The organism is Sphingobacterium sp. UDSM-2020 (assembly GCF_016132525.1).
GTDB lineage: Bacteria > Bacteroidota > Bacteroidia > Sphingobacteriales > Sphingobacteriaceae > Sphingobacterium > Sphingobacterium anhuiense.
Genome location: NZ_CP066166.1, coordinates 2,981,758 through 3,212,443 on the forward strand (window position 1 = coordinate 2,981,758; position 230,686 = coordinate 3,212,443).

The 230,686-nt window shown below is 36.0% G+C and carries 198 protein-coding genes and 1 tRNA gene (1 of these 199 cut by a window edge); 124 read left to right on the forward strand and 75 right to left on the reverse strand.

The features are described from left to right. The first annotated feature begins 45 nt into the window (after positions 1-45). Both JAZ75_RS12585 and JAZ75_RS12590 read left to right on the forward strand, forming a co-directional pair. The gene (locus JAZ75_RS12585; protein WP_208702213.1) at positions 46-1,332 is read left to right on the forward strand and encodes a sensor histidine kinase; all 1,287 of its coding nucleotides are present in this window, start codon (positions 46-48) and stop codon (positions 1,330-1,332) included. Positions 1,333-1,720: 388 nt separating this feature from the next. After that, positions 1,721-2,320: an HdeD family acid-resistance protein gene (locus tag JAZ75_RS12590; protein ID WP_208702215.1), complete on the forward strand. Its 600-nt coding sequence runs from the start codon at positions 1,721-1,723 to the stop codon at positions 2,318-2,320. A gap of 142 nt (positions 2,321-2,462) precedes the next feature. On the opposite strand, the gene JAZ75_RS12595 is transcribed toward JAZ75_RS12590, so the two are convergent. From JAZ75_RS12595 to JAZ75_RS12605, 3 genes are all read right to left on the reverse strand, one after another. Beyond that, entirely contained in the window at positions 2,463-2,855 is a 393-nt protein-coding gene (locus JAZ75_RS12595; protein WP_208702217.1) for a DUF1801 domain-containing protein, read from the reverse strand. A gap of 99 nt (positions 2,856-2,954) precedes the next feature. Beyond that, positions 2,955-3,758 carry a DNA alkylation repair protein gene (locus JAZ75_RS12600; protein ID WP_208702219.1) on the reverse strand — a complete coding sequence of 268 codons (804 nt, stop codon included), beginning with the start codon at positions 3,756-3,758 and terminating at the stop codon, positions 2,955-2,957. Continuing rightward, a complete protein-coding gene (locus JAZ75_RS12605) occupies positions 3,755-4,393 on the reverse strand; it encodes a peroxiredoxin-like family protein (protein ID WP_208702221.1) in 639 nt (212 codons plus the stop codon). Before JAZ75_RS12605 ends, JAZ75_RS12600 begins: the two co-directional genes overlap by 4 nt. Positions 4,394-4,485: 92 nt before the next feature. On the opposite strand from JAZ75_RS12605, the gene JAZ75_RS12610 reads away from it, so the two are divergent. Beyond that, positions 4,486-4,830, forward strand: a complete 345-nt coding sequence (locus JAZ75_RS12610) for a winged helix-turn-helix transcriptional regulator (protein WP_183917047.1) — start codon at positions 4,486-4,488, stop codon at positions 4,828-4,830. A gap of 99 nt (positions 4,831-4,929) precedes the next feature. Here the strand turns inward: JAZ75_RS12610 and JAZ75_RS12615 are convergent, their stop codons facing one another. After that, positions 4,930-6,270: a DUF389 domain-containing protein gene (locus JAZ75_RS12615; protein WP_208702223.1), complete on the reverse strand. Its 1,341-nt coding sequence runs from the start codon at positions 6,268-6,270 to the stop codon at positions 4,930-4,932. 180 nt (positions 6,271-6,450) lie between these two features. Between JAZ75_RS12615 and JAZ75_RS12620 the strand changes: the two genes are divergently transcribed. Continuing rightward, the gene (locus tag JAZ75_RS12620) at positions 6,451-6,906 is read left to right on the forward strand and encodes a VOC family protein (RefSeq protein ID WP_021187873.1); all 456 of its coding nucleotides are present in this window, start codon (positions 6,451-6,453) and stop codon (positions 6,904-6,906) included. Here JAZ75_RS12620 and JAZ75_RS12625 read toward each other — a convergent pair. Continuing rightward, positions 6,903-7,229: a winged helix-turn-helix transcriptional regulator gene (locus tag JAZ75_RS12625; protein WP_208702225.1), complete on the reverse strand. Its 327-nt coding sequence runs from the start codon at positions 7,227-7,229 to the stop codon at positions 6,903-6,905. The two genes, JAZ75_RS12620 and JAZ75_RS12625, sit on opposite strands and share 4 nt — an antisense overlap. Before the next feature lie 195 nt (positions 7,230-7,424). On the opposite strand from JAZ75_RS12625, the gene JAZ75_RS12630 reads away from it, so the two are divergent. Beyond that, entirely contained in the window at positions 7,425-7,847 is a 423-nt protein-coding gene (locus JAZ75_RS12630; RefSeq protein WP_208702226.1) for an NUDIX hydrolase, read from the forward strand. A gap of 185 nt (positions 7,848-8,032) precedes the next feature. Further along, positions 8,033-8,464 carry a nuclear transport factor 2 family protein gene (locus JAZ75_RS12635; protein ID WP_132842863.1) on the forward strand — a complete coding sequence of 144 codons (432 nt, stop codon included), beginning with the start codon at positions 8,033-8,035 and terminating at the stop codon, positions 8,462-8,464. Between the two features lie 139 nt (positions 8,465-8,603). Here JAZ75_RS12635 and JAZ75_RS12640 read toward each other — a convergent pair whose 3' ends face one another. Together JAZ75_RS12640 and JAZ75_RS12645 are read right to left on the reverse strand one after the other, a co-directional pair. Continuing rightward, complete coding sequence (locus JAZ75_RS12640; RefSeq protein ID WP_021187868.1) at positions 8,604-9,041, reverse strand: RrF2 family transcriptional regulator; 438 nt, start codon at positions 9,039-9,041, stop codon at positions 8,604-8,606. 52 nt (positions 9,042-9,093) lie between these two features. Continuing rightward, positions 9,094-9,450, reverse strand: a complete 357-nt coding sequence (locus tag JAZ75_RS12645) for a cupin (RefSeq protein ID WP_232789432.1) — start codon at positions 9,448-9,450, stop codon at positions 9,094-9,096. A gap of 129 nt (positions 9,451-9,579) precedes the next feature. On the opposite strand from JAZ75_RS12645, the gene JAZ75_RS12650 reads away from it, so the two are divergent. After that, positions 9,580-9,972, forward strand: a complete 393-nt coding sequence (locus tag JAZ75_RS12650; RefSeq protein ID WP_208702230.1) for a group III truncated hemoglobin — start codon at positions 9,580-9,582, stop codon at positions 9,970-9,972. Positions 9,973-10,054: 82 nt separating this feature from the next. Here JAZ75_RS12650 and JAZ75_RS12655 read toward each other — a convergent pair whose 3' ends face one another. Next, the gene (locus JAZ75_RS12655; protein WP_208702232.1) at positions 10,055-11,401 is read right to left on the reverse strand and encodes a MutS-related protein; all 1,347 of its coding nucleotides are present in this window, start codon (positions 11,399-11,401) and stop codon (positions 10,055-10,057) included. 538 nt (positions 11,402-11,939) lie between these two features. On the opposite strand from JAZ75_RS12655, the gene JAZ75_RS12660 reads away from it, so the two are divergent. Both JAZ75_RS12660 and JAZ75_RS12665 read left to right on the forward strand, forming a co-directional pair. Then, a complete protein-coding gene (locus JAZ75_RS12660) occupies positions 11,940-12,362 on the forward strand; it encodes a Fur family transcriptional regulator (protein ID WP_132770887.1) in 423 nt (140 codons plus the stop codon). 60 nt (positions 12,363-12,422) lie between these two features. Next, positions 12,423-14,480, forward strand: coding sequence for a heavy metal translocating P-type ATPase (locus JAZ75_RS12665; protein WP_208702234.1), 2,058 nt, complete (start codon positions 12,423-12,425; stop codon positions 14,478-14,480). Positions 14,481-14,552: 72 nt separating this feature from the next. Here the strand turns inward: JAZ75_RS12665 and JAZ75_RS12670 are convergent, their stop codons facing one another. After that, positions 14,553-15,428, reverse strand: coding sequence for an SIR2 family protein (locus JAZ75_RS12670; RefSeq protein WP_021187864.1), 876 nt, complete (start codon positions 15,426-15,428; stop codon positions 14,553-14,555). Positions 15,429-16,241: 813 nt separating this feature from the next. Here JAZ75_RS12670 and JAZ75_RS12675 point away from each other — a divergent pair. The 3 genes from JAZ75_RS12675 to JAZ75_RS12685 all read left to right on the forward strand — a co-directional run bounded on the left by JAZ75_RS12675 (position 16,242) and on the right by JAZ75_RS12685 (position 18,263). Beyond that, the gene (locus tag JAZ75_RS12675; protein WP_132842856.1) at positions 16,242-17,063 is read left to right on the forward strand and encodes a metallophosphoesterase family protein; all 822 of its coding nucleotides are present in this window, start codon (positions 16,242-16,244) and stop codon (positions 17,061-17,063) included. Further along, entirely contained in the window at positions 17,044-17,649 is a 606-nt protein-coding gene (locus tag JAZ75_RS12680) for a hypothetical protein (protein WP_232789433.1), read from the forward strand. The genes JAZ75_RS12675 and JAZ75_RS12680 overlap by 20 nt, the downstream gene beginning before the upstream one ends. Positions 17,650-17,765: 116 nt before the next feature. After that, complete coding sequence (locus tag JAZ75_RS12685; protein WP_208702236.1) at positions 17,766-18,263, forward strand: YdcF family protein; 498 nt, start codon at positions 17,766-17,768, stop codon at positions 18,261-18,263. A 43-nt stretch (positions 18,264-18,306) separates the two neighbouring features. On the opposite strand, the gene JAZ75_RS12690 is transcribed toward JAZ75_RS12685, so the two are convergent. Further along, the gene (locus JAZ75_RS12690; protein ID WP_208702238.1) at positions 18,307-19,032 is read right to left on the reverse strand and encodes an AAA family ATPase; all 726 of its coding nucleotides are present in this window, start codon (positions 19,030-19,032) and stop codon (positions 18,307-18,309) included. Between the two features lie 47 nt (positions 19,033-19,079). After that, positions 19,080-19,298 (reverse strand): DUF4287 domain-containing protein, encoded by a 219-nt coding sequence (locus tag JAZ75_RS12695; protein ID WP_208702240.1) that lies wholly within the window; start codon positions 19,296-19,298, stop codon positions 19,080-19,082. Between the two features lie 437 nt (positions 19,299-19,735). On the opposite strand from JAZ75_RS12695, the gene JAZ75_RS12700 reads away from it, so the two are divergent. From JAZ75_RS12700 to JAZ75_RS12710, 3 genes are all read left to right on the forward strand, one after another. Beyond that, the gene (locus JAZ75_RS12700; RefSeq protein ID WP_021187857.1) at positions 19,736-20,455 is read left to right on the forward strand and encodes a ferritin-like domain-containing protein; all 720 of its coding nucleotides are present in this window, start codon (positions 19,736-19,738) and stop codon (positions 20,453-20,455) included. 19 nt (positions 20,456-20,474) lie between these two features. Further along, positions 20,475-21,308 carry a ferritin-like domain-containing protein gene (locus JAZ75_RS12705; RefSeq protein WP_208702243.1) on the forward strand — a complete coding sequence of 278 codons (834 nt, stop codon included), beginning with the start codon at positions 20,475-20,477 and terminating at the stop codon, positions 21,306-21,308. A 452-nt stretch (positions 21,309-21,760) separates the two neighbouring features. Beyond that, positions 21,761-22,030 carry a hypothetical protein gene (locus JAZ75_RS12710; RefSeq protein ID WP_208702245.1) on the forward strand — a complete coding sequence of 90 codons (270 nt, stop codon included), beginning with the start codon at positions 21,761-21,763 and terminating at the stop codon, positions 22,028-22,030. A 117-nt stretch (positions 22,031-22,147) separates the two neighbouring features. On the opposite strand, the gene JAZ75_RS12715 is transcribed toward JAZ75_RS12710, so the two are convergent. Together JAZ75_RS12715 and JAZ75_RS12720 are read right to left on the reverse strand one after the other, a co-directional pair. Then, positions 22,148-22,912, reverse strand: a complete 765-nt coding sequence (locus tag JAZ75_RS12715) for an SDR family NAD(P)-dependent oxidoreductase (protein WP_132842850.1) — start codon at positions 22,910-22,912, stop codon at positions 22,148-22,150. A 67-nt stretch (positions 22,913-22,979) separates the two neighbouring features. Continuing rightward, positions 22,980-23,387, reverse strand: a complete 408-nt coding sequence (locus JAZ75_RS12720; RefSeq protein ID WP_021187854.1) for a helix-turn-helix domain-containing protein — start codon at positions 23,385-23,387, stop codon at positions 22,980-22,982. 354 nt (positions 23,388-23,741) lie between these two features. On the opposite strand from JAZ75_RS12720, the gene JAZ75_RS12725 reads away from it, so the two are divergent. Continuing rightward, the gene (locus tag JAZ75_RS12725) at positions 23,742-24,248 is read left to right on the forward strand and encodes a GNAT family N-acetyltransferase (protein ID WP_208702247.1); all 507 of its coding nucleotides are present in this window, start codon (positions 23,742-23,744) and stop codon (positions 24,246-24,248) included. A 58-nt stretch (positions 24,249-24,306) separates the two neighbouring features. Here the strand turns inward: JAZ75_RS12725 and JAZ75_RS12730 are convergent, their stop codons facing one another. Further along, positions 24,307-25,284, reverse strand: a complete 978-nt coding sequence (locus tag JAZ75_RS12730; RefSeq protein ID WP_031286881.1) for a GlxA family transcriptional regulator — start codon at positions 25,282-25,284, stop codon at positions 24,307-24,309. A gap of 137 nt (positions 25,285-25,421) precedes the next feature. Between JAZ75_RS12730 and JAZ75_RS12735 the strand changes: the two genes are divergently transcribed. The 6 genes from JAZ75_RS12735 to JAZ75_RS12760 all read left to right on the forward strand — a co-directional run bounded on the left by JAZ75_RS12735 (position 25,422) and on the right by JAZ75_RS12760 (position 30,117). Beyond that, entirely contained in the window at positions 25,422-25,847 is a 426-nt protein-coding gene (locus JAZ75_RS12735; RefSeq protein WP_208702249.1) for an SRPBCC family protein, read from the forward strand. Positions 25,848-25,865: 18 nt separating this feature from the next. Further along, complete coding sequence (locus tag JAZ75_RS12740; RefSeq protein WP_021187851.1) at positions 25,866-26,315, forward strand: SRPBCC family protein; 450 nt, start codon at positions 25,866-25,868, stop codon at positions 26,313-26,315. A gap of 11 nt (positions 26,316-26,326) precedes the next feature. Then, a complete protein-coding gene (locus JAZ75_RS12745) occupies positions 26,327-26,728 on the forward strand; it encodes a glyoxalase (RefSeq protein ID WP_183917022.1) in 402 nt (133 codons plus the stop codon). Between the two features lie 291 nt (positions 26,729-27,019). Next, positions 27,020-27,928, forward strand: a complete 909-nt coding sequence (locus tag JAZ75_RS12750) for an NAD(P)/FAD-dependent oxidoreductase (protein WP_208702251.1) — start codon at positions 27,020-27,022, stop codon at positions 27,926-27,928. A gap of 86 nt (positions 27,929-28,014) precedes the next feature. Then, entirely contained in the window at positions 28,015-28,455 is a 441-nt protein-coding gene (locus JAZ75_RS12755; protein WP_208702253.1) for a hypothetical protein, read from the forward strand. Between the two features lie 138 nt (positions 28,456-28,593). Then, positions 28,594-30,117, forward strand: coding sequence for a polysaccharide biosynthesis C-terminal domain-containing protein (locus tag JAZ75_RS12760; RefSeq protein WP_208702254.1), 1,524 nt, complete (start codon positions 28,594-28,596; stop codon positions 30,115-30,117). Between the two features lie 271 nt (positions 30,118-30,388). Here JAZ75_RS12760 and JAZ75_RS12765 read toward each other — a convergent pair whose 3' ends face one another. From JAZ75_RS12765 to JAZ75_RS12805, 9 genes are all read right to left on the reverse strand, one after another. After that, on the reverse strand, positions 30,389-30,952 hold the full coding sequence (locus JAZ75_RS12765; protein WP_208702256.1) for a biliverdin-producing heme oxygenase: 564 nt from the start codon (positions 30,950-30,952) through the stop codon (positions 30,389-30,391). 121 nt (positions 30,953-31,073) lie between these two features. Then, complete coding sequence (locus JAZ75_RS12770) at positions 31,074-32,354, reverse strand: S41 family peptidase (protein ID WP_208702259.1); 1,281 nt, start codon at positions 32,352-32,354, stop codon at positions 31,074-31,076. A gap of 283 nt (positions 32,355-32,637) precedes the next feature. Further along, positions 32,638-33,762, reverse strand: a complete 1,125-nt coding sequence (locus JAZ75_RS12775; protein WP_208702261.1) for a cytochrome-c peroxidase — start codon at positions 33,760-33,762, stop codon at positions 32,638-32,640. Between the two features lie 26 nt (positions 33,763-33,788). After that, positions 33,789-34,769 (reverse strand): hypothetical protein, encoded by a 981-nt coding sequence (locus tag JAZ75_RS12780; protein WP_208702263.1) that lies wholly within the window; start codon positions 34,767-34,769, stop codon positions 33,789-33,791. A gap of 71 nt (positions 34,770-34,840) precedes the next feature. Further along, positions 34,841-35,413, reverse strand: coding sequence for a hypothetical protein (locus tag JAZ75_RS12785; protein ID WP_208702264.1), 573 nt, complete (start codon positions 35,411-35,413; stop codon positions 34,841-34,843). 63 nt (positions 35,414-35,476) lie between these two features. Next, positions 35,477-36,463, reverse strand: a complete 987-nt coding sequence (locus JAZ75_RS12790) for a hypothetical protein (RefSeq protein WP_208702266.1) — start codon at positions 36,461-36,463, stop codon at positions 35,477-35,479. Positions 36,464-36,506: 43 nt separating this feature from the next. Then, a complete protein-coding gene (locus JAZ75_RS12795) occupies positions 36,507-37,244 on the reverse strand; it encodes an HmuY family protein (RefSeq protein WP_208702268.1) in 738 nt (245 codons plus the stop codon). Between the two features lie 199 nt (positions 37,245-37,443). After that, positions 37,444-38,196: an HmuY family protein gene (locus tag JAZ75_RS12800; RefSeq protein WP_208702271.1), complete on the reverse strand. Its 753-nt coding sequence runs from the start codon at positions 38,194-38,196 to the stop codon at positions 37,444-37,446. A gap of 105 nt (positions 38,197-38,301) precedes the next feature. Beyond that, a complete protein-coding gene (locus JAZ75_RS12805) occupies positions 38,302-40,680 on the reverse strand; it encodes a TonB-dependent receptor (RefSeq protein ID WP_232789434.1) in 2,379 nt (792 codons plus the stop codon). A 338-nt stretch (positions 40,681-41,018) separates the two neighbouring features. On the opposite strand from JAZ75_RS12805, the gene JAZ75_RS12810 reads away from it, so the two are divergent. From JAZ75_RS12810 to JAZ75_RS12825, 4 genes are all read left to right on the forward strand, one after another. Further along, positions 41,019-41,840 carry a hemin ABC transporter substrate-binding protein gene (locus JAZ75_RS12810; protein ID WP_232789435.1) on the forward strand — a complete coding sequence of 274 codons (822 nt, stop codon included), beginning with the start codon at positions 41,019-41,021 and terminating at the stop codon, positions 41,838-41,840. Positions 41,841-41,845: 5 nt separating this feature from the next. Beyond that, complete coding sequence (locus tag JAZ75_RS12815; protein ID WP_208702275.1) at positions 41,846-42,877, forward strand: FecCD family ABC transporter permease; 1,032 nt, start codon at positions 41,846-41,848, stop codon at positions 42,875-42,877. 23 nt (positions 42,878-42,900) lie between these two features. Then, positions 42,901-43,710, forward strand: a complete 810-nt coding sequence (locus JAZ75_RS12820) for a heme ABC transporter ATP-binding protein (RefSeq protein WP_021187834.1) — start codon at positions 42,901-42,903, stop codon at positions 43,708-43,710. A gap of 66 nt (positions 43,711-43,776) precedes the next feature. Continuing rightward, a complete protein-coding gene (locus JAZ75_RS12825; RefSeq protein ID WP_132842825.1) occupies positions 43,777-44,739 on the forward strand; it encodes a helix-turn-helix transcriptional regulator in 963 nt (320 codons plus the stop codon). Between the two features lie 409 nt (positions 44,740-45,148). On the opposite strand, the gene JAZ75_RS12830 is transcribed toward JAZ75_RS12825, so the two are convergent. Beyond that, on the reverse strand, positions 45,149-45,928 hold the full coding sequence (locus JAZ75_RS12830; RefSeq protein ID WP_208702277.1) for an alpha/beta fold hydrolase: 780 nt from the start codon (positions 45,926-45,928) through the stop codon (positions 45,149-45,151). A 180-nt stretch (positions 45,929-46,108) separates the two neighbouring features. On the opposite strand from JAZ75_RS12830, the gene JAZ75_RS12835 reads away from it, so the two are divergent. After that, positions 46,109-46,675, forward strand: a complete 567-nt coding sequence (locus tag JAZ75_RS12835; RefSeq protein WP_208702279.1) for a Crp/Fnr family transcriptional regulator — start codon at positions 46,109-46,111, stop codon at positions 46,673-46,675. Positions 46,676-46,871: 196 nt separating this feature from the next. On the opposite strand, the gene JAZ75_RS12840 is transcribed toward JAZ75_RS12835, so the two are convergent. Beyond that, positions 46,872-47,801, reverse strand: a complete 930-nt coding sequence (locus JAZ75_RS12840; protein ID WP_410528621.1) for a DUF6268 family outer membrane beta-barrel protein — start codon at positions 47,799-47,801, stop codon at positions 46,872-46,874. A 53-nt stretch (positions 47,802-47,854) separates the two neighbouring features. Then, entirely contained in the window at positions 47,855-48,604 is a 750-nt protein-coding gene (locus JAZ75_RS12845) for a lysophospholipid acyltransferase family protein (RefSeq protein WP_208702281.1), read from the reverse strand. Positions 48,605-48,888: 284 nt separating this feature from the next. Here JAZ75_RS12845 and JAZ75_RS12850 point away from each other — a divergent pair, with 284 nt between their 5' ends. Both JAZ75_RS12850 and JAZ75_RS12855 read left to right on the forward strand, forming a co-directional pair. Then, positions 48,889-49,914 (forward strand): hypothetical protein, encoded by a 1,026-nt coding sequence (locus JAZ75_RS12850; protein WP_208702283.1) that lies wholly within the window; start codon positions 48,889-48,891, stop codon positions 49,912-49,914. A 43-nt stretch (positions 49,915-49,957) separates the two neighbouring features. After that, entirely contained in the window at positions 49,958-50,536 is a 579-nt protein-coding gene (locus tag JAZ75_RS12855) for an NAD(P)H-dependent oxidoreductase (protein ID WP_132770856.1), read from the forward strand. 95 nt (positions 50,537-50,631) lie between these two features. Here the strand turns inward: JAZ75_RS12855 and JAZ75_RS12860 are convergent, their stop codons facing one another. The 8 genes from JAZ75_RS12860 to JAZ75_RS12895 all read right to left on the reverse strand — a co-directional run bounded on the left by JAZ75_RS12860 (position 50,632) and on the right by JAZ75_RS12895 (position 66,140). Next, on the reverse strand, positions 50,632-52,056 hold the full coding sequence (locus JAZ75_RS12860; protein ID WP_208702285.1) for an efflux transporter outer membrane subunit: 1,425 nt from the start codon (positions 52,054-52,056) through the stop codon (positions 50,632-50,634). Positions 52,057-52,081: 25 nt separating this feature from the next. Next, the gene (locus JAZ75_RS12865) at positions 52,082-55,270 is read right to left on the reverse strand and encodes an efflux RND transporter permease subunit (protein ID WP_208702287.1); all 3,189 of its coding nucleotides are present in this window, start codon (positions 55,268-55,270) and stop codon (positions 52,082-52,084) included. Between the two features lie 20 nt (positions 55,271-55,290). Then, complete coding sequence (locus tag JAZ75_RS12870; RefSeq protein ID WP_208702289.1) at positions 55,291-56,487, reverse strand: efflux RND transporter periplasmic adaptor subunit; 1,197 nt, start codon at positions 56,485-56,487, stop codon at positions 55,291-55,293. A gap of 79 nt (positions 56,488-56,566) precedes the next feature. After that, positions 56,567-57,166, reverse strand: a complete 600-nt coding sequence (locus tag JAZ75_RS12875) for a TetR/AcrR family transcriptional regulator (RefSeq protein ID WP_208702291.1) — start codon at positions 57,164-57,166, stop codon at positions 56,567-56,569. Positions 57,167-57,459: 293 nt separating this feature from the next. Continuing rightward, on the reverse strand, positions 57,460-59,007 hold the full coding sequence (locus tag JAZ75_RS12880) for a SusD/RagB family nutrient-binding outer membrane lipoprotein (protein WP_208702293.1): 1,548 nt from the start codon (positions 59,005-59,007) through the stop codon (positions 57,460-57,462). 4 nt (positions 59,008-59,011) lie between these two features. Next, positions 59,012-62,194: a SusC/RagA family TonB-linked outer membrane protein gene (locus tag JAZ75_RS12885; RefSeq protein ID WP_208702295.1), complete on the reverse strand. Its 3,183-nt coding sequence runs from the start codon at positions 62,192-62,194 to the stop codon at positions 59,012-59,014. Positions 62,195-62,554: 360 nt separating this feature from the next. Continuing rightward, a complete protein-coding gene (locus JAZ75_RS12890; protein WP_208702297.1) occupies positions 62,555-64,723 on the reverse strand; it encodes a S9 family peptidase in 2,169 nt (722 codons plus the stop codon). 22 nt (positions 64,724-64,745) lie between these two features. Further along, positions 64,746-66,140 (reverse strand): aminopeptidase P family protein, encoded by a 1,395-nt coding sequence (locus JAZ75_RS12895; protein WP_208702299.1) that lies wholly within the window; start codon positions 66,138-66,140, stop codon positions 64,746-64,748. Between the two features lie 220 nt (positions 66,141-66,360). Between JAZ75_RS12895 and JAZ75_RS12900 the strand changes: the two genes are divergently transcribed. Both JAZ75_RS12900 and JAZ75_RS12905 read left to right on the forward strand, forming a co-directional pair. Continuing rightward, a complete protein-coding gene (locus JAZ75_RS12900; RefSeq protein ID WP_208702301.1) occupies positions 66,361-66,759 on the forward strand; it encodes a carboxypeptidase-like regulatory domain-containing protein in 399 nt (132 codons plus the stop codon). 52 nt (positions 66,760-66,811) lie between these two features. Continuing rightward, positions 66,812-68,224, forward strand: a complete 1,413-nt coding sequence (locus JAZ75_RS12905) for an alkaline phosphatase family protein (RefSeq protein WP_208702303.1) — start codon at positions 66,812-66,814, stop codon at positions 68,222-68,224. 109 nt (positions 68,225-68,333) lie between these two features. Here JAZ75_RS12905 and JAZ75_RS12910 read toward each other — a convergent pair whose 3' ends face one another. Continuing rightward, on the reverse strand, positions 68,334-69,479 hold the full coding sequence (locus JAZ75_RS12910; RefSeq protein WP_208702305.1) for a calcium:proton antiporter: 1,146 nt from the start codon (positions 69,477-69,479) through the stop codon (positions 68,334-68,336). Positions 69,480-69,756: 277 nt separating this feature from the next. Here JAZ75_RS12910 and JAZ75_RS12915 point away from each other — a divergent pair, with 277 nt between their 5' ends. Beyond that, positions 69,757-70,758: a DUF1080 domain-containing protein gene (locus tag JAZ75_RS12915; protein ID WP_208695846.1), complete on the forward strand. Its 1,002-nt coding sequence runs from the start codon at positions 69,757-69,759 to the stop codon at positions 70,756-70,758. Positions 70,759-70,807: 49 nt separating this feature from the next. On the opposite strand, the gene JAZ75_RS12920 is transcribed toward JAZ75_RS12915, so the two are convergent. The 6 genes from JAZ75_RS12920 to JAZ75_RS12945 form a co-directional block, all read right to left on the reverse strand. Next, positions 70,808-71,263 (reverse strand): PepSY-like domain-containing protein, encoded by a 456-nt coding sequence (locus tag JAZ75_RS12920; RefSeq protein ID WP_021188495.1) that lies wholly within the window; start codon positions 71,261-71,263, stop codon positions 70,808-70,810. Between the two features lie 12 nt (positions 71,264-71,275). Further along, the gene (locus tag JAZ75_RS12925; RefSeq protein ID WP_021188494.1) at positions 71,276-71,716 is read right to left on the reverse strand and encodes a PepSY-like domain-containing protein; all 441 of its coding nucleotides are present in this window, start codon (positions 71,714-71,716) and stop codon (positions 71,276-71,278) included. A 62-nt stretch (positions 71,717-71,778) separates the two neighbouring features. After that, on the reverse strand, positions 71,779-73,017 hold the full coding sequence (locus tag JAZ75_RS12930) for a sensor histidine kinase (RefSeq protein WP_208695848.1): 1,239 nt from the start codon (positions 73,015-73,017) through the stop codon (positions 71,779-71,781). 170 nt (positions 73,018-73,187) lie between these two features. After that, positions 73,188-73,859 (reverse strand): response regulator transcription factor, encoded by a 672-nt coding sequence (locus tag JAZ75_RS12935; RefSeq protein ID WP_208695850.1) that lies wholly within the window; start codon positions 73,857-73,859, stop codon positions 73,188-73,190. Between the two features lie 52 nt (positions 73,860-73,911). Further along, the gene (locus tag JAZ75_RS12940) at positions 73,912-74,205 is read right to left on the reverse strand and encodes a Smr/MutS family protein (RefSeq protein ID WP_132770842.1); all 294 of its coding nucleotides are present in this window, start codon (positions 74,203-74,205) and stop codon (positions 73,912-73,914) included. A 63-nt stretch (positions 74,206-74,268) separates the two neighbouring features. After that, positions 74,269-74,673, reverse strand: a complete 405-nt coding sequence (locus JAZ75_RS12945) for a hypothetical protein (RefSeq protein WP_021188490.1) — start codon at positions 74,671-74,673, stop codon at positions 74,269-74,271. A 330-nt stretch (positions 74,674-75,003) separates the two neighbouring features. Between JAZ75_RS12945 and JAZ75_RS12950 the strand changes: the two genes are divergently transcribed. Then, on the forward strand, positions 75,004-75,753 hold the full coding sequence (locus tag JAZ75_RS12950) for a copper homeostasis protein CutC (RefSeq protein WP_021188489.1): 750 nt from the start codon (positions 75,004-75,006) through the stop codon (positions 75,751-75,753). Between the two features lie 41 nt (positions 75,754-75,794). Here JAZ75_RS12950 and JAZ75_RS12955 read toward each other — a convergent pair whose 3' ends face one another. Both JAZ75_RS12955 and JAZ75_RS12960 read right to left on the reverse strand, forming a co-directional pair. Continuing rightward, the gene (locus JAZ75_RS12955; protein WP_021188488.1) at positions 75,795-75,974 is read right to left on the reverse strand and encodes a hypothetical protein; all 180 of its coding nucleotides are present in this window, start codon (positions 75,972-75,974) and stop codon (positions 75,795-75,797) included. A gap of 32 nt (positions 75,975-76,006) precedes the next feature. Next, positions 76,007-76,077 (reverse strand) — tRNA-Cys (locus JAZ75_RS12960). A 287-nt stretch (positions 76,078-76,364) separates the two neighbouring features. On the opposite strand from JAZ75_RS12960, the gene JAZ75_RS12965 reads away from it, so the two are divergent. After that, positions 76,365-77,012, forward strand: a complete 648-nt coding sequence (locus JAZ75_RS12965; protein ID WP_208695852.1) for a porin family protein — start codon at positions 76,365-76,367, stop codon at positions 77,010-77,012. A gap of 127 nt (positions 77,013-77,139) precedes the next feature. Beyond that, complete coding sequence (locus JAZ75_RS12970) at positions 77,140-78,243, forward strand: AI-2E family transporter (RefSeq protein ID WP_132842786.1); 1,104 nt, start codon at positions 77,140-77,142, stop codon at positions 78,241-78,243. A gap of 243 nt (positions 78,244-78,486) precedes the next feature. On the opposite strand, the gene rpsJ is transcribed toward JAZ75_RS12970, so the two are convergent. The 5 genes from rpsJ to JAZ75_RS12995 all read right to left on the reverse strand — a co-directional run bounded on the left by rpsJ (position 78,487) and on the right by JAZ75_RS12995 (position 83,997). Next, on the reverse strand, positions 78,487-78,792 hold the full coding sequence (gene rpsJ, locus JAZ75_RS12975; RefSeq protein ID WP_013667229.1) for a 30S ribosomal protein S10: 306 nt from the start codon (positions 78,790-78,792) through the stop codon (positions 78,487-78,489). Positions 78,793-78,868: 76 nt separating this feature from the next. Continuing rightward, positions 78,869-80,986 carry an elongation factor G gene (fusA, locus tag JAZ75_RS12980; RefSeq protein ID WP_208695854.1) on the reverse strand — a complete coding sequence of 706 codons (2,118 nt, stop codon included), beginning with the start codon at positions 80,984-80,986 and terminating at the stop codon, positions 78,869-78,871. Between the two features lie 128 nt (positions 80,987-81,114). Next, positions 81,115-81,582, reverse strand: a complete 468-nt coding sequence (rpsG, locus tag JAZ75_RS12985; RefSeq protein ID WP_021188484.1) for a 30S ribosomal protein S7 — start codon at positions 81,580-81,582, stop codon at positions 81,115-81,117. 19 nt (positions 81,583-81,601) lie between these two features. After that, a complete protein-coding gene (gene rpsL / locus JAZ75_RS12990; protein WP_002993550.1) occupies positions 81,602-82,015 on the reverse strand; it encodes a 30S ribosomal protein S12 in 414 nt (137 codons plus the stop codon). 131 nt (positions 82,016-82,146) lie between these two features. Beyond that, positions 82,147-83,997: an acyltransferase family protein gene (locus tag JAZ75_RS12995; RefSeq protein WP_208695856.1), complete on the reverse strand. Its 1,851-nt coding sequence runs from the start codon at positions 83,995-83,997 to the stop codon at positions 82,147-82,149. A 160-nt stretch (positions 83,998-84,157) separates the two neighbouring features. Here JAZ75_RS12995 and JAZ75_RS13000 point away from each other — a divergent pair, with 160 nt between their 5' ends. Beyond that, complete coding sequence (locus JAZ75_RS13000) at positions 84,158-85,093, forward strand: MBL fold metallo-hydrolase (RefSeq protein ID WP_031287325.1); 936 nt, start codon at positions 84,158-84,160, stop codon at positions 85,091-85,093. Positions 85,094-85,235: 142 nt separating this feature from the next. After that, positions 85,236-85,802: a DUF1572 family protein gene (locus JAZ75_RS13005; RefSeq protein ID WP_021188481.1), complete on the forward strand. Its 567-nt coding sequence runs from the start codon at positions 85,236-85,238 to the stop codon at positions 85,800-85,802. A gap of 80 nt (positions 85,803-85,882) precedes the next feature. On the opposite strand, the gene rnr is transcribed toward JAZ75_RS13005, so the two are convergent. The 3 genes from rnr to fsa form a co-directional block, all read right to left on the reverse strand. Continuing rightward, positions 85,883-88,012 (reverse strand): ribonuclease R, encoded by a 2,130-nt coding sequence (rnr, locus tag JAZ75_RS13010; protein WP_132842781.1) that lies wholly within the window; start codon positions 88,010-88,012, stop codon positions 85,883-85,885. Positions 88,013-88,519: 507 nt separating this feature from the next. Then, positions 88,520-88,978, reverse strand: coding sequence for a Fur family transcriptional regulator (locus JAZ75_RS13015; protein ID WP_132842779.1), 459 nt, complete (start codon positions 88,976-88,978; stop codon positions 88,520-88,522). Between the two features lie 100 nt (positions 88,979-89,078). Continuing rightward, on the reverse strand, positions 89,079-89,738 hold the full coding sequence (gene fsa, locus JAZ75_RS13020) for a fructose-6-phosphate aldolase (RefSeq protein WP_021188478.1): 660 nt from the start codon (positions 89,736-89,738) through the stop codon (positions 89,079-89,081). A gap of 169 nt (positions 89,739-89,907) precedes the next feature. On the opposite strand from fsa, the gene JAZ75_RS13025 reads away from it, so the two are divergent. Next, on the forward strand, positions 89,908-91,128 hold the full coding sequence (locus JAZ75_RS13025) for an MFS transporter (protein WP_021188477.1): 1,221 nt from the start codon (positions 89,908-89,910) through the stop codon (positions 91,126-91,128). On the opposite strand, the gene JAZ75_RS13030 is transcribed toward JAZ75_RS13025, so the two are convergent. From JAZ75_RS13030 to JAZ75_RS13050, 5 genes are all read right to left on the reverse strand, one after another. Further along, positions 91,090-91,557: an aspartyl protease family protein gene (locus JAZ75_RS13030; RefSeq protein ID WP_021188476.1), complete on the reverse strand. Its 468-nt coding sequence runs from the start codon at positions 91,555-91,557 to the stop codon at positions 91,090-91,092. The genes JAZ75_RS13025 and JAZ75_RS13030 overlap by 39 nt on opposite strands. Positions 91,558-91,617: 60 nt before the next feature. Beyond that, on the reverse strand, positions 91,618-92,145 hold the full coding sequence (locus JAZ75_RS13035; RefSeq protein ID WP_232789184.1) for a helix-turn-helix domain-containing protein: 528 nt from the start codon (positions 92,143-92,145) through the stop codon (positions 91,618-91,620). Positions 92,146-92,194: 49 nt separating this feature from the next. Beyond that, positions 92,195-93,133 (reverse strand): malate dehydrogenase, encoded by a 939-nt coding sequence (locus JAZ75_RS13040; RefSeq protein ID WP_208695858.1) that lies wholly within the window; start codon positions 93,131-93,133, stop codon positions 92,195-92,197. A gap of 127 nt (positions 93,134-93,260) precedes the next feature. Continuing rightward, on the reverse strand, positions 93,261-95,564 hold the full coding sequence (locus JAZ75_RS13045; RefSeq protein ID WP_232789185.1) for a BamA/TamA family outer membrane protein: 2,304 nt from the start codon (positions 95,562-95,564) through the stop codon (positions 93,261-93,263). Further along, positions 95,554-100,824: a translocation/assembly module TamB domain-containing protein gene (locus JAZ75_RS13050; protein WP_183916951.1), complete on the reverse strand. Its 5,271-nt coding sequence runs from the start codon at positions 100,822-100,824 to the stop codon at positions 95,554-95,556. Before JAZ75_RS13050 ends, JAZ75_RS13045 begins: the two co-directional genes overlap by 11 nt. Positions 100,825-101,111: 287 nt before the next feature. Here JAZ75_RS13050 and JAZ75_RS13055 point away from each other — a divergent pair, with 287 nt between their 5' ends. After that, positions 101,112-101,543 (forward strand): Dabb family protein, encoded by a 432-nt coding sequence (locus tag JAZ75_RS13055; protein WP_132770829.1) that lies wholly within the window; start codon positions 101,112-101,114, stop codon positions 101,541-101,543. 60 nt (positions 101,544-101,603) lie between these two features. Here the strand turns inward: JAZ75_RS13055 and JAZ75_RS13060 are convergent, their stop codons facing one another. From JAZ75_RS13060 to JAZ75_RS13075, 4 genes are all read right to left on the reverse strand, one after another. After that, on the reverse strand, positions 101,604-101,897 hold the full coding sequence (locus JAZ75_RS13060; RefSeq protein ID WP_037525171.1) for a DUF4342 domain-containing protein: 294 nt from the start codon (positions 101,895-101,897) through the stop codon (positions 101,604-101,606). Between the two features lie 69 nt (positions 101,898-101,966). Next, positions 101,967-102,161 (reverse strand): YqaE/Pmp3 family membrane protein, encoded by a 195-nt coding sequence (locus JAZ75_RS13065; RefSeq protein WP_021188471.1) that lies wholly within the window; start codon positions 102,159-102,161, stop codon positions 101,967-101,969. A gap of 131 nt (positions 102,162-102,292) precedes the next feature. Next, a complete protein-coding gene (locus tag JAZ75_RS13070) occupies positions 102,293-103,120 on the reverse strand; it encodes a hypothetical protein (RefSeq protein ID WP_208695869.1) in 828 nt (275 codons plus the stop codon). Between the two features lie 338 nt (positions 103,121-103,458). Then, the gene (locus JAZ75_RS13075; protein ID WP_208695876.1) at positions 103,459-106,074 is read right to left on the reverse strand and encodes a valine--tRNA ligase; all 2,616 of its coding nucleotides are present in this window, start codon (positions 106,072-106,074) and stop codon (positions 103,459-103,461) included. Between the two features lie 338 nt (positions 106,075-106,412). Here JAZ75_RS13075 and JAZ75_RS13080 point away from each other — a divergent pair, with 338 nt between their 5' ends. From JAZ75_RS13080 to JAZ75_RS13135, 12 genes are all read left to right on the forward strand, one after another. After that, positions 106,413-108,293, forward strand: a complete 1,881-nt coding sequence (locus JAZ75_RS13080) for an LTA synthase family protein (protein ID WP_208695884.1) — start codon at positions 106,413-106,415, stop codon at positions 108,291-108,293. 9 nt (positions 108,294-108,302) lie between these two features. Beyond that, positions 108,303-110,234, forward strand: a complete 1,932-nt coding sequence (locus tag JAZ75_RS13085; RefSeq protein WP_132842765.1) for an LTA synthase family protein — start codon at positions 108,303-108,305, stop codon at positions 110,232-110,234. A 466-nt stretch (positions 110,235-110,700) separates the two neighbouring features. After that, a complete protein-coding gene (gene mnmE, locus JAZ75_RS13090; RefSeq protein WP_208695886.1) occupies positions 110,701-112,077 on the forward strand; it encodes a tRNA uridine-5-carboxymethylaminomethyl(34) synthesis GTPase MnmE in 1,377 nt (458 codons plus the stop codon). Positions 112,078-112,514: 437 nt separating this feature from the next. After that, positions 112,515-113,672: an esterase gene (locus tag JAZ75_RS13095; RefSeq protein WP_208695888.1), complete on the forward strand. Its 1,158-nt coding sequence runs from the start codon at positions 112,515-112,517 to the stop codon at positions 113,670-113,672. A gap of 10 nt (positions 113,673-113,682) precedes the next feature. Beyond that, complete coding sequence (locus tag JAZ75_RS13100) at positions 113,683-114,276, forward strand: TIGR00730 family Rossman fold protein (RefSeq protein ID WP_232789186.1); 594 nt, start codon at positions 113,683-113,685, stop codon at positions 114,274-114,276. A gap of 147 nt (positions 114,277-114,423) precedes the next feature. Beyond that, complete coding sequence (locus JAZ75_RS13105; protein ID WP_132770816.1) at positions 114,424-114,798, forward strand: transmembrane 220 family protein; 375 nt, start codon at positions 114,424-114,426, stop codon at positions 114,796-114,798. A gap of 11 nt (positions 114,799-114,809) precedes the next feature. Next, positions 114,810-115,505 carry an EboA domain-containing protein gene (locus JAZ75_RS13110; RefSeq protein WP_232789187.1) on the forward strand — a complete coding sequence of 232 codons (696 nt, stop codon included), beginning with the start codon at positions 114,810-114,812 and terminating at the stop codon, positions 115,503-115,505. A gap of 14 nt (positions 115,506-115,519) precedes the next feature. After that, positions 115,520-116,506 (forward strand): TatD family hydrolase, encoded by a 987-nt coding sequence (locus tag JAZ75_RS13115; protein WP_021189017.1) that lies wholly within the window; start codon positions 115,520-115,522, stop codon positions 116,504-116,506. A 41-nt stretch (positions 116,507-116,547) separates the two neighbouring features. Then, positions 116,548-117,402: a UbiA-like protein EboC gene (gene eboC, locus JAZ75_RS13120; RefSeq protein WP_232789188.1), complete on the forward strand. Its 855-nt coding sequence runs from the start codon at positions 116,548-116,550 to the stop codon at positions 117,400-117,402. 16 nt (positions 117,403-117,418) lie between these two features. Further along, positions 117,419-118,588: a 3-dehydroquinate synthase gene (locus JAZ75_RS13125; protein ID WP_132770810.1), complete on the forward strand. Its 1,170-nt coding sequence runs from the start codon at positions 117,419-117,421 to the stop codon at positions 118,586-118,588. 10 nt (positions 118,589-118,598) lie between these two features. After that, positions 118,599-119,807, forward strand: coding sequence for a metabolite traffic protein EboE (gene eboE / locus JAZ75_RS13130; RefSeq protein WP_208695892.1), 1,209 nt, complete (start codon positions 118,599-118,601; stop codon positions 119,805-119,807). A gap of 1 nt (position 119,808) precedes the next feature. After that, positions 119,809-121,167 carry an alkaline phosphatase family protein gene (locus tag JAZ75_RS13135; RefSeq protein ID WP_208695894.1) on the forward strand — a complete coding sequence of 453 codons (1,359 nt, stop codon included), beginning with the start codon at positions 119,809-119,811 and terminating at the stop codon, positions 121,165-121,167. A 126-nt stretch (positions 121,168-121,293) separates the two neighbouring features. On the opposite strand, the gene JAZ75_RS13140 is transcribed toward JAZ75_RS13135, so the two are convergent. Both JAZ75_RS13140 and JAZ75_RS13145 read right to left on the reverse strand, forming a co-directional pair. Next, positions 121,294-123,288 carry a c-type cytochrome gene (locus JAZ75_RS13140; RefSeq protein ID WP_232789189.1) on the reverse strand — a complete coding sequence of 665 codons (1,995 nt, stop codon included), beginning with the start codon at positions 123,286-123,288 and terminating at the stop codon, positions 121,294-121,296. Positions 123,289-123,327: 39 nt separating this feature from the next. Beyond that, the gene (locus tag JAZ75_RS13145) at positions 123,328-124,764 is read right to left on the reverse strand and encodes a DUF1080 domain-containing protein (protein ID WP_208695898.1); all 1,437 of its coding nucleotides are present in this window, start codon (positions 124,762-124,764) and stop codon (positions 123,328-123,330) included. 272 nt (positions 124,765-125,036) lie between these two features. Between JAZ75_RS13145 and JAZ75_RS13150 the strand changes: the two genes are divergently transcribed. The 10 genes from JAZ75_RS13150 (at position 125,037) to JAZ75_RS13195 (ending at position 138,821) form a co-directional block, all read left to right on the forward strand. After that, on the forward strand, positions 125,037-127,523 hold the full coding sequence (locus JAZ75_RS13150; protein WP_208695900.1) for a ThuA domain-containing protein: 2,487 nt from the start codon (positions 125,037-125,039) through the stop codon (positions 127,521-127,523). Positions 127,524-127,830: 307 nt separating this feature from the next. After that, positions 127,831-128,538: a DUF4198 domain-containing protein gene (locus tag JAZ75_RS13155; protein WP_208695902.1), complete on the forward strand. Its 708-nt coding sequence runs from the start codon at positions 127,831-127,833 to the stop codon at positions 128,536-128,538. A gap of 123 nt (positions 128,539-128,661) precedes the next feature. Further along, positions 128,662-130,998: a TonB-dependent receptor domain-containing protein gene (locus tag JAZ75_RS13160; RefSeq protein WP_208695904.1), complete on the forward strand. Its 2,337-nt coding sequence runs from the start codon at positions 128,662-128,664 to the stop codon at positions 130,996-130,998. Between the two features lie 35 nt (positions 130,999-131,033). After that, complete coding sequence (locus JAZ75_RS13165; protein WP_208695906.1) at positions 131,034-132,254, forward strand: DUF4374 domain-containing protein; 1,221 nt, start codon at positions 131,034-131,036, stop codon at positions 132,252-132,254. A gap of 100 nt (positions 132,255-132,354) precedes the next feature. After that, positions 132,355-132,687 carry a hypothetical protein gene (locus tag JAZ75_RS13170; protein WP_208695907.1) on the forward strand — a complete coding sequence of 111 codons (333 nt, stop codon included), beginning with the start codon at positions 132,355-132,357 and terminating at the stop codon, positions 132,685-132,687. A 3-nt stretch (positions 132,688-132,690) separates the two neighbouring features. Next, a complete protein-coding gene (locus tag JAZ75_RS13175) occupies positions 132,691-132,972 on the forward strand; it encodes a hypothetical protein (RefSeq protein WP_021189975.1) in 282 nt (93 codons plus the stop codon). Positions 132,973-132,981: 9 nt separating this feature from the next. Beyond that, positions 132,982-134,613 (forward strand): PepSY-associated TM helix domain-containing protein, encoded by a 1,632-nt coding sequence (locus tag JAZ75_RS13180; protein WP_208695909.1) that lies wholly within the window; start codon positions 132,982-132,984, stop codon positions 134,611-134,613. 277 nt (positions 134,614-134,890) lie between these two features. Further along, positions 134,891-135,634, forward strand: coding sequence for a LytR/AlgR family response regulator transcription factor (locus JAZ75_RS13185; protein ID WP_208695911.1), 744 nt, complete (start codon positions 134,891-134,893; stop codon positions 135,632-135,634). Between the two features lie 32 nt (positions 135,635-135,666). Further along, positions 135,667-137,556, forward strand: coding sequence for a sensor histidine kinase (locus JAZ75_RS13190; RefSeq protein WP_208695913.1), 1,890 nt, complete (start codon positions 135,667-135,669; stop codon positions 137,554-137,556). Between the two features lie 71 nt (positions 137,557-137,627). After that, the gene (locus tag JAZ75_RS13195; protein ID WP_208695916.1) at positions 137,628-138,821 is read left to right on the forward strand and encodes a metallophosphoesterase; all 1,194 of its coding nucleotides are present in this window, start codon (positions 137,628-137,630) and stop codon (positions 138,819-138,821) included. Between the two features lie 16 nt (positions 138,822-138,837). Here JAZ75_RS13195 and JAZ75_RS13200 read toward each other — a convergent pair whose 3' ends face one another. Continuing rightward, positions 138,838-139,431, reverse strand: coding sequence for an HD domain-containing protein (locus JAZ75_RS13200; RefSeq protein WP_208695918.1), 594 nt, complete (start codon positions 139,429-139,431; stop codon positions 138,838-138,840). 363 nt (positions 139,432-139,794) lie between these two features. Between JAZ75_RS13200 and JAZ75_RS13205 the strand changes: the two genes are divergently transcribed. Next, positions 139,795-142,041 (forward strand): DUF5703 domain-containing protein, encoded by a 2,247-nt coding sequence (locus tag JAZ75_RS13205; RefSeq protein WP_208695920.1) that lies wholly within the window; start codon positions 139,795-139,797, stop codon positions 142,039-142,041. A 174-nt stretch (positions 142,042-142,215) separates the two neighbouring features. Here JAZ75_RS13205 and JAZ75_RS13210 read toward each other — a convergent pair whose 3' ends face one another. Both JAZ75_RS13210 and JAZ75_RS13215 read right to left on the reverse strand, forming a co-directional pair. After that, positions 142,216-142,884 carry an HAD family hydrolase gene (locus JAZ75_RS13210; protein WP_208695922.1) on the reverse strand — a complete coding sequence of 223 codons (669 nt, stop codon included), beginning with the start codon at positions 142,882-142,884 and terminating at the stop codon, positions 142,216-142,218. 649 nt (positions 142,885-143,533) lie between these two features. Next, positions 143,534-143,818: a Bor family protein gene (locus JAZ75_RS13215; protein ID WP_232789190.1), complete on the reverse strand. Its 285-nt coding sequence runs from the start codon at positions 143,816-143,818 to the stop codon at positions 143,534-143,536. A 527-nt stretch (positions 143,819-144,345) separates the two neighbouring features. On the opposite strand from JAZ75_RS13215, the gene JAZ75_RS13220 reads away from it, so the two are divergent. From JAZ75_RS13220 to JAZ75_RS13325, 22 genes are all read left to right on the forward strand, one after another. Further along, a complete protein-coding gene (locus tag JAZ75_RS13220) occupies positions 144,346-146,298 on the forward strand; it encodes a TlpA family protein disulfide reductase (RefSeq protein ID WP_208695924.1) in 1,953 nt (650 codons plus the stop codon). A gap of 140 nt (positions 146,299-146,438) precedes the next feature. After that, positions 146,439-147,194, forward strand: coding sequence for an MgtC/SapB family protein (locus tag JAZ75_RS13225; RefSeq protein ID WP_021189984.1), 756 nt, complete (start codon positions 146,439-146,441; stop codon positions 147,192-147,194). Between the two features lie 420 nt (positions 147,195-147,614). After that, positions 147,615-148,430 carry a GLPGLI family protein gene (locus JAZ75_RS13230; protein ID WP_208695926.1) on the forward strand — a complete coding sequence of 272 codons (816 nt, stop codon included), beginning with the start codon at positions 147,615-147,617 and terminating at the stop codon, positions 148,428-148,430. Between the two features lie 22 nt (positions 148,431-148,452). Next, positions 148,453-151,101, forward strand: a complete 2,649-nt coding sequence (locus JAZ75_RS13235) for a hypothetical protein (protein WP_208695928.1) — start codon at positions 148,453-148,455, stop codon at positions 151,099-151,101. Positions 151,102-151,201: 100 nt separating this feature from the next. Further along, entirely contained in the window at positions 151,202-152,035 is an 834-nt protein-coding gene (locus tag JAZ75_RS13240; protein ID WP_208695930.1) for a GLPGLI family protein, read from the forward strand. A 291-nt stretch (positions 152,036-152,326) separates the two neighbouring features. Continuing rightward, positions 152,327-152,989 (forward strand): GLPGLI family protein, encoded by a 663-nt coding sequence (locus tag JAZ75_RS13245; protein ID WP_208695932.1) that lies wholly within the window; start codon positions 152,327-152,329, stop codon positions 152,987-152,989. A 31-nt stretch (positions 152,990-153,020) separates the two neighbouring features. Then, positions 153,021-153,275 (forward strand): S41 family peptidase, encoded by a 255-nt coding sequence (locus JAZ75_RS13250; RefSeq protein ID WP_232789191.1) that lies wholly within the window; start codon positions 153,021-153,023, stop codon positions 153,273-153,275. 450 nt (positions 153,276-153,725) lie between these two features. Further along, positions 153,726-154,271: an RNA polymerase sigma-70 factor gene (locus tag JAZ75_RS13255; RefSeq protein ID WP_208695936.1), complete on the forward strand. Its 546-nt coding sequence runs from the start codon at positions 153,726-153,728 to the stop codon at positions 154,269-154,271. A 68-nt stretch (positions 154,272-154,339) separates the two neighbouring features. Further along, positions 154,340-155,497, forward strand: coding sequence for a FecR family protein (locus JAZ75_RS13260; RefSeq protein ID WP_208695938.1), 1,158 nt, complete (start codon positions 154,340-154,342; stop codon positions 155,495-155,497). Positions 155,498-155,650: 153 nt separating this feature from the next. After that, positions 155,651-159,160, forward strand: a complete 3,510-nt coding sequence (locus tag JAZ75_RS13265; protein ID WP_208695940.1) for a SusC/RagA family TonB-linked outer membrane protein — start codon at positions 155,651-155,653, stop codon at positions 159,158-159,160. 2 nt (positions 159,161-159,162) lie between these two features. Continuing rightward, positions 159,163-160,872, forward strand: a complete 1,710-nt coding sequence (locus JAZ75_RS13270; protein ID WP_208695942.1) for a RagB/SusD family nutrient uptake outer membrane protein — start codon at positions 159,163-159,165, stop codon at positions 160,870-160,872. 27 nt (positions 160,873-160,899) lie between these two features. After that, positions 160,900-162,969: an alpha-L-fucosidase gene (locus JAZ75_RS13275; protein WP_208695944.1), complete on the forward strand. Its 2,070-nt coding sequence runs from the start codon at positions 160,900-160,902 to the stop codon at positions 162,967-162,969. A 1,010-nt stretch (positions 162,970-163,979) separates the two neighbouring features. Then, the gene (locus JAZ75_RS13280; protein WP_208695945.1) at positions 163,980-164,210 is read left to right on the forward strand and encodes a hypothetical protein; all 231 of its coding nucleotides are present in this window, start codon (positions 163,980-163,982) and stop codon (positions 164,208-164,210) included. 60 nt (positions 164,211-164,270) lie between these two features. Continuing rightward, entirely contained in the window at positions 164,271-165,083 is an 813-nt protein-coding gene (locus JAZ75_RS13285) for a GLPGLI family protein (protein ID WP_208695947.1), read from the forward strand. A 217-nt stretch (positions 165,084-165,300) separates the two neighbouring features. After that, positions 165,301-165,498, forward strand: coding sequence for a hypothetical protein (locus tag JAZ75_RS13290; RefSeq protein WP_208695949.1), 198 nt, complete (start codon positions 165,301-165,303; stop codon positions 165,496-165,498). A 73-nt stretch (positions 165,499-165,571) separates the two neighbouring features. Beyond that, entirely contained in the window at positions 165,572-165,832 is a 261-nt protein-coding gene (locus JAZ75_RS13295; RefSeq protein ID WP_208695951.1) for a DsbA family protein, read from the forward strand. Between the two features lie 439 nt (positions 165,833-166,271). After that, positions 166,272-167,096 carry a GLPGLI family protein gene (locus tag JAZ75_RS13300; RefSeq protein WP_208695953.1) on the forward strand — a complete coding sequence of 275 codons (825 nt, stop codon included), beginning with the start codon at positions 166,272-166,274 and terminating at the stop codon, positions 167,094-167,096. Positions 167,097-167,157: 61 nt separating this feature from the next. Continuing rightward, the gene (locus tag JAZ75_RS13305) at positions 167,158-168,168 is read left to right on the forward strand and encodes a hypothetical protein (RefSeq protein WP_208695955.1); all 1,011 of its coding nucleotides are present in this window, start codon (positions 167,158-167,160) and stop codon (positions 168,166-168,168) included. A 121-nt stretch (positions 168,169-168,289) separates the two neighbouring features. Then, positions 168,290-168,544, forward strand: coding sequence for a hypothetical protein (locus tag JAZ75_RS13310; RefSeq protein ID WP_208695957.1), 255 nt, complete (start codon positions 168,290-168,292; stop codon positions 168,542-168,544). Continuing rightward, complete coding sequence (locus tag JAZ75_RS13315; RefSeq protein WP_232789192.1) at positions 168,534-169,019, forward strand: hypothetical protein; 486 nt, start codon at positions 168,534-168,536, stop codon at positions 169,017-169,019. Before JAZ75_RS13310 ends, JAZ75_RS13315 begins: the two co-directional genes overlap by 11 nt. Before the next feature lie 82 nt (positions 169,020-169,101). Next, the gene (locus JAZ75_RS13320) at positions 169,102-169,674 is read left to right on the forward strand and encodes a hypothetical protein (RefSeq protein ID WP_208695959.1); all 573 of its coding nucleotides are present in this window, start codon (positions 169,102-169,104) and stop codon (positions 169,672-169,674) included. Beyond that, positions 169,649-170,041, forward strand: a complete 393-nt coding sequence (locus JAZ75_RS13325) for a hypothetical protein (RefSeq protein WP_208695961.1) — start codon at positions 169,649-169,651, stop codon at positions 170,039-170,041. Before JAZ75_RS13320 ends, JAZ75_RS13325 begins: the two co-directional genes overlap by 26 nt. A gap of 390 nt (positions 170,042-170,431) precedes the next feature. Here the strand turns inward: JAZ75_RS13325 and JAZ75_RS26205 are convergent, their stop codons facing one another. Continuing rightward, the gene (locus tag JAZ75_RS26205; protein WP_208702460.1) at positions 170,432-170,641 is read right to left on the reverse strand and encodes a helix-turn-helix domain-containing protein; all 210 of its coding nucleotides are present in this window, start codon (positions 170,639-170,641) and stop codon (positions 170,432-170,434) included. Between the two features lie 425 nt (positions 170,642-171,066). On the opposite strand from JAZ75_RS26205, the gene JAZ75_RS13335 reads away from it, so the two are divergent. The 4 genes from JAZ75_RS13335 to JAZ75_RS13350 all read left to right on the forward strand — a co-directional run bounded on the left by JAZ75_RS13335 (position 171,067) and on the right by JAZ75_RS13350 (position 173,509). Continuing rightward, on the forward strand, positions 171,067-171,306 hold the full coding sequence (locus JAZ75_RS13335; protein WP_208695963.1) for a hypothetical protein: 240 nt from the start codon (positions 171,067-171,069) through the stop codon (positions 171,304-171,306). 144 nt (positions 171,307-171,450) lie between these two features. Next, entirely contained in the window at positions 171,451-172,269 is an 819-nt protein-coding gene (locus JAZ75_RS13340) for a hypothetical protein (protein ID WP_208695965.1), read from the forward strand. A gap of 10 nt (positions 172,270-172,279) precedes the next feature. Continuing rightward, on the forward strand, positions 172,280-172,750 hold the full coding sequence (locus tag JAZ75_RS13345; RefSeq protein ID WP_208695967.1) for a hypothetical protein: 471 nt from the start codon (positions 172,280-172,282) through the stop codon (positions 172,748-172,750). A gap of 315 nt (positions 172,751-173,065) precedes the next feature. Beyond that, positions 173,066-173,509, forward strand: coding sequence for a hypothetical protein (locus JAZ75_RS13350; RefSeq protein WP_208695968.1), 444 nt, complete (start codon positions 173,066-173,068; stop codon positions 173,507-173,509). A 119-nt stretch (positions 173,510-173,628) separates the two neighbouring features. Here JAZ75_RS13350 and JAZ75_RS13355 read toward each other — a convergent pair whose 3' ends face one another. Continuing rightward, positions 173,629-173,826 carry a helix-turn-helix domain-containing protein gene (locus tag JAZ75_RS13355; RefSeq protein ID WP_208695970.1) on the reverse strand — a complete coding sequence of 66 codons (198 nt, stop codon included), beginning with the start codon at positions 173,824-173,826 and terminating at the stop codon, positions 173,629-173,631. On the opposite strand from JAZ75_RS13355, the gene JAZ75_RS13360 reads away from it, so the two are divergent. The 4 genes from JAZ75_RS13360 (at position 173,815) to JAZ75_RS13375 (ending at position 177,139) form a co-directional block, all read left to right on the forward strand. After that, positions 173,815-174,861 (forward strand): RHS repeat domain-containing protein, encoded by a 1,047-nt coding sequence (locus JAZ75_RS13360; RefSeq protein WP_232789193.1) that lies wholly within the window; start codon positions 173,815-173,817, stop codon positions 174,859-174,861. The two genes, JAZ75_RS13355 and JAZ75_RS13360, sit on opposite strands and share 12 nt — an antisense overlap. A 3-nt stretch (positions 174,862-174,864) precedes the next feature. Further along, a complete protein-coding gene (locus JAZ75_RS13365; protein ID WP_208695972.1) occupies positions 174,865-175,416 on the forward strand; it encodes an STM3941 family protein in 552 nt (183 codons plus the stop codon). 422 nt (positions 175,417-175,838) lie between these two features. Continuing rightward, entirely contained in the window at positions 175,839-176,684 is an 846-nt protein-coding gene (locus JAZ75_RS13370; RefSeq protein WP_208695974.1) for a hypothetical protein, read from the forward strand. Positions 176,685-176,695: 11 nt separating this feature from the next. After that, entirely contained in the window at positions 176,696-177,139 is a 444-nt protein-coding gene (locus JAZ75_RS13375; protein ID WP_208695976.1) for a hypothetical protein, read from the forward strand. 34 nt (positions 177,140-177,173) lie between these two features. Here JAZ75_RS13375 and JAZ75_RS13380 read toward each other — a convergent pair whose 3' ends face one another. Further along, entirely contained in the window at positions 177,174-177,485 is a 312-nt protein-coding gene (locus JAZ75_RS13380; protein ID WP_208702464.1) for a helix-turn-helix domain-containing protein, read from the reverse strand. Between JAZ75_RS13380 and JAZ75_RS13385 the strand changes: the two genes are divergently transcribed. Then, positions 177,396-177,704 (forward strand): hypothetical protein, encoded by a 309-nt coding sequence (locus JAZ75_RS13385; protein WP_208695978.1) that lies wholly within the window; start codon positions 177,396-177,398, stop codon positions 177,702-177,704. The two genes, JAZ75_RS13380 and JAZ75_RS13385, sit on opposite strands and share 90 nt — an antisense overlap. A 946-nt stretch (positions 177,705-178,650) precedes the next feature. Here the strand turns inward: JAZ75_RS13385 and JAZ75_RS13390 are convergent. Both JAZ75_RS13390 and JAZ75_RS13395 read right to left on the reverse strand, forming a co-directional pair. Then, positions 178,651-179,295 (reverse strand): hypothetical protein, encoded by a 645-nt coding sequence (locus JAZ75_RS13390; protein ID WP_208695979.1) that lies wholly within the window; start codon positions 179,293-179,295, stop codon positions 178,651-178,653. Between the two features lie 116 nt (positions 179,296-179,411). Next, on the reverse strand, positions 179,412-179,891 hold the full coding sequence (locus JAZ75_RS13395; RefSeq protein WP_208695981.1) for a helix-turn-helix domain-containing protein: 480 nt from the start codon (positions 179,889-179,891) through the stop codon (positions 179,412-179,414). Between the two features lie 834 nt (positions 179,892-180,725). Here JAZ75_RS13395 and JAZ75_RS13400 point away from each other — a divergent pair. From JAZ75_RS13400 to JAZ75_RS13410, 3 genes are read left to right on the forward strand one after another with little or no spacing between them, the layout of a single operon-like run. Next, entirely contained in the window at positions 180,726-181,262 is a 537-nt protein-coding gene (locus JAZ75_RS13400) for a TlpA family protein disulfide reductase (protein WP_208695983.1), read from the forward strand. Beyond that, positions 181,259-184,462, forward strand: a complete 3,204-nt coding sequence (locus tag JAZ75_RS13405; protein ID WP_208695985.1) for a SusC/RagA family TonB-linked outer membrane protein — start codon at positions 181,259-181,261, stop codon at positions 184,460-184,462. Before JAZ75_RS13400 ends, JAZ75_RS13405 begins: the two co-directional genes overlap by 4 nt. Before the next feature lie 5 nt (positions 184,463-184,467). Further along, entirely contained in the window at positions 184,468-185,853 is a 1,386-nt protein-coding gene (locus JAZ75_RS13410; RefSeq protein ID WP_208695987.1) for a RagB/SusD family nutrient uptake outer membrane protein, read from the forward strand. A 119-nt stretch (positions 185,854-185,972) separates the two neighbouring features. Here JAZ75_RS13410 and JAZ75_RS13415 read toward each other — a convergent pair whose 3' ends face one another. The 3 genes from JAZ75_RS13415 to JAZ75_RS13425 form a co-directional block, all read right to left on the reverse strand. Further along, positions 185,973-186,377 (reverse strand): hypothetical protein, encoded by a 405-nt coding sequence (locus JAZ75_RS13415; protein WP_208695989.1) that lies wholly within the window; start codon positions 186,375-186,377, stop codon positions 185,973-185,975. 99 nt (positions 186,378-186,476) lie between these two features. Continuing rightward, positions 186,477-187,436, reverse strand: a complete 960-nt coding sequence (locus JAZ75_RS13420) for a hypothetical protein (protein WP_208695995.1) — start codon at positions 187,434-187,436, stop codon at positions 186,477-186,479. 27 nt (positions 187,437-187,463) lie between these two features. Beyond that, entirely contained in the window at positions 187,464-188,450 is a 987-nt protein-coding gene (locus tag JAZ75_RS13425; protein ID WP_208695997.1) for a helix-turn-helix domain-containing protein, read from the reverse strand. 319 nt (positions 188,451-188,769) lie between these two features. Here JAZ75_RS13425 and JAZ75_RS13430 point away from each other — a divergent pair, with 319 nt between their 5' ends. The 15 genes from JAZ75_RS13430 (at position 188,770) to JAZ75_RS13500 (ending at position 205,084) form a co-directional block, all read left to right on the forward strand. Continuing rightward, positions 188,770-188,910, forward strand: coding sequence for a hypothetical protein (locus tag JAZ75_RS13430; protein WP_208695999.1), 141 nt, complete (start codon positions 188,770-188,772; stop codon positions 188,908-188,910). Positions 188,911-188,996: 86 nt separating this feature from the next. Further along, positions 188,997-189,887 (forward strand): hypothetical protein, encoded by an 891-nt coding sequence (locus JAZ75_RS13435; protein WP_208696001.1) that lies wholly within the window; start codon positions 188,997-188,999, stop codon positions 189,885-189,887. Between the two features lie 42 nt (positions 189,888-189,929). After that, entirely contained in the window at positions 189,930-190,976 is a 1,047-nt protein-coding gene (locus JAZ75_RS13440; RefSeq protein WP_208696003.1) for a hypothetical protein, read from the forward strand. After that, complete coding sequence (locus JAZ75_RS13445; RefSeq protein ID WP_208696005.1) at positions 190,957-191,700, forward strand: LytR/AlgR family response regulator transcription factor; 744 nt, start codon at positions 190,957-190,959, stop codon at positions 191,698-191,700. The genes JAZ75_RS13440 and JAZ75_RS13445 overlap by 20 nt, the downstream gene beginning before the upstream one ends. A gap of 50 nt (positions 191,701-191,750) precedes the next feature. After that, complete coding sequence (locus JAZ75_RS13450; RefSeq protein ID WP_208696011.1) at positions 191,751-192,038, forward strand: helix-turn-helix domain-containing protein; 288 nt, start codon at positions 191,751-191,753, stop codon at positions 192,036-192,038. 617 nt (positions 192,039-192,655) lie between these two features. After that, the gene (locus JAZ75_RS13455; protein ID WP_208696013.1) at positions 192,656-193,297 is read left to right on the forward strand and encodes a DUF6266 family protein; all 642 of its coding nucleotides are present in this window, start codon (positions 192,656-192,658) and stop codon (positions 193,295-193,297) included. An 11-nt stretch (positions 193,298-193,308) separates the two neighbouring features. After that, positions 193,309-193,824 carry a DUF5675 family protein gene (locus JAZ75_RS13460; protein WP_208696015.1) on the forward strand — a complete coding sequence of 172 codons (516 nt, stop codon included), beginning with the start codon at positions 193,309-193,311 and terminating at the stop codon, positions 193,822-193,824. 276 nt (positions 193,825-194,100) lie between these two features. Beyond that, positions 194,101-194,325 carry a hypothetical protein gene (locus JAZ75_RS13465; RefSeq protein ID WP_208696017.1) on the forward strand — a complete coding sequence of 75 codons (225 nt, stop codon included), beginning with the start codon at positions 194,101-194,103 and terminating at the stop codon, positions 194,323-194,325. Then, the gene (locus JAZ75_RS13470; RefSeq protein WP_165902495.1) at positions 194,312-194,479 is read left to right on the forward strand and encodes a hypothetical protein; all 168 of its coding nucleotides are present in this window, start codon (positions 194,312-194,314) and stop codon (positions 194,477-194,479) included. The genes JAZ75_RS13465 and JAZ75_RS13470 overlap by 14 nt, the downstream gene beginning before the upstream one ends. 347 nt (positions 194,480-194,826) lie before the next feature. Further along, positions 194,827-195,411, forward strand: a complete 585-nt coding sequence (locus JAZ75_RS13475; protein WP_132845143.1) for an RNA polymerase sigma-70 factor — start codon at positions 194,827-194,829, stop codon at positions 195,409-195,411. An 86-nt stretch (positions 195,412-195,497) separates the two neighbouring features. Beyond that, on the forward strand, positions 195,498-196,466 hold the full coding sequence (locus JAZ75_RS13480) for a FecR family protein (protein WP_208696019.1): 969 nt from the start codon (positions 195,498-195,500) through the stop codon (positions 196,464-196,466). 236 nt (positions 196,467-196,702) lie between these two features. Then, positions 196,703-200,074: a SusC/RagA family TonB-linked outer membrane protein gene (locus tag JAZ75_RS13485; protein ID WP_208696027.1), complete on the forward strand. Its 3,372-nt coding sequence runs from the start codon at positions 196,703-196,705 to the stop codon at positions 200,072-200,074. Between the two features lie 20 nt (positions 200,075-200,094). Further along, positions 200,095-201,870: a RagB/SusD family nutrient uptake outer membrane protein gene (locus tag JAZ75_RS13490; protein WP_208696029.1), complete on the forward strand. Its 1,776-nt coding sequence runs from the start codon at positions 200,095-200,097 to the stop codon at positions 201,868-201,870. A 10-nt stretch (positions 201,871-201,880) separates the two neighbouring features. After that, a complete protein-coding gene (locus JAZ75_RS13495; RefSeq protein ID WP_208696031.1) occupies positions 201,881-202,582 on the forward strand; it encodes a DUF3823 domain-containing protein in 702 nt (233 codons plus the stop codon). A 120-nt stretch (positions 202,583-202,702) separates the two neighbouring features. Further along, entirely contained in the window at positions 202,703-205,084 is a 2,382-nt protein-coding gene (locus JAZ75_RS13500) for a family 20 glycosylhydrolase (RefSeq protein ID WP_208696033.1), read from the forward strand. Between the two features lie 178 nt (positions 205,085-205,262). Here JAZ75_RS13500 and JAZ75_RS13505 read toward each other — a convergent pair whose 3' ends face one another. Further along, the gene (locus tag JAZ75_RS13505) at positions 205,263-205,544 is read right to left on the reverse strand and encodes a hypothetical protein (RefSeq protein ID WP_132845133.1); all 282 of its coding nucleotides are present in this window, start codon (positions 205,542-205,544) and stop codon (positions 205,263-205,265) included. Positions 205,545-205,905: 361 nt separating this feature from the next. On the opposite strand from JAZ75_RS13505, the gene JAZ75_RS13510 reads away from it, so the two are divergent. The 10 genes from JAZ75_RS13510 (at position 205,906) to JAZ75_RS13555 (ending at position 222,726) form a co-directional block, all read left to right on the forward strand. Then, positions 205,906-206,748: a sugar phosphate isomerase/epimerase family protein gene (locus tag JAZ75_RS13510; protein WP_208696035.1), complete on the forward strand. Its 843-nt coding sequence runs from the start codon at positions 205,906-205,908 to the stop codon at positions 206,746-206,748. A gap of 17 nt (positions 206,749-206,765) precedes the next feature. Beyond that, entirely contained in the window at positions 206,766-209,156 is a 2,391-nt protein-coding gene (locus JAZ75_RS13515) for a glycosyl hydrolase family 95 catalytic domain-containing protein (protein ID WP_208696037.1), read from the forward strand. A 364-nt stretch (positions 209,157-209,520) separates the two neighbouring features. Then, positions 209,521-210,066: an RNA polymerase sigma-70 factor gene (locus JAZ75_RS13520; protein WP_208696039.1), complete on the forward strand. Its 546-nt coding sequence runs from the start codon at positions 209,521-209,523 to the stop codon at positions 210,064-210,066. A gap of 345 nt (positions 210,067-210,411) precedes the next feature. Then, positions 210,412-212,901, forward strand: coding sequence for a hypothetical protein (locus JAZ75_RS13525; RefSeq protein WP_208696041.1), 2,490 nt, complete (start codon positions 210,412-210,414; stop codon positions 212,899-212,901). 138 nt (positions 212,902-213,039) lie between these two features. After that, positions 213,040-216,327: a SusC/RagA family TonB-linked outer membrane protein gene (locus tag JAZ75_RS13530; protein ID WP_208696043.1), complete on the forward strand. Its 3,288-nt coding sequence runs from the start codon at positions 213,040-213,042 to the stop codon at positions 216,325-216,327. Between the two features lie 69 nt (positions 216,328-216,396). Further along, the gene (locus JAZ75_RS13535; RefSeq protein ID WP_208696045.1) at positions 216,397-218,106 is read left to right on the forward strand and encodes a RagB/SusD family nutrient uptake outer membrane protein; all 1,710 of its coding nucleotides are present in this window, start codon (positions 216,397-216,399) and stop codon (positions 218,104-218,106) included. A gap of 539 nt (positions 218,107-218,645) precedes the next feature. Continuing rightward, positions 218,646-219,536 carry an aldo/keto reductase gene (locus JAZ75_RS13540; protein WP_208696046.1) on the forward strand — a complete coding sequence of 297 codons (891 nt, stop codon included), beginning with the start codon at positions 218,646-218,648 and terminating at the stop codon, positions 219,534-219,536. 3 nt (positions 219,537-219,539) lie between these two features. Beyond that, the gene (locus JAZ75_RS13545) at positions 219,540-220,712 is read left to right on the forward strand and encodes an enolase C-terminal domain-like protein (protein ID WP_208696048.1); all 1,173 of its coding nucleotides are present in this window, start codon (positions 219,540-219,542) and stop codon (positions 220,710-220,712) included. A 21-nt stretch (positions 220,713-220,733) separates the two neighbouring features. Next, entirely contained in the window at positions 220,734-222,287 is a 1,554-nt protein-coding gene (locus tag JAZ75_RS13550) for an SLC5 family protein (protein ID WP_208696050.1), read from the forward strand. A gap of 7 nt (positions 222,288-222,294) precedes the next feature. Then, complete coding sequence (locus tag JAZ75_RS13555) at positions 222,295-222,726, forward strand: L-rhamnose mutarotase (protein WP_208696051.1); 432 nt, start codon at positions 222,295-222,297, stop codon at positions 222,724-222,726. Here JAZ75_RS13555 and JAZ75_RS13560 read toward each other — a convergent pair. Continuing rightward, positions 222,723-223,604, reverse strand: a complete 882-nt coding sequence (locus tag JAZ75_RS13560) for an AraC family transcriptional regulator (RefSeq protein WP_208696053.1) — start codon at positions 223,602-223,604, stop codon at positions 222,723-222,725. The two genes, JAZ75_RS13555 and JAZ75_RS13560, sit on opposite strands and share 4 nt — an antisense overlap. Positions 223,605-224,019: 415 nt before the next feature. Between JAZ75_RS13560 and JAZ75_RS13565 the strand changes: the two genes are divergently transcribed. The 3 genes from JAZ75_RS13565 to JAZ75_RS13575 form a co-directional block, all read left to right on the forward strand. Next, complete coding sequence (locus JAZ75_RS13565; protein WP_208696063.1) at positions 224,020-227,241, forward strand: SusC/RagA family TonB-linked outer membrane protein; 3,222 nt, start codon at positions 224,020-224,022, stop codon at positions 227,239-227,241. A 6-nt stretch (positions 227,242-227,247) separates the two neighbouring features. Further along, complete coding sequence (locus JAZ75_RS13570; RefSeq protein WP_208696065.1) at positions 227,248-229,038, forward strand: RagB/SusD family nutrient uptake outer membrane protein; 1,791 nt, start codon at positions 227,248-227,250, stop codon at positions 229,036-229,038. Between the two features lie 373 nt (positions 229,039-229,411). After that, positions 229,412-230,686, forward strand: partial view of a hypothetical protein gene (locus JAZ75_RS13575; RefSeq protein ID WP_208696067.1) — the 5' portion only. 960 nt of this gene lie beyond the right edge of the window; the window shows 1,275 of its 2,235 coding nt (coding positions 1-1,275); the start codon lies at positions 229,412-229,414; its stop codon lies beyond the right edge, outside the window.

Below are 230,686 nucleotides of genomic sequence, written 5' to 3' on the forward strand. Positions count from 1 at the left end.
GAAAATTGTACTAGATTTAATATCCAAATTAACCATCAAAAATTAATGGCCAATACGTTATCTGTATATGTAAAGAATATCCTATATCGGCTTAGTAATGTAGGGGTTGACCCTGAAATGTCTTATGTTGAATCTCAGTATACTAAGCTGATCAATATCTTAAATTGGATAGGAATGTGCTGTATGCTTAGTTATGCTATTGTTAATTTCGGTAATGAACGTTATTTTCTTTCTTTTCTAAACTTATTGAATGTTTGCGATGCGACAACAGTGCTTATATTGAATAAGTATCGAAAGTATCTGAGTGCACGACTAGTAATGGTGATTTCAAGATTAATCATCTATACTGTGGCTGGATTGTATTTTCATAACGGTGGCGAATACTTTCTGGTGGCATTGCTGATCACGACCAGCTTGATGATTGATAACAAATGGATCAGGTTTTCTTTATGTTTTTTAATTTTTATAGCTTGTGTGGCCGTGATTTTATTTCTTCAACCACCTTTACTGGGATCTCCCGTTCCTCCAGAACAGGCTTATGCTAATATGATTGTAGGGATTTTATTGATAGTCGGTGTGGTGAGTTTCTTTAAAAGTATCCAGGGTACCTATCAGCAGGAAATTGAAAAACAGCGTCAAGCCTTATTTTCTTTAAATAAGGATAAAGAAAAGATGTTTTCAATTTTGGCACATGATATTCGCAGTCCTATGGTAACACTTGAAAATTTACTGCAGATGTTTCATGAGGATTTGCTGACGCATAATGAAAGAATCGAAACTATCGGTCTGTTGAAAGATCAAGTCTCCCAATTGGGCTCGGTTATGGACAATTTATTACGATGGAGTGTGCGGGGGATGCAGGGAATTCAAACTATAAAAGTTACTTTTTTACTTCGGCCTTTAGTGCTGGAATTATTTCATTTTTTTGATTTCCTTGTACGACAAAAACAACTTACGGTTGATATAAATATACCTGAGTCCATGAGTCTTTTTGCTGATTATGATCAAACGGCTGTTATCTTAAGAAACTTATTGAGCAATGCGATCAAATTTAGTGAGGTTTGCGGACGTGTAAAGGTATTTGCAGATGTTAAAGGCAACATGATTGATATTTTTATTAAAGATGAGGGAATGGGAATGGATGACCGCCGAATAAATATGTTGTTTACCTCCTCTCAGTTATCTACAAAGGGGACGATAGGAGAAAGGGGGTTTGGTCTCGGGTTAATTCTTTGTGCTGAATTTACCCGATTGAATGAAGGAACTATTCGGGTAGAAAGTAAGTTGAATAAAGGTTCAGTATTTGCCGTTTCATTACCTAAAAATAGTTAGTAGTCCTTTTGTAATGGGGTATCAATATATTAAATAGAGACTTATTGACATATAAAACCACTTCAAGCGGTAATTTCATTTTCCATTTTTTGAATAACTGGGGTTTATTTACATGAATTTTTTCTCTCTTGTGAGAAAAAATGTATAAATTTATTATTTAAGGAATCTAGTTATATGAAAATCTTCAATATGGAAAAAAGGTTTTTAAGGTTAATTGAGTATTTATACGTTTGAGATGTGAAAATAAAATTTTTAGTATTTGAACTTTTTTTTTAAAAGTTTTTTTTAATCATTAAAACAAAATAACTAAATCTAATGTAAATAGTCGGTGTAGATCTACAAGTAATGATCTACCAATTTATATTTAACATTTAAAAACACACGAATTATGGAGAAAAGTATTGTTCAAAAGGTTTTAAAATTCTGGTATTTACCTTTAATTGCTGGCATATTGCATATTATAGTAGGTGCTTATGCAGCAGCTGCACCTTTTAGCTCTTTTCTGGCTTTGAGTATATTTTTAAGTGTTGGAATTTTGATCAGTGGCGTATTTGAATTGTTTTATGCATTATCGAACCGTAAGAACAGTGATAATTGGGGTTGGCATTTGGTTGGTGGTATGCTGAATTTGTTTATTGGTGTATTGCTTATTGCCAATACGGGATTGACAGCATTGATGTTATCGGTATTTATTGGAGCCTGGTTATTATTTAGGTCCATTACAACAATTGCCAATGCTTTTGAGATCAAGCGTGTTGGAATAGGTAATTGGGGCTGGATTCTGTTTACCGGTATCTTAGGACTTTTGTTTTCATTCTTGTTGCTTTGGAACCCATTAATAGCAGGTATTACCATTGGTATTTGGATGGGAATAGGATTAATAACGGTAGGGGTCATGCATGTGGTACTAAGTCTTATTGGTCGAAGACTAAAAATGATCAATGAAGATCTGGATAATGGAGGTGATCATCATACCGAAATAAATTAATATTTAAAACAAAAAGCGCAAATTATATTGTGCTTTTTATTTTAAGTTAATAGTTTTGTATATAAGGGTTTTGGTCGTATTAAGGTGTTGATGAAAATGTTTTTGCTCATATTTTTATTTGTGGGCTTTTGAAATTATGGCTTTACTTCAATCGGATCAATATTCCTTTCCGTTTTATAATATTCTTGTAATCCCACTGTATTTTTATTGATTTCTCTAACCAACGTTTTAAATCGTTTTTATCGATTTGAGAAATGGAATTATAGTAAATCGATGCGTCTTTAAATTTAGATCCTATAATCTTTAATTTTTCTTCTTCAAAATCGGAACCACTCCAAAACATCAGTCTTATTCCAGTTTTTTGTCTGCTGTATCCTACAATGGGATTTTTTTCTATAAACCATACGGGATGTGCATGCCATATTTTATTTTCAGCATCTGGTAAATGCTGGGAAATTTCCTCAGCTAGCATATCACATATGGCTTGGTCTTCTTGATTCAGTTGATTATTGTACATTCTAATATCGGGATCCATATTTTATGTGTTTGATAATTCTTGGTCTTTCGGACTGAATTTACAATAATTTTCACTGGTTTCCACTTTGCAAATGACAAGAAAATAGTATTTGGTTATTTATGATCCAATTGTTCTTAATGCTTTTTTGATGATATATTTTGTTTCTTTTGTACCACTTTCTTTTTCCCAGCGCTCACAAAGTGAGCGCACGAAATCTGCTTTTGTCTTACTGGCATCGTTGAGCCAGTTGCCAACACTGTCCTGTACATAACGATCTGGATCGGATCGAAGTGGTTCCAAAATTTCTAATGCTAGCTCAGGTTTGTTTTTGAGTAGATCAATATGCTGACACCATACACCGCGTGGTCTTGTAGCCTCGCTGCTAAATCTTCTTACATTTTTGTTTTCATGCGAAGTCCAGTTGGAAAGGATGCTGATGCTGGAAAATAAATTATCTTTAATTTTATGTCTTACCGCCATCCAGCTGATCTCTCTCACTCCGAAATGTGTGTCTGCAGCAAATGGCTTAATTTGCTCTAGTGTCTGCTCAATGCTCAATTCATGATTTCTGCCAATTGTGTATGTTGCCCAACAGCGAGCCATATCGGCCTGATGTTGGGATAATATTTTTAGAAATTGCTGATCTCCATTTTTGAATGATTGCTCAAAGAGCGCTGTTCCGATAGCTTCATTGATCGTATTGACTGTTTGTTTTTTTAGCTGATCAATAGCTACTAAAACTGGTTTTAGATACGCTATGCGTTTATGTTGCTTTAATATATGCGTCAGTAAAGATCGTTGATCAATTGCTAACCACTCAACCAGATTTGCTGTTTCGACTTCTCCACAATTTAATTGCTTTAAAATAGCTGGAGATAGATCTTTAGTTGATCTTGCTCCTTTTCTTTTTACTTCGATCATAATTGGTCGATAAGGTCTTGAATATTTACTCTGTTCATATAATTGCTATCAACAAATTGATAGGTTATGTTATAATTTGTATCAATGAGGTATACAGCTGGTATTGGTAATTCGTTATGATCATTTTTATTATATTTTGACAGTTTAATCCCTAACTTTTCATAGGTGGTGAGGGCGTAATTTGGTAGCTCAAATGAAATGCCGAGTTGTTTGGCTAGTGTATTATCCTGATCCGTCAAAATATCATAACGGAGCATGTGGTTCACTTCTAATTCTTTGTTATAACTTTCCGATTGTGGAGCTATAGCGACTAACGAAATGTTTTTTTCTTTAAAAAATTCCATGTGGTCCTGTAATGCCTTTAGTTCTACATTGCAATAGGGACACCAGCTACCACGAAAAAAAGCTACAATTACTTTGCCTTTTTTTAGTAATTCACTTAAGTAGATGATTTGATTACGGGTATTCTTTAGGCTGAAATTGGGGAATTTATCACCGACCTGTGTGCTATTTTCTTCAATTTTACTGCTCTTTAATTCTTGAATAGATTGACTAAAAACTTCGATAATGTCAGCCGGCAACTGCACGGCTAAGTTTTTATTAATTTCATCTATTTTCTTTGCTAAGTTTGTCATGCGATATGATTTGTTTTTGCAAATATTTAAAAGTAAATTCATAATGACAATACCGCATATTATTATCCCTATGGGATAAAAAAGTCAATTTTATGAAATCAAAGGTGCAAGCTATATCTGAAAAAATATGTCCATTGGAATTTGCGGTGAACACGATAAGTGGTAAATGGAAAATTCCGATTATCTGGCGGATCAATGAAGGTGAAAAGCGCCCTAGTGAAATGTTGAGGGGAATAGTTAAGGTGGATCGCCGCGTGTTAAATCAACAATTAAAGGAGCTTGAAGAAGATGGTATTTTAAGTAAAAAAAGCTTTAATGAGTTACCTCCTCGTGTCGAATATACGCTTACACCTCTAGGTGAAAAACTGGTGGAGGTACTATGGAAATTAAATGCTTGGGGAGAATTACTGTTGCAGGAAAAATCGGGTTTTAAGTGATGGGTTCACTAGTAATGAACAGATGAAGCATCGCGTCACGATATGGAGGAACAATTTTAACCATGATCGAAGCCATTTCCCTGTAGGGAAATGGAAAGCTTACTTTGTCAATTCTTTTCGTGGTAGTGCAAAATCACTGTCCTGGTTTGCAATAACAGCTACTTCTCTTTCCGGAAATTGGATCTTCATCCAATTCTGGAGCTTGATAAATTCTTCTTCACTTAGTTTTTTATCTGCTATATAAATTAAAGAAATGGTATTGATAGCGCTATCTGCAGTGATTATTTTATTCTGTACACCTATGCTGTAGCTCGTTATCTGCGGAAATAAGATTTTGATATTCTCTTGTAAATTTGGTGTATTGATCTGGTATTTGTTCAATTCGGCATTTAATTGTTTTATTCTAATATCTTTTTCAGAAAGATTTTGTTCTTTTTTGTTTATTTCATTTAAAATATCTGCTTTAAGATCATTGTTGTCTTGACGGATGACTAGTTCTGTATTTTTAATTCCATAATCTTCCATTTCTCTTTTTATTCTGTCTACCTCTTCTTTACTGAATTTTTTGATTAGGAATGCTAATTCTAATTTTTTAGGATTGGAATTATAGTTCGTTCTTTCAAAAACGACTGTATATCCTTTGTCTGTAAAGGTTGTCTGAATAAATTTGTTAACTTTTTGTGCGTATTGTTTTTGTTCTAACAATGTATATGCGAAATATACACTGGGAATAATAAGTACGAGAATAATAAGTGAAATGACACGCGTTATTTTCTTTTCACGGTTTGCATCTACAAAGTTAACCTTTGGATAGTTGAGGTATTTGACAATGATAAAAGTAGAAAGGCAGATGAAAAAGCAATTGATCATATAGAGATATAATGCTCCCGCGAAATAAGAAAGATTGCCAATTGCTAGTCCATAGCCTGCAGTACATAAAGGAGGCATTAATGCTGTTGCTATAGCAACTCCAGGAATTGGATTTCCTTTGTCGACACGGGTGATGGTAATAACACCAACAAGTCCACCGAAGAAGGCAATAAGTACATCGTATATATTAGGTGAGGTGCGTGCCAAGAGTTCGGATTGTGCATCTTTGAAAGGACTTAGTGTGAAATATAAGAAAGAAACCAATAAACTTACAAAGGTTGCAATAAGAAGATTTTTTAATGATTTTTTTAACAGCGGAAAGTCGTAAACTCCTAATGCGAATCCGGCTCCTACTATTGGACTCATTAAAGGTGAAATAAGCATAGCTCCTATAATGACTGCTGTAGAGTTTACATTCAAACCTACCGAGGCAATGACTATGGCGCAAGCTAGTATCCAAAGATTAGCTCCTCGAAATGAAATATTATTTACGACATTTTCTAAGACATTTTCCTTTTTGTCTTCGCCAGTATGTAAATTGAAAAATCGTATGAATTTGGAGTTTGCCATAATTTCTCTATTATTACTCAATAACAGTATTTGTTAAAAATCGTTTGATAAATGTTAGGATATTCTTATGATATGCTGGATGAGTTTTTTTCTTTAAATATTATGATGCGGCCAACGAACAATTTTGTAAGTTCTTTTATTCAGCGATAAGCTTTCATAGGTTTGTCTAAAATATGTATTATGAAGTTGTCAGAAAATATTGTCGGTTTTCATCATTATTCGTTAAAGGCTCCTCAATTTGATGAAACAGTAAAGTTCTACGAACAATTGGGATTTGTAATTGTGCATTCTTGGTCATTACCTGATTTTAATCTCGAAAAATGTGTCATGATGTATCATGAACAAATTAATGTATATGTTGAAATATGCGATGGTGATGCCGATATGCCTGCTCAGGGTAGAAAGAGAAGGTTAGGGGAGGAAATGGTCGAAAATTCTATTCTTCATATCTGCTTTGTTGTCAAGGACGCGGCTAAAGCAAGGGTGGAAGCATTAAAAGCTGGAGCTATAGACCTGAGCAATGGAGTGCTTGCTATTCAGTTGAAAAATAAATCTAAATCTGTCGGTGTTCATAATAGTTTGGTTTATAGTCCAAATGGTGAGGTTATAGAATTTTTAGAACAGGTAAGTTTCTAGTTTTCACCGATAGCACCTAAGGCGGTTAATAAGGTTAAAATTTTCCTTCCTTTTTCGGTTAGGATGTAAAGCGATTTGACTTTATCTTTTTTGTTATCTATAATTTGATCTTCGACCAATTCTTTCAGTTGCTTGGTGAGTATCCGATCGGAAATATCTGGAAGTATGGATTTAAAACTTGCGTAATATAAATCTTCTTCATGGAGAGCAAATAGTAAAGATAATTTCCATCTACCACTGATTTGAGCGAGTGCTTTATGGGCTTTGCAAAACTCTAATAGCGATTTTTCATTTATAGAATTTGTTGAATTTTCTTTACGCATAGTTGATATTGATCGATGAGAAGGACAAGTTATGGATAAATTATTCATTTTTCCTTAACGGAAATTCTTTTGATGCTTTTATATCCATAGAAAATGATGTTTTTCCTTTATGCACATTTTAATAAGTAAATCTGACTATTGATTTTTCTTTAAAAATTATTAGATTACGCGTTATATAAGTTTAAAATTTTTGATATGGATACGCTTAATTCAAGTCTTCTTACAGCAGGTTTAATCACTTTAAAAGATAATAAACTCTTGTTGGCCTATAGTAATAATAAAAAAGCATGGTATTTGCCTGGCGGTAAGGTGGATTGTGGAGAGAGTTCATTAACGTCTTTAAAGCGGGAGATTAGAGAAGAATTGATGATTGACCTGAACGATGATAGATTGGATTTTTATTGTCATATAACTGCTCCTGCATATGGCGAAAATCCTGTGGTTATTATGGAGCAGGATTGTTTTATATATGATCTTAGAGAAGAAATTAATCCTAGCAATGAAATCGGGGCGGTCCAGTATTTTTCGAGAGCATCATATATGAAAGAGCAGTTTCAAGTGATTGGTGTTTTAATGGTTTTTGATAAACTGGAAGCAGACCGGCTAATAAAGGTCTGATACTTTACCTTTATTTTCCTGCTATTCACCGAGTTTTTTATATTGTTGATCTAAATGTAATAAAAAGAGCGTGTTCCTTGTCTTAATTTTGAGTCAGAAAGTTAAAAGAAATACTTTTTAAGAATGGGGTATTTAACTGACTAACTGATAACTCAAGAAAACTAAATTTATAAAATAAAGACATTATGAAAACGCTAGTAAAAACATTCACTGTAGCAGTATTGGTTGCAATCAGTACACTTACAATGGCTTCGGGAAATCCTGAAAAGACAATCAATTTGTCAACTGCAAATTTTGCAATCGATCATTATATAGACGTAATGACTGAAGGGCAGTCACTAGGTTTAGAGCAGTTATTTACTGCTGATTATAATCAGAAAGTCCAGGGTAAAATTGCGAGAACAAATAGCCGTTCGGACGTTATCAGTTTTTTGAAAAAACAAAAAGGAGAAAAGTTAAATTGTAAAACGACAACTTTAATCTTAGAACAGTCTGCACATTATATGGTAGCGAAAGTTACTATGCAATTTGAAAATTTTACTAAAACAGATTTGGTTACTTTAGTTAATGACGGCGGAGCCTGGAAAGTTTCAAAATCTATTAATTGTTATCAATAGAAAATGTTTAATTAAGTATCATATGTTTATGTTAGTCCTGTCGAAAGATAGGACTTTTTTGTTTTCCGATAATAGTTGATTCTTTTATTGATATTATGAAGGCATTTGTTTTCTTGTTATTAAGAATTCAGGTTAATTATTATTTAGATAATGTTAAGCTACCTTTTATGAGTTCTAGATTAAATTGACCAATTGTTGTATTTTTAAGCATGGCACTAAGGTGATTTCTTACTTTTTTGAAATCGTTGTGCAGAGGACATGGGTTTTTCTCGGAACAATAATCTAATCCCATGCCACATCCGATAAAGATCTGCTCGCCGTCTACAGCTAAGACGATGTCGGCAATTGGTTTTTTTAACCCTGCAGGATCAATGTAAAATCCGCCATTAGGTCCTTTCGAAGATTGTATTACACCTACTCTGCTGAGGTTCTGAAGAATCTTACCTAGAAAGGGTTCTGGTAGCTTTACTTTTTCAGCAATCTCTTTAATGCCTACTTTTCTACCCTCATGAGAACTTTGAGCGATGTAAAAGACTGCACGCATGGCATATTCACAGGTTTTAGAAAAAACACCCATTTTTTTAAATTATATTTTCTTTAATTGTAATCTTATGTGCAAAGATACTGTTCTAATTGATATTTATAACATTTTGCACGCGTTGGACATGATCCTGCTTGTGTATAGAAAGTCTTATGATACTGTTTTTATTTGCTGTAAGATTATGCATGATGGCACCTTCTAAGCCAATGAGATCTCCTTTTTCCATGTTATGTATAACTCCTGCTACATTTAAAATTATGGAACCTTCCTGGATGTGTATGACAATGGGAAATGGACTTTTGTGATCGGTCATAATTACTCCTTCTGCTAGACATATCCGAATCTCTTTGGTCGATGACGTTTCGAGTAAGACTGTTACTGATGGTTTTTCTCCTTTATATGACACTTCATTAAAGAGTGATACCGGAGTGTTTTGTTTGTTCATTTCCATGTCAGTTTTTTTTGATTAGTACAAATATAGTTATAAAAGATGTTTAACTCTTTTAATTATGGCTATATTTGTTTGTCGATACAATTTTAAAAATAACCCTTTATCAATTTGTGTATTAGGAATATGGAAAAGAAAGATATAACTTCATTAGCAGATATTCAATTACTTGTTGATACGTTTTACGGCAGGGTACGTGAGGATGCTCTCATTGGTCCCATCTTTAATAATCTACTGGCTGGCCGCTGGGAGGATCATTTGAAAAAAATGTATAGTTTTTGGCAAACTATCTTGTTGGAAAAGCATACTTACTTTGGAAGTCCATTTCCGCCACATGCTGCTATGGCTCTTACTCATGTGCATTTTGATGCTTGGCTAAAGCTCTGGTATAGTACGGTTCAGGAATTTTTTGAAGGAGAGAAAGCTGATGAAGCTATTCATAGGGGAGATAAAATGGCAACTATGTTTTTATCTAAAATCACTTATTTTAATAATTTAAATACCAAACCATTAATATGAACCTTAATACTATAAAGATGTGTTAGTACTGATCAATCGGATTTTGTTAAAATATTTGAACCCTAGTTTGGTATTGTTAAAATTAAGATCTTTGAGATGGAATTGATTTAAATAATTCAAATACTTTTTCTCTCTCGAGTAAACGCATACCCAGCTTTTCTGTGGAGATACCTGGGATTAATCGATAAGTGAAGGTAATATGTGATTCTTCATTAATTAATGTTTCTAAATGTTTTAGCTCAACATGATTTTTGTTTAATTTCGCACTTAGTTCAGTTATATGAGAGGATATCAGAAAAATAGAATTGTTTAATTCTTCACATCTTTCTACTAATGTTAAAGTAGCGTGATAAGCATCGTCATAATTTGTTCCTTTAAATAATTCATCCAGCAAAATAATCATTCTCTTCTTTGAAGCAAGTAGTTCAGCTGCTTTTTTTACTCTAAGTACCTCATTGTAGAAATGGCTGCGGCCAGAGCTAAGGTCATCACCAAGATTGATTGTCGTTAAAAGGCCATCAAAAAAAAGTGTATCCATTTTTTCTGCAGGAACAGGTAAGCCCAAGTGAGCTAAATAAATGCATGCTCCTAGGGTTTTTAACAAGGTCGATTTACCAGTCATGTTTGCTCCAGTTAAAAACCAGATGTTTTTCTCTTGTGATATTATGATATCGTTTTTTATAGGTTTTTTTAAAAATAGATTATAGGCTCCTTTTATCTCTAACATATGATCTACATCGGTTTTATTGTGAAATGTGGGAAAAATAAGATGATTTTGCATCATGGATTTTGCAATTCCTTGATAGATATCTAGTTCGTAGATAATAGTAAAAATCTTTTTAATATTGTGATTATTTAAATTTCTGAATTTATAATCATATTTGAGAATTAAAGCGGGCGATGTTTTTTTACTGGCTATTACTTTTAATTCGGATAGATCGAAATCTGATGTTAATTTGTTTAAAGATTTAAGCATCTCCCTGAGTCGTCCTACTGGTTTTTCCTGTTCTACTGCTTTATTTAATAATTCTGTCAAGTATGTGATTAACATGGCGATTTCGGCAATAGAGCGTTTGATTAATACGCGTTCCATTTGATTTTCTGCGGACCAGAAATTGAAAGATAATTTTTCTGAGTAGTAACGAAATAGATTTGCTGAATCAGTTTCTACTCCAAGACTTAAATATTTTTCTAAATCTTGGAACATATATTTATCGAATGGATGATTATCCATTACGTTTGATAAGTATTCGATTGCTTCGTTTCGGTCTTGGATTTCTTTTATATCTTTTAATGGATTAATGAAGTAGCTGTATAATAGGGACCTTCCGCCTAAAGTGCTGGTATTGTCAAAGAAATTACATAAACTAAAATCTCTATGATCAATAGCGTTTAAGTCACTGAGGGTTTGCTTATCAATTGTGAACATATCTTTAGAGATTGTTTATTAATGGTTTGTTGAATTGTTTCTTTTTTACTGCTGAATCTAAACTAAGATACAAAATGTGGATCATAGAATCAGTTTGTGTGCTGAAATTTAATAAGTTACTATTAGTGTAGATAGGGTTTTATTTAAAACGCAGGATAAAATAAGTTTGAGTAGTACAATAGTTATTTTTTATAGAAGTGGGCCTGTATTCCAAAATGATGAATTACATTATGCAGTCCGTTATCCTTACCACTTAAAAATAGTTAGTAAAATGTAAAATTATGGTCAGTATTGTAGTTGTAGAAGTTGACTCTTTATTGTTCTTGATACCTCATTAATCTTATTTCGAGAGAAATTAAACTTATTTTGGAGTTAAATTTCATATATTTATGTGTATATTTTGGTATGATAATAGAAGTTTTTAAGACTTATTTGTGCTGAAATCAATGATAAAAATACAAGATATTAAGTGCTGTTAAGGATTTCTAATTGTTATTTTAATGAGAACAATTAGAATATTCGCTTAAATTACAAGTGCATGAATAATGAAATAGAGAATAAACTTCGGGATAAAAATACAAAGCCAACAAGTATGCGGATATTAGTATACGATTTTTTAGCCTCTCAACATATTGCTTTATCCTTATCTGAAATGGAGGCCCACTTCTATCCAGCAGACCGTATAACCCTATACCGTACACTCAAAACTTTTGAAGAAAAAGGTATTGTGCATAGTATACAGGAAAATAATACGAGCAAATATATCCTCTGTCATGATGATTGTAATGAGGAAACACATAAAGACTGGCATCTTCATTTTTACTGTAAGATCTGTAAGCATACCACTTGCCGGACAGATATTAATTTTTCTGCGCCCAATAATAATTCGGTTCGAATTGATGAGGTCCGACTTTTTGCTAAAGGTATTTGCGAAAATTGTATGAATGAAACTATGCAATAGTATTGCATAGCATGAGCGCCTATCTTTGATAGTATTAATTAAGTTAAAGAATCTTATACAATGACTGTACAACATAAACACAAGTACGACGAAGCTGGTACGCAGCTTTGCTGCACACAGACAACAAAAATATATAATCAGGCTGGTGCTCAGGAACTCATCGGTCATCAGGGTAAATGTGAAGGACATAATCATAATGGAGATGGTCAAGTTCAACATACTGATGATGATGGACACGATCACTCTCATGTAGAAGGTAGCCCTTTGAAGCTGTTTACTCCTGCGATTATATCTTTTGTTCTTTTGATGCTTGCTATTGCTTTGGATAACTGGGTAATACAGAGTTGGTTTCAAGGGTGGGTAAGGTCTATATGGTATGTGGTAGCATACATTCCGGTAGGTTTTCCGGTCATTAAGGATGCAATAGTCAGTATACGGAAAGGTGATGTTTTTTCCGAATTCTTTTTAATGGCTATAGCTACTATCGGTGCGTTCGCTATTGGAGAATATCCTGAGGGTGTGGCGGTCATGCTATTTTATGCTGTTGGGGAAGTTTTTCAAACTTTAGCCGTATCAAGGGCTAAAGGGAATATCAAAGCACTTTTGGATCAACGTCCAGATGAGGTGACTGTTCTAATCAATAATCAACCCCAGATCATAAAAGCTGAAAATGTAGAAATCGGCTCAATCATTCAGTTAAAACCAGGTGAAAAACTGGGTTTGGACGGTGAATTGTTATCTGATGTCGCATCTTTCAATACGGCTGCTTTAACTGGAGAGAGTAAACCTGATAGTAAATCTAAAGGAGAGACCGTTCTTGCTGGAATGATTAATTTGAATACGGTTAGTTTGATTAAAGTAACAACTGCTTATACAGATAGTAAATTAAGTAAGATCCTAGAGCTGGTACAGAATGCAACTGCTCAAAAAGCACCAACTGAATTATTCATCCGTAAATTTGCTAAAGTATACACGCCAATAGTAGTTTTTCTGGCGATCGGTATTTGTTTATTGCCTGCGCTGTTTGTGCAAGATTATGTATTTAGCGATTGGCTGTATCGGGCATTGGTATTTTTAGTTATATCTTGTCCTTGTGCTCTGGTAATCTCTATTCCTTTGGGTTATTTTGGAGGAATTGGCGCTGCAAGCCGCAATGGAATTTTGTTTAAAGGAAGTAATTTCTTGGATACACTAGCGAATATTCAGCATGTGGTCATGGATAAAACTGGAACGATGACTGAAGGTGTCTTTCAGGTGCAAGAGGTTAATTTTGATACTAATTTTGATCAAGCTGAAATATTAAAGATGGTGAATGCTTTGGAGAGTAACAGTACTCATCCTGTAGCTACAGCTATTCATCAATATGTCGGTGAGGTTGATCATAATATTCGCTTAGATCAAGTGGAAGAAATAGGCGGGCATGGATTGCAGGCTACCGTGGACGGAAAGCAATTATTGGTCGGCAACTTTAAGTTAATGGATAAGTTTAATATCCGTTATGATGTTGATCCCGCTACGATTGTATATACTCTGATCGCTGTTGCATATGGCGGTAAGTTTGTCGGATATATTACTATTGCGGATAGCATTAAGACTGATGCATTAGAAACCATTCAGCAATTACACAAACTGAATGTAAAAGCAACTATGCTAAGTGGTGATAAAAGTACAGTGGTTCGATATGTGGCTGATCAATTGGGGATTGATGAGGCATATGGAGATTTATTGCCGGAAGATAAAGTCAATAAACTTAAAGAAATCAAAGCACAAAATCAACGCGTTGCCTTTGTTGGTGATGGTGTAAATGATGCTCCTGTTGTAGCTCTAAGTGATGTAGGTATTGCAATGGGAGGTCTAGGTAGCGATGCGACCATCGAAACTGCTGATGTGGTTATACAGGACGATAAACCGTCCAAGATACCAGTTGCAATTCGGATCGGAAAGCAAACTAAGCGCGTCGTATGGCAAAATATTACCTTAGCTTTTGTGGTCAAGGGAGTTGTATTGATTTTGGGTGCAGGGGGGATAGCAACAATGTGGGAAGCAGTTTTTGCTGACGTCGGTGTATCTTTGATAGCTATACTGAATGCTGTAAGAATTCAGAAAATGAAGTTTTAAATTTATTGAAAGTGCTCGTAATTTGATGTAAAGCGAGCACTTTTTGTGTACTTTAGTTTTTAGACTGTTATCCTACAATTTATCCTTAATACTTTTTACAACGGCTTTGTAATACTTGATTTTGTTTTCATCATCAACGATCTTTACTTTAACGTCATTGGCGGCTAAAAGCTGTATTTTGTCTGCCGAATCTTTTACATATTTCTTAGGAATATAGTAATAAATCTGATTTTTGATAAAGGTATTCTTCTTGTAAAACTTGTTTCTTGCTCGATAGGTTAAAAGCCACCATAGGTCGATCTCGACAAAATCCAAGGAGAGACCGAAAATATGTAGATCATTTGTGAAGAACAGATCAACCCATGATTGTAAAACCATTTGTCTGCCTGTTTGTAATCTTCTAATAAGGGATGTTTTATATACTTTGGTGCTCGGGGCATAATTTGGTCCATTGACAACATACTCACGCATTTTTTGTAATTGTCCGCAATAATGTTCATAGCCAAGGTTAATAGAAAACGGATTATTGCAATCTCCGTGAATATGCCAGTAGTTTTTGTTTAAAGATTGATATTGTCTAAATACACTATAGGTCGTTTCATTCACTAAACTTGTTTTTATTTTCGGATGTATGCCTTCTAGACTGAAATCATAATTGGTTGTCATGATATTTTGAATAGGTAATGTTCTAATCAATTCATGAATTTCATTTTGTTGTATGGCAGAAACGGCATCTGCAATGAAAGTTTTAAGCTCTTTTTCATCCACATGCTTTTGTTTTATGGCATTCAGGAATATCTCTTCGTAAAGCATAGGGAATGGTTTTTGACCATTTTCTAAGGATTGAACATGGTATTTTTTTTTAATGCTCATTAACAGATCATTCCAACTTGTTCCCTTGTTGATATTGTTGATGTCATTGCCAATAAGCAGTGCTATATGAGTCATAGTTTTTAAGGGTCTTGATAATCGCTTGGTTACTGCATTTTATTAAATCTAATATCGTTATTTTCTTCTAATCTATATTCAGCGACGCATATTTTATTGTACTGTAAGATTTTCATCCAAGATGGTATTTGCCTAAGCATTTAGCGTGTTCTAAATTTTTTAATTGAGCCATATGAGGAATGTACGATGGGTTGATTGTGTATTTTTACTGTATTTAATGCATCAATAATTTAATGTAAAATTTTATATTTCCTATATATGTCCAATATGGTCAGTTTAATTTTAGATTTTTAATCGGTCATTTTTATATAACCATTATTGCGTTTTTAAAACTTATTGATGATCGAATTACAAGAAATTTTAATCTGTAAATACTATTTGTGATTAACAACTATTTCGTAAGGTATCTGGTGTCATTTATTTAATTTGTGATTTATAAATCAATGATATAGTTTTATGTATTAATATTAAGTTTGATTTATTAGTTGTTTAGTATTCTAATGTTTCATTTAATTTCAGTTTTACTCATATCGAAAAGCTACTTAATAAAATTATGAAGAATGATCTCTCGTTGTTCCGTTTAAAGGTCATTTTTGTCATTTAAAAGTCTCAATAAAACTATTTCTGATTTTTTAAGTCAAAAGGTCAATTTATATTTTAATATTTGTATTACTTCGAAACGTAATAAATATTATGGCGGCATGCAAATGCCTTCAATATCTTATAATATTCGAAACTGCATAGTGATTCATCGTTTTCACAAATGGTGTTAATGTGCTTTAATTTCTTATTTAATCTTTCAATTATTTTTCAATGATTAGAGAAAAAGCAATCAGGTTGGCAATTCAGGTCACTTTTATATTATTCATTTCGGTTTTTTCCGGTTGTAGTGATTTTGAATATAGTCCAAATCAGATTTTTAGTAAAAATTCATATCGCGATCTCAACGCAATCAATTTAAATAAGTTGGGGGATGGTCAGCAAGATGATACTGTCCGGTTTATAATAACAGGAGATACGCAGCGGTCACATAATGAAACAGTAAATTTTTATAAGAAAGTAAATACGATGACAGGGATTGATTTTGTGATTGTGGCTGGTGATATAACTGAGTTTGGTAATCTTAAAGAAATGCAATGGGTTGCCGAAAACCTTACTAAGCTGAATAGACCATTTCTTGCGGTTATTGGCAACCATGATCTTACTTCACGTGGCAGAGATGCATTTCAGCATATGTATGGAAAGCTCAATTATTCTTTTGTATATGGGGGAGTTAAATTTATCTGTCATGATACGAACAGTAGGGAGTATAATTTTAATGGTCAGGTACCTAATATACCCTGGCTTAAAAAGGAGCTAGAGCCACAGCCTCATGTAGAGAGTTATGTGGCTATTTCTCATGTTCCACCTACCTCTCCAGATTTTGATCAAAATCTGGAATACGATTATGCTTCAACATTTAGCAACGCCGGAGGTTTTCTCACATCCTTTCATGCTCATAATCATGTTTTTGAGGAGTTTACTGTTGGAAACTTTGAAACACCTTTTGTGGTCACGAGTGCAATTGGAAAAAATGAATTTTTATTAGTCGAAATTGTAAATAATAAACTGAGCTTTGAACAAATATCTTTTTAAATTAAGCATACTAGTCCTTTTTTTAATTGGCACAGTCAATCCGAGTAATGCACAGAAAAAGAACTTTTTTATCCCAGATGCGGCAATTATTCAATATGCTGGAAGCATTGGTTATATAAGTGTTGGCGCAGGATATGATATTTTTAAAAATAAGAGAGGTAACATTGATTTTAATTATGGTTATGTACCTGTTTCTAAGGGAGGAGAGCTACATTCGATAACCGCAAAATTTGCTTACAAGCCTTTTGAAATAAAGTTAAATAATTGGGGGAAATTGTATCCGCTTAATCCAGGTGTATTTCTCAGTTATACTTTTCATGATGATTTATCATTTAAATTTAATTCATCGGAATATCCATCCGGTTATTATTATTGGTCTCCTGCTTTGAGACCTCACATCTCATTATCTAATGAAATTGAACTCAATATGAATAAAATATGGAAGGAAATCGGAATAGAAAAGATTGGAATTTATACTGAATTCAATTCAAATGACTATTATATTATTAATTATTTTCAGAATATAAAAGCACTTTCTCTTGCTGATGTTTTTCAGCTTGGGGTAGGTATACGATTTAAGTTTTAATCTTTTAAACTAAAAAAGGATTGTTTCTGAATATTTTAGTAGGTGTTTTCAGTCGTTTTTATGTTGGTGTCGCTATTAGATTATAAAATCTCAGATACTTTTTTTAAGTTTAATTCATGAAGAAAGTAATTTTGGTTTTGGGTGCGCCAAATGATGAAAGGGGAAATCTGAGTCAAATTGCAACTGACAGACTTAATTGTGTATTTGAACTCTGCAGGTATAATGATGCCTGCCAGATTTTATGTTCAGGCGGATTTGGAGGTTTTAATCCTACAGATCTTCCACATGCAACATACAGCAAAGCATATCTCGTTTCAAAAGGAATCCCAAATCATTTTTTTTTACCTTTTGCCCTTTCGGCACATTCAGTTGATGATATTAGGAAGGCTTTACCAATATTGGAGGAAGAAAGACCAGACCTGGTGATGTTAGTCACCTCAGATTTTCACATGGAGCGTATAAAAATTCTATGGGATATTATAGCACCTAAGCGATTTCCGATTATTTTTATCCCTGCCGTTTCAAGCTTGGATACACAGCAATTAGTGATGCTTGAGGAACATGAAAGGAACGCTATTAAGGCTTTAGAGAAAAATAATTTTAAAATATATTAGTCTAAAATTAAGGGATTAAGCCATCTCTATTTTTATGGAAAATTTATAGTCCCAGTTCATTTAATATTTGTCGATAATTATTAATAAAAAGCTTGGTCAATTTAAACTGTTCTGTTTCTTCATAATGCGTTAATTCAAGTCCGCTATCTGTTACTTTATATATTTCTGAATCGGGATAGGATAATAAAATAGGGGAATGTGTTGCAATAATAAATTGAGAGTTTTGATCGACCAATTCTTTTATCCGAATCATCATATTGAGTTGACTATCAAATGAAAGTGCTGATTCTGGTTCGTCAAAAATATAAAACCCTTTTCCTGATAATCTATTATGCATCAGTGCTAAGAAGCTTTCTCCATGTGAACATTGATGTAATGATTGACCATATGCTTCTTCTAATTTCGCTTGATCGCCTTCGTAAAGGTTATCTATTTCACTGGCAACATTAAAAAAACTCTCCGCTCTTAAGAAATAACCGTCTCTAAAGCGGTATGGACCTCTGATCAGTTTAATATCCTCATAAAGGTTCGAATGTGATTCTTTCGTTAAAAAGTTAAAATTTAAGCTTCCACCTTCGGCATTAAATCCTGACTTAATCGCAATTGATTCGATAAAAGTAGATTTTCCTGATCCGTTGTCTCCTACGATAAAAGTGACTGGGCTACGGAAAGTAAGCTTATCTAAACTGTGGATGGATGGAATGTTGTATGGGTAAGATATACGATCCACATGTGGCTTAGTATTTTCAACACTTTTTAGGTATAACATATTGATCAATCATATAAAAACAAATATTAAGTTAGTGCTAATGCGAATTAATCTCTTTTCCCTTTGATATAAGCATACACTGCTTGTGCATGACCATGTCCTAGCTGATAATCTTCTTTTAACCAATTGATAATCTGATTAGCTTTTATTTCAGCTTTAATTTTATTGTTTTCTATAAATCCTTTTTGGGTTGCTAAGTTTATAAATGCTTCGGGACTTACTCCGGTTTTTTCTTCAATATTCTTTAGGTATGTGTGAAAAGACATGCTATTAAATTTAATTTTCGGTTTCTAATTACTGGTACATTTATCAACTAGCTTTTTTATATTTTGCTGTTGGATCTGCATTATATCACAGCTAAAATTATACCACAATTTTGCCTTTTTTTAACAAATAAGCATTGATTTTCTATCGGAGATTAACGATACTTTATTTTTTTATGCAGGAAGTATCGTTTGCACAGGTGTACTAATAGGGGATGAGAATCTAGAAGTAGTATCCTCTTTTATGAATCGAAATAGTATAATATATTTTCTAAAGCTTACATAAAATAAAGCAGGGTGAATTAATACGTTTGTAATATGTGGTATATACTTGTTTTGAGAAAATATTGAAAAAAAAGAAAATCTTCCAATCCACTCATAAAAAGTTGTCGTATATAAATTCATAAACTAAAAAATTATACACTAAAAACGAATATGTTATGGAAAAAATGTCATCTCAAAAAGAGTGTTTAGTAGAAGAAAACGAACATCTCGATAAAAAAGACCTTCGGAGAAGGGATTTCTTAAAATTTACCGGTGCAGGCGTAGCAAGTCTTGCCCTACTTGGGGTAACTGGTTGTAAAAAGGACCGCCATGATGAAGATATGGGGGCAGATGGTTTTTATTTTGGCAGTGGTGACATCGCTATTTTAAATTATGCCTACGCACTTGAGCAACTTGAAGCGGCTTTTTATATTCAGGTTGTAAATAGTCCATACTCTGGTATATCAGATTTGGAAAAGACTTACTTAACAGATATCAGAGATCATGAGGTTGCGCATCGCGAATTCTTTAAAAAAGCTTTAGGTGGGAAAGCTATTTCAAATTTAGAATTTAATCTGTCCGGTATTAACTTTTCAAGTAGAGAAAGTGTGCTAAGCACCGCCAAAACATTTGAAGATCTGGGTGTCTCTGCCTATAATGGTGCTGGATGGCTGATCAAAGATGTCAACTATCTTGCCTTAGCAGGTAAAATTGTATCTGTTGAAGCTAGACATGCTGCATTGATCAGAGATTTGATCGATAACGGAAGTTTTGCGAATATGGAAGTTATTGATTCAAATGGTTTAGATGTTGCTAAAAGTCCCACTATGGTGCTTCAGGCGGCTTCCCCATTTATCAAATCTAAAATTGATGTAAAGGATTTACCTACTTATTAACCTTCTAAATCTTATTGTTATGAATTTATTAAATGTTTTTGACGAAATAAATAATGTTGATCCAGAATTCACTGATCGCATTAGTCCACGCAGAGAAGTTATTCGAAATATGACTTCTTTTGGAAAAAAGGTTACTTTGGCCGCATTACCCTTCCTTATAAGTGATCTTTTTAAGAAAGCTTATGGCGCGACAGCTCCTACAGATGTTAATGGTGTGTTGAATTATGCGTTAACGTTGGAATATCTTGAAGCGGAATATTATACTAAAGGGGTTGCTGCCCCCAATCTAATTCCTTCAGGTAGACCTTTGGGAGCTATTACAACCATTCGTGATCATGAAAATGCGCATGTTAAATTTCTTAAGCAGGTATTAGGGGATAAGGCAGTTTCTAAACCTACTTTTGATTTTACAGCTGGAGGTACCTTTGGAAATGTTTTTAGTGATTATGATACATTCTTAGCTCTTGCTCAAGCTTTTGAAGATACTGGTGTCCGTGCATATAAGGGACAGGCAGGTATTTTGCTCGGAAATAAAGTTGTGCTAACCGCCGCTTTACAGATACATTCGGTAGAGGCTCGTCATGCTTCGCATATACGTCAGATGCGTAGAGCAAGAGGGGGTGCTGCTGCAAATCAAAAACCTTGGATAACAGGTGCAAATGATAGTGGAATTGGTGCTGTTGTAGATCCAGTTTATATGGGGGAAGATAATAAAGTTCAAGCAAATGTTGATATTACAACTTTGAAAGGTGTTACAGGTAATTTATCTTTGGCTGCGGCTACTCAATCTTTTGATGAGCCTTTAGGAGCTGATGCTGTTCTTAATATTGCAAGTCTGTTTATTAAAAATTAGTGTATAATGCTTTGAAGTGAGGCTCCCTGTTTGTTATGAACAGGGAGCTTTTTTTGATACTATTTTCAGTGCTCTGAAGTGAGAAACTTAACAGATATAAGGTTTAATGTATTGGTTATGATTTTTTCTGGTGCCGCTTTTTGCCTTGTATAAATTCATAAAAATTGTATTTTTCAATTTGATTCTTAAAACATTTTATTCTAATTATTTGTTTAACTATAAAAACATTACAAATCAGATTAAATGCTATTTTTTGCCGGATGTAACTTATTATGTAGCGATCGAATCAGTTAGGATATTTCACAAAAAATATCTGATAAAAACCTACTTAAGCTAGAAGGATGTGTCTTTAAATAGTTTATTTCATAGGTTCACTCAATAAGTATTTTTAAGAATTCTTTTAAAAGATGTGTTTTTGATTTGATTAAGCTTAATACATTTTGTTTTATTAAATGACTATGCAATTTTTACCTGTTAATCAGAATCTATTACTGCAATTGCAAATTAGAGGTTACAATATATTAGCCTCTGCGCAAGGTATTGATCATGAAAATCCAAGTTACTATCCAATCCAAGTTTCTGATGTATGGGATTATCTCGTTCGCTTGGACTATACTTCTGGAATTGGGGAACCAGCACTAATTGTTATCGAAGATGCCCTTAGGAATATTAAAGAGCAACATTTTGATGGAGCTGTTTTTGTTGATTTTGAAATTGACTAGACTAAGAAAAAAGAAATCATTAATTTAAAATGGTATTAAATTAATGATTTCTAATACTGCATGTTTCAAAATGATATTTGAATACGCAGGTTTTAGTAGCTGAATTTTTTTATTCCTCTATAAGAACATGCCACCTGAAATTTCGATTCGCTGTGCATTGATCCATCTTGCGTCATCTGTGCACATGAAAGCAACTACACCTCCGATGTCGTCTGGAAGTCCTACTCTTCCCAGTGCTGTTTGTGAAGCAATTGCTTCGTTAATTTGTTCATTGTCTCGTACTAAACCATTTCCGAAATCAGTTTCAATTGCTCCTGGTGCAATTATATTGGATCTAATACCTCTTACTCCTAATTCTTTTGCCTGATATTTAGTTAAAGTTTCCATTGCTCCCTTCATTGCCGCATATGCCGCATAGCCGGGGGTAGCGAAACGAGCTAAGCCTGACGATACATTGATAATAGCACCGCCGTCACGTAGCAGTGGCAAAGCTTTTTGCGTTAGAAAGAAGGCTCCCTTAAAATGAATGTTTACCAAGTTGTCAAATTGTTCTTCAGTCGTTTCTGCAAAAGAAGCATGGATACCGATACCTGCGTTATTGATCAGAAAGTCAAACTTATCGGTATTAAATACCGATACAAGTGTCGATTGGATATCAGTGAAAAAGCTGTCAAAGGTTTTGCTGTCCGCAACGTTAAGTTGTAAAGCCACAGCATTTACACCTAAGTTTTTAAGTTCTAGTACGGTGTTTTCTGCCTCAATTTTTTGTGACTGATAGGTTAAGATGATATCAATTCCTTTTGATGCGATTTTGAGAGCGGTATTTTTTCCTAGTCCACGGCTACCACCGGTTACAAGTGCAATTTTATTTTTTGTTTCCATTTGTTTCTTTTTTATTGAAAACAAAGTTAAATGACAAATGTTGATTAAAATGGTGACAGTTTAAGTATTATATCGCTATCTTATTAACTTCGGATGATAATGATTGGAAATAATCTACCCGATATTGCTTTGGAGTTTTTCCTGAAAAACGCTTAAAGAATTTGGTGAAGTTGGAGGGGTCATAGGTTAATGTGCGCGCAATTTCGGCAATTGACATATCGCTATTTTGTAAGAGTGATTTTGATATTTCTGTTAATCTATTTTCCATGAAATAGCAAGGTGAATACCCTGTTGCGGATTTGATTGTATTGCTGAGGTGAATAGGGTGAATGTAAAGCAAAGCTGCAAAATCTCTAATCTCAAACATTTGATCCTTTTTGCCCGATAATATATCTATCAGATGGTTATCTACTTCTCGTAAAAAATCAGCAGTTATTTCATGTTGACGGCTTAAAAACTTTTTTGGAATTTTCATGTCTTCGAAAATGTAATTTTAATAAAAGTATCCCTTATTTTCTGTTTTAAAATAATAAAAGTACTGTTGAGCTCGATTGTAAACTTTGCTAATCTAAATGTAGCAATAAAAAATTATTTTTTTTATTGCTGTATGTTTGTAATTATTTAAATCTTTTTAAGATAGCGTCAAATTTATTGACTTTTCACGTTGTTGTTAATGGTCTTAAATGAGTTGTGAAAAGTAGAAATAATTAGAAAATTGTTATATTGATCTGCTTACTAAGGTGGATTATAGGATTACATATCAAACTTAAAATTTCCATCAGTAACTTGTTTCTCTCGAAAAATGAAAAATTAAACTAGTTAATGAAAAATGAATATTAATTTAAGTGATTATAAGCTAGAGCGGATAGCCCCATCTCAATGGCAAGATTATAAGTTAATCAGACTTGAGGCTTTAAAGACAAATCCTGAATTATTTGGTAGTTCATATGCAAAAGAAGTATTGTATAGTCAGGATGATTGGATTGCTTTATTGGAAAACGATGCACGGGCAATTTTTGCTTTATATCATTTAGATTTATTGATCGGTTTAAGTGGTGTAGTGCTGAATAGAGATAATCAATCTGAGGCCATTTTAATTTCTTCGTTCATCAAAGAGGCTTATCGTGGCAGAGGACTTTCTCAATTATTCTTTCAAGCACGAATTGAATGGGCTAGGCAAAAGGAGTGTGCTCAGGTTATTGTATCACATCGGGCGGGTAATGAAGCTTCAAAAGCAGCGAATCAGCGATGTGGTTTTGTGTATACTTATTCAAAAGAATCACGATGGCCGGATGGTTTATTGGCTGAGGAATTGATGTATTGCTTATGGCTATAAATGTAAATAATCGATAATAGTGATTTGTGATCTTTGAATTGGTTTATAATTTTTAGGTTTATATTTCATCTCCAAGTTTTGAAAATTTGTTTCTGTACTCTATTGGGGTTAAGCCTGTTATTTTTTTGAAAATATCTCTAAACGCTTTTGTATCGGTATAACCTACGTTAAACATAACTTCGGAGACATTCTTTCGTGAGGCTTCAAAATGATTTTTTGCAGCTTCTATGCGTACGCGTTGCATGTATTCGATAGGTGTATTGTTTGTAGCATCTTTAAATCTTCTTTCAAACGTTCTACGACCAATATTGATGAGTTTTGCTAAATCTTCTACAGTAATCTTTTCTTCGTAATTTTTTTCTATATAATCCTGTACTTTCTGAATATCAGTGTGGTTATGGTTTCTTTGACCTCTAAAAATTGCAAATTGAGACTGGTTATCTCTTCCGATATCCAATGCAAAATATTTTGATATCATGACAGCTGTTTCTCGATCTGAATATTTTTCGACCAGATACAGTATTAAATTCCATAAACTGTTTGCACCGCCACTACTATAGATATTCTCGTGTTCGGTGATCACAGCTCCATCTTCGATCTCGACTGCAGGGTATCTTTGTTTAAACTCGTTTATGTATGCCCAGTGGGTGGAACACTTTTTTCCATCTAATAATCCTGTTTCTGCTAGTAAAAAAGCTCCTACACATAAGCTTGCAAGGCTTGTTCCTTTTAAATGAAGTTTTCTGAAATAGGGTAAAGCCTCTTCATTTGCTTTTATCCCTTTATCCATATCTCCAAATGTTGGAGGGATAATGAGGAGGTCTGTTTTAGTAACTTCAGATAATAAGCGGTTTGTTTTTATGGTATACTCTCCGTTATTTGCGGTGATATATTCATTTAAGCCAACATATTCGACATTGAAAATGGGTCTCTTGCCAAAGAAGGTAAGAAATTCATTGGCGGTTTGAAAAGTACGAAATGCGGGTGTAATGCCTTCTATTGTACCATGTTGTGGAACGAAAATGGAAATTTGCATATCTCTTAATTTAGTTAGATAAATGTACAAATAGTTTTTGTCGTTATCCACCCCTATAGTTGTCGTTTTTACAACATGTGACATTTTGAAATGATCTCCATCTTTGTATAAGCATTATAAACATAAAGAAAAGAGGAATGATACAATCAACAAAAATTAACGTTACAGCAATAGTAAATGCTCCCATCGAGATCGTATGGGACGCTTGGAATACACCTAGTGATATCATGCAATGGAATAGTGCAGATCCAAATTGGCACTGTCCTGCAAGTGAAAATGATGTCCGGGTAAATGGAAAATTTAAAAATAGAATGGAAGCTAAAGATGGTAGTTTTGGCTTTGATTTTGAAGGTATTTATGATAAGGTCGAATTATTTAAGGAGTTGGCTTACAGCATGAATGATGGAAGAAAGGTACGTACCGTATTTACGGAAAAGGATGGTAAAACAACTCTTTCGACAGTTTTTGATGCGGAGAGCGAAAATGAGGTTGAAGTTCAAAAACAAGGATGGCAGGCCATCTTGAATAGTTTTGTAAAATATGTAGAATCAAAAAAATATTAATTCCTAAAATTTAATGTCATGAAAAAGAATACAGTTTCCTTACATCGCATTATTCAGGCCAGTCCTGAAAAAGTGTTTCGTGCTTTTGCTGATCCAATAGCACATGCCACCTGGTTACCTCCTTATGGTTTTATATGTACAGTGCAACAAATGGATTTTAAAGTGGGCGGTAACTTTAAAATGACTTTTATAAATTTCAGCACTGGAAATGGGCACTCTTTTGGTGGAGAATATTTAGAGATTTTACCGAATGAATCAATTAAATATAGTGATCGTTTTGATGATCCTAATCTTCCGGGAGAAATGATAACGACAGTTTCACTGAATAAGGTGTCCTGTGGTACTGAACTTCAAATTGTGCAAGAAAATATTCCAGATGTAATACCTGTTGAAATGTGCTATTTAGGTTGGCAGGAATCATTAGATAAAATGAAGAGATTGGTTGAACCTGAAATACCTGATGCATAATTTATAGCAATATGTTATTTCAGAGAACCGATAAAATGATGAATGGTGTTTTTATTACATTTTCAGGAAATTGTAAGAAAGCACTTCAATTTTACCAAAATTGTTTTGGTGGTAAGTTGTATTTTGAAGCATTTAAAAATGAGATGAATAACTATCCGGAGTCACCTATAATTATTGGCTCATTAATTTCTGATATGATTGTAATTCATGGTTCAGATTTGGTACATAATGAAGGTCGTCAGGTCGGAAATTATTTATCTATATTTCTGCATTGTAATGATGCGGGAGATCGCAAATTATTAATTCATAAATTGAAAGTTAATAGAAAGATTACTTATACTCCAGATGAAATCAAACAAAGCTTGATTGAAATAACGGATGCATTTGATGTGCGTTGGATATTGGCTATTTAGAAGATAGCTTCTAATTTAATCGTATTGCAAAAATGAAAAAAGGTTAACTTAAAATTTAAGATAGCCTTTTTTTATTGAGTAGTGTTTTCAATTATTTTGTAAAATAATTGAAATTATATGGTTTGTAGGCATGTTAATTTATCCATCCAAATTTTGATAGAAATGCATCTGTCATGAAAGAGTAAGAAATAATAATATCCGTCAATGTTATTGCAATTAAGTTGCAATAGTTGTTACCTTTAATACACCATCCCACAAAAGTAATTGTTGATGGTGTATTAAAGGTTTATTATGAAAGAAAATAGAATTTATGATGTCATCATTATTGGAGGTAGCTATGCAGGTCTTTCTGCAGCCATGGCACTAGGACGTTCTTTGCGAGATGTGTTGGTAATTGATAGTGGAATTCCGTGCAATCGACAGACGCCACATTCCCATAATTTCTTGACACAAGATGGTAAGACACCCTTGGAGATTGCTACCATAGCAAAGCAACAGGTTGAGCAATATGAAAGCATTATTTTTGAAAATGGTGTCGTGACAGATGGTAGGTTTGCGTCAGAAGGTTTTGAGATCTGTACTGAAGAAAGGAATATTTATATCGGTAGGAAACTTATTTTTGCTACTGGAGTTAAGGATATTTTTCCTGATATAAAGGGTTTTTCTGCATGCTGGGGGATTTCAGTTATTCATTGCCCTTACTGTCACGGTTATGAATTTAAACATCAAAAAACCGGTATTATTGGAAAAGGGGATAAGGCAATCCATCTATCTTCATTAGTTCATAATCTCACTGATCAATTACAGGTTTTGACAAGAGGTGACGCAAATTTTGAAGAAGAACAAAAAGATAAATTAGCTAAAAATCAAATTGGTATAATTGAAACTGAAATAGTAGAAATTGTTCATAAAGACGGATATGTTAAGCAATTGGTGTTTGATGATGGTCGAACAGAAACTTTTGATGCTGTGTATGCTCCAGTTCCCTTCGTGCAGCATTTAGACCTGCCGGTGAGTTTGGGATGTGAGCTTACTGAGGCTGGGCATATCAAAGTTGATAGTTTTCAGAAAACCAATATTCCAGGTGTTTTTGCCTGTGGTGACTCCACCACAATGATGCGCTCCGTAGCAAGTGCTGTAAGTACTGGAAATACAGCTGGAGCGATGGTCAATATGGAATTAACACAGGAAGAGTTTTGATGATGAATCATAAAGGACGATTTGCTTTAACCAAATAATTGGGGGTAAACTATTTTATTCTCTTATTTGTTTATAATAATAAAACTATGTCTAGATTGTTCGTCATTACTTCTTTTATATTTCTCACTTTTGTTGCATGCCAACCAAATACCTCTCATCAGAGGCCAGCTGTGAAAGACAAGTCTCAGGATACCGAATTGCATCGGCAGTCCGGAATTAATTTTTTAGAGGGAGGTCTTACTCATAAAATGGAGAAAAAATCAGGTATTACAGACACTATTTTTATATCTGTCCATAAACCGGATTCCGCTCATATTATACTTGAAAGTCCAACCAATACGGCAAATATCCGTATTGGTCAGCTTTTTTCTCCAAATGGGAGTGCTGATGGTCCATTCGGAAAAGTCCTGGAATATCGATTTAAAGACACAGGCCAATATTATATTACTGTTAGTGAGAATCTTATGGTTGGTGATCATTATAACGGAGCTTATCAGGTGCGAATTATAAATGGTCTGTCAAAATAAGATCTTTACTTTAAATGGCCTGGCCAATAGTTGATTATTGTTAGTATTAGTCCAGCTTTTTATCTTACCATATGCTTTCGTTTTGTATTATAGCAATTAAGAAAGTTTCACTAATATTGTGTCAAAATCTATAATTTATTGACGGCTATAAAACAATTGGCAGGACAGACCCTGTGGTATGGTGTAAGTAACATTGGAGCAAAATTTCTAAACTATTTACTGACACCTATTCTTACTTACCTGATGATAGATTCTTCAGGTGTACGAGATTATGGTGGTTACAGTTTATTGTATTCTTGGATTGCTGTAGCCAACATTATATTTACCTATGGTTTTGAAACGGGGTATTTTCGTTTTTCAAATACACAAGGTGTAGACCGTCACTCACTTTTTCAAACAGCGTTTGGTTCAATATTGCTCAGTACCGCATTACTCATTACGTTTATTTCTTTTTTTACTGTTCCAATTAACAATTTTATGAAGCTTGATGGACATCCAGAATACATTTTGTGGTGTCTTTATCTGATTGGATTAGATGCAATAACTGCTATTCCATTTGCTAAACTACGACAGGAAAACCGTCCCAAAAGATACGCTTTTGTAAAATTATCTGGTATTATTATCAATATACTGTTTACTTTATTTTTCTTAATATGGTTGCCCAAATATGCGGTGCATCATCCGGATGATGCTATTGTACATTGGTTCATTAATAATAACCGGATAGGGTTTTTAATCTTAGCAAATGTGCTCCAAAATCTCTTTGTATTCTTATTATTATTTTCAGAATGGAAGAGTTTTAGGTTTAAGATAAATTTCAGTCTTTGGAAACAGCTTTTTAAATATTGCGCTCCTATGATTTTTATTGGGTTAGCGGGCATGATAAACGAAGTAATGGATCGACAAATGCTGGCGAAATTGCTGCCACAGGAGGTCGATGCGCAAAGTGTCGTTGGGATTTATTCAGCAAACTATAAATTAGCGATCTTTATTACGTTATTTATACAAGCATTTAAAATGGCTGCAGAACCATTTTTCTTCAATAAATCCAAAGACAAAAATGCACCAGCTCTGTATGCAAATGTGATGAAATGGTTTGTAATCACACTTTCTTTAGCTTTTCTTTTTTCTGCTTTATATCTTGACGTCTGGAAATATATGGTCGGGGCTTCCTATCGTTCCGGTTTGGGCATCGTACCGATACTTTTATGTGCTAACATATGCTTGGGAATATATTACAATCTTTCAGTATGGTATAAACTGACTGATCGGATGCGTATGGGTTTGTATATCACGATATTTGGTTCTGTTATTACGCTCGTTGGTAATTATTTTTTTATTCCCTATTGGGGCATGTATGCAGCAGCATGGACTACCTTGATCTGTTATGCGAGTATGATGTTAGTGACTTATTTCATTGGTCAAAATTATTACTATATACCCTATCCTGTTAAAAAAATAGGAATATATCTATTGGCAATGTTGCTATGTTTCTTTATGAAAAGGAGTATTGATGTATATTCCGATTCTTGGACTCAAGATATGCAACTTTTATTACGTATTCCTGTTGCTTTTATGCTGATGATAGTTTATGTTTTTTTTATAATAAAAATGGAGAGGAAGGAATTAAAAAATATACCATTAATAGGCAAGTATATTTAATCTGGTAATTATTAGCCAGACTCACTATTCACAAAAATTTATAATTTGTTAGTCCCAATAAAAAATCGAGACTAACATGTACTTATTAAATGATATGATCTGGTTTGTTTAGAACGACCAGTTGCAAGATTTTGCGGCAAAGAAGAATACCGCTAACCAAACTAAACCTTTAAAAAGGAAAAAGAGAAAAGCGCCTACGCCTAAGCGTTTTACCCATTTTGTTTTATCATTTTTTTGCTCCATTCGTAAATATAAACAATAATGCTGTGTTTTAGTTTACATTTACAATTGGGGAAAATACGTTTCCAAAATTGTAGAAAGTTTGATTTGCCTTCTCTGTCGCAAGCTCATAACTTGCAGGATCTTCGGCATGTTTATTTAAGACAGTCGTAAATCCTGCCCACATTTCACGACTGTTTTCACCATACCCTTCAAAAAACGAAGTGCCTTTAGTGATTCCATATTTGTTCAGCATCTGCACAATGTATGGCCCACCCATAATTGATCCCTCAAGAACATAAAGTGAGCTTAGGGCTTCTAACACATTGTTAACTAGAGGAGCATTAGCTTCTGGAAGATTTTCTACACTTCCGCCCAATGCTTCGATATCCTTTTTTATATAAGAAGAATTACGACGATCTGCTAGATCGGGCAAAATATCCGAAGTTACAAAAGGTGCAATACGATCTTCAACGGCACGGAAATAGGCATAAAAACCTTTTAGAACCTTTGTGTAATCTGCATCTGAACGAATACTTTTTAATTGACGTACGATTGTACCTTCTACGTTTTGGTGAGCAGCATGTGTTTGCTCTTTAATATGTTGACTAAGCATTTTTCTAGTATTTAGTTATAATTATTCTATACAAATATTCGTATTTATTTTAAAACCTTTATGCTGTATAATGATTTATCATCTATGAAAAACGATCTGAATTAAATTGCACATAATTTTTTTAGTTCTTTAATTGAAAATTTGTTTTAAACAGCAGATTCTCACCTATTGTTTCTGGCCAAAAGACGAAAGGAGGATTATCTTTAATATTATCAACACCCTTTTCCAGCTTAGAGTCTGTAATAGAAACAATGTCTTGCAGTGTAGATGCTAGCCAAGGCTCTTTCGGATTACCTATATGTAGGTCTGTTTTTGGGGTGGCTAGGGAAATATCGACAGACATTCCATCAAAATAGTCCGACCAACCATCAGCATTACGAATCAGGAATGATGCAAGATAAATGTCGAAAGCATCAATTTTAAGAGAGAAAAATCCTACTGGCTTTCCAAAAGTTTTCTGGCCAATAAGTCTCACAGGAAAGTAAGGTTTAAAACTACTAATAAGAAGTTCACTAGCTGATGCGGTCCGTCCGGATACAATAAATGATAAGTGTTGTAATGTGTTGAATAGTCCTTTCTTGGCGAAATAATGTGTATTAGCTTTTTCACTATAGTCTACATCGGCCATAGTTGCGGAACGACCTTTATATTGTACAGGATTTCCATTTGCATCTAAATAGGGTTGTTTACTTAAAAGAGTAGCCTTGCCATTTTGGACATTCGGATGAAATTGTTCACTGAACATGATTTTCCCATCCAGTTTTGTAGGTACAATCAAGTTGGCCAAATATTCCGCTGTCTCTACATATCCGCCGCCATTGTGACGAAGATCTAAAATCAGATGAGTCACTTGTTTGTTGGAGAGTTCTGTAAAAAGTCTGTTCAGTTCTGTTCGAACAATAGCGAGTTCGGGAAAGGAAGCGATATAAAGATAGGCTATTTGTTTATTGCCTGAAGTCCAATAGGACAGGTGTGTCGCGTATTTGTATTGGTGCTTTGTATTTGCCACATGTCCGTTACCTTTTTTTGTGTTTCTACTGCGCTCCAGATAAGAGTATTTGGGTTTTCCTTCAATTGGAGACCATTCATATGGTTTGCCATTATGGGCCAATGAGTATTGACTTATTGCGAAAAGCTCACGTTCATAAGCAGTCTGTTCGGGACTAATGCTTCCAAACTTCTTACGAGGAGTAAAATCTGTATAGGAGGGAAGTGATTCCTGCCACCGGTATAATTGTTGAGCATACAAAAAAATTGAATCGAGAATCAGTTCTTTTCGTGTTCCAATGTCAGGACTTAGCCTCTCATCTTGTGTTATAGTTTTATTTCCATGGTCTCTACAGGCACTTAAGAGTAATAATAAACAAATACCAATAGGAGCGGCATGACCCAATAGTTTCATTTGTTTCCTAATAAATTTAGTTGATTTGCCCATATATTTACTTAAATGATTCTTTTACGCCAAATAGACTTTATACTACTGATGTTGAATCCGCTTGAGAATCAATTGATTTAATTTTGCTGTCCCATTGGCTATAAATGAGAAGTTAATCAATCTTTAGTTTTTTTTAACTTTATTTTTCCTTTTAAATTTCTATTTTTGTACCAATTTATTTAATATTGATGCCTCCATATCTGTGGATAGTCAAAGATCCCAAAGGCGACCTCCTTTGGGATTTTTTATTTTAGGGTAATATTGGCCTATCATTCTTTATCGGTTTACTGGATAAGCTAGCCAGAAAAGCAATGATATTTTCTTGTTCTTTACTACTCAATTTTACGTTTTGTATATACGGCGATAACACTCCATTGATCTGTTGACCTGTTTTTTGTGGCATACCGCTACTTAATAGATTGATTAGTTCACTTAAGGTTGCAATAGTGCCATTGTGTAAATATGGAGCAGTATGGATGATATTTCTTAAACCGGGTGTACGAAACTTACCTTTGTCAATTTCTAATTTAGAAGACTCAAAACGTCCGTTGTCCAATGCACCTTTGTTCGTTACGGCATATCCGAGATTGTGAAAATCTAAGTCGGTAAAATACGGACCGTTGTGACAATTGATACACTTTCCTTTCGTGCGGAACAAATGTAATCCCTCGAGCTGTTGGTCGTTTAGCGCCTGATAGTCGCCTTGGACAAACCTATCAAATGCAGTTTCGCCACTGCTAATGGATTTGGAATAAGCAGCAATGGCATCCAGCAGTCCCTCTATGGTCATGTTCTTGTTATTATAGGCCGATTCGTACAGACTTACATAACCAGCTATGGTTTGCAGTTTGGCTGGTAGTGTGGCGGTATTTCCGCCCATTTCAATCGGCGAATTGATGGCCTCAGCGATCTGCTCACGGTAGGTTTTCGCACGCCCATCGTGAAAGAGTTTTCCTTCCAGATACCAGACATTTTCCATGGATGGTGTGTTACGGTGATGTAAAGCTATACCATCAGCTGTTGTTTTCTGATCGATCCAGTATGTGTCCGGATTATGGCACGAAGCACATGTCTTCATGCCATTACCTGTACGGGGATCAAAAAACAGGGCTTTGCCTAGCGCAATAAGCTCAACCTTATCTTTTGAAGGATTAACGGGCAATGCTGCTAGTTCTCGTACTTCAATGTTTTTATACCATTCTGCTACTGGCCACTGTGCGATATTTTTAGTGTATTTTTCTCGTAGCGTTTCTTCTGGGTTAGGCACTATTGTCGGTTCTTCCGTTGATGACTTACCCTTACTGCAGCAGCATAAAGACACGGTTAGCAAAGCTGCCAGAATTACCTGTTTTGTCCAGTAAATTTTTAATAGCACGATGCGAAGTCTTTTGACGAATAAGTTTAATTTACAGCAATGGAATAATTACTTTCAGTCAAGATCTTGCCGGATTTGTCCATTATCTTGAGGACGTTAATTTTACTTCCAAGCACTGTTGTTGGTATTGGGAGGCTCACGGTCAGCTTTGTAACATCAAATACTGCATTAGTTATTTTATAAGAATTGTTAAGGTTATCAACAGCTACAAAATGATCAAAATCGCTTTTGAAATAAAGGTCATAAAGTATTTTGCTGACTAATGGTACAACCAGGTCTTCTCCTTTTGTGGCATTATAAGCAACGTTAGATTTTATTAAGACATCAAGTCCAGGTAGTGCTACTTCGAATGGATCGCTAAGTACTGAGAAGCGGCCCGAAACCAATTTCACCTGGTAGCTACTGCCTGCTTTAAGGTTGTCTGGCGCTGTAAATCTAGCTACAAAAGAGGTTAGAGTGGTGTTTAAAGACAGTAATGTTTGTTTTCCATCTTTTTCTACTAAATAACCTTTTGTTTGTGTTTCATTGGGTATGATATTTTCTCCGACGAAGGTAAAAGTCCCTTTTTCTGGTTCCTTTAAAGAATATATGCCTGTCGACGGATCATTTAATTTCGCCTGTACTTGTGGTTGGTTGACTTGAAAGGATAATGTATAGTTTTTGCTGGAACCATCCTGTGCTCTAACGGTATAGGTAATGGGTTTTTCTAATTGCAATTCTATTGACGTGCCTGAAGCAGGTGTAATTGTGGCCATTTCTGAGACTTTTATGGTTGGTGTAATGCTTTCTGGTTGGTCCACCAGCGGTGGCCAGTATAGGATAATCCGATCTTCTACTATACTTGCCGATAAGGTATTGCCTGAAGCATCTCTGATGCTAAATGATTCGATGTCTTTATAAGGTAAATCGGGGGTTTCTTTCTTGCAAGACCAACATGTCATAGTCAGTATAAAAATAACCAACAATTGGAATGAACGTATTTGTTTTTTCGATAATGAAAGTAGCATGATTTTTTTGATTAAAAAGATCCGCAACCCATCCACAGGTTACGGCATCTTCTATAGATAATTATTGTTGTTTAAAGCGCTTTATACTCGATATTAGCATCAGCTTTTACCTGCAATTGACCAGCAACTACTTGTTGGCCTACATTGCTGAAATTAATTAGTTTGATCGCATATAATGCACCTGAAGAATTACCTACCAAAACAGTTAATGGTTGAATTGCTTTATTAGTATGGTCACTTATATCGTATTCATACCATTCCCCACTACCGAGTGATGTTACTGGTGTAGCACTGCTCCAGTCGGAATCAGAAACAGCCGAGATGTCCGCCGTTACTGTTCTAATTTCGAAACCTGCATTTGCTTTGATCGATCCATTAACATGGCTGAAGAATGCCACCTGTCCACTGCTGATTAGACTTTGAGAGCCACTTCCAGTTAAATCAACATAAACAGCAGGCCAGTTGGCAGCGTTTGATGGGCTCCACCATTGACCAACTACGGTCAAGTTGGTATTTGCTTTTGTTTGAGTAAGCGCCAAAGGAGCTGTTACCTGTTCTGTTTTTGGGGCCGCTGCCCATACTGCTGCCGATAGCACTGTCACGGCCATTGCCGATTGTAAGATTGTTTTAATGTTTAATTTCATGTTGACCTCCTGTTTTTTATTTATTTAATGTTGATGCCACCTTGGCATATTGTGGATGCATGTTTATGATTCCGTTATCGTACTGGTGTACAGTTGCGTTTTAACAATGTCAGGCCAGTCTTTGAACTGGAATTTGATTTGGACATTTTCGAAACTCCCTGTTGGAAGGTTTGCTGGTAGCGAAACCTGCATTTCGGTACGTGTATGGGATTTGATGGTGAGCGGATAATCTTTGCCGTTAACAGTCATAATGACTGCTGTCGGATCGAGTAACACTTTGTTTGAGCTAGCATTGATAATCCAATCCGTATTTTTAGCTAGTTTTAAACCCAATAGTGTTAAAGCTGCATCCGGTTGTCTATAAGTAATCTTGACCGGATTGGCCAATATAATGGTATGATTAAGGTTGGTCACTTCGACATCGTATGTGCCCGCTATGATATCCGAGGGAATACGATACTCCCGTTCTGTCCCTGTATAAGTTAATTGATACCCGTTAGCCGAAACTTTTAAACTATTCGGAGTTGGCATCTGAACACGTTGTTTGGTCTCTTGGTTAATGAGTACTATACTGATTAGAGAAGGGTTAGTATGCATAAAAGTCCCATTTATCGCTGGGAATGCGGTTCCTGGTCCTTGTGTGAGTGCAATAGAAGATGTTAATGCAAAAGTCGCTTCAAAAGAAGGTGTGCTTTGTAATTCAATCTTTAATGTATAAGTGCGGGATGTTCCTGTTGCAGATTTTACCGTATATGTCTTATCTTTTTCATCAGTTTTAACGGGCAGAATCTCTTCTGTGATTTCAGCTCCCGATGATACCTGGATAGTTGGATCAATTACTAGTAATCCATAATAATAGGGTAGATAAACTGTGATCGTATTTTCCTGATTATCTATTGCACCATAGATAACATCGTCATTCGGGAGGTTGGTCACCTTATATTCCAGTATTTTGTCGCTAGGAAGTAAAGGCAGATCCTCAGTTTTAGTACAGTTACTAAACAGTAACCCTAGGAATAGTATGCTTATAAAAGTGTATATTCTTTTCATTTTATCTAAATATTGAACTATCGTATTTTATGGATATTATTATTTAATTCTTGATTTCAAATTTGGTACTTCCAGATTTCGCTAATACATATTGGAAAGTAAAGAATGGTGTGGGTGAAGTTTTATACCAGTCCTTTGGATCTAATAGGTCTTTGTAGATACTCTGTATTTTGATTTTTGCATAGTTGCCATTGGCTGTTCGGACGACCAATGTATGCTCTTCAATTGGATAACAAACATGCTTTTTGTTTTCGGCTCCTCCGCCTTTAATGTCACCACCAAAATCATATAGATACCATCCCAAGCCTTCGCCAAAAGCTCCTGAGTCATCCGTTCCATAAGGTTTTTCTCCTCTTCGGAATTCAGCATCTGAAGGAATATCAACAACATCTTCAAATTTTTTCTTGACTAGAAAAATCCCACCTTTACCGGGGCCACCTACTCCGTCTCCATTTGAGCTATTATTGCAATTGATAAAACTCCTGTATATGCCTGCGAAAGAAATATCCCAGCGTGCTGTCAGCTTATAATCAGGTGTAATAGCCTTATTCTGTTCTAAACTATAATATATAGATGATTGTGCAGTGGTAGGTAAGCTTCCGGCAGGTAATTCTTCACCAAAGTTTTTTACCGTAATTAAACGGTTGAACATTCCTTCTGAAATTTCTGGATTCGGTTCAGGTTCTATTTTAGGATCGCTTTTACTGCAGGCGCCTAGCAATGTTAAAAAAACAAAGATTGCGATGAATTTTAAGAGGTTACTACTTTTTGTTATTTTCATTTTTAGTGTTATATATTGTAATACTATAATTTCAATTATTTCTGTGGTTATTTGATCATTATCTTTATTTATATTAATTCTAAATAATAGTAAAGGTAATGAGTTTAGCTAATCCTTTGTATATTAAAACTGATATTTAATCTATGTTTTTTGCTTGCTGATATTTATTTTACCGAATGGTGTTAAACCGAAAATTTTATTAATTACTTGTGTTTAACGCCTTACTACCATCCTCTTGTACATAGTATTTGAATGTATAATAGGGTGCAGGCCAGTTCATATTTGTGACGGCAGATGGATTACCTTTGTAGGCATTGATAAGTTGTAACTTGGCATATTTTCCATCAGGAAGTCGAATGACGTATGTTCTGTTAGGGAGCGCCTGCATAATGTGATTGTTTAGGCTATATCGAAACCATCCATCTGAACCTTCTGATGATGCCCATCCGATTTTGTTAACTTCACTTTTATTAAATTCGTCATCCGAAGGTGCGACGGTGATACTTTGATAGGGCTGTTTAATTAAGATGACTGCGGTATTATTTGCTTCTCCTTGATATCCTGGATTATATTGGTATTGCGAATTGTTGACAAAAACTTCAGAATTATAGGGGCCAGTAAAAGCTAAGTCCCAATCTTTCGTTTTCAGCCATTGAGTCGAATCTGCTTTTGTCTTAATCCAAATTTGTTTCTGATCCTTGAAACGAAATAGAAAAGTATAAAAGTTGCGCTTTTCTTTACCTTCTGTACCATCCCCCATAGAAGCATCGGTATCCCCTGCAAGATCTTTAATGACGATACTCTTACCATCTTCAAGTACAATATTGTACTCCTTATCCTTGCCACATGAGGCAATAAGAAATACGATAACTGTAGAGAAAATACAACGACCTATTTTATGAAAAGAAATCAATATGCTGCATTCAGCTATTATTAGTTTTATCGTATTCATTTTGTAGCAATTTTAATTATAAAACATCTTGAAAGGAGAGCTAGCTAGCCTTTAAAACTTAATTGCAGTTCTCCTATGTCTACATGTTATGTGGTTTTGGAAAATTTATTCTTTGATCCAACGATAACTCAGTCCACCGATGATGACACGACCTGGTTGTCCGAGTAAATAGCGGCTAGTAAAATTAAACAGATTATCTCCAATGAGACGAAAAGTGAGTTTTCCTTTCATCAGACTTTTTTCAACGGTCATATTTAAAAGCGTATGGTATGGAATGAAAATATCATTCTTGTCTATGAATTGATTTCCATTGTATTCCTGGAATGGTGTGTTTCCCCTAAAATTAATTCTTGCATTGATATTCATATCCCAAGGTTTATATGCGTACTGGGTTTTAAAATTGATCATGTGTCTTGATCTATCTTCAATACCCCAATAGTCTGATTTTTTACTTTGTCGATATTCTCCTGTTTTAGGATTATTGATTTGATTGTAGGGAAAGTTTCCGCTTGCTATACTGTCTAAGACACTTAAATCTTTTGCTATTAAATATTGATAGCCTACAGAGAACTGTAAAACTTTGTTTGCCTGATAAGTAATTGAAGTTTCGAAACCTTTGTTCATCGCCTTCGGCAGATTGCGGTAACTGTAGATCTGAGCAACATTCGTCCCATTCCCGACACTGACCGTATTGATCTGATTATTGATGCGATGATAAAATACGGAAATATCAGCTTGAATTTTTTGACTAGCATTCCATGTTAAACCAATGTTATTAGACAGGCTAGTTTCCGCTTTTAGATTTCCTGCGACTAAATTCAACATATAACTGTTTTTATAGCTCAATTCACCAGCCACATCCATTGCTGAAATAACATCTGCCACGCGTTCAGTACCAACTACCATATAGTTTGCCGCTGGATTGTAGAATACCTGATAACGCATTTTGTAATCAGGAGCTTTAAATCCTGCCCCAAAACCTGCTTTGGCAACAAGAGTTGAATTAATATGGTATTGTAAACCAAGACTTGGGCTAAGGTGACCATTATATACATTCGTTTGGTCATAGCGTAGTCCCAATGTGGTCAGTAGCCTGTCAACCGGTTTCCATTCGGTCTGTAGGTATACAAAACCGGTATTTAGCGATCTTTTAGCATCCAGTTTTTGATCATCCATTACCTCTAGACTTCCACCGATACCGGCAGTAAATTTTAGTTTTGTAATTGGACTATAAGCAAATTGTTGTTCTATGCGATGTACATCTTGACCAAATTCTTCAGCGCCGGCCAATACTCCTTGTTGTAGCCACTGTGCCGCAATTTCTGAGTGAAAACGAGAATAATAATAGCGAGACATACTCCGAATCCCTGATTCAAAGTTATGATCATAACTTGCTGCTATGTTGATGTCCTGATCTTTCTGGGTATCTTTCAATATGGTCTGTTCAGACCAGGCATTGATCATCTTTGATACTCGGCCAGCATACCTCGCCGTAATACCCATTGTTCCATTTTTACTGATACGATAACGTGTGCGTCCTTGAAAACTGTAATTGGTATATGGGGGATAAGTGGTACTATTTGACTGCAGATAGTTTTTGTCGGTATTAAATCCATCAGTCCGGTAGTAGTTCCCGGATAAAACAATACTTCCACGTTGATTGTCAAAAGGTGTTTCAGCTTCTAAAGTTGCATCTACCGTATTTAATGTGCCATATAGAAATGAACTGTGTAGCTGTGGCGTCACTGCACCATGTCGTGTAATAATATTAATAGCACCGCCTAAAGCATCGCTGCCATAGAGACAAGATGAAGCCCCTTTTATAATTTCTATTCGTTCTATATTTGTAACTGAAATTCTTGATAGATCAAAATTCCCACTGTTTCTCCCTAACATGGGCTGTCCATCGACCAATACCATCACATAGTTGCTACTAAAACCCTGTATCTGTACGCCGACAGCTCTTGATCCTCCAGCAATGTCATTGACTATGGCAATCCCTGTTTGTTCTTTCAGTACTTCATCCAGTCGGCGACTACCCATCAATTCGATTTCACGTTTGGTAATAATCTTAACAGGCATAGCTGCATTTTCCGCTTTAATAAGATTGTCTACCGCTTCCAGTTTACGGTTTACTTGTACCTCATCAATATGGCGGTTATCGGTCTCCAATACAATGTTCAGATGTTGTTTTTTATTTTCTAGATCAATGGTTCGTTGGAATTTCTTATAACCAAGAGCTTGAACTTCCAAATCATAATTACCTGCATAAAGCTGATTAAAATGGAAATGACCGGAAGTATCTGTCTTTATAGCCTTTTTATCAGGATATAAATAAACCGTTACGTTTGGTATCGCTTTGTTAGATTCGTTTTTTACAGTGCCACTAATCTGTAATTTATCTTGGGCATGAGCTACTATTAAGTTGCATGCACAAAATATCAGGAGAGAACTTGTTCGTAGTAAGGATCTTGTTGTAAACACCAGGTTATTTTTAATCAATCTAAATAATATTACAAAAAAAGGCAATTGAATTGAACTTTTCTATATGAAAACTGGCATTAATTCTATTTAATTCGATTTGATTATATCCTATAATAATTTTTTAATTGATGTATTTGACTGATTTATAGTGGTGTTTGACTTGTTTTTATCTAAAGTACAAGCAAAAGGTAATTTTAAATTAATTTGTATTTAGACTGATTATTGATTTGTTTTGTGTTGAAAAACGTTAGATAAGTTTTCCTGTCATGATGCGTTTAACTTGAATTAAAGAAAAAAGGATGAGTAGATTTTGCTTTATTATAATAATCCATTGTTGTATGTATATTGCTTTTGATGGTCATGCACAGCAACGGATTATTACATTGAACAGTTCCATTACTGAGACAATATTTGGATTAGGTGTGGGGAATCGTGTTGTTGCTACCGACGTGACCAGTGTCTCACCTATGGCTGCCGCAGCTTTGCCCCGTGTAAGTAAAAATCGTTCAGTTTCAGCAGAGGGATTACTTTCGTTTGAACCGAATATCATCTTAGCAAATGAAGGTGAAGTTCCTGCAGCAATCATTCGACAAGTACGCGCAGCTGGTGTAAAATATATAGCCTTAAAACCCAACTATACAATTCCAGGCGCTTTAAATTATATCCAACAAGTGGCTGATGCTATTGGTCAACCTGCGCTCGGAAAAGGAGTGGTGTCCCAAACAAAGTTAAGTCTGAACCGTATTACTGAAGTGGTTAAAAGTGAAAATAAGGGTAAAGTTCCACCAAAAGTTCTTTTTATTTATGCACGCGGTACGGGCACTATGAGTGTCGCCGGTAAGGGGAGTAGTTTAGATGCAATCATCCATTTAGCTGGAGGAAAGAATGCTATTCAAGAGTTTTCTGATTTTAAACCTTATACGACGGAAGCGCTGGTACAAGCTAATCCTGATATTATATTGCTGTTTGATTTTGGAGCAAGTAGCTTAGGAGGTGAAGAAGCGATTTTGAAGTTACCTGGTATGAGAATTACCAATGCAGGAAAAAATAAACGTATTCTTACAATGAATGCTTCTTTATTAGTCAATTTTAGTAATCGGCTACCTGACGCAATTTTGGAATTGCACCGAGGTTTTGTAAGAATAATGGATTCAAAGTAATCGATGTGTATAAAAGACAGAAGCTAATTTTACTGGCACTTGTATCAATTTTAATTGTCGTGTGTATAATTTCCTTGGGATTAGGGGCTTATTTTATTCCTCCCAAAGATATTTTTTCATTGTTGATGCAAAAAACGCATTTAGCAACAGCAACACCCATCAACAGTATGCATGAGGATGTCATTTTTGAAATTCGATTACCACGCTTATTGCTGGGAATACTTGTAGGTGCAGCATTAGGTATCTCTGGTGCAGCTATCCAGGGAATATTTCGTAATCCATTAGCAGAACCCGGACTCATCGGTATATCATCTGGCGCATCGTTATTTGCGGTCATGATCATTGCTTTTGAAGCACTTGTTTTCACCTCAATTTCAGCTTGGATCGGTTATTATGTGTTAGCTTTTGGAGCGTTTGCAGGTGCAGGTTTAACAGCATTTTTGGTTTATCGTATAGCTAGTAAAAATGGTAAGCCATCAGTAACAACGATGTTATTGGCTGGAATTGCTATCAATGCTTTTGCTGGTGCCCTGACGGGCTTGATGACCTATGTCTCGACCGAGCAGCAATTAAGGACCATTACATTTTGGTTGCTGGGTAGTCTGGGTGGAGCTGCATGGGACAATTTGTTGGCAGTTGCTCCATTTATAATTATTCCCTTAATCTGTTTACCTTTTTTTGGAAAATCATTAAATGCATTCGCTCTCGGTGAAATGCAGGCCGATTTATTAGGTGTACAAACCGACCGTATCAAAAGATGGGTTGTAGTCCTTTCAACTTTAGCTGTAGGAGCTTCTGTAGCAGTTTCAGGCATTATCGGTTTTGTGGGATTGATTGTTCCTCATATTATTCGTCTTATAGGTGGGGCAGATCATCGATTTGTTTTACCTGGATCGTTGCTGTTTGGCGCTTTGGTGCTGACGCTAGCAGATGTTATAGCTCGGGTTTCGGTTGCTCCAATAGAGCTTCCAATTGGCGTGATCACCGCCCTATTGGGAACTCCTTTGTTTTTATATATTTTGATAAAGGAAAAATAATTAGTTCAAATATAGGGTCTGTTATGTTACGTGTAGAGAAACTTAATTACGAAATCAAGGGAAGAAAACTCCTGAAAGATGTTACTTTTCAAGTACGGAAGGGAGAGGTATTGGCTGTGTTAGGTGCCAATGGCGCAGGAAAATCTACTTTGATGGGATTACTCTGCGGAGAAAAGAAACCCTGCTCAGGGAGCATTCACTTAAATGGAAAGCTACTGTCGGATTATACTCCATATATTTTGTCACAATGTAGAGCTTTATTAAGTCAGCAACAGCAAATGACTTTAAGTTTTAAAGTCGATGAAATTGTATTAATGGGTCGTTATCCGCATTATAAAAATGTACCTCAAGCGCATGATCTCGAAGTTGTAGCCGAAACAATGAAACTTTGTGGTGTAGCATCATTTGCAGACCGTGATTTTCTAAGTTTATCAGGTGGTGAACAGCAACGTGTCCATTTAGCTCGGGTCTTAGCACAGATATGGGATAATCCAGATGCACTCTTGCTCTTAGATGAGCCTATTTCAGCATTGGATTTACATTATCAGCAGAAAGTTTTAGGTATTGCCAAAGCATTGGCGCGCAAAGGACTCATGGTTATTTTGATCGTACATGATGTTAATTTTGCAGCTACATATGCCAATCGCATTATGATGCTCAAAAATGGCAGAAAGCTATTTGATGGTACGCCAGTGGAGGTTTTGAATAAGAAAGAAATCTATACTATTTTTTCAGTCGAATCAAATGTGACGATGAATCCAAGAACATTGAAACCTTATGTTCAACTTGAAGAAATGCATGTTGAATTTGATAGTTATTTAGAAAGATTATAAATAATTTTAATATTCCAGCTTATTTCATTAATTTTAACTGCGCAAAGCTTATTTTAAACTGTAATCATGTTAGTGAAAAGTAAAATAGTAGAGTTGGAAGATTGGCTTTTTGAGGAAGAAATCCCGGACGGTTATGTGCCAGAGAAACCACTGGTTGAAAACAAAACCATTATTGAAATGGGGCCTGTACATATGGAGAATTTTCAACTTTCAACTTCAGGTCTTTTTATATTACATTCTAAAATGAACTTTGATAGACCTGTACAGATCCTCACTGAAATAGAAGGTGAAACGATTACAAGTCAATTTATATTTTTTAAACCAAAAGATGCAAAAATGCCCTATGGCATGAGTAGACATAATATTCGTTACATTCCTTCTGTGCGAACGACCCATCAAGTAGAACCTGGTATTGAATATATTTATTTTATAGCAGTTATATCTAAAGAATATTACCTCAATTTAATTAAGAGAGATTCATTGCTCCATCAACAGTTTGTGCATGAGATCGAAAAAGGGCAATATGCTTCATTTTCTGAAGAAGATCTTGTTGCTACTTACGAAATGCAACATACCATTTCTGAATTAATTGAATCGAAGAAAAAAGGAGAAATAAGAAGATTACATACCGAATCTCGGATTGTTGAATTGCTGATGTACCAATTTGAACAGTACAACGAACAAAAAGGAAATACGGATTCCTTGTTTCATGAGGAAGATATTCAACGGCTTGAAATGGCACGACACATCCTGGAGCAACGTATCGCAAATCCACCGACCCAAAAAGAACTGGCTGCAGAAGTGTTAACCAGTGAAAGTAAACTGCGTAAAGATTTTAAAGAATATTTCTCAGTTACTATTCACGATTATCTAACACGTGTACGTATGGAAAAAGCAAAAAATTATTTGTTAGCGGATAAAAAGACAGTATATGAAGTAGCATTGTTGACGGGGTATGGACATCAAAATAATTTCAGTAGTGCATTTAAAAAGTATTACGGTATTTCCCCCGGTGAATTAAAAATGTAAGCACTTTTCAGCTAGACTTTCTTGTACACATGTGATGAGCTGATCTATATCTTATAAAGATTTTATTGAGTCATAATAGAGGGTTTCTAGAGGGTTCGTAGAGGTAAAGCTCTATATATCCTCTATTTTATCTCGATGTAATATCTGTATAACTACTTCACTAGTCTTAGTTAAATAGGAGAATATCTTAATGCGTGTCTAACAATATTAAAATCAGACCAGAAGAATGATTTTGGTATTCAAGAAGGAGTACTTTTGATAAGAGACTAAATTTTTAGGTGTATATTTGATGAAGAGATGAAGAATAATACTATAAAGCCTCTTGATTTTTTCAAGAGGCTTTATATTTTACTAGAATTTCCTGTTTTGGAAACCTTTTTTAGAAAAGAAAGTTATAAGAAGCTTCTTTTTATTGATTTAAAAACTCGGCGACAAAAGCATCAAATGCTTGTGGATTTTCTGCCTGTACCCAATGTCCTGCATTAGGGATTGTTTTTATTATGGCTTTTGGAAATTGCTTTTCGATATTTGCTTTGTCTTCGGGCAGGATGTATCGTGACTTTTCACCAGCCAAAAATAAAGTAGGTCCTTTAAATATACCTGATTTGACACCTACTGTGATAAACGAAGTGTATTTACCTTTCAGAACGTCTAGATTGAAACGCCACCCTAGACTTCGGTCTTCTTTGATATACACGTTCTTCAATAAAAACTGGACAACTCCTGGTTCTTTAATATAGTGCTCAAGTGCTATCTGTACGTCTTTACGATTTTCGACAGTTTCAATATTAACGGCACTTAGTGCATTGAATATATCTTCATGATGCGGAGGGTAGGATTTGGGGGCAATATCAGCTATAATCAATTTAGCTACTTTTTCAGGATGATCTATAGCAAATTGCATGGCAACTTTACCACCTAATGAATGTCCAATAAGATCAATTTGATCCGCTCCAATAGATGCGATATAGGCAGATAGATCATCAACCATAACTTCGATCGACATCTCTTCACTATGAAAACTGCGCCCATGATTACGAAGGTCCAAAAGATGCACTTGTCTTTTTTCTCCAAAATTGCGGCCAAATGTTCCCCAATTATCGGACATGCCAAATAAGCCGTGTATAACTACTAACGGAATACCCGCGTTTTCTGCTCCATATATCTTGCTGTACTGTAGTTCTTCCAATGTATATTCTGTTTTAATGAGTCTTCTGTTATTGATTCAAAATTACAAAAAATAAATTTTATAGGCTTAAATGCAAAACGAATAACTATAGCGCATGAATAGATCTATCTGCAAAAGATAAAATGTAGCTTTGTATTAATAATTTTGTTAGAACGTACTGAAATTAGATATAGAGCATAAATGATAGCAGCATTTTTTCGTGATTTTGGAATTTTTTCGGAAGAGGAGATTGCACAAGTTCTTCAACTTTTTACGATCAGAAAGTTGAGTAAAGGAGATTATTTTGCTCGTGAGCATGAAAAAAGTAATGAAGTGGCATTTATTCGATCTGGAATCTTTCGCTCCTTTTATACAACTCCCAATGGTGACGATATTACTTATTGTTTTCGATTTCCAAATGATCTTATGGCGGCCTATTCTTCTTTTATAACTGGTGGTCCTAGTGTGGAAGCCATACAAGCTATTGTGCCGACAGAATTATATGTGATTCAGAAAAATAAACTTGATCAATTGGTTATTGAGAAGCCGATATGGATTATGTTTCTTAAGATTATAGCAGAACAGCAATATCTAGAATTGGAAAAAAGGGTTTTTCAATTGCAGAAGGAAACTGCCGCCCAACGTTATGCATCGTTGCTCAAAAATCAACCAGAATTTATCTTGCAAATCCCATTACATTATCTCGCTTCCTACCTTGGTATTACGCAAAGACATCTGAGTCGTATACGAAAAGAGATTACTGTTTAGTCGCTAATGTGATATTGATTTATCAATGTGACCTTAATGAATAAAAAGTAATCATTAAGGTTTAGATGGGTATAATAATAATTTTTAGAGGCATTTTATAACTATTTTTTGTCTTGTATCTTTGAATATAGATTGCTTCTTAAAATATGTTAAAGGGTCAGATTTATAGTGATAATATCTGACTCCTTTTGCTTTATTATAAATTCATCTTTAAACCTGCCGATGCATAGGGAGATGCTCTGAAATAATACTCTTTATCTTGAAACATACTTTTCAATGTTCTATCTGTGATCTGAGCTGGTCGCCACAGATTCATACCAACGGTTAGCGGTATTGAGATCTTTTTTCCTATTTTTATTTCTGGGCGAAAACCCGCAATCATATATAAATGTGAAAACATTTTATCTTTTTCTTCTTGTTGTAGAAGAGCTGTCTGGCCATTCATTTCTGCGATAAGATTTAACCGGAAATTTTTCGTCAAATCATATCCTACGGATAGCTCTAAGCCCTGCATAAGAGCTATCTTTACAGCATATTTCCCCTCAGTTTTCCAGTTGAGATAAAGGGCAGGAAAGACCATTGGGAAACCAAAAGAATTGTTGACCATAATACCACCGCCTAAATCCAAATTTGGTTTTAAGTGACGAATGAAAACAGTTCCGACATTGCCAAGTACATTTTTGAATCCTGCTTTTGAAAAATCAGTATTAGACATAAAAATACCTCCACCGATAGTCGCCAGTATAGACCACCGGTCGTTCAAAGGTCTTAAATGAGTTAGATTCATCCCAATATTTAATATTTCATCTACCACTAAGGGCGCTGTAAAGTTTTTATTGTCCAGCTTTGCATAAGCACCATTCGCACTTATAGCCCAGAGTGTAGGACGTTTATTTTCGTTCAATTTTAAAGATAGAGGAATCGTAATGTTAGCCTGGTGAACCATAGCAGCACCTTGACTATCACCTACTTTTTCGCTTTTTTCGTTCTCTGATTTTCGGTAGTCCGATTTTCCAATATATTCGGTTTTCATTTCTATTTGTACTTGTGCATCCACAAATTGGCAGTAAATAACCATTATAAATACGCAAAGCACTGTTTTTTTAATTTCAAAATTTCTGATCATATGAAGTATCTAAATTTTATTAAGACAATTGGTAGGCACTCTACCCTTTATTTTTATTTCCAACGGCGATGTGTCCACAACCACCAACTAGGATCTTTTTGTATGCTTTTTTCCAGCATGGACGCAAATTGCCTAGTTATGAATCCTTCAGAAGTTGATGCCGCATGATCACATATAGGTGTAATATCAAGTTCCCACACTTGTTTATTTAAGGGGTGTAAGGAAACATATCCTACATATGTATTTAGTTGCCTTGCTAGCTTTTCGGCACCAGAAAACATGAAGGTAGTTTGTTGTAAAAACTCAACAGCAATTCCATTGTCATGTCCAGGAAATTGATCTGCAATAAATAATGTAATGGAAGGAGTTTGTTTTTCCCGTAAAAGTATCCTTAATGCATGTTGAGCAGGCAACAGGCGCATACCATGTTTGGTCCTTTTTTTATAACTTAAATAATTTAAAAATCTGTTTTTTAAAGGTTTATATAGAGCTTGTGTAGGTATGTTTGTAAATTGTGGTATTTTCGTTATCAGCTCCCAATTTCCGTAATGACCTAATAACAGTATAGCTTGACTTCGTTGTTTTTGGAGCCTATTGATCGTTTCAAGGGCTGATTCTGATAAATGTAATTTTACCTGACGAGGATGAAAATTTTCCCATATAATACGGGCAAGATTTTGGTAGAAATTATGACGATGTATGTTAATTTCCTGATAGGACAAGTGAGGGAAGGCGCGAGCGAGATTTTGTACGCATACGCTTAGCCGATATTTACAAACTTGTCCAATGAAATAACCTAACATATTGATTGTTTTTAATGTTCCGAGAAATTTTAATACTATGCCGTAATTTGTAGAAAAACTAAATCCTATTATTTCAGTACTTCAACAAGTATCCCTTTTTATATCTGACAACCGGATGCTCCCTTACCCTTATTAATTTTTGAAAAAGAAGAGTTCTGAGATTAATTTAATACTAACCAGAAAATTAATCTTTATAGTCAGAACTGTTCTTATGTCACAATTACCTTTTAGACATATGTCCTGTAGAGGTTAAATTTTCAGAGATATTTTTGTATAAAAAAAATATGCAAAAGAATATCTTAATTATTGGAGGTAAAGGATTGGTAGGGAAGACTATTTATCGGATACTTAAATCCAGAAATCCTGATGCTGACCTCTTCGTGGGAAGTCGGAAAGCTACTGTGGAAAATAATGAACTAACGATTGATGTCAACCAACCAGATACTTTTCAGTCTATTTTAGATAAAAAAATAGATATTATTGTGTTGAGTGTAAATGATAACGAAGACAATGTTTTACATTTTGCGGTTAAACACCATTTGGATTATATTGATATTACAAAACCAACTCCTGCATTGATGAAAGCCTACCACTCGCTCTTTGGTCATGATATCAATAGCCGAATTGTATTTGCATCGGGTTGGATGGGAGGAATAATTGCTGGTTTGATCAAGGCGAATGTAAACAGCATGACTGATATTGAAAAAGTTGATGTAGCCGTTTACTATTCTGTTAAAGATCTTGCAGGAGAAAGTTCAGCTCATTTTATGGCAGAAAATGTTGCCAAACCTTTTGTCCGATACCAGAACAATGAGCCCGTACTGATTAAACATTTTTTGGATAGCGATTATTTTAATTTTGGGTTCGGAATCGGCCGTCGGCAAGTTTATAATTTCGACGTACCGGATTTGTATATCCTTAATAAAGTTGAAAAAATCTCAGATGTCTCTGTCAAGATGACCTATAATTCTAAATTTATAACCTGGTTATTAGGGACGATGCAACAATTCGGAATTTTTAATAAGCTGTCTCTTAATACTAGGAAGAAAGTTTTCGGATCGAGTGGAAATGGAGATTTAGCAGTCTTCGAAATTACGGTAGCAAATACTGATGGAAAATTTAAGAAAATTAGTGTGCTCAGTGAGAAAGGGCAGGCTGAATTGACTGCCTTATCAACAGTTATACATATTGAATCTCTTTGCAAAAATGTTTTTAATAATCGTGTCTATTTTGCGCATGAATTGCATAAAAAACAGGATTTGCAGCAACAATTAATGGAATATAAAACCATTAATGTAAAAATATATTAATGGATGTGGCTAAAATGTAGTGTTTACAAATTTAATTACGCTAATGAAAAATATAGTAATTATCAATGGACATCCTAATAAAGATGCGCTAAACTTTGCTCTTGTAAAAGCCTATATTGAAGGAGCCGAACAATCAGGAGCCGAAATAAAAGAGATTACAATAGCAGATATGGAGTTTAATCCTAATCTCCAATATGGTTATCACAAACGTATGGACCTAGAACCAGATTTAATCAAAGCTTGGGAAATGATTTTGTGGGCAGATCATCTTGTATGGGTACATCCGGTATGGTGGGGCGGATTGCCAGCCTTAATGAAGGGATTTATAGACCGTTTGTTTTTACCAGGTATGGCTTTTAAGTATCGACCTAATTCGATATTTTGGGATCGACTGCTGAAAGGTAAGACTGGGCATATCATTACGACATTGGATCAGCCGGGCTGGTATTACCGTCTTATCTATGGAAGACCAAGTATCAATCAATTGAAAAAATCAACACTACAGTTTTGTGGTGTTACTCCAATAAAGGTAAGCTACATCGGTATTGTAAAAACAGCTGATGAAAATTTGCGGAAAAAGTGGATCGAAAAGGTTAAGAGGTGGGGAAAAGATAATCTGTAGAATTAATAATTTTTAAAAAGGGCTATATAAGTTTTAAAAATAACAAAGAAGCAGGTCTATTAAACTTGCTCCTTTGTTATACTTGTATATGTTAATTATTGATTCCAGCCACCACCTAGTGATCGGTATAAATCGACAACAGCAGCAAGTTCTGCCTTCTTAACTTGTGCAAGTTCCAATTCACTTTGTAGCATATTGCTTTGAGCTGTGATGACTTCCAAGTAAGTTGCCATTCCGGTTTCGAAAAGCACATCGGCATGTTGAATAGCTTTCTTCAATCGATTGGTTCTTTCTAAAGTGATGCGTTGCTTTTCTTTTAATTTCTCTATTGAAATTAAAGCATCAGATACTTCACCAACTGCTGTGATCACTGTTTGTTTAAATCGGATAACATTTTTTTCTTGATCAATTTGTGCGATTTCGTATTGTGTTTTTAGTTCACGACGTTGAAATATAGGCTGGGTAATACTTCCTGCGACGGCACCAAATAGGGAAGCTGGTATGTTGAACCAATTGCTGCTTTTGAAAGCATTGATTCCAGCTTCGGCACTGATAACTAAGGAAGGATACATCCTAGCTTTAGCATATTGTTGATAGGCTTTGGAACTGGTAACAGCAAGTTCTGCTTGCTTAACATCAGGTCTACGGCTCAATAAATCGGCAGGTACACCCGCAGACCAATTGTCAGGAAGTTGAATATTTGCCAGTTTTTCTTTGATTTTAATCTCCTGCGGTAGTCGACCACTCAACGTTTGAATGGCATTCTCCTGTAAATGGATCTGCTGTTCAAAATCTGGAATAAGACTGGCCGCAGCAAGACGTTGCGCATCCACTTGCTCTACAGCCAACATACTGATGTCACCAACTTCGTATTGTTGTTGGACAATGCGTAAGGTACTGTCGCTAAGACGTAGATTTTGCTGTGCAATCTCATGTAGCTGATAAAGCATAAGCAACTGGTAATATCCCTGTGCTACTTGAGAAATCAGTTGTGTCTGTACAGCTTTTTTTGCTTCTTCGGTCTGTAAATAAGAAGCTAATGCTACGGTATTTTGACTCTTGATCTTTCCCCATAGATCGGCTTCCCACGATAGTCCTAACGATGCTGTATAATCTTCAACATGATTTTGACCTAGAAATTGTCCTAGACTCAACCCATTCATACTATTATTGGATGGATTAGTACTGTTTGCTTTTATCTGCAATTGCAAATTTGGCAAATAGTTAGCCTTAGCTTGTTTTAACATCAGCTGCGATGACTCGATGTTTTTGATGGCGAGTTGCATGTCTACATTTTGATGGATGGCACTATCAATAAGAACTTGTAAAATAGGGTCTTGAAAGAAGTCTCGCCATGGAATGGAACCGATGCTCGTTTCTTTTACTCCTTCTTCTTGATCACGAAACTGTGTAGGAAGGGCAGGAGCAAGATCCTTGTTGCTGATCAGTTTATCGGTTTTACAAGACCATACAACAAGGGGTAATATGAAAGCCATCAGTATGTTTACTTTTATATTCATGTATTTCAATTTTGTCATTGTTTCACTAAACATTAGTATGTGCGGGTACTCTAACCACTTGTGATTGGTCCAATTCTTGTTTTTCCGTAGGCTTTGGACTTACTTTCTCTTGTATATATTGGAAGAAAATAAAAAGTACCGGAATGATGAATAGGCCAAGTACAACTCCACTGAGCATACCGCCTGCAGCGGCAATACTAATAGAGTGATTTCCTTGCGCTGAAGGACCAACTGCTGTCATCATTGGGATCATTCCTACGATAAAAGCGAGTGAGGTCATAATGATAGGCCTCAGACGTAGTTTTGCAGCTTTTAGAGCAGCACTTGCAATCGAAAGTCCTCGTTTACGTCCCTGAATAGCAAATTCAACGATAAGAATGGCGTTTTTGGCTAATAAGCCGATCAGCATAACCAAGGCAACCTGAACATAAATATTATTGGATATATCTGTTAGACTAATCGCAGCAAATACGCCGAAGATTCCTGTTGGAATAGATAGGATAACTGCTAATGGAATGATATAACTTTCATATTGTGCAGCAAGCAGGAAGTAAACAAATATCAAACACAAGATGAAAATAAGAGTAGACTGTCCACCCGAAACAATTTCCTCTTTTGTCATACCTGAGAATTCATAAGTATATCCTGTAGGGAGGTGCTGTTTTGCTACCTCTTCTACTGCACGAATAGCATCTCCTGAACTGTATCCAGGTTTTGGAATCGCATTGATACCAATAGAATTGAATAGGTTATAGCGTGATGCTGTCTCCGGACCATATACACGTGTCATGGTAACCAGCGTATTGATAGGAACCATATCTCCCTGACGATTTTTAACGAAAATCCCGTCCATAGAAGAGGGCTCGGTACGGTCTTGTACGTCAGCCTGAACCATGACGCGGTAATACTTACCGAATCGGTTAAAGTCTGAAGCCTGCGAGCTTCCGAAGTATGCCTGCATGGTCTGCAAAATACTTTTGGTACTTACACCGAGCTGTTCAGCCTTGATGTCATCAACCTGCAGTTCGTATTGCGGATAGTCTGCTTTGAATGTTGTGAAGGCCATCATAATTTCAGGACGTTGCATCAGTTCTCCAATAAACTGTTGTCCTACAGTACTAAATTTACCCAGTTGGCCACCAGTTCGATCTTGTAAAACCATATCAAGTCCATCAACATTACTAAATCCAGGAACAGTAGGGAAAGTAAAGACGAAAAAATTAGCACCTTTAATTTTAGATAATTTCTGGTTAACATCAGCCATAATAGCATTGATATCTTTTATAGCTCCCCGTTCTTTATGTGATTTAAGTAAGATAAAAGCCACACCAGCAGATGGGCTAGTTGACTGTGTCAAAATATTGAAGCCGGCTAAAACATTCAATGTTTTTGTAAAATCGGCATGTTGCAACTGTTGTTCTGCTTCGGCTAATGCGCTTGATGTACGGTCTAAAGATGCTCCTGCTGGCATTGAAAGAGATATTGCAATAAAACCCTGGTCTTCCGAAGGAATAAAACCAGTTGGAGTCTTGCGAATCATGACAACAGTAAGCAGTAATATCACGCCCAAAGCACTAAATGCAATCCATTTGTAACGAATTAAGAAACGCAGACTACCTATATAGTTTTTAGTTAATCGATCAAAACCGACATTAAATCCAGCAAAAAAGCGTTCTTTAAAGTTGAGTTGCTTTTTATCAGATTGGTTATGATGCGTAGGCTTTAAAAAAAGTGCACAGAGTGCCGGGCTCAAAGTCAACGCATTGATAGCTGAAATAACAATAGCAATGGCCAATGTAAAAGCAAACTGCCGATAAAATACGCCTGTTGATCCCTCCATAAATCCGATTGGAAGGAATACCGCCGACATAACTAATGTAATGGAAATAATGGCTCCTGTGATTTCACTCATGGCCGATGTTGTGGCTAGTTTTGGAGACAGATGTTCATTCTCCATCTTAGCATGTACAGCTTCGACGACGACAATAGCATCATCGACCACAATACCGATGGCGAGGACAAGTGCAAATAGTGTCAGCAAGTTGATCGAGAAGCCGAATAACTGCATGAAGAAGAAGGTTCCGACAATCGCTACAGGAACTGCGATGGCAGGAATCAGTGTTGATCTAAAATCTTGTAAGAATAGGAATACGACTAAAAATACCAGTATAAAAGCTTCTATTAAAGTATGTTTAACTTGGTCTATGGATTGATCCAAAGCATCTTTCGTATTATAAAGCACTAAGTATTTGACCCCTTTTGGAAAACTTAATGATGCTTTTTCCATAAACTCCTGGATCGCAATCTGAATTTCATTGGCATTGGAACCTGCCAATTGCATTACGCCGATATTAAGTCCAGGTTTACCATTGATTCGAGTGTGGCTGGCATAGGTATAAGAACCCAATTCAACACGGGCAACATCCTTAAGTCTTAAAACCGAACCATCTGTATTAGAGCGAATAATGATGTTTTCGTAATCGCTTGGCTGGTTAAGTTTTCCTTTGTATTTGATAACAAATTCGAAAGCCTCTTTACTGCTTTCTCCGAATTTTCCGGGGGCTGCTTCAACGTTTTTATCCTGAATGGCCGCCATGACTTCCTCTGGTGTCAGTTTGTAAGTCGCCATCTGATTAGGCTTGAGCCATACACGCATCGAATAATCTTTACTTCCGCCAAAGGGCAAAGCTTGTCCTACTCCGGGGATACGTTTAAGTTCAGGAATAATATTGATCTGCGCATAGTTGGTAATAAAAGTTTGATCATATTTGCTCTCATCTTCCGTATAAAGATCTAATACCATGATCAGACTGTTTTGCTGCTTGGCGGTTGTGATCCCCGCCTGTACAACTTCGCTTGGAAGTTGGCTGGTGGCTTGGGAAACACGATTTTGGACATTGACTGCAGCTTGGTCCGGATCAGTTCCTAATTTGAAATAAACGGTAATCATGAGAGAACCATCATTACTGGCTGTGGAACTCATGTAACTCATATTTTCGACTCCATTGATGGACTCTTCAAGAGAGGGGGCTACAGCACGGAGTACCGTTTCGGCATTTGCTCCGGGATAAAGTGCCGTAACTTGCACCGCTGGTGGAGCAATATCAGGAAACTGTTGCAAAGGAAGTTTTAGGATCCCGATGATCCCCAATATGACGAGCAGAATGGAGATAACTGTAGCAAGTACGGGTCTTTCTATAAATTTTTTAAACATTTTGTTTATCGTATTATGTTTTAGTTGATGCTGTCTTTAGGTAGTGCTTGTGGGGTGATCACTTGACCATCTTGAAGCAAATCAATTCCCTTATATACGATACGGTCTCCTTCTTTAAGGCCGTTACTAACGAGGTAATTGGATCCGCTTTTGCCGATGACTGTGATAGGCTGTTGCACTACTTTGTTTTCTTTGTTAACAGTATAAACGAAAATTTTATCCTGCATCTCGAGGGTTGCCATTTGTGGTACCAATAGCGTATTGTCATATTTTTTCTGCAATCGTACACGTCCCGTATTTCCATTTCTTAAAACACCTTCGGGATTCTTGAAAGTAGCACGTAAAGTAATGGCTCCGGTGTTTTTGTCAAATTGACCGTCCACCATATCGATCTTACCAGTTTGATCATATATACTTTGATCAGATAGCACTAAGTTAATCGGAGGAAGATTGTTTAATTTTTGTTGTAAATTAATTCCTGCTGTGTTGTTTTTGAATGCAATGAAATCATTCTCGCCTAGAGAAAAATATACATGTAGATCCTGTACATCAGACAGAGCCGTTAATGGTTGTGCATCAGATGGGCTAACCAAACTTCCTTGCTTTTTTTGCAATCTCCCGATAAAGCCATCAGATGTGGCACGGATCAACGTATATCCAACATTTATTTTAGCGGATTCAATTGCTGAAATGGCAAGTTGAACATTTGCTTCTGCTGCATTTCGGGCGCTGATTGCTGTTTTGAGCTGGAAATCTGTCAATACCTTATTATTGACTAACCGTGTCTTTTTCTCTACTTCTAAAGACGCATTTTCTAATGCTGCACGGGCAGATAGTAAATTAGCTTTCGCTTGATTAAGTTGCTCTTGATAAGGACGATCATTAATTTTGAAGAGTGCCTGACCTTTCTTAACTTTTGCTCCTTCATCGACAAAAATACGGTCCAAAATACCTTCTACCTGAGGTCTGATTTCAATGTTGGCCGAAGCTTCGATGCTAGCAGGATATTCCTGATAGACTGTTTCCTCACCGTTTGATATGGTCATTACCGGTAAGTTAGCAGGGGGAGGAGGTGCTGGTTTGCTTGTTCCTGTGGTACAGCTGTACAGGAAAATTGCAGATAAAAAATAAAGCGCCTTTACTACATTAAGTTGTTTAACACTGTTAAGTGATAAGACGTAAATTCTCTTAAAATCCAGTAATAGATGTGTTTTCATGTTATATTAAAAAATTGAGGTATGGTATATTTAACGCTGTTAAATCCTTTAACGTTGTATTATTTAAGGTAAAAAAAAACTAATCAGTAAGCGAACGTGTAATTCCGTAAATCGCGTCTTTTAAAACTTGTTGGTTGGTAATATCTCCATTACCTTGATTCACCAGATTGATCGATATTAATCCATGTATAATAGACCAGTATGTAAAGTACTTTCTGCAGATCAGTTCTTCCGAAGGATTATTTTCTTTCATAATTTCTCGGATAACGTCACTGATCATCTTCCCGTGTGATTCAGCACATTTATATGTTTTTTCAAAACCACAGCAGGCAGTTCCGACACCAAACATTAATTGATAAAGTTCACGTTCCTCGAAGGCAAAATCCCAATAGCTAAACCACATAGTTTCCAATTGTTTTTCCAGATTTGTTTCTGTAGATTTTGCTTCTTTTACTTTTTGGGCAAGGAGCCTGTAACCTTGGTTAGCAAGTTCTGTTAAGATAGCATCTTTGTTTGCAAAATATTCATAAATCATGGGTGCCGTATATTCGATGATATCGGCGATCTTACGCATGCTTAATGCTTGCCATCCCTCTTCTTTTACAATCTGAAGAGAGGCGTCAAGAATATTGCTTCTATTTTCGTCTTTAAGACGTTGTATGCGATCTTTACTAGCCATGCCTTATAAGCATAAATGATTTAACAGTGTTAAGACAAAATTCTGCTTTTTACTTTTTATTTGTGACATATCAAAGTCATTAAATAAAAAAAGAATACTAAACTATCGTTCATTTAAGATAAACCTGTTTTTGTCATCATTTATTTATTTTATGAGAAAGAGCGTATAAATTAGTGAAAAATATAATTTTTAAAATTCATAGATCTAATAGATAGATGATTAGAAAATATGCTTAAATAAAACACAGCCATCCCTTTTCAGGTTGGCTGTGTTTTAATAAAATTAGGAATCGCTTATTTGTTCCACCATAATTTATTCGTAATCACATCATCGCCCTGCTGTGCAAGCGAAGCCTGATAGTTGACTTTATTGGTGCTTTGCTCTTTAATCGGGTAAACCAAACGACTAGGGATAGCATCTCCGATTTCAGGATTGAAAGTATAGGTAACAGGCTTTCCATCTACAGTCCCACTCCATATTACATCTCCCTTTTTAATTAAGAATAAAGGATAACCGGTACGTCTCACTTCAGACCATGATTCAACGCTTTGATTGAATAAAGCCAAATATTTTTGTGTTAGTACGCGTTCTTTATTAGCTGCAGGCAACTTGTCTAAGTAAGCAGTAATGTCGGATGCAGCCACCCCCCATTTCTCTAAGGATGCACGTGTACCATTGATATATTGAGTTTGATCCCAATTGTTGTTCTCGGATAATAAGAAGGCAACTTCTGCATACTCCAATAATACCTCAGCATAATCTGCTGCATTGATAATATCTCCAGGTAAAGAAATCTTGTCTAGGGGAAATAAATTGCCGGCAGCTAAAGGTAATCCATATGGCTGGCCAAAATAGCTGCCATTTTCAGTCGTTGGTTTTGCATATTTAGTTAGTCTAGGATCTACGATTGTAAATGGACCTCTTTTCCCTTGTAAAGCTTCTACGATGACATTAGAAAGCGCAAAATCTTTTCTATTTGCCGTAACTGTGGCACGGTATAATGGTGCTTCATTTGGTGAAGTTTTTGAATACTTAAATGTCGCATTGTCACTATTGGAGGTGAATACGCCTTTTTTTATAGCATCATTAATATGAGTGTTTGCTAAGTTGGCATCTTTTGTTTTGATGCGTGTCGCTAAACGTAAACGAAGAGAATTCGCAAATTTAGCCCATTTTCCATTATCACCTTTATAAATAACATCAGACGTACCAAAAGTTTTATCCCCTTGGTATTTGATTAAAGTATCTGCAGCCTGTTGTAATTCAGTGAGGATATCCTTGTAAATCTTTTCTTGACTAGCATATTTTGGAGTCAAGTTATCCGGATTCTGTTGCAAAGCCTGAAAATCTGGATCAGCGTTACCAAAGGATTGATACGGAATATTACCAAACACATCAGTTAATGAGTGGAAAGCATAAGATTTTAAAATGCGCGCAATGGCAATTTGATTGACATTGCTACCCGCTGTTCCTGCCGAAGCAACTGCCTTGGTCTTCTCATCTGAATTGAGTTTAATAATTTCATTCAGATTATTAAGTGATTTATAAGTTGCTGTCCAATAATTATCTGAGTAATTTGTTGGTATTTGATAGCGAGACTGATCGGTGTAAATATTTTGTGCAAAGTATTGCGAAAATAATTGTGCCCCTCTTAAACTGATATCTTCGCTGCGTAGCGCATTCACTAATTGTTTTTCGGCCGTCACTAGTAATGTCGGTGTTGTTACAAAAGTGGGACGATTGGGATCGGTATTGATCTCTGCAAATTTAGACTTCGAGCATGAAGATGCAACAAGTGAAATACCGATTACTGAAGTATATAATATATTAATTATTTTCATTTTTTTAGAATTTAAGATTCAAATTGAAACCATACGTGATAGGCAAAGGAATATTTCCTCCTTCAATGCCTTGTACATTACCGCCACTGGAAGTAAACTCGGGATCAATGTATTTACTTTTGGTATAAATATTCCAAAGATTACGGCCATAGACATTTACACCAATATTTTTAATGACTTTGGTATTGGTCAATTTGAAATTATAACCTAAGGTAACTTCTCTTAATTTAACAAATGTAGCGTCAAAAATTGAAAATGTAGTCGGACCATTGTATTCATTACGTGCCCATTGTTGAGCAGTGATATTAGTTGTGTTTTGTTGAATATTAGTTACATCGTATGTCCCATCGCTATTAAATGCAACGTCACCTTTAACTCCATCAAGTACAATTCCTGTTTCACGTATATTATTGGCGGCTGTTTTATCCAGAATACCAGAATACATACCTACCTTATAGGTTTGTGAGAAGAATTTACCTCCAACACGACCGGATACTAGAAATCCTAAATTGAAGTTTTTGTAATGAAAGCTATTTTGAAAACCAAAAGTAAAGTCAGGAAGAATTGATCCTAATGGTACTAATTGTGAGGTCTTCATGTAGGTGCCATCTTCTTGAATAACACGTTGTCCATCGGAAGCATAAACAAAATCATTACCCAAAAATTGACCGTAAGATTGTCCCTCTCTTGCCACTAATTGGACTAAGGAATTGCTTAAATTTAGCGTATTGACTTGGTCGTCTAGTTTAACAACTTTGTTTTTATTTTTTGCCCAGTTTATTGTTGCATCCCAACTAAAGTTTTCTGTTTTGATCGGAGTACCATTAAGAACAATTTCGATACCTTTATTATTCATCTTACCTGCATTAAGCCATTTGGCTTCATATCCAAAAGACGAAGATACTGGAACTGGGAAAATTTGATTTCTTGTCGTGTTGTTGTAATACGTAACGTCCAAACCTAGACGATTTTTGAATAACTGAAAGTTGATACCTGTTTCCCATGATCCTGTCCGTTCAGGAACAAGTTGATCGTTTGGTTTTATTGCTGGTGCTGTATAAGAAGGGGAACCTTCAAAAGATTGTTCTGCCTCATACAATTTTGCAAGTTGATATGGTTCAGTATCATTACCTACATCCGACCAACCCAATCGAACTTTACCAAAACTTAACCATGGCAAATTTTTAAATGGTTCTAGATTACTAAAAACAAAACTTCCCGCTAAAGATGGATAAATATAGGACCAATTTGAAGAAGGAAGCGTTGAGGACCAGTCATTACGAATTGTAGCATCTAAATAAAATAAATCATTATATCCAAAAGAGGCACTTCCGAAAACTGAAGCGATGCGTTTGTGATACTTGAAATTATCTATTTTAACAGAATTTGCGTTTTTTAAATTATAGTAATTAGGTAGAATTAATCCTCCTTGGGTTATAGCATAGTTATTTTGCCAGCGTTTGTCTCGGATATTTCCACCAGCAAATGCCACAAGTGAAAATTTATCCCAGTTCTTTTTAGCAGTCGCTATAAACTCATAATTATACTCATTGAGTTTATTGTTTGTTTCTTCATATTGCGATGTGCTTCGCGAGTATACGGCAATACGGTCCTGTGCTTGCAATGAATAGATATCACCATGTACTTTTGCACCCACGGTTAACCAGCTGTTCACATTGTATTCGGCTCCGATATTTCCATAGAAACGATCTCTACTGTCTTCCATGTAAGATTCATATGCTGACCAGTACGGATTGTCGATAAAACGAGTTGCTTCAGCAGCAGGTGTATTTTGCCAGCCTGTACGGTTCCAAGCTAATGGTGTTCCATCTGCACGTTTGTAGTTTTCAAGTATTTTATAGTCGACTTGTACCGCACCCCACTGGAAAGCTTCAAGAATAATATTTCTATTGGAAGCACCAGTCCATGGGCGGCCTATAGAAGAGTTGCGGATGTAATTGAAGTTGGAGGTTATTTTGACTTTCCCCAATTGTGTGCCACCAGAAAAATTAAATGCATTTCTTGTCAAACTTGAATTCGGGGTGGTACCTTCTACATTTTTATTGGTGTATGAAAAACGGTAATTGGTGCTCCCACTGTTACCTGCAATGGCAAAATTGTTGGTATTAGCTATTCCAGTTCTGAAAAAATAGCTAACATCATTTTTTGGATAAAGCCAAGGTGTTGGATTCAGATAATTCGCTTCATCTTCAGGGTTGAGGTTATACCATTGTAACACCGGTGTTCCATCTAGTTTTGGCCCCCAGCTTTCATCGGAAGCATAATCGACAATCTTGTAATCTTTTCCATTAATGTTCTGAGTTTGAAAATTGGTCGAATAACCCTGGCCGTAAAGATGTTGTCTTTTGGGCAATCGGGTAATATTCTCAAAGTCAATACCTGTATTAAGAGATATTTCAACCTTTTCACCCTTTGATGCACGTTTTGTAGTGATCATAATAACACCGTTTGCTGCTCTCGATCCATATAGTGCCGCTGCTGTCGCCCCTTTTAATACAGAGATATTTTCAATATCATCTGGATTAAGATCCTGAATCATGTTACCTATATCTTTCCCCGCGCTACCATTGATCGTAGAACTTGAATTAAAGTCTGTGTTGTCAATAGGCGTACCATCAACTACGTAGAGAGGCTGGTTATTGTTTGAGATTGAATTGATGCCGCGCAGCAAGACGGAGGATGAGCCGCCCATATTTCCACCTGAAGTTGTAACTTGAAGACCAGCAACCTTTCCTGATAATGCACTTAACGCATTGGTAGGACGAGTTTGTAACTCAGTTCCTTTTACTTCTTGTACAGCATATCCCAGAGATCTTTTCTCTCTTGATATACCTAATGCAGTTACAACAACTTCGTTAAGCTGTGAACTAGTAGGAGTTAACTGTATCGTATTTAAGCCTGAAATATTTGCTTGAATCGTTTTAGTTTCAAATCCAATGTATTGTATTTGTAGTGTAACCGTATTTTCGTTTGACGGAAATTCAAATAGACCATTTACATCTGTTTGAACCTGCTTTTTACTTGAAATATCAGTAATCGTAGCACCTTGAATGGCAGTATTGTGCTCATCAACTACTTTTCCTTTTATGGTAGATTGTGCGTACAGTGTGCTTGAGCTAAGGCAAAGCGCTGCTGCGACGACAAAATTTGTTGTATGTTTTGTCATGTTGATAAAATGTAATATATGAAGTTAGGGAGTCTTTTGTTATAGGAGATAATTGTATATCATTAAGCTAAAGTACCTCCTAGAAGCATTCGTTTTATGTACATACAGGTAGTGTGTTTTTTCATTATTTTTTGTTAATGATGCAAATATATAAAATCCACCTGATAAGTAGTCTTTGTTTTTGTATTTTTTGTTAAAAAAATGTTAAAATGTGCTCTTGTTGCATTTAAATGCTACTTTGATAAAATTGGTTGGATTTAAGTATGTAATCTTTTTCATCATTATTTATGATTTATAAAAAAAGTCGATATCTCAAGATATCGACTTTTCCAAATGTTTTTTATACTCAGTTTATCTATTTTATCTTGCACCTGGAGGACAATGCTGTTTTAAATAATTTGTAAACAGAGTTTTCAGATGTTGAGAAGTTCCTTCTCCTTCGTTGATGGAATGACTTCGATTTGGATAAGACATGAACTGAAATTGCACATTGTTTTTAACGAGTTCATTGATGAGAACTTCTGCATTTTGGTAATGTACATTATCATCTCCAGTGCCATGAATGTACAAAAGATTACCTTTGATATTTTTGGCATATTTTAGTGGTGAACCGTTCTGGAAATCTTCTAAATTTTCCTGTGGTAAACCCATATATCTTTCTTGATAAACATTATCATACAATAATTGATCGGCAACAGCAGCAATAGCTATACCTGTCTTATAGATTTCGGGATATTGTCCCAATAGATTTAAAGTACTGGAACCTCCACCGCTCCAGCCCCATACTGCGATCCGTGAACTATCTACAAAAGACCATTTAAGTAATTCTTTTGCTCCCAATGCCTGATCTCTGATATTGAGCTGTCCGATTTTGCGGTAGATACTTTTACGCCATTCAGTACCTTTGGGCGCAGGTGCACCTCTATTTTCCAGTGAAATGTAGATGTAACCGTCTTTAGACATATTGCCACTATATAAGCTGTTCATACCAGCTCTAAAATTGTCCAATACAGTTTGTGAAGCAGGTTCGCCGTACACCATGAAAACTACGGGATACTTCTTGTTGGGATTGAAATCTGAAGGTTTGACCATCCAGCCATCTAAACTAACACCATCTGCTGTTGTTACTTTGAAAAATTCAGTTATCCCATCTTCAGGTTTTTTACTTATTGTACCTCTAAAATCGACTAACGTTTTGTGGGTTGGTAATTCAATTAAAGCATTGCTCTTGGCTGTTTTGTTGTTACTAAAATTGAAGATCGCGATTTGCCCATTTTTGGCAATATCATATTCGCAAGTTCCTGAAAATTCTTCCGGTGTAAGTCTTTTTGGAGCTCCACCTTTGGTTGATACCGAATAAAGATATTTTTGTGTTGCATTATTTGGTGAAGCACTGAAATAAATTATTTCTCTTTTTGCATCGAACAATTCAATATCGATGACATCATAGTCTGCATGCGTGATTAATTTCTCATTGCCTTGAAGATCGATTTGATAGATCTTACGCCAACCGTCTTTTTCTGAAACCCAAATGAAAGCTTTGCCATTTTGAATCCAGTCCCATCCGGTTGGATCGTTATTGTTCCAACGTGATTTAATATCTATCCATGAATCATTTTTTTCACTATGGATATTTTTAGCGTTATTAGTAGCAACATCTATTAAATAAATTTTACTTTCGTTTTGCTTTCTATTAAGTTGCTGTAAGATGACTTGTTTGCTGTCTAGACTCCACTCCATCCTTGGAATGTAGTGCTGAATAGCATCTCCAGGAACTTTTATCTGTGTCGTCGCATCTGTAGCTAATTGGTAAGTCCAAATGCTGCATGCGCTAGGTGCTTGACCCACTTTTGGATATTCAATAGGTATTGTATAAGAGTAGATACTATCGGTATTATTGATCATTAAGAAATTACGAATAGCGCGTGCGTCGAGTTTCCAGTAGGCAATAGCATTTCCATCTGGAGACCACCTAAAACCATCTTTGCATCCAAATTCTTCTTCATAGACCCAATCAAATGTTCCATTTATAATACGATCAGTACCATCTGTCGTAATTTGTTTTATTGCCCCTGTTGCAAGATCTTCAACATAAATATTATGATTGGATTTAACCACATATGCTACTTTGGTACCTTGTGGATTAAATTTAGCAAACATCAGTTGAGACACAGGGAAAGATGCGCCCAGTTGAGTCAACTGGTTTGTTTTCTTGTCAAAGACCCAATAGTCGCCTCTCGTTTCCTCACGCCAGACTCTTTTGCTATTGGTGTACAATAAAATACGTTCTTTATTATTCGAAATGGAAAAATGACTTATCTCTAATGCATTAGTTTTACCTGTAGGTACCAGCAATTTATTTGCTAGAAATAGCGTGCGTTGAGCACTTTTGGGATTGATGAGTTCAATACCCTTTTCAGAGAATTCATAATATTGTCCATCATCTTCTGCCCAAAATCGCTGTGCCAATAGCAGATTTGGAAAGTAGCATACTATTAGTAATAGTATTATAATACGTATATTTTTCATGTATATTTTTACTTAGGTGCTTTTAATCTGTTCCTTGATCTTTGAGATCATAGATCTCATTGAGTTCACGTTCTAGATATTTTCCTAAACGATGATATCCAGAATCTTTAATAACATAGTCATCTTCGATTCGTATACCACCAAAGTCAAGGTGCTTATTGAGCAGATCATAATTAATAAATTCGTGATGCAAATTTTGCTGTGCCCACATTTGAGTGAGTTCAGGTATGATATAGATACCGGGTTCTACTGTCACTACGTTACCTGCCTCTAATTTTTTTCCTAATCGTAAGGATTTTATACCGAAGGTTTTGGTGTCTTTTGGCTCGTCTGCGGTGTATCCCACATATTGTTCGCCAAGATCTTCCATATCGTGTACATCTAGTCCTAGCATATGACCCAAACCACATTGGAAGAATAAAGCATGTGCATGTGCCGCAACAGCATCTTGCGCATTTCCTTTCATGAAACCAATTTGGATTAATCCTTCAGCAAGTGCTTCGCAGGCTTTTAAATGGATGTTTTTAAAAGCAACTCCTGGCTTTAATGCTGCTTCAGCAGTTTTAAAAGCGTTTAAAACAACAGCGTATAATTCTTCTTGTAGCGGGTTAAATCTTTTTCCTACAGGAAATGAACGTGTTAAATCTGATGCATATCCTAGCGCAGTTTCAACACCAGAATCATTTAGCAATATATCACCAGCTTTTATTTTATGATATTGGATATGATTGTGTAATATCTCCCCATGTTTGGTCACAATGGGAGGGTATGAAAATGACATTTGTCTATTTTGTGCAAGATGTTGAATAGCATTACTGATTTCATACTCATGCATACCCGGCCTTGTCATTTTGATTGCTAGACGATGCATATCCACAGCTACGTCCACCGCTTTTTCTAATTCTGCGATCTCTTCTGTTGCTTTTATATTGCGCTGTGTTACGACGGCTTGGATCATTTCGACAGATGGTTTGATCTGGTCAATGGATAAGCCTAATAAATGTTGAAGTAATAACTTGTTGTGTGCTTGATAAGGTGGTAGGTAACGTACCTGATTACTATTTTTAAGCACTTTTTCCAAATACGGCTGGAGTTCATGAAAAGGTCGAACTGCTGCGATTCCTACCCATTGCGCTTTTTCTCTTAAAGTCTGTTGTTGACCCATCCATACAATATCATCAATGGTCATTTCATCACCAAATAAAAGAGTTTCTCCGGCATCGATATCGACAACAGCCGCTAATTTCGGACTCTTGATCCCGAAATAATACAAAAAACTACTGTCTTGACGGAAAGGATAGGTATTGTGTTCAAAATTGATAGGATTTTCAATGTTTCCTAAAAAAAGGAGAACACCTGATGAAAATTTAGAGCTTAGTTCTCTTCTTCTGTGGACGTATATTTCTTTTTCAAACATGATGGAATGCTTTTTAATAAAGTATAAATTTATGAAAATAGACTTGAACAAAAACATGTAAGACACCTATTTTTCTGATTGTGCTATTTTACGGTTGTTAAATGTTAAAAATCGGTTGGTATGTTAACCTATCGTTGCTTTAATTTTATCCTTTTAAACTTAATACTGCTTTCATTTTTCTTTAATATGTAGATCATTACTTTGTGCCAAATCGCTTAGCATGATGAAACCATACTCATTAAAATTATTTAAGAAAAGTACCCAAATGACACTCTGTGTAGCACTTCTATATGCTGTGCAGACAGAAGTGGTTTGGGCAAACAAAATTGCTTCTGTTTCACCTGTTGGAACAGTAATGGATCAAGAACTCATTAAAGGAGTAATTCGTGATCAGCAAGGTAATCCTGTAGACGGGGGAACCATCATAAACGAAGCCAATAAACAAAATACAAGAACAGAATTTAATGGGAATTTTTCTATTAAGGGAAAAGTTGGAGATCGACTTCGAATTTCTTCGTTGGGGTATAAGACTCAATTTGTAGAGATCAGAAACGCTACTCTAGCGCTTTTGAAAACAGAATTTCGAAAAGTTATCCGATCTACATCAGGCCATTCATAAAAAAGCTTTTGTAACTAATATTGGTGATCCTGATTATCATCGGGTAGAAAAATTGGTTTACGAAGATAGCCAGGGTAAGCAGGAAGTTGATGTACCTGCTGGAGATGTGTTTTATCAATTTCGTAAAGATGTTAAAGAGAAGAACTTACCTACAGTGTCGTGGTTGGTAGCCCCATGTCGCTTTTCTGACCATCCTGGGTCGCCTTGGTATGGAGCTTGGTATGTTTCGGAAGCATTAGATATTTTGACAAAGGATCCTGAGGTCTGGGAAAAAACAATCTTTATATTGACGTATGATGAAAATGATGGATATTTCGATCATATTTCTCCATTTGTCCCACCTTTGGAAGGTAATAAAGATTCCGGAAAGACTGCTGTAGGTATCCAGACGGCAGATGAATATGTTACTAAAGAACAGGAGCGGGGAAGAACAGGGAAAACCGATTCGGAACTGGAAAGCCCGATAGGACTAGGGTTTCGAGTTCCATTAGTGATTGCTTCACCTTGGTCTAAAGGCGGATGGGTAAATTCGGAAGTTTTCGATCATACCTCTTGTTTACAGTTCTTGGAACAATTTCTACTTCAGAAAACAGGAAAAGATATCAAAGAAACAAATATTTCCTCATGGAGAAGATTGGTATGTGGAGATTTAAATTCTGTATTTCGTAAAGTAACAGATACTTCCCTTGATTCTTTAGTTCCTGTTAATCGGGATCAGTATGTGGAGCGTATTCATAGTGCACGTGCAAAGAAATTACCAACAGAATTTGTACAGATCGCACCTTCAGAATTGGATCAAATTCGTAAAAAAGGTTTACCAACATCAATAAAAGCTATACAGGAGAAAGGTATCAAACCAGCATGTGCATTGCCATATGCATTGGAAGTCAATGCAGAGTTGGAACATAATAGTTTTGAAATTACTTTTGAAACTAAAGTTCCTGTTAAATCGAAGAAAAAAATTGGAGTTCCTTTTCAGGTTAGATCCCAAATGGCTTATGGAAAAGTAAGTGCAGGTCAGGTTTGGAATTTTGCGGTTAAAGAAAATGAACCTTTGAGGTATGCTTGGCATATGGATCAATTAAAGGGCGATAGTATCGAAATGGAGCTACATGGTCCTAACGGCTTTTTCAGAATGTTCAAGTTGCATAAAGAAAAGCCACATGCCATCATCGTTAAACAATATAACAAAAAAAACAAGATAGCATTGGAACTGAAAAAGATTAATAAAGGACACAGTTATTTGATTAAAGATCGGAATTATGGTTGCTTTGAGCCTTTTTCGCTAGATCAATCTTTTTCAGGTACCAAAATACTTGACTTCAGCAAAAGCCATGGATGCTATGATCTTGAGATAACTTGTAAAGAAGATCCAGAATTTTGTTTTGTATTTGCTGGGCATATTGAAAATGGGATGCCAATTAAGACTGATCCCTTAATGGGAGATGTAATTAATCATTCTTAGGTCGACCAATATATAATGTAGATCGTTGGTATTTTTAAGGTTCATAAAAAAAGCGCACTTCATAGGTGCGCTTTTTTATCTGGCGACAAGATGACGAAATTCAAACAGCTTATGGATTAAATACCAGCATCATGTACACAGCAAATAGAGCCAAATGAATAATACCTAAAATAGGAGTAGTTCTTTTCCCTAAAAAGCTGATCAAGCTTAGTAAGAGTGTCATTGTAAATAAAACAGTTTCTGTACCAGTTAATCCCAATAGAACTAATTTTCCTTTTAGTAATCCTACTAGCAGTACAGCGGGAACCGTTAAACCTACAGTCGAAACAAAAGCACCATGACATAAGTTGATACTTCTTTGAAATTCGTTATTACGAGCTGCTTTAACCGCTGTAATAGATTCCGGGGTAAATACAATGATAGCAATAAGAATACCACCCAATGCTATTGGAAGTTTTGCGGTAGCAATACCATAATCAACCACCACTGCCATTTGATGTGATAGCAATACTATTGGTAGAATCATTAAAATAAGAAGGGCTGAACGAATCCATATTTCCTTTTTATCCTGAGATTTTGGGGCATCTTTATTAACAGAATTTTGTATCTGGCTAGGATATTGGATTTCAAGATTTCCTTTTGCCGGTTGTATGTATAAGTGACTATATCCTTTTAATTGATAGTAAAGAAATGCGATGTATACAAGTATAATTAAAGTTGAAATGAATATCGCTTGTAACGTCGTAAATGCACCATTGCCTGCTCCTTGAATAAAATTAGGAAGTAATAATGAAGTTGCTCCAAGTATTACAATCATTGAAAAATAAGACAGTGTTCCCTGAGCATTATATTCTTGTTCTTTATATTTGGCACTGCCAAGTAAAATGCAAAGTCCTACCACAAGATTCATGATAATCATCATGACAGAAAAGATTGAATCCTTTCCGATTGTAGGAGATTCTGCTGGACCAAGCATAACAGCAGCAATCAAAACCACTTCGATCGTAACGATTGAAAGTGTAAGAATAAGTGTACCAAAAGGTTCTCCTAACTTATGTGCAAGCTCGTCCGCTTCTTTTACAACACCAAAAGAAGCGGTTAAAATTGTAGCCAAAAGAATGATAAATATGGTGATTGCCGATACAGGAGAAAATGTTGTTTTAAAAATCTGTTGATCAAATAGCATTAAACCGATGACAATAATCCAGATGGTGATTAATCGGATTATTGTTTTTGTACTCAGTATTGTTTTCATATTGTTTCCGTATATAAATTACTGATACAAATATCTTTACTAAAAGTGGTATTAATTTTAACATTTGATAAAAACTCTATGTAACGTAATTTTTTTGTTTTAGCGATAGATGCGCGATTTCTAGTTTAGGAAGAGTATTTCTTATTATATTCAAGCCTGTATTCGTAATTTTTTTGTGTTGATTCGGAGTTACTAGATTCAATAATTGATATTTTTAGTATATTCGTTTTGATAACTATAATAAAAAATCTAAATCTTTGTTACAATTCTTTAAAAAATGTTAAGAAATCATTTAAAATATAGTGTTCTCTTTTGTTTATTGGGAGCAAGTGTAAGTTCATGTCAAACGACAGATCAAAAAAAAGAAACAGAAGTAGAACATAATCCTGCAAAACAAGTCGTACCTGAAAGAGCTAAAGATTTGATCGGTCGTTGGGATTTGAATGTGGATAAAGATGGAAAAGTAGTACCATCTTGGATTGAAGTAAAACTATCTGGATTTAACACATTGGTAGGAAGTTATGTTGGTGACAGTGGCAGTGCTCGCCCTGTTTCTCATGTAAAGCTTGAGGATGGAAAATTTTCATTTGCTATTCCGCCACAATGGGAAGGTGGAGAAGGTGATTTTGTGATTGCAGGTGAATTGACGGCTACGGGTATTAAAGGGACCGTGACGACTAATAAAGGTGTTAGCTATAACTTTACAGGTGAAAAAGCACCTTATTTAAATCGTACAGGAACTGTTCAATGGGGAGAGGCTATTGAGCTTTTTAATGGTAAAGATTTGACTGGTTGGAAAACGATTGGTGGCGAGAATAACTGGTCGGTAAAAGAGGGTATCTTGACGAATTCAAAGGCGGGTGCTAATTTGGTAACAGATCAAAAATTTGAAGATTTTAAATTAGAAGCAGAATTTCGATATACAACCGGTGGTAATTCTGGTATTTATTTAAGAGGAAGATACGAATTGCAAATTGAAGACAGTCCAAAGGATCAACATCCAGGAAGTCTCTATTTTGGCGGTATCTATGGCTTTCTAGCTCCAAATGAAATGGCTACATTAGGACCAGATCAATGGCAGAAGTATGAAGTTACATTGGTTGGAAGATTGGTGACTATTGTCGCAAATGGTAAGACGATTATTAATAATCAAGAAATACCAGGAATAACAGGTGGTGCGTTAGATAGTAAAGAAGGTGAACCAGGACCTATATATTTACAAGGAGATCATGCTCCGGTTGAATTTAGAAAAATAAAGATCACACCAGCTAAGAAATAATAACAATACAAATAAAAAAGCCTCTTTCTACTGAAGGAGGCTTTTAATTTTATAAGATAATTTTTACAAATTGACCACTTGGATCGAACAATAAATCGATATCATTTGTCAGTTCGACTTCAAATCCAGCAGTAACTTTATCGATGGCGCTGATTTGTGCAGTTTTATAATTTGTATCTACGTAGCTGACTATAGTAGTTGAGATAAAACCCGTTGGAATAGCGGTATCATTGTCAGATTCTACTTCTTTCCAATTACCTTCTTGATCAAAATCAACTTCGATTCCATTGGCTAACTCCACACTGTAAGCTGTTTTATTTGTTGCAGTAGGAGTTTGTTTCTCTGTTTTCCGAATTGTTATACCTTTAAAATAAGTATCAAGAAAACTGACCGCCGCTGCAGGTAATTCGGTGTTTGGGACTTGATGATCATCATCTTTGTCACATGATACCACGATGAATGCAAGAGCAAGTAAGGCTGTAAATGTTAAAATTAGTTTTTTCATATTTTAATTCTATTAATCATCTATTTTAGTAAACTGCCCTTTTTTATTAAACTCCAATTCAAGACCATTTGAAATTTCAACTTCAAATTTACGGCTTGACTTTTTGATTTTTACAATGTGGGTATTAGGAAAACTTTTTGTAACATAATTTTGAATTGATTTTGGTACAAATTTTAAAGGAATAGCGTTATTGTGACCATCTACTTCTTCCCAATTTCCTGATTTATCAAATTCTATTTTTGTACCATTATTTAAAATCACTTGGTATTCTTTTGAAAGTAGATTTTCTTTTTCTTCAATTGTACTTGTGATCTGATTGCTGGCAAAATTGTTTTTAATAAATGTTTGTGCATTTGCAGGTAATTGATTGCTGTTAATCACCTTTTTTTGTGCATAACTAACTGTCGATAATGCTACTAAAGCAACGATCGCCATTGTTTTAATTTTGTTCATAATATATCCTCCTATTTATTTATATAACAAAGTTCCCATACAATTTGGTAAAGAATTAGGAATTATAGCTTTTGTATCTTAAAAATATGAAAATTATTTAAGTATGAGTAATTTATGCTGATGGTCTTATTTGTCTCTATGATTGTTTTAACTATAGAAAGACCTAATCCATTTGAATTGATTGCAGTATTTTCTTTGTGAAATCGATCAAAAATATTTTCTGCTTGTAGTGCAGTGTTTTTGCCTGAATTTGCAATTGTAAAGAAATCCTTATGAATATCGATTTTTATAAATCCATTTTTTGATTTATTATAGTTGATAGCATTACGGAGTAAATTGGAAATTAATATCTTTACCAGATCCACATTGAAATCAGCGGAGAACTTTCCATGCTCAAGAACTTCTAAAGTGATTCCCCTAAATTCAATCAAGTCTGCTAACTCTTCACACGCTTCGTGAATTACGCTATTAAAATCCACTGTTTGCGTAGCATCAAATTGATTGTTTTCAATGCGAGATAGCATAAGTAATGCCTTATTTAATTTAATCATACGCTCTAAAGCTTCTTTAGTTTCACTGATCGTGATTAAATGATGCTCTGCCAGTTGTTCATCTTCTAGCAGTAATTCTAGTTTATTACTACTGATCGCTAAAGGCGTCTGTAACTCATGGGAAGCATTTTCAATAAACAGTTTTTGTTGCTGGAATATTTTTTCATTGCGATCAAGCATTTTATCGATTTCGGTATCCAATAGAATAAATTCTCTAACATTACTGGTGATCGGTACAGCTGTTTTTATTTTCCCAAACTGGTAGCGCTCTAATTTGTCAAGAATTTGATAAAAAGGCTTAAAAGCACGGTGAAATACAAGGGTGTTGAGTAAAAATATACTCACAATAATCAAGATGTATAGTATTATCAAAGCAGTTGCCAGATCATATTTTAGTTCATCTTCTTCTACGGTTGAAGTTCGAATTTCCAGTTGATACAGCTGTTTGTCCTTACCATAGAAGTAAGTATTTAAAATTCGATAAGGCTCCATATCCTCATCATATGGCATATATATGAGATCGTTTTTGAAAATATTTTTTTCATCCTTGTTTACTTGCACATCAGATTTGGTGATTTTAAACTGATTAATACCAAATGTATCCGTTTTTAGAATAGATTCATCTTGGTATGCAGCACGAATAATTTCAATTTTTTGATTCTTTAAGCCGTCGTCTACATTATCATACACTTCTTCTGTGATGTATGCATAAAATAATGTTGCCCACACCGCAATTACAATCAAAATCATGATTGTAATGTATCTTATAGTGTAATTCTTGAGCGACTTTTTCATTAAAATATCTGGTTTTAAATAATGGTAATAGTAGTTAGTGGCAAGATCACTTCACCAGTTTTTGAAGCTCTTCAAACAATCGTGAATATATTTTTAGATCTTGGCCATTATTGCCTTGTGGATCATTAGCTCAATTTGTAACCTATACCATAAACAGCCTGGATATCGATATCAGCATGATTATCTTTTAATTTTTTTCTTAAATTTTTTATTTGTGAATAAATAAAGTCTAAACTGTCAACCTGATCAATATGATCACCCCAAATTGACTCTGCTAAGCTATTTTTTTGAATAAGCTTAGTTGGCCTGATAATAAAATAATAGAGTAAATCAAACTCTTTCCGGTTGAGAATCACCGGTTTGTTATTAATCTGTATGCTTCTGTCTGTTGTGTTTACTGCAATATTTTTATACGTAATGATATCATCACCATGTTGATTCTTTCTGCGTATAATCGATTTGATCCGTGCATGCAATTCTGCCAAATGAAAAGGTTTGGCTAAATAGTCATCAGCACCTAGCTCTAAACCTTTTACTTTATCGTCTACAGAATCTTTGGCCGACAGGATGATGATCGATTCTTCTTTTCCAATTTCTTTAATCTTTTCTAAGAGTTGCAATCCAGAACCTCCGGGTAACATGATATCGAGTAAAATACAATCATATGAATAAATTGATATTTTCTCTAATGCGCTATTGTAATCAAAAGCTTGTTCAACAAGGTATTTTTCAGCTTCTAAAGATTGCATGATAACCTGGCTCAAGGCAACTTCATCTTCGATTAGTAATATTTTCATATCTTTTAATTAGCTAACAAAGTTAATTCCGAAATTAGGAAAGACTTAGGAATTAAAGTCCAATAACAACTACGACAATATCATCATTATGATAAGCAGGATGAAAATGGGAAATTGCTCTTTGATTTTTATAAATCATCAGTTCATCATAGACCATTTTTTTCAGAATTCCTTTACCTTTTCCATGTACAAATTTTATTTCAGGCATATCCCAATATATTGCAGCATCCAACATATCGCGCATGTAGATGAGAGACTCATTGGCTAATTCATCTGGTGTATAATCCTGCCAGTCGTATAGAAAGGCTTCAGCATGTAAATCTATTTGTACAGGGGGTTTTTTCATGTAAATCTTTTTGCAAAGGTACAAAAGTAAGATTAACAGGCTACAAATAAAGTTCAAGGAGCTTTACTTAACGTCGACAGCTGAATGGAGTCGGTCATACCATTTTTTGATAGTCGCAGCTTCCTCATAAGACTCTTTTTCAGCATGAGTAAGCATAATATCCTGTATTTGTATTATTAGATCATTATGGTCCTGAAAAATACCATTGCTGTCACGATAGTCATTAATTATTTCGAGCAAATGATTAAGCGATTTCATCTTGTGATATAAAATATGATGCTTTTCACCAATTTGATCTGCAATTTCTTCATACGCTACGCTAGAGTCATTCGTTTGGTTACGTGCCTTATTATAGAGTTGACCGTAACCAGCAAGACGATGATTAAGATCATAAATCGTGCTTTCAAGATCTTCAATGAGTACAATGAGATTTTCTTGAATTTCAAAATCTTTTGATACGATTGACATAATACCCCTTTTTGTATGAATATAATTAAAATTTTGATCATTTTATATTACAATAGTGTAAAACAAAAAAAACGCAATAAAGTTTTTTTGTTTTGCATCGAGCTTTTTATATCACCCATACAGCTAGTTTAAAGAAGTTTTAGTGTATATTATTAGTTTATTGTACCTTTGTTAAGTAAATAAGATTAGAGGCTGTTACAGGACTCTACATCTACCTAATGGTTGAGTATAATTGGGATTTTGTACTTAATATAGAAGGGAGGAAGTTCAAATTGATCTTTCTCCCTTTTTATTCGAAAACTTCAGAAAAGATTATTGTATATTAAATTAATGGGAAAAGAAATCACTATAAACGGGTATCAATTGGAAATTTGTTCCAATTCACCTCAATCTGCATTGTTTGCTGCGCAAGGTGGGGCTACGCGGATCGAATTTTGTCAAAATTTGGAAAATGGCGGCATCACACCTTCTTACGGTCAGATCGTTCAAGCAAGAAAGTTGATCGATATTGGAATACATGTCCTCATACGTCCAAGAGGAGGTGATTTTGTTTATTCCGATTTAGAGTTTGATGAGATGATGGCTGATGTACAGTTTTGTAAAGAGGCTGGCTGTGATGGTGTGGTGATAGGAGTAATGAAGAGCGATGCAACAGTTGATATTGAACGAACGAAAGCCCTTGTCGATGCTGCAAGACCCATGCATGTAACCTTTCATCGCGCATTTGATAAGTGCGCTGATCCACTGTCTTCGTTAGCTATTTTAATCGAATTGGGAATTGATCGTTTATTGACCTCAGGATTGCAGAATAAAGCCGTGGATGGAGTTGAATTACTTAAAGAATTGGTCAAATATGCGGAAGGAAAAATTGTTATTATGCCTGGCGCAGGAGTGGATAGTAATAATATTGAAATGATCTTAAAGACAACTGGAGCGACTGCTATACATAGTTCCGCGAAAGAAACAGTTTTTTCACAAATGTCTTATGATAGAAGTGAAGTGGAAGGTATGAATGAACCGATCTATCGTACATCAAAAGAAAAAGTCCACCAATTGGTAGACATCCTTAAAAAACAATAGCGTTGTAATTTACAACGCTATTGTTCTTAATATTTTTTAACCTATTTAGCTTCTAAAACTAATTGGTTTAAGATAGCATCGTTTTTAACGATTTGATTTGATTTCTTCATTTTAGATCTTGAACCAAGTTCAACATTACTACCTAAACTTAAGAACTGAACTTCAACACGTGAAGTAGTTTTATTTCTTCTATCTTTTCTTTTTAAACGTGTAACTCCCATTTTGATAAATTTTTTTATTGTTCAATAAAACGAGGTCGGAAGCGGATTCGAACCGCTGTAGGAGGTTTTGCAGACCTCAGCCTAGCCACTCGGCCATCCGACCCTATTTGTTCCCCTAGGGGAATGCAAAAGTAAAATTAATATTTGGATTAAAAAAGACTATTGTGTAATTATTTTTTAAAATAATCATTATCAAGCTGTTTTGTTTTTTGTGTTTTTTTTTGATACTCCGCGTTTCAGAAAGACTGTAGCAAGAAACAGGTCCTTGTCTATTTTATTGTACAGTAATGTTGACTTTTGTTTTTTTAATATGTATCTGAATATTAGTAATTTATCCATTTGGCGTGTAACTTGCATAGTTTGTGAAAACACTAATAACATACTAGAGCGATGAAAAAATTATTATTATCAACTACTGCAGCAGTATTACTTTCTGTTGGTGCATATGCACAAGGAGGATTAGGATACGGAGTTAAAGCAGGTGTCAATCTTCCTTCTTACAGTTACGGAGGAAGTGACCTTTCTGATTCAAAATCCACTGTTAACTTTCATGTTACTGGTTATTTAGATGCACCTGTTACAAGTAACTTTTATATTCAACCAGGAGTTTCTTTACAAGGAAAGGGAGCTAAGTTTGCAGATGTTAAAGCTAATGGCAATACATATGAATTGAAGCAAAATACAATGTGGTTAGAAGTACCTGTGAATTTTGTGTTGAAATTTCCAACAGTTGGTGAAGGTAAATTCTTCGTTGGAGCTGGTCCATATGTATCATTTGGTTTAAGCGGGAAAAATAAATATGAAGCTAAATCAGGAAGTGGCAGTACATCTATTAGCGATGATTTCAAATTTGGTAAAGATGAAACCCTTAAAGGTACAGACTTTGGAGTGAATTTTTTAGCAGGATATCAATTGGGTAGTGGAATATCTATTAATGCGGGCTACGGTTTAGGTTTAACAAATATTGCTGGAGCAAAAACGTTTAATGGAGATGTTAAAAACCGTGTTTGGTCAATAGGCCTCGGATTCGGAATTTAATTAAAAGGATTAAGATTCTAATTAAATCTTTTAAAATTAAACCCTTGCTTTTTGAGCAGGGGTTTTTTATTGTCAACTAAAACTTTACATTAGTAGTATTGTTTGACAATTACAATTAGATGATACTATGACAAAATTCCTGGGCTTACCATTTTACGTCAAATTAGCTTGTACGCTAATTTCCATTGTTATTTTAGGTTATCTCGCAAAGATAGGGGATACAATATTAGTCCCCTTTATATTGGGTCTGCTTTTAGCGTTGTTGCTCGTTCCCGTAAGTAATTTTTTTGAGAGAAAATTGAAATTTCCTCGCACTCTTGCTGGAATTATTACCGTTCTACTTTTCTTTGGACTTTTAGGATTTGGATTTTACATGCTTGCTTCACAATTATCGATGATTAAGGAAGATTGGCCAGCTTTTAAGGAACAAATATTAGTGGGATTTCATAATGTGCAGATCTGGGTTACGGATCGCTTTGGCGTTATGCATAACGAACAAATGGATATCCTTAATAAGACGGCAACTAAGTCACTTGATAGCGGTACGCTCTTACTGGGAACAGCTTTGTTATCTTTATCTTCTCTCTTGATACTGTTTGTGTTTACTTTTCTTTATACTTTCTTTCTACTTATCTATCGTAGTCACATCGTGCGATTTCTGTTATTGTTAAATCATCAAGAACATCACAATATCGTTATGGATGTCGTTGGCCAAGTGCAGTATGTAGTGAAAAAATATTTGATTGGTTTATTGCTACAGATGCTGATCGTGTCTACATTGGTATTTGCAGCTTTGAGTATCATTGGAGTGAAATATAGTTTACTGTTAGCTATTATCACGGGCGTGTTTAATGTGCTTCCCTATATTGGTATTTTCACGTCTATGTTAGTAATTGCACTACTTACTTTTGCGACGACCTCCTTTACACATGTACTGATTGTGACTGGAGCACTTATTATTATACATCTTATTGATAGTAATTTTATTGTTCCAAAGGTAGTTGGCTCAAAAGTAAAAGTAAATTCTTTATTTGCGATGATGGCGATAATCGTAGGAGAGTTGATATGGGGGATTTCAGGTATGTTCTTAGCAATTCCTATATTAGCTATCTGCAAAATTGTGATGGACCGTGTAAAAGAATTGAAGCCATGGGGCTACTTGCTTGGAGAAGAAGATCATAAAGGAGATACTTATTCCACTATACGTAATACAATAAGTTCTAAAAAGTAACAATAAATTAGTTTTTTTTGGAGTATTTCAGCGTAAAGCCATGATTTGGAATTGACTTAAAAGTCATTGTGATTTAAATACTGTATTTGAGCTTAAAGCTTGTTTTTTCTTCAAGTCACACCTATGTTAGGAATTATATAAATTATTCATTACAAGGCTCCATAAGTAGTAAAAAGCAGCATATAAGAAAGGCTTCTAATTTAACATTAGAAGCCTTTCTTGTTTTCAATCAGTGCAATTCTATCACACTTTGATTTCTACTTCAACACCTGAAGGTAATTCAAGTTTCATCAATGCATCAACAGTTTTAGAGTTAGATGAATAAATATCTAACAATCTCTTGTATGAACATAATTGGAATTGCTCACGCGCTTTTTTGTTAACGTGTGGAGAACGTAAAACTGTATAGATTTTTTTCTCAGTAGGTAATGGAATAGGACCACTAACAACTGCACCTGTAGGTTTTACTGTTTTTACGATTTTCTCAGCTGATTTGTCAACTAAATTGTAATCGTATGATTTCAATTTGATTCTGATTCTTTGGCTCATTTTTGTTTTTGTTTAAAATGATCTCCCGTTAGAGCTATTATCAACAGGAGATCGGTTTACTTTATATTAGAAAGGATTATTCTCCTTTTAATTTACCTTTTGCTTTTGCAACAACTTCTTCAGTTACGTTACGTGGAGCTTCTTCGAAGTGATCAAATTCCATAGTAGAAGTTGCACGACCTGAAGTGATCGTACGCAATTGTGTTACGTAACCAAACATTTCCGAAAGTGGAACTAATGCTTTAATTACTTGAGAACCATTACGGCTATCTAAACCTTGCATCAAACCACGGCGACGGTTTAAGTCACCCATTACATCACCCATGTTTTCTTCTGGTGTTAGAACCTCTATTTTCATAATTGGTTCCATTAGAACAGGAGAACATTTTGGCAATGCTTCACGATATGCTTGACGAGCAGCTAATTCAAACGATAATGAATCTGAATCGACAGCGTGGAATGAACCATCAATCAAACGAACTTTCATTCCTGATAATGGGAATCCTGCTAATACACCATTTTTCATTGAAGTTTCAAATCCTTTTTGAACTGAAGGGATAAATTCTTTTGGAATTTTACCACCAACAATTTCATTTACGAATTGAAGTGGAGACTTAGTTAAATCGTAATCTTCATCCGCAGGAGAAATAACAACTTTAATGTCCGCAAATTTACCACGACCACCTGACTGTTTTTTGAATACTTCACGGTGTTCAGTAGTTCCATTGATAGACTCTTTGTACGATACTTGAGGAGCACCTTGGTTAACCTCAACTTTGAACTCACGTTTCAAACGATCGATCAAGATCTCTAAGTGAAGCTCACCCATACCAGAGATAACTGTTTGACCAGTTTCTTCGTCAGTTTTTACTACGAATGTAGGATCTTCTTCAGCTAATTTACCAAGACCAATACCTAATCTATCGATGTCAGCTTGAGTTTTAGGCTCAATCGCTAATCCGATAACTGGCTCAGGGAAGTTCATTGACTCTAACACGATAGGGTGTTTTTCATCACATAAAGTATCACCGGTTTTGATATCTTTGAAACCAACAACAGCACCAATATCACCAGCCTCGATGAAAGGGATAGGGTTTTGTTTGTTAGCGTGCATTTGGAAGATACGAGAGATACGCTCTTTGTTACCTGAACGAGTGTTCAATACATAAGAACCTGCATCTAACTTACCTGAGTAAGCACGGATGAAACACAAACGACCTACGAAAGGGTCAGTTGCAATTTTGAAACCTAATGCAGCGAAAGGCTCGTTAACATCTGGTTTACGTAATAATTCCTCACCTGTATCAGGGTTAGTACCTTTAACACCTTCTGAATCCATTGGAGAAGGTAATAATTCCATTACTAAATCCAACATAGTTTGAACACCTTTGTTTTTGAAAGATGAACCACAAACCATAGGAACGATAGAGTTATCTAATACTGCTGCACGTAAAGCATTTAAGATTTCACGCTCAGTTAATGAATCAGGATCTTCGAAGAATTTTTCCATCAAAGACTCATCGTAACCCGCAACAGCTTCTAATAAACGCTCACGGTATTCAGCAACCTCTTCCAACATATCTTCTGGAATAGGAACTTCTGTAAACGTCATACCTTTATCATGCTCGTTCCAAACGATACCACGGTTGTTAATTAAATCAACAACACCAGTAAAAGTATCTTCAGCACCGATAGGTAATTGCAAAGCAACTGCTTCAGAACCTAGCATTGATTTTACTTGACCAACAACTTTTAAGAAGTCAGCACCTGAACGGTCCATTTTGTTAACGAAACCGATACGTGGAACGGCATAGTTATCAGCTAATCTCCAGTTAGTTTCTGATTGAGGCTCAACACCATCAACTGCAGAAAATAAGAATACTAATCCGTCTAATACACGTAATGAACGGTTTACTTCAACCGTAAAATCTACGTGACCTGGAGTATCGATAACGTTTACTTGGTATTTGTTACCACGGTACTGCCAGAAAACTGTAGTAGCTGCAGAAGTAATCGTGATACCACGCTCAGCCTCTTGCTCCATCCAGTCCATTGTTGAAGCACCTTCGTGCACTTCACCAAGTTTATGATTAACTCCTGAGTAGTAAAGAATACGCTCAGTTGTAGTTGTTTTACCAGCATCGATGTGAGCAGCGATACCAATATTTCTAGTGAATTTTAAATCTCTTGCCATAATATTTTTAAGCATTAGCCCAGATGGAGCTAAATATTTTTCTGTCTAAATAAGTACACCGATCCTGATAAAAGAATGAACGTTTACCAAAGATCGGTGTAATCATATTTTTGTGTGTAAGTTCAAAACTAGAATCTGAAGTGTGAGAACGCTTTGTTAGCTTCAGCCATTTTGTGCGTATCTTCTTTCTTCTTAACAGCAGCACCTTCACCTTTAGAAGCTGAAATGATTTCTCCCGCTAATTTTTCAAACATTGTTTTCTCACCACGTCTGCGTGAATATGAAATTAACCATTTCATACCCAAAGCAATTTTACGCTCAGGACGAACTTCCATAGGAACTTGGAAGTTAGCACCACCAACACGACGAGATTTAACCTCTACAGCTGGCATAACGTTGTTTAAAGCTTTTTTCCAAGCTTCTAAACCGCTTTCGCTAGTTTTTTGCTCTACTAATTCAATTGCATTGTAAAAAATTTCGTATGCTGTAGATTTTTTACCATCGTACATCATATTGTTTACAAAGCGTGTTACCTGAGTGTCGTTAAACTTTGGATCAGGTAAAATGATTCTCTTTTTTGGTTTTGATTTTCTCATTTTTCTTTCCTCCGTTTAATTATTTCTTTTTACCTTTTGCTGGCGCAGCCGCTGCTTGTCCTGGTTTAGGACGTTTAGTTCCGTATTTAGAACGACGTTGGTTACGACCTGCTACACCTGAAGTATCTAATGCACCACGGATAATGTGGTAACGTACACCTGGTAAATCTTTAACACGACCACCACGAATCAAAACGATTGAGTGCTCTTGTAAATTGTGACCTTCTCCTGGGATGTAAGCGTTAACCTCTTTACCGTTTGTTAAACGTACACGAGCTACTTTACGCATTGCTGAGTTTGGTTTTTTAGGGGTAGTAGTATATACACGTGTACATACACCTCTTCGCTGTGGACATGAGTCCAACGCTGGTGACTTACTCTTGTCAACCAGAGCTACTCTACCTTTTCTAACTAATTGTTGAATAGTAGGCATTTACCTGATTTTGTTATTTAATTTTATTCTTAAATTATTATAAGTTCGCAAAGATAACCATTTTATTGTTAAATCGAAATGTCCAGTCAATTAGTTTTCCACATTTTGCTTGAAAATCTTAGAGTTAGCTGTTAGATTAGTTTTTTTTGTAATAAGTAACGAACAACTTGATCAGCTCCATATTTCGATAAATGATCGTCATCATGCATGTAGGGATCTTGACCATTGTATTTAATTATTTCAGGTAAATTGTAAATATCAATGTAAATATCTTCTGGAATAAAGGTTTTTAGATAAGTATTGATATGTGCAGATCGGGATTCAACGTAGTTTTCTTCTTTTACACTTTTATTTTTTATCTGTAGAGCCAAAATATTTGGAAAGATGATAGAATAACTAGGGGTCTGTCCGATCATTTTAAGCGGAATACCATTTTCTTTAAAATATTGAATTACTTGCTGAAGTTTTATTTTTAAGGTTTCATCTGGATATTGTTGCGAGCCCCAAAAACCAACAAGTATCACTTCATCAATTTTTTTCGTATTTTCTGGTATAAATTTTTGATACATATAATCGATCAGTTCGCAAGATGCCTTTGGCCCTTTGGTGTCCAAAAGTGGATAAGTGGTGGATACGGTTGCTTGTAAAAGATTGATATTTTGTTTTTCTAATTGCTCTTTTAAACTCTGTCCGAAAACACCCGCATGACTATCCCCTAGTAAAAGAATATTCTTTTTGTTTGGAATGATGGTGGCACAGCTTTCAAAATTATATTGCTTAAATGTATTGTCTATATCCAGATGGCATATGCCTTTTCTGAATTGTGAAGGAAGTCTGTTTTTTCTGTAATTGGTGTTATAGTTCGTCAGGTAATCAATTTCTTTGTTTATTTGTAATCGATTATAAGGAAATAACATCATAATTCCTGTTAGCAACCCAACAGCGGTGGTAGCAATTATTGTAAATGGTAGTTGATCAAATTTCTTATTGGCCTCGATGAAATAATAAGAAATACTTGCACAGAGTAAAGAAAGTGTGAGGATGGGAATGATAATAAGGGGTTGATTCAATCCGAGATAAATGGCGAATACATAAATTGGCCAATGCCATAGATATAAAGAATAGGATAGTTTCGCTACCCATTGTATTGGTTTAATGGATAAAAAATTGAAATCGCACTGTGCTATAATGATACCAAAGGTCGCAATGACAGGAATAAGTGTATAATAGGAAGGCCAGCTTATATTTTGTTCGTTAAATAAATAGATACTAACAATTAAAATAGCATATCCCGTAATTGCAACTACTTTTCTGAAGAGCTTGGGTATCGACTTTTGAGTATAAGACTCTCCTAAAAATGCAAGTCCCCCAATTAACATTTCCCATGCCCGAGTCGGGAACATATAAAAACTGAAGGATTGATCTGTATTATTGAAATATAAATTCAAACCTAATGACAGCATAATCAAAAAGATGAAAAAGCTAACAAACCTTATTTTATTGTTCGAGTAAAGTCTTTTAAAAGGGAATAAGAGGGCAGGGTATAAAAGGTAAAATTGCCATTCGACCGATAATGACCATGTGTGCAAAAGAATGTTATTTTGAGAGGCAACATCAAAATATCCACTATTTAAATAATATTCAATATTGGAACTAAAGATTATGCTGAAAAATGCATTATTTCCAAGTTGTTGTAAGTCTTTTGGAAGTAATATAAAACTACCAATAATAGAAACACCTACAAGAAGAAACAAAAGTGCAGGAATAATGCGTGTTATACGTTTAGTATAGAATTGTTTAAAAGAAAAGTTGCTATTCTCAAAGCCCTTTAAAATAATTCGGGTCATTAAGTAGCCAGAGATGACGAAAAAAATATCCACACCACTAAAGCCACCATCAAAATAGGGTACTTTGAAATGAAAAAAAATTACTGCCAGTACCGCTAAAGCACGTAATGCCCCTATATCATTTCTAAATTTCATTTTTAAAGTAACTTGTAAACTGCAAATCTGAACAAAATAATTTATTTCACCTATTAAATTTTGTTCCATTTTATTTTTTAGACAATATCATAAAAACATGAAATTGCGTTCATGTTTTTATGATATTTTTGTATCGTTTATCAAAATCGAAAGTATCAATATGAAAAAAATCATCCTGCTTACGCTGACTCTGTTGTGTTCTAAAGTATATAGTCAGACATTTGAAGTAGTGCCGTTGGGAGTTTATGGAGGAGATCATGAAGATAATCTATCTTCATACTTGATTGGTAAGTATAAGGCAAATGCGTATTTAGCGCTAGATGCCGGTACTATAAATGCTGGAATTCGAAAAGCAATAACCTTAAAAACATTTGAGGTTCCAGCCGGCAGGGTATTGCGAGATTATATCAAAGGGTACTTCATCTCGCACGGACATCTTGATCATCTAGCAGGGATGATAATCAATTCTCCCTCAGATGCTGCAAAAAATATTTACGCAACAGCAGCAATGATAGATGTATTGAAAGCGCATTATTTCATAAACGATACATGGGCTAATTTTGCTAATGAAGGTGATTTACCCATACGGAAATATCAATATAAACGTTTAAAAATTGGCGAGATCGATACGGTAACAAATACCGGAATGACTATTCAGGCTTTTGATTTAAGCCATGTGAACCCGATGAAGAGTTCAGCAGTTTTAGTAACTATAGGCGACAGTTCTATCGTATACCTAGGAGATACAGGAGCAGACCGTGTGGAAAAGGTCACAAATCTTGAAAATTTATGGCAGTCTATAGCACCCATAATTAAATCACGACGATTGAAAGCTTTAATGATTGAAGTTTCATTTCCGAATGCACAACCAGAAAAATTACTTTTTGGACATTTAACACCTCTACTTTTAAATGAAGAATTGGGAAAGCTAGCAACTTTTACCGGAAGAGATATGCTACAAGGTTTAAATGTTATTGTTACACATATGAAGCCTGTTTCCGATAATGTTGACACGATTAAACGGCAATTACTGGAAAATAATTCTTATAAAGTTAATTTTATTTTTCCGGAGCAAGGAAAACGAATGGTCTTTTAATATATACTATTAATGATGGCTATTTTTTCAATTGAATGTCAATTTTTGGGTTTTACCTAAAAAAAAGTGAATTTTTCTACTTAGATTTAAGAATAATTGGAAGGTGTATGAGAGGTTGTTTTATTTTGTAAATCAGATTGTTATGAATTATTTAGAGGATGTTCAAAAATTGTTTTTGTATTATAAGCATTTAGTTGATAGTACTTTGAATCAGTTAAGTGATAGTCAGTTATTTTGGCGTTACAATGATGAAAGTAATAGTGTAGCTGTACTTATTCAGCATATATCCGGTAATATGAAGTCTCGTTTTACAGATTTTCTTACTTCTGATGGTGAAAAAGAATGGAGAAATCGTGATGCAGAGTTTGAATTGGTGGATCAGGACAAGAACAGGTTGTTTCGGGAATGGAATGAAGCATGGGACAATTTATTTAACACCTTGAAGTGTTTGGAATTTGAAGATCTAGGAAAGCTAATTTATATACGTAATCAGGGCCATACAGTCGTAGAAGCAATTAATCGACAATTGGCTCATTATCCCTATCATGTAGGACAGATTGTTATGTTGGGAAAAATGATGAAAGGGAATAATTGGAAGTCACTATCCATCCCGAAGGGCGAATCAGAAGTTTTTAATGCTGTTAAATTTACGCAGACCAGGCATATTGAGCATTTTACAGATGAGATGTTGAGACATTTAGATGGTTAGGGTTAGTCTGTCTTTGAAATGAAAAGCCCCCAAAAAAGTGTTTTACTTGATTGGAGGCGTCCATTGTATTTTAATATGACTTAACTGATTAAAGTAAAATCGATTTGACGTTTGTCAAGATCAACCTTTTTAACTTTGATCTGTACTTCGTCACCTAATTGATATTTCTTTTTCTTGCGTTGACCTATGATTGCAAAGTTCTTTTCGTCTAATACATAAAAGTCGTCGTTAATGTCTCGTAATCTAACCATACCTTCGCATTTGTTGGTTTCAATTTCTACGTACATACCCCATTCAGTTACACCAGAGATAATTCCTGTATATTCAGTCCCGATTTGTTCCTGTAAAAATTCAGCTTGTTTATATTTAATTGAAGCACGTTCGGCTTCTGCTGCCTTCTTCTCCATTTGTGAAGTGTGTTCACACATTTTTTCATAATGATCGGCATTGATTTTATCACCTCCACTTAAATAGTATGCTAATAATCTATGTACCATTACATCAGGATATCGGCGAATAGGTGAAGTGAAGTGCGTATAATAATCAAATGAAAGACCATAGTGACTTGTTCCTTTTGTCGTATAGATCGCTTTTGCCATCGAACGAATCGCCAAGGATGTTAACATATTTTGCTCTTTACTGCCTTCAATTTTAGTCATTAAAGCATTGAGAGATTTTGCCGTTTCTTTGTCAGATTTGATCGTTAACTTATGCCCGAACCGAGCAGCAAATTGAGAAAATGTAGTTAATGTCTCTGGATTCGGGACATCGTGAAAACGATAAACAAATGGTAATTTATTTTTTCCTTTTCCCTGTTTCCCAATGTATTCAGCAACTTTTCTATTGGCTAGAAGCATGAAATCTTCAATGAGTTTATGCGCATCTTTTCTTACTTTGGTATAGACCCCCGTTGGTTTACCGTTCTCATCCAACGTGAATTTTACTTCTTCACTTTCAAATGCAATTGCACCATTTTTAAATTTGCGCTCACGAAGAATATAAGCAAGTTCATTTAGTTTTAGTATCTCTGAAGAAAAATCTCCTGTTTTTGTTTCAATAACTTCTTGAGCTTCTTCGTAAGAAAAGCGTCGATCAGAATGAATGATAGTTCTTCCAAACCATTGCTCTACAACATTTGCCTTTTCATCAAGCTCAAAGACCGCTGAGAAACAAAGTTTATCCTCATGTGGTCGTAATGAACATACACCATTGGAAAGTCGCTCTGGAAGCATGGGGATTACCCTATCGACAAGATATACTGAAGTACCTCTTTCGTATGCTTCTTTGTCCAGTTCAGTCTCTGGAATAACATAGTGCGAAACATCGGCAATATGGACTCCGATTTCATAATTCCCATTTTCTAATTGCTGAAAAGAAATTGCATCATCGAAATCTTTTGCATCAGCAGGATCAATTGTAAATGTGGTGATTGCCCTAAAATCCCTGCGTTTTGCAATTTCTTCCTTAGAGCAGGTCTCTGGTAAAGCATTTGCCTCTTCTTCAACTTTTTTAGGAAACTTTAATGGAAATCCGTAGTCTGCCAATATAGCATTCATTTCCGTGTTGTTTTCTCCTTTTTTACCTAAAATAGTTTTGACTTTGCCAATCGGATTTTTTGCACCTTGTGGCCAGTCAATAATAGAGACGACCACCTTTTCTCCATCCTTAGCACCCTCAAGATTATCAAGCGGTATAAAAATATCATGCAACATCTTTCTATCGTCTGCAATAAAGAATGCGAAGTTTTGAGAAAGATTGATAATACCTGTGAAATCTGTTTTTGCACGCTGTATAATTTCAACAACTTCTCCTTCTTTTTTACGGCCTCTGCTCTTCTCAAAAGTATGTACTTTAACAATATCTCCATGCAGTGCTTGACGTAATTTCCTAGGCGCCACAAAGATATCATTCTCAAATTCGTCTTGAGGTATAATATAAGCCGATCCTTCAGCAGTCATATCGACTTTTCCAGTCACGTAAACTTTAAGTTGACGAAGTTTGAATTTACCCTTCTCAACCTCTAAAAAAGGGCTGTTTCTTGGATGGTCAGTCAGAATGTTGGCGATTGCTATTTTTGAATCTGAATCGTGAACGTTCAGCTTTGATGCGACTTGTTTATAGTTGAGTGGCTTGTTGTTTGACTTCTCGAAGATGTCGATGATGAGCTGTGTTAAAACCTCTTGGTACGGGTTTTCTTTTTTTGTCGTCATACGTTTTTATTTACTTTTATCGTGTTGTAAGTGGGGGAGAAGGCTACTGTAGTTTGCAATATAATACCATTGCTATTTAGGCTATTCCCGATGTCTTATCACATACAATATACAAATATTAATCCGAAATTGTGGATATATAAATGTTCTTTGTTTTGGTTATAGAATTAAGTGTATATTTAATTCTATTTAGCTTATTTAATATTTTGATAAACAGTGCATTAAATATTAAATAGCTTAATGAGTCATTATTTGTAATGTTGATAAACAATATACTTTCAGGTTCTGCTCGATTTTTAATATTTTGCTAAATGTGTTTTTATCAAATTCTTATTTATTAAAATTTAATAAAATAATCTGTGTCAATTAGTTAGGTTTTTTTTTGCTAAATTTTAGTTGACGATAAGAAAGGACTTTAGCATCAGGATTGATGAGAAGCACGTGCAAAGTAAAGGTTTTCAGAAATGTTGGTACCTTCCTTCTTATTCAGTGAAATTTTGTTTTTGATTATTTTTCCTGACATTGATCACAAAGACCCAGTGCATTTATCGCTACAGCTTCAAGTTTGTAACCTTCCGGAATGTTGAAATTTGGAAGTGTGATTTCATCCATGCAAAATACGGAGTTACAGTTTCTACAGATGAAGTGCACATGTTGGTCATGATGATTGTGCTCGGAGCAGTTGGTCGAACAGAGGGCGTAAGTAGCTGTACCATTTAGATCAAAAATTTTATGCAATATTCCCTTCTCCTCAAATGAAGCTAACACGCGATAGAGGGTGACACGATCAATTTCTTTACCGATTAATTTTTCGAGCTCTGGTTGTGAAATGGCTGATTTCTTAGTCGATATAACTTCTAAAGTTCGCAGTCTAGGCTGTGTAACCTTAAGCTGATATTGTTTTAGTAAAGTTGTAAAATCGACACGCTCATGTACTGTTTTTTCCTGTTGTTGCTCTTTACTCATAATACAAAAATACATCATTATTCTAATATAAAAAAACGGTCAGAAACAAGTTATTCATACTCGTTTCTGACCGTTTCTTTAAAGTCGTTTTATATCGATTTTATTTTCCTGCCGCCTTCGCGTGGTCAGCCAAGAAAGTAGCAAGGCCACTATCTGTTAATGGGTGTTTTAATAAAGCTGTGATTGCAGATAAAGGACCCGTCATCACATCAGCTCCAATCTTAGCACAACCTAAAATGTGCGCACTGTTACGTACCGAAGCCGCTAAGATCTGTGTTGGGAAACTGTAGTTATCATAGATTAAACGGATCTCTTCGATAAGTCCTAAACCATCTGTAGAAATATCATCTAAACGACCAATGAAAGGTGAAACATAAGTAGCTCCAGCTTTTGCAGCTAGGAGTGCCTGACCTGCAGAGAAAACCAAAGTACAGTTTGTTTTGATTCCTTTTTTGCTGAAATATTTAATTGCCTTGATACCATCTTTGATCATAGGAACTTTAACAACAATCTTGTCATCTAACTTTGCAAGTGCTTCTCCTTCTTTGATCATTTCTTCGTAGTTCGTAGAAATTACCTCCGCACTTACATCGCCATCTACGATAGCACAGATCGCTTTGTAATGATTGATTACATTCTCGTCACCACTGATTCCTTCTTTAGCCATTAAACTTGGGTTTGTTGTTACCCCGTCTAATACACCTAAATCTTGTGCTTCTTTGATTTGTTCTAAGTTTGCTGTGTCAATAAAAAATTTCATCTTGTATTGAATTGATTGTTAATTGTTTGGTTTATTTACCATTAAGTGGCAAAGTTATCGATTAAAATTCACTAATCTTGTGCAGAAATGAAATTACTGCACAAATATTGCTTAGTCATTACTGTTCATTTTAGATCATTCCTTTCATTTACTTCTATTATTCATTGATATGCAGATATTTCGTTCGCTTCAGTATCCAAATTTTAGATTACATATAATTGGCCAGGCAATCTCATTGATGGGCACATGGATGCAACGTGTTGCTATAAGTTGGTTAGTATATAAGTTAACAGATTCTGTTTTCTGGTTAGGTTTTGTATCTTTCATCTCCCTGCTTCCTTCTTTGGTATTATCTCCCTTTATTGGAAGCTTTGTAGATAAACATAAAAAGTATAAGCTTGTTTTTATTACACAAATAGGTCTAATGATTCAAGCAGGAATCTTAACACTTTTAGTGTACCTGAAGATGGAAACAGTATTGTGGTTGTCTATTTTGGGATTTGCACAAGGAGTGATCAACGCTTTCGATGTGTTGGGAAGACAATCGTTAATGGTACATTTAGTGGATAATAGAAAAGATCTGCCTAATGCAATAGCACTAAATTCTTCTATATTTAATGCAGCGCGTATGGTTGGTCCGGCTATTGGTGGTATATTATTGAGTACATACGGTGAAATGATGTGTTTCAGTAGTAATTTTCTGAGTTTTATCCCTGTTTTGATTACTTTATGGATGATGAATGTCACAGAAAGTACAGCAAGCTTAAGCAAAGGAAGTAATTGGCAGGGCTTGGTCGAAGGGTTTTACTATTTGAAAAGATCGCCCCATATTTTTTCGCTTATTATAGTGATGACTTTTTCTAGCTTATTAGTAATTCCATATACTTCTTTATTACCTGCGGTAGCAAAAGAAATGTTTAATGGCGACGCAGGTACATTTTCATGGTTTGAAAGTGCAGCTGGTCTTGGGGCAATGATAGGAGCGATTAATATGGCACGGCTAAAATCAGGAACTAATATGCGCTACCAAGTAATGGGCGCAGCACTGTTAATGGGAGCCGCCTTGTTTTTACTCGGGCATTCATCTGTTTTAGTTCTTGCTCTTTTATATACGGCGATCGTTTCTTTCGCTATGATGATGCAAAACTCCAGTATTAATACGTATATACAGACGCATGCGATGCCGATCTATAGAGCACGAGCAATTTCTTATTATGTAATGGCATTTCAAGGTATTTTCCCTATAGGTAGTTTGCTTATAGGGGCTCTAGCAAGCTATTTCGGATTACGTAGTGTCTTATATTTTATGGGTGGAGCAGGTGTTTTGATTGCTTTATCTTATTATCTATATTTACGTTTGCATATTCATAAAAGGCTCTTTAAGTTTTAACTTTCTCTTGAGTAATTTAAGCGTTTTCTTTTTGTAATCAATCACTGCGCCATAAGGAGCTAAAATATCTCCTCCGATCACTCCAATCACAGGACGTAGATTCATCTGTTCGTAAGCATAGTTAATGGAACTGAGGTCAAGAACTGCAGCCCTATAGTTTTTTATTTTCCAATCATGGATTTTAAAAAGAGGAATATGAATCAAAAAACTTTCCATGTTATTCGTGCCCAAACCTGTTGAAAGCGTATCGGTACTTTCTAATTGGAATTGGTCTGTGTGAATTTTTTCTAATTGGTTTTTATCAAAAACAGTCTTTGAAGCTCCTGTATCTAAAACCATTAAATGGGTAGTTTCGTATAAAGTGACCTCTATTAAAATATGAGTGCCTTGCTCCTGTAATTGTAAAATCTGTAAGGGGATGATTGCCATATTCCAAACATAGAAAAAATATGTGCTTCATGAAAGTTAAAGTATCTTTATTTAGATATATTAATGCACTTGATCTAAAGTTTGCCGTAAAGCGGTAGGATTATTTAAATTTTTAAACTGCGTTGGTGTTAAACCTGTGTTTTTTTTGAATTGATTGCTGAGATATGCAGTGCTTGAATAATTAAGTTTTTCAGCGATTTCAGCTAATGAAAGTTCATCGTAAATTAATAACTCCTTAATATATTCTATTTTTTGGAAGATAGCATATTTTTCAATACTGATACTTGCTACAGAAGAGAAGAGGGCACTTAAAGAGCTGTATTCAACATGTAAATGATCACTTAATATATCTGATAAATTTTTATTCAGATAGTTATAAGGATAGCGTGTATAATCGATGATCAGCAATTTTATTTTTTCAATAAGACGCGTGTTTTTATCATCGATTAATTCAAAACCAATAGCATGCAGATTTTCCTTCACTTTCTTTCGTTGTTCAGGCTGTAGTGAATGGTCCAAAGTAACAACACCTAGTTGTAGATCATGATAAGGGATATGCAACTCTTTAAATATATTTTCTACAGCCATCTTACATCTATTGCAGACCATATTTTTAATAAAGAGTTGCATATTATTTTTATAAAACGTTAATATCTTTTAGTACATTATTCATGTTTCGAACAGCATCCGCACTTTTGTGTAGTTTTTGCTTTTCCTCTTCCGAAAGCTTCAAAGGTACAATTTTATCCCATCCATTTTTATTGATAATGACTGGAACACCTAAATTGATATCCGATAATCCAAATTCTCCATCCAAAAATACACTTGCTGTGAAAAGCTTATTTTGATTTCTAACGATACTTTCAACTACAGCTGCAGTAGCTGCCCCAGGAGCATACCATGCAGAGGTTCCGATTAAGGATGTCAAAGTTGCACCGCCTACCATTGTTTTCTGAATAATTTCTTCTTGCTCCTCCTCCGTTAAAAAATCAGTTACAGGAATACTATTCCATGTGGCATGTTTGATCAGAGGAATCATGGTCGTATCGCCGTGACCGCCGACAACAATTGCATTAAGGTCACTTGCAGAAGCGTTTAATTTTTGACTTAGCTGATATTTAAATCGTGCAGAATCCAATGTTCCCCCCATACCTATGATTCTATTTTTTGGAAGACCAGAGCTTTTTAAAGCCAAATATGTCATGGTATCCATTGGATTTGAAACAATAATAATAATGACCTCAGGAGAATGTTTTATCAAATTATCAACTACTGTTTTAACAATATTTGCATTAGTGCCGATTAGTTCTTCTCTGGTCATGCCCGGTTTTCTAGGAATTCCTGAAGTAATAACTGCAACAGTGGAGCCTGCGGTTGCACTATAATCATTCGTTACACCTATTATTTTTGAGTCGAATCCCAATAAAGCAGCAGTCTGTGACATATCTTGTGCCTTACCTTCAGCAAACCCTTCCTTGATATCTAAAAGGATGATTTCTTCAGCAACCTCTTTTCTGATTAAATTATCTGCAGTTGTCGCTCCAACTGCTCCTGCACCAACTATTGTAACTTTCATAAGCCTTTTAATTTTGGTCCTTAGACATTAATTTTTCTTTGAATTTACTCAATAAATAGTAGGAAAGCAATTAAGTTGTATAAAAAATGATAGGAAATAAAAAGGAGAACTTTCGTTCTCCTTTTTATTAAAATGGATAGCCAATAGCTAGATTAAACATTAAGTTGTCCTTGCGCCATCTGCTACTTCCTAAATCAATATCTTTCAAGACCCAACGCTCTCCTTTATCCAAATATGGAATACGGAATGGAATAGCAAAATCTGTTCTTAAGATAAGAAAAGTAAAGTCAAATCTTAAACCTAAACCGCCACCGACGGCTAATTCAGTCAAGAAATCTTTGCTAAATTTTGCTCCGGGCTTTTCATCATCTGTATTTTGTAGCCACACATTACCGGCATCAATAAATGCCGCCCAATGGACAAAACCAGCCAATTTAGCACGATATTCTGTACTCATTTCCAATTTTATATCTCCAGTTTGATCAGCATAGAACTTATTGGTCCCAATGTTTTGAGGTTTTAAAGTTCCTGGACCAATTGCTCGAGCAGCAAAAGCGCGAATACTGTTTGGACCACCCACATAATACTGTTTTAGATAGGGTAAAGCACGGGAGTTACCATAAGAGTAACTTAGACCTAAACTGACTCGCGATGCTAATTGTGAATTTTCACTTAGTTTTAAATAATGTCTACCATCACCACTTGCCTTAATATATTGAGAAAAATAAGCGTTGAATAATTTAAATGTTTTACCCTCATTGTAGTTGGCACCTTTTATCAATCCCAATACATTACCAGATAAATCTAAATTTCCTTTAAAATAAAAGGTGTTTTTTAGATTTTTGTTCATCATATTGGATAAAGTAAAATTATAATTTGGACCAATAGTAAACTGTGGTTCTATAGCATGTTTTAGCGTTGGTACCGTATCCATCTGGGCTTTATATTCATCTGAAATACGACTGGGCTGTACATATGTAATCTCTAATAGTCCCAAATCATGTTGTTTCTCTTCAGATTCCTGCCAGATATAACCATAGTCCAGTTTTAGAGATCGTAATGTATATGCTCGAGTTCTATTTAAGAATTCAAATCCCGTTTTGATGTAGGTTTTTGGTATAAATCTACGACTGGGATTTATTTTGAAAGGCGAAAGAATACGGGGAAACGTTAAAGTAAGATCTGCACCATAGCGATAATAGCTTGAGTTTAGACTTACACTTCCACCGGTCTGTGTTTCGTATCCACCAAACACATTTAGACTTAACAGTTCGGCACCTCTAAAGGCATTGCGTAATTGCCAGTTCACATTAAGTTCAGAGCCATTATATACCGAAGCCATTTTTCCTAACAATTCGAGACGAATAGATTTCTTAGGAAGAGGAGTAAGATAGTAATATACATCTAGTCCGTTTTTGACATCTTTACTATCAACGAAGTTGTTTTTAACAAATTTGAAGCTATTTAGATTTACAAGATGACTGATTGTTTTATTATGGGCACCGCGATTATAACGATCTCCTTTTTTAAAGAAAATATGGTTAGCTATAACGGGTTTTCTAAAGGTATTTTTTGGATCTATAAAGTAATATGAACTATCGAATAATTGCGCATTACGTGGAGCACGTTGATATCCTGTACCTTCGTCCGTATAATTTGGATAGATGTATATATTATTTATCTTGGATGGTGATTTAGCTATAACAGGTGTTTCAGGTTTAATAGTGACATATAAATTGACTTTATGATCTCCAATTGTACTATCTGCTTCCACCAATATATAGTCGGGACTGAAATAATAGTACCCAATATTTTTAAGTTCATTATCAATCCGATCACGTTCATTCAGGATATCATCTAAATTATAATGCTTACCAACCTTTAAAAGAGACTTATCACGAGATAGGAGTATATCTCGGCCAAGCTGTATCGTACTGTCTACATTAAACGTAACAGATTTTATTTTATAAATCAGATTAGTCGTCGCAATATAGTGTATGGTCGCTTCTTTATCCTTAATTGTTGTGTCAGACTTTACCTCTGCATTAAAGAAACCAATATTTTCAAGTCGATTTCTTAACAGGTTTTCATTATATTCCCTATTTACATCACTCAATAAAACAGGTTCTTCACCCATTTTTTTTAGTTGTCTGCGAATGAAATTTTTTCCAACTGAATCCCCAGCCATGTTGTTGAAAGCTAGTTTGTAACGCCATCCAAAAAGTGTCTTATTGGGTTTGGGCATTAATACCTGTTCCAGATGCGTAGCTAAGGCCTTTTTATGTTCTTTGGAAATCGTATCCGATTCAATATCGACATGGCCATCCACATATAAGGACTGACCCTCTTTTAAATTTTTTGTGGTCGAACAAGAAGCAATGAAAAACCCTATAAATACAACAAAAGCTATAAATTGATTGCTATTTTTCATTATTCTCCCTTTCTTCATTTCTAATCACTTTTTCTCCTATTGTATCTGTTTTCTGATTCGTTGAATCAGTCTTATTGCTTGGTTTGGTTTGCTGGATTTGTTTTCTATCCAAGTAACGTTCTTTATATTTCTTAGGATCGTTACGCATCATGCTATCTCGAATTGCAAAGCGGACGCTATCCCTGTAAACGGAGTCGGTTTCCATACGTTCTACATCAAAACGTTTACGGAAATTTTTGCTTCGGGTATTATATTCATTTAATTTTTTAGAATTCATCCAAATTTCTCTGAATTTATTGTAGCTCATATTGATGATAAATCCAATACCTGTTTCAACATATTGGCCCTGAAGTGTTACCTGATATTGGTTTTTCCGATATACGCGAGCGAAATAGCGACCATCTTGAGACAGTTGGTAATCTAGACTAATATCTCCGGCAATATTCGCAGCCTGCTCTCCAGGTCTTGAATTCCCTTCAACTTCAAAATTTGAGCCTATAGTGATTTTCAAACGGTCGTTAAATAGCATTTTTGAAACACCAATATTTAAATCGGTACGTGTTTCCCCAACTCCAGTTGTAAAATCCTGCTCGGATTGTAAGTCAAAATCTAATTCCACTCCTTTAATTAAATCCGAAGCCAGTCGGTTTAACTGTGACGTTAGTAATGAACTTACACTATTACGAGCCATAGATTCGACACCGCCACCACCAGATAAACTTTCAAATGGATTAGAAGCCAAAAAGCGTCCTAATACGATCAATGAGAAAACCTGCTTATTCATTTCAGAAGGGTCTGTTCGTATTTGTGAAAGGGCATTATTGACTTTACTCACCACATCTTGAGACGCAATGGCGTTATTTTCATCCAGATCAATATCAAAGCCTAGTTTAGGCTCGAATAACTTTTCTGTGATTAATAAATTGACATTAAATGGTACTCGCTGTTTGTATAGATTAGAGTTATCTGCTCCAAGTTGAGTTTGTACCAGCTCAAGGGTAGGGGCTTTGACTTTGTATACTGCAGTGATATCCATTCGCGCATCTAGTGGGTCTCCTGCCCATGTAATTGTACTTCCTTCTTTAAATAAGAACTCACGTTTCACAGGCCCAAAAGAAAACGAATAACTTCCTTTGTCGACCGTATAAGTTCCCGACATGGTGATTTTGTTACTCGCATCGATACCTGCATTTAATTCAGCTTCACCTTGGATGTTTAAGGCGTCCTGAGATCCTTCGTCAAGAATAACTTTGAATTTAGCATTCTTGTCAGTTTGAAGATTCAGCGTCACATCGATTCCTGTTAATTTTGTTGTTGTTAGTGAATCCAATTTTGCAAAAACATTTGCTCTTGTTGTATCACTTTTATCAACAAATTCTACGACACCTTTTCGTTCCACCATTCCAGGGTCATCATTCGGCATAATGAATACAAAATCAGTTTTATCTTGAACTTTGATATTTCCATCGACAACAGGTTTATCCAATGTGCCTCTTATACGTAGATCAGAAGAAACGTACATTTTACCAAAGAACAGATCATTATCCTCCCGAGTCGAATTCACAACTTCAAAGTTATCAGTCTTAAGATTTAAATTAAAGTCATAATCTGTATAGTTTTTAGTTAAAATGGTACCATTCAAATCACCAGTATTGCCTTTTTTATCTTTGATGTTGAAATTGGATAAAGAGATTCCCCTATTATCAAAACTAATTTTTTCGTTATCAATTAAGAACGCCGCATTAAGCATAGCAACATTAAATTCAGCACCATTAAAATTCAGATCACCGTTGATAACAGGTCTATCAGTCGTCCCGGATATTTTAAGCTCTCCTTGGACATCCCCTTTAGATTCTTTTAAGTACCCAAAGCTGAAAGCTTGGATTGTCTTCATTTTTAAAGGAGCAATGTTGAGCGTAGCATCAAAAGTAGCTTCTCCAGTTGGAGGACTTATGAACTCTCCTATTAAACTGACGTTATTACCATTTTCAGTAATACTGACATTGGCTGCATACGTATTTTCTTTTTCATTATTAACTTTAATATTGACATTTCCAATTGTATCCGTCCCTAAGTAAAATTTATCAATTCCAATATCTGATACAAAGACAGGATTACTTTCAAGGCGTGAAATCGTTGCTTGTCCATTAATACCACCACCAATATTCATGTCATCAGCGGCAATCATTTTACTGAGGGTCTCAATTCTGAAATTTTTAAAAAGTAGATCTATAGGTGAATTCAGAACACTATCCTGTGATTTAATTTCCAATAACTGTCCCTTGTTTTCCAGAATGAAATTATGAGCTTGAATACCCGCTTTACCAAAGGATAAAACATTTGTACTATCGACATTCCATTTATCATAATTTAGCATTAATCCATCTTCTAGTAAGCTAAAAAGAAAGTTGCCACGATCTACTTTCATATGGGCACCTAAATGGTACTGTTCTTTATCTTTTTTGTCTTTAATCCAAACGCCAAAATCTAAGTTATTTTTAATGACTTTACCGCTGAGTACCGTATTGATCAATTCGATATTGCTAACTTTTATTTTGTTAATCAAAGCAGAATAATACATGGTGCTGTCAACTGTTGTAAGATCAAAAGTCACACTATTAATATCTGTGCCTGCATAAACAATTTTTGGTGCATCGAGCTTAGCCTGGATTAACTTGTTCTTACTATTAAACATACCATCAAGTGTGATGTCTTTCATTTCAGTCAGATCAGGTAAGAAGTCCTTTATAAATTTTGTTCTGGTCAACTGAGCAGAAAATTCAAATTGTTGATCTTCGTATTTTGGAATGGTTACAGGAGCTCCAGGTTGATAATAAACGTGTGCAATGTCTTGTATTGCTGTACCAAGCTCCATTAATTTATATTTACCAACTAAATGGGCATTTAAAAAGGCAGATTTTAACATTAAAAGATTTGAGCTGCTATCCGAACGAGCGATAATTGAAATACTATCAAGAGTGTAGCGGTCATTATTGTATGCAATAGAAGAATTGATGATATGTGCTTCTCCATTCAGGAAATTAGGGTCTGCTGTTTCAAAATTTCCGACCATTTTGCCATGATAACGGAAGTCATCATCCATTAACTTTAAATTCTGTAAATTAATGCTATCGACCATCAGTTCAAAATCGACTTTCGGATATTTTGCATGCATATTAGCGGTAGCATTTAAATTGAATTTGACATTTGGATCAATACTATTAATTGAAGCTTCGATATCGCCTGCATTAGCATTCATATTCATATCGATATTATGGTATTGATATCCTAAAGCATCCAGACGGATTAGTTTTCCGTCCACATTCGCTATCGCTTTTTTAGGATCTAATCCATGCCCTTTTACGTTGGCTTCAAATGATAAGATACCTAAAACAGAATCTTGTTTCAAAATTTTTCCGATGTCAAAGTCTTTAATAGATACGTAAGCATCATATGTCGTATCACGCTTTGCCATATCAAATTTACCATTTACTTTAGCAGTTCCTTTTTCCGTCACTAAGGATAAATTGGTGTTGAATGATTGCATTCCCCCTTTAAATGTTCCAGTAAGCCCTATTGCATTTGGAAGTTCAAGATTTTTAGGAAATAATGATTTGGCAACAAGTTGTTCAATATCAGATCGGCCAGTTGTGAATTTTTTGAGCGTAAGGTCAATAGACATCTTATCAACATTAGGAAGACCCTTGAGTCTAGCACTGGCAATTACTTTTGTATTCGATAATGTGCTGAAATCTAAGTGTGGGATATTGAGATCGTTCAGTTTTCCCATTACTTTTCCGTCAATATTGAATTTTTTATTCATGAGCGGATGCATGATCTCCATAGTATCCAAGAACGGAGCAAAGTAATAAATATCGCGCATATCAACATGACTCTTTTTAATGTTGGCATTGACAGTAAGCAATTCAGGTTTTTCCGATATAGCCTCTAAAGAAGGATAAGATATTTTAATATAATCTTGTAATAATGTTTTAGAAGTTGCAGCATACAGATTTTTGATCTCAGCACCTGTATTGGTATAGATAAAATCACCTTTTAGATTTTTAATTTCGAAACCGGAGTGATCTTTTGCTGTTAATGATTTTAGCGATCCGCTAATTGAATCTGCGCTATAATACAAATCAGTCATCGCAGTATTGATCGCAGGGATTTTAATATTGAAATAATCAAATCCTTTCATCCGTGCTTGATTGTCATCTTTATACCATACATTGGTATTATTGATGTTGATATCAGAAACAGAAACAATCCAATTAACCTTGGATGGTGCTGATGCTGTTGTATTTTTATCTGCGGCTGGTTTAGTTATTTTTGCTATTTTATCAAAAAATACCTGTGAATCAGATCCTTCTAAATTAATCTTTTTTATTGAAACAATTTCCTTATTAAGATCAATACTATTAATATCCGCGTATAGCTTTTGAATGGCAAACCTTGTTCTCAGTTTTCCCGCCTTATCTTCATATCGAACATTGATATTTCGCAGGTCTGCCGTATTAATACCAATATCAGGTAATAAAGAAGTGGCAATTGCAGTGGAATCAGTAATTCCAAAATCTTCAACACTGGGGCCATCGCCTTCTTGGGTAGGATTCCATTGTGTGACTAATGCACTTAATCCATCAATAGTAACTTTTGGCATATCAAATGCCATATTTTTTGTCAAGTCAAATTTCTTGATCCTGGTGTCAAAATGTTTCAAATAGACGTCAGCACTCGTGCCAATTACGTCATCGGCATATACCACATGAAAACGATCAAAGATAACTTTGTCCATATTGAATACCATAGCAGAAGAAGTATCAGTTTTTGCTTTGGTACTTTCAGGGCTCGCAAATGCTTTTATGATATAGTCAAAATTGAAACTGCTGTCAGGCATAGACCGACGTATTTTTGCGGTAATGCCAGTAGCTTCCAGTTGCTGGATTTCTACTGTACTTTTTAGTAGTTTCATCATATTGATATCCACTTTGATGGCCTCACCTGCTACTAATGTATCTCTAGATTGATCTTCCAGATAGATGTTCTCTAAAACAAGTTTTTTTGGAAATTCAATATTGATGCTACCAATATGGAAGGGCGTGCCAATTTTGCCCTCAACATAAGTGGCTACTTTTCCGGCAATAAAATTTTGCACGGAAGGAAGTCGAATCAAAAAAATAATGAGAAGTAAGAGTCCAATGACAGATCCAATAATCCATAAAAGGGTCTTTAATGCGATACGGCTAAATTTATTCAAAATATTTTTTAGTCTTTATATAAACCTTAATTTATTATTATAACGTAAAACAAGTGATTATGTTTATATCTTATTTACTATTTTACATTTAATTTTATTACAAAGAGGGATGGATATTCCAGTTTTTCTCCAAGAACTAAATATAGGGAGAAGTATTTGTAATGTTGTCGAAATTAATCAAAAATAGTGCCTTATTTCTAGTATACAACCTCTATTTTTAAGTTTGGCTTTTAGATTGGTTTTTTGCTTTTTTTCTACGTATATTCGAGATAATCAACATAAAACAAATGGAAAGAAAGAAATTTTTAAGCTCATTAGCGCTAGCGAGCGTTGGTGGAACAGTACTGACTTCATGTCTAAATACACAAAGTAATAATGAAACAACAATAACACAAGCCGGATTCAATGCCGGATTTATATTTCATAGCGTCTATTTCTGGTTAAAAGAAGGAATCACGGCAGAGGAAGATAAGGATTTTTTAAAGTTTTTTGACATTTTGAAAAAAGTGCCAGGAGTACAATCTTGCCATATCGGTAAACCCGCTAAAACTAATCCAAGACCAGTGGTCGATAATTCTTTTTCATATCATATCATGTTGACCTTTGAAAATCTGGAAGCAATTACAAAATATGAAGAACATCCAGATCATCTAGCTGGGATTGATCAATATAGTAAGTATTGGGTAAAAGTAGAAGTAAAAGATACGGTTATTAGCTAGTTCTTAATAAAAAGCATAATGTGAAAGAGAGGATCATAAGTGCTCTCTTTCATATGTCTATCATTTTACTTCAATACTCTGAGATGTATTTTGATTGTCTTGGTCATTATCATCTTTTTCTTGTCGTTCGACAGTTATTTTGCATTCTGTCAATAAAGCCGCCATAGCACCAACTGCTGCAAATATAGGGGCAAAGATGAGGCCTATAGCACCTACAGTAACAGGGAAACTCATGATTTCTTTTCCTGATTTATCGGATATGCTGATTTTCGTCACATTTCCATCCGCAATGAGTTCTTTAATCTTCTTTAGTAGATTTTCACCTGTAATCGAGAAAGTTTCTTTAATGCTCATAATGATTTGATTTTTAAAATGATGTCCAATAAATATAATCATTATTGTCCAAATAATTGGATAGAAATGTTAAAAGCGTTGCTCACGCTTAAACTGATTAAATCTGGATTTATTTTTACCATCAACTCGTGAAGCAACTGCCCATATTGCCGCGGGCAACCAACCGATAAGTGTGCATTGCAAAATCAAACATAAAATTCCAGAAAATATTTTCCCTCTTAAAAAAAAGGAAAGCCAAGGTAATAATACTGCTATTAAGATCATATCTTTTGTTTCTTTGTTTAGCCAAAGATAAATCCTATAATAATTTATTCACGTCTTTTTTAGGTAAACCTAGAAGAAGCATCGGCGAACATAGGTTATAAAAAGGTGAATAAATTCCTTCTTTCAATTGCTTACCTCATTTCGATGAGCTCACTTAACGTTTTTCCATCCCAGGTGTATTTCTTTTGACTTTTTGTTTCCTTGTAATTCGGCTCATCTAAATTGTCATCAATATTTTCGCCTTCAACTATTTTTTTATAGATCATAGTGGGATCACCTTTATGTTCGGAGGGGAACAAGATTGTTTCATCATAATAGAATACACCCGCATCAGAAACAGACATTTTGCTTGGGAAATGAATCAATTCTTGACCAGTCCATGCAAAATAGTAATATTGGGTAGCGATTCCACATGCCTCACCTAAAAAAGCAGAACGATGAATATTTTTAATGTTTTTTAATCCCATTCCTCCTAAGATCTTAGTCTCGGTACCAGTTTGATCATTTACCTCAGCTTGATATGAAGCGCGCGCAATAACGTTTTTTTCTCGATCAAAAACTTTGAGTTCGGCGTCATAATAAGATGGTGTATTTTCAGTAAAGGATCTGAATTTTTTAAAACCATAAATGAACTGTTCGCCCTCCTGGTTAAGTATGCTGTTGAGAGCTAGTAAACCTAACCATATAAAACCCTCTTTTTTGACATTGTCTTTTATAAAACTAATTTTATACCATGGCGCATAAAATCCTCTTATCGTACTTCCATTGTACCCCTCACTGTTAATAACAACCATTGCGCCCTCTTGTAGAGAATCGACCAACTTCGATTTAGTATCCGCATTTTCACGGACATATGCCACGTCAGCGAATACATAAGCTGTATCACCTTTCTGAAAATTCCATAAAGTGTATTCATCACTGACAGCATACGCTGCAGGTTGTTCCTGTGCACGAACCAATAAAAAGGTAATTGAAAATAGAAAGAGAAGTGCTTTTTTTTTTCATGTTTTTAACAATCTAGTTTTTTTGTGTAAAATACTTATTTTGGAATGATCATAATCAATTAGATGACAAATTTGATTCCAATTAGGGATATGAATGTAATTATTTTTACACATCATTATAAATGAAAATATTGTTCAGTTCTATGCGTTTGAATTTTAATTGTTTATATCGTCTTTTAAACGCACATATTTTTAATATAGGGTAGCATTGGCTATGGGGATGAAACTCTAAAATTTAAGAGGGCCAATTTTCATTAAAATTGGCCCTCTTAAATTTTTAATTCTGAAATGATTTAAGCAAGACTAGCTAAGCTATCTTCTAATATTTTAATTTTAGATTCAGCATCAGCTTTCTTGTTTTGTTCATTTTGAATAATTTCTGGCTTCGCATTTTGAACAAAACGCTCATTCGATAATTTTTTGTCTACAGAAACGAGAAATCCTTTTAAATAATCGATTTCTTTTGTGATTCTTTCACGTTCAGCGTCTACATCTATGTTTTCTTCAAGCGCAACATAACATTCTTCTTTGCCAGCTAAGAAACTAACTGCTCCAGCTACTTTTTCTTGAACAAAGGTTAGTTTTTCAATGTTAGCCAACTTGATAATACTTTCTTGATAGTTTGTAAAATCAATTTCTGTTGCATTGATGGCTAACGGTAAAGCAATTTTCGGTGAAATCTGCTTAGTATTACGGATATTTCGAACTTCAGAAATAATCTGCTGAACAAAAGTAAATTCCTTAATGATTTTTTGATCGATAGCGCCAACCGTTGGATACTCTGCAACAATGATACAATCTTTTGCATCGCGTTCTCCAAATAGTTCATCATGCCAAAGTTCCTCAGACAAGAAAGGCATAAAAGGATGAACCAATGTAAGTATACGTTTGAAAAATCCCTTTACCACTTCAAAAGTCTCCGTTTCAAGGGGAGTTTGATACGCAGGTTTTACAAGCTCTAAATACCAAGCACAGAAATCATCCCATACTAATTTGTAAGTAGACATCAGGGCATCGGATAGGCGATAATGATTAAAGTGATCTTCGATCTCAATTAAAGTAGCATTAAATTTGCTATCAAACCATTTTGCCGCAGTTTTCTGAGCTTCAGTTGCAGGAGCATCTATAGTCTCTAAACCTTTAACTAAACGGAATGCATTCCATATTTTATTCGCAAAATTACGACCTTGCTCACAGTAAGAGACATCAAACATTAAGTCATTTCCAGCAGGCGAAGAAAGTAGCATACCTACGCGTACACCATCGGTGCCGTATTGAGCCATCAGTTCGATCGGATCAGGAGAATTTCCTAATGATTTGGACATTTTCCGGCCCAATTTATCCCGAACGATACCTGTTAGATATACATTTTTGAAAGGAGCTTTACCCGTATATGCATGTCCCATGATCATCATACGCGCTACCCAGAAAAATAAAATTTCGGGAGCTGTTACTAAATCATTTGTAGGGTAGTAATAGTTGAATTCTTCATTTTCAGGGTTGCGAACGCCGTCGAATACCGACATAGGCCATAAACCAGACGAGAACCATGTATCGAGTACATCTTCCTCCTGACGGATCGCACCAGCAACTTTACCTTGAGATTCAAACTCTTGAATTGCCTCAGATTCAGTTTTTGCAACTACCCATTCGTTTTTTTCATTGTACCATGCCGGAATACGTTGACCCCACCATAGCTGACGAGAAATACACCAATCTTTTACATTTTCCATCCAATGCTTGTAGCTGGATGTAAACTTGTCTGGAATTAAATTTACTTCTCCGCTTACAACATAATCTAATGCAGGTTGAGCTAATTTATCCATTTTGCACCACCATTGCATGGAAAGTTTTGGTTCAATAGCAGCATCAGTACGCTCTGAAAAGCCTACTTGAGATTTATAATCTTCAATTTTTTCGATCTGATTGACTTCCTCTAAAAGTTTCGCAATTTTTTTACGAGCAATGAAGCGGTCTTCACCAACTAAAATTTGAGCATTGGCATTTAATGTTCCATCATCGTTTAATAAATCAATGATTTCTAAGTTATGTTTTTGACCTAAAGCATAATCATTCAAATCGTGAGCAGGAGTTACTTTAAGGCAACCTGTACCAAATTCTATATCCACGTATTCATCTTCGATAATTGGAATCTCACGATTTATTAATGGGATAATAACTGATTTACCTTTTAGGTGTGTATAGCGCTCATCATTAGGGTTAATACAGATAGCTGCATCGGCCATGATCGTCTCTGGACGAGTCGTAGCAATGATGATTTGTTCATTTGAATCCTTAATTTGATAACGGATGTAGTACAGTTTTTGGTTGACCTCTCTACGGATTACCTCTTCATCAGATAAAGCTGTTTTTCCCTGTGGATCCCAGTTTACCATACGGACACCACGGTAAATGTAACCTTCTTTATAGAACTTGATGAAGGTGTCAATCACTGATTCTGATAAATCAGCGTCCATTGTAAATTTTGTGCGTTCCCAATCACATGAGGCACCTAATTTCTCAAGTTGTTTTAAGATGATGCCACCATATTTCTCTTTCCATTCCCAAGCATGTTTTAAGAAATCTTCACGCGATAATGATTTTTTATCAATTCCCTGCTCTTTCAACATAGCGACAACCTTTGCTTCAGTTGCAATAGAGGCATGATCGGTTCCAGGGACCCAACAAGCATTTTTACCCTGCATACGTGCTCGACGAATCAATACATCTTGAATGGTATTGTTCAGCATATGTCCCATGTGCAATACACCGGTGACGTTCGGAGGAGGCATTACTATTGTGTACGGTTCACGCTCATCAGGTGTAGAACGGAAAAATCCGTTCTCCATCCAGTAGCTGTACCATTTGTCTTCAGCTTCTTTAGGATTGTAAGTTTTTGCTATACTCATGATAATTTTTTTTCAAAATCGTTTGCAAATTTAGCGAATTTAGTTGTTTTATAGAAGTTTAATATTGCTATTTCAAAAATTGGTTTTCGACTCATTTATGCTTTTTTTTACGTATAAAACCACATTCGTAAGTGTAAATATATAATTAAGAGTATATCTTAAATTTTATAAAGCTTTAATGTGTTGATTATGATCTTGTTGTAGTGTTGGTTTTGCAACCATTTCTATTGTAAAATTGAAATTGACCTTATGGTAATATTTTTATAACATAATCATAACATTTTAGACTATTATTACTGAAATAGCGTACATTTGCGTGTTTTACATAAATACTAAAAATGAATAGAATTGCCAATGAGTTAAAGGCCCTAACTCAGTACTTTTTATTTTGGCTTATCATATGTTTTATTGATCGATTGCTGTTTATAACAGCTTTTTTTGATAAAATTGGATCGAAAAATTTCTCAGAGATTTTCAAAATCTATTATCACGGCCTTAGTTTAGATTTTTCAGCAGTATCCTATATCTGTGCAGTTCCATTTCTTATCTACTGTATCTTATCTTTTTTACCGAATGTACATTATAAAAGAAAAATTTTGGATGTGTACACCATCACTTTGCTCGTTATTTATTTTGTTGTTTCTTTTATTAATATCAATATTTATCGGGAATGGGGCGATAAAATTTCAAAGAGAGCAATTGATGCTTTTTTAGCATCACCATCTGGAGCCGTTGCTTCTGCCGAATCAACACCTGTATTCTTTCCAGTTTTTGGAATGATTGTCGGAATCGTTGTTGGCTATTTTTTATATCGTTGGATGTTCAAAAAAGTGCATTTTTATAATATTAAGTTGCCTTGGCAGAATGCTATTAAATTATTGATTGGAACTATTTTGCTATTTACTTTTATAAGAGGAGGATATGGAAGAGCAACTTTAAATCCGAGCAAAGCTTATTTTTCTGAGCAAAGCTTTTATAATCATGCTGCGGTAAATACACAATGGGCACTGTTGCGGGATTATTTTGCGAAAAGTACCCGGTTAAAAAGTCCTTATCAGTTTTATAATGATGAAGCCCAGCTCCATTCGACTTTAAAACCTGCATTTAATGCAAATCCAGATTCATCCGTTTCTATATTGACTACGAAACGTCCCAACGTTGTTGTTATCATGTTAGAAAGTTTTGTTGGCGGTCTTATTGAATCAATGGGAGGAGAAAAAGGAATTACACCAAATTTTGAGAAATTAATTAATCAAGGCGTATTTTTTGATCACATTTATGCGGCCGCAGATCGATCTGATAAAGGAATGGTGGGAATATTCAGTGCCTTTCCGGCACAAGGCCCCGAAAGCATTATTAAGTATATCGATAAACATGAGAATTTGCCGGCCGTAGGTCAAGAATTAAGCAGTGCAGGTTACCATGGTTCATTTTATCATGGGGGTCAAAGTGAGTTTTACAATTTTAAATCGTACATGTTGATGCACGGTGTTTCGAAAGTTGTCGATAATGCAAACTTTGGTGTGGATGTTTCACGGGCTTCATGGGGTGTCTATGACCATATTGTATTAAAACGAATGCTACATGATTTTGATACCGAGACCCCCCCCTTCTTTTCAACAATTTTTACACTAATCAATCACGAACCCTTTAACTTGCCAGGGCGTTATAAATTTGGGACCAAATCAAATGCAGATAAATTTAGAAGCACGGCCTTCTATACAGATTCGATTGTTTATGATTTTATTAATCAAGCCAAAACCAAAAGCTGGTATAAAAATACCCTATTTGTTGTTGTAGCAGATCATGGACACCGGTTGCCTGCAGAGAAATGGGAGTTGTCTAACCCGCATCGTTTTCATATTCCACTTTTATTTTTTGGCGATGTAATCAAACCCGAATTCAGAGGTAAAAAAATCGACCGTATCGGTAATCAGACCGATATGGTAGCTACATTGCTTCATCAATTAAATCTTCCGGCTACTCGATACCATTGGAGTCGCGACTTATTGAATCCAACCACACCTCAAATTGCGTTTTACAATTCTAAAGATGCTTTTGGTGTAATTACACCAGATCAAGTCGTGAGTTTTGATAATGTAGGGAAGATTATTAATTATAAACAGAATAGTGACTATTCTCCTGTAAAAACAGATAGTTTACTCAATATAGGAAAAGCTTATTACCAAGAAGTGTATAAAGAGTTTTTAAAATATTAGATAGAAAATATGATAAAGTTGAAAGGTTCATTTGCACCATATCTCGGTTTGCTGATTAGATTTCTCATACTGCTGTTAATTTATGCTTTTTTAAGACTGGGTTTTTATGGGATTAATTATGCTCTTTTTCCCCATGTAAATAGTGCTCAATTATTGTATATGTTATGGGGTGGGGTTAAATTTGATATCGTAGCGCTACTATATTTAAATATACTCTATTTATTAATGCAGATTATTCCTGCACCATTCAAGTATAATACCTTATATCAAAAAATAGCAAAGTGGATTTTTATTATTACCAATTCAATCGGAATCGCTTTAAATTTAGTTGATTTTGCTTATTATCCATTTACCTTGAAACGAACTACAGGGACGGTATTTGATCAGTTTGCAAATGAAAAAAATTTAGGTTCCTTGGCTTTAGATTTTTGCCTTGACTACTGGTATCTTTTTATACTATTTGCGATATTGATTTATGCTTTAATTAAGCTATATGATCTCGTACAAGTGCAGCGTCCACTACTGTTTAGATGGCCTACATATAGCATTCAATCGGCTTGTTTTTTAATTGCTATTTTTCTGTTTATTGGAGGTGTTCGTGGAGGATGGGCGCATAGTACAAGGCCTATTACATTAAGTAATGCAGGAGATTATGTAACGAATCCCGAAGAGATGAATATTGTATTAAATACTCCTTTTAGTTTAATGAAGACGTTAAAAGCGGTTAATTTAAAACCTATTCATACGTATACCGAACAAGAGCTGACTACAATTTATAATCCTGTTCATTATCCTCAAAGTAAGGAGCCTTTTAAAAAAATGAATGTTGTCTTTCTAATTTTGGAAAGCTTTGCAAAAGAACATTTTGGAGAGTTAAATAAAGATATTCAAGGCGGACAGTATAAAGGATATACACCATTTTTGGATTCTTTAATCCGGGAAGGATATACTTTTGAACATACCTATGCTAACGGACGTAAATCAATTGATGCACTGCCTTCTGTTATAACAGGAATACCATCTGTAGGTGAACCATTTGTATTGTCGGTATATTCAGGTAATAAAACGACCAGTATTGCTAATTTGTTAGCAAATAAAGGTTATGAAACAGCATTTTTTCACGGTGCTCCAAATGGAAGTATGGGATTTTCTGCATATATGAAGTTAGCCGGTATTCAACATTATTATGGTAAAAATGAATACAATAACGATGCAGACTTTGACGGTATCTGGGGCATATGGGACGAACCGTTTATGCAATATATGGCTAATGAAATTAACTCCTTTAAACAGCCATTTTTTGCAAGCTTCTTTTCGCTTTCTTCTCACCACCCTTTTAAAGTACCCTCAAAATATGAAGGAGTTTTTCCAAAGGGACCTTTACCTGTTCAAGAACCTATAGGTTATACTGATAATGCACTACGTCAATTTTTTAAAACTGCATCTTCTATGTCTTGGTATAAAAACACCTTGTTTGTTATCTGTGCAGATCATGCAACGGTAAGCGCATTGCCAGAATACCAGACTGCGGCCAATAGTTATGCGATTCCTATTATCCTTTACCATCCAGGAGGAGATTTAAAAGGTAGAAGTGATAAATTGGCGCAACAGATAGATATCATGCCTACAGTATTAAATTATTTGAATTATGATAAACCATATTTTGCATTTGGTTTCGATGCTTTAAATCCAACAAAGGAAAATTTTGTAGTCAACAATAATTCAGGAATATTTAATTTTTATTACAAAGATTATTTGCTGATCAACGATGGAATAAAAAATATTTCCCTCCACAATCTAAAAGAAGATCGGTTGATGAAACATGATTTATTGAAACAACCACCCCTAGTGCTAGATACCATGGAAACAAAATTTAAAGCTTTTGAACAGCAATATAATAACCGAATGATCGAAAATAAATTAATTTACGACGGTAAATAACTGGAATTATTATTATTTATATTAAGCATTACCCCACAAAGGTGATGCTTTTTGTATTTTTAAGATTAACAATACGATCACCCTAGCACGATATAAGAATGAGCCTGCAGGATGATAACAATGGCTATACGATCACCCTAGCACGACATAGGATTGAGCCTGCAAGTAGATAACATTGACTATACCATCAGCCTAGATCGACACAATGAATAGGTTATCTATGCACCTGCTATGCACAATATACACACAACAAATAGCCGAATCAGCTTATAGGATGACTATAGGTTGAAACTCATTTTGAAAAGTTTTAATACAAACTTTATAAATAGGATAAATGATCGATGGAGATTACACGTTTGTGAAAGATTAAAATAACTAAAAAATATTTATTCGCTATTCGTTTTTTATACGTCAATTTGTAATTTATTTGCCCATGAACTAAAGTAGTAATCCTTATCTTTGTATCATGTCTGAACACGCTATTTTGGAACAAGAAACAATTGTGGCATTAGCCACAGCAAGTGGTAATGGTGCTATCGCTGTAATACGTCTTTCTGGTAAAGATGCTATTGAAATAACCAACCAGGTATTTCGGGGTAAGAATTTGCTTAAGCAAGCTTCACATACTCTTCATTTCGGTACAGTACGAGATGGAGAAGAAATCATTGATGAGGTATTGGTCTCACTATTTGTAGGTCCTAATTCTTATACTAAAGAAAATGTAGTTGAGATCTCCACCCACAATTCTAAGTATATAATTGAACGTGTGATGAGTTTGCTTATTAAAAAAGGAGCACGAGCAGCTAAAGCAGGGGAATTCACATTACGTGCTTTTTTAAATGGGGGAATGGACCTTTCTCAAGCAGAAGCTGTTGCTGATTTGATTGCTTCAAATTCTGCCGCTTCCCATCAAATTGCGATGCAACAGATGAGAGGCGGATTTTCCAATCAGTTGAAAAAATTGAGAGATGATTTGATCCACTTTGCATCACTAATAGAATTAGAACTCGACTTTTCAGAAGAAGATGTAGAATTTGCAAACCGTGATCAATTGAAAAGTTTAATTAAACAAATTAATCAAGTGGTGAGTAAGTTGATTTCTTCATTTGAACAAGGTAATGTCTTGAAAAATGGTGTTCCAGTTGTAATTGCAGGTAAACCTAATGTCGGAAAATCTACTTTGTTGAATGCTTTATTGAATGAGGAGCGTGCCATTGTATCGGACATTGCGGGTACCACAAGAGATACGATTGAAGATGAAATAAATATCAAAGGAATTACTTTCCGATTTATTGATACTGCCGGTATTCGTGAAACTATCGATGTTATCGAGGCTAAAGGAGTAGAGCGTACACGAGAAAAAATGAAGCAGGCACGTTTAATCATTTATTTATTTGATCCTACACAAGACGAGGTGGTAGATATTGAGGCGCAGATTGCAGAAGTTGCAGTGTTGAACATACCTTTTGTTACAATTATTAATAAAGCTGACTTGCTTACAGTAGAGCAGAAAAAGCAGTATGAGGTTTTAAAACCGCTATACATATCTGCAAAAGAACAAATAGGGGTAGAAGAGCTAAAAGATGAACTATTAAATCAAGTAAATCTATCTAACTTAAATACTGACGATGTCTTAGTAACCAATATCCGTCACGTAGAAGCTCTTCAGCATACACGAACATCCTTGGAACGTGTACTCAACGGAATTGACAACCCGGTTACATCTGATTTCTTAGCCATGGATATACGTCAATCATTATTTCATTTAGGCGAAATTACAGGTTCTGTTTCAACCGATGATTTGTTGGATAATATATTTTCGAAATTCTGTATCGGAAAATAATAATTGGAATAATTAACAGTTAAAAAGCACTAACAGTCAAATTGTTAGTGTTTTTTTTGTGATTAATGATTTGCTGAATAAAACTTCGTGTTTGCTATAGTGGATAGTAGAACTCAAAAATTAGAATTGACTCTGTTTTCTATTATTGACGTTTATTTTGTTCCGATCGATCTGATGATGCTAGTGTGTGGTAATTAAATGTGATGTCTATTTTATATTCAATTGACTATTACTTAAAGTGCTGTAATATGGGGTGATGAAATACAATATTCGTTTTATCATTTTAAAAGCATATGGTGATCTTAAATATTCGTATTTCCCACTGAAATTCCTTAAATTTAAATACTCCAATATTTAGCGGGTTTAGTTAATCAATATCTTATTAGCCATAAGCTTTTTGTCAAGCTTGTATTGTTAATGTTCATAAAAACATAGAAATGAAGATCACATCCATTTTGTATTTATTGCTATTGGGGCCCCTAATTGGCAACGCCCAGGAAAATCTCGATTTTAGTGGCAATAAAACCATTGTTTCTCCCGAGATTAACGGAAAACAGATAACCTTCAGACTTTTGGCTCCAGAAGCGAAGACTGTAAAGTTACAGGGCAATTGGATGCAAACTGATGACTTGAATTCTGGAATTAAAGATTCAAGAGGAGTATGGTCGTTTACAAATCAAGACCTGAAACCCGATATTTATACCTATTCTTTTATTGTGGATGGAGTTAAAGCTACTGATCCCAATAACGCTTATCAGGTTCGGGATGTGAGTTCTGTCATGAGCATGTTTATCGTAAATGGACCAGAATCATCCAATTATACTGTTCAAAATGTCCCTCATGGTACTGTTGCTAAAAGATGGTATACTTCAAGAGGGCTAAAAGAAGATCGTAGATTAACCGTTTATACCCCTCCCGGTTATGAGGCTTCAAAAGAAAAATATCCTGTCCTTTATCTTTTGCATGGGATGGGGGGGGACGAAGAAGCTTGGATGACCTTAGGGAGAGCTTCACAAATTTTAGATAATCTAATAGCGCAAGGAAAAGCAAAGCCGATGATCGTCATTATGCCTAATGGTCACACGAGTAATGCGGCTGCACCAGGGGAGTCTTCTAAGGGTTTCTATAAAATTGATATGGTAACTCCAGATATTTTTACAGGACATATGGAAGCTAATTTTAATGAAATCATAGCTTTTACAGAACAGAATTATCGGGTGAAAGCTGATGCGAAAAATCGAGCTATTGCTGGACTTTCAATGGGAGGTTTTCATTCCTTGTATATTTCAGCTAACCAACCTAAAACTTTTGATTATATTGGATTATTTTCTCCTGCAATTCTTCCTCCAGAAAATAAGAAAAGTCCGATTTACGAAAATCTTGATGCCAAGCTTCAGGTTCAAAAAAACAACGCTTACTGCTTGTACTGGATTGCCATTGGGAAAACGGATTTTTTATACAAGCATGTTGCCGGCTTCAGGGATAAACTCGATAAGATGAATTTTAGCTATCAATATGTCGAATCAGAAGGCGGTCATACCTGGAGTAACTGGAGGAAATATCTCAATGATTTTGTTCCTCAATTGTTTAAATAAAAAAAGTGTTATGATGCGAAAAATTAAAAGTATCGTTGTTTTTTGTGCTTCTAGTTTAGGTAAAGAAAATATCTATGAGGAGCAAGCTGCTCATGTCGGGCATGTATTTGCGAAAAAAGGTATTCGTCTAGTATATGGTGGTGGACGAGTTGGATTGATGGGAGCAGTTGCCAATGGTGCATTAGAAAAAGGAGGCGAAGTGATAGGTGTCATTCCTGAGTTTCTCAATTCCAAGGAAAGAGAGCATACAGGGGTTACAAAGTTAATTACAGTAGATACCATGCATGATCGCAAGCGAATCATGCACGATTATTCAGATGGAGTCATTGCATTGCCAGGGGGCTTTGGAACACTCGAAGAGCTATTTGAAATGGTGACTTGGGGTCAGCTGGGGTTGCATAAAAAACCAGTTGGAATTCTCAATACGAATGGTTATTATGATCACCTCCTGCTATTTATTGATCACATGACGGCAGAAGGTTTATTGAAAGAAGAGAATAAATCCATGCTTCTGTTTGGAAATACCATTGAAGAGTTATTAGAAAAAATGGAACGGTACGAAGCACCCAAAGTTACTAAATGGATAGAAAAAGATGAAATTTAAACCTATTTATTAGTTGTTTAAGCATCTCTCTTATTGTGATTTTACTTTCGTCTTAATTTTTTTACAATTTGACTGATTAAAACAGATTTATAATCTGTTTATTTGTGTATCAGTAATGATGAAATTTCATCGAATAAACCTAACCGTATGGCGCTAATTATTTTAAATATTATTTTTTGCATTGCTTTTATAGGATTTGCCTATGTAAATCTCAATGATAAAGATTCCTGGCTGTGGATTCCAATTTATATGCTGGCCTCTATTTGTTGCGGACTTGCCGTGTTTAATTTCTACTATCCATTTATATACCTTGGTGCTATTGTATTTTATCTAGTTTATGCAGTTATACTTTTTTTTGCAAAAGATGGCGTTCGCGATTGGTTGATGAAATATCGTAGACCAAGTATTGTGGAAAGTATGCAAGCAACGAAGCCATATATTGAGAAGACAAGAGAGTTTTTTGGTCTTCTGATTGTTAGTGGCGCATTAGCTATAAATTATTTTGTTGCTGTTAATTTATAAAATTTATACTTGTGATTGATTTAAAAAAGAAAAAACAGCTAAGTGATATATTTCAAAAAATTATCCAACAAAACCTAAAATTAGATGCATGGTCTTGGTTGGACAATAAAGTGGAATTGATTAAAAATCAAGAAAAAACACTTCAATTAAATTTGAGTTTTTCCCAGCTCCCAAGAAAGCTTGGAAAAGAAAATATTGTTGTCCAATCCGAAGATGTTGCTGATCTAAAACAATTATTACCTGGCTTTTCTTTGGAAGCATGGACCATTGACCGATTATGTAGAGTATGGTTGTTGATGCAGTTACCTGATCAGAACAAGGAACAATATCTGAAAAAAGTCAATACTTTATTTATTGCTTCAGAAATGAATGAACTGATTGCATTATACTCCGCTTTACCTTTCTTGAGCCATACCGAAGAATGGGTCGGTAAATGTGAAGAAGGAATCCGTAGTAATATAGGTACTGTATTGGAAGCAATTATGTATCATAATCCTTATCCATCAGTTATGCTTTCAGAAGGAGCATGGAATCAAATGATTTTGAAAGCATTTTTTACAGAGAAAGATGTTAAAAAAATTACTGGATTAAAAGAACGCGTTAATCAGACTTTAGCGAATACCTTGAACGATTATGTACAGGAACGCTTGGCAGCCCATAGAACTGTTCATCCAGAAATCTACCAATTAATAGAATTAGGAAAATAAAAAAATATTGTATTATGTGCTGTAATGAAAATTTCCAAGAAAGAAATTTAGGCGAAAGAAACCAAAGTACTCTTGATTTAAATGATATTAGTGGAATGAAGTTTTTTGACCCTCATATTCACATGACTTCACGAACTACCGATGATTACCAAGCAATGGTTGATGCCGGGATTGTGGCAATTATTGAACCTGCTTTTTGGTTAGGACAACCTCGAACAGGGATCGATAGTTTTACGGATTACTATAGTAGCTTAATTGGATGGGAAAGATTTAGATCTTCTCAGTTTGGTATTAAGCATTACTGTACTATAGGATTAAATTCACGTGAAGCGAACAATGAGCAGTTAGCCGAACAGGTGATGGAATTACTGCCTCAGTTTATTTTCAAGGAAGGTGTGGTCGGTATTGGTGAAATTGGTTTTGATGATCAGACTGCTGCCGAAGAAAAATATTTCCGGTTACAGCTGGAGCTTGCTAAAGAAGCTGGACTTCCCGTACAGATTCATACACCACATAGAGACAAGAAAAAAGGCACGCAACGAAGCATGGATATTGCTATTGAACATGGACTTTCTCCGTATTCAGTGATTATAGATCATAATAATGAAGAAACGGTTAAAGAAGTCTTAGATCGAGGGTTTTGGGCAGCTTTTACGATTTATCCTTTTACGAAAATGGGAAATGAACGTATGGTTGAGGTTGTTAAACAATATGGTTCTGAAAGAATTATGATTAATTCAGCTGCCGATTGGGGAATTTCTGATCCGCTCGCTGTTCCTAAAACAGCAGCTCTGATGAAACAATCAGGTATTAGTTTAGATGATATTGAATTGGTGAGTTACCGGAATGCAATAACCGCTTTTGGTCAAAGTGGACAGATAGACGAACGTGATTTTGTAACTATAAAAAATATTGATCAGTCTCAAAAATTTGAAAGTAATTCTATTTTGCGTGGTGGTCAACAACCAAGGATAGATAAGAATTCGATCATTATTACTTAATCGTACACATATTGAAAAAATTAAAAGGATATATACGATTAATGAGACCAGCAAATGTCGTTACTGCAGTAGCCGACGCACTCGCTGGTATAGCAATATCCGGATATTTATTAACCGAAGGATGGAATTCTCCAGTACCTATTCTTTTACTTTGCATTTCAACAATAGGGCTGTATAGTGGTGGAATTATTTTTAACGATGTTTTTGATGCAGATCTGGATAGAATAGAACGACCTGAGCGACCCATACCTAGTGGATTGATCAGTGAAAAAGAGGCCACAGTATTTGGATCTTTATTCTTCTTAATTGGACTAATAGCAGGCTATTTCGTAGGAAGTATTACAGTAATATTAGCTATAGCGATTATTTTAGCTTGTCTTGTCTACAACAGATGGGCAAAACATCATTCATTTTTAGGTCCGCTTAATATGGGACTTTGCCGTGGCCTAAACCTCTTATTGGGAGTTAGTATTATAAGTACAGAGGTAAGTCAATGGTGGTTCTTGGCTATTGTACCTATTATCTACATCGCTTCTATTACAATGATTAGTCGGGGAGAAGTACATGGAGGAAGTAAAAAAATGCTTTATTTTGCCGCTGTTCTTTATGCAGTTGTTATCGCTAGCATTTTATTTTTTGCACAAACAAAGGGGGATATTATTATTACTCTTTTGTTTATCATTCCGTTCGCTTGGATGATTTTTAAACCTCTATTAAGAGCTATAAATAATCCGATAGGCCCCAATATAGGTAAAGCCGTTAAAGCAGGAGTGATTGCATTGATCCTCATGAATGCTGCATGGGCAAGTGTATTTGCTGATTGGAAAATTGCACTTGTCATTATTTTTTTATTACCATTATCTATTATACTGAGTAAAGCATTCGCAGTTACTTAATTAATGATTTTTAATTATGAGTTTTTTAGAACAGTCATTTAGTGTGAAATTTGAATATAAAATACATTTTACTAAATCGTTATTTCACACCGATAACCCTACTTTTACAGATTTTTTTAAAAGCAATCCTACAGATGTATTGCGTAAGATTTTTTTCGTCCTAGATCAGGGAGTTGCTGATGCACACCCAGATCTGGTTTCAGCGATCAGAACCTATTTCGATCATCAGCAAGAAGTACAGCTGATTTCTGAAATTTTGATTATACAAGGAGGAGAAGCCTCAAAAAATGATACAGGTCTATTCGATCGTTTGGTTGAAGCAGTAGATCAATATGGAATAGACCGACATTCTTACATTGCCGCGATCGGTGGTGGTGCCGTGCTTGATCTTGTCGGTTACGCAGCCGCAGTGTCACATCGTGGAATTAAACACATTCGTATACCAACGACTGTACTCTCGCAAAATGACTCTGGGATTGGTGTTAAGAACGGTATAAATTATAAGGGTAAGAAAAATTTTTTAGGCACTTTTGCTCCCCCCGCGGCTGTGTTTAATGATGATCAGTTTTTGTTAACATTAACGGATAGAGATTGGCGGTCAGGAATATCTGAAGCAGTTAAAGTTGCTTTAATCAAAGATCCTACATTCTTTTATTGGATCGAAGATAATGCAGCGAAACTGGTGAGTCGTGATTTAGAGACCATGGATTACTTAATTGTACGTTGTGCCGAATTGCATTTAAACCATATCGCATCAGCCGATCCATTCGAGATGGGATCTGCGAGACCATTAGATTTCGGTCATTGGAGTGCACATAAATTAGAACAATTGAGTAATTTCAGTGTGCTGCATGGGGAGGCTGTAGCCATGGGAATAGCTTTGGATAGCACGTATTCTTTCTTAAGTGGATTGTTAACAGAAGATAAGCTTTTGCGCATATTGAATGTGCTGCTTCATTTATCATTTGATATTTCTAATCCATTTATTCAGATCAATGATGAAGAATCACCAATACTTCGCGGTTTAACTGAATTCCAGGAACATCTTGGCGGTAAATTGACCATTACATTATTGACGGATCTCGGAACAGGTAAGGAAGTTCACCACATGGATCACCAGTTATTGATAGCGGCAAGTAACTATGTCTTAAATTTTACCAGCACAACAGCTGGTTTGGATCATTAAATTAGTTAAAATGAAAGTTAATACAGGACATTTAACCTATTGCACCAATATTCATCCAGGGAAAAATTGGAATGATGATTTTACAGCTCTAAAAGATAATTTTTCTTTTATCAAAGAATCAGTTTCGCCTGGCCAGCCATTGGGAATAGGATTGAGATTATCAAATGTATCGAGTTTAGAACTTAGTGAGCAGGGTAATATAGCGGAATTTAAACATTGGTTAAAAGAAAATAATGCTTATGTTTTTACAATGAATGGATTTCCTTATGGAGAATTTCACCGTACTGTTGTCAAAGAAGATGTACATACCCCTGACTGGACTACCGAAGCACGTAAAGATTATACAATCAGACTTTTCACTATTCTTCAATCCTTATTACCAGAAGGAATGGTCGGTGGAATCTCGACATCGCCGCTTAGTTATAGACACTGGTTCAAGACGGCTACCGATTTTACGGAAGCCAAAAATGCTGCCACGATAAATATAGTTGCTGTAATACAAGAATTAGTTACAATAGCAAATGCGACAGGTACGGTTATGCACCTTGACTTGGAACCAGAACCTGATGGAATCATTGAAACTGGACGAGAATTTATAGATTGGTATACAGACGATCTGCTTCCAACTGCTATTTCAGATCTTGTAGATTCATTTGGCATTACCGCTATCGAAGCTGAAGCTCTTACCAAGAGACATCTTTGCCTTTGTTATGACGTATGCCATTTTGCAATTGGCTATGAAGATCACGCCGATGTATTAAAAGAACTTAAGGAGAAAGGTATTGCAGTAGGGAAGATACAGATATCTGCTGCTTTGAAAGCAAATATGGATCAGTCCCCTGATCAGCGTATAGCTATTAAAGAAAGTTTTCAAAAATTCAACGAACCGACATATCTACATCAGGTCGTGGCCTTAAAAAGAGATGGCAAGCTTATTCGTTATACAGATCTAACACCGGCCATAGCAGATTTTGAGCACCAGGATGTGATGCAATGGCGCGCACATTTTCATGTTCCTATATCTGTTCAGGATATTGGAGTCTTGCAGTCAACGCAACAAGATATTATAGAAGTGTTGAATCTCCAAAAAGTTGCGCCTTTTACCGAACATTTGGAAGTGGAAACCTATACTTGGGAAGTATTGCCCGAACAGTTAAAGATACCAATAGCTGCCTCTATCAGTAATGAACTGGAGTGGGTAATTAAAACAAATGTATAAGATGAAGAAAACAGTTGTAATTGACGTAGTTGGGCTATCTGCAAATTTAATAGGAAAGTATACCCCATTTTTGGAACAATACATAAAAAGAAAAAATTTAGCAACTATAGCTCCAATGTTACCGGCTGTTACTACCAGCGTCCAGTCTACATATCTTACAGGTAAAAAACCTACCGAGCATGGTGTGGTTGGAAACGGTTGGTATGATCATGTAGATTCGGAAATTAAGTTTTGGAAGCAGTCTAACAAACTTGTATTAACGGAAAAGATCTGGGATAGAGCAAAAAAAGAAGACCCGAACTTCACGTGCGCAAATCTATTTTGGTGGTATAATATGTACTCAAATGCAGATTATAGCGTTACACCACGACCTAATTATCTGGCCGACGGTCGAAAGCTTCCGGACTGTTATGCAGAACCGGCAACATTGAGAGATCTTTTGCAGGATAAACTTGGTCAGTTTCCTCTTTTTAATTTTTGGGGACCAGGTGCTAATATTAAATCAAGCCGATGGATTGCTGATGCATCTATGATCACAGATGAACTGTATGATCCTACACTGTCTTTAATCTACTTGCCACATTTGGATTATTGCTTGCAAAAATTTGGAAATGATTGGTCTAATATCAGTAAGGAATTAGGTGAGATTGATATTCTGATTAAAGAATTAGTTGATTTCTATGAAAAAAGAGGAGCGAACATCATTATTCTTTCGGAATATGGTATTGTACCTGTAAATAATCCCATTCATATTAATCGAATACTAAGGGAAGCCGGATTATTACAGATCCGTGTAGAACGAGGTTTGGAATTATTGGATGCTGGAGCCTCTAAAGCATTTGCAGTGGCAGATCATCAGGTTGCACATGTCTATATCAATGATTTATCGATAGTCGATCAGGTGAAAGATATTTTAGATAAATTACCAGGAATTGCGATAGTGCTTGACAAAGAAGGTAAAAAGGAATATGGGATAGACCATGACCGTGCAGGAGATTTTGTTTTGGTTGCAAATCCAGAAAGTTGGTTTACTTATTATTTCTGGCAGGATGATGCTAAAGCACCCGATTATGCAAGATGCGTCGATATCCATAAAAAACCAGGATATGATCCTGTTGAAATGTTTATGTCTTCTAAATTTCGTGCATTATATAAACTGTTGAGAAAAAAAGCAGGTTTTCGTTACGTTATGGATGTAATACCTTTAAATGCTAATTTGGTAAAAGGTTCACATGGTAGCGTCAATACATCTTCCGAATTTCATCCTGTTTTAATTATAGATCCTGATCTAAGTATAGGCAATGTACAGGCAACTGAGGTTTACGATTTAATTTGGAAATCTTTGCATAGCGAGAAGTAACTTTACTACTACTTGTATAATACATCTATAAGTAACAAGCCGAACATAGTTTATTCTAAAATAAAGAAAGCCATTCTTTTTACAGAATGGCTTTCTTTATTTTAAGACATTGATACCATCAAAGTATTATTTCAATGAATTGATATAAGCCGCGATTTTCAAGCCATCGGCTTTAGAAACTTGTGGCATTGGAGGCATCTCAGTCGCGTATCCAGGCCAGTTTTCTGGTTTAGGATTGTAGATGAGCTGTAAAATTTTCTCATTTGAATATTTGCGTTTTGCAATATCAGTGAATGACGGTCCAATCTGTTTTTTCGTAGGATTGTGACAGGCTAAGCATGTATTGCTGGTCAAAATTCCCTTCACCTCAGCATAAGTAGGAGCTTTAGTTACTGTTTTCACTTCATGTACTTTAGCCTTTGCTTCAACAGGTTTCGCTTCTGTGTTTTTTGTTTTAACAGTCGCAGTTTTTTTACCGGCAACAGTTTTATTATTTGCTGTTACTGTCTTTTCTGCCGGTTTAGCTGTAACTTCAACTACAGGGTCATGAGTAGAATTCCTTGTGCTAAGTGAACTTATTGCTAGTTTTTCTCCAGATGGAATTGCATTTAAAGTATAGTAAGCTTCAGGATGGACAATTGAATAAAAGTTTTGTTTCTCACGAATACCATCTACACTTACGGTGTGGATATAATGTTCACGTAAACCATCGACAACAATTCTTGCTTTTAGTCCATCAGAAGAAACCTTAACTCCTTTTATGTTTAAAGTCTCTTTATTTACTGGAGGAGAACCATATACAGGATGGTATTTATATATGAAGCTTTCAACGCTGTATGAAGCTAGATCTTCAGCAGATTTTAAATCAACAGGTTGTGTAAATTCGATCTCAAAACCGTCTGGCATAGCTCTTACTGCTTTCATTTCAAAAGGCGTCTTATTGTTGTATACTAAGCGCTCAAGTCCCTCATTTGCTTCACCTGCAGAACCCCACCCACGGTTGGTTTCACCGACAAATAAAGATCCATCCTGTCCCCACGCCATTCTCAAAACACCAGAACGGAAACCACTCTTAAACAAAAATGCGGCGCCTTGTTCTTCACCATTTACCGTCTCTAAGAAAACACGTGAAATGATGCTCATACCTTGGTCACCAACGAGTAATTGTCCTTCAAATGGACCAAATGTGCCTTTCGGAATTTTGACCGGTTCAGAGTTTGAAATACCAAGAATACCATGTGGCAACCATACCGACGGTAAACGAATCTCTGGAATTTCTTTTTTCATCTCAAATACCGTTTTGAAATTCTCGTTGACTCTATTTTCCGGTTTGATGTAGCGACCTTCAGCATTTTTGATACGACGTTCATCTACTTTAGAATAGAAAGATTCAGATGATAACTTTAACGGTGAATCAGGTCTTTTTGTCCATACTAAACTGGCTGGATGTCCCATAAAATCTCCTTTACTGACCTTCCATAATCCTCCGGAACCAACCCAGTCACCTTGGTTTTCTGTATAGTAGAGTTGACCGTCAATCACATTTATTCCTGCTGGAGAACGCACACCTGCAGCCCATGGTTGCATTTTTCCATCTGCGCTAATGTTCATAATCCATCCACGCATAGGAACACGACTTTCTGCGCGCCACCATTCTTCATCACCAAAAGCTACATTTCCAGATACGAAAAAAGAACCGTCAGATGCGATTTTAGGACCAAAACTATATTCATGATAATGTCCGCTTAAAGGCCAAGCATACACAGTTTCATAAACATCAGCTTTGCCGTCCATATTTTTGTCAATTAGCTTCGTTAGCTCACCTCTTTGTGCAACATATAACGCACCATCTTTGTAAGCAAGACCTAAAATCTCGTGAAGACCCGTTGCAAATTTTCGAAAGTACGGTCTGTTGCTGGTGGGGTTTTCAACGATAAATACATCACCTCTACGGGTGGATATACCTAGATCTCCATTAGGTAAAGTAACCAGACCACCAACCTCTAAAACAGGTCCTTCGGGCATTCTTACTTTCATGATCTTAAAAAAATCTTCTTCTTTTGGTGTTTCTTGAGCTTGGGAAACAGTATAGCCAAAACTCAAAGCTAGCATTGCTAGCATTCTAAAAGTGTGTTTCATATAATATTTGTACTCTCTCAATTAGAATGAAATAGAATAATTTAATTGTTTGTCTAGGAGAATGATTAATTCTTTTCCTCCGTTAGCATCTCGAATAATAGGTTTAGGAGCACCTTTGTCAAGTTCAAGGTAATAAGACTGACCATCAACGAGGTAATAGCCTTTCGCTAGTTCTTCAATTGAACTTGCATTTGCCAGTAAAACATACAAGTTAGGGACAGTTTTGTCTATGTTTATGGATCTGTTCAGTCCTTTACCATCATTTGAAACTGTGATGATATCAGTGACTTCAGCGCCATATATATTATATTTAAATTGTGGTCTATCCTCATTGTCGATAATATAACCTTTAGTTTTAAATCCACTACCAGTACTGTCAGCAGGCCATGTGGTTTGAACCGTTGCCAGCTGTGCTAAAGCAGGAGTAGCTTTCTTTACAAAAGAAGTTACTGCTCCACGGGCTCTAGAAGTACCGTTTCCTCTACCGTCCCACATAGGAGTGGCATCAATAAATTCGCCATGCCATCCCTGCAACAATAGGCCATTGTCCAAATCATAGCTGTAATGTGTCTTTAATGGACTGCCGACAGATATTGCGTGAACAGCAAGCAACTTAGGTGCATAATTCACAAAACTTCTAATCATGGTATTAGAAGGTGCATCTATATAAATAGGGTCAGCATCACCACCGCCTCTATTGTTTACATTAATCTGTTCTTCGGGAAGTTTTGATATTTTAATATTTCGAAAAGCAACTGAACCATGATCGCCTTGAAGACGCAGTGGACCTAACGGCTTTTCTTTATCGGCCGCTCCGCCCGTTGGACCAAACAATTCAACATTATCCTGAACTAAAATACCATTCAGTTCCACAGCTAAAACTCTCGCATTTGCAGTCTTTTTTCCTGTGGCATCAAACTTAGGCGCTTGAAATGCAATTTTTAAATGTTGCCATAGACCTGGTGCTTTGCTTGCATTTTGACGAGGAGCATAACCTTCAAAACCTTTGGATCCTTCCGGTCTAGCATCATCCCAACGTTCGTATATACCGCCATTGTCAGACGACATGGGTTGCAGCACTCCCCAAGAATCTTTAAGTTGGACTTCATAATTCCCCTGTAGGTAGATTCCTGAATTTGAGTTCTTTGCCATTAAGTAATCCAGTTCAAGAATTATATTTCCATGAACTGCATTTGTTAACAAGTCAGATCCCTTCATTTTATTAGAAGTGATGTTAACAAGGATACCGGATCCTTTTGTAGCTTTCAATTCATTCTCATTTCTTGGGTCAGAGATTACTTTTTCAGCAATAGTCCAAGATTTTCCTGCAGCATTGAAAGCAGTAAGATCATTAAGTTTAATTTCCGATTGATCGGTTAGCTGTTGGGCTAGTAATAATGTCGTTCCAAATAACCAGCATAAGCCGGTTGTTCCGAACTTCAAATAGTTTAATTTCATATGGAGTACTAGGTTTAAAAATTTAAATATAGTAATTTTTGTGCTTGCTAAAAGGATTTTGTGTAACAAAGTGAATATACTGACTGTTGCGGTTAATATTAACCTATGATTTCTAAATATTCATATTACTGGTAAAATAGCCTCTAAAAAAGGATCAGCAAAATAATATATATATTGGCTAAAATAAAGCTAGTATGAGTGGGGTTATAGTTGCATCTTTATGTCAAGAATACAAATTTAAGTAAGTACAACCGATAATATTAAAATTTATTATGATTAAAACACTTTTGTCAAAGATTTCTTTACTATTGATTTTTATATCAGTTTTAAGTTCTTGCCACCAAAAGAGGTCCGGAAAACCAAGAGTATTGGTTTTCAGTAAAACTGCAGGTTTCCACCATAATTCTATTGAAAAAGGAAATATTGCCCTCCAGAAGTTAGGACTCGAAAATAACTTTGATGTTGATACAACAACAAATGCAGATTGGTTCAATGAAGATTCGTTAAAAAATTATTCAGCTGTAGTATTCCTAAATACGACTGGTGATCTTTTGAATAATTATCAGGAAGCCGATTTTGAGCGTTACATACAAGCTGGGGGAGGCTTTGTCGGTATTCATGGAGCTGCCGATGCCGAGTATGATTGGGGCTGGTATGGAAGGTTGGTAGGTGGATACTTTGCTACTCATCCTGAGGTCAAAGAAGGAAAATTAACGGTGGTTGATAAAAAACATCCGGCAACAAAAACGCTTCCCGATACTTGGGTACATACAGATGAGTGGTATGTCTTTAAAAAACGTTATGAAGCTACCCATGTGTTAATGAATATCAATAAGGAGGTATATGCAAATCCAGAACAAATGGCCGAGACGCCAATGGCCTGGTATCATGATTTTGATGGTGGCCGTTCTTTTTATACAGGGTTAGGTCATCAAGATGAAGATTATTCAGACCCACTATTCTTAAAGCATATCTTAGGTGCTATCGAATATGCAATCGGAGATAATTACGAATTAGATTATGGTAAGGCTAAAACAAAGCGGGTTCCAGAAGAGGAACGATTTACGAAAGTTCCTTTGGCCGTAGGTGAATTTTTTGAACCAACTGAAATGGCCATACTTCCTAATTTAGATATTCTAGTAGCACAACGTCGGGGAGAATTGCTTCATTACAATCAAGAAACAAAAAAAGTAACTCAAGTGGGATTGTTAGATGTTTATCACAAAACTGAAACACCCAATGTTAATGCAGAAGAAGGATTTATGGGGTTAACAATAGATCCAGATTTCGCAGAAAATCATTATATATATGCTTTTTATAGTCCAAAGGATACATCTGTTAATCGTTTGTCACGTTTTGAGTTCAAAAATAATAAGTTAGACCTCGGAACCGAAAAGATTGTGCTTCAGTTTTATTCACAACGAGATATCTGCTGTCATACTGGTGGTTCTTTGGCATTTGATAAAGACCGAAATCTTTATTTATCAACAGGAGACAACTCAACACCATTTGACGAAAAGGATCAAAAATTTGTCAGCAATGGTTATTCACCAAGGGATGATAGGGCTGGACATGAGCAGTATGATGCTGCACGTAGCTCGGGAAATAGCAATGATCTCCGTGGTAAAATTTTGAGAATAAAAATAGCAAAAGACGGTTCATATCAGATTCCAAAAGGGAATTTATTTCCAGAGGGACAGGCAAATACAAAACCTGAAATTTATGTGATGGGAAACAGAAACCCATACAGAATTTCTATTGATCAGAAAACAGGTTTTCTGTATTGGGGAGAAGTTGGACCAGATGCTAATGCGGATAGTTTGGGGAGAGGACCACGGGGGTATGATGAAGTGAATCAAGCCCGTCAGGCAGGCTTCTTCGGCTGGCCATTTTTCGTTGGTAATAATTATGCATATAATCCTTATAATTACGAAACAGGAACTAGTGGACAGGCATTTGATCCGCAAAAACCAATTAATAGTTCTCGAAATAACACCGGTATAAAAGAATTACCGGTAGCACAACCGGCCTTTATATGGTATCCTTATGCAGAATCCTCAGATTTCCCACAGGTGGGTTCAGGAGGTCGTAATGCGATGACCGGTCCGGTATACTATTCGGATCTTTATCCAAAAGAAACGAGGTATCCAGATTACTATGATGGCAAGCTATTTATTTACGATTGGGTTAGAGGATGGATCAAAGCAGTCACTATGTTACCAAATGGAGACTTTGATAAAATGGAACCATTTATGCCACATACAAAATTAGCTTCTGCGATTGATATGGAAGTTGGTCCTGATGGAAGAATATATCTTTTAGAATATGGTAACGGTTGGTTCAGTAAAAATGCAGATGCAGCAATATCAAGAATCGATTATAATGCAGGTGAATTAGCTTCACAACGTGTTAATAAAACTGTTTCGGCAAAAAAATCACCAAGTGATACGACTTATAAAGATTTAGATAAAGCAAACGGAGCATTGGGGCATAAAGAAGGATCAGATACACCAAAAGGAAAAGCTTTAGTGTTAGCCTCTGATTGTCAAGCATGTCACGGTGTCGATAAGAAATCAGTTGGTCCTGCATATACAGTAGTTGCTAAACACTATAAAGATAATAAGAACGCATTATCATTGTTATCTAAGAAAATCATCAATGGTGGAGGCGGTGTCTGGGGTGAGGTAGCCATGCCTGCTCATCCATCATTAAAGCAAGAGGATGCGAATGAAATTGTTAAATGGATACTTTCATTATAAGGAGTTCCATAGTTCTTTATTAAACGTTACAAAAGAGGTTGTATCATCAGATACAACCTCTTTTGTTTTCTCTGATTTGATGATTATTGACAGGCAATTACTGAAGATTGAAACAAGTAATGGATTTTCACAAAATGATATTTAGGACTTCTTAAAAGTTCTTTTGATAAATATAATTATGGTTACCAATTCCCTAAACCAGTTATACTCCAGATATAAATTCATTTAATAGAAATTATAAAATGGACTTGGATATTTTGTCAATGTTTGTATATTTGTCCATTATCTTTAATTAATCTAAATAACAATGTACTACGTTAAGCAACTATTAATTGCGATGATTGTACTTTTTGGCGGTAACCAAATAGTCCAAGCTCACGCGATTTGGATTGAAAGTAATCCTGTAGGTATTAAAAATCAATCTCATACCATCCGAGTTTACTATGGAGAATATGCAACTGGAGAAATTGAAAAGACAAAAGATTGGTATTCTGACTTGAATCAGTTAAAACTTAATCTTGTTGATTCTGAGAATAAGGTTGAACTAAAACTTACTGATAAAGGAGATTATTTAGAAGCTAGTTTTGTACCTGCTAAAGATGGCATTTATCAGATCTTTGTTTCTCACCCTGCCAAAGAACTTGGAGGCACTACAAGATATGAATTTTTAGCGCAAAGCCAGATTCAAGTAGGTAAAGACGCTGGATATGCAGCAATACCTTTAGCGGCTCACTTTATCTTCCAAAACAAAATCTTTAAAACAAATGATGTGGTAGAAATTCAGTTATTACGCGGGAATAGTCCGGTTGCTGATAAAGAAGTTTTAGTGATGTCTCCAAATGGTTGGAGCAAAAACTATAAGACTGATAGTCAGGGTAAAATTAAAGCAGAGGCTATCTGGGCTGGCACTTATGTAATCGAAAACAGTCATATGGCGGATCAATCAGGAAATTGGAACGATAAAACCTACAATAAGAATTGGCAGGGACTTACCGCAAGTTTTCAGGTAAAATAAAAAGCGTCATCTAGAACGGTAATTCTAGTATGACGCCAAAGGTAGTCTAACGGTAATTAGGCTGCCTTTACTACTACGTTAAGCATGTAGTATATCCCTAAAAGTGTTACAATTTAAAAGACAATGCAAAATAGCAAAATAATATTGACTATTGGTATGTCGTTATGCGTTTTGAACGGTATAGCGCAAAATAAAACCAATAGTTATAAAGGACAGGTGAAATCCGCAACTGAGGTGGTTCCCTTCGCAACAGTGAAAATAGATCAACAGATTATTCGTGCTGATAAAAATGGAAATTTTTCATTTACAAATAACAAATCTACTGTTAATATCCAAATAACTGCCGTTGGTAAAATCACGGTCAATAGACAGCAAGTGGTTTTGTCCAATTACTTCAATAGTCCTATTCTTATCGAAATGCAAGATGATAGTCAAGGGATCGATGAAGTAGAAGTGATGGGGCTTACAAAAATTAAAGAGATAAACCGTCAAGCCTTCAATGTTACGGCAATAGATGCAACAAAATTATACAATTCAACATTAAATATTGCAGATGCACTGGATAAAGTATCTGGTGTACGTGTACGTGAATCAGGTGGTGTGGGTTCGAATACGAGTCTGACACTTAACGGCTTCTCCGGTAATCATATCCGTTTCTTTTTGGATGGAATTCCAATGGACAATTTCGGTACTTCTTTTCAAATTAATAATATACCGATCAATTTAGCAGAAAGAGTAGAAGTATACAAAGGTGTTGTTCCCATTTGGTTAGGTTCTGATGCCTTAGGGGGGGCTGTTAACATTGTTACATCTACTAAAGCGCGCACCTTTGTAGATGCTTCATATTCCTATGGTTCTTTTAATACCCACAGAACAGCTGTCAATGCAGGTGTAACCAATAAAAACGGTCTTACGGTATTGTTAAATGCCTATCAAAACTACTCAGACAACGATTATACCGTAACAACATTAGTCTCTAATATCAATACTTGGGAATCGAAAGAAAATGTTAAAGTAAAGCGGTTTCATGATAAGTACCATAATGAGGCTTTAGTAGCTCAGGTTGGCGTTTCCAATAAAAGTTATGCAGACAAATTATTGCTAGGTATTACTTTGGGGCAGAACTACAAAGAAATCCAAACCGGCGCCCGTATGGTTTCGGTATTTGGAGGTTGGCACCGTCGCGGAAATACAGTTATGCCAACTTTAAAATATCAGAAAAATAATTTGATAAAAGGTCTGGATGTTACTTTAAACGCTAACTACAACTTTGGTAAGGAGCAGAATATTGATACGCTGAATAGAAGGTACGATTGGTACGGTAATTATAAAGAAATGGGTACCAATGGGGAGCGTAGTCGACAGCTGTATGTTTATAAAAACAATGAAGGTATTGCATCTTTAGCAGCTAACTATAGACTTTCTGATCGGCAGTCTCTTTCCTTAAGTAATGTCGCAACTACTTTTAACCGAAAAGGAGAGGATGAACTCAATCCTCAAAATAGTAATCTTGAACAAGGCCAACGCTCCATCAAAAACGTGATGGGTTTAGGCTATAGTTATGATGTCAAAGATCATTGGAGTACAACAGTTTTTGGAAAAATGATCACACAGAATAATAAACTTGAGGAAGCAGAGTCTTCTTCAGTTACACGTTTTGGATACGGACTAGCATCAACATACTTTATGCAGCGGGATCTACAAATAAAAGCTTCTTATGAAATGACCAATCGAATGCCGACTTCCTACGAGATCTTTGGTGATCTGGAAAATCAAGAAGCCAATGGTAACCTCAAACCCGAACGTAGTCACAATATTAATTTGGGAGCTATATATGGCTGGAAGCAGGGCGATGATCATCGTTTTTCTGTAGCTGGAAATTTGATATATCGCTATTCTTTTGATTTTATTTATAATAGATTAAATAACAATCAGTCGAAATTGGTGGCTGACAACCGCGATGGTGTAAGCACACGTGGAGGAGACCTAGATGTACATTATTCTTATAAAAACTTTTTGAATTTTGGAGGTTCATTGACTTATCAGTATTTACAGAATAAGCAAAAGTATGAACCCGGGTATACAGGAGTTAGCCCTGTTTATAATGACCAGATGCCAAATATTCCTTATCTATTTGGAAATACCAATGTAGATGTTTCATTCCATGATTTTGGTGGGAAAAATAACAAGCTAACGGTCGGTTACAATCTATTGTACGTGCACGATTTTTGGCTGTATTGGCCTAGTCGTGGAAATTCATCTGCAAATAAAAAACAAATTCCTAAACAGTTAAGCCACGATGTTAATCTTGTATATAGCTTAGGTTCTGGCAAATATAATATTGGTGTTGAGGGACGCAATTTGGCGAATGCAAATCTTTATGACAATTTTAGTCTGCAAAAACCGGGACGCTCTTTCGCCATTAACTTACGCTATTATTTTCAGCGTGACCATAAATAAACAAATAGTAAATTTTAAATATTAATACATATAGCATGAATAATACACTTAAAACCGTGATTGCCATCGCTTTTTTAGCAAGCACGACAGTGTCATGTAGCGATAAGGATAAAATAGATCTTGATACAGTTAAGGGCAATTATGTACTGGCAGTTTCACCTGTTGCATCAACAGGTGTGGCAGATTATTTACTGACTGCGCCAGATCTGGAATCGGGAAGAGTGACCACAGCTGGGCAGGGGGTGGAGCAAGATGGTACCTATCGTTATTACGTTACACACAATAATAAGTTTTTTTCCATGCTTTACGGCCAAGGTAACCCCGGAGCAGTAGCCGTTTATAATTTATTAGATGGTAGATTAAACAAGCTTTCTGATTTTGTGACAGAAACTGTACAGGCTTTTGCACCTGTCAATGAAGACATCGTGATGATGAAAATTACACGAGCAATGACTAATCCGTTGGTAAATTATTATCGATTGAATACCGATAATCTTTTGTTAGCAGGAGAAGGAACTATAAATGTACAAAAAGTTGCCGGAAACGGAGAGTCAGCATTCTTCACTTGGATAAAACAAGTCGGAAATAAAGTATATGCTCCTTATATGTCCATTCAGGCTTGCTGTAAAGCAGCATTTGACACCGCTTATCCTGATAGTGCATATGTTGCGGTATATTCATACCCCGAAATGAAATTGGATAAGGTAATAAAAGATGATCGCATGAGTTATATCGGACGTTATTTTAGAGATGGATTAGCCGTTGATGAGCAAGGAGATGTTTATGCTTTTTCTTCGGCAGTAGCCACAAAAGGTGGAGCTATTACCTCTAAAAAACCTTCTGCTATTTTACGTATAAAATCTGGAACTACTGAATTTGATAAAGCATATTATATCGATATCGAAGCTATCAGCGGTGGAAAAAACATTACAAATTGGATCTATGTAGGTAAGGGGAAATTTGTAGTTCAAATGACCACAAAAGCAGAAAAAGGGGGGTATGCAGATGGGAAACGTATTGGTATACTCGATGTTTATAATAAAACATACCAAGATGTAACCGGAATGCCTGAACTAAGTAAAATTAAGGAAATTTCATATAATAACTATACAGCAAAAGATGGAAATGCTTTTATTGGAGTTGCATTAACAGATGCGGTGAGTTATGTGTATAAAGTTAATGCGTCTACTGCAGTAGCAACACAGGGTTTGAAAGTTGAAGGTGGATCAATAACTGCTGTCACACGTATTCAATAAATATTTAGTATAAAAAATTGTTTCATATCAATAACAGGTAGAGCATAAGGGAATCTCAAAGAGATTCCCAAGTTCTATCTTTTAAATTGCTTTTCTCATTATGATAAGTACAGTATGTTTAATATTGTTTATTGCATTTATGTTATGGATGAATACTTCCAAACGTATTGCGTGGAAGAATAAATCCAAACTTTGGGCCTATCTCGCCGATCGAAAAAAACAATCACGTACAATAGCAATAGTTCTGTTCCTATTAGCTATTGCCTGCTTGATTTATGCTGTAGGTATAGCAAGTGGAATATTTGCTTTTTTTGTTATCCTGATGTGTATGGGCTGTCTAGGAGTCTTTTTCTTTCCTTTTTCCTACTTTGGTTATCGCGTAGTATTAGGAATTTATTTATGTTCATTTCTGATTGAAGTATTTATCCATTAATATATGCCTGCTAATAAAAAATATTTAACAAAATCTCCCTGGATAAGGCTTTGTCGTATTTTGTTGGGAACCCTAGGTGGTTATACGGTCATGATCAGTTTTCATGTATTATTAACAGCATTATTTCCACCAGAAAATGTAATTGCTACAGCATTCTTTACCGGATATTTACTTTGGGCATTTTTATTATTCTGGGCATTTTTAGAGCCTAAATTGTGGCGATTGGCACTAACTTATATTGGCCTTACTTTATTGTTTTCGCTGCCTTATATTATCAATCATTAAGTTTATACCATGGATCAAAGAAAATATAATATTTACTTTCATACCCACACGATCAGTGGTATTGTTATCGCAACACTGCTTTATGTGATCTTTTTTGCAGGCTCTTTCTCTTTTTTTAAAGATGATATCGCTGCATGGCAAAAAGGTAAATCGCTTAGCAATGTAGAAGCTCCCGCTGACTTCAATTATATATTGGATTCTATGGGAACAAAATATAATCTCCAAGGTAGAAATTTCGATTTCTATTTATTGAGACAAGGCCATGGAACTTATGTCAATATGAGTACCTCTCAAGATACAACGATTAGTAAGCCAAAACCAAAAACAGAGAAATCAAAAGGTCGAAAGAGAAGAGGTGCAAAAAATGAAGATTCAGCCTATTTCTTACACTCCTTTGTTGATAAGAAACAAAGTTCTTATGATGAAGGCTATGATATGGGCGAGTTTTTGTACCGCTTACATTTCTTAGCTCCACTCAATCAGATTCCAATCCAACTCGGAACACCTTTCGGCTACCTTCTAGCGGGTATTGTTTCATTCTTATTTCTTTTTGCTTTGATAACAGGTTTATTTCTTCACTGGGATAAGATTAAAAATAACTTCTTTTTATTTAGACCCTGGAGTAAATGGAAAACAGTCTGGACCGACATGCATACTGTTTTGGGAGTTATTGGATTTCCATTTCAATTGATATTTGCCATTACAGGAGTTGTTCTTATCGTCAATTATGTATTGATTTCACCATTTAGTAAATTAATTTACAATGGTGATCAGAATAAATTATACCAGGAGCTTCAGTATAACAGAGCGATGGAACCAACTTACAGTTATCAGCCCTTATCCAAAGAATTAGATGTCAACGCATTCGTAAACCACTGGATGAATGAATGGCCAGAATCGGATATTTCGAGACTATATATCCGAAATTTTGGAGATAAAAGTATGGAAATTGCTTTAGAAACTAAACCTAAACCCAGCGCTAGTTTTGCGGGATCTGGTTACGTTCTTATGAAAGCCGCTGAAGGAAAACCTTCATCAGTGAAATCACCTACAACAGATGTAACATATGTTGATTGGGTTAAGAGTTTGGTTTATCACCTTCATTTTGGAGATTTTGGAGGAAGAACCTTGCGTATCGTTTATTTCGTTTTGGGTTTGCTGGGCTGTGTCGTCATTATTTCAGGCATTATGATTTGGCTGGTTGCACGGGAAAAACCTAATATTCCTGCATATAAAAGGAAGTTTAATTTTTGGGCAGCCAATCTTTTCATATCCATGTCATTGAGTATGCTTCCTATTACTGCATTTACCTTTATTGTCATAAAATTTTCAGCTGTCGTAAATCAGAGTTTTATCTATAGTCTTTATTTTTATAGTTGGTTAGTGATGATCATCTATTTATTAATATTGCGTGATCTAACGAAAGTAAACAAGCATACCCTATTCTTATCAACCATTTTGTGTTTGGCAGTACCGATTGTAAATGGTATCACCACAAATCTCTGGATCTGGAATACATTTCAAACAAAATCATATGATATCTTATTTATTGATTTGATTTTTACCACAATGTCGATTTTATGTGCATTTGCTTTGTTTAAAGTAATGAAACAAGCAAAATCTTTTAAAATATTGAAATAAGTATATCCTGTTGTTGATCAGGAAACATAAGTATCCAGTTCAATAGATAACAAAAGCGCCAATCTAATAAAGATCTGGCGCTTTTGTTATTCAATACGTTATTCGATTATCATCTCATGAGAATAGAACTTTAAAAAATGATCGTTCCAATCTCGATGCTGATCTTTAAACTATTTTCAAATGTTTATTTCTTATTGCTATATCGTTAAATTTAAAAAATGAATTTATTTTAGAGCACTTACAATATACTATCTTTACAATAGCTAAAAGTGAAAAGATGATAACCGTTGCCATAATAGAAGACGAGCCTGCAGTTCGTAAAGAGATCGCTTACCTGATACAGCAAGAAACCAATACCGAACTTGTGGGTTGGGCAGACAGCGTACATCAAGCCATCAAGTTGCTTGAAGAAAAGCAACCAGATGTAATATTTATGGATATTCAGCTCAAAGATGGAACAGCATTCGATTTGTTGAAAAAATTAACTCCCATTCCACAAAATATAATATTCATTACTGCATATAATCATTTTGCTATAAAGGCCATCAAGTACGGCGCACTCGATTATCTGCTCAAGCCTATTAATGAGGTAGAGCTCCAGGAGGCATTAGAGCGATATCGTCGTCGAAGGGAAAATAATCCGCAATGGATGCAACAATTGTCTTTAGCACAGAATTCAATCCAGATAGGTGCATTACCAGAAAGTATTGTTTTGAATTCCATTAATAACACACGCATTGTTTCTGTTAGTGATATTGTCTATTGTAAAGGTGATGGTCCATATACTCTTTTCATTTTAAGTAATGGTGATAAGGAGCTTATCTCAAGACCTCTTAAGTATTACGAGGAACTTTTGCCAGCTCCACATTTCTTACGCACGCATCAGTCTTATTTGGTTAATCAGCAATATATCTCAGGCATTAACCGATCCGAATATATTGTTCTGAAAAATAAAGAAGAGATTCCAATCTCTACACGACGGAAGAATACGATATTAACCCAACTTTTTTTGAAAAAATGATACGTATACAGCTACTTATTTTTTATTTATGCATGGTTATAGTTTTTTCATCTTGTAAAGACAATAACAAGAAAGTTTTGTTGGCAAAATCTGATGATGCCATTTCGGTTCAGATAAAGGATTTGGAAAAAGTAGGAGCTAATCCCACCAATAGAGATTCATTGATTACTGTTTGGCGAAAACTCGATCGAAACCCCATTGTGAAAAATGATACCATACAATCATCAACCGTTAAATATCAATTGGCAAGGCTCTACAGTATGCTGGGCAATGATTCTTCTCGCGTTCTGATCGAAAGCGCACTTGAATTAATAGATCCTACTGATGGTAATTTTAAGAATAAGGCGCTTATATACAATGGGATGGGGAATGTTTTGAGTATGGGAGCCCGGATGAAAGAAGCCAGTTATTATTATAACAAAGCAGCCGCAATTGTTTTAGCAGACTCAACGGTAGATCTGTCATTTATAGCAAAAACATCTATGTTACTATCTGCAGCACAAAGTAACCTCTTAAGCTTTCAGTATGACTTAGCTGAAAAAATGAACCGTGCTGCTTTGCCTATGGCAGATTCATTGCCACAAGGACATATTAATCGACAACGTGTGCTGGTACAAATGATACAGACTTTGAATAAGCGCCAGAAACCAGCAGATAGTATGGCTTTTTATCTTCAAAAACTGGAAGTACTACATGCGCAGAACCCTAATAAATATAATATTAGTTTTCTATACGATTCTAAAATTCAATATTTTGAAAAACATAAGCAACTTGATTCGTTACTTCATTATCAGCTTCTTAAAATTAAATCAGATGGATATCTGTACAATGAAGAGGCAACTTCGAGTGAAATTAATAATCTTTTTATCGATTACTGCAATATTGCAGCTATTTATACGGCCCAAAAATACGCAACATTAGCCTCACAATTTCTTGAAAAAGCAAAACTTCTAAAGGAAAAACATACAGCACTAATTTTCGCAGACAGTGATCTGGTTTATCAGCAAAGCTTGGCGTCATTGTACAATTTACAGGGAAAGAAAAATGAAGCCATAGCGGTATTGATTCGAACAGCAGCATTACAAAAAGGAATCTATCAGACAGAAAATACACAAGCTGTTGCAGAAATGAATGCTCTTCATCAGTTGCAGACTAAAGATCGCTCTATTCATAAATTAAATGAAGGTATAAAAATTAATAAACTGCAATTGCAACAAAATCGTTTATGGCTTGCCGTATCTGTTTTAGGTATTATCCTCCTTGGTGTCACCGTATTGTTTTTGTTTTATAGTTTTCGTCAACGTCGTTATCTTCAAGAAAAAGAAAAAATACTATTGCAGCAACAATTGTTACGCACACAGATGGAACCCCATTTTATCTTTAATACATTAGCCGCTGTACAGAGTTTTGTGCGGTTGGATAAAAAGGAAATTGCTATCAAATACCTCAACCGTTTTAGTCGATTATTGCGTAGCAGTTTGGAGCTCAGCCGTGAAAATCTTGTACCTCTAGATGAGGAGATTGAAACGTTAGAAAACTACTTAAGCTTACAGCAAATGCGTTATGAAAATGCATTTAGATATACTATATTACAATCAAGCGAACATGATCTGGGAGCAATTATGGTTCCGCCCATGCTTATTCAGCCTTATGTAGAAAATGCGATACTTCACGGGATCGATTTGGAAGAAGGTCTAGGAGATATTAGTATTCACTTTGAGATAGAACAAGATATCTTACAAGTAAAGATTGCAGATAGTGGTAAAACTGAAAAAAGTAATTTTGATCCTGCACATCGTTCATTATCAGGTACGATCAGTCATGAGCGAATACAATTATTGGGTAAAAAAGCAAGTGTCTCTATTACAGAAATTCCAGAAGGTGGCGGTACATTAGTGATTTTACGCATACCTGTCGAATAGGAATAAATGTTCTGTAACTCATTTTATGTTTTGGCACGGCATTCGCCTTACTCTATATAATATTATTCGATATGGCACAGAGACTTATTTTAATTTTATTACTATTCCTGATAGGAGATATTTATTTTTATCAGGTAATAATTACACTTTTTTCAAATCCGCTGATCCATGTCATTTATTGGTTTATAGATATTGTTGTACTGGGTGCTATTATAGTCACTATATTTCTGCGGAAACGTATTAGCGATATTCAGCGTTATGCATCGAGTTTGATCACAGCGATGCTGCTTATCTTTATTCCAAAATTATTTTCTGTTCCAATTCTATTATTGGAAGACATTGGTCGACTATTCCGTAGTTTTCCGCCCAGGAATTTTTACGTTAGTGAACTTGTCGCAGTACTTGCTGGCATAGTCTTTTTGGCGATTATTTTCGGGCTGACTAGAGGTCGTCATTTTTATAGGGTTAGAAAAGAGATCTTACATTTTTCAGATTTACCCGAAGCTTTCGATGGTTTTACCATTACACAATTGTCCGACATCCATTCTGGTAGTTTAAGTAACATCAAAGGTGTACAAAAAGGTATTGATCTTGCGAATGCCCAAAACAGTGATCTGCTCTTATTTACAGGAGATCTGGTCAACAACATGGCTTCCGAGATGGATCCATGGATTGATCTTTTTACCACCTTAAAAGCTCCTTATGGGAAGTATTCTGTTTTAGGTAATCATGACTATGGTGATTATACCAAATGGTCCAGTACATCACTTAAAGAGGCAAATCTGATGCGTGTTAAAGAAATACACAGTGAGATGGGTTTCAAATTATTACTTAATGAAGCTGTCTTACTGCATAAGCATGGACAACGTATTGCATTAGTCGGGGTGGAGAATTGGGGCAAAGGCGGTTTCCATCAGTTTGGCAATCTCAATCAAGCAACAGCTGCTATACCTGCCGATTCCTTTAAGATCCTGATGTCTCATGATCCATCACACTGGGATGCAGTTACTGTAGATCACGCTAAACATGTTCACCTCACCTTGGCTGGTCATACGCATGGTATGCAGTTTGGAATTGAGCTTTTTGGTTTTAAATGGAGTCCTATCCAGTACTTTTATAAACAATGGGCAGGACTGTACCAACGAGACGGAAAATTTTTATATGTCAATAGAGGCTTCGGTTATCATGGTCTGAAAGGCAGGGTGGGCGTATGGCCCGAAATCACAGTTCTTACCTTAAAACGTTCCACCGAACAACTAGAATAAATGAGTTATTTGCAGTTTAATCTTTTCTTAAAATACCCTTTTCCACGCTTTCGTTGATGAGTTCTTCAGCATACTTCCATATCGTAGTAGATCCCTCATTAATGATTTTCTTTTTTTCGATAACCTTACTGTAATCAACATCAAACTCTTTCCAGGTTCCCCCATTATTTGAAGTGTTTTGCAAGAGAGGCTCCAGTCGGTCCATTGTTCTCGCAAACTTAGCTTCAGCAGTTAAACCTGCCTCAAATTCTTCCCATACTGCAATAAATTCTTTCGACTGTTCTTGAGGTAACAGACCAAAAATTCGATTAGCAGCTAGTCTTTCTTGGTCTGTATTAACATGATTTTTTTGCATATCGTAAATGAAGGTATCTCCAGCGTCAATTTCAACAATATCATGGATCAGAACCATTTTTACCACCTTCAATACATCAATTGGTTCGTTTGCATGTTCAGCCAAAATCAATGCCATCATCGCCAGATGCCAACTGTGTTCCGCATCATTTTCATTACGGTTACTATTGAACAATTTAGTTTTCCGGTGTATGTATTTGACCTTATCGATTTCTTTTATAAAATCAATTTGTTTCAATAAGATTTCAAAATCCATCTTGACAGTGTTAAGAGATTGTGTTACAAAGATAGTTTAAATTATAAAAGTAATCCTAAGTGGCTCTTTGATAAATTATTAAACATCATTTACTAAGTTATTTAGCCCTTTTCTAAAGAAGTTAATAATGCATGCATTTCATGTTAATATTGAATGCATACTTTATGACTTTACTCTATAGCTTTATAGGAAGAAAAACAATTTAATAATAACCAATTGCAGCTATTAGCATCTATTTATTTTAAAAGTTGATTAGGCAAGCTATTAATTTATCAATTCGTATTGACACATTGATTTGATCGATCTCCTATAATTTATGAAAGTTGTGCTATCTGCAGTTTGTATCCAAAATATTTTTAAAAAATGAGTAAACTCCGACTAACCATCTTGTTTATAGTGCAATTGCTGATATTCGAAGCATTTCCGCAGGAAGAGAACAATAACTATAAAATCGTTTTTAATACGCCATCTATTAACGAAACAGGTAATGTTCCAATTGGTAATGGAAGTCTAGGCAGTAACGTCTGGGTAGAAGAAAATGGCGATCTATTATTATATCTCTCGCGTAATGATTCACATTCTGAATTACAACGGCTGTTAAAGTTAGGAAGGGTTAGAATTTCCTTTTCAGAGAGTCCTTTTTTTAAAGGGAAGCCCTTCCGTCAGGAATTGAATCTGAAAGAAGGAACATTAAAAATTTTAGCGGGGAAAAAAGGAGAGGAGTTAAATTTAAAGATCTTTATTGATGCAAACTCTCCTGTGATGTATATTTCTGGATATAGTGAAAAACCAGTTCAGGTAAAGGTGACTTTGGAAAACTGGAGAAAAAATAAACATGAACTCAATACGGAAGAACTTGCTTCTACCTGGCTCTATAGAACCGGAGTTCCGGACGGGGCAGAAGCCTGGGAATCTGCAGATGTTTTTCTTAAAAAAACGGATGTTATTGCTTGGTATCATCGAAATGCCTATAGCAGTGTGCCTGTGCACATTAAGAAACAAGGAATGGAAGACTTTGCGAATCAGATTATTGATCCCTTAAAGGATAATACTTTTGGAGGTTATATCAAAGCTTCAGGTTTAGTAAGTCTTTCTGATAGCGTTTTACACACCAAGAGACCATTAAAAAACATTGATATTCGGATCGCCGGTTATACCCGGCAAACGCCTGATCCGGCGACTTGGGAAAAGGAAATTGCTCGATGGATTGCTCAGTCTCCTAGTCCTAAAAAAGCCTATCAACAAACCGCTAAGTGGTGGACAGATTTTTGGAATAGAGGATGGATTGATATTAATAATGGATACGATAGCTTATCAACTTACACCCAGACTTATATACTCTCTAAATATCAAATGGCCTGTCAGATGCGGAATGAATTTCCTGCTCGATTCCAAGGAGGAATTTTTAATGTAGATCCAAAGTATGCCTATTATGGACCTGATGTACGTCAAAAGAATTATTCAGCAGATTATCGATTTTATGGCGTGAATTACTGGTGGCAGAATGTGCGCTTCTTATATCTTCCACAGTTTGCACAGGGTAATTTTGACATGATGAAACCGTTTTTTGATTTTTATATCAAGCAAGCGAAGACTTTTGAAGCCAGATCAAACAAATATTATGGTGCATCAGGAATCTATATGCAGGAATGTATCAGTACATTCGGCTTACCGGGAATGGGCGATTTTGGATTAGGATCCGACACATATTCTGAAGAATATACAAAAGACATATGGCAACAATGTTTAGAGATGTCAGTGATGATGCTTGATTACTATCATTATACCGGTGACGAAGCGTTTTTAAAAACAAAAGCGTTGCCTTGGGCACGAAAAGCACTTCAGTTTTACAGTACACGTTTTAAGAAAGATGAGCAGGGTAAGTTATGGATCTTTCCAAGCCACGGATTAGAAACATATTGGACTGATGTTATCAATGATATGCCTTCTGTTGCAGGACTTCATTATGTACTAGAAGAGCTGTTAAAACTACCTCAAAGTATATTAACTCCTGAAGATAAACAGAATTGGACTAATATGCTGTCCACTATTCCCGATCTGCCTAAGAAAAAGGATAGTCTTGGGAACGTTGTGGTGGACAATGCTGCTTTTTATAGTCCTCAAAGAACAAATTATGAAGCACCGGATTTATATTGTTTATTTCCATTTCGGATTTATGGGATCCATAAACCCAATATTAAAGAAGTTGAGCGAGCCTATTTCAATATGCCCAATCCAGGTCGGGTATGCTGGTATCAAACAGGAATTTTTGCTGCTCGTTTGGGTCTTGCCGCAGAAGCTGCCAAAGATATTAAAGCCCGTAGCGGTGCATATCTAAAAGGTTTTCGATTTAAAGGATACATGGATAGCCCGCACGATTGGAAGCCAGACTATGACGGTGTTGGCAATATGATGAATACCTTACAGGAAATGTTGGTTCAATGTGACGGAGATAAGATTTATATGTTGCCGGCTTGGCCAAAAGACTGGGATGTGAATTTTAAAGTACATGCTTTTAAAAACACGGTTATTGAAGGTACTTATAAAAATGGGAAAATGGAATTCTTGAAAGTGATGCCCGAAAGTAGAAGAAAAGATATCATCTTTTAATGAGATGCCTCTTATAGAAATATTGAAAAAATCGAATAATAGTGCATGAATAGTTATAGTGTGAAATTACTAATTTTTTATACACTTATGAAAAGCCACATCGCGTTGGACTGTGAATAGAAAGAGTCTAACTCTCGGTGATACAACGTTGCGATGTGGCTTTTATGTTTTTAATTATTGTAGCGATATTGACGATGATGTCAAAATATCCAGCAGTTGCTTCGGTTCATCAATAATAAATGTTGCTCCATGTCGCCTCAATTCATCGACTTCCCGAAAACCCCATGAGACTCCTATTGCTTGCACACCAGCATTGTTGGCAGTATCCATATCGACCGACGAATCACCGACATAACAACAATCATCAGGTTTTACGTTCAGTATATTGAGCGTATCGAATACAATATCAGGATCCGGTTTAGCCGGGTGTCCATTTCGATGACCCAATATCAGATCAAATGAAAACTCCGAAAAATATTTTGCCACCAATGGCAGGACAGCCTCATGATATTTATTCGATGCAATCGAAATTAAATAACCTGACGACTTCAGATCTTGTAATAATTGAATAATACCAGCATATGGTTTAGTATGGCTCTCGGCTTTTTCTTCGTAATATTTCTTAAATGCTGAAAGTAGGTGGGCTATAGTATCGTCAGTCCTCGCATCTTGAGGCAATGCTCTTTCGATAAGCATTCGGACACCATTCCCTACAAATTTCTTGTAAGATTCAAGAGGATGAGTTGGATAACCATATCGCTCCAGGATCATATTGCAACTATCACCCAAATCTTGTAGTGTATCTAATAATGTTCCGTCTAAATCAAATATTATAAGCTTCATGGGTTAAATCTAATAAAAATGATCTAAAAACAATTTTGTGTATGTAAGATTTGATCGTTGCTTTCATACATGTGCTATTTAGCAACTAGTGAAATATTATCAATTAGATTTTGCTGCCTATTAGAAAAAAATCACCAATTAGAATACCATCCTTTTTTAGATCATCTCTTTGAGATAAAGAATTTATAATAAGTCTGGAAGATGAGAATAGTCATTTTCATAATAAATATATTCAGTTGAGCCTAAGGTGATTCCAAGTTTAAAGAAATCAGATAACGATTGGAGCGAATACAGTTTACAAGCTATCATTTACAATAAATAGTTGATGCAAAGGTTTCAAGACACTGTAAGCGTTTTTTATTGATGTATCAGAAAAGAGTATATTAATGCGAAGAGGTTATTTTGGAGCGTATTCTTATAGCGGTATAAATCAGAATAATCAGCAAAAGGAATTTACCTACTAAATATCCATAGTTATAAGCATCTAACGGTTTTTGGTACGAAAATATTGCTGTCAATATATTGAATATTATGCAAATGCAGAATGCGATCGTTAAGTAATAATATACTTTTTTCATATCTATTATTTGGACCAATTGTTAAAAGACTACTCTTTAAGAAGTAGTCTTTTAGTAAATTTCAGAAATTACTATTTAGTAACAGTTGTAACGGTTGGTGTATAGATACCAAAAGTAATTGCCGATAAAAGGCCATTAACAAAAGATTGTCTCGTATGAACCGTGTAATTTTCGGCACCTCCAGCCATTTCTTTAGAATCCGATACTCCTACAGGTGCTAAACCAGCTATCACATAGTGATTCCATTTTGTGGTTGATTGATTTCCTTGAGCCCCATTTCCTACCACACTCGTGTAAGAATAACAAGAAGTTAGCATAGCAAAAACTGTTACAACAGCTGCTAATTTGAAAAACATTTTCATTTTTTTAGATCAGTTAAATATATGGTACAGTTACAAATCTTAATCTAATATTTGGCAATAGGTTAATATCATAGATTAGGTAAGTAAATATCGCTGCAAGATAATGAATTGGATTAATATTTACTCAATGGTATTATCTTTAATTTTAGAATTATTATTTAGGATTTTACATTGTGTTGATTAATGTATTGAATGTCAGTGATTTTTTTGTAAAAAAAAATGTCATTACCACCTCTGGTGATTTTTCGTTTAATCTGAAAAAGCGTGCTAATGCGATATCATTTTTTCCTTAGCATATATTTCTCTTATCATATTATATAATTTAAAAATTGGAAGAGGCAGGAGCTTGTCGAGTCAACTAATATTATATAGATAGTGAATCTTACATTTCTTATTAACTCCAAATCAACGTATATCAAGAAATATGGATAATGAATTTAAAACGAAACTTTTAGATTCAGAAAAACAAGGAATAACAAGTAGAAATTAATTATCTTTAAGTAAATTATAAACCATATTGTATGTTGAAATCAATTATAACCTTAGGAATCGCCATCCTATGCCAATCCATGTCCTATGCACAGACGGTAAGCAATCCCGAAATAGAATTTACGAATACCGGGTTATACAAGATTGAAAAGATACAAATGCTTCCCAGAGCTACTGTGGTTGATTTAAGAATTACTTTCTTACCAAATTGGTGGACCAAATTTGATAAAGATACCTACTTAGAAGATTGCGATACCAATAAGAAGTACTTTGTAGACTCATTACGTGGGGCAGTTTTAGGTAAAGAACTCTTTACTCCCGCATCAGGAGATACCTTAATTCAGTTGTTTTTTCCGCCCTTACCAAAAACTGTTAATAAAATCAATTATGGTGAGGCCAAATCAGCATTGTTATATGGTGTTTCTCTTTCTAAAAGCAATGATCAAGAGAAAAATACCACTATCCCAGAGTCAGTACAAAAATGGATGGATAGCCAAATTTCAAAGTCAAAAAATCAGCAAACTAGCGAACTAAAGAATGCTACATTTTTTCAAAAAGATAGCGCTAGCATTGTGGGATATATCAAAGGATATGACATTCGTTCAGCATTCACTAGCGGAATTATATATCATCAAAATTCTTTAACAAGAGAAGACTACCCCACTACCATACAGATTTATCCCGATGGCCGATTCGAGGTTAAAATGGAACTATTTCACCCCATGATGAATCATCTTTACATAAAGGACCAGCCGTTTCCATTCTATATCGAACCTGGACAAACCTTGGGAATGGTCTTGGACTGGAAAGATTTTCTTCAGATGGACCGCTATCGCGATCGTAGTTATACCATGAAGTATACAACTTATTTAGGTCCGTCTAAACAAATAAATGAACAAATCTGGAATTTTAAAATCAACGAACCCAATTACAGTATACTCAGAGAGGTTCAAAAAAATCAAACTCCAACTATTTTTCTTCAAAATCAGCTCCAAGCCTGGGATATAGAAATAAAGCGAATTGATGAAATATTAAAGAATAACCCTAGGTTGCCACTTGCAAGTCAGCTAATTCGAAACAATGCCAATCTCCTATATGCAAACTATATTTTTGATTATACAATAGGTCGAGATTATTACAGTAAACAAGATACGAACAATCAGATTTTAAAAATTGAAATAGAACCATCTTATTATAGTTTTATAAATCGATTAGACTTGGATGACTACATCCTATTCACTTCGCAAGAGTTTTCTACATTTATTAATCGATTTGAATTTTCACCGCTATTTGACAGGTTTAAGTACCAAAGTGATGAAAATCGGGAAGAGTTGCTATTAGAAAATTTTAAAAAAATATACCATACCCAGCATACACCCTTTATTTATCAGATTGCTCAACTTAGGGAAGTCAAAAGTTATATCGATGACATCTCAATAAATAGCGTACTTGACAAATATGTCCAAAGCTTTTTATCAAGTGTAGAGGCACCTTTGTTTCAAAATGAAGTTACACGATTACTGAAATTAAAAGAATTAAAAAAAACAGGTTATGAACTTCCGGATACTTTTGGCGCTAAAATATTCAAAAAATTGATTGAGAAGCATCAAGGGAAGGTATTGGTCATAGATTTTTGGGCGCAGTGGTGTGGTCCATGTCGGGCAGGAATCGAAAGTAGTGTAGACAAAAGAAAAAAATTAGCGGACAACCCTGATCTCGACTTCCTTTTCATTACAGACGAAAGAGGCACTCCAGATACCAAATTTTTTGAGGATTATAATCAGACAAATTTCCTTAAAAATTCCTATCGTGTTACTGCCGATGAATACCTTGCATTGCGAGAGTTATTCAAATTTAACGGTATACCGCGCTATATACTTGTTGATGAATCAGGCAAGATTAGAGATGATAACTTCGCTTCACACAATCTAGATTATGAATTGAGAAGAGTCTTTCCAGAAAAATTTAAAGACGTTGAATTATAGGGTTTACTCCAGCAATGCTATGATCTAGTATAATAAAAATAGAGGGTAGTAGCATAATAATTGGATTCAGCTCTTTTAAATTAAGATTTCATATCTATTTAAAGAAGTAAAGACTAACTTTAAAAAGATATTTTATAAGCATGAACATTCAATTTTTACTCATACAAACTGGTTATTTAGATTCGGTCGATTTTATTACACGAATTGCCATCGCATTTGCCTTAGGTCTTTCAATAGGAGCAGAACGTCAGTGGCGGGACAAGAGCGCAGGATTACGTACAAATGCGCTGGTCTCCATTGGTGCTGCTGCATACATGCTGTTATCAGTATACCTATATGGTGCCGATGGTGGCGATCCAGGACGTATTGCAGCACAGATTGTGACCGGTATCGGATTTCTTGGTGCAGGTGTCATTATGAAAGATGGCTTGACGATACGTGGCCTTAATACGGCTGCAACGATCTGGTGTTCGGCCGCGGTCGGCACGTTATGTGGTATGGCTTTATATATCGAAGCCACTATTGTGACCGGTGCGATCCTGTTTACTCATATTGCGATGGGACCGTTTAGTGATTGGTTAGGAGCATTAAAATCGTATAAAAGCAGAAAAGTACAGGAAGCCTTTTATTTAATCAAAGTAACCTGTAAAGTTGAAGATGAGACGGATATCCGGAGTCATATTGTTGGTCAGATTGAGAATAGACATACATATTTGCTACGATCTGTCCTACGCAATGTATCTGTCGAGAATGCAAACACAGTCATATTAAATGTAAAACTTTCCACAGTTGGTAAAAGTGACGATAAGATTGAAGAACTGATTTTTGAATTGACCAAAGTAAAGCACGTTCAGGAAGCAAGTTGGTTTTATTTAGGTAATTCTATGGAGAATTAAATCAGTGGTTTACTTTTTCATCGCCATATGTTCTTTTTGTAAAGTGTAAAAGAGATGGATAGTCAGACAGGATTATCCATCTCTTTTACACTTTTCGAATAATCAAAAACCATCTTTTTTTATCCTGAATTAGGGAATTCCCAAAGATAGAAAATCCACTTTCTTAATCAGTTCGCCATTATCATAATAGTTTTAGCTTTATTTAGGCTAAAAGCAATTCCTTCTCTGTAATATCACTGAACCTTATTTATTTGCGCTGAAAATTACGCAATCGATTGATTCAATTTATTAGTTTAATATTTGAGACTGTTTATTTATCTTTAAGTATAAACTTAAATTTTAATAACCACCAGTGGATCTTTCTGAATCAAATAAGAATAGTCAAGAAATTGGTTTGATCATTCTGTAATATCATGCGTTATGAAAATAATATTTTTCCCACTATTTTTTTTATTGTTTCAATTCACTGTTAAAGCTCAGGTCAAACCTGTGAAATTTGATACGAAGATCCTTTATAAGTTTACCTATCAGAGCGATAGTACTTCCATTACCTCCCGAAAAAGTGTTTTTACACAACTGACGATCGGTGAGCAAGAAAGTCATTTTCAGACCCTATCAAAATTTAGAGCTGATTCAGCATTGGCGCTGACACAGGGTAGTAACATGTTTGTCTACAGTTATGGTCGTATAGAGCCCAATAACTTTTTGATTGTGAAAAGAGGAGATGTTATTTCCACCTATGAGCCTTTAAACGGGATGGGATTTAGTGGAAATAATGAGCTGTCCTACTACGAGGAAAAGAAGGAGGTGATGCAATGGGAAATGCATCCGGACACTGCTCATATTCATGGTTTTGTTTGTCAAAAGGCGACTACAGATTGGGGTGGGAGAAAATGGACAGCGTGGTTCACCATGGATATCCCGATTTCAGATGGACCGTACAAGTTTTCTGGACTTCCGGGTTTAGTGTTATCGATATCAGATCAGGATAAGTATTTTACATTCGATATCGCTTCCATAGGTAAAGTAAATAGCATCTCATTCACTTTAGATCAGCTACGTCCAGATCTTGATCTTCAAAAGACAACAAAAGAATCTTTTTATAAAGACCGAAAAGATTTAAGAAACAATATGACCGCATATGCTTTAGCAACTGGAACAAGGTTGGATGAAGAAGCTAAACGAAGAGTCACACTAGATACAAAGACAGATAATAACCACATCGAGCGGCATTAATTTGATAAAAAAAAAGATCCATATGAGAGATAAGCTGTTTTTTACAGTCATTTTTATATTGGTTAGTGTCCATTCATTTGCCCAAACTGTTATTACGGGGAAATTACTCGACGAAAATCAAAAACCGATCGCTAATGTTTCGGTATCCTATAAAAAGATCAATTCTGCAGCGTTGTTGGGGTTTTCAAAAAGCGATGCAGGCGGAGCCTTCAAATTGACGATCAAAGGCACCGATGCAGATTCAATACAGATGGATTTTAATCATCTCAGCTATGCCAAACGTAGCGTACATATTGTCAATGCTAGCGCTAACTATGCTTATATTTTAAAAAGCGAGGTGAGGAAGATACAAGAAGTAAAGGTATCTGATGTACCCGTTTACAATCGAAAAGATACTATCAATTATAATGTAGCCTCTTTTACGGGAAAACAAGATCGGGTAATAGGTGATATTATCAAGAAGCTTCCAGGAGTAGAGATGCGTGGAGGTCAGATTTTTTATCAAGGTGAACCGATTCAGCAGTATCGCGTCAATGGTTTGGATATGATGGGCGGACGCTATGGAATTATCAATCAAAACCTTCCTGCAGATGCGGTTTTGAAAGTACAGATTCTTGAAAATCATCAACCGATTAAAATGTTGGATAAGTTGGTTTTTTCCAATCGCGCCACACTTAATCTGCAGCTTAAGAAATTTACCACTACAGGTACAGGTAAAATTGGTTTGGGTGCCACCCCAGCGCTTTGGGATGGCAATATAACACCGATGACATTTGCCAAGACCTTTCAAATACTCAATTCATTTCAGACAAACAATATTGGCGACGATGTGTCACAGCAGTTAAAACCATTCTATTCAGGTACCGGGTATTTTTCATCCCGGTCTAGCTTTTCCGATGGTCCGACCTATCTTTCTATTCGAGATGTGGCCACTCCGGGTTTCGATCAGAAAAAATGGTTGGACAATCAAATTTTTCTAGTGAGTAGCAATATGATTCAAAAGTTGAAGAGTGGTCTCGAAGTCAAAGGCAATTTTTCTTACTTCCATGATAATCGAAAGCGTCAAGGAACAACCACGACACAGTATTTTACAAATAAGGAAGTAATTCAAAATCAAGAAGTCGTGGACAATAGTTATGGTGTTGATGAGTTAAATATTGGGGTATTGGTCGAGAAAAATGAATCCAACATTTATCTCCGCAACAGTACCAATTATCGTAAGCAATGGAACAACAGTGTCGGAAATATCCTTTTTAATGAAGACACCCCTATACATCAGGACAAAAAATTTTTAGACGAAGCCTTTCTTAATTCTTTTTCACTTGGCCGTTTTATAGGTAAACAGTTGGTTAATATCACCTCTACGATAGAGTGGCACAGTACACCCCAACGTCTTTCAGTCAATCCAGGTCAATTTGAATCGTTGATCAATGAAGGGAAGCCATATGATCGGATGGGGCAGATCGTCCGTTTTAAGAGCTTTAATTTTGAAAACGGCTTGAGTCTATCCCGAAAGATTAAAAGATGGACATTCTCGCCCAGTATTCATCTGAACTATAATAGCAGTAAGTTGAACAGTCATATCGAGATCAAAGATCAGGAAGACGTTCGAAAATTGGACACCGGTTATTTCAATGATATGAATAGCGCGCAGATGCAGTTGCGTATGGCGCTCCAAATTGGAAAAGAAGTGCGTAAGTTTAGATACAGTTTCAATCTGCCATTCAGTCAATATTACTATAATGTCAAACAGCAGGGGATACAGCGCTTGAAAAATGAATTCCGGAGCAGTTGGAATCCATCTGCTTCGATGACCTATCTGCTTAACAGTAAGAACAGTCTCGGTGCAAACCTGAGCGGAGGGCGAAACTTTGGTGGGCTTGGCAACTTCTATAATGGTTACATCATTAGTCAGTATCGGAGTATCCAAAAGTATGATGCACGGTTACTTAAAGATGAAAATCTCAGTACTGGAATAAATTATGAGTATAAAAACACCTTGAAGGCACACTTTGCCAATCTGGGTTATAATGTCAGCATGAGCTGGCGCGACTACATGTTTAACACGGTATTGGACAGTTTGGGACGCAGCACCACTAGTATTAATAACCGTGATGCACAGAGTCTATCTCAAGGAATAAGAGGAGGGCTTTCCAAATTATTTATAAGCATCAAAACTGTTGCTAAAATGAGCGGAAACCTAAGTTGGAGTACTTCAGATTATCTGCTCAATGAGACTTTGGTCAAACAACATGTAAATAGCCAATCGTTAACTTTTGAGTTGATCAATTCGTCCTCATCCATGATTTCTGGAGATTATCGAGTTTCCATGGGGCGCACGCATAATAGATTGGCCGATGGGCTGAGCAATGAACTGTTGTACAACAATCATTTTTTTAACCTGGTATTAGTTCCCCATGAACGACATTTGATCACGTTGTCCAATTCTTTGTATGGAAATAATGTAAAGGCACAAAAGAGCCAATATTTTATGGATGCAACTTATCGGTTCCGGCTAACAAGATGGCGTACAGATTTAGAGTTGACGGCATCCAATATTTTGAATAATAGGAATTATTTGCAACAGTTCTCTTCAGATTATGAGCTTATACAAAGTTATTTCGAACTCAGGCCAAGACAGTTTTTGATAGCAATGAGATTTAAAATATAGAATTTATGATATACGACCAGCACTTTATCTGTGTTTCCTTTATATACCCTTTTTTAAGGGGCTTAAAATGATTAATTACCACCTTAACTTAATGATTCATATGAAGTATTGCCTTTTATTGTATTCCTTTATTTGTTCTTTTGGAGCCTATGCACAGACTACCGAATTTGCTTTCACAAGATCGTTTACATACAAATTAGTTTGTCAAGAAGATAGCACCAATTCATTAGGTAAAAAGGAAATCTTTTTTAACTTATTTACAAATGAGAAAGAATCGTTATTTCAATCCATTAAAGCGCTTCGTTCGGACTCAATTGATTATGTGAATAGAGCAGAAACCTCCAAGACATTTTCAGAATCGGGTCTTGCGGTCAATACTGTTTTTAAGTTTAATTTTAAAATTGTAAAATTTGAAGACGATATTATTGTCTATGACGAACCAATAGGAAGAAATGTAGATGGTAGTATATTATTATATCAATATAGAGAAAGTAAATCAGCTTTTTCAAATTGGGTATTAACAGCTGATACCTTACGTATTGGTCCTTATTTATGCCAAAAAGCAACCATTAATTTTGGCGGTCGAAATTGGGTTGCTTATTTTACTCCTGAAATTGCGTTAAGTGATGGCCCTTATAAATTTAGTGGATTACCAGGTCTCATTTTGAAAGTGCATGACGAACATAATTTTTGGTCATTTGAACTTATAGAAATTAAAAATTTATTGCTTGAAAAACCGATTACGATCAATTTTCAAGCAAGGTATCAAGTAGCAAAAAGTTCAAAAGAAGAAATGTATAAAGCAAGAAAGAGATATCAGGGAAACTTTTTAATGCACCTCAAAAGCGCAGGTTATAAGGTGGATGAGAATATCGAGAAAGTTTATAATGAAAAATTGAAAGCCGATAATAATTGGATTGAATTGCTGGAATAATATCTGCGTGTAACCCTTACTCTATCATAAAGGCAATAAAAAAAGAGATGATAAGATTATCTGACTATAGTCTTTGGCCTATTATTTCAATATATACAGAGTCGATTGGATTGTCAGTGGGCGAGTATGACGTTATTGTATAACAATCATTTTTTCAACCTTGTATTTGCTCCCCATGATCGACATTTGAACACGTTGTCCAATTCTTTGTATGGCAATAATGTCAAGGCACAAAAAAGTCAATATTTATAGATGCTACATATCGATTTAAGTGGCTATAAATTATTCATTATGTTAAGATATATAATAATCATTTTGTTTTTTTTACCTTTTTCGCTTTATTCTCAAAAATTAGATCATTCTTTTAGCGGAAGAGTATTGTACAATATATCTTTTAAACTTGATAGTACCTCGGCTAAAAATTATAATGAAGTAACCGAATTATTATTTAATGATAGTACATCATTATTTCGTTCTGTAAATTTTGGAAGGAGAGATTCTGCGCTCTATTCTTTAGAAAAAAACGGAGATTTTGAAGGATATCTCATGTCATTTTTTGGAGAGACCCTAACTGTACTTCCATTTCAAATTTTGAAACAGCATAATTCAATGTTTACATTCCAGAATTTAAATGCAGGAAACGGAATTAATGTATTTTGTTATATGGAGCCATCAAATAGTATTGAATGGAGGTTAATCGATTCTACAAAAATTATTGGGGGTATGCAGTGCCAAAAGGTAGAGGGTAAATATGCTGGTAGGAATTGGGAGGTCTGGTTCACAAATGAAATCCCTATTAATGATGGTCCATATAAATTTTCAGGTTTACCAGGGTTCGTGATTTCGGCAATAGATGATACCAAGACATGGAAATTTGAATGTTTAGAAATTAAAACAAGCTTAGCAAAAGAAGTAAATTTAAATCGGTATCTAAGAACTGGTATTGGTCAATGAAATATCTCAGAGCCAATCCGAATACACTGCAATGGCATTGCGTGCTCTCCCAAACTCTTTAATCGTTGGAAATACCACTGCTGGAGCTGACGGCGATGTTTCGTATATAAACTTACCAGGAGGCATATCAACTACAATATCCGGATTAGGCATATATTATCCTGATGGTAGAGAGACTCAAAGAGTAGGTATTGTTCCAGATATTATAGTCAATCCAACAATAAGTGGCGTGAAGAGTGGGAAAGATGAAGTGTTGGATAAAGCAGTAGAAATATTGAGACACTGATTTCGTCTTATTTTCAAATGTGTTCTGCTAAAGTTTATTCGTCATAAGGTTGCAATGGCGAATATTTAGATAAAAATATTGGATTTATATTGCTATTATTTATTGTATTGGTCATACCTGCGATCTTTTATATTTAAGGTAATAAAATCTCTACGTGATATGATTGGATTTTGTTTCTCCGTTCTCTCACATACTGATAGCGGAAAGTTCGTTGATTGAGCTTTATTTTGCAATTATTTATTGAAGGTTGACCTGTTTCGATTTTAAACTATCTTTTAAATGAATTTTTTGTACTGATGTAAACTTTCAGAATTGTTTTTATATCTACGGTGATATTCGTAAGTTTATCAAATCATTCAAACCAATTCTGATTCAAATTTCAAAGAATTGAATCTGTATCGACTTATGAAGCGTTATGATGAATATTCAGATATTGAACTGCTTGATCTTATGAAAAAAGATCATGAGCAGGCACTTTCTGCGCTTTATCACCGCTATTGGAACAAATTGCTTGTTGTTGCGGCTCATCGGCTTGATGATATTACGATAGCAGAGGAATGTGTACAAGATCTATTCTGTAGTTTATGGAGCCGTAGGCATACATTGATTCTTCGATTTTCATTGGCGACATATCTTTCTGTATCGATAAAATATCAGGTAATTAAACAGCTGGATCTCCAATACCGTAAGGCTGAACGAAAAGAAAAGTATATTTCCGATTATGCCTCATCGATTCATCTAGCATCGGCAGATGAATCCATTTTAGAAAAAGAAATGATTGAACGTATTTCTGCTGCTATCAATAGATTGCCAGATAAATGTCGCATTGTTTTCAAATTGAGCCGTGAAGAAGGAATGCCTAATAAGCAGATCGCCGCTGAATTAGGTATTGCAGAAAAAACAGTTGAAGCACATATCTCCAAAGCTTTAAAAGATTTGCGTACTGATCTGGTCACGATTTCTCCGCTTTTGTTATTCTATTTATTCGAAAAATAATTTTTTTTTCATCTTGACTAAGGGTCGGTCTGATTTTTCAGTACTATATCTTCAAATTACCCCAAATTATGATGCAAGAATACGACAAAGAACTTTTGTTGAAGATAGCCTATAAGCTAAAACTAGGTCAAGCTAGCCCTGAGGAACAGGATTATTTTGACCGGTGGTATCGTGAACATAAGGATGATATCTTAGAACTACCTGAGGGGTATGTACCGCATGTGGAAATGATCCGCGATCGTATGCATGAAAATATTATGCATAGAATAACTGCAGAACAATTTCCAAAGAATAAAAACAATCCAAAGAAATGGTGGAGTATTGCGGCCGCAGCTCTCCTTATTATGGGGTTGTTTTTTTATTTCCAAAACAATGGATATGTAAATGGAAGGGATCCTAAACAAGCGGCTGTAGATACTGTCATATTACCAGGTAAGCAATCTGCAACGCTTACATTATCAGACGGCAAGAAAATAAAATTATCCGATATCAAGACTGGTCAAACGGTAAAGGCAGATGGTGCTCTGATTATTAAAGCCGCAGATGGCAGTTTGATTTACGAGGTTGATCATACATTTACTGGAAGAATGAAATTAAATACCGTTGCAACTATGAACGGAGAAACTTATACCATCAACCTTCCTGATGGTACGCTGGTATGGTTAAATGCTGGATCATCCTTACAATATCCTGTTGTTTTTGATAAAAAGGAGCGAAAGGTAACTTTGACTGGTGAAGCTTATTTTGAAGTAGCATCGAATAAAAAAGTCCCTTTTAACGTTGTCAGCGGAAAACAGACTGTTGAAGTATTGGGAACTCATTTTAATATCAATGCTTACGATAATGAAAAGTATATAAAAACAACTTTACTGGAAGGACGTGTAAAGGTTAAAAATGACGATGTAGTTTCAATTTTAAATGTAGGGCAGCAGTCTCGCGTTAACAAAGAGAAAGATGGAATTGATGTCTTGGAAGTTGATCTGGAGGAAGCAGTGGCTTGGAAAGAGGGATATTTTAGATTCAATAATGAAAGTATTGAAAGTGTCATGAGAAAAGTTGCACGATGGTACAATATCGATGTTTCATTTCAAGGAGTGATATCTAAAGAAAAATTTAATGGTACGGTATCTCGAAATAAGGATATAGATCAGGTATTGGAAATATTGGAATTGACGAATGCGGTGCATTTCAAGATCAAGGGAAGGAGGGTTATTGTGATGGAATAGCTATACCACTATAGTAATCAAAGAAAACCAGGATTGACGCTAATCAAAATCCTGGTCTTGTTTGGACGATTTAATTTATTGCTAATGTATTATAAACCACGAATATCAGCCATCTGGACAATGTATTGATATTCGTATAACCAAACTTAACAAATGTATGAAAATTTAAGACCAAATCTACGGCCTTCTACTATGGGCGTAGCTAAAATCCTATTGGTTATGAAACTGATTGTTGTATTAATGATTGCCATGGTACTCAGGGTGAATGGAAGCTCATTTGCTCAAAATGTAACATTGTCGGAGCGAAATGCTCCGCTGGCAAATATCTTGGAAAAGGTTAGAAAACAGACGGGTTATGATTTTCTGGTGACTGAGAGTATGTTGATTAATGCTAAACCGGTTACCATTAATGCTAAAAATGAAAAGGTATCAACAGTTTTGACTAAGATCTTTGAGCATCAGAATTTAAATTTTAAAATTAAAAATAGTTCGATCATTGTTAGTAGTAAGTCGGTAACCTTAGAAGTTGAAGAAATTGAGAAACCGGTGCAGGATAACCTATCGGGTAAAGTTGTGGATAGCAAAGGAATGCCGATTACGGGTGCTACGATTAAAATTAAGGGTGGTACGCAAACGGCGGTGAGTGGTGAGGGCGGTCGGTTTCAACTACGTACTGCTGATAAGAGTGCGACACTTATTGTTTCATTTGTGGGGTATGAAACTCAGGAAGTTCGTGCAACAGCTGCAAATTTAACCATTACAATGACCCAAACTATGAGTGGTTTAGATGAGGTGGTTGTGGTTGGTTACGGTACGCAGAAAAAAATTAACCTAACTGGAGCTGTCAGTTCTGTTGGTTCTGAAGTACTTGAAAATCGTATGATTACGAGCCTAGGTGCTGGTTTACAAGGTGCTGTTCCTAACCTTAATATCGGAATTTCCAATGGTCGCCCAGGTTCTGGTGCTAGTTTTAATATAAGAGGCTATACTTCGTTGAATGGTGGCGGACCGCTTATTCTTGTTGATGGTGTTCAGATGGATCCCAATCAGCTCAATCCGCAAGATGTGCAGAACGTAACGGTTCTAAAAGATGCAGCAGCATCTGCTATTTATGGAGCACGTGCAGCATATGGAGTTGTTTTGATCACGACCAAAAATGGAAACTATAATGCGGGGACACGTGTCAATTATTCTTTCAATCAAGGTTTTTCCAGACCGACCACTATTCCAAAGACGGTCAATTCTTTAGAATATGTCGATATGTATAAATATGCGGACCTGACGGGTAACCTTTCTGGTGGTGGTCGTGGATCGGAAGTTTGGACAGATACTGATATTGAAAAAATGAAGGAATACATGGCCAATCCAATTCCTGAAAATGCGGTCTATATTGATCCAAGTAATCCTACACGCTACCGTTATGTTGGCAATACCGATTGGTGGGAAGAAATGTTTCCGGGATGGGCGCCTATGAGCGAACACAATTTGGGTCTGACTGGAGGTAGTGAGAAAATAAAATACCACACTTCACTGGGTTACTTAAATCAAGGTGGTTTGTTTAAATCGGCGAACCAAAAATACAAGCGTTATAATGTCAATATGGGATTGGAGACAAAAGTAACCTCTTGGTTGGATCTGAATGCTAAGGTTCGTTTAAATCGTAAGGAGGATGACAAGCCCGCGCGATCTGCCGCTATTGAGGGTATTTTTGGAGATCGTATTGCTACAGATCTAAGACCTAATATTCCGATTAGACATCCAGATGGTCATTACTCGGGCCAGGGTAGTACGACCAATCCATTTGCTATGAACGAGTATAATGGACGTGATACTTACCAGTCCGATGATATCTGGTTGACGGGGGGATTCAATATTCATCCGCTTAAAAACTTTAAAGTGGTAGGAGATTTGACCTGGAATAGCTATAATTATAACAATAAGATCAACACAAAATCATATGATGAATATGGAGCGGTTCCTGCTGGTCAAGATCCTACAAATCCGGCCAATGCTTATCTGGTAGGACCTTACCCACATAACCGTGTGCCTTGGGTTTCGGAGAGTAACTCAAAGGATCGTTATACAGCGATCAATATTTATGCGGAGTATGAAAATACCTTCGCTGAAAAGCATTATCTAAAAGCTATGGCAGGATATAATAGGGAAGAGAAGATTTATAGTAATTTTAGTGCACGTGCTAAAAACCTGTTGAATCAAGATTTTCCATATCTCAATTTAAATAATGACGATAAGCCTATCGTAGGCTCTCTACCGTTGGATTGGGCGCTTTTGGGACAGTTTTTTCGCGTTAATTATATATATGATAATCGTTATCTAATAGAAATCAACGGTAGACATGATGGTTCTTCACGTTTTGCTGCAGATAAACGCTATGTCTTTAGCCCTTCGGCAAGTGTTGCATGGCGCCTTTCGAATGAAGAATATTTAAGTTTCTTAAAACCAACTTTTAACGATTTAAAAATCAGAGCTTCTTATGGTACACTACCTAATCAAAGCATTGATTTGAATAGTAATCCGACTAATGGTTCACTATACCCATACATTGCGACGATGCCTTATGGTACGACCAATTATATCTTTGGAAATGCTAATCAATCCTATATTACAGCTCCTGGACTTGTAAGTACGTTGTTTACCTGGGAAAAAGTGACATCTAAGAATATTGGTTTAGATTTTGCCCTGTTGGACAATAAATTGAGTGGTTCATTTGATTTATACCGCAGAGATACCCGTGATATGTTGGTGGGTGGACAGCCATTGCCAGCGATTCTGGGTGTTGGTGCTCCTAATAGAAATGCGGCGGATCTGAAAACAACAGGCTGGGAGTTTGAAGTTAAATACAACAATAAGATCGATGACTTCAACTATTTTGTCAGCTTTAATATGAGTGATAATAAGGCTAAGATCACCAAATATGACCTTAACCCAACGGGTGAGTTAACATCACATTATGTCGGTAAGCAAATCGATGAAATATGGGGCTATACTTCCAATGGATTATATCAGAGTGATGCCGAAGCGAATGATGGCTTGAATAAAGAACGACTTTTTTCGGGAACGTGGCTTGGTGGTGACGTTCGTTTTGAAGATTTGAATGGGGATAAAAAAATTGATAACGGTAGCAATACGTTGAGTAATTCGGGTGATATGCGTATTATCGGTAATCAAACTGCTCGATACTCTTATGGTATGCGTTTCGGTGCTGATTATAAAAACTTTGATTTATCGGTATTCTTGCAAGGTGTAGGACGTCGTGATGCGGTAGTAGGTGGTACTTATTTTTATGCATTTGGTGGTGGTGAATGGGATGTGCCAACTAAAAATCAAATGGACTACTGGACGCCAAAAAATCAAGATGCGTATTTTCCACGTCTCCGTTTTGGAGGGAATGGTAATACGGTGACTTCGACCCGTTATCTGCAGGATGCTTCTTATATGCGCATCAAAAATATCACGATCGGTTATTCTGTGCCAAGTTTGATTTTGAAACGAGCGAAAATTGAAAAGATCCGCTTATTCTTCTCTGGAGAAAACTTGTTCACCTTTACCAAGATGTTTGACAATTTTGATCCAGAGCAATTAGACAGAACTGCGTATCCATTAAGTAAAAATATCTCCTTTGGAGCTCAAATCACATTCTAGCCATGAAATACAACCATAAATATTTGAATATATTGCTCGCTTCAGGTCTTTTCTTTAGTCTGAATAGCTGTAAGGATGATGGATTTTTAGATCGTTATCCTAAAAATGAATTTAGTGAGGTGACTTATTTTAAAAGTGAAAACGATTTAAAATTGTTTGCCAATCTATTTTATAATAATTTACCATTTGTGAACAATTATTCGGCTGATAATAATTCGGATAATATGCTTCCAGCGACTTCCGATGCTTTGTTGGGCGGTACAGTTTCAGTCCCTTCTGCTGGCGGAGGTTGGGCTACTGATGACTGGCTTCCGATTCGTAGATGTAATTACTTCCTTAAGCGTTATGAACAAGTACAATCGACCAATAAGGAGCGTTATGCTGCCGAAGTGCGTTTTTTTCGGGCACTCTTCTATTGGCAAAAAGTAACGGCTTTTGGTGATGTTCCATTGGTACTATCGGATCTGGATGAGACCTCTCCAGAATTGTATGGACCTCGTGTCAAGCGTAATGAAGTGATGGATCAGGTTTTGTTGGATTTAACATATGCCGCGAGTAATCTACCTGAAAAAGGTTCTGAAGAAACGGGGCGTCTAAATAAGGATATTGCAAATGCTTTGTTGTCACGAATCGCTTTATGGGAAGGAACTTTTCGTAAGTATCACGGCTTGGGCGACCCCCTGCCTGTACTGCAGGCATCTTTAACGGCTTCTGAGGCTTTGATAAATGGTGGAAAGTACCGTTTGTATACTACAGGAAATGTGGATAAAGATTATCAAGATTTATTTACGCAGACTGATCTGAAATCAAACCCTGAGTCGATTATGCATTGGGCTTATATTATTGGAACCTTGACGCAAGGTTATACGCGTACTGCAAATGAGAATAATACAGGTGTCAGTAAGGATCTGATGGAGGCTTACTTGTACAAAGATGGAAAACCTAGCGGTTTGACTTCTTTTCCAACGGATGATAGCGAACCTGCTAAAGAGGCGGAAAATAGAGATCCTCGATATAAGCAAACGGTTGCCAGCCCGGGTTTTATCTATCGGATAGGTACAAGTACGGTTGCACCACTTGCTTATGGGCTTCCTTTGATCGGAACGTCTCAGACTTCTAGTGGATATTGGTTAATCAAAGGGCGGTCAAGTGATCCTGTTCAAGAGATCGCGAATCAATCGGATATTGATGCTTTTATTTTTAGATATGCAGAGGTATTGCTGAATTATGCAGAGGCAAAGTATGAAATTAATAAAACGCTAAGTCAAACTGATCTGGATAAAAGTATTAATTTACTTCGTGACCGTGTAGGTATGCCACATTTAACAGCAATGGTTTCAGCAGACCCACGTGCGGTTGATTATGGATATGTGGTGACGCCTTTACTGTACGAAATACGTCGAGAGCGCCGTATCGAACTCATGGGAGAGGGATTTCGATTGAATGATATCAAAAGATGGAAAGCCGGAAAACTTATCGAAGGTATAAAAACGGTGAGGGGAATGAAGCTGGATGCTGATTTGAGGAAAAAGTATAGTTATGATGTGAGTAAGATTGCGACTGATAATAATGCTTTGATCATTGTAAATACGAACTACAGTAATGGTCGCAAATGGAACGATAAATACTATTTTAATCCAATACCATTGAATCAAATAAGCCTTACTGCAGGCAAGCCAGGTGCTTATGTGCAGAATCCGGGATGGGAATAATTGGATAAACTGATAGATTAATAAGGAATGAATTATATCAAAAAAAGTCTAGCGCTAGGAGTAATAACCCTTATTACGACATGGCATGTCAATGCGCAGCAGGCCGCTCCAGCGCCCTATGGGGCACTGCCAAGTGCTGACCAGGTTTCATGGCAGAAATTAGGATACTATATGTTTATCCATTTCGGACCGAATACTTTTACAGATAAGGAATGGGGTGATGGCAAGGAAAGCCCTATGGTTTTTAATCCAACTGATCTCGATGCGCGTCAATGGGCTAAAACAGCTAAAGATGCAGGTATGAAAGCTATTATTATAACCGCTAAGCATCACGATGGTTTTTGTTTATGGCCAAGTAAATACAGTACGCATACGGTACGTGAAAGTCCATGGAAAGGTGGCAAGGGTGATGTATTAAAAGATCTCTCTGAAGCTTGTAAAGAATACGGATTGAAGTTTGGGGTATATCTGTCTCCTTGGGATCAAAATCATCCTTCATATGGAACTCCTGAATACAACGATATCTTTGCCAAAACGCTGGAAGAGGTGTTGACCAATTATGGTGATATCTATGAGATGTGGTTTGATGGTGCAAATGGAGAGGGACCAAACGGTAAAAAGCAAGTTTACGATTGGCCATTGTTTCGTAGTGTGGTGTATAAGCATCAGCCTCATGCGGTTATATTTAGCGACATTGGGCCAGGAGCTCGCTGGATCGGCAATGAGTCTGGCTTTGCTGGAGAAACCAACTGGAGCACGCTCAATACGGATGGTTTTGGAATGGGAAAGGATGCACCAAAACAAGCGATCTTAAATTCTGGTGATGAAAACGGTAAATATTGGATACCTGGTGAGGTGGATGTCTCCATTAGACCTGGATGGTTTTACAGCCCGGATACAGATAATAAAGTCAAGACCTTGAGCCAATTGCTGGGTATTTATTATACTTCAGTGGGACGTAATGCTAATTTGCTACTCAATGTTCCTGTTAGCCGTACTGGAAAGATTCATCCGACAGATTCGACACGCTTAATGGAGCTTAGAGCTGTTGTGGATGCTACTTTTAAGACAAATTTAGCTAAAGAGAAAACTGTATTGATCAATACGACTCGCGCACCTCAACTCACAGATGGAAATTATGATACTTATTGGGGAGCTGAAGGCAACGCTAAAAAAGCAGTTTTGACACTTGATTTGGGAACAAAAACAAAGTTAAATCGTTTACTTCTACAGGAGTATATTCCGCTTGGACAGCGGGTAAGATCCTTTGAAGTAGCCTATTGGAATGGTCAGAAATATTTAGCACTGGTTAAGCAAAGCACAATAGGGTATAAAAGAATCCTTGCTTTTCCGACAATAGCGACGAATAAACTCCGGATTACACTGGAGGCTAATGCCGCGCCAGTTCTTTCTGAAATTCAGGTTTATTTAGCTCCAGAAATGCTTGATGTACCTGTTATCAATGGAACCAAGGAAGGAATAGTATCTATTAAGACGAATAGTCCGGATCCGATTGTTACTTATACACTAGACGGTAGTGAACCCAATATGAAAAGTATGCGTTATAATCAACCCTTTGAGCTGACAAAAGGAGGAACTGTAAAGGCAAAGGCTTTTATTAATAACGGAAAAGATTTTAGCGATGTGGTGATCGCAGATTTTGATCTTTCGACAGCCGATTGGAAAGTCTTGCATGCAAGTGAATCTAAAAAAGAATCGCAGATAAACAGGGCCTTTGATGGTAACGGTAGGACTAGTTGGGAAGCTAATCCTGCTGGATCTACGGGTATTTATGAAATCGCAATTGATATGGGTAAGGAAATGGAAATCGCAGGATTTACTTATACACCTGCTAACAATGGTAATACGGGCGGAACTGTTACAAAATACAATTTTTACGTTAGTAGGAACGGAAAAGATTGGGATCGTATCCTGACAGATAAAGTATTTGGAAATATCAATAATAATCCGGTAAAACAGCAGGTGATGTTCCCAAGTAAAAAGCAGGCTCGCTTTATTAAATTGGAATCCCTCGCGGTAATTGGTGCCGATCAAAGTGGAATGAAAATAAATGAAATCGGCGTGATTGTAAAGTAAAGTATAAATAGCAGATGTGATCAATCTTTCTAATTAAGGTTGTCAGCGAGCAATAAAAGAAAGTTTATTGCTCGCTCTGTTTAATTGAAAGAAACTCTCATTAAGATGCGGATCGAAATTTGGGTTTTATTATGATCTGATAAGAAAAGTCTTTAAGGCACAAAGACAGCTCTCCCTTTGGTCTTTCCACTTCTTATATGCTCATAAACTTCATTTGCTTGATCGAGTTTAAATTCCTCTATCTCAATCAATATAAGTTAAATTCTTTCAATTATCTTCCTTTTTCAATTTACAGTAACTACAATATTCTTACCTTCAGCAAGTACATATCAGCGCAGGATTAGGCCTAAATAATTTTTAGCATTTGCATATCGAATGCGTTTTGTTATCATCGTATTCTGTAAATCAAGGTTTATGACCCGAAAGTAAATTCAAACTTCTGGATTTCGTTTATTTAGATCTATTATGTTATTCATTGACTAGTAGGTAATAGCCAATGCAAAAATTTCTGAATGTGTTAGAGCTGAATATTTATCCTTAAAAATCTCCTTAGATGTAATAATTCGTACGTATTATCGGTCGGAGTGAAACAGTAATTCATTTCGAGATGCAGTATTGAGTATATTTATGATTTTATTTGAATGGTTTGATAGCGTATATATTAAATGATGTTTTCGTCATTAAAATGGAAAAATCGATCGATTATTATTTTAACGATGTGAAATGATTACTAGCTTCACATTAAGCTTTGAATGTTATTGTATACTTAGAGTCTATTTGGAAATTCCTATCTGTGTGATTGTTTTTTAAGTTTATGCTTAAACTAGGTTTGCTAACTAATGGAGTCATGCTTGCATTTGTTTCTATTTTATTAAAAATTACGCAATCGATTGATTTGATTTAATGTTTTAATTTTTGATAACTGTTAATTATCTTAGAGTATAAACTTAAATTTAGAAGTCTTTTTATGTAGCATATAATAGTATTCTAATTAACCAAATATCTTATTTATGGGTAAATTTGATTTTCTGACAGGTAAAAGCAATAGTTATCTTTATTCTGCTTGTGCCTTTGTACTAGACAGTGCAAAGGTTAAGTACAATAAATCAAACCTTCAAAATCTCTTAGAATCTCATGTTGAGTATCCATCATTACTTTCTTTAAAAGATGTTTTAGCTGAATATGATGTTGTAAGCATGGCCGTCCGTAAAGGGAACCAGTTTATGAAGCCTTTGCAATAAGGCAAGGCTTCTGTTTTATTTTAAATTTTACAAAGATTAGGAATAAGGGAAATAATAATTATGATATACAAATGTAAAATCAGCCCATTGATCATCATGGCAGTGTTAGGGTTATTCATTGCTACAAAAAGCTTTGCCCAAAATTATAAGATTATTTACCTTGCTGCTTATCAACGTGACACGACAGAGTCTCATAAGATACGAGAAGAAGCACAATTAATTATTAACGAAGGGAGATCTTTGTTTCAGATGAGTAATCATGCACAGTTTGATTCTATCAGATATCATGGAATAGAAAGAAAAAAGTCGTCGAATTATACACCCTATCCAATTGACATTATTAAGGATTATAACACGAACAAGCTGACATTTTATGAAGATATTCTGAAAGATAAAAGTGTGTTTTATTATGATGAACCTATGTTAAATAAGGAAAACTGGCAATTATCGAGCGATACGATGACGATTGGAAATCATTTATGTCAGAAAGCTGAAATTGAATTTGGGAATAGAAAGTGGACAGCTTGGTTTGATCCAAATATCCCGATTAGTGATGGTCCTTACAAATTCGCTGGATTACCGGGTTTAATCGTAAAAATGAATGATGTAACAAATTCATGGTCTTTTATACTTTCAACCATAGAAAAGATAGGAGGAGATATAAAAATTAACTTATCATATTTACCAGAACCAAAGGAAATTGCGCGTGCAGACTTTCTTAAACTGAGGAAAGAGATGTTGGATAATATGATAGATATTCAAGAGGTTACTGGTACACTTAATCTTCGAATGAAAGGTGACGTCAATAATGTTAATATGAAAAAAAACTACGCTAATGCTCGTAAAAAGGATAACAATTGGATAGAGCGATAGTTTTACACATCTATTAATATTTTAATCAATTTTATATATAATTAAATTATTAATCTCCACTATTTATTTTCAATATCATTCAATTGATTTTTTACAAACAAAAGCACATCATGTATTTGTAGTTTTATTCTTAGGATTAGCCACTATGTTGCTCGTTTACTTTGTAATTCCAGTTATTAAGAGAGCAAATGATAGTAAGGAATATAGAAGTAAATGGATGAAATTACGTTACAATACATCCATTTTTAATTCATTGCTCCAAAATATTAATCCTGTTACAATTGCTATTGACGATTTAGGGATATTGATTGGAGATGAGCATGCCAGTATAGAGATTATTAAAGTATGTAATCCATTTTGCGGCCCGTGTGCTAAAGCACACCCTGATTTAGAGGAGATTGTGAAAAAAAAATAAAGATGTTAGCGTTCGGATAATTTTTACAGCTTCTGGAGATGAGCATGATGCTAAAACTGCTCCAGTACAGCATTTGTTAGCTATTCAAGAAAAGTATGGAAGATCTAAGGTAAACGAAGCATTGGATGCTTGGTACATGTTCACGAATAAGGATTATGTAACATTTGCTTCAAAATATCCGATGAATGGAGAACTGAAACTTCAAAGGGATAAAATAGTTGCTATGCGAAAGTGGTGTGATGATATGAAGATTCGGGCAACTCCAACAGTATTTATTAACGGTAAAGAATTGCCTGATCATTATAGCATAAAGGATCTCATTAATTTTTTCTAGAATAAGAATGCCTGAGCCAGTTCGAAATGTACTCAGGCAAACAGAAGGCTACCTGTAAAAGACATTACCATGCTATTCGGGAAATAGTGAATAGCAAGATTTGTTAAAATAAAAAACAAAGTTCTGAAAAAGATTTCATTAAAAAACTTGAATCTGAATGAGACAGCAGCCTTGTCTCGTGAACAATTGAAAAATGTGCTTGGTGGGTATGGTGGAGGAACTACTGGGACAATTCCATTGCCAACTGGAGGATCAAATTGCTCTTTTACTTGTGAATGTATAGGGACTGATGGTTCATATTACAATATATCTGTAAGTTGCGCCGGGTTAACATCAGATCAAATGGTAGGATTATGTGACAGCAAGTGTTAAATAAAAGATACATCCCGATTCAAATGAATCGGGATATATTCAAAGAATTAAAAAAAACATAATTAATATGAGAATATTTCTATTTTTAAACATTTTACTATTTTGTTTGTCTTTTTCTCATCTACAAGCGCAAGAAAAAGCTAATACAGATGTGATGCAGGCAACTTATAAGTTAGAATTGTTGCGAGATAGTCTTAATCCTAATAGTAAGAGAACACTGATGACCGAATTACTCATCTATCCCAATGAATCCTGGTTTAGAACGCTTTCGAGAGGTGTATTTGACACATTACAGTATTATCAATTACCCACTCGAAATCGATATAGCCCTCGTGATGAACATGAATTAAATTATATTATTAATAAAAATTATAACACAGGTGATATTCGTTATTATTCCCCTTTAAGGGCTATTTTTCAAGATTATTGTTATTACGATGAACATGTAAATCAGCAGGATTGGAAGATAACAACTGATACAATTGTTAGGAATGGCATCACTCTCCAGAAAGCAACACTAAATTACAGTAAGAGAAAATGGATAGCCTATTTTAACAAAGAGATCCCAATCAATGATGGTCCTTATAAGTTTTCAGGGCTTCCAGGACTTATTTTTGAGATATCAGACGAAAAAGGCACTTGGAAATTTTCTCTTCTGAGGCTAATCCACTCGAATCATAATTCCTTTAATTCAAATTTTTTAGAAAAAGCGAAATATATGAATAAAAAAGAATTCCATAGCTTACAGCGTCAATTATTTGAAAATAACGTACAAGATTCTGAAGCTCGTGGAGAAATTACTTTTAGGTCAGCAGATGAAAGACAACAAGCTATAGAAAGAAGAAAAGAAAAAAGTAAGACATATAATAATCCAATTGAATTAATCCGGTAGATGCTATTAATACAAAATATATTGTTTTTTAAAACACACGTTATCAAGACAGTAAAAAACTATGTCAAAATACTTAATCGCATTTTTATTCATCCTCTGCTATTATACTAATTTATTTCCCCAAACGACCATTTCAGGCAAATTAGTTGACAATCAGCATAAACCTATACCTAATGTAACTGTTTCTTACAAAAAAGTAGGAACTGTTGCATTATTGGGATTTGGAAGATCCGATCAAAATGGATTATACAGTCTAACAGTCAAAATAACCGATGTGGATAGTGTGCAATTGGATTTTCAGCATATGAGTTATGCCAAAAAGTCTGTCGGAGTGGCTAATCGAACGGCGACTTATTCTTACCAATTGACACCGCAAACCCGACAATTGCAAGAAGTTAAAGTCGCCGACATCCCGATCTATCGTCGAAAAGACACCATTAATTATACGATGGATGCTTTTACAAGTAAACAAGATCGGGTCATAGCAGATATTATCAAAAAACTACCTGGCATTGAGATGGAAGGTAGATACGGCATGATCAACAATAATCTTCCTGCTGACGCGGTAAAAAGGGTACAAATTATAGAAAATGATCAGCCTATCAAAATCCTAGATTCCTTGGTATTTTCGGATCGAGCATCACTAAATCTAGAACTTAAAAAATTCACAACCACTGGTACTGGAAAGATTGGACTGGGTGCTACTCCATTCCTTTGGGATTTAAATCTAGCGCCAATGACATTTGGCAAAACATTCCAAATGCTCAATTCTTTTCAAACCAATAATACAGGAAATGACGCTACGAAAGATTTGCGGGCTTTTTATACTGGAGGAATGTCTTTTGGTAATAGAACATCCATTTCCAATGGCGAATCATTTTTGGCTATCCGCAATGTCTCTAGTTCAAGTTTTGATGAGAAAAAATGGTTGGACAATAAGAAAACTCAAAGGAGGCTTTGGATATTGGAGGTGGGGTATATGGAGCATTTGAAAAAGCCACTGTTCCTGGTAATAATTATTGGCTTGGCAACAATGGAAAATATTATAACTTTACACTGGTCGAGGTGCTAATAAGTTTACAGGTAGTCGTTTAGGAGCATTAAAAGCTGCAGGTATTTATAAGTTTGCAGAGAGCGCAGCACTTGCAACTTCTGTAATTATTGGCGGAGTAGAACCTTATAGAGGCTATCAAATGGACGGAGGACAAATTGAATATAATGCGCAAAAGGCGGCTGCATCAACAGCAGGAGTAGTTGTAGGTGGATGGGCAGGTGCCAAAGTGGGAGCCGCTGCAGGCGCAGCGATAGGTGTTTGGTTTTATGGTGTTGGATCTGTTCCTGGATTTGTAATTGGTGGTGTTATTGGAGGACTTGGAGGAGGGTACTATGGCGGGAAAATTGCTGGAAGTGCTGGAGGGTCAGTAGTTGATTATTATCATGGCAGATAAAATGGAAAATTATTTAAATATTATACATTTCGTTCTTTATAGAATGATTAATAAACTTCACTTAATTACTGAGAGGTTCAATCCTGTAAATCTTATCCATAAACTTCCTTTTCAAAGAAAGCGCTACGAAGAATTAGGAATTGATATTCATGATGAAATTAATAAAGTATGGGGAGATAAACAATTTGGCTTAAGTATTCAAGCTGCTGGAGGAATTTTGTGGGGAGGATTAGGTTTATTTTTCTTTTCTTTACTAATGCTATTAAATTTTGAGATCTCGATATTACTTTTATTTGGATGTGCAATTTTATCTGGTGCAATATATTATGTATTTATTTTTAGAGGTGATAAATATTTAATATACTTTAAAAAGTATGAGAATTGTTCAAAGAATGTTAGACATAAGTATAGTTGGTTGACAGTCGGATCAATATTTTTAGTTCTTCTTTCTTTTTATGCTTGTCTTGTTATTTGATTCCCTATAATTTAAAATAGAACTTATCGTAAGCTTAAAAAAATCTAATCTGCATAATGTTACTGCAAATAGACTTCGACAAATGAATGAGAATCCTCGTTATTGGAAAACAGGTGAGGTTGGGATAAACACAACACTGGCTAATTTAGATTTTAAATCATTGAGCCAAAATAAAGAAATACCTTTATCCAGTTTTGATAATACAGTAGGAGCTACAGACCCTTCTTATAATTCTTCAATCATACAGATCGAAAAGGGGCGTAAGAAAGATGGCACTGTTGATAGAAGATTAAAAGATCGAACGATATCTGGTATGGGAAAGGGGGCTACGGCTGCGCACGGTGGTGCTATGGTCCTTAATTTGTTAAATTCTGGACTAGATATGGTGGCGGAGTTAATGGTATCCCATGATAAGGATTTAATTTTGGAGCATTCCTCTTCTAAGATCTTGACACGTGCGGTGGGAGATTTAAACGACGCTATTTGTAAGGGAATGATACCTAAAGAATATTTGAATAATGAAAATCTATCCGATATATTAAATATAATTCTTCAAGGTGAGAATACTACTCATAACACAGAAATTATGGATTCAGCTATTAGAGTATTAAAAGAAATATCTAAAAACTATGATGATAAAAAAATCAAACGATAAATTTTTTATTTTACTATTGTCGTTAATATTAGTGATTTCTTGTAGAAATCCAGTAAAAGAAACTCTTCGAGGGAACTGGATTATACAATCTATGAACCATGATTCCGAAGATATTCTGCACACTCTTGAAGCTAATATGATGTCATTTCATAAAAATGGCGAATGTTCATTTGCTCGTACTAGTAAAGACCGTTTGGGACTGGGGTCTTGGTATTTTATTAAAGATACCCTAGTCATTGATGGCGGGATTAGCCCCTTTTCAGGAAAATATTTAGTGGAGGTTAAAACTGATGAAGACGAAGTTTTAATTCATCTACGATCTGCTGAAACAGACATAAAAGCCACCAAAATGTTACTTTCTTTTTAGTGAAATAGGAATGGTAGGGGTAAATTTTGACTAGGTAGTAAGATTATGGGGGGTAGATTAGTTTCCTATTCCGATTTATCGGGAATGAAGAAGTAGGTAAATGAAATGTGATTAATCCTACAAAAAGTGGGAATGTTCAAAAGTATAAAATTGATAATAAAGATAGGGATCAAATAAATCTCGATCCCTCTCTTTTATTTAAAAACTTTTTATATTTTCATACTTAAAATCTCAAAAGTTTACTCAAAGTAATATTGTATTTATTTGATTTTTTTGACTGAAACGGTCGAATTTTTACGGTTTTTTTAATGCTTCCCGCTTTTCTAGCGTCAATCCCTCGTAATCTTCTCTAAAATTCTTGAAACAGAACTGGATCTCTTAAGATTTTAATTACTCTTTCTCAGGAAAATCCGGACCAAAATCATATTCTAATAAACGCGAAGGATGTTCACCCAAACCTTTTGCTAGTTCAATTATTGTTGATAGCTGAATGTCAAATTTACCGTTTTCGATTTTCGAGATATTACTATCGTCAATATTACATTTAGTGGCTAAAAAACGTAAAGAATATTTTTTACGAATTATGAAAAGATAAACAATAACAGTTTTTTATTAAGTGAAAATGTTAGAAATAGATATTATAGGTTTGCAGTCTTGTATATTTCTTTTTTCTGTTTGCTCAACGTTTGCATTTGCTATATATTGCGGTGGTAAAGTTAATGGATGGTGGAGCCAGTTACGATTGCCGTAGATCAGACAAGCATGTTCAATGATTTCGGGATTCGGCAAATTTACACCCAAGAAATACTGTTTGTCTATTGATTGTGTGTCAATCTTGTTATGGAATTGCAACTTAAAATAGGAGACTTTTTTATGCTGCTAATTTTTCTTTTTCCAACAGCATGTCTTCGATCTGTTTAGGAGTTTTGTAGCCCTACGGTAGAATGTGTTCATTTTGTGTTATAAAACCTTTCGATATATCCGAATATCTACAGTTTTGCGGACTGCTGATCTAGAAAATTTCTATGGTAGACCATTTCAGTTTTCAGCGGTTTAAAAAAGTTGATGCGGCAGATGTTACCCAAAGAACTGCCAAAGTCATACAGGAGAACAGTTACTATCCATTTGGAATGGTTATGCCTGGTGCTGATCTTGCATTTGTATCCGGAGATAAAAACAATTATCTTTATAACGGAAAAGAGCTTCAGGAAGAGCTGGGTCAATACGATTATTCGTTCTTTAATTTTTTGTTAAGGCACTCATGAGCTCACTTCGTTCGGTTATGGAGCAAGGTTTGTTGCCTGTACCGATATATCGGGAATCCTGCGATAGCACGATGGAATGTTCCGGACCCGTTAGCAGAAAACCATTATGATCTGAGTCCCTATCATTACGTGATGGGCAATCCCATGCTGTATATAGATCCTTTGGGACTGGATACGGCTGGTATTACTTGGTGGCTCAGTATACCTGAAGTAGTGGCTGGTGGAGATAATAGCATGGCTTATGTATCTGCTATGGAAGCAGGAAGAGCTGCTGGTGATAGGGCACGTCGGGAGGCGAACTTCAATAATGGCATGCAGGAGGCTTACAGTGGTAGGGGATCTTCTACAGTTTCTAAAGCAGAGCTTGAAGAAAGACGAAGAGCCGAACAAGCCGCCGCTAGATATCGGGCATATGTTGCAAATCGGAGTAATTACGGCAGGAATGCTTATAGTCCGTCTTTAGGCCCTCAAACAGCTGATGAATGGGAGACTTTTGGAGATGTTCTGGGAGCATCTGAAATTCCATTAGCGGCCCAGTTAGGTGATCTTATTTCTTTAGGAGCTAATATCATCAAAGGCAGTCGGAGCGGTATGTTAATGTCAGCAGCAGGATTCATTCCGTTTGGAAGTCAATTCAAACTTGCCGCTAAGACGGGATATAGTATGACTTCCTCAGCCGTGAGGTCAGCTTTGGCTGATAGAATTGGTAAAAGAGGATTTACAGAAGTTGGATATCAATTTCAAAAGCATTTTGGTAGAGGAGGTTCTTGGGGAGATGCAATTTCTCAAGGAGCCAAATTGAATCCAGCTACTTTTAATGAATCTGGGTATAAAACATTTCAAGAAATTTGGAAAGCTCCAGGATCGTTTCAGAAAGTTGGGGGATTTTTAGAGAAAAGACTGCCAGATGGAAGGGGTATAAGATTGCAGGACAATTGGATGTTTAAAGGATTTTTAGATTAATCAATTTGATATGGTAACATCAACATTAATTGAAATAATTTTTAAGGGTGTATTTTCAACTTTGAATATTAGCTTTTTATCGGAGTTATTATTTGGAGCCAAAGAAATAAGGTTTAACCTTCCTGAACTTTCATCTTCCTATGAACTAGAAACGATCATTAAAATCTTCAATTTAAACAGTTATGTAGATCTAGTAATTACTACTGACAAGTTGAATGTAAATGGAAGAGATGTTAAAAATGTGTTTGTCAACATAGGACGAAACGACGATGACTTTGACCTGTTATTTTATTTTGATATTAAAGATTTAGATGGAAATAATTATAAGTTGAAAGTTGATCATTTAAAAACGTGGGCTAATAATTTCTGTGATAGGCATAATTTTAATTATTTCATAGGCCAAATGGATAATGCCAATGATGAGGAATATTACTTCGATAGTAATGGTATAGGACCTCTTTATGACAAGATAGGCCGCTAAGACGGGATGGAAGGTAGGACAGCCAATAATAAATTTAACCGCAAAAGGGAATGTACCTGTGTGGAGTACTGTAAGACAAAGGTTTTGGAAAAATGAAGCCCTCCTTAATGGTAGTACTTATTCTGAATCCAATTTACTACGAATGCACAAGGGGTTAGCCACTCAAAGGTTAAATCCGAATACAGGGTTAATGGAGAGTATGGAATTACATCACCATATTGTTCCACAAAGAAATGGTGGGCTATTCGACGTTATGAAGTTTTGGCCAGATGAACATCGAGCATTAGACCCATTTAGAAGGTAAAAGTTTTATTTATGGAATTTGAGAAATTTTTTATAGAATCTAAAGGGCAGCCAATCACCTATCAAGGCAAAGAATTGAAAATGGTTGATAGGATTAGCTTGCCATCAAGTAAGGTAACCTTAAAAGTGAGTTTCTTATCAACAGATAGTAAATGGAAACAAGGAATTGTATTTCAAACTAAAGGAGAGTTTGAAGTTAACGGTCAAAAATTGCCTATGAAAATTATCCTTTGGGAAGATACAGCACCTAAGGAGTTACAGTTGTTGGTTAAATCAAAAGATAAAGTACTTGTTACCTACAATGTCTGGCAGACTGAAGACGGAACTACCCACTATTGGCATAATAGCGGTGCTATGTACATTGAAGAAAAAAGCGGTATAAGAACTTACAACTGCAATGATGGTTACGCTGATGATGATTTAAACGACCTAGTTTTTACAGTAGAATATCAATAATAACAAAGCCATCTTATAGGTGGCTTTGATTATTTAGCGAAAGCTTTTTTAGTTTTAAAATTTTGGATGTAGGTATCAATAGCATTGAACAGGACGCTTTTGGTCTTTGCATCCATTTTTTATATGTCGTTTATACTTTCTACAGTTTCTTTGGCGTAAGAAGCGTTTTCGCCTTCCCCAATCAGAAAATCCACCGTTACAACAAAAGCCTTAGCCATTTTGGCGACCATCTCAATGGACGGTAAATTTTCATTGCGTTCATATTTCCCAATAATCTCACATGAAGCATCAATTATGAATACGATTTGACCGATCATCTGGGCAATGTTAGGGCGACCATTACAGCAGACCCGGCAGATTTGACCCAAAGAACAGCTAAAGTCATACAGGAGAACAGTTACTATCCATTTGGAATGGTTATGCCCGGTGCTGATCTTGCATTTGTATCCGGTGATAAAAACAATTATCTTTATAACGGAAAAGAGCTTCAGGAAGAGCTGGGTCAATACGATTATGGAGCAAGATTTTACGATCCTGCTATAGGGCGTTGGAATGTTCCCGATCCTTTAGCAGAAAACCATTATGATCTGAGTCCTTATCATTACGTGATGGGCAATCCCATGCTGTATATAGATCCTTTGGGTTTGGATACAGCTCAAGTGTATGGATATATATATAATGGTGACGGACTATTTAAAGCTCAATCTGCATATGAATTTTTGAAAAATAAAGCAAAAAGGGACAGTGATTTTTCTGAAGCATTTAACTCGATTAATTCCAATGGTAGTAATAAACGCCCTCTTACACCAGAAGAGCTATTGGCCAAAAGAAAAGCAGAAGAAGATCGTCTTCGTAGAATTGAGTATGATGCTAAGAGGCACAATTATGGGATGAAAACAGCATTAGACAAACTTGATTTGGCAGGAAAAATTAGCGATGCTACTTCTGGTTTATTGGAAGGGGCTCATTATAAGCATTATCTTGGGACAATTAAACCCAGCGCAGCCTATGGTTTTAAAGTTTATTCTAAGTCGCTTTTGACTGCTACTAAAAATTCTAGCTTAATTAAAGGGTCTGGAAGCTTAGGGCTTACTATAAGTGCAGCAACAGTTGTAAGCACTTGGGCTGACGAGGGGCATTTTGGAAATAAGACAAAAATTTCCTTGATGAAAGCTACAACAAGCACGGTAGCAGCTTCAACAGGCGCTAAAATAGGGGCAACTGTGGGTGGAATTGCGGGAAGTTTTGTTCCTTTTATTGGAACTGCAGCAGGAGCTCTGGCCGGAGGAGTGGGTGGTGCTTACATTGGAGGGTTGAGTGGAGGATGGATTGTAGATAAAATTTATGAATAACTTATGAAAGAAATTGTTGTGACATTTAATAAGAAAAGAAAATGTGCATTATTTGCTATCTTCATTTCATTTATCCTATTAGGATTATTTATGCTAATATATTCAGATGTATTAACCCAGTATTGGGTTATATCAAGTCCATGGACTATTAGATTTGTTGGCTTAATGTGCTTGTTATGCTTTGGTATGATGTTTTTACTTTCTTTTAGAGTTTTGTTTTTTAGGAAAATTGCTTTAATTATTAATGACCATGGTTTCGTTGATAATTCATCTGCTGGTGGTGAAGCTGGTGAAGTTAAATGGAGTGAGGTTACCAATGTAGTTAATGCTGGTAATTCAATTTTAATATTTCTTAAAGATCCGGATAGTTTTGTTCATGAGAAAAAAAGTTTTATAAACAAGCGTTCATTAAAGATGAATCTTAGTAATTATGGAACTCCTGTGGTGATACAAATGTTTGCATTAAATTCATATATCGACACTTTAGAAAGGCAAATAAAAGATAGATGGGAATATTATAAGTTGATTACAGGTGAGAATATGGATAATGTTTGAAATACTTTCTGTTTTTTACATAAAGTGTAATTAATTATAGGTAAATAAACAAAATTTTGTACGTAATGTGGTTGTAATTTTTTTTCTAGTTTTACCACTCGAAGAATTATTGGCAGATAGAAAAAATGGATCTTGAATGCTTTGTTTAATATTAAAACTTTAGCTACAAATTTTGATTTGGCAGTAGGTGCATTAGATATTTTTTTTGCAACTATAACGGAAAAGAGCTTCAGGAAGAGTCCGGCCAGTACGATTATTCGTTCTTTAATTTTTTGTTAAGGTACTCATGAGCTCACTTCGTTTGGTTATGGAGCAAGGTTTGTTGCCTGTCCCGATATATCGGGAATCCTGCTATAGGGCGTTGGAATGTTCCGGACCCTTTAGCAGAAAACCATTATGATCTGAGTCCCTATCATTACGCGATGGGCAATCCCATGCTGTATATAGATCCTTTGGGTTTGGATACGGCTGGTATTACTTGGTGGCTCAGTATACCTGAAGTAGTGGCTGGTGGAGATAATAGCATGGCTTATGTATCTGCTATGGAAGCAGGAAGAGCTGCTGGTGATAGGGCACGTCGGGAGGCGAACTTCAATAATGGCATGCAGGAGGCTTACAGTGGTAGGGGATCTTCTACAGTTTCTAAAGCAGAGCTTGAAGAAAGACGAAGAGCCGAACAAGCCGCCGCTAGATATCGGGCATATGTTGCAAATCGGAGTAATTACGGCAGGAATGCTTATAGTCCGTCTTTAGGCCCTCAAACAGCTGATGAATGGGAGACTTTTGGAGATGTTCTGGGAGCATCTGAAATTCCATTAGCGGCCCAGTTAGGTGATCTTATTTCTTTAGGAGCTAATATCATCAAAGGCAGTCGGAGCGGTATGTTAATGTCAGCAGCAGGATTCATTCCGTTTGGAAGTCAATTCAAACTTGCCGCTAAGACGGGTACACAGGTACTATTGAAACCAGGAGCAGCTAATTTAACCCAAAAAGGTTTAGACCATATAGTTGTTCGCCATTGGTTTACGAGTAGTGCTAAAGGTGCAGGAAAGTTTGCAGAAGGAACAACAGGGGCGGGTTTAAAGGGTATGATTAATACTACTACAACACAAGGTGTTTTCCGTGCTAATACTGGAGGTAGAGCAGGGACTATTGCTGAATATAATTTTGACAGAGTTATAGGAACTACATCAGGCGGAGCTCCTGCCTCAAATTTAAGGGTTGTAATTGGTTCAAATGGAAATGTCATAACTGCGTTTCCTTATTAAAAGACATTCAAATGTTACAGATAGAATATAAAATCATAGATGAATTTGTAGGAGAGATTGAAAACATATCTGATGAAGAAATTAGCTATAGTTTTTTATTGGGAAATGTTTCTTTAATTTCTTCGAATGCAATGATTGAAATGGATTGGGAATGGATACCCCTATTGGATTTTGCTTATTGCTTAAAAGCGATTGCGAAGAATATAACGATTAATGATAAATCTAAAGAATGTTTTGAGTTCACCGAAAATGCTGAAACAATAAATTTTTCAAAAGAAGTTAATCAATTAAAAATTAGTGCTTCATTTTCACCAGTCGTAATATTGACAACAGTAAAAGATTTTGAAATTGCCACAACAGAATTTCATTCAATCATTAGCAATTACATTAGAAAACATATCGTATTAAAAGACCCACCAAAAAAATTGCAGAAATATCTTTCAATTGATGTATAACAACAAAGCCACCGATTAGGTGGCTTTTGTTATTTTATAAAGTAGCTGCATTTTTAGCGAAGAAATCTTTAAATTTTTTATTGGTCAGCATTTTATCAATTAGGCGAAAAATAGTTTGCCTGTCCTCTTCTTCAAGCTGTTGTATGAGCCTCATTTGCTCAACGGCTGTTTTATCCTCAATAATTACTTCTTTGGGCATCTTGCCGTCATAGTTAATAATCTGGTCGGTGGTCAGGTTAAAGAGCTGCGCCATTTTTTGAAGTTCATCCACGGTCAGACTTCTGGTTCCTTTCTCAATCTTACTGTAGGCGGACTTATCAACGCCGATATGGTCGGCAACCTCAATTTGCTTGAGACTGGTAGTATTCCTTTAGCAGGACGTGATATGCAAGTAAATGGATTTACGACATCAAATATTTTAGATGCAACGATGTCCGGTTTGGCTGTTTCTGGATATGGTACTGGTGTAGCAGCGGGATATTTTTTGTTAAATTCAGGTTCTATACTTTATGATGGTAAAGATATTGGACAACGTTATGATGAATTAGTAAATAAATATAGATAATATGATGTTTTTAGATTTTTTATATATAGTGTGTTGTGATTTTTATAGAAAAAGAGAACCAAATATGTTTCAATTTAGTGGGTTAATTTTATTAACTCTAGTTTTTAATCTTAATATAACACTTTTGTCTCTAGTTATAGATCAGATAAAAATTTTTCATCATAACTCTTATGAATATCATCTCTATTGGTTGGTAATTGGTACATTGTTGGTTTTCTTTCCTTTATATATAAGGTATTATAAATATACAAATTATGAAAAGATAAACAATAACAGTTTTTTATTAAGTGAAAATGTTAGAAATATGTATTATAGGTTTTCAGTAATGTATATTGTTTTATCTATTTTTTCTACTTTTGGGACAATATTTTATTTGGCCGGAAAGGTAGAGGGATGGTGGAGCTAGTTACGATTGTCGTAGATCAGACAAGCATGTTCAATGATTTCGGGATTCGGCAAATTTACACCCAAGAAATACTGTTTGTCTATTGATTGTGTATCAGTCTTGTTATGGAATTGCAACTTAAAATAGGAGACATTTTTATGCTGCTAATTTTTCTTTTTCCAACAGCATGTCTTCGATCTGTTTAGGAGTTTTGTACCCCCACGGTAGAATGTGTTCATTTTGTGTTATAAAACCTTTCGATATATCCGAATATCTACAGTTTTGCGGACTTCTGATCTAGAAAATTTCTATGGTAGACCATTTCAGTTTTCATCGTTTTAAAAAAGTTGATGCGGCAGATTTGACCCAAAGAACAGCTAAAGTCATACAGGAGAACAGTTACTATCTGACTGACCTCCTCCCAATAAACTGGAGAGTTCAAAAGTAGAAAATTGATAAAAAAACGAGCGGTCATTAAATTTGATCGCTCGTTTTTTTTAACATAAGAATCAATCAATTTTGCTCAACTTTATCAGCGAGCAGTTTAATATTTTATCATTACTAAACCCTACAATAAGTATACCTAGCATTTACGATTTTACGTCCTAACACTGGTGCTTTCTCCAAATCACTCCGTAATAGTTTAGCTAATGAAACTCGGATATCTTTCACGGTATATTCAAAACGATAATATGCTTTTATATGTATAAATAGGTAAAGAGCAGTTCGCGGCTTCAAGAAATAGCCTTCATCAACGAGGAAATTTATATAAGTAGTCAGTCTTTTATTTTCAATACTGCGTTCACCCTTTTGTAGTTTTCTACTCCATTCGATTTCGTCACTCACAGTACCATCCGCATAAGTCACTTCATGCTTATAGATAATAGACTTTTTATTGAATTTAGAATTCGCTTTAATTTTTACTTCCTCATCAGCATTGTTAGTTTCTGGAAGTATGGCATCTAATGAAACTCCAAAAATTGGTACAAATAATGGAATATATTCGTGTTTAAGTTTTTTCTTTTCTGTGGGATCTAATAGATCAAAGTAATAAGAATTGGGTTTGCCCAAGAGAAAGGAAACATCTTCTTCATCCAGATTCGATCGCTTGAAAAGGTTATATGTATGAACTAGAATTTCATAATCTGTCCGCAACATGGTGACTATGGGACTGGTTTTCTTGGTTATTTGCTTCTTGTTACCCAAAGATTATAAGAATTAATAATACACTATGTTCTATATTACCCCAAAAAAATAATTTAATGATAGGGTCAATACAAAGATAGTAGTATTCTTTATATTTAATTCATTCCTACAACCCCTCATCCAGCAATAAACTTGCCATCATTCATTGTCAATAAACCGTTTTCAATGGTCCATTCCAGACCTTTCTTCACTACCGTTGATTCAGGTTTACCATTAATGTGTAGGTATTTAGTTATGTCCTCAAATGCCCTTGATTTTGAAAAATATCCATCATCTATCAATCCAGTAAGAACCTTCTTTACATCTTCTAGATTGGATAAACTAATAATGGTTTTGGTTATATATTCACCGTCATTTTCCAGTAGAATTTCGTCAGGTGGATAAAAGTCACGTACTGTGCAACCTAAAACGTCCGCAATTTTAATTAAGATTGCATGTGGGTATTGGCTTTTGTTTGCCATGCTCTCAACACTACTAATATAAGAATCAGACATTGAAATATTAGCTGAAAGTTGTTCTGCTGATATTCCTAAAACAAATCTTAAAAACTTTATTTTATTTATTATATATGTTGCAGTAAATGATAGTTGTACCATACCGCAAATAACCCATTTGATATAAAGAAACACCTTGAGGTAAATTTTGAATTTTGTAATATTATTTGTATTTTTGTTTATAGAAAATGAGGTAACAAGCTGTTATCTTAATAATTATTTGGCTATTGATGCTAATCTTGTCCAGAAAACGTAGGAAATTTTCAGGAGGAACAAGATCAGGAGTCAAAGCCCCATTCTCTTATCTTTGCGAAGAGAGATGGGTGCTTTCTCTTGTTCTCTTCTCCGGCTTCCTACGGCCTTCTGGGGGAATAAGGTAAGCCCCATCTCTTTTTTGATGATTACCTCACACATAAGATTAGTAAATCTATAAGCCTATTATAACCAAAGAGGCAATGAATGAAAAACAAATCTTCAAGAACATCATTAAACCCGCAGAGTAGCTCTGAGGTTTAAAGTTATCAAGATGACTTTCCCAATAGAATGCGTCATATTAGACCAATTATGATAGAAAAGTAGACGTAAAATGCATTCTAAATCAATTAATCTTATTTTTTATTTGTGACCCAAGTTTGGCTTAGGAATCGGTGGATGCGTTTGTAAGTATCTGCAAGGTAATCTTTTGTTACTAGGTCACAGCCCTAAAAACCTTTAAGAATGAACAATTTTTACAAGGGTGGGAGAGAACTTGCCTATTTTAAAGGGCTGCCCCACTATGCTGTACAGCAAAAATCTACAGCAATCCGACAACGTTTACAGATGCGATTGCAAGCACTATGGCTTGCTGAGACATTCTTATTTATCAACCCAATCACTGTACTCTCTAAGCTATGTAAGAGCAAATCAATCCTTTTACTCGGGATCGCTTTGTTACATATGTTTAGTTTATCAGCTCAGACGCTCCGTAGGGACAGCGGGGCTGATGGGGTGTCTCCAAAGGATTTGCAAATGGGTGATTTTGTACCCGAGGACTTTTGGAGTGTGCAACATTTGTTTTACCAAAACGGGGATACTATAAGAAGAGATATGAGCGCATATAAAGGCAAACATATCATTCTCGACTTTTGGAGCTTGGACTGCGGCGCCTGTATATTGACATTTCCAAAAATGGAAAGCCTTCAGCAGGAGTTTTTTGATTCGATCGTCATCATACCGGTGAACAGCCAGAAAAAAAGGCACAATTATGAGCGGTTTCAACGGTTTTTCAAGCATGGTAACCGTGCCATGCCTCAGCCTATGAAGTTGCCGAATATCATATACGATTCGTACTTTGCCCAGCTTTTTCCGATAGACATACTGCCACATTATGTCTGGATAAAACCGAGTGGTATGGTAAAAGCCATTTTATCTGCTGATTTTATCAATCGAACACAAATAGAAACGATCATACAAATGGAAGGGGGCGAATTATGAAACAGATAGCATTATTATGCATACTGGCTTTGATAACGTCTATTTCCTCCGCGCAACAAAAAGTCAATATTATTGTGCTGGATAGCCTGACCCAAAAACCTATTGCCCATGTTAATATCAAAAATGGTCTGCATGAAACTGTTGGACAGACGGGTGAAAATGGATCTATATTGATCCCGGTAGAAATGGCGAGAGGCAATTTACAGTGTTCACGCTTGGGGTATGAGCCCTCAATTTTTGCGGCACTTTCCATAGGTGGCCGGAACCAGATCATCATCCGATTGTTGCCTAAAAGCATTGAAATGGAAGAGGTACAGGTCAATACAGGTTACCATTTCTTACCCAAGGAAAGGAGCACCGGAGCATATTCAATAGTGACAGAGAAACAACTGCAGGAGCGGATAGCTCCCAATATTCTGGATAGACTGGAAGGAATAGCACCGGGACTACAGTTTGATAAAAGATCCGGTAACAGTGTTATGAATATTCGCGGTATAAACAGTTTTGGATCTGGAGGAATCGCTCCGCTGATTATAGTTGACAATTTTCCATATACCGGTGAAATCAGCAATATCAACCCTAATGATGTTGAATCGGTCAATTTGCTCAAAGATGCGGCCGCTACGTCAATATGGGGCGCACGAGCAGGAAATGGTGTACTGGTGATTAATATGAAAAAACCAAAGGCTCGTAACGAACTGAGTTTTACAGCCAATACTTCTTTCACCGCCAAACCAGATCTGAGGTATCTGCAGGAAATGTCGAGCACAGATTTTATTGCAGCCGAACGATTATTATATGATAAAGGTTTTTATAAACCATCTCTCACAGGTACAAATGCACGGCTTTTTGTGATGTCCCCAGTTGTCACTTTATTGAATCAAGTAGATCAAAAGTTGATTACAGCAGCCGAGGCCGAAGAGAAAATACGGTCTTTTGAAGGACTGCATTATCGTGATGATTATGAAAAGTACTTCTACAGGACAGGAGTCAATCAGCAGTATAATCTGAGTACAGGTGCCAATATGGGCGTCCTGGGATATCGGGTCTCAGCGAGCTATGATAGCAATAAAGGAAATATGGTGGGTGAAAAATCAGAGCGGTTGACAGTGATCTCATCTGTCAAATATGAACCGAACCGAATGTTTCGTTTTGAGCTAAATTCTTCTTACAATAACAATGGCCGTATAGCAAGTCTAAGTGTTCCCAATTACCCTATTAATGTTGGGGGAGGAAAAGCATCGCTCTATCCTTATGCACAGCTTGCCGATGCGCACGGAAACCCTTTAACAATACCTTACCAGTATAATGCGGCATTTGTGGATACTGTTGGTGGTGGGCGATTGTTGGACTGGCATTATGCTCCACTCACTGATATCAGTAAAAGCAGGAGTACAATGAGCAACCGTTACCTCTCATTTTCACCTACTGTTCAGATCCGGCCAACTGATGGTGTTATGTTTGCACTGATGTACAATTATGAACATCAGGCCAACCGAATATTTGGAGAATATGATGTAGAGTCCTTTTACGTACGAAATATGGTTAATCGTTATACGCAGATCGTGGGCGGTATACCGAGATATAATCTGCCTAAGGGTGCCATAGCAAACGTAAGCAACAATATATTAGCAAGTCACAAATTTAGGATACAAGGAAATGTAGATAAAATAATAGCATTGGATCATCAGATCAATGCCTTGCTGGGAGCAGAAGTTACAAATAATATGACATCTGGGGAATCGCGCCGTCTATATGGGTATGATGGTATCAGGTTGACGCAGTCACCGATTGATTATCTGACCAGATTCCCTATCTATGGAGGTCTGGCCAGTGCCGCAACTATACCATTTACAGATGGGTTTTCAAAAGGTCTGAACCGATTCATCTCGGCTTATATGAATGTCGGCTACACTTATAAAAGTCGTTATGTCCTATCATTTTCTACCCGTCGGGATGCGTCTAATTATTTTGGGGTCAACACCAATAATAGATGGAAGCCGCTTTGGTCGGCAGGAGCAGCCTGGAATCTGCAGCAGGAAAAATGGTTTGAGAACAGTGATCTTGTAAATGCCCTAAAACTGAGAATGACCTACGGTCATAGTGGAAATTCGACTGGTCAGGTTTTTACAGATGTTATCTTGCAGTATGCTACTGCACCTGACACCTATTATGGAAAACAGTATGCACGGATCATTTCACCCCCCAATACAAACTTAAAATGGGAAGATGTCGCCCAGTTAAATGTCGGTGTAGATTTTGGCTTTTTTAGAAATCGATTATCCGGATCTGTCGATCTGTATAGAAAGCATACAACTGATCTGATTTCCACCGATCCGATAGATCCGACCGTAGGCTTCGCCTCTATTAATAGAAATGTGGCTTCGATCAAAGGACGGGGAATAGATCTGCAATTAAATGCACTGATTTTAAATAAGGGATTTAAATGGAACAGCAGTCTGTTTGTATCCTACACAAAAGATAAGGTCGAAAAATTCAAAGGTAATAAATATACAGGATTAAATTATGCTTCTTCAGGAGGCAGATCGATATCACCCATTGTGGGCTATGTCATGTACCCGGTATTTTCCTACCGCTTTAAAGGTTTAGATCCTAAAAATGGTAACCCATTGGGCTTTACTGCCGACGGTCCTAGCGACAATTATTCCCAGTTGCTAAAAGATTCGGTAGAGCAGCTTGTCTATCATGGATCGGGGCTACCGCTGGGTCATGGGGCGTGGACCAATTCATTTTCGTGGAAGGGAGTTGAGTTTTCCTGGACACTTTCATTCAAATTTTCATCTTATTTTATGAAGCCCACGATCCGCTATATGGATCTGATGAATAATTGGACAACTCATGCAGATTTTGCGAAACGATGGCAGCATATCGGAGATGAACTGACCACAACAGTACCCTCATTTAGCTATCCCGGAAATCAGAATAGAGATAATTTCTATTCATATTCGTCAGCAAATGTCGAAAAAGGAGATCTTTTGCGTATCCAAAATGTACGCTTGGGCTATACAGTACAAGACCAAAAAATGTTGGAAAGGTTACGTTTAAAAAGAGCAACAATATATGTTACAGCCAATAATCTAGGTTTATTGTGGTCGGCCACTAAATCGGGCTATGATCCAGATTTTACGTACTTACCAAATGCCAGAACAATTAACTGTGGTATTAATCTTCAATTTTAAAAATAATGAAACGATATAAAATTTATATATTCAGATGCATACTAGCTATTGGAATAACAGTTTTCATATTTAGCTGTAATAAGTTTCTTGAAGCTGTACCCGATACTTCCAAAGTAATTCCTGCTACGTTAGATGATCTTGAAGCTATGCTCTGGGACGGATATGGGCTCAATGGTGGGGCAAGTGGACTTATCGAAATGGGAACAGATGATTTTTATCTGAAACAATCCGTGTTTGAGGGACTTGAGGTCTTCAGCCAGCAGGTGTACACGTGGGACAGAGGCCTTGATATTACCAATGCAAATATAAATCAACATTGGGGATCGACCTATAAGAAGGTGCTGACAGCTAATGTTGTACTGGATAAACTGAAGTCAATCCGCTCAGATGATCAAGCCAAAGCCAAAAGATTGGAAGGAGAAGCTTTATTTATTCGAAGTCTGGCATTTTTTCAATTTTCACAGATCTTTATGGATACCTTTGACCCCGCTACCGAAAATGAAGGTCCAGGTATTCCATTAAAACTAAGTTCAGATATCAATGAAAAGGTGTTTCGGTCTACAGTCGCCCAGACTTATCAAAGAATCATAGAAGATCTGAACACAGCAAAGGACCTTTTACCGACACAGGTTGAATATAAAACAAGGCCTGCTCTTCCAGCGGTAGAAGGGTTATTGGCTAAGGTATATCTGATCATGGGTAATTTTAAAATGGCTGAAGAATCTGCTGAAAAGTCGCTGGCGTACTATTCGTACCTGAGTGATTATAATAAGCTGAATTCCAGCTTGGCTCAACCTTTTAAAACGTTAAACGATGAAATCGTTTATTTTGCTTATACTGGATCGACCGATATGTTGATCTCCTATACAACCAATGTTGATAGTACCTTGATAAATTTGTATGAACAAGATGATTTACGACGGAAATTTTTCTTTGAATTCTCCACAGATGGCTCTGCAACTTTTAAAGGATGGTATTCAGGAATCAATAATTGCCCATTTTTGGGAATTAATACATCAGAAAATTATTTGATCAAGGCGGAATGTTTAGTTAGAAGGGCAGCTTATCAGGAAGCTAAAAATGAGTTGAAAACATTATTGAAAAATAGGTACAGTCTAGGGAAAGTGGCTTTCATTGATGAAGTAAGTAGCGAACTTTTATTACCCTTTATTCTTGAGGAAAGGCGCAAGGAACTTCTTTTTCGTGGTGCCCGTTGGAGCGACCTGAGAAGGCTTAACCGAGAAGGAAAGTTTCAGACGACGCTTTGGCGAGAGGCGATTGTGAATGGAGAGAAAAAACGGATCAGTTTAGTGCCAAATGATAAAAGATACATTTATCCTATTCCACTCCCGGTGATTGAACTGACTGGAGTAGTTCAAAACGAACGATAAGTTAAAGATTCTTAGAACTGAAAGCATTGGAAAAAGACCAGAAATATGAAAATTCTGGTCTTTTTGATTTTTGAGTGACCTTTTAAATTATTATAAAAGATCTGATTGTTTTCTTGTTTCTAGTATTCTCTGAAAGCGGTTACAGTTTCGTTTTCAGTTTTACTATTCGCAAGCGCAGCTTCGATTCTATTGGCTACAGTTTCGGTGCCGGAAACAAGCTCATCCATTTTCGGATGCCCTGGGTTTAACGGATCCTCCGGAGCATCTATGGAACAGATGGTTTGCGGCACCCCACAAGATTTTGTAGGGTGAGGCGAATCTGCGTAGAGGTTGGGATTGGTTACATTGCTCGGGCTGTCTGTCCCTTGAAAGTACCAAGTCTCATTTTCAAGCTTGATGGAAGGTATAACTTCCACAGGTGTTTTTTTTATCATCACTGCAGCTGCTGCAATCGTACCGACTGCAACTAGTGCCAAGATTAAAGTGAAGAGTGATGCCTTCACTGTAAAAAAATGTTTCATCATAACGTAAGTGTTTTGATTATAATGCTAAATTACGACCTTGACATACCTCCCCGTTAGGCAGTTTTTGATGTGGAATAAGGCAGTATCTGATAACTCCATTTAAGGTTCATAATCTGCGTGCCAATAGGGATAGCCAAGGGGGAATTGGTCATACACATGGAGATAGGCCAATACCAGCGGCGATATCTTTCTTCGGTTGTAGAGGGCAATGATGCTGGGCAAGTGCAGCGGATCTACAGCTGGATCGTCAAAACCTTCCAGTACCTGCTCGATATCCAATTGTATTTGCCAGAGCTGCTGCTCTTTTTCTACATAATGAAGGTCTTGATAAAAGATCTGCTGATAGCTTTCCTGCAAGTCGGTGATTAAAAGCAATTCGTAGTCCCAGAAGTTCAAATGAAAGCCTTGTTTTTTTAAGATGACAAACAGAGTTTCCAAACAGTGGAGTAGATCCAGATCGTCCAATGGTGGGCAGGGGCATATGGTAAGCATGAGATCCGCCTCTTCTCTTTCGATCTGTTTATTACGGCAGGCGATTTCGATAATGAGCTCTTCGAGCTGGATTTCATCGAAATAGTAAGTATAGTTGTGATGATGGCGGTACAGTGTTGAGTCTGCTGTTATCTCGAGTAAGAGACCTGCAAGGATATAAAAAAGCTCCAGATGATCGTGATATAATGGGGGAAAAGTAATCAGGAAGTAACTGTCAAAATCAATTTCCTCATTCCAGCGTATCTCTTGTTCTGGAGTAAATGGACTATGATGATGATGTGCTGGTTCTTCTTTATTGCTATCCTGACAATCATTGTCATCACACCAGGGTATCTCTTGTTTTAGATTAGGACGGTCGACAGTTTTGGACTCAGGATGAGAGCTACTAATGTCTTTATAATCATCATACAGCATTTTGCGGTAACTGATCATCTCTTGGTGATAGGGTGTCTGTTTCCAGCCTAGTGGTGCGATGGCTTGCATAATCTGAGGTACGCTATCGTATATTTCTTGTAAGATAGCTAGAACTATTGAGGAAGGTAATCTTCCGATTTTTCTTTGTTTCATATGTAAATAATTATTTTATGAGCTAGTTTAGGGCTTTAGTTTTTGTTCAGCTTGTTTTTTAAATAGTGATGCGGTAAGACCGGTGTGATGTCGAATAAATCTGTTCATCTCGTTGGGTCCGCTAAATCCGGTTTGCTCCGCCGTAGCAATCAATTTGTCGTTTTCGACAATGACCTGCTCGATCAAGTTGAGCAGTAATTCGTGTCGGTAGCTGTATAGTGTCTGATGGTATTTCTTTTGATGTTCTCGGCTCAGGTACTCTGGGGCGGTTTGCAATATGAGCGCGATTTCTTGGAGATGCGTCTGCGCTCCTTGCTGCACGATCATGATGTCGAGCAACTGTCGGGCCTGATCCACCAGATCCTGTGCTGTGCCATGGAGTAGTTTAAATCTGCTTAATTCGACCAGAAAGATCAAGTGTTTGAGTAGAATATACTCGTTGTTAAGGGTGTTGGGATTCAGTCTGCTAAATAGAATCCGCAAATATTTGAGTGTGGTAATACCTACCCTGAAATCAACACTCTTGTCTGTATGAAATGCGTGTTCTTTTTTGGCTCGTACCAGATGGCTGATGAAGTCAAAATGACGAATGGCCGGCGGCCTAAACATGCCTGCATCTAGAATAATACCTACCAGAATGTGATGGCCAACGGGAAGATGAAGGTTGTAGGTACCCTTAGCTAAATAAAAATAAGCGCCTCTACCTGGAGTGAGCTCAAATGTAAAATCCACATCTGACCTTTTGCCATAGATACTTTGTTCACTCAAGAGGGGGTAGATCAGGTGCAGATCGTGCATGCTGATGTCAATGGGTATATCCATTGCTTCGCTGATCCAGTACTCGTAGTAGTAGAGGTATGCAAAGCGGCCGTCAAATACTTGTTCGCTGATTTGGTTGGAAGGGGACCACCAATTTTTTTCTTGCGCATTGCGTATGGGGTAACTAAGTTGCCTGTGAGGTGCTTCTACGGATTTAAAATCTCCATTTAAAGTGAAGTTATAGGGTCTTTTCATCTTGGTTATAGCGTTGGTTAAAAGATGAGTTTAGGAAGTTTATTCAGGGATAACCAAATAAAATTGTACATCGACCGATTTTGGCTGTAACTCCGTGCTTTCAGATTGCAACTCGCCCTTTTTCGTTGCAATTCGGTTTTAAGGACGATGATGGTGTTGCAACTCGGGTTTTCCCGTGAATGTACCTTTATTTGAGGGGCCTTATTTTTCAATATCCATATTTGCTCCCATTGGATCCGATATGGAGTTATTAATCGTCTAAAATAGAGCCTGTACAACTTTGTGGCAGACCATATGTAAAACAATAAGATACTTTGAAATGAATGTATTGAAAGAACAGGTTTTAATGAATGTGGATGATGTGCTTGAAGGGCAGGCACTCTTACAATGGAACGAGTTATTGCCTTTTATAACTGAAGAAGCTGCGAGCGGGGACCGGTGTCCCATCTTAACATTCTAATCTAAGCAGCCTTATACCCATATGGGAGGAGAGGGTATAGCAGTATACACTCCTCCCTATTTTACCGATTTTTATAGATCAAATACATGATTATTGAACATAACCATAGCTGGGCGTATGCACTTTTTTCTGCCCATCTGCACCGTTATTTGCCCGCACTAAAATGGGAGGACCATCTGATGGTATACGAAAAATGGAAATCTGTGCATATCCCCAAACCGATGGCCAGCACTTGTCAGTGGGAACGCTCTTTTATACAGGAATGGGATGTAGATACCCCGCATATCATCTGTCTGTACCACCTGGGGATGCATGCGCAGATACCACGTGTATTAGCAGAACAGGGGTTCTGCTTTGATATACTGATGGACAGGCATGTTTTTGAGAAGCAGCAAACGCCATTGATCCAGCTGCAAACAGAGCTGAATCGTAATGAACGCGAATATCGTTTTTTAATGAGTGACGATCCGCAGGTTTTGCTGAAAGCACGTACAGCGATCAAAAAGGGAAAGCATCTGCTGGTATTTGCAGATGGCAACAGTGGAACTTCGGAGTCTTTGAATAAAAAGGTAAGAATTGATTTTTTGGCTGCAGATATTTATGTTCGCAAAGGTATAGCATTGCTCAGTTTTTTATTGCAAATACCCGTGATCCCGATAACTCATGTTTTTATAAATGATGATTACTATAGCGTGGTTGCAGGAAATCGGATTTGTGTGCAACCTTATGAAAATCGTGACTGCTACATCACTCGCTGTATGCAACAGGTATATGATTTTTTGGCTATTGAGATCAGTAGGTCTCCCTGGAATTGGGAGTGCTGGAGCTATTTGCACGAAATGAACTGTTACAGTATTGCGGTGCCTACGATCAAAGAAATTGGGGAGCAAAATGCTGATGCAGGGATTATTCATATTCAATTGGCAGGTGAAAAAGGAGTTTTTTACAGGAAATATTTTTGTTATTCGCGGAGATAATTATTTTTTATAAGTAAATTTAAGTTTTTGAAATTTTAATTTATGATGAAAACTACCGCCTTTATCCTGTATAGTCATCTGTTCATATTTGCATTAATGTTGACTGCTTTGTGGGTAGCTAATCTCTTATGGAGTGGTGAAGATATTCCATTTGTCCAGATCATCATTGCTGCTGGTTTATATTTTGGTTATAGCTATATGATTTCGAACTTAATCTTACGGTTTTGGGGCGGAGCTCGTAAACAGAGGGTTATAAGTGTGATTTGCTATTTGATCCTTTTCATCACCGTGATACCTATTGTCCAGATATTGATCCATGATGTGTTACCCTTGGTCGGGATTATTTTTTTTGATGATTCCCTTCCAGAAAATATGCCTAAGTTTTATTTCAGGATTGTGAGCGGTTATTTAATAGCCAATCTCTTGGCCATGATTGTCGCAATAGGAAACCGGTATTTTACTGTTAAAAAAGAAAAAAAGAAGCTTGATCAAGACCTCCGCATTTATAGAGATAGGGTTGTGGGGTTTCAGTATACATCACATTTTTTGACCTCGATATTTTTGACAAAATTTGGAGAGATGCTACTCAATGATGTCCCAAAAGATAAGACTACAAAACGGGATATTGTTCAATTTTTGGCTTATCTGCTGGAAGTGGAAAGACCAGGTGATCGGAAAAGCTGGGCTGAAGAAATGGATCAGTTACATTGTTTTATCCGACTATTGAGCAGGCATTATGGAGAGAAAGCGATTTTATATACCGAAACGCTACATGATCGTCTTTATCCTGCTATTCCTGCTGGAATATTATTTTTTCCATTGGAAAACTGCCTCAAGCATGCTCATATTTCAACGGATCAGCCTATCGAATTTAGATTGGATGGTAATCATGATGAAATTGTACTTACCTGCCAGAATTATTGGTCCCCGAAAGATGAAAGACTTGAACCTGAAACAGGATTTGAAATGTTGCGGTATAAACTTGGGCAGATGGATACGGAGACAGCTATTGCTATCAAACGTACTGAAAATACCTTCCTTGTTCGTTTGCGATTAAAACTACAACCTGATGAAAAAGCTAAGTTATAAGCTTCTGATTGTAGATGATAAACCGGAAACACTTGTCTACTTAAAAATGTTACTCGATGATATACCATTCATCAATAAAGATATTGAAGTCATCACCAATGCGGTAGATGCAATACAATATCTGAAAGAAAATGAGGTGGATATCTTATTATTGGATATGGAACTTGGCTCGGGTGACATCAGCGGAATAAAATTGTCCATGATGATCGCCAATCCGCCTGTGATGGCTGCTTGTTCGGCTCATCCTGAGTATGTATTTGAAGCCGAGGATACATCAATATGTGCTTATTTTAGTAAAAAGATTAGTTTTAATGCGCTTCAAGTGAAGATGGAAGAACTGGTTGAGCGCGTGGACCGAAAACTGGAGAATCAGAGTCGTGATATAAAGCATTTGCTGATGACCAATTTGGAAGGAAAAGTGATCGAACTGCCTTTGGCAGATATTTACTATGCGATTATTGATAACAACACATTGACTGTTTATCTGGAGTCGGAGCAGTATCAGTTTAATGAACACCTGAATAGTTTTCAATCCAGATTACCTGCCCATTCTTTTGCACGGCCACGCAACAATACCTTAGTTCACTTGGCAAAGGTGGATCTAGTGCGCACGAATGAATTCTATCTGTGCAAACCTAGAAATATTGATCCGTTGTCAATGACAGCAGATTTTAAAGCTAATTTTAAGCATCAATGTGAGATTTATAAACAAAACAATAAGTAAAATGGGGTAGGGCTGCCCGCATTTCATGGTATCGGCAAATGAATTTTTTTATGTCGCAATTGAATGAAATTGTAATTATGTTGAAGGAAATCAACGAAAAAATGTTTAAGATCTTCCGGAGAATATTTCCGGATGAAAGTGAGAAACAGATCTTGGAAGTTGATCTATTAATGACACGGATGATGGTTGTGTCGCGGTTAGGGATTTCTGAAAGAACCTATAACCGCTGGGTGAAAGCAGGGATTTTGACTCCTATTGTGCTGGGCAATAAGCACTACTATCGGGAAGAGGATCTGCGGGAAGCAATCAAGCGTAGTGTAAATAGGGGGCTGATCTAGCTGTTGGAAATGAAAGGTCGATTCGGAACGGGGTTGGCCTTTTTTATTTAACATTTCGTTGCTTTTTTCTGCCCTTTGCTTGCTTATTCTTTACTGTTTTATTGCTGTTTGCTTGCCTTTTTATTGGTGTTTTATTCCTTATTGTTGCATGCTTTATTGGTTATTCTTTGCTGTTTGTTTGCCTTTTCTTTGGAACTGATAGGGTATTGGCTTGCTATTGGTTTGCTCTTGGTTTGCTATTTCCCTGCTTATTTAATGCTGTTTCTCTGCTCTTTAATAGCCACTTTTTATGTTCTTGCTTGCTAGGCAGCACTTATAGTTGCTTGCAATAGGCCGCTTTTGACCGAAAAAACTTCTGTATTTAAGCTAGCCAGCTGTTTTGAAATACGCCACCTGGTCACTGTTTAGTCAATAGCTTTACTTTAAAAATCTGAACTAAAGATATTCAATTCTTCCATTTGTATGTCGCCAAAATCGGCATTACCAGTCAAATGGCGTCAAATGGCGCCATTACTCGTCTTTCGCTACAGGCTGTCTTTACTTTAGCTGTATGATATCGATATCCGTGGTTGTCTGCAGCGCCACAAATATGGTTTAACAGTTTAAAAATTAATATTATGGCAAGATTTATTAAAGGAATACACGGATCGTACCAGGGTAAAGTGGGCAGTGTCGTAGGTTCGTCCTGGCGAGGTATAGACTATGTTCGCTCGCTTCCAAAACGCAGTTCAAAAACAGCCAGTGAGGGTCAAATGGCACAGCGGATTAAATTTGGAATGACGACCAGTTTTCTCAAATCGATTAAGGATGTGCTGATGCTTGGCTATTCCGACAGTAAGCAGAAAGGGAAAACTGGATATAATGTGGCTTTTCAGCACTTTATTAAAAATGCAATCTTAGGTACTTATCCTAATTATACGATTGACTATGCCGCTGTACAGATAGCAAGCGGAAGTTTAGCAACATTGATGGGATTGGATGTTTTAGAGTCGTTTCCCAAAGTGTTGAATGTGAATTGGGATCCCATAGGTAATCGATTTAATGCATTTGATGATGATCAAGTCTTTGTGGTCTTATACGATCCAGCGGATAATCTGTTTTTTGCTTATGAAGGAATGACCAGGATTGATGCAACTATGGAAATTACTTTGCCGGATAGTTATACGGGGAAAACTATAGTTGGCTGGATATTCAATATTCATCGTGATGGTTTGATCACGTCCAGTAGCCAATACCTGGGTGAATTTATTTTGAGCTAAGGTATAGAGCAATGAAATCTGGATTAAAAGTCATCCGAATCAGGCAGGGGAATAATAGTACCCTGTCTGAAATCTATCTCGACAATCAGTTTGTATGCTATGGTCTGGAAGATATTCCGCGCGAAAAGAAGATACTGGGGAGTACCTGTATTCCACTTGGAATTTATCGTTTGGGCTTTAACCGAAATGGGGGTATGAATGGTAACTATTATGACCGGTATCCTAAGATGCATCGCGGCATGATCGAGATCAAAGATATTCCAGGCTTTAGCTATGTCTATATCCACATCGGTAATACACACAAGGAAACGGCTGGTTGTTTATTGGTCGGTACTCAATATGTGTTCGAAAAAGGGGATTATCGATTGGTGCAGTCGGTTACGGCATACAAGAAACTTTATTCTTTGCTGGCGGAGTTAATGGTGAGGGAGGAGGTGGGGATTAATATTGTGCCTCTTTCGCCGGCACAGGGCGACAAACTTTGTCTTGACACAAAGTTTGACAAAAGTCAAGGCTGTATTCCTTAATGCTATTTCACCTTGAATAGGCTAAATGAATTTAAACTCGTTTCACTCAAACAGAAATTCATTTTTAACGCCTCTTAATCGTTGAAATTACGCAGTCAGAATACTAGGCCTATTGGATAAGCCTGCGGCTTTTGGAAAGCGACCAGTGACGGAGTAATTAGTGGAGAAATAACGCAGTAATGCAGACTTGGTTACTATGTTACTTGTTCACTTCTCCGTTACTATCCTTCTAACCTCATAACTTTCTCACCATCTAACCTTTTAACAATAAACAAAATGAAAAAAATAATTCAAAAGATAGGCCGCGCACTCCAAGTTGTACTGCTGGCGCCGATTAAATTACCGGGAAAAGCTTTAAATATTATCAAGTACATTGCTTTTGGAATTGGTGTAGTGGAGACGGTACTGGATGATAAAGATAAAAAAGCAGAGGATGAATCACCGCCACCAGAGCAGATTGTGTTACATAAAGAAAAGGAGGTGCCTGATGAAATTGAATGATATCCGCTTTGGTGCTTTAGGTGGGACACTTTGTTCCTTATGGCTAAGCCTTACCTTCAATGATTTGTTACAAACAGCTTTGATGGCCGTGGTAGGAACGGTTGTTAGTTTTATGACGAGTAAATTACTGGGAATGATCCGAAAAAAGGAGTAGTATTTTTGCAATAAGCCTTCCAATATAGAGAGGGCTTATTTTTTTTAATCGATGTTAAAAAAACTTATTTAAGAATATATTGTCGACTATATCTTCTTCTACTTAAGAAATTGAAGAGTTTGCTCTATTTCTATTTTTTTATATATTTACACTTATGAGTTTTTTGAATACATTGTGAATTTCTCATAAATAATGAATTTATAGTCGTATTTTCCCAAACTGAAAAGTACGACATAATAATCATTACATTGCTACCTTTTAAATGTTCTATAATATAGAACGATGTTTCTACTTATTTGCTAAAGATTGGGTCGTACGAAACTTATTTTGTGATAAATACTTTAATAATGGAATTTGAGAGTTTAAACGATGATCAATTGATTGCTCGTCTTCAAATGAGTGATGCGAGGGCAATAACTGAAATCTATAGACGCTATTGGAAAAAACTACTTGCCATTGCATATAACCACATTCGAGATAAAGATGATGCCGAGGAAGTAGTACAGACTGTATTTATCAAATTATGGGACAAAAGAAATGATATTGCAATTGGACAATTACCCAATTACTTAGCTACAGCTGTTAAGTATTCAGTTTTCAGCATGATTCAGAAGAAAAATAGAAAAGATGAAGTAGGCCAGTTTTTTGTAATGAACCATCAGTCTCAAGATTATGAAGAAGAGAAGATTTATACGATTTTTTTGAGACAATATATTAAGGGAGTTGTTGAAGAATTGCCAGATCGTTGTCGACTTGTATTTACTTATAGCAGAGAGCAAGGAAAAACCATTCCGGAAATAGCGACCACTATGAACATCGCCGAAAAGACAGTAGAAGCGCATTTAACCAAAGCTTTAAGAAGAATAAAACATTCCTTGAAAGCTATCGGAATAAGTGTGGCTATAGCTATATCCTTTTATATATTTTGGTAGTAATTTATTATTTAATATTTTTTTAATATTGAGTAAGGGTAAATCATGTTGACGAGTGACTATATAGTATAACCGCTATTATAGCCATGGAGTCTAATAAATTACATACTTTAATTGAAAAATTTTTATCTGATACTGCTTCTGCTGAAGAAATACAGGAGCTTAATCAATGGTATCGTGATAAAAATGATCATGACGTCCTCTGGAAGCATGATACACCGAATGAAGAAGAACTTGTCAATCAAAGACTTCTCACTAAACTGGAACTTCATGTCGGGAAAGAACAAGCTATTATTCGTAAACATCGTATTCGTCGTATATCTCGATTGGTTGCCGCGGCTTGTATAATAATAGGTTCATTTGTCATTTATTTTGTCAATGATGCTAACGAAATCACAGATACGGTATTAGCTCCTGCTGATAATATTGAAAATCGCTATGTACTGCTCCCAGATAGTAGCAAAGTTATCTTACGTCCAGGTGCTGAAATAAAATATAGATATACCGAAGGGAAAAGAGAAGTGTTTTTAACCGGTGAAGCTTTTTTCGAGGTGTCCCATAATAAGCTGAAACCGTTCTTAGTCCATGCCGGCGATATTACAACTCGAGTATTGGGAACTTCTTTTAATATTGAGGCATATGCAGAAAAAAATGTTGTTGTATCAGTAACAACAGGTAAAGTTGCAGTAAATGATAATAAAGAAAAGACACTTGCAGTTTTATTGCCTAATCAACAGCTACAATATAAACAAGATCACATAAACGTACTTCTGAAGGACGTGGAGATAAGTAAACTGACTTCTTGGGTAAATACAGATATGCAATTTTCTGATATCACTTTTGGAAAACTTGTTACAAGTTTGAACAGAAGGTATTCGACGAAGATTGAATTTGAAAATGAAGACTTGAAGAACTGCTTGATAACAGGACGGTTTGATGGAACTGAATCCTTGGAAAATGTACTGGACATACTCACTAAAATGACGGGAGGAAATTATAAATGGAAAGATAAAAAAGTGCTTCTGTCTGGGAATGGTTGTGCCAAAAAGATCTAAAAACTATTAATAAATTATGAATATGAAGAAGTTCTACCTCTAAAGATATAACAGAATAGCCACTACCTAGGGAAGTGGCTATTACTCTCAAAAGCTGGTAACGATTGAGAGTTAAGGATAAAAAATTTCAACTCATTTTTTAACATCACAATATAATGAAAAAAAATAGAATTTTTTTCAAGGATAACCTGTTGTCTAGTAGGCAGGTATTTTTAAAAACTAATTTACTGTTTCTCATGAAATCAGGTTTATGTTTGTCTATGACTCTTTTGAGTGTCAATATTTTTGCTTCGGGCACCACATCCGGACAAACGCTCAATGAGACAAAGATCAATTTTGAAATAAAAGCTAACACATCATTAAAGAATGTATTAAGCGATCTGCAAAAACAAACTAAGTTTAATTTTTTTTACTCCTCTTCGAGCGTAAATAAGCAGACAATTGTTGGACCTAAACAAAATTTTTCGGGAACTGCGGATGAATTGCTGGCTGAAATTTTAGAAAATACTGGTCTTGCATTTTCGGAACAAGGAAATCGTGTTGTTATCTATGAAAATGTAGCTTCGACTAAAAACAAACCAAAGTTTCAGACGCGTAAAATAAGTGGTACCGTAAGAGATGAAAATGGATCGCCAATTGCTGGTGTGACGGTTACATCAAAACTTAACCCGACTTATTCAACGACGACAAATGATAAGGGTATTTTTGAAATCAGTACAACAGGCAATAATGATTTCTTACAATTTAGTTTTGTAGGTTATAAATCGCAAGAAATTCCAGTTGGAAGCAAAGAAACCATTAACACTTCGATGGATCTTGCTATAGGTAGTTTGGACGAAGTTGTTGTTGTTGGTTATGGTACACAAAAAAAAGCTACTGTAACAGGTGCTGTAGCGCAAATAAAAGGTGAAGATATAGCTAAATCTCCTGTTGCTAACGTGACAAATGCACTTGTAGGTAGATTGCCCGGTTTAAGAGCTGTACAGCGTAGTGGCCAACCTGGGGCCGATGGAAGTGGGATCGATATTCGCGGATTTGGTAATGCACTTGTCATAGTTGATGGAATACCTAGTTCAATGAGTAATTTAGACCCAAATGAAATAGAAACATTTTCAGTCATTAAAGATGCGTCAGCGTCGGTATATGGTGTGCGTGCGGCTAATGGAGTAGTTTTAATTACAACTAAAAAAGGAAAGATCGGTAAACCAAGCATTAACTATTCAACTTATTATGGTTTTCAACGCATCAATAAATTTCCTGAACTGGGTGATGCAGCCTTATATGCAGAATTGTCCAATGAGGCTGTCACAAATACTTGGCATATCAACGGAAGAACTTCGACATTAAGTTTACCTTTTTCAAAAGAACAGATTGAGCAATATCGGAATGGAACTCTAAAATCATATGATTGGTTCAATGAGGCTATTCAAAAGAATTCGCCACAATCTTATCACAACTTAAATGTGAGTGGTGGAACAGAAGATGTTAAATATTTTATGAATTTGGGATTAGTTGACCAGGATGGATTTTGGAAAAGTGGTGCTACCAATTATAAGCGATACAATGTAAGAGGAAATGTGGAAGCAAAAATCGTAAATGGATTGACTGCAGAGTTAAATTTAATGGCACGTATGGGTAAAACAAATAACCCAAGTACATCAACTCCATTGCTGATGGCGGGCTTATATAGGACCTATCCAACATATTCTTTTTACGCAAATGACAACCCTGAATATCCCGGTATTCCGAATAATGCTTCTCAGAACACTTTGATGCTGATGGACCGTAATAAAACAGGATACAATGATCAAACAGAAAAGGAATTTAATGGGATATTTTCATTGCGATATGATATTCCGAAAGTAGAAGGGCTGTATGCGAAAGCTTATTATGCGTATAATAATAAAATAACCGACGTTAAAAATTACAATCGTAAATATAATTTGTATAGCTATAATGCTGACAATAAAACTTATAATGTTGGTTTCACAGGAAATACACCCAGTAATCTAAATGTGAGCAACCTTAATGAGGTGAATACCGTTTTTCAGCTTTCATTGAATTATAACCGTCGCTTTGCAGATGCGCATAATGTAAGTGGTCTCTTTTTGTTTGAAGCACAAGAAGGTACAACAAATTCGTTGTCAGCATATAGACAGTTTTTAATTGATGGTGTGGACGAGTTATTTGCTGGAATTGCCGCAAATCAGAGAAATGACGGCTCCTCTTCAGAAAGTGCTCGCTTGGGATATGTAGGTAAATTCAACTACGATTATAAGGGAAAGTATTTGGCTGAATTTGCTTTTAGATACGATGGTACTTATAAAGTAATGGATGGCTCCAGATTTGGTTTTTTTCCAAATGCATCCATTGGTTGGAAAATTAATGAAGAGAATTTTTTGAAAGATGTTTCTTTCATTGATTTATTGAAAGTTAGAGCGTCACATGGTAAGGTTGGAGATGATGAAGATATAGCTGCTTTTCAATATATGACAGGGTTTACTTATCCTAACGGTAATTATATTTTTGGATCTTCCGCTATTCCTGGATTGGTAGATCGAGGATTACCGAATTATTTGTTGACGTGGTACACTTCTAAAACCACTAATATTGGTTTAGATGTATCCCTATGGAAAGGATTATTAGGTGCCGAAATAGATGTGTTTTACAGGAAAAGAGATGGTTTATTGGCTAATCGCTTATTGAGTCTCCCTAATTCATTTGGTGCAGTTTTACCACAGGAAAATTTGAATGGTGATAGTCATAAGGGATTCGAAATCATGCTGACACATAAAAATAGGATAGGTGATTTTAATTATTCAATTTCCCCTAATATGAGTTGGACAAGATCAAAGAATGAATATCTGGAAAGAGCTCCATCGACTAACTTAGTTGATAATTGGAGATCTAATAATTCTAATCGTTGGAAAAATATTTATTGGGGTTATGTGGCAGATGGTCAATTTCAGAATCAGGAAGAAATCAATGTTGCCGCCATTCAAGATGATCAGGCAAATAAGACTCTTTTACCAGGAGATATTCGTTATAAGGATTTAAATGGAGACGGTATTATTACAGGTGCGGATCAGCAGGTGATCGGTAGAGGTACTACACCAGAGTTGTTTTATGGACTTAATATGTCTGCAGGATATAAAAACTTTGATTTATCACTTCTTTTACAGGGAGCTAGTAATTTTAATGCTTATTTCACCGAAGAATTACAAAATCCTTTGTTTAATAATGCATCTGCCTACGCTATGTTTGCAGATCGCTGGCATAGAGCAGATCAATTTAATCCTGATAGTGAATGGATTCCAGGAAAATATCCTTCTACGGTTAGCTCTGGAACTAATAACAATAAGCGTGTGTCATCTTTCTGGCTGAAAGACGCATCATACTTGCGTTTAAAAAACTTTGAACTCGGATATTCATTTGATAAAGAGATGATTAATAAATTAAAGATCAGAAACCTGCGTGTTTATGTGTCTGGACAGAATGTATTAACTTTTGATAAAATCAAATATATTGATCCAGAAGCTGAATCAGGAAGAGGAAATTATTATCCGCAACCGCGTATCTGGACCGCAGGATTAAATATCGGATTTTAACATAAAATAGGATAGAAAAAATGAAATTCAAATTAAATTATATAGCCTTAAGTATCTTGTTGGCAGCAGGAACATCATGTTCAAAAGATTTTCTAGATAGAAGACCTCGTGATTTAATCATAGAGGACGATGCTTACGGATCTCAAAGTGGTATTGAAGCTTTAACTGTTAAGCTTTACAACGACATGTTATTAGAGGACTTTAGTTATGAAGTTGCTGAGCAGGCAGGTTATCTTTCTACTGTGACGGATGAGGCTGTCCGTTCATATACATGGGGAGCAGGAGTTATCAATGGTACAGTGTTAGGAAACTGGTTTGGATCTTGGGATTATGCTAAAATTAGAAGAGTTAATAGCTTCATTGAAAAAATACCAACATCAAAAGTGAGCGATGATCTGAAAGCAAGATTTTTGGCTGAAGCACGATACATCAGAGCATTCCATTATTTTCAATTGGTAAAACGTTATGGTGGTGTGCCTCTAGTGACTAAAACTCAAGAGTATGCTTTCGGCGATGATGTTGCAGGATTATTTGTTCCTCGAAGCAAAGAAGATGATATTTATGCTTTTATTGAAAAAGAATTGACGGATATCAAAGATATTCTACCGACCACAAATATAGCTGTAGATCAAAATAGAATCAACCGGTTCACTGCCCTAGCATTAAAAAGTAGAGCTATGCTATATGCAGCATCTATTGCTAAATATGGACAGGTTCAGATTGATGGATTAGTGGGTATTCCTAAGGCTAAAGCTGAGGCATATTGGCGCTCTTCACTTGCAGCTTCTCAAGAAATTATTAACGAAAAGCAATATTCTTTATATAAAGGTGATATTGATAAAGCGCTTAATTTTCAGAATTTATTTCTGAAAGAAAATAATAGTGAGGTGATCTTTAATAAAGTCTATCGTACACCTGAGGTAGGACATAGCTATGATTTTTTTAATGCGCCACAGAGTTTTAAAGTTGACTATGGATGTGCTACAAGCCCGACATTAGATATGGTGGAGGAGTATGAATATGTAGATGGTAGTTCGGGAGAGCTGAAATATAATGATAAATCTGGTAATCCTATTGTCTATGCTAATCCATACGATATCTTTAAAGATAAAGATCCACGTTTGTTAGCTACAATTATGTTACCTTTCTCAGCTTGGCAAGGTGGTGAGCTAGAAATTAGAAGAGGGATTGTAAGAAATGGCCAAAAAGTAACTGCCGAAAACTTAACGACAGGTTATCCGGAAACAGGTTCAAATTTTAAAATTGTTGGTAAAGATGGACCTTTAACTACAGCTGATCCAACAAAAACAGGTTTTTATGTAAAGAAATCTATGGATCCAACCAAACGAGTAAACGATGGTGAATCTGTTGCGCCTTATATTGTATTTAGATATGGTGAGATCTTATTGAATTACGCTGAGGCAGCATTTGAACTTGGCTTGAATACTGATGCTCTTAAATATGTAAATGAGATTAGAGAACGCGCCGGGATTGCACCTAAATCCTCCATCAATTTAGAGCAAATTCGTCATGAAAGAAAGGTAGAATTGGCGTTTGAGAATCATCGTTTATGGGATTTAAGAAGATGGCGAACTGCCACTTCAGTATTGAATAATACGCAATTTCATGCCTTATATCCTTGGTTGGTCTGGGAAGAGGGAAAAGACCCAAGTCAAATGAAGTATATTTTTGAAAAAGTCAATGCTCCAAAGAATACGCGAACTTTTCCTGAGAAATTGTACTACGAACCATTACCTCAAGGTGCAGAACCATATATTCAGAATCCTTTATATTAGATTAATAGAAATGAAAAAAAATATAAAAATAGCACAGATACTTTTAATTCCTTTTTTGTTGATAGGTATCGTATCGTGTGAAAAAGATAATTACGAAGCTCCAAGCTCTTCACTTGTGGGAAGGTTAGTAGATAAACAGACCGGCAATACGGTTCCTCAGCAGACCATAAATGGTGGAATATTAAGATTATTTCAAACAGATCTTTCAGATAATGCAATTGCTATTACATCATACTTTAGGTCGGATGGGACATTTGAAAATAAAATGCTGTTTGATGGGAATTATAAAGTCGTAGCTGATGGTCCATTTTTTTATGACGATACGGTTTCGGTAAAGATTAATAAAGTAACCAATCAGGATATTCAAGTAAGGCCATTCCTGTATGTCACTGCTGAGCTTGAATCTACAACTGCGACTTCGGCTAAGGTAAAAGTAACAACTGCTTTTGGACCAGACAATACGAAACAGAAAATAGCTCGTGTGGGAATTGTAGCAGGTACGACAAATTCTGTGGACATTAACTTTTTTTCGAAGAGAGAATTGACCAATACAGAGCAAATTACAGATAAAGAAATTTTGGAAACCGTATATAGCTATGAATTGAAAGATTTGAAACCAAAAACTACATATTACATTAGAGGTGCAGCGCGTACAATTAATACTGGTAGTTATTATAACTATGCACCTATATTGACCATTACAACAGATTAAACCTGGTTAAACTGATATTTAAAGAGGTGAGTTTTGGTTTTTATAAACTGAAATTCACCCTCTTTTAAAATATATTTTTCGCACTTTAGCAACATCAAATCTAAAGAACATAAGATCATTATGAAATTGAAAAAAATCTATGCAATATTGGCATTCCAGCTTATTGCTGGAGGTCTTTTTGCACAGGAACAGCTCGATAGCCTTGCTGTTACAAAATTAAGCCCTCTCTTTTCTCAACCGACTCTGAAGAATAATAAGCTGGTTGTCCCGCAGATAAAAGGATATGAAGTCTCCCTGATCGGGTCCGATAATAAAGTGGTGATTGACCTAAATGGTCAGATATCGCAACCTCTGATCGATAAAAAAGTTAATGTACTCTACAAGATCGTACGTAAATCGGATCGGGCTTTTGGTGAAATTCCGATGAAAGATATTGTCATCAAAGGCGTATATGGTGATAAAGGAGTGGGGGAACAACCTTTCGTAATTCCTTCCTTGCGCGAATGGTATGGTATGGATGGAGTATTCCAATTGCGTCCTGAGTCAGCTATCGTGCTGGAACAACAAAATGAAGAGTCGTCAAAAGTTGCACAGCTTTTAAAGGAGGATCTCAAAAAGTTGATCGGACTGGATCTGCCTGTGCGAGCTGGAGAACCAAAAGTGGGGGATATTTTTATTGGATCTAAAGGTGATAAGGCTCTGGGAAATGAAGGGTATTCGCTAAAAATTGATGATGTCTTCAGTATTCAGGCTCCAAATTATACTGGTAAGGTTTTCGGAACGAGAACATTACTTCAATTGCTTGCTCAAAATAAAAAACAACTGAGCATATCGAAAGGTTTCTCTCGTGATTATCCTACATACGAGGTGCGGGGATTTATGCTGGATGTAGGACGTAAATTTTTCACGATCGATTTCTTAAATGATTATGTGGAGATGATGTCTTATTACAAGATGTCAAATTTCCATATCCACCTTACGGATAACGCCTTCGATAAATATTTTAACTACGATTGGGATAAAACCTATGCCGGTTTTCGTTTAGAAAACGAGCGTTACCCCAATTTAGCATCAAAGGATGGTTACTATACTAAAGCAGAGTTTATTGCCCTGCAGAAAAAGGCGCTTCGGTATGGGGTCACTATTATTCCGGAAATCGATGTACCTGCGCATTCATTGGCAATTAGCCATGCTATTCCTGAAGTAGGGAGCCGTAAGTTTGGAATGGATCATCTTGATCTGGATAATCCAAAAAGTTATGAGGTGGTCAAAAATATTTTTGATGAATATACAAAAGGTCCTAATCCGGTATTTATTGGTGAAGAAGTACATATCGGAACGGATGAGTATGCAAAAAGTGAATCTGAGAAGTTTAGAAAATTTACAGATTACGTGATCAAAGTGGTCCAGGATAATGGTAAAAAAGTGCGAGCCTGGGGAGCTTTGACACATGCTCAAGGAACAACGCCTGTTCGGGTTAAGGATGTAAGATTGAACATGTGGTATAACGGGTATGCCGATCCTATAGCGATGAAAAAATTGGGTTACCAACAGATCAGTACACCTGATGGTTGGTTATATATCGTACCGGCCGCTGGTTATTATTACGATTACCTCAACACCGACAATCTGTATAATAATTGGGAGCCGAGAAAGATTGGCGATGTTACATTTGAAAAAGGTGATCCGATCGTTGATGGTGGTATGTTTGCCGTATGGAATGATATCGCAGGAAATGGGATATCGGAAAAAGATGTGCATAACCGTGTGTTCCCAGCCATACAGGTACTTGCTGAGAAAATGTGGGGAGCAGCAGATCAACATACAAGTTTATTTACTTTCAATCAAAAGAAAAAATCTGTCATTGAAGCTCCAGGTCTAAATATGAGAGGTCATTATGCGGCTCTTGATCCTGTGATTGTTCACCTGAATTTTGATTCGCAAACACACAATCAAATGAATAACGAATGGAAAGAAGCCAGCACCACGGCCACTCAATTTGAAAAAGGTATAAAAGATAATGGTCTTAAGTTTACGGATGAAACAAGTAAATTGATTTTACCTATTGCTGAAATTGGTGAGCAGTATACGGTGTCTTTCTGGATCAAACCTGAAACAAATTTAGTTGGTGATCTGTTTGTATCGAAAAATGCAAAAGTTTTTAGTGATGGTAAAGGTCTTGGATATGCTCGTGACGGTTATCAATACTATTTTGATTATACTTTACCTATAAATGAGTGGAGTCAGGTAAGCATCACAGGTGATCATATCGGTACTCAATTGTATGTGAACGGTAAATTGATCAAAGATATGAAACCTTTTGATGTGGTGATGCCTTATAAGGATAAGAATAGTGGTAAAGAAATCAAGTATAAGAAAGTGCAGACCTTAGTTTTTCCGCTGTCCGAGATCAGCTTAGAAAATGCTATTTTAGATGAGCTAAAGGTTTATAATAAAAAATTGACCAGTCAAGAAATTGTGAGTGAATTTAGAACATACTAGCACTTTTTCACAATAATTTCGAACTGCTCTTTATATCTTTCATGCCTGCCATTTTGAAATGGTAGGCATGTTTGTTTTGAGTATAATCGTAAAAAAGATATCATCCAATCACTGGACGATATCTTTTCGAGAATTTTACTTTTAGATATGGAACAACAGTTAATCGTATTGTCGGAAATTAATTTGAAACAGCAATTATGCTTTCAAATACTTTGTCCATAAAAAGTACAGTATCCATATTTTTTTCATACTTCCTATGTTCAAAGAGAAGTTCAAAATTACCGTTATATTTCATAGCAACGAGTTCAAATTTGCGTAGTTCCAACCAGGTTGGAATCTCCTCGATACTAGGTACTGCACAGGTGATGGTTTTAAAATTTCCTTGTTGCGTAATGCTATAATGAACATGGACCGGAGTAGAGGTCTTCTTCGGATAGCTGACCATAATGTTTTGTTTCATACTGAATGTAAAAATGAAAAAATAGTTGATGCCGCTCACTACGAAGAGCAAGAATCGCTAAGTGCAGACGATCTGCCTAAAGCCAGAAAGATAGAAGGAGAGATGTCGTTATCAATGAACGAGGACGTAGTGTAATCTCAGTTTTTTAATCACATTTATGTAAGATACTGAAATTAAGTTGAATAAACAAATATTAGGCAATTGTTGTAGGAAGTGTTGTTTACTCCATCATACCTTTTTGGAGCGTAAAATTATTGTGATTTATCGGTAATTTAGCGTTAAATTAATATCTTTAGAAATAGAGTCAACAGCATGTCTGACCAATTTCAAATAAACCGATCAAAATAATACCAAGATTATTATGAATACAAGAAGAGAATTTCTCCAAAAGGGATTTTTGGGAATATCTGGATTAACCTTAGCCAGTACATTTCAAATAGAGGCAAAAGCAACCACCTTAGCAAAAAAAGGGAAAGAAGATAATTTTCATTTAGGAGTTGCAGGCTATAGCTTTGTCAATTTTAAGTTGGATGAATCTCTAAAAATGATGAAGCGGATGGATATTAGATATTTATGTATCAAAGATTTTCATCTTCCTTTTAAGAGTACAGCAGTTGAAATCAATAATTTTCATCAAAAATTAAAACAATCAGATATCACTGGCTACGCAGTAGGACCTATTTATACCAATTCAACTAAAGCAATTGATGATGCGTTCGATTATGCGCAGCGTGTCGGTGTCAAGCTGATCATTGGTATTCCTAATAAAGAAGATCTGGCTTATCTTTCCAATAAGACTAAAGAGACGGGGATCCGCTTTGCGATTCATAACCATGGTCCTGAAGATAAATTGTACCCCAATGCAACTGTGATCTACAATTTGATCAAAGATTTAGATCCTAACCTGGGCATGTGTTTTGATATGGGACATGATACGCGTGATGGACAGGATGCGATCAAAGATCTGCAAAGCTATCATAAAAGAATATTTGATATACACCTCAAAAATGTCACTTCGGCAACTGCGGAAGGGACTACCTGTGAACTCGGTCGTGGAGTCATAAATATTCCTTTGTTTGTAAAGGAATTGCGGAAGGTGAACTATAGCGGTAAATGTAGCTTGGAACATGAAAAAGATATGGAAGATCCTTTGGCAGGATTGGCCGAGTCAACGGGGTATTTTAGAGGTGTTTGTGCTGTTTGATCTTTTGAATAAATTATATGTTTTCAACTAAGTTAATCCCATATTTTACGACAGTAAAAGTATGGCTATCCTTCTTACTTTTCTTAATGATTGTTGTGGATGTAAGGGCGCAACATCAGGATCATGTTTTATGGTATAAAGAACCCGCTAAAAACTGGAATGAAGCATTGCCTGTCGGAAATGGCCGTTTGGGTGCTATGGTATTTGGAGATTATAACAAAGAGACGATACAGCTTAATGAGGAAAGTTTATGGGCAGGTACCAAACAAGATGCGAATGCCGATGCTGCAGCAAAATTGCCCGAAATACAAGCGTTATTGATCGCTGGTGAAATTGAAAAAGCTGCCGCGCTATCCGAAAAATACCTAAAAAGCGACCCGTTAAGAATACGCTCTTACCAGTCTTTTGGAGAATTACAGATTGATTTTGCGAACGAACGGTATAAGCCTGAACAGATTACAGATTATCGACGTGAATTGGATATTCAAAGTGGTATTGCAGCTGTACAATACCAATTGAACGGGGTGCAGTATAAAAGAGAAGTCTTTGTATCGGCACCTGATAATGTAATCGTCATCCGCTTGACAGCAGATAAACCGGGTAAGCTTACTTTTCGTTTATCGTACGGTAGGGAACAGGATGCCACTGCGACACCACATAGTGATAAGGAACTCCGCATACAAGGGCAGATTGCAGATCTGCCACAGAAAGATGCTGGCGAAGCAGGGCTACATATGAAATTTGCAGGTTTAATACGCGGCGTAAACAAAGGAGGTAGTCTAATGGCGACAGCCAATTCACTTTTTGTGAAAGAGGCCGACGAGGTGTTATTCTATTTTACGGCCGCGACCGATTATAATTTTTCGATATTAAATTATGACCGGACCATAGATCCATTTTTACGTTGTCAGGAGATCATCGATAAGGTTAAAAATTTACCTTTTGAGGAGGCTGAGAAACGTCATGTAATGGATCATCGTACATTATTTGACCGTGTGGTTTTTAATATGGGTCCCCCCTCTATGTTGCCCACCGATGAGCGTCTAAAAATGGTGAAAGAGGGCCAACTGGATTTATCTCTGGTTAGTCTATATTTTCAATATGGACGCTATCTATTGATGGGATCATCCCGTGCGCCAGGTGTACTGCCTGCTAATCTGCAGGGTATCTGGAATGAGGATATGAATGCGCCATGGAGTTCTGATTTTCATACCAATATCAATATCCAGATGAATTATTGGCCAGCAGAGGTGTGTAACCTTTCTGAAACCGTAATACCCTTTTCAAATTTTATTTCTGCTTTACGTGAACCCGGCCGTGTAACAGCCCGGAAAACATATAATGCTTCCGGTTGGACAATGAACCACCTGACGGATTTATTCGGACGTACCGCGATAACGGATGGCGTTGGATGGGGAACTTTTCCTATTGCAGCTTCATGGCTGGTACTGCATCAATGGGATCATTATCTGTTTACAAAGGATAAAGAATATTTGAGAAAAGAGGCTTATCCGTCGATGCAGGAAGCCGCGCAGTTTATGTTGGATTATCTTGTCGAAGATAAAAATGGAAATTTGGTTACAGCTCCTTCGAATTCTCCTGAAAATCAATATCGCATGGCTGATGGAAAGCAGTTTATGTTAACGTATGGTGCAACCATGGATGTACAGATCATCAATGAATTATTCCATGCATGTGTGGAAGCAGAAACAATTTTAGGTCAAAAATCTGATTTTTCTGATCGCTTGAAAAATGCAATGAAAAAACTACCTCCGGTTAAAATTAGTCCACGCTATAACACGATTCAGGAATGGATAGAGGATTATGAAGAGGTTGAACCGGGGCACCGACATATTTCGCATCTTTTTGGTTTGTATCCAGGGAAATCAATTAATGCAAATAACCCTGAAATTTTTGAAGCTGCACGCAGAACGATAGCCCGTCGTCGTTTTTATAATGAGAATGAAGGCAACCGTATGGGAAGCTATACAGGATGGAGTCGAGCTTGGATGATCAATTTTTACGCACGTTTGCTGGATGGTGATGAGGCTGGGAAAAATGTGCAGGAGCTCCTCGCTAAAACAACTTTGGATAATCTTTTTAATACACACCCGCCATTTCAGATCGATGGTAACTTTGGAGGTACTGCGGGTATTGCGGAGATGCTGATCCAAAGTCATAATGATGAGGTACATTTATTGCCAGCACTGCCACCGACTTGGGCAACTGGAGAAGTAAAAGGTTTGCGCGTACGTAATGGATTGCTTGTGGATATGAAGTGGGAAAATGGAGAGTTGATTGATGCTACCATATATGCTAAAGAGACTAAAAAGGTAACAGTGCGTTATAAAAATAAAGTAAAAACAATGAAAGTGACTGCGAATAAACCGCTGATTGTTCAATTGTAATTTTGATTTATTAAAAACACAAAGGGCCCCAATGAATTGGAGCCCTTTGTGTTTTTAGGGGGATTTATGTGGATTGTTTTTATCCATATTTTAATATTCTCTTCAGTTGAATCATGCATTTTTTTTAGAATCTATTTAAGAATAGGTGACAATATCCTAATTAAAGTTTAGTTCCCAAATAATGGTACTATTTGCAAAGAAAACATAGATAAAGGTCAAATTAAGCGTGGTTGTATTTATCTGAATTGCGAATCTTTACGATGTACGAATAGAAGAAATATTACTGCGAAAACAACTATTTAGTTATAACCTAATAAAAAATACGATACGCAAAGTAAACGTCTATTCTTTATTTCTGAGTTGAATGATGGAACAGGTACAGGTAATACAAAATTTTAATGAGTTGTTTAATGAATATCATCAAAGATCATTTTTATTTGCACGATCTCTTGTTCATATCAATGAAGTCGCGGAAGACATTGCTTCTGAAGCGCTGATTGTCTTGTGGGAACGAATGAATGTCGAAACTGTTCAATCTCCTAAGAGTTTTCTTTTTAGGGTTGTAAAAAACAAGGCTCTTGATTACCTCAAACATCAAAAAGTTCTGAGAAGATTTGTTGAATCTATTGATGATTGGAATGTAAAGCAGTTGCAACAGCATATGGATACTTTAGATAAAAGAGACGAAGAGATTCTTTTTTCGAAAGAAATTAAAGAAATTACTGCAAAGACTTTAGAATGTCTACCAAAAAAGACGAGAGAAGTATTTGTACTAAGCCGACATCAGCATCTGTGCGGTAAGAAAATAGCAGAGGAGTTGGGTATTACCGTGAAGGGTGTGGAATATCACATTACAAAAGCTTTGAAAGTTATGACAGTCAATCTCAAAGATTATATAATCAAAGTATAGTTTATCACTATTCTCGCCTATTATTTTAAGTGTTTCTTTGGCTAAATTTTCATAGATATGAGATTTTGATAAAAATTTCATAATCTGTTACGAAGAAAATTTTGTGTCAATACAATGCTTTAAAGTGATTGTACATGAGATGTTTTGTGCAAAAAAACATAGATAAAAGTCAAAATAATAGTAGCTGCTCAGGCAACATATTTTAATCTTTACAGTATAAAATAAGCAATGGTGTTGTTCATAAACGATTATTGTTTTTTATTAACCATCTATGATTAGAACTTAAAAGACCAACTGTTATAATCTGATAAATAACCAAATTTACTTACAAAGTACTATAAACCAATGAAAAACTATAAAATATGGATTAAATTGTCCCTACTATGTGGCCTATTTATACTTTCCTCTTTTCGTGTAGATATTAAGTTTAATATTGAGACAGACTATTTGAAAATTACTATTGATGATAAAGGAAGTATTACGAGTTTGTTTGATAAATCTAAAGAAAAGGAGTATTTTTCTAATGGACAATCTTCCCCAATATTAAGTCTTTACAAAAAATCAACTTATATCCATCCTGAAAAAGCAGTCTATAATAAAACTGCCCAGACAATAAGTCTATACTATTCAACCAAAAATATTGCAATTGTTAAAATAATCAATAAAGGAACATATCTCCGATTGGAGTTACTTTCTTTAAGTTCTAGTAAAGATATTGAAGCTATAGTTTGGGGGCCCTATCAAACAACAATAAACCAAATAGTAGGTGAAACAGTGGGAGTGGTGAGAGATAAGGAATTTGCTTTGGGTATACAAGCATTGAACATCAATACCATAGAAGGGATTCCTGAAAGTGGAGATAATGCTGGTGGAGGTATGTTTATTGACCCTTTACCAGGACAACATCTGCCCGAATCTTTAAAAGATCAAATAGGCAAAAGGGTTTCTATTGATGTCAATAAGGATGGTGATTTACCGGACTATGTTCGGATGTATAGAGGTAGTATGGCTGTAAAGAAGCCACATGGGAGTGAACTCCGTCTGTTTTCTAGAAATAGAAATATACCTAGAATCATGGGTACGGATGCATCTATTCAGTATGTTCCTGCAATCGATTCCGATTTTTTAGGTAGTGCTATTGCACTTTTTGGTTGTCCTGAGCCTGAGGTCTTGAATGTGATTGAAGCAATCGAACTGGGTGAGGGCCTACCGCGCCCTATGATTGATGGTGTTTGGACTAAAAGATCAAGAAGACCTTCGGAAGCTTATATGTTGTATGAAGGGAATAATATGGATAACTGTTTACATTATGCGAAACAGGCTAATTTCAGATTAATACATATTGGCGATATTTTTGAAAGTTGGGGACATTTCGGATTACGGACTAAACGTTTTCCAAATGGAGTAGGTGATATTAAAAAGTTTACTGCAAAAGCTAAAGATGCAGGTATATCGATTGGTATACATACCCTGACTACTTTTACTGGAGTAAACGATGCATATGTTTCTCCAGTTCCTAATGATAGTTTGGCAAAAACAGGTAGTTCTATTTTATTAAAGGATTTAGGTGAAGATGACCGGGAGCTATTTATAAAAGATCCTTTATGGTTTAACAATATGGGGACAACACATACCATTAAAATTGGGGATGAGTTGATTGCATACAAGTCTGTTTCGAAAGAACAACCATGGCGATTGGAAGGTTTGGTTAGAGGTCAGTTTAAAACGGTTAAGGCAAAACATAAGGTGGGGGTTAAGGTGGATAAACTTGCAAATAATAGCTATAATGGATTTTTACCTGATATATATCTGCAACAGAAGTATGCCAAAAGATTAGCTGAAGTATGTAATGAGACCGGTATAGATCTGATGGATTTTGATGGATTTGAAGGTCTTGAGGCGACGGGGCATGGTACTTACGGTGAGAATAAATTCATATCTGAATGGTATAAGACGTTAGATCGTGATCGTTTGGTTTGTGGCTCAAATACGGCACATTATTTTTGGCATATCTATTCTTATATGAACTGGGGAGAACCATGGTATAGTGGGTTAAGAGAAAGTCAGATCAATTATCGGATTGAAAATCAGCGTTATTTTCAACGAAATTATATGCCCGGTATGCTCGGTTGGTTTAAAATTGATCCAGGTTATCGTCCAGAAGAAATAGAATGGATACAGGCTCGAAGTGCCGCATTTGATGCAGGTTACCTCTTACGAATTGACGAAAGTATTGAAAAAAGCGGTTTTAAAAATCATTTTTTTGAAGCTATCCGAGAATGGCAGAAGGCTAGAAATAGTCGGGCATTTAGCACTGCTCAGATTGAGATGTTTAAAGATCCTAAAAAAGAGTTTCACTTGAAGAAATTGACAGATTCTAGTTGGGAGCTTTATCCTGTTCGTTTGTTAATGGGAAATGAACACAAATTTAGAGAAGTACAGACTGGCGAACCTGTTGCAAGTCATTTTAATATAGAAAATTCGTTCGACGCTCAACCTGTTCAATTTTATATCGAAGCCAATACAATTGAAGGAAATAAAACGGCAACAATAACCAATTTAAAGCTAGAAATAAATAAGTTTCAAGTGATTGAAATAAATGAATCAATTAAAGCAGGTGACAAGCTGATGTGCGATGGCCAGGTAATTTATTTATGTGATGCAACTTGGAACAAGCTGAAAGAGATAAAAATAGGGAGTATGCCGCATTGGGATGAGGGTAAAAATGAAGTTGTGATTACAAGCGATTTTTCAGGTGAGCAGTCTCCTGTTTTAAAGTTTGACTTTAAAACTATAGGTAAACCTGAAGCTGTGAATTCAATAAATGATAAGTAAGCTCATTTTAATAAAATTATAATAAATCTATTTAACCCTAAATCGTTTACATAAAAGTGATCGCCTATGATGAAAACTAATTAAAAACTCTTAGCTAAAAGAATTGATAATATTCTTTTACTAAGAAACTGCTATCCAATGCTAACCATATTAACCTATGAAATTATGAATGAAAAATATAAACTCTACAAACCAAATTTAAATAATGGAATATTGACGATGGGCGTCATGATTATCGCTTCTGCGATACACACGCTGCCTACTTTTGCATCAGCAAAAGTGATAAGATCTAATTCAGTTTTTGTAACAAAAGACCATCTATTTGATTTTAGTATTCAACAAAAAATAGTAACTGGGATAGTTACCGATGAAAAAGGTAACGTTATTCAAGGAGCTTCAATTAGGGTTAAAGGTACAAAAAATGCTACTTTAACGAATAAGAATGGAACTTTTGAATTATCAAGTTTACCTGCAAATGCTGTATTACTGATCTCTTATGTTGGTAAAAATTCAAAAGAGATACCGGTCAATAATCAATCTATTATTGATGTTGTTTTAACGGAAAGTGCCTCCGATTTGGAAGAAGTTGTCGTAGTGGGGTATGGTACACAAAAGAAAGTAAATTTAACAGGTGCGGTTTCCTCGGTGAGTACTGAACAAATTAAAAATATCCCGGCAGGAAATCTGTCTAACTTAATCGCAGGAAGGGCTCCTGGGGTAACAGCCGTTGGAACTTCGGGATTGGCAGGAGCTTCGTCATCGATTCGTATTCGCGGAAGTTTTGCAGAGCCTTTGTATGTTATTAATGGTATCATAAGTGGAAAGGCAGATTTTGATGCGCTGGATGCCAATGAGGTGGAAACGATCAATTTTCTTAAAGATGCCGCAACTGCATCTATTTATGGATCAAAGGCCGGTAATGGTGTTGTACTTGTAACAACAAAAAGAGGTGTAAGTCAAAAGCCAGTATTTGAGTATAAAGCGTCTTTCTCAACCTCATCGCCTACTAAACCTATTCAGGATTATAGTGCCGCAGAAGAAATAGAATTTTTGAATCAGGTTGCTGTTACAAAAGATCAAGAAAAACCTTATGGACAGGATATCATAGATTATTTCAAGGATAAAAGTTATAATATTAACGACTATATCTGGCAGTCTCCAACAGTACAACAACATAATTTATCTGCAAGAGGAGGAAGTGAATCGATCCTTTACTATTTCTCGATGGGTTATCATACGGAAAAGGGGTCCTATAAAAATTTAGGGTATGATCGTTATAATTTCCGATCTGATGTAAGCGCAAAGATTACAGACCGATTTAAAGTGAGTGTAAACTTGAGTGGAAATCAACGAAATTATGATCGATGGTATTGGCCATATGACGGTGAAGATGACTTTAACGTAGGAGATTTTTACCGAGCAACGTTTAACTGGACTCGTCTATATCCTTTTTATGTAGATGAAAATGGCAATCCAACTTCGGATACGAAGGCGTTTCCTGTGGTTCCAGGAGCTTGGCATCCAATTGAGTTAATGGAAAATAGTGGCAGTTATCGCCATAAAAAAAATCGAAATTTGGATGGAATTGTCCGGCTTGATTTAGACCTTTCAGATGTTCTAAAAGGTTTGAGTACCAGCTTGCAAGGACATTATATGGCTTCAGATCGCAACTCAAAAGCTTTTGTTTTGCATAATAAAGCGTATATCTTTCAGTCGGCAAGTACAACAAATAAATTTATTCCGGGTCCAATTGATCCGACTAAGGTAAATATTCATAATCTAAGCTCAACCTATCCCAATATCAATGAACAGGTCAATTTAGATAATTCATATCAGCTCAACTGGAATTTAAAATATGAAAATACCTTTGGTAATCATTTTGTTTCAGCCTTAGGAGGCTATGAACAGGCGGGTGGCAATGGTAAATACTTGACAGGTCGTGCAGATGAATTATTAACGACGAATATAGATCAGATCTATAATACCTCGTCCGATATTTTGAAACGATGGTTTGACGGTAATGAGTCTGAAAGTGCACGGGCTTCATGGATCGGACGCTTTAATTATACTTATTCGGACAAGTATATTGCTGAAGTTTCATTCCGTTATGACGGTAATTATAAATTCGCACCTGGTAAGCAGTGGGGTTTTTTCCCTTCAGCATCAGCCGCTTGGCGGGTCTCGCAAGAGCAATTTATGAAGCAAATCTCCTGGTTAAGTGATTTGAAACTGCGGGCTTCTTATGGTTCTTCGGGTAATGATGATTCTGGCGATCGGCCTGTAGCTCCATTTCTGTGGACTCAAGCTTACACTAAAAGTTCTGGATTTGTATTTGGTTCATCCTTACGTGACGGTTTAACAGCAGGACCAATGCCCAATCCATCTATAACTTGGTCTACTTCTCGTATGTTTGATTTCGGCATTGATTATGGCTTTTTTGGTCAAAAATTAACAGGTGAAATAGACTTTTTCAAAAGAACGCAAAGCGATATTTTAGGAGCAAGACTTGCTTCTACTCCTTCTACTTTGGGAGCTAGTTTACCCGATGTGAATTATGCTGAACGCTCATGGAAAGGTCTTGATTTTTCCGTTAATTGGAAAAATAAATCAGGTAATGATTTTCAGTATTCTTTTTATGCTAATATGGGTTATGCTGTAGATCAATGGGACATAATTGATGAGGCAGCAGCGCTTAGAGATGGAACATATCAAGACAATTGGAGAAGTGCAATTGGTCAACCAGCAAATCGGGTTTATGGTTTAGTCTCAAAAGGAATTATCCGGACGCAAGAGCAACTGGACCAATTACCGGAAGGGTTTATACAATATGGGCGTTCTCCTAAATTGGGATACCTCTTGTTTGAAGATATTAGAGGGGCTAATTTCTCAGAAGGTCCTGATGGTAAAATCGACGATAATGATATGACCTATTTGTCGGATAATGGGTCTCCTCGTATTAACTATGGAATTGGTTTTAACTTTGAATGGAAAAGATTTAGCTTAAATGCGCATTTCCAAGGAGTGGGTGCCTATGATCGAATGGTGAGTACTAGAAATGGTGGTGGTGTATTCCAAAATGACCGTCCTTATTTTGAGTTATGGGCAAATAATTATTGGACTCCTGAAAATCCAAATGCCGAATATCCAAGAGTTTCAGGAGAGTTTCAAGTGGCCGATGTAGGAGGTGGACCATCTACATTTTGGATTAGAAATGGGGCATATATCCGATTGAAAAATTTAGATCTTGCTTATGCATTACCAGATAATTGGTTTAAATCTATTGGTCTAAGTCGTGTTCAGTTTTATTTTAATGCAACAAATCTCTTCTACCTTACTGGACTAAAAGAGCATGATCCGGAACAAGAAACCTTGGATTCTTATCCACTGATGAAAACTTTTACTGGCGGATTGAATATTACTTTTTAAAGCAAATTAACGATGATAACTGTACGAAATAATAAAAGAAAATTTACAATTTTCTTCTCTATAATGACTATGATGGCTATCTTTTCAAGTTGTAGCAAAGTATTGAATGATGTAGATGACTTAAGTCGCTATCCTACTGAAGGAACTTTTGAAGATCCACTCACGGCAACAGCATATTTAAATAATTTATATTCCAGAAGCTTATCGGGTTGGCCTGTGAATAATGGGATTTACAGTGATGAGTCAAAAGGAATTATTGGAGATGGCGCAATTACGACTGATAATGGAACTATGAAATTCTGGCCCTATGCCGCGGTAAGAAGTATCAATATCTTTTTAAAAGAGATGTCGAAAAGTACGATATCAGCTGCGCAGAAAGACCCTATGATTGGACAAGCCAAGTTTTTACGCGCATTCTTGTATTTCAAAATGGTTTATTACCATGGTGGTGTTCCTATCATTGAAATACCTCAGGAGTTGACTGATGACCTAAAAGTGAAAAGAAATTCCACTGCAGAGTGTTTTAATTTTATTATTAAGGATTTGGATGAAGCAGCGAAGGTGTTACCTGCGAAGTACGCAGATAACGATAGAGGACGAATTGATCAGGCAATTGTGAAATCATTTAAAGGGAGAGTTTTGCTGTATAAAGCTTCGCCTCAATTTAATCCAACCAATCCTTATGGAAATGCTTATTGGCAGGATGCTTATACTGTCAATAAGGATGCGAAAGATTTTTTGGATCTGAATGGTTATGGCTTATTGGAAGATTTTAAAAAACTTTTTGAAACTAAAGGACATAAGGAAAATGTGTTTTCAGTAATTTATGTCAATCCTGCGAAAACGAATGGACGAGGAGAGGATGGTATCCGTCCACTTTCTGAATCAAAAAATGCGACAGGAAATGATGAGCCGATTTGGGCAATGGCTGAAGCCTTTCCAATGAAAGACGGAAAGAAACCTGGTGATCCAAGTTCTGCCTATAGCTATAATTTACAGAATTATTGGAAAAATCGTGACCCTCGATTCGATGCAACGATGGTCTGGAACGGTGAGCTTTATGAATTGAGTGGAATAAAAGGACGCCGGCAGTATACGATGGCTGGAATCGCAAAGTCTATGGATGCTTTTGGTTTCGTGATTCAAGGAGAGAATTTTAGTCGTACAGGTTTTTATACGAGAAAGGGCATTATGGAGGAGCTCCCATCTGCACAAGTGACTTTGAATGATGTCGACTGGCCAGAAATTAGGTATGCAGAGGTCTTGTTTAATTATGCTGAGGCAGCTAATGAAATAGGAAAACCAGCTGAAGCGTTAGCAGTTTTAAAAGCTATCCGTCATCGTGCGGGTATTGAGTCGGGAATAGATGGAATGTATGGCTTAAAAGTGGGGATGAGCCGTGAAGAAATGCGTACCGCATTACTGGATGAGAAGTATGTCGAATTCATGTTTGAAGGAAAGCGATTCTGGGATTTGAGACGCCATCGTTTATTGCATAAATTGGATGGTATGCATAAGTATGGTCTCATGGCAACAGCTGTGAACGGACGCACCGTGGAAGAAATAACGGCTGATGATATTCTGAAAGCTAATCGCTTTGAATTGTTGCCGGAGCATTTTACGTATAAGGTAGTCGAATTGATTACAAATGGACCTAAGGCAATGGTTATGCCTGAAAGTTACTATTTTTTTCCTATCCAACTGTCGAATATTAATCAAAATCCAAATTTGGAGCAGAATAAAAATTGGGGTGGGGACTTTGACCCGACTTTACATTAATCGTTTTTTAGAAATAGTTTAACTTAATTAAAGCCACTTGAATTCCGTTAGTCTTGAAGAGATTCGAACTAACGGTTTTTTTTGAAATTTTGTAAAATTTGCAAATAAAATACTACAAAAAGTCAAGTTTCGGGTAGTTTTGAAATGTTAAATATTCCAATTTTAAATTATATAGAAACAACATATAAGAATCATAGTGTGATTTTAAATTTATGAAACTAGCTAGATAAAAAAACACCTGTTAAAAACATTATGATTGGTACAACTCTAAAATTATTTAAACCTTATGAGCTATAATTTCTATAAAATTGAATGTATTAAAAACAGAAATTAGTTTGTTGTCTTAGGGAAGAAAACATCTGTTTTGGATAAAATACTGCTGGTTTGGGTGAATATTTAATTGGACTTTTATAGTTGAGACATGTTGAATGTTTTACAAAATTAAAGATATAGCTGAACTCCATACAATATAATAAGGGATGCAGAGTTGGAGTAGACAGTGAAATGCTTTAGTATTTTTTGAAAAGAAAAATTTAGAAATGTACAATCTGGGAATAGATAAAATAATATTGGGAACTGCAGGTTTGGGTGGTGTATGGGGAAATGTCAGGGCTGAGGAATCGATCGCTACAATTGAATATGCCATGTCGCATGGTATTAGTGCAATAGATACTGCCCCAGCATATGGAGATGCTGAACAATTTGTAGGGAAGGCGCTCGTACATTGGGAAGGTGAATTACCTAAGATTAGCACTAAAGTGGGACGGCTAAAAAGTTATAAGGCCGATCAGGCAACATATGATTATTCTGCAGATGGAATGAAAAGAAGTGTGGAAAATAGTTTAAAAACGCTAGGTATTTCGAATATTGATGTACTTTTTTTACATGATCCAGCAGCAATTCCTACTGAAAAAATCGAAAATGTTGTTTCGCGAATGCGATATTTTAAACAAAATGGCCTTGCAAAGAAAATTGGTGTTGGGGGTAATTTACCTGTTGCATTTGCACCATACCTTGAAGATGATGTATTTGATGTTATCATGGAATATAATAGGCTTAACGCTTGTTGTATTGATGCGCTTCGTACAACTATACGAAGTTGTGAAAATACCCATAAACACTATTATGCGGCTAGCCCGCTAAATATGGGACTATTAGGATGTAACTTTCAAGAATTTTTAAACTTTCCCCCAAGTTGGCTCGATACGAAGAGTATAGAACAAGCCCAGAAGATAGAGGCAATTGCGCAACGATATCATATTCCCTTAGACGTATTGGCCTTACGTTTTATATGCACAATCCCTGCTTCATTTAAAATGGTGCTGGGGGCAGCAGATCATGAACAACTTAAGAGTTCGCTCCATGCGATCGAGTCCGGTATTTTGCCTGCAGCTATTTATAATGAAATCCTTCAAACCTTTAAAAAATAATAAATGAATGAAATAGATGATGAAATTTTTAATGTTCAAAAAATTAGCATTAGAGTTTTAGAGCCAGTGGCTAATGTCACCCCCTTTCAGGATGCAACAATGGGTCCATTTCAGTCTTTTGGCTTATCCATTATCAGAATAGAAGATGAAGATGGCTATATAGGAGAGGCACCGGTATACAATAGCTACACCAATATTTTAGAGACTTGCTTATTTCCAATTTTGTTTCACTGTAAAGGTATTCCATACAAAGAGTTTTTTCCGAAATTATATTGGTCAATTCGAAATGAAGGATTTAAAGGAGCGGCTTCAGCCTTATTGGGGCAGGTAGACATGGCCCTATATGATCTAGCTTCTAGACGTAAAAAAATTCCCTTGTACCGATATATCGGCGGTACTCGAAATACGGTTAAAATATATGGTAGCGGTGGCGGAACGAACTATACTTTACAACAGTTGGAAGATGAAGTACGTGTGTTTTTGGAAGCTGGTGTGAATTGCTACAAGATGAAGATCGGAAAAGATTTTGGAACAAATATCAGTGAAGATATTGAACGCGTAAAACATGTGCAACGTCTGGTGGATAATAAGATGAAGGTCGCAGTGGATGCCAATCAGATCTGGTCGTGTAAGGATGTGTTTAAATTTATTGACGCTATCGGCGAGCAAGCGCTATGTTGGATAGAAGAACCGATCCATTCTGCCGCATACGATCAGATCGAAGAGCTTTGTAAGCAAACCTCATTGACTGTCGCTTATGGAGAATCGGAAAGGACTTCAAAAATTTTTCCTATGCTGGCTAATTGTGGTGTTGGACATCTGCAACCGGTACCGACTCAGTTCGGAGGAATGAAAGAATGGATGGAGGTACGAGATTTATGTAAATCACGCAATTTACAGCTTTCTTCTGGAGGTTATTCTTTATATTCGACCTTCCTAATGACTACTGCCGATGATAATGGAATGATCGAATACCTCTATTCGCTGATGTTTGGATTAGAAAAGTATTTTTTGATCTGCCCTACTTTAAGCAATGGACAGTTTCATTTACCTGAATCTGAAGGATTACCGGTACGGATAGATTGGGATTATTGTTATAAAGAAAATAAAGTAATAAGGGAACAGATATGGGAAAAGCATCAAGTCTCGAATTACAATCCATTAGTAACGATGTAATAAAATAAAAACAACCATATTGTGAGCTTATCATTCAATTATATTGATTATTTAGTTTTAGGATTATACGCGTTAATCTTATTATATGTTGGATTTCGTTTTAATAAAAAGGAAAAGAATCAGCAGGATATATTTTTGGGTGGACGCACACTGAAATGGTGGCAGATCGGTTTTTCTATTTTTGGAGCTAATGCTGGTCCTATGATGTTGATCGGTTTTGCCAGTATAGGTTTTACACATGGTATTGTTGCCAGTAATTTTGAATTATTGGCCTGGGTATTTCTGATGTTGCTCGCGATGGTTTTTCTTCCCTATTATTTAAAAACCAAGATCAGTACAATTCCGCAATTTTTAATGATACGTTTCGGTAAGCGATCTTATAATTTCTTGATTGTATATAGTTTGATCTCTATTTTGGTGGTTTGGTTAGGAAGTGCACTTTATGCAGGCGGCTTGCTCATATCTGGAATATTCGGTATTTCGTTATTTACTGCAATCGCAGTGATCGCGGTTATTGCAACAAGCTTTACGGCAATTGGAGGGTTGAAAGCAGTGGTACGGACCGGAGTATTTCAATCTGTTATCATTATCATCTCTTCTGTTATACTTACCTTTTTAGGGTTTCAGAAAATTGGTAGTGTTGACGCATTGGTAAGTCAAACACCAGAATCTTATTGGAAACTTTTTCTGCCGGCCTCCAATGAGGCATATTCTTGGGTAGGAATTTTATTAGGTTATCCTGTCGTCGCAATTTACTATTGGTGTGCCGATCAGACAATTGTTCAGAAAGTGTTGGCGGCTAGAGATCTGAAAGAAGGTCAGTACGGTGCTATTTTTATTGGAACCCTAAAAGTGATTATGCCGATTATATTTATCCTGCCGGGTATTATGTGTTATGTTTTGTTTCGAGATACAGCGCCTGATAATGCTTATATCACAATGATCAAAGAATTGATGCCCCACGGTCTTCTTGGTTTAAGTATTGCCGCATTGATTGCTTCGTTGGTCGATACTGTATCATCAAGCTTGAATTCATTTTGTACTGTTTTTACGTTGGATGTTGTCCAGCAATTTAAGGTGCTTAATCGGGAACAGCAGGTCAGGATGGGTAAATGGGTTACGGTGGTCGCAGCGATTGTTGGGGTAGGTATTGCACTTTTATTTTCGTATTCCGGTAAAGGATTTTTCGATCTAACACAAGGATTAGTGTCCATTCTTTCGCCACCGCTCGCTGTGGTTTTTCTATGGGGCATTTTTTGGAAGCGTATTAATGGTAAAGCGGCTGAAATCGTACTCTACGGTGGAGGATTCATTTGCTTGGTGCTAGGGGCTTGTCATGTACTTAATTATCCTTATGAAGGATATTGGCCTCATTTTTTAATGCTTTCTTTTTATATTTTTGTAGCATTGAGTGTCGTTATTGTTACTGTAACTTTATTAACAAAGTCTGAAGTTAAGACGGAAATCCCTACATTATTGGATGTTAAAGATAAAATGGGCAGTTCTAGTTCTATTTGGTGGACATGGGCTGGCCTTGCAACGGTTATGATGGCGATATATATTTATTTTAATTGATCTAGTTATGAAAAATTTTAGGATAGGTTTTGTTTTATTATGTAGTTCTATCTTATTTGTCATGTGCAAGCAACCTGAAAATAATCAGGGCTCTACAACATTTGAAGAGAAAGTATTTGTTGTGAATACAGTTGATAATGATGAAAAGCTACAGGAATATTTAACATATCATAAGCAGGTATGGCCTGAAGTTGAAGCTGGATTTAAAAAAGCGGGCTATAAACGGATCACACTTTATCATTTTAAAGATCTCATTGTAATGGCGATATCTGTACCTGTGGGTGCTGATCTAGATGAAATGGGGAAAATAGCTGAAGCCCATAACCCCAAGTGCGCATCATGGAATAAGTTAATGAATACCTATCAAAAGGGTGTCAATGGAACAGAAGAAGGGGAAAAGTGGGTAGAGGCTTTGCCCTTCTATGAATTTAATAATTAAAGTGTTTCAATCTCGGCTGTAATTTTGTATTTCTTGGCAAAATCTCGAGGTGAACTACCCTTGACATCTTTAAAATGCTTGTTGAAGTTGGAAATATTATTATAACCACTTTTATAGCAGGTTTCCGTGATGTTGTAATTTCCTTCCATTAATAATTTGGCGGCATGCCCGATACGTATTTCCTTGATGAAATCAACTAATGTCCGGTTAGTCTGCATTTTGAAAAATCGACAAAAAGCAGAGGTGGACATTGGTACGACAGAAGCCACATCCTGAAGAGAAATATCTTCTTTAAAATGCTTAAATATATAGTCGAATACACGATTAATTCGATTGGCCTCAGTCGAAGTTTCGATAATATGAAATGAGGGTGATGATAGCGTTTTACATGTAGACGATAAAGCCAATTTGTCCAATAGTTGTAACATTAGAACTGCGCGTGTAAGTCCAGTGGCAGTCAACATTTGGTATAATATTTCCTTAGCATCAACCACAATTGTACCAGTGAACAATACACCTTTTGATGCATTTTCGAAAAGTTGATTCAAGTGTACTGCTTCAGGTTTTGTCAATAGATCTTTTCCGAGGAAATCGGGATAGAAATGTACAATTATAGCATCAGCAGGACGCTTGCTATTTATCGTATTGTAATATTGCCAACAATGTGGCAAATAGCTTCCCATAAGTACGAGTTCGTCACCCTTGAAATCTTCAATATGGTCACCTATAAAGCGTTTTCCTGTACAGTTTTCCAATAAGGCAATCTCGAAATTTACATGCGATTTTAAGGAGGTATATTTCTTGATTTCTAATTCTTCTGCACGAATCGTAAATGATTGATCTGGCGGAAAGGTGAAATTTTCGTAGATGTGCTGCATAATGTTAGTAATAAATTCTGGTAGAAGAGCAGATTTTATAACGGGTTATTTTCTTAGTGTACCTAAAGATATATAAAAAATGTAACTAAATAAAGTTGATCTGCTTAAATATAATTGTGCGCAAAAATAACATTATAAAATAGCAAATTATTGGTGGTAATCATTTTTTATAAACCTGAGCTTTATACTGTAAATGAAGGTGTGAAGATAGGATCACATACCGAATAACCAAATTATGAATTATTCCGAATTTGAAATTAAGCTCTGCGTTCGGGCTTTGGAAATTGTTAACAGACAATACAAAAACATTCGCCCTATGGTATAAAGAATACACATATATAAAAAACAATGAAGGAATGCGACTCCTTCATTGCTCATTATTTTCTTAATCAATTAATCAAGAATAAACAAAGTTATGAAAAATGTTAAATTAATACACTTTCTAAATTTTGGCAAGAATACAAGAAATATAACATTATTATGTGCTTTGGCTACAATTAATAACACGATCTACGCCGAATCAAATAATGTGCCTATAAGTACTGGCCAAATCACATTTAAGAATTTAAAAACAGTACAACAGCAAATTATTGTTTCCGGTAGGGTAACCGATAACAATGGTAATCCAATGACCGGAGTATCCGTAGCTGAAAAAGGAAAACCAAGTGAGCAGATCACAGGGCAAGATGGAAAGTATCAAATTAAAGTAGCTTCCGCCGGAACTTTGGTATTCACTTTTGTGGGCTATGAAACCGTAGAAATCCATATTCAAGGAAAAGATGTTGTTAATGTTAATATGCGAAGTAATATTAAAGATCTAGATGAAGTCGTCATTATTGGTTATACCTCACAAAAGAAATCCTTACTGACAGGCGCTGTTGCGACGATGAAGATCGATGACAACTTAAAAACACTACCTACTACATCAGCTGGTAATATGTTGATTGGTAAACTGGCAGGAGTGAATGTGAATACAGTAGATGCTGTGCCAGGAGCACAGCCTAATGTTAGTATCCGTACTGGGTCTTCATGGAATAAGCAGAATGTAACTTATGTAATAGATGGTGTGGTACGTGGAGGTGGCGATTTTAATAATTTAAGTCCTAATGAAATTGAGGATATTTCTGTTCTGAAAGATGCAGCCTCTGCTGCTATATATGGTTCCCGATCCGCTGGTGGTGTCATTATCGTTACAACGAAAAAAGGAACAAGAGGGAAACCCACTTTCAATTTTTCGTCTGGTTATAGTATTGATACCCGTACCAAAAATGTCGCATTGACAAGTGCTGTTCAGGCTGGAGAATTATATGGACGTATAAATGGTTCTGCAGACCCTGCGGGTTGGGCATGGTCGCAAGAAGAAATCGATCATTATAAAACTATTAATAATGGTTGGGGATATGATCAATTGGAAACGGTATGGCAAAATCCAACAACGCAAACCAATAATCTCAGTGTAGACGGTGGAAATGACCGTGTACGTTATTTTGGTGCAGCATCCTATGTGAAGCAAAAGGGATTTTTAGAGCCTATGACTTACGATAAATATAACATTCGGATGAATGTGACGGCGGATATCACTAAAGATTTGGAAATATTTACAGGATTTGCACTCTATAACAATTTGACAAGTAGCATTGCAGACAATGCAGATCCGGCAGACACTTATGGTAAGCTGCGTGTTTGGCAACCTGATCAACCTGTTTTTACAGACAACGGTCAGTTTGTAGATTATGGATGGATCGGTAACGTTGGCGCACGGGTAATGGGTGCGAGTGGGTATAATAAAGAGAATCATTTGAAACCTCAGTTGATTGTCAGTGGTACTTATAGGATGCCATTTTTGAAAGGTTTGAGTGCAAAAGCAATGTATAGTAGAAGTTGGACAAATAATATACGTAAACGCTTTTATACTAATTACGATATGATGGTAATGAAAAGAAGTGGCGCCAATAATCGTATCGTTTCTACCGATGATAATGATATTATAAATGTGAAAAGGTCGACCTGGGTTGGTAAAGATTATATTGAACGTAAATCAACTTGGAGTGATGACAAACAATTCAATATGCAGTTGAATTACGAAAACGTCTTCAATGATAAGCATCGGGTCTCGGCGGCATTGGTAACGGAATGGGCCGAAGGTGCTGGTTCTGGTGTAACAGGTGGACGAGAAACCTTTCCAGTTTATAAAACCGATCAGTTTTGGGCGGCCAGTGGGGATCGCGTAGATACTTGGGGAGATGGAGATACCGATTGGATGAATGGACGTATGTCGTATATTGGTCAATTCAACTATACTTATGCAGATAAATATTTGTTTAATTTTTCATTTCGTGAAGATGGCTCCATGAAATTTGCACCAGAACAACGTTGGGGCTTCTTTCCCGCTGGTTCTGTCGGTTGGGTAATCTCAGAAGAGAACTTTTTTAATAAATCAATCGTTCAGTTATTAAAGTTTCGTGGATCAGTGGGGCTGACAGGTCATGATGAAGTTGGCGGATGGCAATGGTTAGAATCCTATAAACCTGGAAAAAATGTTTATTTCGGAACCAGCCCTATCAGTTCGGTAGGTATAACCTATGGGAATATCGTAAACCGTAATTTGACTTGGGAAAAGGCCTTAAGCTATAATATCGGAGTGGACATGAGTATGTTTAAAAACTGGAATCTATCTGCTGATTATTGGATTCGTAATTCTTACGATATCTTAGGAGATCGTCAAAATGCATTGCCATCTACTTTTAGTTTGTCTATGCCTGCTGAAAATTATGGACAGATCGCAGCGCAAGGGATAGACCTGCAATTGGGGTACCGCAATAGTAGTGAAAAGGTGCAGTATTTTGCCAACTTAACCATGTCTTATGGATGGAATAAAGTGATTAAACGGGATTATCCTGAGAATGCGCAATGGATCGATATTCCAATCGGTAAGCCTGTTGAGGTAAAAGATCAAGCTGTTGATTATATCAAAGGATGGGAATTTGACCGTATTTTACGCACACAAGCAGATCTGGATGCCTTTAATGCAGCTAATCCAAATTATAAGCATAATGGTTTATCGCCAGAGTTGGGTATGATGGTGTATAAAGATCGGAGTGGTCCTAATGGTGTAGTTGATGGAGTGATTGACAATTGGGATCGTGTTGAACTGGTGAAGGGTAACTTCCCTGTGGTGTATGGATTGAATTTAGGTATTAGTTGGAAAGGATTTCATTTGGAAACAATGTTGTCTGGACGCTTAGGCGAGAAGAAATGGATGTCTGATCTCGCAGGTGGGGTCGAGTGGAACCGGATGTGGGATCAATGGTATTCAGATAGCTGGACGCCAGAAAACCCAAATGCTACTTTACCAAAACGTGTTGGCGCCAATAATGCGAAGACTTACGAAACAAAGAGTACTTTTTGGTTAAAGGATGCAAGTTTTATGCGCATGAAGTATCTGACACTGAGTTATGATTTGCCAAAAGGTAATGCGTTTTACAATAAAATATTCAGTAATGTGCGTGTGTTTGCAACGGGTACAAACTTGTTTGTCCTGAGTAAGTTTAATAAATATTATGACCCGGAGATAGGTGGTGGAAATTCATTCCCTATTTTAAGATCCTATAATTTTGGTATTGACGTTAAATTCTAAGACGGTATGAAACTTAAAAGAAGTATATATAGTGCGTTCATTGCACTTTTGTTGAGTGGCTGTAGTCTTGACTATAAAAATACAGAAGCTATAACTCCAGATAATGTATGGTCGGATAAGATCATGATCAATGCTTTTATGAACGATATTTATGGGCGCATGTTGCCCGGATGGCCCATTGACGCAAATGGTACGGATGAGGGGATGAATGGTCCAACGGATATAGGGGATTATACTAGAGGGTTGATTACCATCGAAAATCAAGGTAAGAAGTGGAATTATGAAAATATCGATCGCATCAATTATTTATTGAAGCGTTTGGAGACCGTGACCGTATTGTCCGAGACGGAAAAGCAAGCGTTGCGTGCACAAGCTCTTTTTTGGCGGTCATGGGATTACTGGGGTAAAGTATGGAATACAGGAGGGGTTCCCCTGATTTTAGATGTCCAAGATCAGACTAATTTACCTTCATTATTTGTCAAGCGTAACAGTACATCAGAATGTGTTGCTCAAATCGTGAAAGATTTGGATGAAGCGATTCTAGCATTGCCCGACACCTGGACAGGTGCAGATTTTGGTAAAATAGATAAAGGAACAGCAATGGCATTTAAAGGGCGTTTGTTGCTCCAATATGCGAGTCCCCTTTTTAATCCGAATAATGATCAATCACGTTGGGAGAAGGCATTTAACGCGAATAAAGAAGCTGTCGATTTTTTGAAGGCTGTAGGAAAGGGTTTATATGAAGGTAAGTTTGAAGACATCTGGTACAACGAACGTAATAAGGAAGTAATCATGGTGAATCAATTTTATTATCCAGATCATAAATTGGATCAAAAGAATATTCGTCCAGAACCATTGACAAAGGATTATGCAAATTTTAATCAAGCCATATTTCCATTATTGATGGCATTCCCTAAAAAAGATGGTACAAAATTGCAATTGGATCTTAATCGTTTAAAAACTGATGATGTTTATAACGATCAGTTTTTGACTGATTTTTATGTTGGTCGTGACCCACGTTTTTATGCGACAGTTTTTACTCCAGGCACCACTTATCCTGCAAGTGACATACTGAAAGACGGTGCTAAATATTGGAATACTTGGAGAAAAGTTGCTGATCTAGCCGCAGAGTCTGGTTTTAAGTACACCACGATGATCTTTGATCAATTGGGTAAGGGAGTAGGTGGAAGTACGTCAGGTTATTTTCAACTCAAAGGTGTTGATAAAGCATTGACAATACCTACGGTCTACGATGCAGGAACGGATTGGATAGAAATCCGGTTTACGGAAGTACTGATGAATTATGGTGAATGTGCAAATGAAGTAGGTAAAAGTGGGGAAGCCTTAAAAGTACTATATGATGTCAGAAATCGTGCAGGAATTGAGGTAGGGATGGGTAATTATGGAATATTGGCAACTACAAAATCGGAAGTTCGTCAGGCTTACATGGATGAACGTTTTATTGAGTTTGCTTATGAAGGAAAGCGTTGGACAGATATTAGACGATGGAAACGCTACGATATGCTCAATACGTTAAAGTATCGGTCAGGTTTGAACGCAGTGATCAAAGATGAAAATAATTTAACAAAATTTGATTGGAAAAAGGATATGTATGATGCCGCAACGCGTAAACTATTCCGATTTGAATATGTGGAAAACCTCGATGGTGATAAACAATATCAATTTAAGTTGGATTTAAACCATTGGTTTTATCCTGTAAATCAAGAGGTATTGGATCGAAATTCTAAAATAGAACAAAACAAAGAATGGGGAGGAACATTTGATCCTCTACTTTAAGATTTTTTTAAATAAAATGGCGACTTATTCACAAGATAAGTCGCCGTTTTATTTCATCAGAGGCCATCATTAATTCTGATCATAAGTATAAGTGCAAAATAACATTATAATAGATCAAATTATTGGTGGTAATCAAGATAAAATAGAGTGAAGTTTACAGTTGAATCGTTTGAGATGAAGTCATTAGAGGAAAGTCAAAGCTTTATTTCTCGATTTTAACCGGTAATAAAAACCCAATGTTATTTTAATGGGGTGTTAACAATTGATTATGAAAAGAATATGGATCCTTTTATTTTTTATTATCCTTCACACCGTAGAGGTCAATCTGGGTATTACTGCTGGAGTTATTGAAGATGCACAAAAGAAATAACCAATGAAAATAAGTGAAGTAGTAGCAATAGCCTGCGGGTGTTTAATTTCCATATCTGTATCTGCGCAAAGTTGGTTGCCTGAGAAAAGAGATAGCCAAGTAAAATTACGTTTGCTGGACTGCAAGTATGATAAAGCGAAATTAGTAAAGAGCCAAGTTATCGGATCAAATTCGGATAATTGGGAGGTTAAGCAAACAGTAGAAACGATAAAGGATGGTGAGGAGTCGATCTATCGGTTTACTTTTAAAGCTAAAAGAACAATGGACAATGTTGGTGTTGCGGTAGCTTTTGATGAATACGATTGGAACAGCGACAATTTTGTGATGATACCGGCAGTAGTTTATAACGGAAATAGACAGCGCATTGTGAACCGCGAATATGCAACAGGATTGGATAAATCGGATTATTTTAGAAAAGATCTGGCTCTAACGTCTAATCCGATCCCGCAACTGTCACCTGAATTTGGGGCTAAATCCCGCATCGAAGTTAACGTGAGCAACACAGCAACTCCACTGATCGCCTATTTGAACAGAAATATAGGAAAGGGGACTTTCTTATTTACAGATCAAGGTATAAATTGGAAAGGGGAAGTGAAAGATCATGCCTTGATTATTGAAGAGAGTTTAGATCGTCGTGTGGCCAGCTTCATTATCAGTGCACCTGGAGTAAGGGAAAAGAAACCTGAATTTATTGGTTTTAGTGAAAGTCCAGATCGAGGGATAGCTGTCACCGCTGGTGAAGAAATTACGATTCGAGTGACAAAGATTAATTATCTAAGTCAAGATGTTGCGACATTATATAAACGTTTTATGCGTGAAAGAAAGGCACATGTGACAGCGGAGAAACCAAGGAATCTGATGCCGATGAGTGAGGTGCTTGTCAACATGGCTAAAAATATTGATGAGCGTTATTATGTTGGTAAGGATGAAGCTTTTTATTGTCCAGAAAACGCTGATTGGATGTCCTATGGCTGGGTTGGAGGATTGATAAACACGTACCCCATGTTAGCGCTTGGGGATACCGAACATTTGCAAAAGGTGAAGAATACATTTGATTTTGCTCTTCCTCGAGGAAAGGGTGAAAGTGGATACTATTATGATGTACTTGGTGCTGATGGAAAAGTTATAAACCGTGATGCTGCGAAGTGGGTTCCTGGAATCGGGCTGACACGTAAGAATGCAGATGTTTTGTACTGGATGATCAAACAATTTATGTTGCTGGAAAGACAGGGCCGATCCAATGCGATTGCAGATGAATGGAAAACAAATATACGCCAG

Excerpts from the sequence above, each read along its gene's own strand:
- JAZ75_RS13280 (WP_208695945.1), top strand. The coding sequence starts at position 163,980 with ATGGGTAAATTTGATTTTCTGACAGGTAAAAGCAATAGTTATCTTTAT.
- JAZ75_RS13025 (WP_021188477.1), top strand. The coding sequence starts at position 89,908 with ATGCAGATATTTCGTTCGCTTCAGTATCCAAATTTTAGATTACATATA.
- JAZ75_RS13260 (WP_208695938.1), top strand. The coding sequence starts at position 154,340 with ATGATGCAAGAATACGACAAAGAACTTTTGTTGAAGATAGCCTATAAG.
- JAZ75_RS13455 (WP_208696013.1), top strand. The coding sequence starts at position 192,656 with ATGGCAAGATTTATTAAAGGAATACACGGATCGTACCAGGGTAAAGTG.
- JAZ75_RS13335 (WP_208695963.1), top strand. The coding sequence starts at position 171,067 with ATGGTAGACCATTTCAGTTTTCAGCGGTTTAAAAAAGTTGATGCGGCA.
- JAZ75_RS13200 (WP_208695918.1), bottom strand. The coding sequence starts at position 139,431 with ATGGATTTTGAAATCTTATTGAAACAAATTGATTTTATAAAAGAAATC.
- JAZ75_RS12675 (WP_132842856.1), top strand. The coding sequence starts at position 16,242 with ATGATTAGAGAAAAAGCAATCAGGTTGGCAATTCAGGTCACTTTTATA.
- JAZ75_RS12945 (WP_021188490.1), bottom strand. The coding sequence starts at position 74,673 with ATGTCAATCGTATCAAAAGATTTTGAAATTCAAGAAAATCTCATTGTA.
- JAZ75_RS12870 (WP_208702289.1), bottom strand. The coding sequence starts at position 56,487 with ATGAAAACACATCTATTACTGGATTTTAAGAGAATTTACGTCTTATCA.
- JAZ75_RS12850 (WP_208702283.1), top strand. The coding sequence starts at position 48,889 with ATGCAAAAGAATATCTTAATTATTGGAGGTAAAGGATTGGTAGGGAAG.
- JAZ75_RS13105 (WP_132770816.1), top strand. The coding sequence starts at position 114,424 with ATGGCGCTAATTATTTTAAATATTATTTTTTGCATTGCTTTTATAGGA.
- JAZ75_RS13465 (WP_208696017.1), top strand. The coding sequence starts at position 194,101 with ATGAAAAAAATAATTCAAAAGATAGGCCGCGCACTCCAAGTTGTACTG.
- JAZ75_RS13415 (WP_208695989.1), bottom strand. The coding sequence starts at position 186,377 with ATGATGAAACATTTTTTTACAGTGAAGGCATCACTCTTCACTTTAATC.
- JAZ75_RS12790 (WP_208702266.1), bottom strand. The coding sequence starts at position 36,463 with ATGAAAAGAATATACACTTTTATAAGCATACTATTCCTAGGGTTACTG.
- rnr (WP_132842781.1), bottom strand. The coding sequence starts at position 88,012 with ATGACGACAAAAAAAGAAAACCCGTACCAAGAGGTTTTAACACAGCTC.
- JAZ75_RS13570 (WP_208696065.1), top strand. The coding sequence starts at position 227,248 with ATGAAACTTAAAAGAAGTATATATAGTGCGTTCATTGCACTTTTGTTG.
- JAZ75_RS13155 (WP_208695902.1), top strand. The coding sequence starts at position 127,831 with ATGTACTACGTTAAGCAACTATTAATTGCGATGATTGTACTTTTTGGC.
- JAZ75_RS13315 (WP_232789192.1), top strand. The coding sequence starts at position 168,534 with ATGGCAGATAAAATGGAAAATTATTTAAATATTATACATTTCGTTCTT.
- JAZ75_RS12770 (WP_208702259.1), bottom strand. The coding sequence starts at position 32,354 with ATGAAACTATTGGGTCATGCCGCTCCTATTGGTATTTGTTTATTATTA.
- JAZ75_RS13525 (WP_208696041.1), top strand. The coding sequence starts at position 210,412 with ATGAAAAACTATAAAATATGGATTAAATTGTCCCTACTATGTGGCCTA.
- JAZ75_RS12800 (WP_208702271.1), bottom strand. The coding sequence starts at position 38,196 with ATGAATACGATAAAACTAATAATAGCTGAATGCAGCATATTGATTTCT.
- JAZ75_RS13210 (WP_208695922.1), bottom strand. The coding sequence starts at position 142,884 with ATGAAGCTTATAATATTTGATTTAGACGGAACATTATTAGATACACTA.
- JAZ75_RS12875 (WP_208702291.1), bottom strand. The coding sequence starts at position 57,166 with ATGGCTAGTAAAGATCGCATACAACGTCTTAAAGACGAAAATAGAAGC.
- JAZ75_RS13030 (WP_021188476.1), bottom strand. The coding sequence starts at position 91,557 with ATGGCAATCATCCCCTTACAGATTTTACAATTACAGGAGCAAGGCACT.
- JAZ75_RS12835 (WP_208702279.1), top strand. The coding sequence starts at position 46,109 with ATGATAGCAGCATTTTTTCGTGATTTTGGAATTTTTTCGGAAGAGGAG.
- JAZ75_RS13500 (WP_208696033.1), top strand. The coding sequence starts at position 202,703 with ATGAAATTGAAAAAAATCTATGCAATATTGGCATTCCAGCTTATTGCT.
- JAZ75_RS12890 (WP_208702297.1), bottom strand. The coding sequence starts at position 64,723 with ATGAAAAATATACGTATTATAATACTATTACTAATAGTATGCTACTTT.
- JAZ75_RS12955 (WP_021188488.1), bottom strand. The coding sequence starts at position 75,974 with ATGGGAGTTACACGTTTAAAAAGAAAAGATAGAAGAAATAAAACTACT.
- eboE (WP_208695892.1), top strand. The coding sequence starts at position 118,599 with ATGAAAGTTAATACAGGACATTTAACCTATTGCACCAATATTCATCCA.
- JAZ75_RS12730 (WP_031286881.1), bottom strand. The coding sequence starts at position 25,284 with ATGCAAATTTCCATTTTCGTTCCACAACATGGTACAATAGAAGGCATT.
- JAZ75_RS13350 (WP_208695968.1), top strand. The coding sequence starts at position 173,066 with ATGGAATTTGAGAAATTTTTTATAGAATCTAAAGGGCAGCCAATCACC.
- JAZ75_RS13370 (WP_208695974.1), top strand. The coding sequence starts at position 175,839 with ATGGGCAATCCCATGCTGTATATAGATCCTTTGGGTTTGGATACGGCT.
- rpsG (WP_021188484.1), bottom strand. The coding sequence starts at position 81,582 with ATGAGAAAATCAAAACCAAAAAAGAGAATCATTTTACCTGATCCAAAG.
- JAZ75_RS13145 (WP_208695898.1), bottom strand. The coding sequence starts at position 124,764 with ATGAAATTAAACTATTTGAAGTTCGGAACAACCGGCTTATGCTGGTTA.
- JAZ75_RS13005 (WP_021188481.1), top strand. The coding sequence starts at position 85,236 with ATGAATTATTTAGAGGATGTTCAAAAATTGTTTTTGTATTATAAGCAT.
- JAZ75_RS13125 (WP_132770810.1), top strand. The coding sequence starts at position 117,419 with ATGAGTTTTTTAGAACAGTCATTTAGTGTGAAATTTGAATATAAAATA.
- JAZ75_RS13400 (WP_208695983.1), top strand. The coding sequence starts at position 180,726 with ATGTTTAGTTTATCAGCTCAGACGCTCCGTAGGGACAGCGGGGCTGAT.
- JAZ75_RS12610 (WP_183917047.1), top strand. The coding sequence starts at position 4,486 with ATGAAATCAAAGGTGCAAGCTATATCTGAAAAAATATGTCCATTGGAA.
- JAZ75_RS13075 (WP_208695876.1), bottom strand. The coding sequence starts at position 106,074 with ATGAGTATAGCAAAAACTTACAATCCTAAAGAAGCTGAAGACAAATGG.
- JAZ75_RS12640 (WP_021187868.1), bottom strand. The coding sequence starts at position 9,041 with ATGGGTGTTTTTTCTAAAACCTGTGAATATGCCATGCGTGCAGTCTTT.
- JAZ75_RS12840 (WP_410528621.1), bottom strand. The coding sequence starts at position 47,801 with ATGATCAGAAATTTTGAAATTAAAAAAACAGTGCTTTGCGTATTTATA.
- JAZ75_RS13150 (WP_208695900.1), top strand. The coding sequence starts at position 125,037 with ATGATTAAAACACTTTTGTCAAAGATTTCTTTACTATTGATTTTTATA.
- JAZ75_RS13060 (WP_037525171.1), bottom strand. The coding sequence starts at position 101,897 with ATGAGCATTAAAGAAACTTTCTCGATTACAGGTGAAAATCTACTAAAG.
- JAZ75_RS13065 (WP_021188471.1), bottom strand. The coding sequence starts at position 102,161 with ATGATCTTAATAGCAGTATTATTACCTTGGCTTTCCTTTTTTTTAAGA.
- JAZ75_RS13055 (WP_132770829.1), top strand. The coding sequence starts at position 101,112 with ATGGAAAGAAAGAAATTTTTAAGCTCATTAGCGCTAGCGAGCGTTGGT.
- JAZ75_RS12650 (WP_208702230.1), top strand. The coding sequence starts at position 9,580 with ATGGAAAAGAAAGATATAACTTCATTAGCAGATATTCAATTACTTGTT.
- JAZ75_RS12940 (WP_132770842.1), bottom strand. The coding sequence starts at position 74,205 with ATGAAAAAACCCCCTGTACAAATAGATTTACATGCTGAAGCCTTTCTA.
- JAZ75_RS12615 (WP_208702223.1), bottom strand. The coding sequence starts at position 6,270 with ATGGCAAACTCCAAATTCATACGATTTTTCAATTTACATACTGGCGAA.
- JAZ75_RS12600 (WP_208702219.1), bottom strand. The coding sequence starts at position 3,758 with ATGATCGAAGTAAAAAGAAAAGGAGCAAGATCAACTAAAGATCTATCT.
- JAZ75_RS12785 (WP_208702264.1), bottom strand. The coding sequence starts at position 35,413 with ATGAAATTAAACATTAAAACAATCTTACAATCGGCAATGGCCGTGACA.
- JAZ75_RS12645 (WP_232789432.1), bottom strand. The coding sequence starts at position 9,450 with ATGAACAAACAAAACACTCCGGTATCACTCTTTAATGAAGTGTCATAT.
- JAZ75_RS13320 (WP_208695959.1), top strand. The coding sequence starts at position 169,102 with ATGAATGAGAATCCTCGTTATTGGAAAACAGGTGAGGTTGGGATAAAC.
- JAZ75_RS13450 (WP_208696011.1), top strand. The coding sequence starts at position 191,751 with ATGTCGCAATTGAATGAAATTGTAATTATGTTGAAGGAAATCAACGAA.
- JAZ75_RS12765 (WP_208702256.1), bottom strand. The coding sequence starts at position 30,952 with ATGCTTAGTCAACATATTAAAGAGCAAACACATGCTGCTCACCAAAAC.
- JAZ75_RS12895 (WP_208702299.1), bottom strand. The coding sequence starts at position 66,140 with ATGTTTGAAAAAGAAATATACGTCCACAGAAGAAGAGAACTAAGCTCT.
- JAZ75_RS12715 (WP_132842850.1), bottom strand. The coding sequence starts at position 22,912 with ATGGAAACAAAAAATAAAATTGCACTTGTAACCGGTGGTAGCCGTGGA.
- JAZ75_RS13340 (WP_208695965.1), top strand. The coding sequence starts at position 171,451 with ATGCTGTATATAGATCCTTTGGGACTGGATACGGCTGGTATTACTTGG.
- JAZ75_RS12655 (WP_208702232.1), bottom strand. The coding sequence starts at position 11,401 with ATGTTCACAATTGATAAGCAAACCCTCAGTGACTTAAACGCTATTGAT.
- JAZ75_RS13460 (WP_208696015.1), top strand. The coding sequence starts at position 193,309 with ATGAAATCTGGATTAAAAGTCATCCGAATCAGGCAGGGGAATAATAGT.
- JAZ75_RS12855 (WP_132770856.1), top strand. The coding sequence starts at position 49,958 with ATGAAAAATATAGTAATTATCAATGGACATCCTAATAAAGATGCGCTA.
- JAZ75_RS12745 (WP_183917022.1), top strand. The coding sequence starts at position 26,327 with ATGTTATTTCAGAGAACCGATAAAATGATGAATGGTGTTTTTATTACA.
- eboC (WP_232789188.1), top strand. The coding sequence starts at position 116,548 with ATGAGACCAGCAAATGTCGTTACTGCAGTAGCCGACGCACTCGCTGGT.
- JAZ75_RS13305 (WP_208695955.1), top strand. The coding sequence starts at position 167,158 with ATGTCAAAATACTTAATCGCATTTTTATTCATCCTCTGCTATTATACT.
- JAZ75_RS12935 (WP_208695850.1), bottom strand. The coding sequence starts at position 73,859 with ATGAAAATATTACTAATCGAAGATGAAGTTGCCTTGAGCCAGGTTATC.
- JAZ75_RS12635 (WP_132842863.1), top strand. The coding sequence starts at position 8,033 with ATGAAAACGCTAGTAAAAACATTCACTGTAGCAGTATTGGTTGCAATC.
- JAZ75_RS13175 (WP_021189975.1), top strand. The coding sequence starts at position 132,691 with ATGCCTGCTAATAAAAAATATTTAACAAAATCTCCCTGGATAAGGCTT.
- JAZ75_RS12705 (WP_208702243.1), top strand. The coding sequence starts at position 20,475 with ATGAATTTATTAAATGTTTTTGACGAAATAAATAATGTTGATCCAGAA.
- JAZ75_RS13230 (WP_208695926.1), top strand. The coding sequence starts at position 147,615 with ATGAAAATAATATTTTTCCCACTATTTTTTTTATTGTTTCAATTCACT.
- JAZ75_RS12620 (WP_021187873.1), top strand. The coding sequence starts at position 6,451 with ATGAAGTTGTCAGAAAATATTGTCGGTTTTCATCATTATTCGTTAAAG.
- JAZ75_RS12585 (WP_208702213.1), top strand. The coding sequence starts at position 46 with ATGGCCAATACGTTATCTGTATATGTAAAGAATATCCTATATCGGCTT.
- JAZ75_RS12930 (WP_208695848.1), bottom strand. The coding sequence starts at position 73,017 with ATGATTTTGATTGTAATTGCGGTGTGGGCAACATTATTTTATGCATAC.
- JAZ75_RS13220 (WP_208695924.1), top strand. The coding sequence starts at position 144,346 with ATGTTGAAATCAATTATAACCTTAGGAATCGCCATCCTATGCCAATCC.
- JAZ75_RS13375 (WP_208695976.1), top strand. The coding sequence starts at position 176,696 with ATGTTACAGATAGAATATAAAATCATAGATGAATTTGTAGGAGAGATT.
- JAZ75_RS12925 (WP_021188494.1), bottom strand. The coding sequence starts at position 71,716 with ATGAACAAAATTAAAACAATGGCGATCGTTGCTTTAGTAGCATTATCG.
- JAZ75_RS12880 (WP_208702293.1), bottom strand. The coding sequence starts at position 59,007 with ATGAAAATAATTAATATATTATATACTTCAGTAATCGGTATTTCACTT.
- JAZ75_RS13310 (WP_208695957.1), top strand. The coding sequence starts at position 168,290 with ATGGACGGAGGACAAATTGAATATAATGCGCAAAAGGCGGCTGCATCA.
- JAZ75_RS13185 (WP_208695911.1), top strand. The coding sequence starts at position 134,891 with ATGATAACCGTTGCCATAATAGAAGACGAGCCTGCAGTTCGTAAAGAG.
- JAZ75_RS13345 (WP_208695967.1), top strand. The coding sequence starts at position 172,280 with ATGGTAACATCAACATTAATTGAAATAATTTTTAAGGGTGTATTTTCA.
- JAZ75_RS12665 (WP_208702234.1), top strand. The coding sequence starts at position 12,423 with ATGACTGTACAACATAAACACAAGTACGACGAAGCTGGTACGCAGCTT.
- JAZ75_RS12825 (WP_132842825.1), top strand. The coding sequence starts at position 43,777 with ATGTTAGTGAAAAGTAAAATAGTAGAGTTGGAAGATTGGCTTTTTGAG.
- JAZ75_RS12885 (WP_208702295.1), bottom strand. The coding sequence starts at position 62,194 with ATGACAAAACATACAACAAATTTTGTCGTCGCAGCAGCGCTTTGCCTT.
- JAZ75_RS13265 (WP_208695940.1), top strand. The coding sequence starts at position 155,651 with ATGTATGAAAATTTAAGACCAAATCTACGGCCTTCTACTATGGGCGTA.
- JAZ75_RS12910 (WP_208702305.1), bottom strand. The coding sequence starts at position 69,479 with ATGAAAACAATACTGAGTACAAAAACAATAATCCGATTAATCACCATC.
- JAZ75_RS12695 (WP_208702240.1), bottom strand. The coding sequence starts at position 19,298 with ATGTCTTTTCACACATACCTAAAGAATATTGAAGAAAAAACCGGAGTA.
- JAZ75_RS13515 (WP_208696037.1), top strand. The coding sequence starts at position 206,766 with ATGTTTTCAACTAAGTTAATCCCATATTTTACGACAGTAAAAGTATGG.
- JAZ75_RS13365 (WP_208695972.1), top strand. The coding sequence starts at position 174,865 with ATGAAAGAAATTGTTGTGACATTTAATAAGAAAAGAAAATGTGCATTA.
- JAZ75_RS13250 (WP_232789191.1), top strand. The coding sequence starts at position 153,021 with ATGGCATTGCGTGCTCTCCCAAACTCTTTAATCGTTGGAAATACCACT.
- JAZ75_RS13235 (WP_208695928.1), top strand. The coding sequence starts at position 148,453 with ATGAGAGATAAGCTGTTTTTTACAGTCATTTTTATATTGGTTAGTGTC.
- JAZ75_RS13510 (WP_208696035.1), top strand. The coding sequence starts at position 205,906 with ATGAATACAAGAAGAGAATTTCTCCAAAAGGGATTTTTGGGAATATCT.
- JAZ75_RS13420 (WP_208695995.1), bottom strand. The coding sequence starts at position 187,436 with ATGAAACAAAGAAAAATCGGAAGATTACCTTCCTCAATAGTTCTAGCT.
- JAZ75_RS13445 (WP_208696005.1), top strand. The coding sequence starts at position 190,957 with ATGAAAAAGCTAAGTTATAAGCTTCTGATTGTAGATGATAAACCGGAA.
- JAZ75_RS13405 (WP_208695985.1), top strand. The coding sequence starts at position 181,259 with ATGAAACAGATAGCATTATTATGCATACTGGCTTTGATAACGTCTATT.
- JAZ75_RS12685 (WP_208702236.1), top strand. The coding sequence starts at position 17,766 with ATGAAGAAAGTAATTTTGGTTTTGGGTGCGCCAAATGATGAAAGGGGA.
- JAZ75_RS12630 (WP_208702226.1), top strand. The coding sequence starts at position 7,425 with ATGGATACGCTTAATTCAAGTCTTCTTACAGCAGGTTTAATCACTTTA.
- JAZ75_RS12590 (WP_208702215.1), top strand. The coding sequence starts at position 1,721 with ATGGAGAAAAGTATTGTTCAAAAGGTTTTAAAATTCTGGTATTTACCT.
- JAZ75_RS12965 (WP_208695852.1), top strand. The coding sequence starts at position 76,365 with ATGAAAAAATTATTATTATCAACTACTGCAGCAGTATTACTTTCTGTT.
- JAZ75_RS13045 (WP_232789185.1), bottom strand. The coding sequence starts at position 95,564 with ATGAAAAATAGCAATCAATTTATAGCTTTTGTTGTATTTATAGGGTTT.
- JAZ75_RS13275 (WP_208695944.1), top strand. The coding sequence starts at position 160,900 with ATGAATTATATCAAAAAAAGTCTAGCGCTAGGAGTAATAACCCTTATT.
- JAZ75_RS13530 (WP_208696043.1), top strand. The coding sequence starts at position 213,040 with ATGCTAACCATATTAACCTATGAAATTATGAATGAAAAATATAAACTC.
- JAZ75_RS13285 (WP_208695947.1), top strand. The coding sequence starts at position 164,271 with ATGATATACAAATGTAAAATCAGCCCATTGATCATCATGGCAGTGTTA.
- JAZ75_RS13480 (WP_208696019.1), top strand. The coding sequence starts at position 195,498 with ATGGAGTCTAATAAATTACATACTTTAATTGAAAAATTTTTATCTGAT.
- JAZ75_RS13100 (WP_232789186.1), top strand. The coding sequence starts at position 113,683 with ATGATGCGAAAAATTAAAAGTATCGTTGTTTTTTGTGCTTCTAGTTTA.
- JAZ75_RS13225 (WP_021189984.1), top strand. The coding sequence starts at position 146,439 with ATGAACATTCAATTTTTACTCATACAAACTGGTTATTTAGATTCGGTC.
- JAZ75_RS13395 (WP_208695981.1), bottom strand. The coding sequence starts at position 179,891 with ATGGTACAACTATCATTTACTGCAACATATATAATAAATAAAATAAAG.
- JAZ75_RS12795 (WP_208702268.1), bottom strand. The coding sequence starts at position 37,244 with ATGAAAATAACAAAAAGTAGTAACCTCTTAAAATTCATCGCAATCTTT.
- JAZ75_RS13195 (WP_208695916.1), top strand. The coding sequence starts at position 137,628 with ATGGCACAGAGACTTATTTTAATTTTATTACTATTCCTGATAGGAGAT.
- JAZ75_RS13440 (WP_208696003.1), top strand. The coding sequence starts at position 189,930 with ATGATGAAAACTACCGCCTTTATCCTGTATAGTCATCTGTTCATATTT.
- JAZ75_RS13495 (WP_208696031.1), top strand. The coding sequence starts at position 201,881 with ATGAAAAAAAATATAAAAATAGCACAGATACTTTTAATTCCTTTTTTG.
- JAZ75_RS13215 (WP_232789190.1), bottom strand. The coding sequence starts at position 143,818 with ATGTTTTTCAAATTAGCAGCTGTTGTAACAGTTTTTGCTATGCTAACT.
- JAZ75_RS13165 (WP_208695906.1), top strand. The coding sequence starts at position 131,034 with ATGAATAATACACTTAAAACCGTGATTGCCATCGCTTTTTTAGCAAGC.
- JAZ75_RS13270 (WP_208695942.1), top strand. The coding sequence starts at position 159,163 with ATGAAATACAACCATAAATATTTGAATATATTGCTCGCTTCAGGTCTT.
- JAZ75_RS12670 (WP_021187864.1), bottom strand. The coding sequence starts at position 15,428 with ATGACTCATATAGCACTGCTTATTGGCAATGACATCAACAATATCAAC.
- JAZ75_RS13475 (WP_132845143.1), top strand. The coding sequence starts at position 194,827 with ATGGAATTTGAGAGTTTAAACGATGATCAATTGATTGCTCGTCTTCAA.
- JAZ75_RS13135 (WP_208695894.1), top strand. The coding sequence starts at position 119,809 with ATGAAGAAAACAGTTGTAATTGACGTAGTTGGGCTATCTGCAAATTTA.
- JAZ75_RS12740 (WP_021187851.1), top strand. The coding sequence starts at position 25,866 with ATGAAAAAGAATACAGTTTCCTTACATCGCATTATTCAGGCCAGTCCT.
- JAZ75_RS12845 (WP_208702281.1), bottom strand. The coding sequence starts at position 48,604 with ATGTTAGGTTATTTCATTGGACAAGTTTGTAAATATCGGCTAAGCGTA.
- JAZ75_RS13300 (WP_208695953.1), top strand. The coding sequence starts at position 166,272 with ATGAGAATATTTCTATTTTTAAACATTTTACTATTTTGTTTGTCTTTT.
- JAZ75_RS13255 (WP_208695936.1), top strand. The coding sequence starts at position 153,726 with ATGAAAAAAGATCATGAGCAGGCACTTTCTGCGCTTTATCACCGCTAT.
- JAZ75_RS13180 (WP_208695909.1), top strand. The coding sequence starts at position 132,982 with ATGGATCAAAGAAAATATAATATTTACTTTCATACCCACACGATCAGT.
- JAZ75_RS12700 (WP_021187857.1), top strand. The coding sequence starts at position 19,736 with ATGGAAAAAATGTCATCTCAAAAAGAGTGTTTAGTAGAAGAAAACGAA.
- JAZ75_RS13535 (WP_208696045.1), top strand. The coding sequence starts at position 216,397 with ATGATGGCTATCTTTTCAAGTTGTAGCAAAGTATTGAATGATGTAGAT.
- JAZ75_RS13425 (WP_208695997.1), bottom strand. The coding sequence starts at position 188,450 with ATGAAAAGACCCTATAACTTCACTTTAAATGGAGATTTTAAATCCGTA.
- JAZ75_RS13080 (WP_208695884.1), top strand. The coding sequence starts at position 106,413 with ATGAATAGAATTGCCAATGAGTTAAAGGCCCTAACTCAGTACTTTTTA.
- JAZ75_RS12735 (WP_208702249.1), top strand. The coding sequence starts at position 25,422 with ATGATACAATCAACAAAAATTAACGTTACAGCAATAGTAAATGCTCCC.
- JAZ75_RS13520 (WP_208696039.1), top strand. The coding sequence starts at position 209,521 with ATGATGGAACAGGTACAGGTAATACAAAATTTTAATGAGTTGTTTAAT.
- JAZ75_RS13245 (WP_208695932.1), top strand. The coding sequence starts at position 152,327 with ATGTTAAGATATATAATAATCATTTTGTTTTTTTTACCTTTTTCGCTT.
- JAZ75_RS12970 (WP_132842786.1), top strand. The coding sequence starts at position 77,140 with ATGACAAAATTCCTGGGCTTACCATTTTACGTCAAATTAGCTTGTACG.
- JAZ75_RS12950 (WP_021188489.1), top strand. The coding sequence starts at position 75,004 with ATGGGAAAAGAAATCACTATAAACGGGTATCAATTGGAAATTTGTTCC.
- JAZ75_RS12865 (WP_208702287.1), bottom strand. The coding sequence starts at position 55,270 with ATGTTTAAAAAATTTATAGAAAGACCCGTACTTGCTACAGTTATCTCC.
- JAZ75_RS13565 (WP_208696063.1), top strand. The coding sequence starts at position 224,020 with ATGAAAAATGTTAAATTAATACACTTTCTAAATTTTGGCAAGAATACA.
- mnmE (WP_208695886.1), top strand. The coding sequence starts at position 110,701 with ATGTCTGAACACGCTATTTTGGAACAAGAAACAATTGTGGCATTAGCC.
- JAZ75_RS13140 (WP_232789189.1), bottom strand. The coding sequence starts at position 123,288 with ATGCTAGCAATGCTAGCTTTGAGTTTTGGCTATACTGTTTCCCAAGCT.
- JAZ75_RS12710 (WP_208702245.1), top strand. The coding sequence starts at position 21,761 with ATGACTATGCAATTTTTACCTGTTAATCAGAATCTATTACTGCAATTG.
- fusA (WP_208695854.1), bottom strand. The coding sequence starts at position 80,986 with ATGGCAAGAGATTTAAAATTCACTAGAAATATTGGTATCGCTGCTCAC.
- JAZ75_RS13355 (WP_208695970.1), bottom strand. The coding sequence starts at position 173,826 with ATGATCGGTCAAATCGTATTCATAATTGATGCTTCATGTGAGATTATT.
- JAZ75_RS13290 (WP_208695949.1), top strand. The coding sequence starts at position 165,301 with ATGAAATTACGTTACAATACATCCATTTTTAATTCATTGCTCCAAAAT.
- JAZ75_RS12725 (WP_208702247.1), top strand. The coding sequence starts at position 23,742 with ATGAATATTAATTTAAGTGATTATAAGCTAGAGCGGATAGCCCCATCT.
- JAZ75_RS12820 (WP_021187834.1), top strand. The coding sequence starts at position 42,901 with ATGTTACGTGTAGAGAAACTTAATTACGAAATCAAGGGAAGAAAACTC.
- JAZ75_RS12860 (WP_208702285.1), bottom strand. The coding sequence starts at position 52,056 with ATGAATATAAAAGTAAACATACTGATGGCTTTCATATTACCCCTTGTT.
- JAZ75_RS12750 (WP_208702251.1), top strand. The coding sequence starts at position 27,020 with ATGAAAGAAAATAGAATTTATGATGTCATCATTATTGGAGGTAGCTAT.
- JAZ75_RS12995 (WP_208695856.1), bottom strand. The coding sequence starts at position 83,997 with ATGAAATTTAGAAATGATATAGGGGCATTACGTGCTTTAGCGGTACTG.
- JAZ75_RS13435 (WP_208696001.1), top strand. The coding sequence starts at position 188,997 with ATGATTATTGAACATAACCATAGCTGGGCGTATGCACTTTTTTCTGCC.
- fsa (WP_021188478.1), bottom strand. The coding sequence starts at position 89,738 with ATGAAATTTTTTATTGACACAGCAAACTTAGAACAAATCAAAGAAGCA.
- JAZ75_RS13560 (WP_208696053.1), bottom strand. The coding sequence starts at position 223,604 with ATGCAGCACATCTACGAAAATTTCACCTTTCCGCCAGATCAATCATTT.
- JAZ75_RS12900 (WP_208702301.1), top strand. The coding sequence starts at position 66,361 with ATGATGAAACCATACTCATTAAAATTATTTAAGAAAAGTACCCAAATG.
- JAZ75_RS13545 (WP_208696048.1), top strand. The coding sequence starts at position 219,540 with ATGAATGAAATAGATGATGAAATTTTTAATGTTCAAAAAATTAGCATT.
- JAZ75_RS13555 (WP_208696051.1), top strand. The coding sequence starts at position 222,295 with ATGAAAAATTTTAGGATAGGTTTTGTTTTATTATGTAGTTCTATCTTA.
- JAZ75_RS13505 (WP_132845133.1), bottom strand. The coding sequence starts at position 205,544 with ATGAAACAAAACATTATGGTCAGCTATCCGAAGAAGACCTCTACTCCG.
- JAZ75_RS13035 (WP_232789184.1), bottom strand. The coding sequence starts at position 92,145 with ATGGCTGTAGAAAATATATTTAAAGAGTTGCATATCCCTTATCATGAT.
- JAZ75_RS13170 (WP_208695907.1), top strand. The coding sequence starts at position 132,355 with ATGATAAGTACAGTATGTTTAATATTGTTTATTGCATTTATGTTATGG.
- JAZ75_RS13015 (WP_132842779.1), bottom strand. The coding sequence starts at position 88,978 with ATGAGTAAAGAGCAACAACAGGAAAAAACAGTACATGAGCGTGTCGAT.
- JAZ75_RS13190 (WP_208695913.1), top strand. The coding sequence starts at position 135,667 with ATGGTTATAGTTTTTTCATCTTGTAAAGACAATAACAAGAAAGTTTTG.
- JAZ75_RS13085 (WP_132842765.1), top strand. The coding sequence starts at position 108,303 with ATGATAAAGTTGAAAGGTTCATTTGCACCATATCTCGGTTTGCTGATT.
- rpsL (WP_002993550.1), bottom strand. The coding sequence starts at position 82,015 with ATGCCTACTATTCAACAATTAGTTAGAAAAGGTAGAGTAGCTCTGGTT.
- JAZ75_RS13205 (WP_208695920.1), top strand. The coding sequence starts at position 139,795 with ATGAGTAAACTCCGACTAACCATCTTGTTTATAGTGCAATTGCTGATA.
- JAZ75_RS12810 (WP_232789435.1), top strand. The coding sequence starts at position 41,019 with ATGTATATTGCTTTTGATGGTCATGCACAGCAACGGATTATTACATTG.
- JAZ75_RS13470 (WP_165902495.1), top strand. The coding sequence starts at position 194,312 with ATGAAATTGAATGATATCCGCTTTGGTGCTTTAGGTGGGACACTTTGT.
- JAZ75_RS13040 (WP_208695858.1), bottom strand. The coding sequence starts at position 93,133 with ATGAAAGTTACAATAGTTGGTGCAGGAGCAGTTGGAGCGACAACTGCA.
- JAZ75_RS12920 (WP_021188495.1), bottom strand. The coding sequence starts at position 71,263 with ATGAAAAAACTAATTTTAACATTTACAGCCTTACTTGCTCTTGCATTC.
- JAZ75_RS13410 (WP_208695987.1), top strand. The coding sequence starts at position 184,468 with ATGAAACGATATAAAATTTATATATTCAGATGCATACTAGCTATTGGA.
- JAZ75_RS12780 (WP_208702263.1), bottom strand. The coding sequence starts at position 34,769 with ATGCTACTTTCATTATCGAAAAAACAAATACGTTCATTCCAATTGTTG.
- JAZ75_RS13490 (WP_208696029.1), top strand. The coding sequence starts at position 200,095 with ATGAAATTCAAATTAAATTATATAGCCTTAAGTATCTTGTTGGCAGCA.
- JAZ75_RS12915 (WP_208695846.1), top strand. The coding sequence starts at position 69,757 with ATGTTAAGAAATCATTTAAAATATAGTGTTCTCTTTTGTTTATTGGGA.
- JAZ75_RS13160 (WP_208695904.1), top strand. The coding sequence starts at position 128,662 with ATGCAAAATAGCAAAATAATATTGACTATTGGTATGTCGTTATGCGTT.
- JAZ75_RS12660 (WP_132770887.1), top strand. The coding sequence starts at position 11,940 with ATGAATAATGAAATAGAGAATAAACTTCGGGATAAAAATACAAAGCCA.
- JAZ75_RS13540 (WP_208696046.1), top strand. The coding sequence starts at position 218,646 with ATGTACAATCTGGGAATAGATAAAATAATATTGGGAACTGCAGGTTTG.
- JAZ75_RS13095 (WP_208695888.1), top strand. The coding sequence starts at position 112,515 with ATGAAGATCACATCCATTTTGTATTTATTGCTATTGGGGCCCCTAATT.
- rpsJ (WP_013667229.1), bottom strand. The coding sequence starts at position 78,792 with ATGAGCCAAAGAATCAGAATCAAATTGAAATCATACGATTACAATTTA.
- JAZ75_RS12720 (WP_021187854.1), bottom strand. The coding sequence starts at position 23,387 with ATGAAAATTCCAAAAAAGTTTTTAAGCCGTCAACATGAAATAACTGCT.
- JAZ75_RS13430 (WP_208695999.1), top strand. The coding sequence starts at position 188,770 with ATGAATGTATTGAAAGAACAGGTTTTAATGAATGTGGATGATGTGCTT.
- JAZ75_RS12755 (WP_208702253.1), top strand. The coding sequence starts at position 28,015 with ATGTCTAGATTGTTCGTCATTACTTCTTTTATATTTCTCACTTTTGTT.
- JAZ75_RS12595 (WP_208702217.1), bottom strand. The coding sequence starts at position 2,855 with ATGGATCCCGATATTAGAATGTACAATAATCAACTGAATCAAGAAGAC.
- JAZ75_RS12625 (WP_208702225.1), bottom strand. The coding sequence starts at position 7,229 with ATGCGTAAAGAAAATTCAACAAATTCTATAAATGAAAAATCGCTATTA.
- JAZ75_RS13325 (WP_208695961.1), top strand. The coding sequence starts at position 169,649 with ATGATGATAAAAAAATCAAACGATAAATTTTTTATTTTACTATTGTCG.
- JAZ75_RS13485 (WP_208696027.1), top strand. The coding sequence starts at position 196,703 with ATGAAATCAGGTTTATGTTTGTCTATGACTCTTTTGAGTGTCAATATT.
- JAZ75_RS13000 (WP_031287325.1), top strand. The coding sequence starts at position 84,158 with ATGAAAAAAATCATCCTGCTTACGCTGACTCTGTTGTGTTCTAAAGTA.
- JAZ75_RS12690 (WP_208702238.1), bottom strand. The coding sequence starts at position 19,032 with ATGTTATACCTAAAAAGTGTTGAAAATACTAAGCCACATGTGGATCGT.
- JAZ75_RS13115 (WP_021189017.1), top strand. The coding sequence starts at position 115,520 with ATGTGCTGTAATGAAAATTTCCAAGAAAGAAATTTAGGCGAAAGAAAC.
- JAZ75_RS13240 (WP_208695930.1), top strand. The coding sequence starts at position 151,202 with ATGAAGTATTGCCTTTTATTGTATTCCTTTATTTGTTCTTTTGGAGCC.
- JAZ75_RS12605 (WP_208702221.1), bottom strand. The coding sequence starts at position 4,393 with ATGACAAACTTAGCAAAGAAAATAGATGAAATTAATAAAAACTTAGCC.